This is a genomic window from Pedobacter sp. AC379 (assembly GCF_979258145.1).
Genome location: NZ_OZ409839.1, coordinates 519044 through 749729, shown reverse-complemented (window position 1 = coordinate 749729; position 230686 = coordinate 519044). Strand labels below are relative to the sequence as shown.

The following is a 230686-nucleotide window of genomic DNA, read 5'->3' as shown; positions in this document are numbered from 1 at the left end:
ATAACGTACCGCCGATTTATAATGCGATAAAGGCCATTCTACGTTTACATACAAATCTAATTTGCGCAGCTCTTCTGCAAGCGCTGTAACATCTGCTCCATTTGCCTGTAATTGATGATATAGCGCCGAAAAATTAGTGAGTGTACGATCTTTTGCCAGTTGCAGAAACTGAGCAGCATACTTTTTAATAAACTGTTTAAGGGTTAAGGTTTGTTTGCCCGAAGCCAGCTCAGTTGCCCCAAATTTCCAATAAATATTTTCAAACTGCTCTTCTATTGTTGCCGTGCTTAAAGCTACCCGTTTAGATTTATCAACCAGGCGGATAAAATCAGTAGCACAGATTTCAATCATCCTATACTGCCCCGATTGGAAACCACTTGCCGGTAATAGCGACATGCGGAATTTTAAAAACTGTTCTTTCTCCATACCATCAACCATTACTTCAAAAGATGTGGTTAGGGCATTGAAATAAGCATTAATGCGTTTTACGCGGGCAGTAAAAAACTCAACAGTTAAATTTTTATGCTCAGCAATCTGCCTGCACTCGTGCAAAGCTAGTTTAAAATAGAGCTCGGTAATCTGATGGTACATGATAAAGATTTCTTCATCAGGAATTGGTGTTTTAGGGCTTTGCAAACTGAGTAGTGTATCCAGATGGATATAATCCCAGTAGGTTAGGAAATCGGCATATAAGAGGCCATCGAGGTAAGAGGCCATATCCTGCCCCATTGCGGTATACTTTTCTTGTAATTGGTTTAATTTGTCTTTTATTTCTGGTGTGAAATCCATTGTTTGAAGTTAGCTGGTACAAAGGTGATAAAGATTTTGCAACAAATAACTAAATTTTATACATTTGAAACCAAGGCGATGGGGTACCGCCAAAACCGCCCAAACAGGCTGATGACTCCTACGATTTTATTTAAAATTGAATTCAAATGCCTGTTAAAAAATTAACAGAAGGATTTCTTCTGTCTGTTCATCGCTTTATTAAATTCGACTTCGGATTACTCTTGATCAGTACACTTAAGTGGTTGCTGATTTCTCTACTACTGGGTGGAATTATTGGATCTGCTTCTGCCCTATTTCTGGCTACCTTAAACTGGGCAACCAATTATCGCGAACATCACCTCTGGATCATTGCCTTTTTACCTTTAGCTGGTATTGTTATCGGTTTGGCTTATCATTATTGGGGCACAGCAGTGGTAAAGGGAAACAATCTCTTAATTGAAGAGTTACAATCGCCTAAAAAGATCATACCAATTGTGATGGCTCCGTTAATTTTTGCCGGCACAATTATTACTCATTTATTTGGAGGATCAGCCGGAAGAGAAGGTACTGCCGTTCAAATTGGTGGTGCATTTGCCGATCAGTTTACCAAACTATTGAAACTTAATGCCAGAGACAGGAAAGTTATTCTGATTTGCGGCATCAGTGCTGGCTTCGCCTCCGTTTTTGGAACTCCACTAGCTGGTGCCGTATTTGGGTTGGAGGTTTTTGTGGTTGGAAGTTTAACTTATAGTGCAATTCTACCTTCGTTTATTACCGCAATAATTGCCGATTATGCATGCAAGGCCTGGGGCGTTGGCCATACCCATTATAGTATCTCTGTAATACCTGAACTAAACTCGGTTAACCTGCTGCTATCATTAGGGGCCGGTATATTGTTTGGACTTACAGCAAGATCTTTTTCTGCCTTAAACCATGGTTTATCCAAGATTTTCAGTAAAATTAAGTATCCGCCGCTTCGTCCTTTTATAGGTGGAATAATTTTGATTGGCATTATTTACCTGATTGGAAATACGCGTTACATTGGTTTAGGGATACCTGTTATTTCAGCCTCATTTACACAACAAGAAGCTTACTATACCTTTGCCATTAAATTATTTTTAACAGCTTTAACATTAAGTGCCGGGTTTAAGGGAGGGGAAGTAACCCCACTTTTTTTTATTGGAGCAACATTGGGTAGCTTTTTGAGTTTTTTTATTCCATTGCCATTAGGATTGCTCGCGGGAATGGGTTTTGTAGCTGTTTTTGCAGGCGCAGCAAATACTCCGTTAGCCTGTATTTTTATGGGTGTAGAGTTATTCGGAACCTCCTCGGGAATTTACATCGCCCTTGCCTGTGTTACTGCATACCTGTTCTCGGGCCATACCGGGATTTATCAATCACAAACGATTGGAGCCCCGAAACATTTGTTGCTGAAGAGGCGTTGAGGGAACGGGGGGGATTCATAAAGATGGCCGTCATCCCAACTAAAGCACGAGGCACGAAACAATCCTAAAGCACACGCCAGTAGCGATCGTTGTAAGATTGCTTCGTCGGCTGAAAAAGCCTTCTCGCAATGACGATACCCTTAGGATATTCATTTCCTTAAAATCATGTCACTTAGATTGATTGTTATAAAAATTATCCCTCGAAAATACAATCCTGGTTAATATAGTACCCTAAACTTTATGGTTTGTTCAATTTTTTTAAGCGATTTAAACAATTGTTTATCGTATTGGGCATTTATATCGGTAATGGCATAGCCTATTTCGGGGTTGGTCATTAAAAACTGGCTTACAATATTGATATCGTGTTTCGCAAAAACAGTATTAATTTTAGCCATTATACCTGGCACGTTCTTATGAATATGGATTAAACGGTGCGATTTCTCAATTTTTGGCAATTGTAAATTCGGAAAATTACTGCTTAAATAGGTTGCTCCGGTGTTCATAAAATCGGCAACGCGTTTGGGAATAAAATCTATGTTGCGCGGGTTATTTTTTGGATCGTCGAAAACTACGATTCCCTGTTTGGTACAAAGGTCAAGATCTATTTTATTCTTTGCACTTCCTAAATACCCAATTGTTTTAAGTTTGGCTGCATTTTTCAACTGCTCTTTATCTATTTTTTCGCCATCAGCCAACAATATTATGCCAACATCTTTTACATATTTCTCTTCGAAAGTGGTTTTATGGCGAATAGATAATCCATCATTTTTAAGAATTGAGATGGTTAAAGGATCAACTTCGCCAATTACCAGACAAAGAATTCGGTTTTTTGGATAAGAGATTGCCCGTGGAAGATCATTTACATACAAAAACTCATCAAAACTTGGCGTAACATGGTCTGCTTTAGATACAATGCTTTCGCGCGCAATGTTCTCGGTAAAAGCAAAAAATTTATTGATAATTCCGCTTTCACGCAACTGGAAATCTGAGTAACCATCTCCGATGCCAAACAGTTCGCCTTCTAATTTTAAATGTTTAAGCAACTTTACTTTACCACCTTCTTCGCTTAGCGGGTTGGCATGGTCGTAATCTATAATTTTACCATCGCCGGTGGTAACAAAGGTATTGGCATAAATATTTTCTTTCTTAATGTGATATTGGCTTACTACTGGAGTAATAAACTCCTTAAATCCGCCGGAAACAATCAAAACCTCGTCGGCATGTTTTTTAAAAAACTCTGCATTACGCGAAAAAGACGTTGATACTTTCTTTTTTAAATGTTTAATCAGCTGTTTTAAATGCTCCTCATTTGCTTCGAGCAGTTTAACGCGTTGTGCTAAACTTTCGGAGAAGGAAAGTTTCCCTTCCATAGCAAAATTGGTATAATCTTCAATTTTTTGAAAAATCGCTTCTTTATCTGGGTGGTTCTTCAGCGAAATGCGGGCAAGTTCATCAAGTGCTTCTACCTGGGTAAAGGTACTGTCAAAATCGATGATGTAATAGGCTTTTTGTTTGGGCATTATCTTAAATGTTGGGTAATTTCTTTTATGCTTTCGGCAACGGGCTTAAAGTTAATGCCAGTTTCCGTTTTTACTTTATTATTATTGTAATAACTCAAGGTTAAACTGCTTTTTGCTGCATCTTTGGTAATAGAAGGCTGTGTACCGGTAAACAAGGAAGCAAATTTAAGTGCCCGCCAGGCTATTCCGAGCATCCATGGTTTCGCTTCTTTTACAGGTGCTTTAACTCCAAAACCCTGAGCAATTTCGCCAAACAGCGCTTTATAATGATAATCGTCAGCAGATACGATAAAACGTTCACCAGAAACTTCGGCATCCATTAAAAGGATCATGGCTTTTGCCACATCTTCAACATCAACAAAGCCTGATGCGCCATCTGTATAAAACGGAAAACCTCCTTTTACCAATTTAAAAATAGCTCCACTCCCTTCAAAACCTGCATTTTTACCAATAATAACCGATGGATTGACTATAACCGCATCCAAACCTTCAGTTATACCCCGCCATACTTCCATTTCGCCTTCATACTTTGATAATCCATAGGCATGGGCTTTGGCATCATACTCCCAGAAATCTTTTTCCGTTATTTTTTGTCCTTTTTTTGCATTTCCAAGGGCTGCTACCGAACTAACATGCAACAAACGGCAGTTATTTTCGGCACAAAGGTTTACGATGTTAGATGTTCCTTCAATATTTACATGAAAAAGTTGTTTTTTATCTTTTGGGTTAAAAGATACAAATGCAGCGCAATGGTAAACTTTGGTAATTCCCTCAAAGGCATCCTCGAGTATAGAAGGTTCATTAATATCGGCTTCAAACCACTCAATTAATGGAATATCTTTTATCAATGCAGGGACTTTAGATTTCGCCCGCCTCAGTGCCCGCACAGTTAAACCTTTATCAGTTAACTGTTTAATTAATTCAGATCCTAAAAATCCAGTTCCTCCGGTTACCAGTATCATTTTATTTTTTTCGGGCTATATGTGGAAATACGCATTCAAAAATAGATATTTGAGCCGAGAGTTTTAAATATATGTCATTAACGGATTTCTTTTCACCCATAAACCCCGATAGTTTTACACCCAGGCAAGGATTTTTTACAAGTCAGCTGGGTTTAAAAGCGCAGATTTACACCGAAACCTTTCCCGATTTTGAGGAGCATACCTACGATCTGGCTATTTTTGGCGTGCTTGATGGAAGAGGGGCGGTGAATAATGAAGGCAGTGCCCTTGCTCCGGATTATTTTAGAGAGAAATTTTATAAGCTCAATGAAGGTCCTTTTAGTACCAGAATTGTAGATTTAGGCAATATTAAACACGGCGCAACCATTGCTGATACATATATCGCCATTAAAATGGTGGTTTCTGAACTCATCAAAAAAGACATCATCCCAATTATTATTGGTGGCGGGCAGGATTTAACCTATGGCCAGTATCTGGGTTATGAAGATTTAGAGCAAAAAGTAGATCTGGTTGTTATTGATAACCAATTTGATATCGGTGATGATGACCATGAAGGAATTGCCACCCGATCGGACTGTTACCTGAATAAAATTTTCTTACACCAGCCTAATTATCTGTTCAATTTTAGCAATGTAGGTTACCAAACTTATTTTGTAAACCAGGAGAGTTTGAGCGTGATGGATAAACTGTATTTTGATGTACATCGCTTGGGCGAGTTTGCCCAGGATATTACTTTGACTGAACCCATTATCCGCAATGCAAACATGATCAGCTTTGATATAGGCGCAATCCGATCTGCCGATGCTGCCGCAAATGCCAATACCACACCGAATGGTTTTGATGGTGAAGAAGCCTGCCGCATTGCCCGCTATGCAGGCATGAACGATAAATTAACCTCAATTGGCTTTTACGAATTCAACCCTGCTTACGACAATAACGGACAAACGGCTTTTTTACTCGCCCAAATGGTATGGTATTTTATAGAAGGTTATTACGCCCGTAAAAAAGATTTTCCGCTTACACCAAAATCTCAGTTTATGATATACCGTACCAGCTTAAAAGATGGTTCGGGCGAAATGATGTTCGTGAAAAGCAAAAAATCAGACAGGTGGTGGATGCAGGTACCTTATCCATCCGGACAAACTAAAAACGAGCGTTACCACCTTGTACCTTGCCGATATGATGACTACCAGACTGCCGTAAATGGCGAAATGCCTGATTTGTGGTGGAGAACCTATCAGAAATTAAATTAAGAACTGTATTAAAAATAAGTGTTGCTAAAAGAGTTGTCAACTTTAATAACATGGTTGCCAGAAAGTTGACAACTCTTAAATAGTATTATAATAATAAAATTCTGTAAACGATCTGGGCATGCCCCAAGCTGCGCAAGGGTCGGGCTATACGTTCCAATCTTTTTTGATGAAGGATCAAAAAAGGATTTCCACTGCTATCTCTCATGCAAAAAGAAAACCATTGCGCCTTTGTTTTGGGTGGAAAATCCCCATGGTCTGTGGAGAAACAGACCATGGGGATTTTCCCAAAAGAGTTGTCAAATTAATAACACGGTTGCAAGAAGGTTGACAACGCTGAAATTATTTGTTTCATAGTAGAAATAAGTGGAGCTAAATGAGTTGTCAACTTTAATAACATGGTGCCAGAAAGTTGACAACTCTGAAATAGTATTATAATAATAAAATTCTGTAACCGATTTGGGCATGCCCCAAGCTGCGCAAGGGTCGGGCTATACGTTCCAATCTTTTTTGATGAAGGATCAAAAAAAGGATTTCCACTGCTATCCCTCATGCTAAAATAAAACCATTGCGCCTTTGTTTTGGGTGGAAAAGTATTAAATGGTCTGTGGAGACACAGACCACGGGGATTTTTCCTAAAAGAGTTGTCATTGTAATAGCAGGGTTGCAAGAAGGTTGAGAACGCTGAAATCAATATTTGTCTCTTGCTGGTAAAAATAAGTAGTACTAAAAGAGTTGTCAACTTTAATAACACGCTTGCCAGAAAGTTGACAACTCTGAAATAGCCCCAAGCTCCGCAACGTATAGTCCTTATGCAAAAAGAAAATTAGTGAGCCTTTAAATATTCTATCATAATTTTACACAGCTATTTACGTTTTTGCAGTACAGATTTCTATATTTGAAAAACGATTAACAAACCCCACATGAAAAAGATATTATTATCTGCAATGGCACTATTGCCACTTGCAGCTTTAGCACAAAAACCGTTTACCGTTAGCGGTGATATAAAAGGATTAAAAAGTGGCGATAAGGTTTATTTAATCTATCAAAGCGAGGGTAAAAGTGTTACCGATTCTGCAACTGTTGCCAATGGTGCTTTTAACTTTAAAGGTACCTTAGTAAACCCTGCGCAAGGAAGCCTTTACTTAAATAAAAACCCATTTGTAAACCGCCCTGCACAGGGTGAAAAATTAGATGGGCTTTCACTTTACGTAGAACCAGGAAATATTAAACTTGCAGCCGCCGATTCATTAAAAAATGCAACGATAACAGGTTCTGTTGTTAATGACGATGCTAAAAAATTAAAGGCACTAACCAAACCGGTAACCGATAAGCTTGATGCCATTAATGTAGAATATGCTGCTTATACGCCCGAGCAAAAACAAGATAAGGCCCTTATGGGTGCTTTAGGTGCACGTTATGAAAAAGAAGCTGCTGCAATGGCTCCATTGTTGTTACAATACGCTAGCAACAATCCAAAATCTTACATCAGCTTAAGTGCAATTAGCCAGCTGGCTCCAGATCCTGATCAGGCAGTGGCAGCAGAAAAAGCTTTTAACGGTTTATCGTCTGAACTTAAAGAGACTTCAGGAGGTAAAAAAATCGCAAAATTATTCGACGCTGGCAGAAAAACTGCTGTTGGTGCAATGGCGATGGACTTTACACAAAACGACCCTAATGGAAAACCAGTAAAATTATCTGATTTTAAAGGTAAATATGTACTTGTTGATTTCTGGGCATCATGGTGTGGCCCTTGTCGCCAGGAAAACCCTAACGTTGTGGTAGCCTATAATAAATTTAAAGATAAAGGCTTTACTGTTTTAGGTGTATCATTAGATCGTCCGGGGAAAAAAGATGCATGGTTAAAAGCAATTGCTGATGATAAGTTAACCTGGACACACGTTTCTGACTTAAAATTCTGGGAAAACGAAGTGGCACAAATGTATGGCATCCAATCTATCCCTGCCAACTTCTTAATTGATCCAACTGGTAAAATTATCGCTAAAGGATTAAGAGAGCAAGCTTTACAGGATAAACTTCAGGAATTGTTGGGAAGTAAATCGAAATAATAATTCGGTTATCCAATCGCTGTGCCGAAAGAGATTGTTAAGGTATCTCCTATGTTTGAGATCAGCATGTTTCTTTCAAAATAAGCCAAGAAATAAATCCAGGGTGGTGCTCACAAGGATAAATAAACTGATAAAAAAGAACCCCTCAGATCAATTGATCTGAGGGGTTCTTTTTTATATACCTGATTAGTTTTAAATTAAATCAAAACCGATATCTTCTCTAAAATATTTACCGTCGAAATAAATTCTACCTGCATCGGCAGTGGCTGATTGCAATGCGGTAAACATATCTTTTTGTAAACTTGTAATCGCAATAACCCTTCCACCGTTTGTTTTAACCACATCATTTTCTAACAGCGTACCAGCATGGAAAGCGTTAGAATGGCGAAGGTTTTCTATTCCGGTGATGGCCTTACCTTTTAAATAATCGCCAGGATAGCCTCCAGCCACAATCATTACGGTAGCAGCGGTTTGATCTGAAATAACAAGATTTACTTCGTTCAGTTTTTTATCTGCGGTAGCTAAAAACAGCTCAACCAGATCGTTTTCAATCCTCGGGATTACACTTTCGGTTTCAGGATCGCCCATGCGTGCATTATACTCAATTACAAATGGCTCTTCTCCTACTTTAATCAATCCGAAAAAGATAAATCCTGTATAATCAATATTATCTTTCTTTAATCCTTCAACTGTTGGTTTAATGATGCGTTCTTCTACTTTGGCCAAAAATTCTGGTGTGGCAAAAGGAACCGGAGAAACCGAACCCATACCGCCTGTATTTAATCCGGTATCATTTAATCCGATCCGTTTATAATCTTTAGCAGATGGCAGTGTGATGTAATTTTCTCCATCTGTTAAAATAAATACCGAAAGCTCTATTCCACTTAAAAATTGTTCGATTACAACTGTTGCGCCAGCTGCACCAAATTTACCACCCAGCATCAGCTTTAATTCTTCCTGTGCTTCGATGGTTTCGGTACAGATTAATACACCTTTACCCGCAGCCAAGCCATCGGCTTTTAAAACTACTGGTAAAGCATGGTTTTGTAGATAAGCCAAACCATCTTCTAAAGTAGCTGGCGTGAAAGATTTTGAAGCCGCTGTAGGAATTCCATGGCGTTCCATAAATTGTTTAGAGAAATCTTTACTTCCTTCTAAAATGGCTCCTTCTTTTTTTGGTCCGATTACAGGAATATGTGCAATGGCTTTATCGGCGAGGAAAAAATCGTGAATACCGTTTACCAAAGGCTCTTCTGGCCCTACTACTACAAGCTGGATATTTTCTGTGAGTACTACTTTTTTGATCGAATCAAAATCGTTTACATTGATATTGATGTTGGTACCGTAAGCTCCTGTACCACCGTTTCCTGGAGCAATAATCAATTTATCGCAGTGCGAAGACTGGCTCATTTTCCAAGCGAATGCGCTCTCTCTGCCGCCTGAACCTAAAAGTAAGATATTCATGTTGACAAAGATAGGATTAGTGTTGGAATGTTGAAATTTTGAACGTTGAAATGTTATCGGCTTTTGGCCTATACCTCCCATTAACCGCATTAGGCTTTGCTAGCTCCCTTTCGCACTGCGCGTCATTTGCTCCAGCATATCCCACATTTCATTAGGGATTGCCTCTAAGCCGTTCATCTGGCCTGCACCCTGCAACCATTCGCCACCATCAATTGTAATTACCTCACCGTTAATGTATCCGGAGAAATCGCTCACCAGAAATGCCGCTAAATTGGCAAGTTCCTGATGATCGCCAACTCTTTTCAACGGTACACGGTTTTTGAAATCGAATTTTTTGGCTAAATCGCCAGGCAATAAACGCTCCCATGCGCCTTTGGTTGGGAAAGGACCCGGGGCAATTGCATTGGTACGGATACCATATTTACCCCACTCTACCGCTAAAGATCTGGTTAATGCTAAAACGCCACCTTTTGCACAGGCAGAAGGCACCACATAGGCTGAACCTGTAAATGCATACGTGGTAATGATATTTAATACAGTTGCTGTTTGTTTTTCCTTAATCCAATGTTTGCCAAAGGTAAGTGTACAATTAACGGTACCTTTTAATACAATATCGATAATAGATGAAAATGCGTTGGCAGACAAACGTTCGGTTGGCGAAATAAAATTACCTGCTGCGTTGTTTAATAACACATCAACCGCACCAAATCTTTCTAAAGTTTTGGCCAGTACATTTTCTACCTGTGCTACCTCCCTCACATCGCAAGCTACAGCCAATATTTTACCGCCTGTTTTTTCTTCCATTTCGTCGGCGGTTTTTTGCAGTACATCTTGTTTGCGACTTGTGATGACTAAGTTTGCGCCTAATTTCAGGAAATAAACACCCATTGCTTTTCCCAGTCCCGTTCCACCGCCAGTAATTACAATGGTTTTTCCTTTTAAAGCGTCTTCTCTAAGCATTGGTGAATTATAACTGAACATAGTGTATTTGGTTATTAGTGGTTGATTGTTGAAATTGGTTAACTGTTGAAACCGGTTAATTGATTAAACTGTGAATTTGCCAGCTGAAAACTAACTACTGCAAACTACTTCCGTTGCAGGTTGGCTAAAATTGTTTTCAGTATGTGGCGTGTTGCCGGCGACCACCATTGTGCCAACATTTTCTCAAGTGTAGCCGACTGATCGGCGGTTACAGCAGTGATCAATTCTTCGCGGATATTTAATTTACTTTGCGACCAGGTATTGCTTTCCAGCTCCATAAATTTTTTAATCTTTCGCTCGGCAGCGGTTAACAAACTTTCATTCCTTACCAGCTCATCTACCAAACCTACTTTTAAAGCTTCCTCAGGGTTATAGAGCTTGCCCGAAAGCAGGCTTTTTGTGGCTTCGGCTTTACCAATCCAAAAGGCGTATAACTGAAAAATACTATTGGGAACGATAATTCCTACCGGAACTTCATTTAAGCCGATAATGTATTGCCCTTCGGCCATTACACGGTAATCGCAGGCTAAAGCCATTACGCAACCACCCGCAGGGCTATGCCCGCTTATTGCTGCTACCATTGGCTTTTTAAACGAAACCAGGTTGGCTGTAAAACCCAGGAACAACTGCCAGAAAGATTTTGCTTCTTCTTCGTTATAATTGTAAAGCTCTACCAGATCCAAACCTGCAGAAAAGAAAGGTGCTGTTCCGGTTAAAATTACACCGCCAATGTTATCATCGGCGGTGATGTTTTTGAGCATATCGTCTAATTCGGTAATCAGCTCGCGGTTTAAGGCGTTTGATTTTCCTCTATCTAATGTTATAGTGGCTAAACGGTCTTTAACACTTACTTTTATTGTATTCATATGTTAAATAGTATCAAGATTATAGGTATTGATTAGCATGATATTTAAGCTAAATATAATTATGCATGCATATCAATTCAAATTTATCTATTTTTCCTTATTTAACATCATAAGTGTAAACTTTTCTACCTAAATGCCCAAAGGCATCTATTCCTTCTATCACCACGCGATATTGTGCAGGCTCATCGGCATTGTAAAAATCAAATTTTCCCTTACCATCTTTATCGGCCACAACCTGTGGGTTCCAATAAATGGTTGTTCTTAAATCGGCCCTGTTACTGTTACTTTCTGTATCGTATTTTGGAGAATAAAATTCTCTTGATATGGTGAAGCCTTTTGGATTAAAGGTTACAATTCCTGGTGCATAACGATCGGTACTTCTGCCTCCATCGCCGCGTTTGGTGGTAATAATAATTACCCCACCGCCACCTTGCGAACCATATATTGCGGTATTACCAATGCTTTTTAAAAGCTCGATGGATTCTACATCTGTCGGCGATACGTTATCCAGAAAATCAGACTCCATTTGCATCCCATCAACGATAATACGAATTGGTGTATCCTGACTGCGCATTAAATACGGCACATTTCCTCTAAAAATTACACCTGGCAAACGGCCCTGCAAACATTGAGATAAGGTAACGCAGGTAGACAACTGATCGGCCGTCATTATAAAATCTGCCCTGCCGGCTCCGTTTAGGTTTGATGAATTTTTAGCAGGATTTTTCTTTTCGGTAATGGTTACTTCCTCCAGCTTAATTGTTCGCTCGAGTAATCCTAAACGGGTCATCTCATTAAAATAACTGTCGCTCTCTTTGATGTATTTCATCAATGTATTGTTCACGTTCACCTCAACATCAGCACCATTTTTATTTTTGGTTACAATCTGATTGGGCACTACATCAAGGTTGATATCAACAAATTTCCTTTCGGTTTTGGTTCTTGCCTGTACTACAAATTTTGTACTGTCGCCAAAACTCAAATTATCAAAAACAAACTTACCTTCGGCATTGGTTACGGTATCTAAAATATACATCGTTCCTTTGGTAGCCATAAGCATTACTTTTCCACCGGGTACTGGCTTATTGCCCTTGGTTATTGTACCACTGATGGTGATGGATTGTTCGGCTTTGTAGGTAATGTTAGGGCCAACGTTATTAACGATATTCTTCCAGATAAATCTTCTCCACCCTTGGGTAAGCATCAGGTTATCGAGCTCTTTTTGCGTTTGTAGGTCATCCTTTAAAAAGTAATGGTTGGGTTTTTCTACATATCCGATCAAATCAGATGTAAGCAATAAGGAGGTTAGGATATTTGTTTCATTGTCTTCATCTGGTGTTACCTTATTGGCGTTGGTAACCGAAACAGAAAAGCTGCCCAAAACAGGTTGCCCTTCATTGGCGGCATCAAAGGCAAAACTGGTTTTACCTTTTTTAGCTGTTGAAACGCCTGATGAATTGAGTGAAACGTCTATCAGTCCGGCTTTATTATTTACAAAAATTAAACGCTCGGCAATAGGCTGGTTGCTGCCCGAAAATAAGGTAAACTGAACAATACCTGTTGGTAGATTTTTTTTAGGGATATTGGCCAGCAACACTTGTTTATCCATTTTGGCTTTCGAAACATAATACACATTTCCACCATGCTGTGCCACCACTTTTAGCTCCTCACCATTAACCAGATCGGCACTGCCCATAATTTTAAGTACAACCTTGCCAGTATCCAAACTGTTTAAAGATATGGTGTAACCACTTTTAGCGGCAGCCGGAAGTTTTACGGTTTTTTGCGACCCATCTTTAAACTTAATTTTCGCAGAATATGTTTTTCCTGCCTGGTTGTTAAATACCAGGTTTCCCATTCCTAAATAACTGGTTGCAAAATTGGTTATTTCTGCACCTGCTTCATCAACAATAACTCCTTCTACATCTTCTCCATGTCCGCTTGCATTAACAGCCTTTATGGCCACCTTTTGAGGCAGTTCTTCAACAAGTGTTCCTCCTTCGGGCATAAACTGCACATCAACATCGTTAGAAGTTGAAGTAATGGGGATGGATTTAACTACTTTTTGTTTGTTATCAAGCGTGATGGTGGCAATTATCTTACCCGATTTATTCTGAAAAGGTTGATTATTGGTGAAATTGATTACGGCATCACCGCCTAAACTGGTTTTCACCTTCCCTTTGGCTACCGAACGGTAATCTAACTGCACATCATAACTAATTTCGTTCTCACTATAGGCTACTCCATTCTTATCTTCGAAATGCACGGTGGCACTCACTTTATCGGTATTGTTTTCTTTACTGAAGTTGTAAGTTGTTTTTGTAAAAACTTTGTTAGCCCAGCTATTTCCGATCTTAATTGTTTTATCGAAGAAGAATTCAGTTCCAAAATTCCGCATATAATTGGTGTACGCCCTAATGCGGTAATTGCCCTCTCCTAATGAATCGGTAAGCTTAAAATCTCCCCAGGATATGCCGCCCATTATTGGTAGTTTGACTACTTTTTTAAGCGAATCTTTTTCGTTAATCAGCTCTACGTACAGAATTTTACTGATGCTGGATGGTGTACCGGTTTTAGTATTTACCACATAGGCTTTAAACCAAACATCATCCCCTATGGCATAATAAGGCTTATCTAAATGAAGGTGAACTTTTTCCTGGGGATATTTGCTGGTATAATCATCGAATTTTTGTAGAAGCTGACTAAATGGATCATCATCCATTTTAAATGCAGTAAAGCCGATTAATAAACAAACAAAGCTGAGTGCGAGAATAATTCTGGGTTTCATGAGGTTAGGTACAAATAAATACGCGTCAAGGTACAAAACCTAAAGCATACTTTTATGAAGTTACCGTGAAATTTAGTTTGAATTCTAAGTTTTTAGTTGATGGCCCAACAGCGTGCACATATAGTATTGTTTCCCCGGAGATTCAGGGTGGGCTGCGCCTCAGCAATCACTACCGGTTGTTCATAAACCCGACAGCAGCAGCGGCTCCCGATTTCTTCTATAGGGACCACAGCGAATGGCGGGGCTACAGGCCGCCAAAAGGCTGTAACGTTCGTTTTCAAAAGAAAAATGTTGTTTTTGCTAATTATTTGGAAATGAAAGGGCCTGAGCATTTGGCGCCTCCAGTCCCGCTTTTGTTTCTGCCGATGAAAAATCGGCATTCACGACAATCGGGTTTACAAACAATGTTTAGTGCTCAAAAAACAGATCATTGTTCATAAACCCGACAGCAGCGGCGGCTTCCGATTTCTTCTATCAGGAACACAGCGAATGGCGGGACTACTGGCCGCCAAAAGGCTGTAACGTTCGTTTCCAAAAGAAAAATACCTGATTTGAATCAGATATTATGCTTCCCATCAGATTTATAATAAACAAGCTCTATCGGTGATGAAACCTTCCTGCCATAAGCGGCGGCAAATCATGAGTAAATGACAATTTTCAGTTCGGCATCTGCAATTTACAGTTTACCAAGCTGACATTTACAGTTAACCGATTTAAACAATTAACCAACAAACAATCATTAGAATTTATTCTTCCACATCATGCTCTCTACCGGCCTTGTGGTTTTATTGTTGTATTTCGCATTACCTTTTGTATTGTACATGGTTTCAATTTTACCATCAACAACAAAATAAATCAATTGACCTATCGGCATTCCGGCATAAATTTTTACAGGCTGGGCTACCGATATTTCCAACGTCCAGGTGTTGCAAAAGCCAACATCACCTTTACCTGCTGTTGCATGGATATCGATCCCTAACCTACCGGTACTGCTTTTTCCTTCTAAAAACGGAACATGGCCGTGCGTTTCTGTATATTCTACTGTTACGCCCAGATATAACGTGCCCGGATGAAGGATAAATCCATCTTTCGGAATTTCAAAGTGTTCTATTTCATTATGAGCCTTGGCATCAAGCACGCGGCTTTTGTATGTAGCCAGATATTTCCCTAAATGAACATCATACGAGTTGGTGCCTAAACATTCGCGTTTAAAAGGCTCAATGATGATTGTTCCCTTCTCAATTTCTTCTAATATCCTGCTATCAGATAATATCATTTTTATACGTATTTTTGGCCTAAATTATCATTTATTTAAGATAATTTTGCATGTAATCTCCAATTTAATCAATGCCAATTATTTACAATAAAAATATTGATCAGCATTCTGTTTTAGCAATTTGGAAAATTGAGGAAACAGAGGAAGAATTGTTGGCCGGACTACAGCTTAAGCAACATGAACGCGATATAATTTCTTCATTAAATAGCGGAAAACGTTTGCTGCATTGGTTAAGCACCCGACTTTTGTTGAGAACGATGCTTAACACAACTGAATATATAGATTGCCAGTTTGATGAACATGGCAAGCCTTACCTCGTTAATTTCGATTACCATATTTCATTAAGTCACTCTTACGATTACGCTGCCGTAATGATTAGCAAAGATCATCCGGTTGGTGTGGATATAGAATTAATTAAACATAAAATAAAAAGCATTAAACATAAGTTTTTGAGCGATGTAGAACTTGCACAAAAACAGATAGGTGATAATACAGATGGCCTGTATGTAGCCTGGTGTGCCAAAGAAGCAATTTATAAATGGCACGGAAAAAAAGGACTGGAGTTTAAACAGCATATTCACATTAAACCTTTTAAGCTGAAAAGCGAGGGTTCTTTAAATGCAATTATTGAACTTCCTAACGGCACCCGCGAGCTGGCCGTAAACTATTTTAAAACCAAAGACGGCTATATGCTGGGCTATGTAGCAAGCAATTCTTAACCACACAGAGATGAACGCAACAGATGAAAAAGTAATTGCAGCAGATTTGATTCCAACCTTGTTTACAGATTGGGGCTTAACAGATTATCAGCAGGCCTGGGATAAACAGGAAGATTTATTGAATAAAACGGTGGCCATTAAAACCGAAAACCGTGTAAACAATACCCAAAAACCTACCCCAAACCACCTTGTATTTTGCGAACACCCTCACGTTTACACACTGGGCAAAAGCGGGCATCCTGAAAATTTATTGCTGGATGAGCAAGGATTAAAAGCTAAACAGGCTACTTATTATAAAATAAACCGTGGTGGTGATATTACCTATCACGGACCAGGGCAGATTGTAGGTTATCCGATTCTTGATCTTGATAATTTCTTTACCGATATTCATTTATATCTCCGCACACTCGAAGAAGCGGTTATTCTTACTTTGCAGGATTATGGTGTATCAGCAGGCCGCTACCCGGGTTATACTGGTGTTTGGTTGGATGCAGACAATGATAAAGCACGAAAAATATGCGCCATGGGCGTTCGTTGCAGTCGTTGGGTAACCATGCACGGTTTCGCTTTTAATGTAAATGTAGATCTGAATTACTTTAAAAATATTGTTCCATGCGGTATTGATGATAAAGCCGTAACTTCTTTAGCGAAAGAATTGGGCTATCAACCGGATATGGAAGAGGTGAAAGGGAAGCTTAAAAACCATATTGCCAATCTTTTTAAAATGAAGCTGATTTAATGGTTAGGCTTATTCTAATAGTTGCATTAGCTATAGCTACGAAAGCTGCTTTTGCCCAGAATGTGAATAAAATAATCACATTCATAAAAGAGCATCCTAAAAAGGCAGCTATTGTACTGGTAGAGAACAACAAAGAAGTACTTAATCTCAGAGGCAGCCAGGTAATGCCCTTAGCGAGTGCGGCCAAAACCCTAATCGCGATTGAGTTTGCTAATCAGGTTGTTTCGAAAAGGATAAATGCAACGCTAAGTATTCCTATAGCCGAACTTAACAAATATTATATTCCTTTAGATGGAGGTGCACATCCAGCCTGGCTGAAATCGTTAAAAAAGAAAAAAGGCGACAGTGTTTCATTGTTACAGGTTGCTCAGGGCATGATTAGGTTCAGTTCGAATGCCAATACCGAATACCTTGAGGATCTATTAGGCCTGGAAAACATAAACAGCAACATTAAAACACTAAAAATCAGCAAACACACCCCCTATTATTATTTTACCGCTGGCGCACTTATGACATGTTTAAAGCCGGAAAATATTAGCGAAAATTTATGGGCTGCTCAACTGCAGGCAATGCCAATGGATGAATACAGGAAACGCTGCGAAAGCAATCACCTTAAATTAAAAACAGATTCGGCGTTCATTAAAACTCTTAAGCCTGGTGACCTTTCGTTTAGGCTCCAAAAAATATGGTCGGATAAGTTAGTCGCGTCAACCACTGCTGATTATGCAAACATTATGCGGAAAATTAACGATAGAAATTATTTCAAGCCCGAAGTTCAGCAAACATTAGATCAGATTATGGAGTGGCCAATGCTAAATCCTAGCAATCAGGCAGCATTTGAACATTTGGGGCAGAAAGGTGGATCAACCGCATCTATTTTAACAGATGCCTTTTATGCTACAGATAAAACTGGCTTCAAATTATCGTGCGCATTTTTCTTTAATAACTTAACTGAAAAAGAAAATCAAATGATCCAAAATAACTTTGGAAATTTTGAGGCAGGGATTATTACAGATGCTGCTTTTAGACAAAAACTGATCATTGCGCTGAAATAAAACTAAGCTCAAAGCTATTTCGTAGATTAAACTATGAAAATTTTGCTGAACATCATTTTATTTTCTTTACTAACTTCGGGCTGCACAAAAAAAGAGCCCATGTATACCGAACCTACTAGCAGTACGCCTACAACAACCCCGGCAACAACCGGCGATTACACTTACCTGGCCCTGGGCGATTCGTACACCATTGGAGAAGCGGTTAAGCAGGCAGAATCTTTCCCTTATCAACTGCAAAACCTGCTCAAGGCTAAAGGCAAAAATGTAGCAAACCCTAAAATTATTGCTGTTACCGGCTGGACCACCGACGAGCTGCAATCTGCCATAAAAAGAGAAGCCTTAACCGGAACATATAGTTTTGTAACGCTTTTAATCGGCGTTAACAATCAATACCGTGGCTACCCGATAAACACTTATAAAAAAGAGTTCGCAGAATTGTTACAAACAGCGATAACGTTTGCCGGAGGCGATAAAAGCAAAGTCTTTGTGGTTTCCATACCCGATTGGGGGGTTACTCCCTTTGCTAAAAATTCTGGAAGAAACTCCCAAACCATTTCAAGCGAAATCGATAGTTTTAACGCTGCAAATCAAGAAATAACGCTTGCAGCAGGTGTTAGCTACACCAACATTACGCCAGCATCCAGAAATGCAGCCACCGATATTTCTTTAATTGCCAACGATGGGTTGCATCCAAGTGGTAAAATGTATGCCGAATGGGCAAGTGCTTTATTCACAAATGTTGCTAATGTGTTGAAATAATTTAGCCGCTTATTTATTCTGTTTTTAAATTAAAAAATTTACTTTAGTTCAACTATTTAAATTAATCACCTTTAAAAACATTAAAATTATGAATGAGTATGAATCAGGCGGAGTAGCCGCGGGTATTGGCTTAGTTGGGGGTATTTTTTACCTTGCGATAATCGTTTTGTGGATTGTTGGCATGTGGAAAGTATTCGAAAAAGCAGGTAAACCAGGCTGGGCCGCAATTATCCCTATCTACAACTTGATCATTTTGTTAGAAATTGTAGGCAAACCAATGATCTGGATTTTATGGTTAATAATACCTTGTGTTAATATCGTATTTGCAGTTTGGCTTTATAATTTAGTAAGTAAAAGTTTTGGCAAATCAGAAGGCTTTACAGTTGGTTTAGTTATCTTTCCATACATTTTTTGGCCGATCTTGGGTTTTAGCGATGCTAGATATTTAGGTCCATCAGCGGCAGAAGCACAAAACGGCGGTTTTGGAAATAATCCTTTCAACAATCCTTTTAACAAACCAACTGATAATCAGAATACACCTAACGATACCCCTCCACCGGTAGTTTAATTCAGGATGTTTATCATATTTATATTTTGCAGCTTAATCAACTTTGTTGATTGGCTGCAAAATCATTTAATAGCCTGCCCATTTAAAGCTTTAACTGGCATTGATTGTCCGGGTTGTGGCTTCCAAAGATCTTTAATTGCTCTTGTTCAAGGCAATCTATCAAAAAGCTGGTCACTTTACCCACCAACTATACCACTCTTATTGCTGTTTATCTCTACAGTAATACTTTATAAATTCAACATTAAGCAACGCACACTCCTATTCAGGATAATGGTTATCACTGTTGGCAATTTTGTAATGATTAGCTACCTGCACAAAATGTTTTTCAGCTAAACGCTCATATTAGCGGTTAAGTGATTATAATCTTTTAACACCGTTTCTAAAAACTGTAATTCATTCATTCCGGATGGGACGGTTGCCAGAATATGTGCTTTGGTTTTAGCGGCCATGGCATAAATTAAATCGGCATTTCCTGTTTGATAGTAACCTGTTAATACCTCATGTATTAACTCAATATCCCTATCATTTAAATGCAAAACCTCTTTAAACTGCGCGTTGTACTCTTCTGGCAAATTAAAGCTAAAGGCTACATTGGTAAATTCAGTTCTGGGCTTTGTTTTAATTAAAGTGGTTTTGGCCAGTATATCGCCCACTCTCTGGTGGTTTTTGGTTACCGCTACTGAAACCAGTGCAACCACGCCCCAACCAAAAGGGAAACCAAAATCAATCATCCTGAATAGCCACCTAAAAACATACTGACCTAAATTAGGTTGGGATCCATCTAAACTAATTACTTTTATTTTTAATATTTTTTTTCCTAAAGTCTGGCCTTCCATTGTAATTTCACATACCAGATCGTAGAAAGCAAAAATGGCCAGAAATATAAAAAAAACAACCATTGCAGCACTACCCGACATTGCCATCTGGGCTGCCCCCATCACCACCATGGTAATAACCGCAATAACTAAAAACCCGGCCAAATCTATGCAGCGGGCAGCTATGCGTTCTCCCAGTCCGGCAATTTCGTAATCAATATCAATATTTTGAGCGGTGCTAATTTTGATGCTATCCATATTCAAACATAATTTTTTTTAAAGATAATTGCTGTATATCGATCTTAAATTATTTTCAACTAATGATTTCTTATATTTCCGCCAATTATTGCATCTGCATTAAAAATGTTTCGAGATGAGAAACAATGTAAATTTCATTTCCACAAAAAATTAACTATTTTAACCCAAGATTTGGTAACGCCTTAAATGAGAGAAGCATTATTTGTTAAACAGAATTCGGAGAAGTGGCAAAATTACGATTCCATGCAACAGGCCAATCCTGATGAAGTTGCCAATCAGTTTATAGAAATAACCAACGACCTTGCTTACTCAAAAACATTTTATCCCAATTCTAAAACCACAGCTTATTTAAACGGTTTGGCCTCCAAACTGCATCAATCAGTTTATAAAAACAAAAAAGAGAAATCGAACCGGTTTATTCATTTCTGGAAAACCGAACTCCCTTTAATTTTTTTACAACACCGTAAACAAATATACTATGCGCTGGCATTCTTCCTGATTTCGTGTGCAATTGGTGCTTTATCGGCCAAGTACGACGATACTTTTGTGCGCCTGATTATGGGCGATGGTTATGTAAATATGACTAATGAAAATATTGCAAAAGGCGATCCTTTTGGTGTATACAAGCAAGAAAATGAGCTTATGATGTTTTTCCAAATTGGGGTAAACAATATTTATGTTGCCTTATATACATTTGTTCTGGGCATTATTTTTTCATTTGGCTCGATAGTTTCACTGTTCAGAAATGGCATAATGCTCGGATCTTTTCAATATTTCTTTTTTAGCAGAGGCTTAGGTTTTCAATCGGTACTGGTAATCTGGATCCATGGAACATTAGAAATATCTGCAATCGTTTTGGCAGGAGCCGCAGGATTGATATTGGGCAATAGTTTTTTATTTCCTAAAACCTATACCCGAATGGCATCTGTACTCAAAGGAGCAAAAGATGGTTTAAAAATCGTGATCGGTTTGATCCCTATTTTTATCGTTGCTGCATTTTTCGAAAGCTTTGTTACACGGCATACCGGCATGCCCCTATGGCTAAGCATTTCGATCCTGTTATCATCCGCAGCTTTTATCATTTGGTATGTATTTATCTACCCTATTAAAATTTACAATAAACAACAATCACTAGATTAAAATGGCAGCAATTGAATTTAAGAAAAGAAGAGATTTCGGACAGGTGATTAATGATACTTTTACCTTTATGCGCCAAAATTTTAAGCCATTAATCAAAGTGTATTTTACATTTTGTGGCTTATTTGTTCTGGCAAGTATGCTAACCATGTTGTTGCAACAATATAAAATGGTAAACATCATCAATACTTTCGGTAGTGGAACGGGTACAAGCGGATTAGCTTTTGGGCGTTTATACGGAATAGAATATTTCTTATCTATCTTATTTTCTTTGGCCACTTATGCAAGTATGAGTGTAGCCATACTCTCTTATATTGCTATTTATGTGCAAAAAGGCAATCAAACGCCTACCATAGATGAGGTTTGGGGATATTTTAAATACTATTTCTTCCGAATTTTTGGCAGCTCTCTTCTATTGATCATCATGTTGTGTGTTGCTTTTATGTTCTGCCTGATACCCGGCTTTTGGCTATTTCCTTTCATTGCGATGATGTTTCCTATTATGGTAATTGAAAACGGCTCTTTAAGTTATTCATTTAGCAGAAGCTTCAAAATTATTAAGGATAATTTCTGGATTACTTTTGGTACACTGATCGTGGTATGGATTATTGTTTATGCCTGCATGAGTATGGTTATTTTGCCTACCAGTTTGTTTAATATGATCGGGATGTTTACACATAAAACACCCCACATGTCGCTAACCCTTACCATGATTACCACTGTGCTACAATCGCTGTGTCAGGTATTTACCATTATACCCATCATCACCATTTCGCTGGCTTATTTTAGTTTGGTAGAACAGAAAGAAAGTACCGGATTGATGGAGCGGATTGCAAATTTCGGCAATACAGAAAAACCAATAGATACCCGACCTGAAGAATATTAAAATGCAACGTGCTGTAATCCGATATTTTCTTGTTTTTCTGTTGTTTTTTATTCCGGTAATCAGCAATGCGCAAGCTATTAAGCCGAAAGCAAAATCTTTGATCGTCGAGGTAGACAGCACCAAAATTACGCCATCAAAATTTGATAAAGATGCCATTAGTGATTACAAGGCGCAAAAAGAATTTCAGTACGACGAGATAGGACAGCAACAATTGTCGCTTTGGGATAAATTTTGGATGTGGTTTTGGCGTTTGATAGGTGATTTGTTTCAAGGTGCATCATCAAACCCATTTTCGCGGTATATTTTTATCGGATTGGGCGTTGCATTAATTTTATATATTGTAATTAAGATTATTGGTGCCGAGAATATTTTCAGGAAGAAATCAAAAGCAACCATACTGCCTTACGATGTGATTACAGAAAATATTCATGAAATTGATTACGAACAGGAATTGCAAAGGTTGGTTTCCGAAAGAAAATTCCGTTTGGCCGTTAGGCTTTTGTATCTCCGTGCGTTAAAACAACTCAGCGATGCCGAAATAATTCAGTGGCAGCCAGATAAAACGAATTACAATTACCTGATGGAGATTAGCAAACCGGAACTTAGAAACGATTTCAGCAGACTTACCCTGCAGTTCGATTACATCTGGTATGGCGATTTCCCTATTGATGAAGTAAAATTCGAGCCTATAAATCAATCGTTTAACCAGTTTAACAGGCAGATTAAATGAAAGGATACAAAATATACCTGGTTATTGGTGCTTTCCTCATCATTGCTTACTTGGTTGCGCAGTATAATAAGCCTACGCCCACTAATTGGGCCCCAACTTATGCTACAAAAGATAAAATTCCTTACGGAACTTTTATTTTGTACAATAGAATTAAAGATATTTTACCCGCAGCAGATGTTCAGCTATCAAAAATTGCCATTTACAATACCTTAAAAGGAAAAAAACTGAATAAAACAGCCTATTTAATTGTTGCTCAAAAGGCAGAGATCAGCAAAACCGATTTCGGCCAGATGGTTAAATACATGCAGGCCGGAAACGATGTATTTATTGCCAGTTACGATTTAGGTAATTTGGAAAAAGACCTTAAGATACAAACTTCTACCTCGATGACGGCTGAAGGTAATAACCTGAATTTCACTAATCCAAATTTAAAAACCGAAGCCAACTATGGCTTTGAACGAGGCATAGGCAGTCAGTATTTTAGCAAGTTAGATAGCAGCAAAACCACCATACTTGGTGTAAACGGAAAAGGCAGACCTAACTTTATCCGTTACAGTTACGGCAAAGGCAATCTTTACCTGATTGCAGAACCTGGATTTTACACCAATTTTAACCTGTTAAATAAATACGGTGCAGAATATGCCGCAAAAACTTTAAGTTATCTACATGGCAGCAAGCAGGTTATTTTCGACGAATATTTTTCTGTCCAAAAAAATACCACAACCGATATGCTTAGGGTATTTTTTAAACATCCCGAACTTGAGTTTGCCTATTACCTGGCCATTTTTAGCCTGATTCTTTTTGTGCTCTACGAGAGCAAACGCAGGCAAAGAATTATTCCGATAGCAGATCCTTTTATCAATTCTTCGCTGGCATTTGTTAATGTAGTGGGAAGTGTATATTACCACGAACGGAATAACCTGGATATTGGCTTAAAGAAAATAAATTATTTTATGGAGTATTTAAGAACAAGGTACTACTTAAAAACCAATGAGATCGACAGCAACTTTGCGCAGTTGTTAATGGAAAAAACAGGCATTAATGAGGCCCTGGCTAAAACATTGACCAAACATTTTATTCAAACGCCAAAAATGAGCGAATTGAGCGATACACAATTGATTAATTTAAACGAAAGCATAGAACAGTTTTATAAAAATACGCAAAGCAATGGAACAAGAACAGTTTAACCCACGTACCGATTTAAGCGCACTCAATGCGGCGGTGAATCAGATAAGAAACGTACTTGGAAATATTATTGTAGGCCAAAAACAGGTTATCGACTTCCTAATTGTTGGTTTGCTTGCCGATGGACATATTTTAATTGAGGGTGTACCCGGTGTGGCAAAAACGTTAAGTGCCAAATTGCTCGCAAAATCGATTGATGCACAGTTTTCGAGGGTTCAGTTTACGCCTGATTTAATGCCATCAGATGTTTTGGGCACACCCATTTTTAATACTAAAACAGGAGATTTCGAATTTAGAAAAGGTCCGATTTTTGGCAATATTATTTTGGTTGATGAGATTAACCGTGCACCTGCAAAAACGCAATCGGCCTTATTCGAGGTGATGGAAGAACGTCAGGTTACTATTGATGGCCAAACCTATATCATGGATGAGCCGTTTATGGTATTGGCCACACAAAACCCAATAGAACAGGAAGGGACCTATCGTTTGCCGGAGGCACAATTGGATAGGTTTTTATTTAAAATAGAAGTAAAATATCCTTCATTAGAGGAAGAAACGGCCATTCTGATGGCTCAGCACACTTTGGTAAATAAAACACTTTTAAGTGAAGTAAAACCAGTATTATCTGTTCAGCAAATACAGGAAGCCAGGGCCATTATCCGTAATTTATTTGTGGAGCCTGAACTTTTAGAGTTTATTGCAAAAATTGTAAACGAAACCCGTAATAATTCATCGCTTTATTTAGGTGCATCGCCAAGAGCATCATTAGCAATTGTACATAGTGCTAAAGCTTTTGCAGCCATCCAAGACAGAGATTTTGTTACACCTGAAGATATTATTGCTGTTGCAGGCCCGGTGCTTGCCCACAGGATATTGTTATCACCAGAGAAAGAAATGGAAGGATTAACCACAACCGATATTGTTAACCAGATTATTAAAAAAATTGAAGTACCAAGATAGTTTTGAATACCAGAGCTTGAAACCTTAAGTGGTATTTAGCCGCAGCAATTATCCAGTTAAAACAATTAGCCGATTAAACAACATTGAAAAAATTCTTTCAGCAATATTATAGCAATCTGTTCCTAACCAACCGGTTATTTATGGCCTTGGGGTTTTGCATTGTGCTTTTTCTGCTGAAATTCTTTTTTGCCTGGCTAGGCGATATTCCTGAAATTGCAACAGGAACAGTAATTATTTTGTTTTTTACCGATATTTTTATTCTTTACCGAAATATCGAAGGTATAGAAGCAAAAAGATTCACCTCAAAACGTTTAAGCAACGGCGACGAAAACCCGGTACAGATTGAGATTAAAAATCATTATGGATTTGGCATAAAAGCAAGAGTAATTGATGAGGTACCTTTCCAGTTTCAGTTACGCGATAAAGATTTTAAACTTCATTTAAAACCTGCAGAAATCAAGTCAATTCATTATAATTTGCGTCCAACCAAACGTGGGGAGTATGATTTTGGATTTATCAGAACTTATATTGGTTCACCCCTGGGTTTAATTAATCGCCGCTATAATTTTGATGGTTCAAAAATTCTACCTGTATTCCCATCCTTTATCAACCTTGGGCAATACGAATTGATGGCTGTTTCACGCTATTTAACTGAATTTGGCATAAAAAAAATCAGGAAAATTGGCCAGAGCAGCGAGTTCGATCAGATTAAAAATTACGTCGGAGGTGATGATATACGCACCATAAACTGGAAAGCTACTGCCAGAAAAGGCGGTTTAATGGTAAATACTTATACAGACGAGAAATCGCAGAATATTTATTGCGTTATTGATAAATCGCGTGTAATGCGCATGCCTTTTGAAGGGTTAAGTTTGCTTGATTATGCCATAAATGCTACTGTAGCACTTTCAAAAGTGGCAATGCTTAAAGAAGATAAGGCCGGTTTAATTACAATAGCTGAAAATATCGGATCGGTTGTTCCTGCAGACCGTAAGGAATCACAGCTGGGCACTATTATGAATGTGCTTTATAAAGAAAAAACACGGTATCTGGAGAGTAACCTCGAAGCCTTATATTCAGCCGTGCGCTCGGTAGTAAAACAACGCGGGCTCCTGGTTTTCTTTACTAATTTTGAAAGCTTATCGGCACTACAAAGGCAATTGCCCTACCTGAAAAGGATTGCCAGATACCATTTGTTAGTGGTTGTCTTTTTCGAAAATACTGAACTGAAAGAATTAAGCACTGAACCTGCAAAAAATGTGGAAGGTATTTATCACAAAACAATTGCAGAGAAATTTATCTACGAGAAAAAGTTAATGGTTAAAGAGCTTAACAAAAATGGCATTCTCGCTATTCTTACGCCTCCACAAAAATTAACGGTTAATGTAATTAATCAGTATCTGGCCTTAAAGGCACAACAGCGGATTTAGTGTGGCGCTTGGAGTAATGAGTTTGGATGCGATGATCCACTGAAACATGCTTAAACCTTGCATTTCATTTTGTCTGTAGGCACACGAACTGAGGGTACGGGGGCGATGCCATACTGAACCATGCCAGGCAACTCCAAACCCCAAACTCATAACCCCAAACTCAAAAACCCTCTATTCCTCTTCCCTAAAATACACTTTATAAAAGTTCATCGATTTATCATCATCGTAACCTTTTTCGATCATATCTTTATTGCCATGTATGTAAATGTGGAAGTTTTTATCCAGCTTTAACACGCTTTTATAGGCACGCGCCTGTTTTTTAACGGCAGATTCTGCAATTTCAAAATTATCAGCAATCGGACTTTCAAATTCCTGCTCGTAATTTTTCTTGTAGTTTTTAAACGACTCGATCCCCTCCGCATTACCAATTACCTCATTACCGAACTCTTCAATATCGAAGGTTTCTTTTTCCTTAAAATACTTCATCGAGCGGTTCAGCAGGTCAATTTTATCTGCTTTGCTGATTTCGTAATCATCATCCAGCTTCTGTGTGACGAAGTTTTTATAAACGCCTAAAACATTATTGGTTTGGTTATAGCTATCGTTTCTGATCTTCAGCTTTAAAAATTCATCTTTCCAGTAAACAGCAGAATCGTTGCTGCTTTTCGATTGATCCAGTACCACAACTTTATAACCTTCTTCTCTATCTACATTAAAAATCAAACAGCCTTTATCCAGTTTGTTAATGCTAATCGCTTCCTGTTCGTAGCTAACGTTAAAGCCATCCTGCTCCGGAAAAACTTTTAAATAAGTATCCTTCGTTTCAGATTTAAAAACGCCTACAACATCCAGTTGCTCTCCTTCTATCTGCACTTTTTCGAAATAAGCAACATACAACTCTCCTGATTTAATTTTCGGATGGTTGGCTACATCATAAAGATGTTTAGCCAATTGCTGTGAATCTTCATGAAAAAGTTCGTTGTTCTCAAAAATTTCGTGAACAAAATGGAACACTTCATTAAGTTCTAAATTATCGTTAGGATGGTAAAAACGGTAAACTTCATTTACCTTTTCGAAAGGCTTTAAAAAATACTGCATCAATAGGTTACCTAACACTTCATCATCAATTCTTAGAGGAGCATCAGATAATTTATAATATTCTTCAAGCAGTTTGTTGCCTGTATGGTGGATGGAAAGTTGCTTGAGTGAAGCCTCGAAAAATGAAATCATGGGGACAAAAATAACAAAATCATTGATTAACCCTTCCGTCATTCAATCTATTGCATTCTCTAGCTAATTGGATGGTTTTTACAAGAATATTCAAATTATGATTTAAACGACCTATTAATTGCCGTTTTTTAATTTATTAAGGAAATCAACAAACTTTTTATCTGCATAATTAGCCACACCTTCATGTTTAAAAGATAATCTTCCTTGTTTATCAAAAATAACGGTTGTGGGCAAAGATCCGGCGAATAGCTTTTCAGGAATATTACTTTCTACTTTAAAAACACGCATGGCATATTTCCGCTCGGTCATAAACCCGGTTGATTTTACAAGGTCGCCATCTGCGTCGGCAAAAATAAAAACAACATCCCTATCATCTTTAAACTGATTATACAATTTGCTGATTGATGGCATTTCAGCCCTGCATGGCGGGCACCAGGTTGCCCAGAAATTAATAAAAATTACTTTTCCTTTTAAATCACCGAGATCTACAATTTTACCTTTTGCATCTTTAAACTGAATGCCGTTAAGATTTGTAAAGTTTTCTTTCGGTACATCAACAGCAGGTTTATAAAAACCTACTTCTATTAATCCTTTAATGAAAAAGGCTTTTGCATCAGGCACAAAAACAATTACCAAAAGGGTAATGATAAACAAAGCATTTAAAATGTTCTTTCTAACAAACCTCATTATTAGTCAATTTTATTTGATGCAAACCATAAAGCGAACATATTACTATTGGTTAAATTCCTTTTAAACTTTTAATAAAACCGTCAGTCATAACATCATAAATACAATGTTACTTTGTAAATATATATAATTGCTTAGGATTTACTACTTTTGGACTGTTGAAAAAGCACAAGCAAAACATTAAGAAATACTTGTCGGCATTTATGCTGATCGTATTTGCTATTGCCTTAACTCCGTGGAGTGTGCTTCATCATCATCCGGCAGCACCAATTGTTCCGAAAGAAGCGCATTGTAAACATGTTAGTCATGTGCAGTCGCACGGCGATACCTGTTTAATCTGTAATGCCAGCTTTGAGAAAAATTATGTGCAAACCCATCACATTTACAGGATTTTCTTATCGGCAAAAATTTTCAGCCGTACTGAGCCTACATTGAAAAATGCCTTTACCGAAATTAAGCGTACTTGCTTACGCGGCCCCCCTTTAGCTTAATTTTTCTTGTAGCGCATTCGCGCTGAACCAATTATTTATAAGAAAAACTGAAACAAGCTTTATTCAAGCTATTGTTTTGGCTTTCCATCATTTTTATTTACACACAAAACATGAAAAAATTACAGCTTATTGGCTTGGTAATTCTATATACATTATTGAGCAGCACCGTTTTTGCTGCAGTACTGAAAGATATAAAAGGTAAGGTTATTGATGCCAGTACCAAACAAACACTGCCTGGTGCAACCATTTTTATACCCGATTTAAAAGTTACAGCCGTTACCAATAATGATGGCGAGTTTGTCATTAATAACCTTCCAACCAAAGGAAGTTATTTAGTAGAAGTGCATTATGTTGGTTATAAAACCGCAACCAAAGTAGTAAATTTGGCCGATGCGGGTGGATTGGAGTTTGCGCTGCAACCTACCGCAATTGAAACGAAGGAAATTGTAATTACCGGAAGTTTAATCAGCAGTACAAGTAAACGAAATAGCGCTTCTTCGGCAGTTATCGGTAAAGATCAGTTGCTTCAGCCTTCTACCAACTTAATCGATGCCCTGACCAAAATTCCTGGTGTATCACAAATTACCACCGGCCCATCCATTTCCAAACCCGTAATCAGGGGATTAGGTTACAACAGAATTGTAACTTTGGATGACGGAATTAAACAACAGGGACAGCAGTGGGGTGATGAACATGGTATTGAAATCGATCAGTTTAAATCAGACCGTGTGGAGGTTTTACGTGGCGCAGCTTCATTAATGTATGGTTCTGACGCACTTGGCGGTGTAATTAATTTACTGGAGCCAAGTTCTGCGCCCGAAGGACAGATAAAAGGTGAATTTATAACCAATTACTCAACCAACAATGGCTTAAGCGCCAACTCTTTAATGTTGAATGGTAATGAAAACGGTTTTGTTTGGAGAGCACGCGGAACCTATAAAAATGCCTATTCTTTTAAAACACCAACAGGGTATTTTCCTAACTCTGGTTTTAATGAAACCGACTTAAGTGGTATGGTAGGCTTAAATAAAAGTTGGGGCTACACACATTTAAACGTTTCAAGCTTCCGCAACAATATTGGTTTTTATGAGCCAACGCTTGATGACAATGGAAATTTTGTTAAAGAAGATGGCAGCCCATTTACCAATGACGACAATAAAAGCCGCACTTTAGCATATCCGCGTCAGGATATTCGCCACTACAAAATTGCTTTAAACAACAATTTCATAATAGGAAATGGCAACTTGAAAGCCGATTTTGGATATCAGCAAAACCAACGCCGGGAGTTGGATGGTCCAGATCCAGCTTTATTTTTTGACCTAAAAACCTACAATGCAGATTTAAAATACTATATCCACGAAACCAATGGATGGCAACCAGTATTTGGCCTAAGTGTAGACGATGCCCATAGCCAAAACAAAGGAACAGAATTTTTAATTCCGGCGTATGATACGTTTGGATTGGGTGTTTTCGCCTTTGCAAAGAAAAACTGGGATAACAACACTTTCAGCATCGGTGCACGTTACGATTTTAGAAAAAACAACGGAAAACAACTATTCGATGATGGAGAAGAACTTTTTGCACCATTTAAAAATAAATTTTCCAATGTGAGTGGCGCACTGGGTTTTACGCACCAATTTAATGATGAACTTAACTTTAAGGCTAACGCTGGTAGTGCGTTTCGTGCCCCGAATCCTGCTGAGTTAGGATCTAACGGTGTGCATGAAGGTACTTTTAGATACGAAATTGGTAATTCGGCCTTAAGTCCTGAACGCAGTTACCAAATAGATGCAGCATTAGAATATGAAGGGAAAATTGTTAGTGCAAGTGCCAGCATTTATAATAATTACATCCACAACTACATTTATGCATCAAATAATGGCGAACAGCGCGAGGTTGACGGTACACTTTTCGATGTTTACCGCTACGGACAGGTAAATGCAAATCTTTACGGTGCTGAAGCAAGTTTAACCATTCACCCGGTTCCATTTATCCATTTCGAAAATACATTTGGATATGTACACGCTCAAAACAATACTTTAAACAGGCCCCTTTCATTTATTCCTGCCGGAACATTGAGAAATGAGTTACGTTTTGAACCTAAACTTAAAGGAACAAATGATGCTTACCTATCGGTTGGTATTAACTCTGCATTTAAGCAAACCCGTGTTGATGATGTTTTTGAAACCCCCACAAGTGGTTATACATTGTTAAATGCTGGCATTGGTGCTACATTTAATTTAGGCAAGCAACCTGTAAAATTATCGGTATCAGCCAACAACTTGTTAAATCAGAAATATTATGATGCTTTAAGCAGGTTTAAACCAGGTCGTTTTGACCAGGAAAACCCAAATTTAGGAGTTTATAACACTGGAAGAAATATCACATTCGGACTTTATGTTCCTTTTACCCTGGTAAAATAATTTAAACCAGCAAAATCTTCAATAACAAAAGCGCGACTGGTCGATAAGATTAGTCGCACTTTTTTTTGTTTCCCTTAAAGCATGTAAAATCACAAAACAAACATATCTAAGCAATTGACTGTTAGTAGAGTAGATAAAACCAATCGTTAACCAATAAAACCTACTATGAAAACATCTTTTAAAACCTTTGCATTAGGCCTACTGATACTATTTTGTTTAATATCCTGTTCTAAAAATAGTGACAAAATGGATCCTGAAAACCCAACTTTCACAGGGCCAAATCCAAGTCCGGCAAATTTAAGTGTGAGGGTAATTTATATCGTTCCATCAGATCGATCACTAAATAAAGCATATACAGATGCTGCCGGAAACTGCATTACTCAATTAACAACATGGTATAAAAATACATTGGGCAGCAACAAAACTTTTCATATAAATGGCAATATGCTGGTAGAAACGATGCAGAGTTCGCATCCTGCCGCATGGTTTAATGCACAAAATGGTAATACAGGTGATGCACAATTTTATTTCTATTCTAATGCAAAAAATGATGCTAAAGCTTTACTTGGAAGCAGTTATGATGAAACAAAATACATTTATTTAACCTATGTAGATGCAGCAGGAACAACTGGTGCAGGCGCAGCAGGTTTTACGGCCATGCCAGAAAATGACCTTAAAGGATTAACCGGACAAATGACCGAAGCTGTTCCGAGATGGATTGGTGGTGCCGGCCACGAATTGGGGCATGCTTTCGGGATGCCGCATCCAGCAAATGAAAATCCTCAGGCCTTAATGTGGACGGGTTATACGATTTATCCAAACTGTATTTTACAGGATAACGATAAAGCGATTTTAAATGCCAGTAAATTTTTCTATTAAGGAACCACAGCAATAAGTAGCTTATCTCGAAAAATGTTCACATTGTGAAGTAGAAAGCAATCTTAAAACTCTTGCTATAAGCTCAAGTTTTAAGATTGCTTCTTCAAAAAGGATTGGGGTTAGTAGACATTGAAATCAATTCAGGGTTATTTCTTAGCCGTTTCCCGCCTAGCCCTCACGTATTGATTTGGCCATTCCGTATCATCGCCAAGTACTTGTGCGGCATGAGTAGGGAAATAGGCATCACGCAACGATTCGCGGGCTATAAAAATGAGATCTGCCTTGCCTTGTTCCAAAATTTCTTCAGCCTGGTTGGCTTCTACAATAATGCCAACGGCACCCGTGTAAATGCCAATTTCATTCCTGATTTTATCGGCAAAAGGAACCTGATAATTAGGCCCCGCCGGAATGAAAGCATCAGGTACGTTTCCGCCGGAAGAGGTATCAATTAAATCCACCCCACGATCGTTCAATACTGCAACCAACTGCAATGAATCATTTTCATTCCAGCCGCCTTCTGTCCAATCTGTTGCCGAAATACGCACAAATAACGGCAAATTTTCTGGCCAAACCGATTGTACTGCTTCAACCACATCAATTACCAAACGGATGCGGTTTTCGAAACTACCACCATATATATCAGTACGTTTATTGCTGAGTGGACTAAAAAATTCGTGCAGTAAATAACCATGTGCAGCATGTATTTCTACTACTTTATAACCAGCATCTAAAGCACGTTTTGCCGCAGCCCTGAAAGCAAATACAATATCCTGAATTTCTGAAATCGTTAATTCATGCGGCTCTACCTGGCCTTGTTTGAAAGGGATAGGTGATGGACCAACAGGTTTCCAGCTATTTCCGCCTGAGGCAATCTGCTCTCCGCCATTCCATGGCACTTCGCAACTTGCTTTTCTACCTGCATGTGCCAGTTGAATGCCTGCAATTGCTCCATTGTTGTGAATAAAAGAAACAATCTGTTTCAATTTATCTACATGCTCATCTTTCCAGATGCCTAAATCAGCATAAGTAATTCTTCCATCTTCGGTAACTGCAGAAGCTTCCTGGATAATTAATCCGGCACCACCAACAGCCCGGCTGCCTAAATGCACCAAATGCCAATCGTTTGCAAAGCCATCTATTGAAGAATACTGGCACATTGGAGAAATAACTAATCTATTTTTTAAGGTTACATCCTTTATAGTAAAAGGAGAAAATAATTTCGACATATCTTTTTAATATTTTAACCACGAAGGGCAGAGAGAAATAAACAGAGGATTAAAAATCAGCATGCGCCAGTTCAGTATCAATAAATTGAATTTCTTCAGCATTTAATTTTACGTTTATGGCCTCAGCATTCTGAATGGCTTGTTTTTCATTTCTCGCACCCACCAAAGCAATGGTAATGCCTGGTTGTTCAACCGTCCAACGTAAAACCAGCTGAGATAGGGTTGCATTTTTTTCATCGGCCAATGGCTTAATTTTAGCCAAAAAAGCATTTGTTTTTTCAATGCTTTCTGGTGAGAAGAATTTATTGCCCTGGCGGTGATCGCCTTCTTCAAATTTATAATCTGCCGTCATTTTTCCGGTTAACAAACCCCGTTCCATCGGACTGTAAGCTAAAACTGATTTATTATTTTCGATGCAATAAGGAACAATCTCATCCTCTACACCACGGTTTACCATACTAAATGGAATCTGGTTTGATACAAGTGTTAACGTTTGATCTGCTTCTTTTAATTGTGCTACATCGTAATTGCACACTCCTGCATAACGTACTTTACCCTGCTCAATTAATCTGCTTACCGCTTCAAAAGTTTCATTAATAGGTGTTGTAACATCTGGCCAGTGAATTTGATACAGATCGATGTAATCAGTACCTAAACGCTTTAAGGATTGTTCGCATTCATAAATTACACTCTCTTTACCGGCATATTTATAGATATCGATTTCTTTTCCGTCATTGTTTTTACTTTTAAAGCCGAAATCGCCTTTGGCCAAATCCCACCGCATCCCAAATTTAGTTACCAGTTGCAATTTATCGCGTGAGATGCCTTTTATTGCCTCCCCTACAATCTCTTCACTTTCTCCTTGGCCGTAAATTGGTGCAGTATCAATTGAGGTAACGCCTAAATCGTATCCGGCTTTAATTGCGTTTATGGCATCATTTCTATCCGTACTCCCCCACATCCAACCACCAGCAGCCCATGCACCAAAAGTAATTACCGAGAGTTCTAAATCTGAATTTCCTATTTTTCTGTATTCCATCATTATTTTTTTATGATTTTATCAACCGCATAACTGTTATGCGGTAAGTAAGCCAACAACACCGATAAAAATGCAACATGCAAAAGTTGAGATGGCAATGCTTCCCAGTTTTCAATCAGGGTGGTGCCAAAAATAAGTGCCAAAGTAACTGCCCCAGCTAAAAGCAATCCCTGCCTTGTAAATAAGCCAACAATAATAAGTATCCCGGCCATAAATTCTGCAACAGGCAAAACATAGCTAAAGGGAATTACCAGGGCTTCAGGCAGAATTGATTTAGAAAATTGCCCAACCATCCAGCTGCTGAAACCGGCAAGTTTAGGCAAACGCACCAAGCCATGCCCAAAAAAACTTATGCCTATTGCCAAACGGCCAAGCAAGTATGCCCATTTTGTATCCATTGTTTATCGATCTCTTACAAACATACAATCTACCAGTTAAGGATGTTTTATTGCACCATTATTTAATGGATATTTTACCTTCCAATGGCGGAGGAGATGGCGAAGAGCGCCAAGCGTGTAGCGTTTAGGGTTAACGTATAAATGAAAAACGCCAGCCGCTCTCCACCCAACGTGAAACTTTTTTCGGCAAAAATTTGGAGATAACCGAACAACATCATACATTAGTGTATTATTTAACTAATACAGTAGATATGATCAACATTAACAATCTTAATTTTGGCTACAGCAAGCATAAGCCATTATTTAAAAATATGAGCATGCGGTTAAGCAACGGCCATATTTATGGCTTGCTTGGTAAAAATGGTGCAGGTAAATCTACCTTGCTAAAAAACCTGGCTGGTTTGGTTTATGCGCAAAGTGGCAGTTTGGAGGTAATGGGTTTTAATCCTGCTAAACGGCAACCGGCACTTTTGGAGCAAATCTGTTTTATTCCTGAAGAGTTTTATCTACCATCCGTGAAAATTGATGCTTACTTAAAAGCTAATGCTCCTTTTTACAAAAACTTCGATCATGCTTATTTCGCTAACCTGATAAAAGAATTCGACATTCCGGTTGAACAGAAACTTATTAATATGAGTTATGGACAAAAGAAAAAGGTAATAATTGCTTTCGGACTGGCTACACAAGCAAAACTGGTTATTATGGATGAACCCACAAACGGTTTGGATATTCCATCTAAGGCGCAGTTTAGAAAAATTATGGCTTCGGCCATGACAGATGAACGTTGCATTATCATTTCAACACACCAGGTGAGGGATCTGGATAACCTAATCGACACGGTGATTATGCTTGATGATAATGACATTGCCCTCAAAGCTACTGTAGAAGAAATTACGGCAAAGTTAACTTTCAAAAAAGTGAAGGAAATTGATGATAGTATTATATACGCCGAACCTTCGCTCTCTGGTTATAACGCCGTAATGCCAAACTACCACCAGGAGGAAAGCAAGCTGGATATGGAACTTTTATTTAATGCCATACTTGCAGAAAAAATCAAATTTAAACCTTTATTCAGTTAAGCGATGAACAACACATTTAATATCAATCGATTTGGCTTATTGCTTAGAAGACAATGGCTTGATTTTGGCAAAATTTATTTGATCAGTTTTGGTGTATTAATCGGGATTTTAGCCTTCATTTATGCCATAAGTTTAACTGATGAAAGACTAAAATATATTTCTTTTAACACATTGAACTTCAGGTATCCACTGTTTTTGATTACAGGCTTGCTTTTCGTAAGCATCATAGCAAACAGTTATTTTATGCAATTAGGTCAAAAATCAAAAGCAATAATTAACATTTTGACACCTGCATCCACCATTGAAAAATTTTTATGTGGTATCTTTTACACTGTAATAGTTGCATTACCAAGCTACCTGTTGTGCTTCTACTTAACCGATCTTATTTTTGTTTCTTCTATTAGGGCAACTCATACACTAGTAACAAGTTATAATGATTACAATGGAAAAAAAGTTGTTATAGATAACCTTGCATATTTCTTTTCTACACCTACGGTTAAGCAGTTTCTTCAATTTTATTATGTGCCCTTTTTAATCAACGCAGTTTTTTTACTTGGATCTATTTTTTTCCAAAGCTTCCATTACATTAAAACGGCAATATCGGTAATGGCATTTGGGGTAATTTGGGTTACGCTGACAATTTTTATCATAAAAAAATTAACAGATAACACCGTTTGGGTGGGAAGCCATTATTGGCAGGATGAACAAAATATTTATTTCTTAATAAGTTTAATGAGCATATTAATAACACTGGTATTCTGGTTTATCTCATTTATACGATTAAAAGAAAAGGAGGCCTAAATGGAGTTTAATAATAACAAGGCTATTTACTTACAGATAGCGGAGTATGTTTGCGAACAAATATTGTTGGGTAAATGGAAAGCTGACGAAAAAATTCCATCGGTAAGGGAAATGGCAATAGAAATGGAAGTTAATCCGAATACAGTAATGCGTACCTACGAATTGCTTCAAAGTAAAAATATTCTCAATAACAAAAGGGGAATTGGTTTTTTCCTGGCTGATAATACAATCGATCAGGTAAAACAATATCGTAAAACAACTTTTATAGACGATGAATTGCCCAATCTGTTCAGGAATATTTATCTGCTGGAAATTGATTTCGACGAGCTGAAATCCCGCTACCAAACTTTTGTATCACAAAACTTTAACGCCTAAAAAATGAAAACAAGCAATAAACTTTTAATAGGGTTAGCACTTACCCTACTTATTGTTCCTTTAACAGTAATGATTTTGATTGCCAAAGCGAACCGCATCGACGACAAAACGTATAATAAAATGCTAATGGGAGCCGAAAATATTAATAGTGATTTAGATCGGTTCATTAAAAAATATCCGGTCAAGGCATTTCATAACGTAGTGATTAACGGTTCGGAATCATCATTTCTAAACATAAAAATTATTGCCAGTGATAAGTTCTTGTTTAAGGCAACCAAAGGTATTGCACCAGATATTGATTATAAAATAGATAATGATGGGAAATTGCATATCTCTTTAAAAGAAAGAAGCAAATATCAATATGGAACATTGTTGATTTTCTCGCCAAACCTGAATAGTATCACTTTTAATAATGTATCGATTGATGAGTTATCAGCGAATCAGGAAAGTTTAAATGTGGAAATTGTAAAAGGCATAAACTTCAGATTTGGAGCAGGTTTGAAAATTAAAGACCTGAACCTTTTAAAGCAAACCCTTGATAAACAACAAAATGTAATAATACCAAACATAATGATTGAAGATGCGGAGATCAATAATTTGAAAGTGAATATTAATACCGGACACCTAACTGTAAATAATACTACAATAGGGAATTTAAATCTAAACTTAAAAAATGCAAATGCAGAATTTCAAAATGAGGAAAACAAAAATGTAGCCCCAATAGATTCGCTTATATTAAATAGTATGGGTAAAAATGAAGTTAATTTCCAGCACATCAAGATTAAAAACGCTAAGGGTATGCTCTCTGACGAAACAACGATCCAAATACCTATGGTTAATTTAAAGCAAATAATTAAATAGTGATTTTGCCTGAATGGATAAATAACATTTAAAAATTAACCTAATTATTGTAAAAAAGGGCATGATTTTTAAGCTAACTAATTGGCAAAAGTTTAACTTGGGTCAATTAGCTTTTTTAGTTTTAATATCATTACCCCCATTATGAAGAGATACTTTTTTTTATTTGCCCTATGCCTGTTCGTTTTTAGCCAAGTACACGCACAAAAAACAGATACTTTATCTATTACTTTGGATAATGTTAAATATCCTTACCCTGTTAAATATTTCCCGATCAATACTGAGGGGCAGGATGTAAAAATGGCTTATATGGATGTTGCGCCAACGGCCAATGCAAATGGAAAAACAGCCATCCTGTTTCATGGAAAAAATTTTGGGGGATATTATTGGACAAACGTAATTAAAGCTTTAACCAATGTAGGCTACCGCGTTATTGTACCCGATCAAATTGGCTTTGGTAAATCATCTAAAGCATATATTCATTACAGTTTCCACCAAATGGCCGCCTGGAACAAAAAATTGCTGGACACCCTTGGCATTCGAAAAACAGTAGTTTTAGGCCATAGCATGGGCGGGATGCTGGCCACGCGTTTTGCTTTAATGTACCCCGAAACAACAGAAAAACTGCTGCTCGAAAACCCAATCGGACTGGAGGATTACAAAACATTTATTCCTTACATTACAACAGCACAACAATACCAAACCGAACTTAAAACCACTGCAGAGAGTGTTCGGAAATATTATCAGGGATCTTACTTTACCTATTGGAAACCGGAATACGAATACCTGGTAAATATTGCAGGCGGCGTAACCAATAGCGCCGACTATCCACGATGGGCAAAAGTTGCGGCACTAACTTACACCATGATTTATGAGCAGCCAGTTGTATATGAATTTCAGAATTTAAAAGTACCTACCGTTTTATTTATCGGTAAAGAAGATAAAACCATCGTTGGAAAAGGGTTGCTTACACCCGATCAACAAGCATTGCATGGGCAATACCGACTTTTAGGAAAGCAAACGGCAGCCAAAATTATTGGAGCTAAAATTATAGAGTTTGATGCCTGCGGACACATCCCGCATATTGAAATCCCGACAGAATTTTTGGTGGCTTTAACGGGAAGCTTGTAACTTCATAAAAAGACCTCGCAGGTTTTTAAACGGCAAACTCCGGATTAACCTGCGAGGCCTCGGTCTAAATAAATTAATTAATCTCTTTCCCTACAATCTTATTAATGCCCTGCATTTCGAAATCAATATCTTTACCCATTGATTTCATTTTGCCGTAGAGCTCAACCCTTAGGTGGCTGTTAAGCACAATACCAGTTTTAATATTAAGGAGCGTTTCTCCAGAGTTGGTTCCACTTAAATCAGTTTCCGTTTTATTGCCCATCATTTCAAAAATTCCTTTAGATACCAATGTTCCCTTCACGCTCAATGTGGCAATATCATCTTTCACTTCTTTTAAAGTATACTGCGTAATGGTCTCAATTGGCATGCTCATTTGCATTTTGGTATCAACCGTCCAACTGTCGCCAATTTTAACAGCTCTTTCCGGATAAATTTTAAATGACGACTCCATCGTCTGTTTTACAATATCCATACTAAACTGCTTATTTAAAGCCGCTTTAATCTGCTCAACCTTATTGCTATCTGTACTCATTTTTTTCGCCATATTGTTAAGCATACTATCAATTCCGGCTACTGATTTAATACTTCCATTAGGTGTAACAATCATATAAAATGTTGCCCCCTTTAAACCTCCAAATGGATTTTTCATGGTACTGTCCTGGTCATCCGAATTGTAGGTCAACATATTCCCCATACCAACAGATTTCATAAAAATCCTGTTATACGTTACCTTAACATCCTTTTCACCACTATGGCCTTCAGTTATGTCAAAAGTATAATCTGTACCAATATTTTGAGTTAAATGTATTTCCTGTGCATCAATTTTCTGGTTAATGATCTGATCAGAAGTAATAGAAAAATCGTATTTATAACCAGTCGGATAATTTTGCTTCAATACATAAGTCTTTTGCGCAAAGGCACTGATTGAGATCAGCCCACAAATAATTGTTGTTACTATTTTCATTTGATAATTATCATTTTACCCTGCAGGCTGTTGCGCAAAAATGCGGCTTAACTGAAAATAAAGTTCGGGATGTTTATCTCTTAACTGTTCAGGTTTTTCAAAGAAATATTCTGAAACCACAGCAAAAAATTCTGCCTCATTGGTGATGGCATAAGGATTAATATCCGATTTGTTATCTTCGATTTTTTGCATCTCCTCATGCATCATTTTAACCCAAGGCAAAGTATATTCGTGGGCAATTAAATTTTCAGGTACGCCATCCGTTGCACCATCCGATTTATCTAAAAGATGTACAAATTCATGTATTGCTGTATTTTCTTTTCCGGCACTTTTAGAAAAACCATGGCGAAGTGCAGAACGCGATAAAATCATCTGCCCGTTCATGTAACCCGTTCCCACCATGCCCATAATATTTCTTTCTCCACCTTCTTCAAACTGAAAATCTTTGTTAAAAGTATCCGGATACAATAAAACGCTTGTTAAGTTTTTGTATTGCCAGTCGTCGAAGCCAAAAATCGGAATCACCGCACTGGAGGCAATCAATAATTCATCTAAGGTGGTCATTTCCAACCCTACTGCTTCAATTTTAACGGTACTAAAAAATGAAGCTACTTTTTGTTCAAACCGAAGTTTATCCGTCGAATCGAGATTGTGGTAATAGCCCACATAATCATCCAATATTTTCTTGTCCACATCTGTTAATGGATCAACAACAACCTTTTTCTTTTTAAGGATGAGGTAAAGGGCAATCAGAAAAATCGGGATCAGGTAGGCAAATGGAAGGGAATTCATAAAAGGGATTACACGGGTTTATAGTAATTACACAGATTTAACAGATGGCACAATAGTGCCTAGCTTTCGATAATTTCTAATTGGGTTAAAACATTTTCGCGGGTAACCGGATAGGGTTTATTGTTAATTATCGCCTGATAAATGGCTTCGAACAGCGGCAGATAACTTCCTACCTCCGATTGGATAATTTCCGCTGTCTTATTTCCATCGGCATCAATGGTGGTTAACGAACCCTCTTTACCATCGGCCTCAATTCCGTAACCCTCGTCGCTAAGTTTCATACCCGCCAACAATTGTTCTTCCTGGCTATCGGCTCTTTGCTTAATAAAACTACCATTAACACCGTGCAGCACAAAAGCAGCCTGAGGATCTACCACCAACATGCTCGAGGTAACAAAAACCTGTACACTATCCGGATAACTCAACTGGATGGAAAAATAATCATCAACCAGGGTTCCTACCCTATTTTTACCTAAAATTTTATGGAAACTTAGCGGCTTGCCAAATAAACTGATGACCTGATCCAATAGATGCGGACCTAAATCGTATAAAAGTCCGCTTGCCTCAACCGGATTTTCTTTAAAAGCTTTCGGTCCGATTACATTACGGTAACGATCGTAGCGTAAATGCATTTCATTGAGTTTACCAAGTTTACCGCTTTCTAAAACTTTTTTAACCGAGGTAAAATCGCTGTCCCAGCGGCGGTTTTGATAAAAGAAAATCTGTTTGCCAATACTATCGGCCAATTCAAAAAGTTCTTTGGCCTGTGCCACTGTAGCGGTAAAAGGCTTTTCTACTAAAATGTGTTTATGCTTGGCTAAAGCCGCTTTGGAATGCTCGTAATGTAAATTATTCGGGGTATTAATTACCACTAATTCTATTTCCTCATCATTTAAAAGTTCATCAACACTATTATAACTTGTAATATTTGGGTAATCATTTACCGCATTTTTCTGGCTTCGCTCTACAATCGCTTTTAAATTAAAACCGCTGTGTGCCTGTAAAAATGGTGCATGAAAAACCTTACCCGACATGCCGTAAGCTAATAAACCTGCATTAATTGTTTTATTGATATTCGTATCCATAGATTATAAATGTAACTAAAAATACATTTATCATTCAAGCTTTAATGTTAAAACCGTAAAGCTTTTACTTAAGCCTTACACCATTTTACACTATCTTTGTACACATGAAGCCATCGGAGATTAATGCCAAGTGGAAAGTTTTACAGGAAAGGATTTCTACTGAATTTGATTCGGATTTTCCTGATTTAAAAGTAATGCTTTTCCTTATTGGTGTACAGGAATTGGGCAAAGGGCCGAAGAAATATAGCAAACGTCAAAAAGAAGAGCTGATGCATATTGCTACCTGCCGCTTATTAAGCGAAATGGGTTTTTATGAATTAGAAGGTCTTGATCAGGACGGCTGGCCGCACTGGAAATTGATCAAAGCTATTCCTCCTTACACCATGCTTGAACAGGAAATGTTAATGAAATCGCTTGTGGTGAGCTATTTTGAGGATATTTATTCTGAAGATTAACTCCTATCCTACGCTCAGATCTTCCTGTTTCAAAAAAAATAAAATTATTAAGTGGCTTATCTAATAATTTGTCACTCTGTTCTCCCCCTACATGAACCAGGTTTTTTTGGAAAGCAAAACCATCTACATTTTTTAATGGTAGCCAGGCTTTTTGCTATATCTCCCCACCCGATGAAGAATCGGGATCGGGAGGATGCCGCTTCAATCCCGTTTAAGTAATTCTTTTAGTGGTGATATTTGAGGTTGCAGGGCGGTCGGAATAATGTGCAGTACCCTAGGTTAGCTAAACCTGATAGCAACGGAAAGCCCGTAATGAAGTGATGGCTTGAAGTGGATAGCAGGACTACCCTAACCGATAAACACAGGAACCTGATTTTCAAAAAAAATATGTTATCTCCATTTAAAGTTTGTCACCTTGTTCTCCTTCGACTTGATCAAAGTTTTGGAAAGCAAAGCCACCTGCATTTTTTAATGGTAGCCGGGCTTTTTGCTATATCTCCCCACCCGATGAAGAATCGGGATCGGGAGGATGCCGCTTCAATCCCGTTTAAGTAATTCTTTTAGTGGTGCTATTTGAGGTTGCAGGGCGGCCGGAGTAGTGTGCAGTACCCTAGGTTAGCTAAACCTCCTATGAATAAACCTCTTTTTTCAGTGGCTTTGAAAGCTTTTCCTTTTTAATGAGCAAAATAATGCCCTTGCCCTGAGAATTAGCGCTATCTAGAATTTAAATTAATGCCTCTCAGAAGCTGTTTTTTATAAAAGTATTAAAAACTTAGCTATATCCTCCTATTAGCGGTCATTAATTTGCCGCAGGTATTTATTAATACTCAAGTTTAAAGATAGCCGCACACTGATTAAAGCAGGTTGACCCGCAAGGTTTAGAAAGCAGTCTATCATATCTTTACAGCTAGTTTATTTTTTTATTTAACCAGACCCGGCGCATATGGTACCGAATGAATCCAGACATGTCTTATCCTTTGTAATAACTTCCTGGCTACTTTGATTATAGCCCTGCGGGAGCCAATCCTTGCAGACCATTTGCTGTAGCACAGGGTTAGAGCCGGATCTGTTCTTATCCCTGCCCAGGCAGACTCCACAAGTAAATACCTGAGCCTGCGGTGCTGTCTGGTTGTTATACTTCCTTTTCTATCGTCCTCACCTGAGGAGTGCTGCATTGGGCATAACCCGACAAATGAATTGAGCCTATCTGATTTCTCAAAGCGGGTAATATCAACGATTTCTACAATCAGCACAGCTGCTGTTACAGGCCCTATACCCGGTATTGAGCAGAGCAGTCTGGAAATATTTTGATAACGTACCTTGTGCATAAGCTTGCGTATCTCCCTTAAGGTATCCAGTTTCTGAGCTCTGATGGTTTCCATTATCGAGAGCTGCCTGTCCAACACAACTCTGATGCTCGACTCCCCACAGCTAACCTGTTTTAACCAGTCCACAAATGCATTGCTCCAGTTGGCCTTCGCAAATCTATGGGGTATTTCAATACCCATCAGGCGCAGAAGCCCCTTTATCCTGTTTTTTGCCCGGGTGAGGTCATTACTGTAGCGCTCGTTAAGGCGTACAAGTTGTCGATCCGCCTCCAGCTCAGGATCAGGAACATAAACACCTTCCAGCTGGCCAGCCTGAAGCGCCTCTGCTATTCGCCGGGAATCATTTCTGTCATTCTTGTTCTTTGTACTCTTATCAGTCCTGGGAACATCTGCTGCATTCACAGCAATGCAGCTTATCGATAGGGCAGCAAAAGCACGCTGTATCCAAAATCCACAGAATCCACTCTCATAGGCACATTCATAATTCGCCTTAGGATAACTGGTTAAAAGAAAATTCCGCAGGCCCTCAACAGAGGGAGGAGACTGAACAAAACTTTTAAGGTACTGCTTCCCCAGGTAAAGGGAAACAGTCCAACTTTTAAGGTGCACGTCGATACCGCAACTTATCGTGTGACCGCTAAAATCTAATTTTTCTGCTAAATTTGTCATGATCTTAGTTCTCTTGTTTATATAAATTTAACTATTGTGGCTTGCAAAAGACCACTCGAACTAAGATCACTTTTATTACATAGATACTGATAGCAACGGAAAGCCCGTAATGAAGTGAAGGCTTGAAGTGGATAGCAGGACTACCCTAACCGATAAACACAGGAACCTGATTTTCAAAAAAAATAGAATTATTAAGTGGCTTATCTAATAATTTCAACAATACATATTTTAAAGAGTTATCAACTTGAATAGCAGGTTTGCGAGAAAGTTGACGACTCATAAACAAAAAACCCCGGTGGATGTACACCGGGGCTGCATTTATAATGACCTCATAGGTAGAGGGAAATTGCGATATTATCCTTGTTTTTGTGCGCTCGCTTTTAATGCATCGTTAGCAACGATAACAATTTCTACACGACGGTTTGCTGCACGGCCTGCATCAGTTTCGTTATCTGCAATTGGCTCTGCAAAACCTTTACCAATGGTAACTAACCTTGATGATGGAACACCTTGAGAAACTGCATAAGCTTTAACTGCTGCTGCTCTTCTTTCTGATAAGCCCATGTTATATTGCTCTGTACCACGGCTATCGGTATGGCCAATAATTTTGATATCTGTATCAGGGTATTGGTTCAATGAAGAAGCTAAACTCTGGATATTTGTTTTAGCTGCATCTTTCAAAGCCGTTTTATCAAAATCGAATAAAATACCACTATCAAATTTTACGATAATTCCTTCTCCCTCACGAATAACCTCTGCATTAGGAATAGCTTTCTGGATTTCAGCTGCCTGCCTGTCCATTCTACGGCCGATAAAAGCTCCCGCTGTACCGCCAATAGCACCACCAATTAAAGCACCAACTGCTGTATTACCGGCTTTTTTACCGATTAATGCACCAATAACACCACCAGCTGCAGCACCGATACCAGCTCCTTTTTGTGTTTTAGTTAAACTATCACAACTTTGGAATGCCATCGAACCTACTGCTAATCCTATACTTAATGTCGCTATTCTTACTCTTGAAATACTCATAATAATTTACATTTATAATTTCTACTCGTGCTATTCAAACACAATGCCAAAAACCACCTAAACTACATTTTATATACATTTTGAACGAATATTGCCACAAACCCGTACATTAAGCATAAAAAAAGAGCCCCTGTTTATGGTAACTCTTTGATAATGTATCATTCTTAGTACAAAAAACTAAGCAGAGAAATAACTCTCCAATTCTTTTAATGTATTCTCGTCTGTTTTAAAATCTTTGATTACCTGTCCTTTTTCTACCAGTACAATCCTACTGCAAACATCTGTAACGTGATTTAAATCATGACTGGAAATAAAAGTGGTCATGTTTCCTGCCTGGTCTTTCAAAAGTTTCTTCAAGCGGATTTGCGTTGTTGGGTCAAGGTTGGCGAAGGGTTCATCTAAGATTAAGATTTCGGGCTTCTGCATCAGTGCAGCAGCTATACCAACTTTAACCTGGTTTCCTTTACTAAAATCGCGGATGTATTTGCCACTGTTCAGAATTTCTGCATTAAAAAATTCATTATACTGCTGTAGGTATGCAGAAACATCGGCAATGCTCATGCTATGTAAACTACCGATAAATATAAAATATTCTTCGGGCGTCAAATAATCGATCAGGAAACCTTCATCTAAAAACGATGCGGTGTAATTTTTCCAATTGTCGCTTTGCATTACGTTTTCACCTTTTGATAAAACTTCGCCATTTGTGGGGCGGATTAAATCTAAAAGCATCCTGAAGAAAGTGGTTTTACCAGCGCCGTTATTCCCCACTAAACCAACAGTTTCGCCGGCAGCAATCTGCAAATCTTCGATGTTTACAACGGTTTTATCGCCATAAACTTTCTGTAAATTCTTAACTTCTAAAATCATAATTATTCTCTAAAGCCTTCGGCTATTTTATATCGTTGTTTTTCAAGTCGTTTTGCAATGTAGTTTACCCAAAACCCACGCAGAAATAACATGGCAAGGCCAAAAATGCCCACTACCGCCAAACCCCAATAAGGTTTATTTAACATGCCAAATGGTACATACATTAAAATTGGAGTTAGTGCATAAGGAAACATTAAAAGCCATTGCGTAGCTCCTGTGCCCTGGTAATTAAAACTTGCTGCTTTTGTAATATCCAGTCTTTTATAATTCAAAGTGGCCAGATAAAGCACCACCACCGTTCCGAAACCGATATTGTATAAATATGCCGCCAGGTGTAATAACAGCAATTTTGGACTTAAAAAGCCATAAAAACTGGCCAATAGGGTAATAATGGTGCAGCCGATGGTAAAAAGCAGGAATTTAGCTTTAATGTAATCTTTAAAGTTAATTTTATTGGCCAATATCCCGTCGAAATGGGCACTTTGCCATGCAAACATAAACTGCCCATAAATAATGATGGATACCCCCGTCATAAAGATTGCGCCAAACATCATCTGCCCAAACGAATCAGTATTTATTGCTTTTTCTTTGTAGAAGATAAATCCATAAAAAAGGAAAAAGAAACCAAGAATGACTGCAGAACGTGGCCTTTTGTGGCGGAGAATTAATTTCAATTCAAGCGCGGCCAACTCGCCTACTTTTCCAAAACGGTTAAGAAAAGCATAATCGGTACTTCCTTTTTTCTCTTGCTTTTTGCTTAACTCTTCTACATATAAATTTTTACGTAAAAAATTAGTGTTAACGAAAAATATGGCAACCGCAGCGATGGTGAAACCAAATGCATATACCGGATGGGCAGCAATGGCCCTGAACACAAAATCAGAAGCGGCCATAATCGAAATTACCTTATAATATTCCAGGGCTGCAAATGCGGCGATAACCACTAGGCCAACAAAAGTATAAAGGGTATTGGTAATCGATTTGCGCTTAATATACAGCACGAGGTAATTGTTAAAAATCATTACCGAAAATATCGCCACAATGTACATCAATGTAACCAGGCCACCATATAGAGGCAGAATTTTAATAAAAAAGAACGGAAGAAAGATAAAGAACGGCCAAAGGTTAAACACCGAAAAGAGGGCTTTAACATTCAAAAATCTAATAATCTTACTTCTTTTTATCCGAAGGTGGAGATACGGTATTATACTAAGTGTTGGTAGTTCCTGAAATTGCAAACGCATAATAAAATCGAATGCGAAGTAAAAAAGAATAATGCCGTTGAAGCTTTTTATTACATCCTGATCAGGAAAAAAGTAATTCAGCAGATGAGACATTCCGAAACCTGCCCCAAGCGCCAAAATAAAAAAATAGAGCATAAAAAACCCCAAAACAACCTGTCCGGCTATACTACTGCCACGGTTCCGCGAACGCCAAAATGATTTTCTTTGATGGCTTAAAAAAGTACTCAGCATATTTAGTTTAGATGTTTGATTTAGTCAATATACCTATTAGTATGCATTATGCAGAAAATGTTACACTAATATTTGTATTTGTCTTTCCAGTTTTGCCTAAGTTTTTCTCTCAGCTTCTCTTCTGCGGCATTTTTACCCGGATCGTAAAGTTTAGTACCACTTAATTCATCAGGAAAATATTCCTGTGGAGAAAAATTTCCTTCATAGCCATGCGAATACTGATAATCTTTTCCATAACCGATATTTTTCATCAGTTTGGTAGGTGCATTACGGATATGCAAGGGTACAGGTAAATTGCCCGTTTGTTTAACCAAAGCCTGCGCTTTATTAATGGCTTCGTATGATGCATTACTTTTAGGCGAACTGGCCAAATAGGTTACACATTGGGAAAGAATTATCCGTGCCTCGGGATAACCGATTACATTTACTGCGGTAAAACAGTTATTGGCCAATAATAAGGCATTTGGGTTGGCATTACCAATATCTTCTGAAGATAAAATCAATAACCTGCGTGCAATAAACAGCGGGTCTTCGCCACCTTCTATCATCCGCGCCAGCCAGTAAACCGCCGCATTGGGATCGCTTCCACGGATAGATTTTATAAATGCCGAAATAATATCGTAATGCTGTTCTCCGGCTTTATCATACAAGGCAAGGTTCTGCTGTGCGTGTGCCAGCACATTTTCGTTGGTGAGCACAATTTTATTTCCGCCAATACCGTTGATGGCAATTTCGAGTACGTTTAATAATTTTCGCGCATCGCCACCAGATAATCGGATTAAAGCTTCGTGCTCTTTTATCGTTATTTTTTTCTCTGCAAGTATTATATCTTTTTTAATGGCCGTTTGCAATAAAACAACCAGTTCGGTTTCTGTTAAAGACTTTAAAATGTATACCTGGCAGCGGGAAAGTAATGCGGAAATGACTTCGAAAGATGGATTTTCGGTTGTTGCACCAATTAGTGTAACTAAGCCCCGCTCTACCGCACCGAGCAAGCTATCTTGCTGCGATTTACTGAAACGGTGAATCTCATCGATAAATAGAATTGGCAAACCCAAAAAGCTGTCTTTTAACTGCGCCGCACGGTCAATTACTTCTCGAATATCTTTTACACCACTATTTATGGCACTCAAATTAAAGAAAGGGCGATCTAATGCCTGCGAAATGATATAGGCTAAAGTTGTTTTGCCAACGCCTGGCGGACCCCAAAAAATCATGGACGGCAGTTGACTGCTTTCTATTGCTTTACGTAAAACTGCTCCTTCTCCAACCAGATGCTGTTGACCAACATATTCATCAAGATTTTGAGGGCGCATACGTTCGGCTAATGGAGGCAGGTTTTGCATAATGGTAAATATATAAAAATTGAGTATTTTGTTTGTCGATTATTTACTAACCAAATATCGACAGCACTTGCTCCTGGCTAAAACAAAAGGACAGCTGCTTTAGTTCTAATTTAATATTATGGACATTAAAAACTTAGATCACCTTGTACTAACAGTTGCCAATTTAGAAAGCACATGCAAATTTTACAGCCTTGCCCTGGGAATGGAAATTATTGAGTTTGGCGAAAACAGAAAAGCTTTAAAATTTGGCGATCAAAAAATTAACCTTCACCAATACGGAAGCGAAATTGAGCCTAAAGCCTTTAAACCCATGCCCGGAACGGCCGATTTATGTTTTATTACCGATTTTCCACTACGTGAAGTAATGCAGGAACTTAAAGAAAAATGCATCGAAATTGAAGAAGGACCTGTGGAACGGACAGGCGCAAATGGAAAAATTACATCCATTTACCTTCGCGATCCGGATATGAATTTAATTGAAGTGAGTAATTACTTGTAACCAAGCAGTTTTTTTGCCACGGAGACACTGATTGACAAGGAAATTATTCAGCGTCATTTCCACGCAAGTGGGAATCATAATGCGCATTACAATACTGAGTAATTTGCTACTAAGTTTTTTCATCCCATCCTTTACTTGCATTAAGATAGCCAATCAAGTTCGGAATGACGTTACTAGGGAATTATGCTTCAAAATCTAATCCTCTATTTTCGAATGGTGTTTGGTATCTTTCATGGTTGTGTACAAAATCAACGAGATTAAAATACATCCGGTTACATACCAATAAAAATAACTTTCGTGCCCTATATTTTTAAACCACAAGGCAAAATATTCTGCCGTGCCACCGAAAATGGCAACAGTTAAAGCATAAGGCAAACCTACGCCTAAAGCCCTGATTTCGGCAGGAAACAGCTCTGCCTTAACTACAGCATTAATGCTGGTATAACCACTTACAATAATTAAAGCACCGATCATCAATAAAAAAATGATTGTGGTATTTGTTTCGCCTGCCAATCCATTTAAAATTGGATAAGTACATAAAGTACCTAGTACACCAAAGCCGATCAATAAGGGTTTGCGGCCTATTTTATCGGATAGTAAACCAAATAAAGGCTGCAGAATGGCAAAAACCAGTAACGAGATAAAGGATAATGTGGTAGAAGTTTCCTTGGTAAGGTGCACTGTATTTACCAGGAATTTCTGCATATAAGTACTAAACGTGTAAAATGCGATTGTTCCGCCTAAGGTTAAGCCTACTACGGTAAAAACTTCTTTTGGGTATTTTAACAATACCGCTATACCGCCTTTTTTATCTGCCGAGCTTTTGTTTTTAAATGCAGCAGTTTCGTCTATATGCCTGCGCAGATACAAAGCGATAAAAGAGAGTATAGCCCCAATAAAAAAAGGAATGCGCCAGCCCCAATCGTGCAGTTCGGCAGGCGTAAGTAACCAGTTTTGTAAAATGAGCTGAATGCCTAAAGCCAACAATTGTCCGCCGATTAGCGTAACGTATTGAAAACTGGAGTAAAAGCCACGGTGTTTTTTGGTAGCCATTTCACTCAAGTAAGTTGCTGAGGTTCCGTATTCTCCACCGGTACTCAAGCCTTGAATTAACCTGGCAAAAATCAGCAATAATGGAGCGGCAATACCAATCTGTTTGTAGCCTGGCGTTAAGCCAATAATTAGTGAGCCTATCGCCATAATGAGCACAAAAAGCGTCATTGATTTTTTCCTACCCAATTTGTCGGCAATACTCCCAAACAACCAACCACCAATAGGCCGCATTAAAAAAACCTACGGCAAAAATTCCGGCGGTATCCAATAATTGTGCTGTTGGGTTGCTATTCGGGAAAAATGCTGGAGAAAAGTAAAGGGCAAAAGCCGAATAGGTGTACCAATCGTACCACTCTACAAGGTTACCCACTGAACCACCAAAGATTGATTTCAAGCGGTATTCTACACCTTTGATTTCGTTCTGATTTGATGTTTTTTCCATATGGTGAATTATTGGTGAGAAAATTGGACTAACCGAGTTTGTACCGCCAGAAATGAAACTTAAATCAATACCGGTTGTTAATCAAAAATATGATATTTTTATAAAGAAAGAGCGAAGTTATTTTCATTCTGATGTTATTTACTCCTTCTTTCATCAACACTCAATCATAATAAAATGAAAGATAATTTTTCTTCACAATCAGCAGAATATGCGATATACAGACCAACTTATCCGCAGGAGCTGTATGAATATTTATTCACTTTAGTAAAAAACAAGGATGCAGCTTGGGATTGTGCCACAGGAAATGGGCAGGTTGCGCGTATATTGGCCAATCATTTTACGGCTGTTTACGCAACAGATATTAGTGAGAATCAGTTAAAAAATGCTTTACAACTTCCAAATATCACTTACAAAGTTGAACCTGCAGAACAAACTTCGGTAGCCGACAATACTTTCGACTTGATTACTGTTGCACAAGCCATCCATTGGTTTAATTTTGAAGCATTTTATGCAGAAGTTAAGAGAACCTTAAAACCTGATGGCCTTTTCGCAGTAATTGGCTACGGCATCATGTTTATTGATAAAAAAGTTGATAAAGCGGTACATAAGCTTTATGAGGACATTTTAGGCAAGTATTGGGACAGCGAACGGCGATATATTGAGGAGGGTTATAAAACAATCCCTTTCCCTTTTGAAGAAATTGCTGCACCTCATTTCCAAATTAAAACTACCTGGAATTTTAACCAATTAATTGGCTATTTAAATACCTGGTCATCCTTGCAGCACTATAAAAAAGCCAATGACCGTAATCCATTGGAGTATATGTTTACTGAACTTAAAGAAGCCTGGGGCAATGATGCCGAGAAAGGTGTTCACTTTCCGGTTTTATTTCGTATTGGGAGGTAAGTTTAACCACAAAGCAAAAGAAGAAAAATACAATGATCGCAAAGCTGGATATTATCAGTACTCTGCGCTTCTTGGCGAAGTCCTCCATGTTCTTTGCGGTAAAAATCAAAGAACTATTTCAATAATTCAATAATACCTAAAACAGTTAGTTTTTACCACCGAGAGAACAGAGGTAAGGCACAGAAAAAACTGAGTTATTTCCAGGCGGAATATTTATTAACCTCTATGTTCTCTGTGGTTAATTAATCTTTTAGCCAACTTTAAAGAACCTAAAACAGTCAGTTTTTACCACCGAGAGAACAGAGGTAAGGCACAGAAAACACTGAGTTAATTTCCAGTTAGGATAGTTATTAAACTCTATGTTCTCTGTGGTTAATTAATCTTTTAGCAACTCCAGAATACCTAAAACAGTCAGTTTTTTCTGCTCACCACTTTGCATATCTTTTAGGGTAAGTTCGCCACTGGCAATTTCATCTCCTCCGATTAATATCACATAAGGGATTTTTTTCGCATCAGCATAAGCCATCTGTTTTTTCAATTTCGCTGCACTTGGGTATAATTCGGCAGAAATACCTGCATTTCTTAATTGTTGAACAATTGGCAAAGCATATTTTTCAGCTTCTGCATCGAAGTTGCTAATCAATACTTTTGTACCAACTTCTGTAGTGGCAGGGAAAAGGTTCAGTTCTTCCAATACATCGTAAATGCGGTCGGCCCCGAAAGAAACACCAACTCCGGTTAAATCTTTTAACCCAAACATTCCTGTTAAATCATCGTATCTACCGCCACCGCCAATACTGCCCATGGCTACTTCGTTGGTTTTAACTTCGAAAATACAGCCGGTATAATAGTTTAAGCCCCGAGCCAATGTAATATCGAGTTCCAATTTAGCGGTTAGTGGCAAGCCATAAGAAATCAGACTTTCTACATATTCAAAAACCTGCTCAATTTCTGCTATACCTTTTAAACCTGTTTCAGATTCTGCCAATACATCTTTTAAACTGGCTATTTTTTCTTCGTTACGGCCTTCCAGTAAAATTACCGGACGGAGTTTTTCTAAATCAGTTTCAGTAAAACCACGCTCAATAAGTTCTTTACTTACTCCATCCAAACCAATTTTATCCAGTTTATCAATGGCAACAGTCATATCGATAATTAAATCTGGTTTGCCAATAATTTCAGCGATGCCAGATAAAATTTTACGGTTGTTAATTTTTATTGTAAAATCTTTTAGTCCCAATTTGCTCAAAGCTTCATTGTAGATTAAAATAAATTCGGCTTCGTTCAGCAAACTTTCAGATCCTACTACATCTACATCGCATTGATAAAACTCGCGATAACGGCCTTTTTGCGGTCGATCGGCCCGCCATACGGGTTGCACCTGAAAACGTTTAAAAGGTAATGTAATTTCGTGCTGGTGCATTACTACATAGCGTGCAAAAGGCACAGTTAAATCGTAACGGAGGGCTTTTCCAGAGATTAAGGGAATAAGCTTATTGCTATTGTCATCTTCAGCGAAATCGAAAGATTTTTTTTTAGGATCTTTAAGATACTCACCGCTATTTAGAATTTTAAAAATCAGTTTATCGCCTTCGTCGCCATACTTACCGGTTAAAGTAGAGAGATTTTCGAAGCTTGGGGTCTGGATTTCTGCATAACCATATTTCCTGAAAACCGTTTTAATGGTATCATAAATAAAATTGCGTTTTACCATTTCAACCGGAGTAAAATCGCGGGTACCTTTAGCTAATGAGGGTTTAATAACTGACATAGCCGCAAAAGTACAAAAATGTAAGGTTTAAACCGATCAGGTTTTTAAATGTAATATTAAATAAACTTGCAGATGCTAATTGTAAACTGCCAATGTTAACTGATTTGGGCGTTTCCCAAGCTACGCAAGGGGCGGGCTTTGCTTATGAGACCTCGCAGGTTTTGAAAACCTGCGAGGTTTGAAAAGTCATTTCCCTAACACTTCTTTTACCATTTCCCTGTTTGGTTTAGAAACGGGTATTTTATCGCCATTATTCATTAAAAGCGTCCCGCCATCTTCTTTTAGCCAGCTTTTTACAAATTTTGGGTTAACCAGATGGCTTTGGTGTGCCCGCAAAAAACCATGTGGTTTTAGCAGATCGGAGTATTCTTTTAATGATTTGGCAATTAACAATTTACCACCATCACTAAAGAAGAAATTGGTATAGTTGTTATCGGCTTCGCATCTGATGATTCCATCAATATCCACATATCTAATTTCATTCTGTTGAGGTAGTGCTATCCTGGTATTTCCTTTAACCACTTCCTTTTTATCGACTCTTTCTTCAACTGTAGCGTTTTGATAAGTAAGCGGAGGGGCAAAGTTTATGGCTAATGTATTCGGAGCAGGATTTGATGATGTACTCCGATTTTTTTTAATCAAAAAGTAGATCAGCATAAAAATGCCACCAAAAAATACGAAAAAGACAAGGCCTGCTACCAAAAGCATAATTATTTCGGGTGCCCCTAACATAGCAGCATGAGCTGCCTGTATGCCATACGCAACAATAAAAGTTAATCCGAAAACTATCCTATTTTTCATTTCCTACCCGCTTAAATCTTTTGAATAAATATAGACATAAGAAAACAAAACCGATCATTACAGCTATAGAGATAAAGCCGACCATAGTTAGGAGAATTATTTCTGGCCCACCAATAGTTGCAGCGTGAACAATTTGCAGGCCTAGAAAAATGATAAAGAAAAATAAAATTAATAACTGTTTCATGTTGATTGATTAATGTTTAACTAAAGTAATCACGTATCATTCATTTAAAAATCAACATTGAGTATTAGGTAGGTTTTGATGAGGATTTAACACTAAGCTTTTAGTATTATATCTATCAAACCTCGCAGGTTTGTGAAACCTGCGAGGTTTGAAAAGTCATTTCCCTAACACTTCTTTTACCATTTCCCTGTTTGGTTTAGAAACGGGTATTTTATCGCCATTATTCATTAAAAGCGTCCCACCATCTTCTTTTAGCCAGCTTTTTACAAATTTTGGGTTAACCAAATGGCTTTGGTGTGCCCGCACAAAACCGTGCGGTTTTAGCAGATCGGAGTATTCTTTCAGTGGTTTTGAAATCAGCACTTGATCACCGTTGCTTAGAAAGAAAAAAGTATAGGTATTATCGGCCACACAGCGCACAATATCATCAACCGAAACATAACGGATTTCGTGCTGCTGTGGTAAGGCAATTTTCGGAATCCCAGGTTCATTTTTTTTGATCTGACTCAGTAAAAAATTGAGCTGCTCGCCATGTATTTTGTTTTTGATCCTAATTTCGGCCTTTGCAACAGCGGCTTTCAACTCCTCAGCATCTACTGGCTTAAGCAGGTAATCTAAAGCTGCGGATTTTACAGCCTGAATACCATAATTATCGTAGGCGGTTACAAAAACAACTTCAAAAGTTTTCTCATTAAGTTGGTTTAATAAATCGAAACCAGTTGTTTTACCCATCTGTATGTCTAAAAAAAGCAGATCGGGATGATGGAGATTAACCTGGTAAAAAGCATCTTGTACATTGCTCGCGCTGGCTACTACTTTAATATCCGGACAATGTTTACCCAATAAAATCTTTAAATTTTCTAAATTGGCTGCTTCATCGTCTACTAAAATTGCCCGCATCTTATAACCATTGGCTTAGTGTAATTTTAATTATTGTTCCTTCATTATTTGCTTTCACATCCAGCAAAAATGGGGTTTCCTTATAAATCGAATTTAGTAAAGATATTCTGTTCTTGGTTAATGCCAAGCCCAAACCCGTATAATCTTTTGCAACATCGAAACCGCTGCCATTATCTTTTACACTCAATATAAGATCTGTGGATTTTTTAATAAAATTAATTTCGATCCTACCATCATTTCCCTTTTCGGCAATACCATGTTTTACGGCATTTTCTACAAAGGGCTGTAAGAGCATAGCCGGAATTTCGATATTCTCCACATCTAAATCAGGCGAAGCACTAATCTGATATTGAAAACCAAAACGCAGTTGCTCCATCTGCAAATAATCATCAAGCAAGGTCTTCTCAGAAGTTAAACTGATGAGTTCTTTATGATCTAACACATTCCGTGTTAGTCGTGCAAATTTAACAAGGTAGCGATTGGCATTATCGATTTCATTTTTGTTCATCAGTGTTTGGATACCTGCAAGTGCATTAAATAAAAAATGCGGGTTTAATTGCGAACGAACAGATTCTAACCGGAGTTTCGCAATTTCTTTTTCCCGAGATTTCTGAGCAAGTAACTTGGCTGCCTTTTTTTTTCGGTTATTAAGGATTAGAACCGCAATAAATGCACAAAACCCACCAATTATGGCACTTCTCCATAGGTCCTTGGATGTGAAAAAATTTTCTTTTGGTTTTTCTACTGTGAAATGAAAAGTCCTAGCCAATGTATTATCCATCCAATAAGAATAAGTACGCGTTTTGGGATATACGATAATCTCATATTTACCGGAACTAGTAAAATTTTCAACATTGATATCCCCAATTACCAAATTAGTACCCTTAATCAATTTCCATTTAGGTTCTAGCGTAGCAGAAGAACGGGCATCAACATGATCAACAGTTACTGAGTATAGAATATTAAAATCTGTATTTTTCATCGTAACTCTAATCCCCTTTACTTTTTCATTTACGATTATGGTGGCCCTATTTTTAATATCCTTGGTTATTTTTTTTTCTAATACCTTAAATGATAAAGATTGCGGTGATAAAATTGGTTTATTGTATATAAATACTCGGTTAACTCTTTTTTTATTATCAATTCTAAATATTTGAACTTCGATTTTCTTATTTACAACATTAAACGTACCTAAATCTACAGCTACGTAATTTGGCAATACACTGCCTTTGCCCCACTTATATTTTATTTTAGTTGGGATTTCATCCTTTTTAAGTATTACAGAATCATTCTCTATAATTGAAAACCTGTAAAAACTCAAACTGTCTTTCTGGATCCGGCTTTCAAGCTCAATTGATGTTGCACCTTTTAATAAAACTACATTCCCTAAAGCAAGATTGTTTAAGTATTCGAATGGGGTAACCTGTTTAGTACCACTATCTACCACTAGAAATATATTGCATTTAGAAAATTTATTTGCAATAGAATAGTGCATCGGATTACCATATTCATCAACCAGATATTTATTTTTCTGTGCATTCGCCACTAAAGCAAAAAGCAATAAAGAAAAGGAAAGAATTAATTTTTTCATGCGTTTAATTTTCCATAAACATCTTGTAAAAAATCTGCTTAAGAAACCTTAAAACAGGATGTGGCATGAATAAACTTGTAAAAGTGGGCGTTGAGACAGGATTTAGATTTGAGAGGAATTATATTTTTCGAAGAGATGTATTTCACTACCATTGACTGGGTTGAAAAGAAAAATCGTCATCTCGACTGAAGCGTAGTCCCGAACGTTCGGGAGAGAGACCTATGTTAGATAGATTTCTCGGCTGCGCTGCACTTCGCTCGAAATGACGGTAAGCTGGAGATAATATCGCTTTAATTACCCTCCAGCTTTTTTTACTTTATAGCCATCTTTCTGAAGGATACCCATTACTTTATCGCGTACATCGCCCTGGATCATGATTTCGCCATCTTTAACGGAGCCGCCTACACCACATTTTGTTTTTAGCATTTTGCCTAAAACGTCTAAATCTTCTGATTTACCCCTGAAACCTGTAATTAATGTTACTGCCTTACCCCCCCTGTTTTTTTTATCGAGCATTACCCTTAAATCCTGCTGATTGTTTGGCGAGGTAACGGTATCATCAACTTCTTCTTCGTATTCGAATTCAGGATTGGTAGAATACATAATTCCGCCAAGATCACTTAAACTATTTTTCTTTGGTTTCATGTTTTATAAAATTCATTGGTTTACTGGCAATTGGTTAAGTCGTTGATGGTTTGACGGTCGGATTGTTCTAAATCCTCAACTCCAAATTTAACTAAGGCACAATCACTTTTAAAGAAAGCGGCTTTATCATTGCTTCTATCTCTGTACCCATTTGTAAAGGTTCGCCATCAACATGCACCGCGCCTGCTTCTTCCCTAATAATTTTAATATTTTTTCCTTTAATAATTTCAATCATGTCTGATGTTTCGGCTTTGCCCCTTAACATTACATAACCCAAAACCGGCAATTTTATTATTGGAAAAGGTTTAATAATACAAACATCAAGCAAACCATCTTTTACTGATGCATTAGGCGAAATAAAAACATCGTTTCCGTATTGAGAGGAATTAGCAATGCTAATGGCAAAAGCTTTTCTTGAATATTCAACACCATCGATATTTAACAGGTAAGTTTGTGCTTTATAGTTAAAAACTTCTTTAAAACCCAGCTTTACATAACCCGATAATCCGCGTTTTTTATCTTTCGAAAAAACAGCACTCAAGTGTGCATCGAAACCCATTCCTGCCAAATTAAAAAAGCATTTCTGGTTAAATTCGGCAGTATCAATTTCATCTATTTTAAAATTATTGATGATGGAAAGGGCATACTTCAAATTTTTCGAAATATTTAAAAACCTGGCCAGGCCATTGCCTGATCCCAGTGGCAGAATGCCTAAAGTTTTATCATGCTTTAAAACTTTTGTGGCCACTTCGTTTATTGTTCCATCCCCTCCCGCAGCAATAATTACATCGAAATTTTTGGTTGCTGCTTCATCAGCAAGTTCGCCGGCATGGCCAACGTATTCGCTAAAAACGAAATTCGGGCTAAACTTTTCTTTATCCAGATATTTATCAATAAAATCGGGAATACGTAATTTCCCTCTCCCACCAGAGATAGGGTTTATGATAAAGAGGATATTGATCTTTGTGTGCAAAGTGTAAGAATGAGTGCACAAAATAATCTATAATTTTTGAAATAAAGAAAATATGCTAATTTTGCGACAGTAAAAAGTGGATTGATTTGCTATCCCGATACTTCGGGACCGGATTGCAACCACTTAAAAAAATTGCTAATACCTCCTTTCAATACTTTAAAAACCTGTTTACAAGGGGTTTGGCAATCTTAAATTTGTTTATTTATCATTAAATATTTAATAAATGTCATATTTATTTACATCAGAATCTGTTTCTGAAGGTCACCCAGATAAAATCGCCGATCAAATTTCGGATGCATTAATTGATAATTTTTTAGCTTTCGATCCGGAATCAAAGGTTGCCTGCGAAACTTTGGTTACTACTGGTCAGGTTATTTTAGCTGGTGAGGTAAAATCTAAAACTTATTTAGATGTACAACAGATTGCGCGTGATGTAATTAAGAAAATCGGTTACACAAAAAGTGAATATATGTTTGAGGCCAACTCTTGCGGAATTTTATCTGCAATACACGAGCAATCTCAAGACATTAACCAGGGTGTAGATAGATCGAATAAAGAAGAACAAGGTGCTGGTGATCAGGGTATGATGTTTGGTTATGCCACCAACGAAACTGAAGATTATATGCCTTTGGCATTAAACCTTTCTCATAAATTATTACAGGAATTGGCTGTTTTGCGCCGCGAAAATAATGAAATCACTTATTTACGTCCGGATGCAAAAAGCCAGGTAACTTTAGAATATGATGATAACAATAAACCAGTTCGCATCGATGCCATTGTTATTTCTACGCAGCACGATGATTTTGATGAAGAAACGGCAATGTTGGCTAAAATCAAAACTGATCTGGTAAACATCCTTATTCCTAGAATTATCAAAAGCAATCCTGCTTACGCACACTTATTTAATGATAAAATCGAGTACCACATTAACCCGACCGGTAAATTTGTAATTGGCGGTCCGCATGGTGATACTGGTTTAACCGGAAGAAAAATTATTGTTGATACTTATGGCGGTAAAGGTGCACATGGTGGTGGCGCATTTTCGGGTAAAGATCCAAGTAAAGTAGATAGAAGTGCTGCATATGCTACACGCCATATCGCTAAAAACCTGGTGGCAGCTGGTGTTGCTGATGAAATTCTTGTTCAGGTATCGTATGCTATCGGTGTTGCAAAACCAATGGGTATTTATATCAATACTTATGGAACGGGCAAAGTGGGTAAAACAGATGGAGAAATTGCTAAAATTGTAGAATCGATTTTTGATATGCGCCCTTACTTTATTGAGCAACGTTTAAAATTAAGAAATCCAATTTATAGCGAAACTGCTGCTTACGGGCACATGGGCCGTACGCCAAAAACAGTGAGCAAAACTTTTAGAACCCCAAATGGTGAAGAAAAAACAGTTACTGTTGATCTGTTTACCTGGGAGAAATTAGATTACGTAGATCAGGTTAAAACTGCTTTCGGTATTTAATTCTTATAAATTTATATGAAAAGGCGTTTTGCATAAGGCAAAACGCCTTTTTTATTGCGTTAAACTTGCGAAATTTGCTTGTGCCATGGCCTGTTTGAACTTTGTAAGTTGGCTAACCTTTTTTTTGAAAGGCAGATTCCTAAGCAGTTCGTGATAAAATTCAACTTATTTTAAAGATTATTTAGCTTCATAAATGCCATTTCTTTTTCAGCAATATGATCATCATCTATCGCATAAGATTTGATATTGGCAATTTTCATTTCATCAATTACATCTACAAAATTCTGGAATCTTGCGGTTTTGCTCGGCTTGATAATAACAATCATATATTTGGCTGGATTGTGTTGATGGGTTTGGGCAACCAACTGTTCATTTGCCATGATTTCTTTTTGAATATCAGCCACTGGTATAACTTTCATATTTGCCTTTTCGATGGTACCCATGTAACAAACGGTCTTGTTATTTTTTCCCAACAAGATCGTCATGGTGCGCGATTCGGGGTAATTAACGACCAAATCAACATCGGTTTTATCCGGCTTCGCAATGTCGGCTGCATTTAAAGAGCCCAAAGAAGTGGTGAGCATAAAAAACGTGGTTAATAAAAACATCAGATCTACCATTGCAGTAAGATCTACCCTTGGTGCAGGTTTTTTTGTTCTTCCTTTTGCAGCCCTGCCGCTTTGAGATTCGTTTAGCGTTGCCATAATATTTAGGTTTTTTAATGATGATGACAAGCCAGATTAAATTGCATAAAAAAAGCGGTTAAAAATTTAACCGCTAAACAAAAATCCTCATTCCAAAAAGGAACGAAGATGATACATTACTTCACCGCCTCAATTACCCCGCAACCTACTCTTGGGCCTGAATTACCTGTAGGCTGTGTAGTATAATCATCAGTGCCACCATGCACAATAATACCGCGGCCAATTATGTTTTTAACATCGCCATCTTTAATATTCCATCTATCGGTAGTTACCGAAAGTGTGGCATGGCCTTTACCGTCTAACTTAATGTTGCCAATGTCGCCACTATGGTAAGCACCAGATCCCCATTTTCCATGCGCTTCTTTCGTAGGGTTCCAATGGCCGTGGGTATTTTCGCCCATATTGCCGCAATCACCATGTTCGTGAAAATGCACAGCAACATTACTGTCGGCCCGTGCAGCAAAATTCATTTCAATATCCATTTTAATTTTTCCATCGCTCAATTCGTAAAACTTTGCCGTTCCAATGGTTTTACTATTGTCGGCTGTTTCGGTTAATGTGGCTTGGGCAATTTCTTTGTCGGTTTTTGTACAGGCACTTACAAACGCAACACCTGCAATGGCTAAGCTTAAAAGATATTTTTTCATTATTTCAAAATTTAGTTCACATAACAAACAGATTGACAATCATTTGGTTTGCTTTAAAAAGAGCAAGTGCCAAAACCATTTCCAGTACGACTTGTTTACTCAATATAAAATCGTATAACTATGGAACGCCCAGTTGCAATGAACACTTTGAGTCAAATTTTAGAGAAATTGAGGCTGAAAGGAAAAGATAATGAACTAAAAATTTCTGATCATGGTAAGATGCAAAGTAAATCATTAGGTAAAATTTACCGCCCTGAAGATTTAACTATTGTTAAAACTTACCGCTTTGAAGGAGATTCGGATCCGGCAGATAATTCTGTACTTTATCTTGTGGAAGATCAGGACAAAAATATTGGATATATATTAGATGCCTATGGAATCTATTCGGACAATGACGGTCCATCTTTCGACGATTTCTTAAAAAAGATTCCGACGGAAAATAGAGATGAACAGGAATTGTTTGCTTAAAAGCTAACATTTAATATTGGGGAGAATCGGCGTAATCTGATTCTCCCTTTTTTATTTAAAAAAAATTAAGCAGGTATATTTCCGTAATTTTGCGCCTCATTTACGAGCCCCCTGATGAAAAGCAAAATTAATATTCCTCCAATACCCGCTGTTTTACTGTCTATCATCAGTGTGCAGTGTGGCGCGGCAATTGCAAAAGGGCTTTTTCCACAAATCGGGGCTGCAGCAACAGCATCACTACGGATCGGATTATCTGCCGTAATTTTATTCATCGCTTTTAGGCCAAACCTATTTAAACTTAATGCCAAACAATGGAAATATGTAATTCTTTACGGCGTTTGTTTGGGCGTAATGAATATGGTATTTTACATGGCCATTGCCCGCATACCAATCGGTTTAGGCGTAACTTTAGAATTTGTTGGCCCACTAGGGCTGGCCATTTTTGGTTCTAAAAAACCTGTCGATTTTTTATGGGTATTACTGGCCGCCGCGGGTATTGCATTAATTGCCCCATGGACAAGCACTGGCTTAAATGTTGGTGGCGTGTTACTTGCTCTTTTAGCTGGTGTTTTTTGGGCTGCTTATATTATACTTGGCGGTAGAATTTCTAAAATTATGAAGGGTGGCGATGCCGTGGCCATCGGGATGTTGTTTGCCACGATAGTGATACTGCCATTTGGTATTTTTGGTGGTGGATTTGGTACGTTAAACCCTAAATTAATAGGTTTAGGAGCAGCACTTGCTCTACTATCAAGTGCCATTCCATTTACCTTGGAAATGAGAGCCCTTAAGCAGCTTCCTGCCCGGACTTTCAGTATTTTAATGAGTCTTGAACCTGCCATGGCTTCACTGGCGGCATTGGTTTTTCTGCACGAATATTTATCTTTAACAGAATGTTTTGCTGTTGCATTTGTGGTAATTGCTTCTGCCGGCTCATCTTTAACAGCCAAACGTGCAAAATTGTAACTAAGCCAGTTTTTCGGTTTTGTAAATTATAATATCATCTGTAAGCGTTGCGGCCTGTTCAACAAAGCTTAAAATGTAAGGTTGCTTGTTGTGCGCATCCAAACCCAACTGATCTTTCCATTCTTCCTGAAAGATGAAAGTTCGATCACTTACAGATTCATGCAAATCGTATTGGATACAGGCTTCCTCTTTACGAGAATTAGCCACCATATCCAATAAAACAGCTTTTAAAGCTGCTGTTGTTGTTTCTTTGCTCTTAACTATTGCTGTTAGATAAATGCTCATATATTGCTGTGTTTAAAAAATTTTTAGTTAAATGTTCTTGGTATAATTTTAATGCGCCTATAATATCCGCATTTTTTTCTACGTCGTGAAAGTGGATTCCGTTTATCCGTTCCATACCGGTAAAAGCGTTCATTCTATGAAAACCGAATAACACGCCATCATCTACACTGGTTTGCATAAAAAATTCTTCAGGTATTGTAAAAGCTTCTTTAGGGGCATTCCATGATGAGGTTACCATATATTTGCGCCCGTGCAGCATGCCACCGGTTCCGTAATTTCTGGTTGGGTTATCTGCCTTGCGGCCATCGCTTATGTAAATTCCATTTTTATGCCCTTGGGTGAACACTACATCTATATATTTTTTAAAGCCATGCGGTAACTGGAACCACCAAGTTGGCGTATGGTAAATAATCACATCGGCCCAAACATATTTCTCTACTTCTTCTTTTGGGTTATAATCATGGTTAATATTGGTTGTTTTCACCTCAAAACCATCTGCTGATGAAAAGAAATCGGCCGTTGCATCAGCTATCGTTTCGTTAAATCTTCCTCCCGAGTGCCCAAACTTTTGGCCTCCGTTAATGATGAATATTTTTGTCATTTCGTATTTCTATTTTTGATACCACAAAATTACACCCTGCCCAAGTATTATTAAAATAAGTTAATTCATATCTTTGTATCAGAATTATAATACTTAAAACATGGTTAATTTAGAATGGTACAGAAGTTTTAAAGCGATTTATAAAACCGGAACTTTAACTGGTGCAGCAGAAAACCTGTTTATTTCGCAACCGGGCGTAAGCTTGCATTTAAGTTCTTTGGAAAGTTACGTTGGCTACAAACTTTTTGAGCGTACAGGAAGGAAAATGATCCCGACAGAAAAAGGTAAAGTATTGTATAATTTTATAGTAGAACCGCTGGCAAAGCTTGAGGATGCTGAAAAACATTTTCAAAAAAGCACCGAAAAACATACGCCAACCATTAGTGTGGGCATGTGTTTTGAAACTTTTCAGATTACACTCGAACAATATATTTCTACCTTGCCCTTTAATGTGATTATCCGTTTTGGAGATTATCCTGAAATGCTCGATCAGTTGGATAAAGGTATTTTAGACTTAATTATTACACCGCAAAAGGGAAATTCGCCCAATATTGCGCACGAGGCATTTTCATCAGAAACCATTGTTTTGGTAGGTGGCGAAGAAACAGACAGTGGCACTTTTAACGCCTTGGTTAAAAAGAAAGATTTACCAGGGATGGAAGCCTGGCTAAAACAACAAAAGTGGTATGGTACCGCAGGTGATATGGAACATCTTTTACGTTTTTGGCAACTTAATTTTGGCAAACATGCCGATTTCAGGCCAAATTATATTGTTCCGAACCTCAACTCAATTGTGCGCTGTTTATCTGGTGGAAAAGGCCTGGCCATTATTCCAGATTTCCTTTGCAAAAAAGAAGTGGAAGATGGAAAGGTAAAAGTAATATGGGAAGGCACATCAAAACTGACCAATACATTATACTTTGGTTGTAGGAAAAACACCCAATATGCATCAGAAATCCATATAATTAAAAAACTTTTTAAGGAGGTTATGGTTAGTATATAGTTTGAAATGATGTTGGTTAATCCTTTTATTATTTGAAACTTAGATAAAATATTTATTTTAGGTCATCCCGATAAAATTTTATAATGAATCAATCCAGTCATCTCCTAAGTAACGATCAATTAATAGCAGTCTTTAATTTAACGCATACCGCAACTGCAGTTCATGTTGGTGAAGATGCGGTTATCCAGGCGGCAAATGATGCGATGCTTAGAATTTGGGGGAAAGATAGAAGTGTGATCGGAAAATCACTTGAAGATGCCCTGCCTGAATTAAAAGGACAGCCTTTTATTGATATGTTTAGGAAAGTATGGTTGGAAGGCCTTGTTATTGCCGGAAAAGATACTGCTGCCGACATTGTAATTGATGGTGAGCTGAAAACCTTTTATTTTGATTTTGAGTACCGCGCAATAAAAAATGATGAAGGTAAAACCATCTGCATTTTACATACTGCAATTGATGTAACCGAACGTGTACTTAAGAAAGAAGCTATAGAAAGAGAAAACGAAAAAGCGGAAGCCTTAGAACGCGAACAGGCCCTTAATGAAGAACTTGCCGCCACAGTAGAAGAACTTGCTGCCACCAATGAAGAGCTGGTATCTACAAATGAGGAACTGCAGCAAACACAAGAAAGTTTGCATGTTTTAAATAATGAACTTGAACTAAGGGTGGTTGAACGTTTTAACCAACTTTCGGAAAGTGAAAAACGTTTTAAAACAATGGCCGAGGGAACCGATATATTTATTGCTGTTGGCGATGAAAATGGAAGTGCTGTTTATTTTAACAAACCCTGGACAACATTAACCGGCCGATCGATGAATGATCTCCTTAATTTTGGCTGGGCAGATCTGATCCATCCGGAAGACCGCGATAACTATTTAAATATTTACCTTACTGCATTATCGGACAAAAAACCATTTTCAGGTGAATTTAGAATTTTGACCAAAAAAGGCGATTACCGATGGTTGTTGGCGAGCGGCCCTCCCCGCTTTCATGCTGATGGATCATTCGCTGGTTACATTAGTTCGTGTGTTGATATTACCGAAAGAAAACTCATCGAAATAGAACGCCTTAATTTAAATAAACTCATCGAAGCCAGTTCCGAATTTATTGCATTGTCTGGCTTAGACATGTACATACAATATTTAAATCCTGCGGCTTTAATAAAATTAGGCTGGACAAATTTTGCCAATAGAACCATTTTGGATTGTGTTTTCCCTGCAGACAGACCTGCCGCAGAAAAACTTTTACCTGGTATTTTGGAAAATATTAATTTCAGACAGGAAATCCGCTTCTGGAATGAAAAAACAGGCAACCCTTTTTGGATTGAATGGAATGGTTTCACCATTAAGAATGATAAAACCGACCAAATAATCGCCATAGCATCGGTTAGTCCGGATATTACCGAAAGAAAACTTTATCAGGAAGAGCTTCAGGACATTAACATGGAAATGGCAGCAGCAAATGAGGAGTTGGCCACAACCAATGAGGAGCTTGCGCAAACACATGAAGACCTGATTCAATACACCAAAAAATTAGCAGATAGTGAAGAAAAATTACTTCAGGCGATAGATACAGGTAGAATGGGCACCTGGAGCATCGACCCTAAAACATTAGAAGTTACCCTATCGGGCTTTGTAAAAAACTTACTTGGCTTACCGATGAACGAGCCTGCTAAAATGGAAACAATCATGAGTGTAATTAACCCGGATTATCATGATATGTTGAATACTGCTTTAAGCAATGCATTAAAAAACCATTCATCAAGCGATACCGAATATCCAATAAAAAATTTAGTTACCGGTGAAGATAAATGGGTTAGGTCTACCGGAAGGGTTTTCGAAGATCAGCATGGCAATGCGATAGAATACTCTGGTCTTTTTATTGATATTACCGAGCAGAAACTGGACGAACTTCGAAAAAATGATTTCATTGGAATGGTGAGTCATGAATTAAAAACACCTTTAACAGCCATTAACGGTTTTGTGCAGGTGTTGCAGCGCAAGGCTAAGAAAGACGAAGATAATTATGAAATCATTGCTTTAGACAAGGCCCATAGCCAGATCCGTAAAATGACGACCATGATTAATGGTTTTTTAAACGTATCCCGCCTGGAATCTGGAAAATTATTAATCGAAAAAACAGATTTTAGCTTAGATCAGTTATTGAAAGAAACCATTGAAGAAACTTATATCTCGCAATCATCACACGAGATTATATTGCACCCCACCTGTAATGTGAGTATAAATGCCGATCGGGATAAAATTGGCAACGTAATTTCGAACCTGATCAGTAACGGTTTAAAATATTCGGATAATGGAACACGCATTGAAGTAAACTGTAAATTGCACGATAAGGAGGTCGAAATCCAGATCAAAGATGAAGGTATAGGTATAAATCAAGCAGACATAGATAAACTTTTCGAACGTTATTATCGGGTAAAGGGCAACCATACCATTTCTGGATTTGGTATAGGGCTATATTTAAGTGCCGAAATTATAGAAAGACATGGTGGCCGGATATGGGCAGAAAGTGAAGAAGGAAAGGGCTCTGTTTTTCATTTCACTTTACCTTTGAGTTAAATTTTGTTGTGGTTTTTACCGCAAAGCGCTCAAAGTTTTTCGCAAAGTTCGCTAAGTTTTTTAGAGAAAAACATTCATTCTTGCGCAGGCGGAATTTTAATGATTATTCCAGTATTTATTCTTTTAGTACATTAACCATTCAAGCTGGCCATGAGGGTAAGTTTTTAGTTTAACTTCGCTGAGCCCTAATCTATCTTTAAACCCTCCAAAAGGGCATCGTCAACCAAATTTGGCAGCGTAATTTTTAAAGTGTCCGTCCGCTCCATTTCTCGTTCAATAGCAAAGCGGGCTTCTTTATTACGTGCCCAACTTCTTCTGGCAATGCCATTATTTACATCATAAAAAAGCATATTCTTCAATTTTTCTGCGGCTTGTTCGCTTCCATCAAGCACCATTCCGAAACCACCGTTTATTACTTCTCCCCAGCCTACGCCGCCTCCATTGTGGATTGATACCCAGGTTGCCCCCCTGAAACTATCGCCGATAACATTATGAATGGCCATATCTGCTGTAAATCTGCTTCCATCATAAATGTTGCTTGTTTCTCTAAAAGGAGAATCCGTTCCGCTTACGTCGTGATGGTCTCTACCTAAAATAACCTGAGCCGACAATTGCCCTGTATTGATCGCTTCATTAAACTTAAGCGCAATCTTGGCCCTTCCTTCAGCATCCGCATATAAAATCCGGGCTTTTGAGCCTACTACCAATCTATTTTCTTTTGCCGCAACAATCCAGTCGATATTATCTTGTAACTGCTGCTGTATTTCTTGCGGCGCATTCAGCTTAATTTCTTCCATTACTTCTTTCGCTATGCGATCGGTTAAATCGAGATCTTTTTCATTGCCCGAGGCACAAACCCACCTAAAAGGGCCAAAACCATAATCGAAACATAAAGGGCCTAAAATATCTTCTACATAGGATGGATACTTAAAATCAATCCCATTTAGGACCATTACATCGGCACCTGCCCTACTGCATTCCAAAAGAAAAGCATTTCCATAATCAAAAAAATAAGTTCCTTTGCTATGGTGTTTATTTATGCTTGTAGCTTGCCTTTTTAACGAATCCTGAACATACAATTTAAATTCTTCCGGGGCATTTGCCATCATTACATTTGCTTCTTCAAAACTTAAACCTACCGGGTAATATCCGCCAGAATAAGGATTATGTAGTGAGGTTTGGTCTGAACCAATCGTTATCTCAATATTTTCTTCATCAAATTGTTCCCATACTTCTACTACATTACCGATATAAGCTAGCGATATATTTTCTCTTTTTTTCTGAGCAATCCGCACTCTTTGCACCAGTTCTGCTAAATTATCAATTAGCTCGTTTACCCAGCCTTGCTGATGCCTTTTTGCAGCCGCTTTTGGATTTACCTCTGCACATACTGTAATACAACCCACAATGTTGCCCGCTTTGGTTTGTGCACCGCTCATGCCACCCAAACCAGCCGTTAAAAAGATTTTGCCTGCTACATTTCCTCCGTAAAAACCTTTCTTTCGAAAAGCATTCATTAAGGTGATTGCCGTACCATGAACAATGCCCTGAGGCCCAATATACATGTAAGATCCTGCGGTCATTTGTCCGTACTGAGTTACCCCTAAGGCATTAAATTTTTCAAGGTCGGCGGGTGTTGAATAATTTGGCACCATCATGCCATTGGTAACCACTACACGGGGCGCAGCAGTGCCTGATGGAAATAATCCTTGTGGATGCCCGCTATAAATATTCAGCGTTTGCTGATCGGTCATTGTAGCCAGGTATTGCATGGTTAAAAGATACTGCGCCCAATTCTGAAAAACACTCCCATTGCCGCCGTAGGTAATTAGCTCTTCGGGGTGTTGCGCAATTGCCGGATCGAGGTTATTCTGAATCATAAGCATAATTGAAGCCGCATGTGGCGTGCAACAAGGATATTCTGTTATTGGCCTTGCATAAATATCATAATCGGGCATAAAACGGTACATGTAAATATGTCCGTAGTTTTCCAGTTCATTTAAAAATTCATAAGCAAGTTCTTTGTGCCACATTTCAGGAAAATAGCGCAATGCATTCTTAATACTGAGTTTTTTTTCATCTGCATTTAAAACAGCTCTTCTCACTGGTGCATGGCTAAGTGTTTCATTCCTTTTTCTGTGTAGAGGCAATGTTGACGGAATTCCTGCCAGTATCTGTGCTTTAAAATCCATATTTTCGCAATTTTAAATTGTTATTTCAATGTAGATTCTACTGCATTGGCAACAGCTACAATTTTGCCTTTTTTCACCATTTCGATAGCATTTTCCATTCGATTGTACATAATCTGATCTTCTTCAAAATGGTCAATTTCAGTCCGCACAAAATCATGTACCGCAGCGAGTATTTTACCAGGCTTTAATGGTTGATGGTAGTCTATAGCCTGTGCAGCACAAAACAATTCGATACCCAATATTTTTTCTACATTTTCGATTACCTGTAAGGCTTTACGCGCACTAATGGAACCCATGCTCACATGGTCTTCCTGGCCGAGTGAAGTTGGAATACTATCGGCACTGGCCGGGAAACAAAGTCCTTTATTTTCACTTGCCAATGCTGCTGAGGTATATTGCACAATCATAAAACCAGAATTTAAACCAGTTTCTTTCATCAATAATTTCGGCACGCCAGGCGTATTTCCTTCTAGAGAGAGGTAAATTCGCCGATCGCTGATGTTTCCGATTTCTGAGGCCGCTAAGCAGGCATAATCTAACGGCAAGGCGAGCGGCTGACCATGAAAGTTTCCTCCGCTGATGGTTAAATCATCATTAAATATAACGGGGTTATCGGTTACAGAATTGAGTTCGATTTCCAACGCTTCTTTTAAATGTATCCATGCCGTTCTGGAGGCACCATGCACCTGTGGAATACACCTTAACGAGTAGGGATCCTGTACTTTGGCGCAACCGGCATGCGATTGCATGATTTCTGAACCCTGCAAAAACTTCCGTATCTGCGTTGCTACCGTAACATTTGCCGGATAAGGCCTTAATTGATGAAGTTGCGCATGAAAAGGTTTTTCTGATCCTTGCAAGCCTTCAATCATCATAGCCGAAATAATATCTGCCGAGGCAAGCACATTTTCTAACCATTGCACCACTTTAACGGCATGGGCTGCAATAAACTGCGTACCATTAATTAAAGCAAGACCCTCTTTCGGGCCCAATTGCAAAGGCTGTAACCCATGTTCTTTTAAAAGATCAGCTGTAGCAATAATTTTATCTCTATAATGAACTTGGCCTAAGCCTATCAAAGGTAAAAACAGGTGTGATAATGGAGCAAGATCGCCAGAGGCCCCAACCGACCCTTGCTTGGGCACCAATGGTGTGGCACCAGTTTCTAAAAACCAGATCATCCGATCGAGCGTTTCCACCCTAATCCCTGAGTAACCCTGCGCCAAGGCCTGTAATTTTAAAACGAGCATCAGTTTCGATATTTCAACATCTATAGGTTCGCCAACACCAACTGCATGGCTTTTTAGAATATTTTCTTGTAATTTACGGGTATCCGCAGCCGAAATCATGGAGGTACATAATGGACCAAAACCGGTATTGATGCCATAAACTGCCTTATCTGAAACCGCAATCCGCTCCACAACTTTACTGCTTTTAAGCACTTTAGAACGTGTAGTTTCACTTAAAAAGCCCTTAATTTCTCCATTGCATATGGCCAAAGCCAATTTAGCCGTTAAATAATCTGTTCCGTAATTAAATATCTGCTGCTCGCTCATGCTGGAAAGGTTTTAAACAAAAATAAGCCCTATATTTGATACCTATAAATACCAATTACATCATCATGTAATAACCATGGGTTATCAAATCGAACTTAGACATTTAAAATATTTCCAGGTTTTGGCAGAGGAATTGAAGTTTAGAAAAGCTGCCGATCGCCTTTTTATTTCTCAACCTGGCCTAAGCAGGCAGATTAAACAGATGGAGGAAATTTTTAACGCCCCACTGTTCGATCGCAATAAGAAAAAAGTGGAACTTACAGAAGCTGGTATATACCTTAAAAACGAGGTTGATTTTTTGTTCAGCCATCTCGAAAACATTAAAAAACAGGTCAGCAATATTAATGAGGGCAAGCAGGGTGAACTCCGAATTGGTTTTTTAGGCTCGGCGGCACAAAAAATTGTGCCCGAAGTTATTTTTAAGCTAAATAAAGACTTCCCCGAAATTAGGACCAACCTAGATGAAATGCCCAATAAATTACAGGTGGAATTATTGGAAAAAGACATGCTCGACGTAGGTTTTGTGCGGATGCAACAGTTTAAACCCGGCATTTCGAAACACATGATCCATCAGGATACCTTTTCACTCGTATTACCCAAAAGCCACCCCATGAAGAAGGCTAGTTTTGAAGCGGTAAAAAAATTGGGTAACGAACCTTTTATCTTTTTTTCAAGTGATGACAGTCCTTTTTATTATGATTTAATGATGAGCATTTGCGAAGATCATGGCTTTAAACCCAAAACCTACCACAAATCTGTTAATGCGCTCACTATTTACAAACTGGTAGAAGAAGGCCTTGGCATTGCCATTGTACCAACTGCTTTGCAATATGGCTATCAGGAAAACGTAAAGTTTGTAGAGCTTACGCATATTTCGCAAAGAACGGAGCTCTATATGATCTGGAAAGAATCTAACCGCAACCCAGCGTTAAAAAATGTGATTAAATTGTTGTTGGAGGATAAGGTTTAGGTTATAGTAGATATTCTGACATTATCAACTAAACAGATCCAAATCCTCTCCAAATTGCCTTTTAAGTTCGGAAACAATGTCGTCGATTGTCCATTTCTTTTTGGTATTTACAGCCTTTTTAACCAATTGATATTTTACGTCTAAATCATCTTTATAACCCGTTGGTTCGCAATCCCAAACTTTCTCACTGCACCTTCATAAGCCTGTACAGGTGCACCAAAATAATTGGTAATAATGAAATTGTACAGGCCATTTACGATTTTGGCGCTTGGGGTAAATTTATGCTGATGGTATTACCCGATCGGAAATCAAAAGTATTTATAGGGATATTTCAAATAGAAATCATTACTAATCTTTTCTAAACTATTGACAAATAATTCTTGAATTTCTATTGGCAAATTATCCTCATGATCATCCAATTGTTCTTCAAGCTCCCGATATAAAAAAGCGGCCTGAAGAAATACGAGAAAATTAATATGAAAATCAAGAAATACATCAATAGAATTATATTCACCATTATTGTGATCGTAAAACAAAATCGTTGATTTTTCTATATTAATAAACCATTCATCTCCCTGTCCACTTCGTCCAATTATCCAAATCTTATTATATAGCTCTGGGTAATTTTTCTCAATGTATTTATTTTCATTTAAAGCATCTTCATAGCTAAATATTTCTATGTCAGGTGTGATTTCCAGGCCTTTGTATTCCGATAAAAATTTTAAATATAGAGGATCTGATACTGGCACTTTAATCAGATCCTTGATTTTATTTTTTCTACCCTGAAATTCTTCAAAAATTAGGGCTGAATTCTTTTTTTCGAACATAATATTGGATTTTTTGAAATGCTGAAGAACAAAACCTATAAATCCTAATATATAGTACTTATTAATTTTTAATTAGAAACTTTTTTAGTTTAGTATAATAAGTTTATTTTAAAATCAATTTAATACACAAGATAATGAATTTAAAAGTACTTACATTTTATTCTTCTTGAAAATCACCGATGTAACTAAGTCCTAATTTATCATTTATATCAATTTTGAGATCTTGATGGCTTATCAATTCCAACATTAAATTCGTTGTTGAATTAATGGCTAACTTATCTGCTTTTAATATCATTTTCTCTGCAATATTATAATCCTCTACGTGAGTTATTATTATCTCATCAACTTTTTCTTTATTTTCAGTATAGTAGAAGTTAATCTCTTTAATGATCTGTGCATCAACACCTAAAATCTTTGCTATACGCTCTTTGTCCACATCTTTATTTTTTAAAGAATCAAGAACATCAGAAGATATTTCATTTTTTCCTATCCACAAATAGTGTTTGTTTAAATCTGTTTTATCATCAGAAGTTGACAAATTATTGATTTGTCACAGATAAGTTAATTTTTCTGCCTTTGATGCTGATTCTTGAGTCAAATCAGTATTTTCATAAGCAATCAAAACATTTATACGATCAAGACCTAGTTCCTCATCCAATTTTAAAAATTCTGAACCATCTCCAGGAACATCATTTAATATTGCATGGATACTTTGATGCTTCTGATAATATTTCAGCATAATAAAATCTTCATCATAATTATCAATGCCTATCTCCTTACAAAATTGACACCGCAGGGCTGCACTAGGCTCTTTATCTTCTTCTTCGTTTCCCGTTGGCGGTTCATTATCATAAATATACCATGCTTTAAAATATGGTTCCTGATCAAATATTTCTCAAAAGATGCTTTTGATTCAAAATTTCCTACCCAAATATGTATTTTCTCAATCACCTATTCAATAATCAGTCTTAAATTTCTCTCTAAAAACTCTTTTCTTAAAAAATCAATTATCTTACTCCGATTTATAATTAAATTATAATCTTTATTTTTCCATTTGAAGGAATTTTCATAAATGACATAGCTTGACAATTCAGGTTTTGGCAAGGGCATCATCGCTTCTCCTAAAACTCTCAATATCTCTCCATCAATATCAATTTCAACACTCCCTCTATCTATTTTTAAAATTTTCATATTCCTATAATTTGATTTTGGCCGAAATTCAAAAGTATTTTTATAGAAATTATAGCTAATCTTTTCTAAACTATTAACCAATAATCCCTAAATTACTATTAGCAATTTATCGATACAATATTTCAACTTTTAAACTATTAACTATAGTTTCTGAATTGTCAAAAAAAGCTTTATAAACCATCGGATAAGTATTTCCCAATAGCTATCTGTTTATTATAGAATAACAACATTCGGGTTATAAATTTCTTTATAATATTTGTCAATTAATGAGATTATTCTATTCCGTTCTTCAGGGCTCATCTTCCTTTCGTCTTCCCAGTTTTTAATTGATTTTGAATAAATAACCCCATTAACAGCGTCAATTTCACATATTAGAGCCTTTTCATTTTCCTGAAAAAACAAGTTTTCTCCCCTCCCCAAAACTCTTATTCCGTATGAATTCCCTTGATTGTCTTTCAATCTATTTATAGTTGGATTTCCTTTTAACTGTTCTATATAATCGCTCATATTATGTACATTTTATGTGACCCGTCTTACTTTTATCGCCAGATTTTTTTCTTCTAAAAATCGTACCTACGTTTTTATTTTTGAGAAGTTCGGGCTTTTCTATACGCCACCATGTTCTTTCTCCAAAAGGGCCAAATCTTTTCGCTCCTGTTGAAAACACATTAATATCTCCAGATGCACTTTCTGCGAATCTCTTAGACGCAATGTTCCAGACTTCAGCAGCCTGATTACCTGTCAGTCCATTTTTCGGATTAAATAAATCTAGATAATCTAAGATCTTTCCTCCTCTAGTTTGCTCTAATGTTGTCTTTCCGTTGGCTAGCGCCCAATCTTGCGCAGTTTTCATGTTACCACCAGACCAAAAAATAGCACCGTCCTTTGCCGTAGAAAAATCCAAAGAATTGTGAGCCATATCTTTGAGAATGTCAAAGCTGGGTAATCCACTCAATCCAGATGGGTCTACCCACCAATTGCAGTCACGTACATATGCATACAGATTATTACCTCCTTGTAACCCTATCGGATCTTTACATACATACGCCCCAATCTCCGGATCATAATATCTAAAACGGTTGTAATATAATCCCGTCTCTACATCTTCATATTGGCCCTGATACCTAAAAGGTATGAAATCCTTCGCTCCGCTCAATCTACGGATTTTACCATAAATATCTAGCTCGACTTCCCAAATTTTTTGACCATCTTCATCATAAGCCTGTACAGGTGTACCCAAATAATCGCTTATAATAGAATAATATTGGCCATTAACAATTTTTTGGCACTTGGTGTAAATTTATTCTGATCGTACACCCCGGTAACTAAATCGTTGCCAAACAGTTATGCTTTCGTAACCGAGCCAACGATTCTTGCGAACACCTCTGATTCAAGCATAAACTTAGCCCTAAAGGCACAAGCACCCCCTATGTGGATGCTTGTGCTAGATTATATCCGGAAATCGGATTCTTTATTTGATCATATTTAAGTCAACAATAGTATTCTAGAGTAGAATGTAACAAATGCATATCTTATATGCATAACACATTCTAAATTGAAGTTCATTCTTAATCAATAAATGTATCATATTCTCTGTAATAATTTATGGCCTTAATAAAGTCTTCCGTTTCCGAATCATTTTTTCTTAGTAATTGATTTTCAACAATTGATTTAAATGTTTCCATTTCCAAGAATGTATCTACATCTAAGTCAACTGCGATCATTGGAAGCCCAGTATCCTCATCTTCATCATATTCCAATGCTTCATCTTCGGTAATGTGGTATATAGTCGTACCAGAGGGATTTTCCTCCCACTTAATTAAATTACAATATAGCCAGGCATCCCAATCTAAATTTTCTCGCTCTTGGATTAAAGTTTCAATACTAGTGTAAGTTTTCATATTTCGTTTTTATGTTATCGTTTATTTGCTTATCGGCAACCTGAACCACCTCCCCATTTATTTCTTCCACCGTAACCTTTGGGATGATAATCAGGAAATCTTGAATTATGATCAACTCTATCTACAAGTTGAAGTAACCCTCCAACTTCTGGATGATGGTGCCAAGTAGTACCAGTAAATGCAGTTCCTTTAAATGCTCCCTTTGGTCCAGGTTTAACGTGATCGAAAATACCCGGATACTTTGTTTCTAATGCATTTTTAAGACTTGGATCATTTTTTAATTTATTATATAACTGCCGATTGCCTTCTTGAAAATGTTTTCTGTCAGACATACGCCACATATCTTTAGAAATATATGATTCGTGATGTACATCATAAACACCTGGATTAGTACTAATTAACCCGAATTTATCCACTTCAATTTGAGTATCTCTCACATAGGAATAAAAATTAAATTGCTGTGAATCAAGGCCTATTGGATCTTTACTGATATATATCCCAGCTTTGCTATCATAATACCTAAATCTATTGTAATATAATCCTGTCTCTACATCCTCATATTGCCCCTGGTAACGGAACGGTACAAATTCCCTATCGCCACTAAGTTTACGGATTTTTCCATAAATATCGAGTTCGCAATCCCATACTTTTTTTCCAGAACCATCATAAGCTTGTACTGGAGTGCCCAAATAATCACTAATAATAGAATAATATTGGCCATTAACAATTTTGGCGCTAGGTGTAAATTCACCCTGATCGTAAACCCAGGTAATTAAATCGTTGCCCAGTGGTTCCGTTTTATCGTAGCTGAGCAGTCCATCTTCATTAATCCCCAGTTTAGGCCGTTCTTTTAAAGGGTAATTCCATTCGTGGAGCAATAAATTACCATCCCACACATAGCGATAAACAACCCCCTCCCGGCCTCCCCCTTTTGGGGAGGAGCCATGAACAATTTTGGCTTTCCTTCTGCCCAAAGCATCGTATTCGAAACTGATGATTTCGCCGTATGGATTTTTAACGGCTTTCATCATCCCGTTGGCCGCCCAGGCATAAGCCCAGTCGCCCTCTTTCCATTCTGGTAAATCGGGTTCTGCATCTGCTAAGATATCCAGCTTTTCCGCTTTAGGGATATCAGGATCGGCCATTCCCCAATTTAATTTTTTTCCAAATAAGCCATTATCTTCTGGTTCGGCAACTTCTCCTTTGGCCAGACCTATAATATTACGCTTGCTTTTTTGCACAAGGTTGCCTTTGGCATCATAACGGTAATACCACTGGTCATCTTTAAGCAGTTTACCACCTTTATCATAACGCCTGTCACTGCGATCAGCAGTTTTATATAAGTTCCCGGTTTCATCAGGATTTTTATAGATGACTTTGCCATCATCACTATAACTTGCCGAAGCCAGACTGCCAAAAGTATCGTACCTGTAATTGATGCTGCCTCCCGTAATGCTGTTTAAGCAACTATTGAGTTTATCATTCGGCCCCCAGGCATATTGTTTAAAAGCAATGATAGAACGACTGGCTTCTACCTTCTGACTGATTGGATGACCTTCATGACCATAATCGAAAGTAGCTTTTATCCCACCGCTTAAACTGCGGCTGGTTTCCTGTCCGTTTTTGTTACGGCCAATGGTTGCAATCCATTCTGCTGACCCGTTACTTTTCGCGGCAATGCCATTCAGGTAACCTATTTCATCATAATCGTATTGAATATCGGCCCCTAATGAACTTTTTAAACTGATCAGATTTCCAAAAATATCGTATTGATAATTAATCTGGTAGCCATCCTGTATTTCCTGGGTAATCATACCCAACGGATTGCGCTTAAAATTAACCGAAGAAAGTTCATTTTCTGCACCAATGAGCAAACCAAGTTTATTGTATTGAAAGGCTTCGTAGGTACCATCTTCATAGCTGCTATACACCAACCGGCCACTCAGATCGTAATTGTGGTAAATGGCCTTACCATCGGCCTGTATGGTTTTAATAACCTGCCCATCCTGGTTGCGGATGTATTGTTGCTCCTGTCCATCAAAACCGATTTCTTTCACCACATCATCATTCGCATCCCTTAAAAAGATATATTCTTCGCCTTTTTCGTTGGTAATTCCTTTTAAATTTTCCCATTTATCGTAGGCAAAATGAAGCGTCTGGGTATTTTGATGTGATAAATTGTTGCTTCTTTTTTGTGTTTTTAGACTACCCATTGGGGTATAGGACATTCGCCATTCTTCGCGGCCATCGGTGGCATAAACCGGAAGATCATAGGCGTCGTATTCGAAACGTAAAGGCTCTTCACCAAAATCTTTTACCAGGATTACGCGCCCCATTTCATCCCGTTCCCAAACCGTAGTTTGATCACCGTCAGGACTAAAACGGATCAAGCGTCCGTAATCATCATAAGTCCAACGACGGCTATTGCCTTCGCTCGAAACCGATTCGATCAGCTGGTTTAAGCTGTTATAAGTCCAATGAACTTCATAGCCATCATTGTCACGGCAAAAAACAGGTAATTTTTGTCCATCGGTATAATAAAAATCGACTACCCTATTGTCTTTTTGAACATGTTTAAGCAGTTGGTTCTGCTCATTATATAACCAGGTTTCATTTGAACCGGCGGGATCACTGCGCAAAATGAGGTTATTGTTTTCATCGTAGGCATATTGATATTTCTCGCCATCTGCGGTATGGTAGGTAATAATGTTGCCCCGATCGTCGTATTCATAGCCGATTACCCTGCCTTCAGGGCTCGAAACCATTTTTTCTTCGTTATAGCGATCGTGCTCATACCAGGTTTCGCCACCCATGGCATCCACCTTTTTGTAAACCAAATCGTTTTCATCATAATAATAACGTTCTATTTTACCATCGCGATAGTAAACCTCGTTATATCCTTGCTCCGGAAAGTAGCTTATCGATCCGCTCATAAAACCATCTCTACCTTCGGTATGAATTACACGGCCTTCTGCATCGTAAGTCCAGAAATAAACCATATTGTTCCGGTTAGTTCTTTTCACTACATGGTTGTTCTCATCATACTCAAAGCTGATGGCCTTACCCGCCTGATCATATACTTTGATCATATTGCCACGTTGATCATAATCGTAACTCACTAATAAATTTCTGGTATTTTTATAGTGATAATAAACGGCATTAATGGCTGTAGCATCATTATTATGCTTCATTTCGAGCACACGGCCAGAGTTTTCTACAATCCGGGTTAAAAGTTGTTTTTGATAATAAAAGGTAAGCTGGCTGCCATTGGTATATTCGATATGGTTTATACGGTATAAATCTCCATTTGCCCCCCCTCTAAAAAGGGTATACGTGTAAATATCCTGATCAATGGTAAGTACCCAGGTATTTTCATCCGGTCTTTCCATCCAGAGTTTCTGCGCACGATCGTATTGTTTACCTGAATATGCTTCGATATAAGGTAAAGGCATCACCATATTTTCGGTGGGGTGGCTAAAACCTACAATGCCGGCTTCCGGATCAGGATAAATGTACAGGTCGTAATTGTTGTATACCTGGTTGCCCAACATGCCCGAATAAGGTTTATCACTGCGCCATACATTGCTCCAGGCCAGTGTTTGGCCAGCTGGCAGTTCGAAATCGGTCCACTCGAAAAACATAGCACCTGTAACGAAATTTACAGGCTCTAAACCCCAATGACAAAGCTTTTTTGATATTGGATTATTTTTAAAAAGCTTCCCTAATACCTTATTAACCCCTCTTAAAGCCGCTTTAAATAAAGCCCCACCTAATTTGGTAAGCCCTCTCATAATACCAATGGCAGCAAAGCGCATTAAATATTCCTTTAATGTATAATTATGCGGTGCAAATTTACCACCAACCAATACCGGTTTACCGGTATTGATCTGCACATACATGCTTAATAAATCACTATAAAAAGCGAAATAAGCAAGAGGATTTTTCTTTAATTTACCAGGTACAGTTGGTAGCGGTTTTAATCCCATTGGTGGGCACCAACAAGTTAATACCTGCCCAGGATTAGAACCACTCATTTCAGATCCCTGTCCTTTTACAGTGGTAGAGCCCCAATACACTTCACCCTCATGCGGTGAACCCGGAATATTTACAATGAAATAAACCGGTATAGAACTGATGTGCCTAAAAGGGAGTAAAACCCCCATCACACTTGTAGTCGTGGTAGCTTTATGTCTGCCATGTACAAAAATAGAGCCCCCCATCGGGATACTGGCTGCACCAATTAAACCTTGTGCGAATTTTGGAATAGGAATGTTAAACCGCAGATAATCCATCGGATCGAAAACCATACCGATAAAAGGATGGGGCAATGGTAATGGAATAAAGCCAAATGATGGCGGGATGGGAATGGTTGTCCAGTGAAAATCGATCGCCAGCACCACATCAAAATGTTTACTAACATGCTGTACCGCTGTATTGGCCATTGCGGGTTTTTTGGCTGTTAAAAGCTTTAACGTACTTTTTGCCGCAGGCGGATTACTTCCGGGGGCAACAGCACCACCGCCACCACCAACCGATTTTGGTTCAGCTTTAGTTAAGCTTGCAGATAGGCTTATTGACCTATCGGTAGCCATATTCGGTTTACTTGCTTTAATCTTTTTCATCTGCATTATTTTTGGGTGATATCATCACCGAACATCCTTAGGATAATGGATTGGAATGGTTCTTTGGCACTTCTGCCATCGATTTCCAGTCTTCTCCGTAATCCTGCTGCATCTCCAGATCTAATTTTTTACCTTCTGGACTTTCCTCCCCATATTTTTTTAACATGATCGATGCGGTATAAGCCATCGAACTTTGTCGCCGTTGTTCTATCGGCATCTTTTTTGCAATTTCTAAACACTTTAAGTAATAGGCCATTGCTTTGCCAGATCCTGATATTTTGCCATCAGAAAGTTGTCCAAGCAAACGGGTACATTCCATAGCTATAAAATCATTCTCGATAAACTCTGCAATTTTAATCGCCTTTTCGAAGTACTTTTTAGCTTCATCTTTACTTGCATGTGCCAGGAGAAAGCTACCATAGCTCATGTGAATGTGAGCACTTAATAGCGAGCTTTCTCCGGTGCGAGCCAAGGCTATTTCATATTGCTGACGCGCTTCTGTTTTCTTACTTTTTACGGCTAAACTCTGTGCCAACATAATCCTTGCAGCAACAACAGCTTCTTGTAATCCCTGTTTTTGGGCAATTACAATGGCACGTTCCAAAACTGCATTGGCCTGCTCGTGTTTACCTTTACTTAAATAATTACTGGCAATCAATATTTGTTGCTGGTAATCGGCTTCAGGATCATTTTTTTCGCGGTTGGTATGTGCTGCGGCATTCTGCATCAACTGGCTCACATCGATATTAATCCTAAACTCGGTTCCTTGTTTTAATTTTTTTAAAGTACGGTGTGTATGGTGCTCTGTATAAACCAGCTTAATATTTTGATTTTTTATGGCTTTAACACAGTTACACCATTCATTAATCCATTCAGAAAGACCCGTAACATCATTAATGCTTGTTGGTGCCAGCTGAACATATATTTTTTTCAACTTTAAATCAGGATAGAGACTGCAGAGCTGTTCTAAAGCGAGAACAGGCACATACGCGTCTGTTTTATAAATTTTTGCGTTTACACTCATATCCACATCCCAAACGATCCCTTTCCCAGTATCTTTCTGCCATAAATCAAAAATCTCTTTCCACTCTTTAACCAAATTTTTACCGTAATCATATACATTTTGAAATTCCTGGTAATGAAGCAGGAACATGTCATCGGTACGGCTTTCTTCCGTTAATTGGTATTTGAAATAAGCTTCAAATAAATTTACCTCGTGCCGTTCACCTAAACAAAGAAACAGGGTTTCTGATGGATGTTGTCTTACTACTTGTTGCCATTGTTTATCTATTTTAAATAGTTCGAGTTGTATCGGATTCATTGGAGCTTAAGTCGGCATTAATTTAGGTTAATCGTTCCACTACTGATATTTGTTTCACTTTCGCCACCTACGTTAATCTTTTTCGAAGCAAGGTTAGCTTCCGTTTCTCCACTCATCGAAAGTGTTTTTGTGCCAATATCAAGGGTTTGCGATTCTATACCAATTCCAGAAGTTGGTGTTCCATCCTCAGGGCCCACACCTATACCAATACTCACCGAAGCGGAATTCCCAATGTTTTCGCCCAATGTTAAAATATCCTTGCCTTTTATGATGATTTTCCCAGTTTTATCCATAAAAATGCTGCTCTCTCCACATTTAATAAGGATGGATTCTTTGGTTTCGAAAACCGCTTTTCCTGCCCCGTCCAGTTCGATAAAATTGCTGTCTTTATCACGCATAACCATACCCGCACCATCATCCATAGTTAAAGTATGTCCGCTTTTAGAAGTCAAGCTTTTGCTGTTATTGCTAGAACTACCACCACTACCACTTTTGCCATGAAATACAGAGCCCAGTACAATTGGCCTTGCAATATTTCCTTCTTCAAAAGTTAAGGCAACCTGATCACCAATCTCAGGAATAAATACAAAGCCCCGGTTTTTATTCACTTTATCGCTGCTTCCGGCATCGGGCGTAATTACCCGCAGCCATTCGGTTACATCATTGGTTTTACATTCCCATTTAAATTTTACTTTAATACGCCCTTGTCCTTGTGGGTCGGCATTGTCAATTACATCAGCCAGTTGCATATCCGGATTGGGTTTCTTATAATTTTTAACAGCTAACCGCTCCGTTGTAGCCACCACTCCTTCGAAAGTATTGAAATATTTACCTGTTCCATCAATATCATGATTGATGCTGGTAATCAGAAACTTACCCAAGCTTTCAGTAGAAAAGGATAGTTCTTTTCTGAGGCTCATCGTAATTTCTGCAATACTTCCTATCCCTAATGCAGCATTATCACCACTTGCATTTACTTTCAAAAGGTTACTGATGTGTGCTTTTTCTTCGTTTTGCACATGACTTTTAATATCATTGCTATTATCTACACGTATGAGTGCTGGCTGATTAAATGTTTTACTGTACATGGCATTAGATACCTGTATGGCGTGTGCTAAATCTGGCGATCCATTGCTTGCACCACTGCTTTCGCTCTGCAACATTTCATCCTGTTTAGGATTATAGGCAAAACGTTTATTTTTAATCGGTGCAATTTCCATGGCATATTGCAAGTTTTGTACATCTCTGCCATAAACCAGGGCAACCTCCTTCTGATCATCGGGTTTGCCAAAATTCAATTGTTTACCGTCATAATAAAACCATTCATGGTATTCGCCTGAAAGCCTGTTCAGGAAGTCGAAATCACTTTCACGGTATTGGATCAGGTAATCAATTGGCTCTTTTCTGGCTGCATTCGCCACAATTTTAATATCGTTTGATGGTACGTCTGAAGTAGCAAGGTTTACAATAGCATTCAGATCTTTATCCAGATAGGAACCAAGATCCGGACCACGGTCAATCAGAATTGTCGGACTATATCCACTCACAATCAGCACGCCATGGTAACCATGGCTTTGTGCCAGTTCTACTTTAGTTACCAGGCCGGCAAAATCCTGTAAACTGCCAGATTCATAGCCGAAGGAAGCGGTAAAGGTTTTACCTACAAAATCACGACTTTCATTTAAATTAATCAAACCAGGCTCACCCAACTGGTCGTGGTTAAAACGTAGCTCGAAATAATGATGTTCGTTAAAAGACTGTTGCAGGCTGAGAGAAGAAAAATGTGTAATTTCTTTACCTTCTATATTAATTTCTACTAGGAGTTTCTTTTCCATAATATTCTATCTTTAGCAAATCCACAAATAAATTCCGCTGGTTCTTGGGTCTAAAAAATAATCTTGATATAAACACTTCTTACCATCCCAAAGGGTGAAATGACCTGTTGCATCGCTAAACTGTGTTTTAAAGCAGATGATGCCCGATACACCACTTATTTTGTCTTGGAATGCCCTTAATTGAGTTACTGGGATAAATTTGTCTCTAACTGCTTTTTCTACCTTTAAATCAGGTTTTTTGTATTTGTGGCTTAGGTAGTCGAAGAATTCACTTACCCGGAAACAATAATGCTTGTGATCAGCTCCTGCAATTGTTTCGAACTTTTTTGTATATGGATACCGCTTGGGTATGGCATGAACTTTTGCCTTTTCCTGAACCAGTAAATCCTGCTTTGTGGAATATTTCCAACTCGGTGTATTCAGAGTGAAGGTTTTGTTATTAATACCCAGATAATTAAATGCCTTGCTCATCCGCACCACACAGGTATTGGTAATGTAGGCCACATTAACGGCACCGCCAATTGTTGCTTTTACCAGCTCGCTACTTGTTGCAGGATAATTTACCCTTAAATCCGTAAAACTTGGCAAAGAAAGTGGCATGTTACTTTTTAGTTAAGAGTGAATCAAGATATTTGGTACTTCTAAATGATGCATTTTCCAATGCGAAATAAAATACATCCTTATTTTTTGAAGATAAAAGAGATGATTTGTTCTTTTTAAGAAAAACAATCAGCGTATCATTTGGATATTTTACATATTTTAAATCACTCATTGCCATATATTTCAGGCTATCCATAGATTTTAGATTTCCTTTAAATGACTTAATTATGTTGGCACTAAAAACCTTTTCAGCATTATAAATGGAATCAACCCGGGTAACATTAATAAGCAATATATATGGTGCTTCCTTTTTAAGGCCTAAGACCATTTCTGTAGGTGGATTTTTATTTATTTCGATTTCCGACTGCTTACTGGTACTGACCGAAGTCAATGAATCTTTACTAATGGCAGTGGGTAACACGTGCTGCTTGTTGTGATTTTGATTGCACGCGGCAAAACCCAAAGCCAAAATGGACCATAATAAAATATGTGCACTGTTTGTTGGCTTCAGTTTAATTTTATTGAATTTAAAAGCAAATACATCTGCCATGAGGAAGGTATTTAAATGTTTAAATCAATCCTGTTCCATCTGATTAAGAAAAGGGTAAAAAACCCAGGCAATAGATGACTATCTTTTGCCTGGGTATTTGAAAAAAAATTAGGCTTTAGGCCAATCGTTTTCGTGTTCTGCGTTGCCTAGTTTTAGCTTACGTGCAGAAACCACAAAACTTAAAGTCATGGGTGTATTGTCGTTTACCGCAATACCTTCGTTATATTGAATGATGTAACCATCTTCGAAAGACAGTTCTTTCATTTTTGCATCTTCTTCGCCTTTTTTGAAAACCAATGTTCCAGAAAGTGGCTTATATTGGTTGTTAACCATCGATTCGATTACCGAAGTATCTTCGGTAGATTCGATTTCGATATTAATGGTTCCACCATAAACACCTGATGATGGACGGCCTTTTGCGTCAACATCTCTATTTAATGAAAAGCTGCACTGTAGTACATCAAATTCTTTTGATCCTAAGTTTAAACGGGTTTTAAATGCCATTGTAGTAAGTTTTAATGTTTTTAAAATGAATGAATTTGCGGTGAGCGGTTGGCGCTTAGCGTATGGCGGTTGGCGTTTTATTTACCTTACACCTTCAACCTCCCCCTAGGCTTTTGGCCAATCGTTAAGGTGCTCGGCGTTGCCTAATTTAAGCTTTCTTGCTGAAATCTGGAATTTGAGCGTCATCGGGTGATCCCCAATAATGTTGATCCCTTCGGAATACTTAACAATGTAGCCATCTTCGAAGTTAACTTCTTTCATCTTGGCATCTTCTTCCGATTTTTTGATCAAAAGTGTTCCTGTAATAGGTTTGTACTGGTTGTTTACCATCGCCTCGATAATTGAGGTGTCTTCGGTTGATTCGATCTCAATGTCGATGGTACCGCCGTAAACTCCGGAAGAAGGTCTTCCTTTAGCATCTACATCACGGTTTAATGCATAGGCACAATGAAGCACATCGTACTCCTTGCCTGAAAAGTTTAATCTAGCTTTGAAAGCCATAGTTTTAAAATTTAAAGGTTAAAAAATTGATTTTATGTAGCCTCCGCTACATTAAGTATAAACCAAATATTAAGCCAATTATTGTGTATGTTGCTCATATATAACGAGTAGCAAGGTTCACGACATTTAAAAATCTTGGCTCACGCTATAGAAAACGCAGATTATTGTGAAGAAAAAAAGTGTATTTTTTTTAAAAATAATTATAGTATGATTTGCACTACAGCATATGAAATAAAATATTGTAGCGTTTCTGGACAATATGTTACTTTTATAAACAGATTTTCAGACAATGCTAATTTTTTTCAAATTGAAAACTGAAGAATCAACAAATATTTCTCTCCCAAATACCCATGACCTGTTTTTTCCATAACTTCTACTTTGCTTTTCTTATTATCTGTAACCCGCTAATTTTCTACTCTTCCAATACCCACTTATACTTAACCAAAGAAAAGAAAGGTTAAATGCCAAACAGATGATTATCAAGGCATCAGATTTTACCTGAAGTATAACAGAAATTAAATATAGAAATGCCGAAGTTGGAACCGTTAGCATAAATGCAAATAAAAATCGGAAAAACTGGGTTTTCGCATGATCAAAAGCATTGATAAAGTCGTAGTAAAAGCCAAGCATATTAAGTACCAGAAAAATGACTGACATGAACAATAAGCCTGTATTTTCGAGAATATACTGATTGGCTCCGATAAGGATATCAAAAACACCCGCTAAAGCATTCTTAAATATCATGACCGGAATTCCAAAAACAACGAGCAGCACTCCAAAATATACGGTACAAAAAAAAACCTTTTTTGAAAGTTTTTTAGGTTCATCCACACGGTAACTTTTAATAATTGTTTTATTAAAGCGAGATGGCCGGAAATTGTATAAAACGATAAGGAAAAAATAAAATTCAAGCTGGAAAATGGTCAATTGATAACCATCGTTTGTTTTTCTGATCAGGTTTTCGTTAGATGCCTGAATGATGAATGAATAAAATAGCGAGCATACGGCATAGAGCCTAAAAAGAAGGAAATAGTAAAATAGTGCGAATGAAATTCTTTTGGCAATCATTAAACTGTTTTAAAATTATAACCTTCAACAATTATCAGCTGTAAAATTTAGGATTATTATTTCTCCAAAAGTATTTTATGTTTTAACATTACTCTTTTTAAGCCCAACCCATCTCTACTATATACCAGTTTCATTTGCTTAAATTGTCCACCTTCATCATAAGTCATCCATGTAAAACTATGGGCTAAATCCAGATCTTTTGTTTCAGTGAGTGTAGAAAGGTACGGCCTTAACAAACTGAACATTAGGGCAATGACTTCGTTTTCATAAAGGCGGTAGATCCTAAACTTTTCTGTATTAAACACTAAAAATATTTCAAATAATATTTGATAAAACCAGGATTTTCTGGTCAATTCATATTGTACTGGTTTATTAAAGTAAGTATATAATTTATGTTTATTAAAACCTCGGTTATAAAAAATAATGATGTCATCAATTGAATCAATAGCGATTTTCTCCTTTAAAAAGAATGTTTCAATAATCAGATCGTTATTCTCTAAATAAATTTTATAGAACATATTCTACAATATAAATTTATCTTATTAAAGAAAGTGCTTCCCCTTTATTTTTCCTATGGAAAATTGCTTGTTCGTATATTATACTATGCCCGTGTTCCCTTCAAAAGGTTGTTAGTTTATGGCTTAATGCCAGGTAAGCTATCGGATAATTTCAAAAGAATTCGCATTTTTAGGTACGTAGATATAAAATGGAAAACCAAATTCTTCATTTTCTGCCTTTTTTAAATAGGAGATAATCGGCGAATGGTTCTCTCTTTTTAAATTTATGACACGGTTACCAGCATAAAATTCTACCAGTGGTGTCATTGGAAATTCCTGTAATACATACTCTTCTGCTTCTAACATTTTAAATATGTTTTTTAATGCGGCTAGATTATCTTCAATAAGATACATCGATGCATCGGTTTCTTCATATCGTCTTTTTAAGAGCAGATCCAGTGAAACTATATCTTCATTTTTAAAAAGATCGTAGATTCTATGGTAATACTTATGAACCTGATTAACAACACTTTGACTATCATTTTTTACAGCTATGGCATCGGTCCAACCTTTCAAATTATAAGGTACTTCTGCATTAAATTCGGCAATAGATTCTATTATTGGTAGTTTTTCATCGTTCGCCTTTTTCATTTTATACTCGTAAATAGTTGTTAGCTGCGACTGATCCATCGTAGCCGCGTCAAGATATTGTATCTTGATAGTGGCATCTGCATCTGGATGTAGGATTTGCCCTTTCAATGGTCTAAACCGAAGTTTAAGCTGCTGTGGGCCGCTGTGTAATATAAAATGATTGATAGGATAATTAGAAAATATGCTGCCTCCGCTCTCATATGAAAAGGCAAGCACGTCATTAATTAGTACATCAAAATTTGCAAGAGCGACATTAAAGTCAACTAAATAATAGGGTTCTTTCATCATGTATGCTCTGCTATTTAAAAGGATTGTCGATATTTTTATGATAACCTAAAATTACGGCGTCTTCAAATGCTTTTTTGGTAATAATATCGAGTTTGAAGTTTAAACTATTATTAACCGGATCGAGTGTTAAACGATATAGTACATCATTTTTTACCCATGAAGTTACCTGTGGATAATCGACAACCATACTATTGAAATCATTTTTATACTCTTTATAATATTCGGGAAAGCTTTCTTTAAGCATTGCCTTGGTTTTGGCACTCAAAGCGTCTGCTATGATGTTATTAACTGAGGCACTATAAGCTTTTCCGAATTTTTTCTTGAGATATTGTATGCTAACATCAGTTTGCTCTGCATTAACGGTAAATGAAACAAACGATAACAGGTTATTATAAGTGGTTATGACTGCCCCGATTGAAGGGTTAATTGTGGAACCGTGGAATTTAAGATTTGCGGTTTCCTTTTCATCAAAAGAATATTTAATAACTTTTTCGCCCTTATCAACTGTTTTAAAACCACCATCTGAAACTTCGATATGCCCATTCTGGTTTTCCACCCGCGAAGCATAATGATTTAAATCAATTTCCAATGGTTTATTAAAAGTTAATTGCGCAATATCTATTTCCTCTTTTTTACAGGCAGTCGATAACATCAACAGCAATAGAGCGGATGACAATAGTTTTATTTTCATATTATTATATATAATGTTTTTCAAATTTTATCTCGGCTGGTTTCACTATAACAGACTCGCCTTCGTAGCTAAATGTCCTTTTTATAAAACCGAATTTTATGGTGGTAGCCGCCACAAATTTAGCTTTAATACCGGCAAATGACGCGATCGGACTAGCATAGATTCCATTTTTATCAGCCCCAACCTCAATTCCACCTGTTACGCTTGTTTTAACATCAGCTGTCAACACACCTTCCACCCCCATGTTTGCTGTACCGGCTTTAGCCAATGCCTTAAACTCTACAGAAACCTTTATTTCACCTGTGCCTTTGACATTGCCAGTAGTTTCCTTGGGGAAGAGAACATTAATTTTGGTTTGACCATTAATATTGATTGCTCCACCAAAAGTCACTAAAAATGTAATCTGAACATTTTTTTCAAGTTTTTCAAGCACCCAGTTTATTACCGTTCCGGCCCCAGGACAAATAGCATTTCCACCATACTCCACAAACATTTTGAACAGATCTATAAAAGTATTGGCTTCAACGAGCGGTTTGGTGTCAGCACCGATCTCTACAATTTCGCCAACCCTGCCATTTGTCTTTTGGAGGTACCATTGTGCAGAAAAAGCAATAACCGGTGGTTTTACCTCAAAACTCCATTTACCTTTTGCCACTGGTGATTGAACAACAGTATCGGCCAACTGTTTAATTTTATTAAAAATGCGAAGTGTTTTAGCAATACGTTCTTCCCATTCCTTACCAAACTCTACTTTTTGTTTACTGCCATTTGCCGCGGTCCACTCTCCGGTTAATGAAAGTTCGAACTTTTGGGACATTTCACCGTAATTTTTGGACCATTCTGCATCTATTGCCGCACCAATAGCTTTATTCTGAGCATTTTTTAATTCGTAACCATAAAGTTTATTCCCATAAGAATAAGCAAAAGGCTGCGTGTGGGACCATTTAAACTCTATCGTCCATTTGATATCAGAATAAACGTGTATAGCAAGTGTTGGGTTATTCGGAACAGAATAATACCTGCATGAGTGGATATGAACTAAATAATTATTCATCAACCCATCTCGCCGCGGCCAAATATAATTTAATGGCATAACATTAAACTTACTCATCGTAGATACTGCTGGAATGGTAATTTTACCCTCAGTTTCTGCTTTTAAATCAACATTGATTAACTTGATGAATTTATTATGCTTTTTACGCTCGAAACAGGCCTTAGTATCAAAATTTATGGGTTCTACCAAAATATCCTGAGGTTTATTCCCTACTATTGCTTCGTAAATGATAGTTTCCGCATTATGTCCATAATATTCGAATGCAATATCTACCCTTCTATTACTCGTATATTCATATTCATTTTTGTATTTAATATTATCACGCCCCATTTTGTCATCGGTAGGGTTTACCTCACCATGCCCAACAGCTTTTATTCTGGTAGGATCTAGTTTCCCTTTAATAAAAAACTCTCTTACGGTTTTTGCCCTATTTTCTGACAAAACATTATTGTGATTTTGTTTACCAATTACGCAGGCAAATCCATCAAGCTGGATGGTACTATACCGGTGTTCGAGTAAAAACTGCAAAATATTATTAAGCTGTTTAATGCTTTCGGGTAAAAGTTCGGTACTATCGAATTTAAAAACGATAGATGTTAACGATTTTTCCCGCTTATCCTGGATATTCTTAAGACCCTTTCCATTATCAAAAACAAGAACTGGTTTAGCTCCAGCTTCGGTAACATTAATCTGTTCAAATTTACACAACTCAAATCTTTTGGCGTTTTTATCCGGCTCATAGATAGTAACCGGTGTTCTGTTCTGTGGCTTCTCTATTACATGAGAAACCACCTTATCTTTAATTCTTAAAAACCTCGCATGTGCGGTATCACCACCATCATCCTGAATATAGACCCCAGTTATTGGATGCACAACGCGGACATAAAATTCTTCAACATCTGACCTGTCTTTCATCGATTGATACCAGGCAAATGTATTAGGGATTTTCAGGTTAATTTCGCCATTTATTACATTAACGAAATAGATTTTTCGGGTAACTTCGTCTTCTTTTGGTAATAAACCATATGCTGACCGCAACTTTCTGAATACCCTAACCTCAACATTATTATATCCATTTAATCCTTCAGTATTGAATTTAAGCCAAACCAGTTCCCCATAAGAAAACTGATAGGTTTTGCGTACATCCTCTCCGCCCTCAGTACGGCTCCATTTACTATCTACAATTCTGGCAGGCGACTCCCCTCTAATTTTTATACCTGATTTGCCATCAAAATTACCACTCCATGTTGCTTCTATATAAAACAAATATGGCCCGGATAATTTTCTCGGTATCTTTAGCGCATACTTGGCGTTGCCGGGCAATGTTTTTTGGAACTCTATATAGCCCTTACTGTTAAAAACAGCCCATTTTATATCTTTTTTCTTATCTTGTTCAGTACTCCCTGGCAGCCATTCGCCTGCTTTAAACCATACAAACTGACTGGGTTCGACAACCAAAAGCTGATTTGGTATAGAGCCTTTTTTTGAATTATATACCGTACCCTCACCTGTCCATACGATTTTCTTGATTCCTTTGGCCATATCTTATGATTTAACACTTACTTCCATGCCTTCAAAATCATTTGCAGACTCATTTAAAGATTCTGACAATGGATTAAGTTGTGATTGTACATTTTTATTTGCATTATCGAAGTTTTGCTTTGAGGCTTCTGCTTTTTGTCCATGATGAATAATTTCAATGCAATCTGTACCACCAACCGGGCAGGTTGCCTTACTGTCTTCAAGCAAAATTTTACCTCCATTAGACAGTATGGTTTCTTCATAAAAACCAGACCATTTTGTTACAATTGCACTACAGGGTTTATTGTTCATCTTCGAACATGAGCCGAACATGTTTTTTTCGAAAGTTGCATTAATATCAACTGTAGTTGCTATAGGCTTCTTGCTTCCATCTTTATCGTTTGCATATTCTTTAGCATGGGTAAGAACCTTCAATTTATCAGGTGCTGATCCATACTTGCACATGCATTGAGCACCTTGAACAACAATGTGTTTTTCTGCCATATCTTTATTTATTAAATAACCGCTCCCAAAATCCCTTTCTTGATGAACCATCAAGAATAACCATATCTGAAACAGGCAAACGATCAACATTTGGATCCAAAACAAAATCGTGATCAAATTCTTGATCCCCATCAGGGATTATTGATATTTTTATTTTTACACTTGTTTTCACAGCTTCATTATAGGTTACTGATGAAAAAAGCGAAACAATGCGTTTACTCTTTGGATGTAAAAGATAATACCCTTCATAAGTTCCCGTAATTTTATCCCCAAAATATTCATCATCAACCGAAAGAATCTTACCTGTATGTAACAATTCGATTCCGCCGAAATCATTAGTCTCCGTGCTTAGCTGCTCAACTGTTTGATATCCTTCAATTTTAAAATCCCGCACAATTGGAAATTTATACGTGTTTTCCATCGTGTGGTTCCTTCCGTATTCCTTATAAATCGGCCGAAAAAAAGTATGAAGAAACCAGTCATGGTTCAAAAATGCGAGCTGTAATTTATCCTGATTGGAAAGCTGTCGTTCCATTTTCAGCAGGTAATCTTCTACCAGATCGCCTTCAAAGTCATTTAAAACTTTATTTTTTACAGATGGCCATCGGTTAAATATTTCATTATAATTATAAATATTTCTGAACCCCCCATTATGATCTACAGAAATAACCAAAGGATAAAAAACTTTTCCAGTGGCATAAGCTAAACGGTCTGCTATTAAATCCGGTAAAGTTTCATTAATAAAAACATCACTTATCCGCTCAATCTGGAACAAGGCCTGACCTTTATCAACATGCTTTAATCGGGTTATACGCAATTGATATTTAACCTCATTACTTTCCTGTTCCTCATCAAAATGAATCACAACACTATAATTAACAGACTGTTCAGTGGGCCATTCTAAATGAAGAGCGCTTTTGCCAGGATAGTAAATTTTTTTATTTGCAATGTCCACCTTAATTTATAATAAAATCTAACATTCTACTTATTACTAACAGGCTATTTCACTTGCCTAACGAGTTTTAATACTTCCGCCTGCGTCATATGTATTAACTTTATTTTACTAAGGCTTTTTCTGGCAATGGTTGTGAAAATCTCCGTTTCTAAGTTTTTTCCCGTTTCTTCTACATTATCTTTCCACTTAAGCGGAATAGATTTTGAAGGACTGAATACTGCTTTACGTGATGTGATCTGACGATCTTCATTGTTGCGATAAGTTGTCATCTCAATAGCAGCCGGATTTAAATAACTAATCTTTTTACTAAAGTGCACTTCATCTGCTGAAGCTGCTTTAACCGACTCAATATTACCCTTATTATTATATTGATACTTAAAATTCCAGGTATCTTTTAATTGTGACTGGCTTCTTTTAACCGTAACCTTTGATTGCTGAATCTTTTTTTCCCATCTCCCCTGATTTGCGGAAAGTAAAATTGGATAAATATCGGTAATCTCATAATCCTCAATATAATCTTCCAGAAAATCGAAAAGACTTAAAATGGAATGTTTAACCTCAACCTGTTGTTTTAGCAAGGAATAAAATTTAGGGTACAGTATATAGCGATCATTTTGATTGATCAGCACGCTATGATCCGAATCTTGAAATATGACTTTTAAACCTTCATTAACATCTGAATTACTTAATACCGATTTAATATGAAGATTAAGTCCATTATTTGTTGAGGTTAGCACATATGCTGTAGCTTCAGACAAAATCCCACCAGCAACTTTGTAAACAAATAAACTGTCGCCCAAGGTATTATGTACATACAAAATTTTGCTTGTATCACGCTCGTTCTCTTGTTCATATTTAGCTGATACATAACGGGTTAATAAAATACCATTATAACTATTTGCAATCTTTTTTCCTGGTTGTGCTACCGTACAGCCCATAAATAGGAAATTCAGAATTACGATATTGATGAGTTTAATCATGGCTACTGGTTACTTTGGGGTAGAGGCTGTTAAACTTGTAGGGGTGATTTTCCAGAAAATACTTTTCCCTGCGGTAATGGTGGCCGAAATACCATTTGTAGTTTTTACACCTGTTTCATAATAAAAGTTTCCACCTGCCCAGTACTTCTGATCACTAAAATCTGACGATGGAACTGCATATTTAATTCTATCGGGAACATCAACTTCTTCAAATAAGGGTTTGCCATCGGCTCCTTTAATTTGTTTCCCATCTGGTCCCTTTACAGGTTTTTTAATTTTTTTCGTAATATGTTCATGCGTACCTTTATCTGTTTTATCATCATGATTGCCTTTATCTTTATATCTTGCAGATGTACCGTTTGCAGCCACAAACTCATCATAAATGTTTTTTGGAATTTCTACAAATTTATATTCGTCAAATTTGTTCTGCCCTAACTTATTGTATGGATTTGTTTCAGAATTTCCCCAGGCAAGAAAGTCAGTTCCGTCCCAGAATTCTGCTCCGTCTGTAATGTCTTTCACTCCAAAACAAACATCAAGTACTGCATATCTTGACAGTTTAGATTTATCATCATTTTTATCTGGAAGCTCCTTTTTGTTAGGTACCGATGAATATCCTGAAGCCAATAATGCACGCCAGGTTTTATTTGTAGAAACAGATCGGTTGTGGCTAGTAAATGCCACACACCTGAGTTCCTTAATATCTGCATTACCAGATTCATGGCTAACGATATAAGCAATATATCTGAAATCTGCATGAATCAACGCTTTACCATCGTATTTTACTAACTGTGATTCATCATTAACAGTTTCCCATTTTTTTGCTGCAACTGCCTGATCGTATTTATCTTTTGTAGTGATGTAAATTTTTGCACTGCCCGCTATTCCACCAAGATATTCGCCTTCTCTTGTATAATAAACATACTGAATATCATCTTTGGGCTCTTCTGACGGGGCATAACTACCAAACTGAACATTTGCCATAACTAACTCGATTTACCACCTTGACCAACCACTTTTTTATTACTAATAAGAAAAAGATTCTTAAGTCTCGCTTCAACATTAATATGATCGGCTATCTTTTCAATATTATTTCCAGCAATGAGTTTATAATCGGTTCTCACTCGGATGCTCATATTAGTACATTGTTTTTTAATCGCCATAATTAAAACAATTTTGATTTCTCGGCACTATTTACCTCAACGGTTTTACCACTTTGCAAAGTCATATTTTCTTTCTGACTAAATAAAGTAATTTCACTAGCCAGTTCGTTCGAGGTTTCAGCCTGCCTAATGAAGTCTTTAGATACAGATTCTGTCCTGTTATCAGAGTTTTCCTGAATATCTCCTGTAGCACTTAGCGAATAATTGTTTCCTGCAATCATCGAAATATCTTTGTTAACAGAAATACTTTGATTGTCACCTACGCTTGTACTTTGATCTTTACCCACCTGCACATCCATATTCTCCCCTACATTAATCTGCATATTCTTACAGTTTAGTGTCATGTTCTCCAAAGCGGTAATCGTAATATTATTGCCCTTTGTGTCAATATGGATAATATTCTGATGGATATCCGTAATTTTTATTCCCTGGCTACTCTCATTATCATCAAACTCAACCAGGTGCCCGCTCCTGGTAATTATACTTTTCAGGTGGTTTTTAATTAATGGACTGCTATCTACACTTGAGCTGTGATACACACTTCCCATAACAACCGGGCGTGCAATATTTCCTTCTTCAAAAGCAATCATTACCTGATCATCAATTTCTGGTATGGCAAAATATCCACGGTTATTTCCTCTGTCGCCAATACCGGCACTTGGCGTAACCACGCGTAACCACTCGGTTACATCGTTGGTTAAACACTCCCATTTAAACCTTACTTTAATGCGCCCTTGGCCCTGTGGATCGTTATTATCGATTACATCGGCCAACTGCATATCCGGCTGAGGTTTTTCGAAGTTTTTAACCAATAAGCGTTCGGTAGTAGATATCTTCCCTTCAAAAGTATTGTGGTACTTACCATTTTCATCAATGTGGTGTTTGATACTGGTAATTAGGAATTTACCCAAACTTTCTGATGTAAAAGCCATTTCTTTACGAAGGCTCATGGTAATTTCGGCAATACTACCAATGCTTAAGCCCGCATTATCACCTTTGGCTGTAACCTTTAACAGTTCACTGGTATTGGCTTTCTCTTCATTTTCTACCAGGTTCTTTATGTCGTTATTGTTATCTACCCTGATCAGCGAGGGCTGATTAAAGGTTTTACTAAATGTAAGATTAGAAGCTTTAATGGCATGTGATAAATCAGGTGTGCCATCTACTTTGCCAGAACTTTCGCTCAGCAGCATCTCATTCTGTTTTGGATTGTAAGAGAAACGTTTGTTCTTAATTGGTGCAATTTCCATTGCATATTGCATTTCCTGCACATCCCTGCCATAAAACAAAGATATTTCTTTCTGTGTATCGGGCTTACCGAAATTTAGTTGCTTACCATCATAAAAAAACCACTCATGGTATTCGGCCGAAAGGCGGTTTAGAAACGAAAAATCGCTTTCTCTATATTGAATAATGTAATCAATTGATGAACTTCTTGCAGCGTTTGCAATAACTTTTAAATCATTAGCCGGGGTATCTTTTGTAGCTAATTTTACAATTTCATTCAGATCTTTATCAAGATAAGAACCTAAATCCGGTCCACGATCGATTAAAATAGTTGGACTATAACCACTTACAATTAAAACACCGTGATAACCATGGCTTTGCGACAGTTCTACTTTTGAAACTAAACCTACAAAATTCTGCATACCATCTGGCGAATGACCAAAAGATGCAGTTAACGTTTTACCGACAAAATCGCGGCTGTCATCTAAACTAATCAATCCGGGTGCACCCATTTGATCGTGATTAAAACGCAGTTCGAAATAGTTATGTTCGTTAAAAGCTTGCTGGAGACTAAAGGAAGCAAAATGGGTAATTTCCTTATCTTCTATATTAATTTCTGCAATGAGTTTCTTTTCCATATTGATTTATCTTGATCACAACAATACCCAAATCCAATACTAAATATATAAACGTGCGGTTAAATTAATAATGGAACCGTGTTCAATATTACCTATGTTTTGCTGAATATTATGTGTGGTTGCCGAACCAAACGTTTTACTTGAATAGTAAATGTTTTTTACTGCAATATGTTTGAGATGGTTAGACATAATTGAGCATTAATTTACGAGCTGGCTTTGTAGTTATAGCTACTTAACCCTGGGATGATAATTTAGGATGATATAATTTAGCGCAATAATGGGTTAACTAAATACGCCCCGATAAATCGGGGCGTATCAATTAAATTGATTTTATATTAAAAATGATTAAGCTTTAGGCCAATCGTTTTCGTGTTCTGCGTTGCCTAGTTTTAGCTTACGTGCAGAAACCACAAAACTTAAAGTCATCGGGGTATTGTCGTTAACGGCAATACCTTCGTTATATTGAATGATATAACCATCTTCGAAAGACAGTTCTTTCATTTTTGCATCTTCTTCGCCTTTTTTGAAAACCAATGTTCCAGAAAGTGGCTTATATTGGTTGTTAACCATCGATTCGATTACCGAAGTATCTTCAGTAGATTCGATTTCAATGTGAATGGTACCACCATAAACACCTGATGATGGACGGCCTTTTGCGTCAACATCTCTATTTAATGAAAAGCTGCACTGTAGTACATCAAATTCTTTTGATCCTAAGTTTAAACGGGTTTTGAATGCCATTGTAGTAAATTTTAATGTTTTGAAAAATGAATTGCATTGGGCGGTTTGAGAATAGCATAGGCAATATTAAACCTCAGCCCCTAAACCTTACACCTTTTACCTCAAACTAGGCTTTTGGCCAATCGTTAAGGTGCTCGGCGTTGCCTAATTTAAGCTTTCTTGCCGAAATCTGGAATTTGAGCGTCATCGGGTGATCCCCAACAATGTTGATTCCTTCAGAATACTTAACAATGTAGCCATCTTCGAAGTTAACTTCTTTCATTTTGGCATCTTCTTCTGTTTTTTTGATCAGAAGCGTTCCTGTAATCGGTTTGTACTGGTTGTTTACCATCGCCTCGATAATTGAGGTGTCTTCGGTTGATTCGATCTCAATGTCGATGGTACCGCCGTAAACTCCGGAAGAAGGTCTTCCTTTAGCATCTACATCACGGTTTAATGCATAGGCACAATGAAGTACATCGTACTCCTTGCCTGAAAAATTTAATCTAGCTTTGAAAGCCATAGTTTTAAAATTTAAAGGTTAAAAATTTGATTTTTATGTAGCCTCCGCTACTTCAATCTTTAAACCAAATATCAGGCCAATTATGATCTATATCGCTCATATATAATGGATAGCCTTAATCAAAAAACGATAGTAAAATGCAAAAAGCACACTAAATGGTTAGTTAAATGAATTATTTTTGTGGATAAGATGTGGAAAAGTTAAAATATATTTTTAGTGTTACAAATACAAGCCAATACAAAATAAGCTACAAAGTGTAGCGATAATCGGCAAAGTGTAGCAATTTAGGGCAAAACCAGAACAACTTCCAGTATTTTACTCTATTATTCTACACTCCGATAAAAAAACTAAATTTAGATCAGTTGTGCTCCAAATTTTTCCATTTTAGCAACCCATTTCTGGCTATAATGATTTTCTAGCGAATGCAATTCGCCTATTGTATTGGTAAGCACAGGGCTCATTCTGCACTTTTCAAATACAGCCTTTTTAATGGATAAATAGGTTGTTTTTTTATTGGCTTTCCACTCTTTAAAAGTGGCTTCGTCCAAAATAGATACAATCCTTGCTGAACGGCCGCTAAAATTGTTGTTTACATTTTGCTGTTGGGTATTAAATATCTGATCGGGCATAAAAAGGCGATCGAAAAAGCCTTTAACTTTGGCAGGAATATGATCTACATATACCGGGCAAAAGAGCACAATATGGCTACTTTGCCTAATCGCCGTAAGGGCTTTCTGCAAATCGGGTTCTAATTCGGCAATCTGCCTGTTGTTAAACAGTTTGTTCGAATTAAATATCAGATCGATAATGGCCAACTCTTTCACAGTTGCGCCAACACTTTCTGCACCTTGCTTATAAGCGTTAATCAGGAAATTTGTAGATGCGTTTTTTTCAATATCCCCATTTAGGATAAGTACTTGCTTCATTTTTTTTGATTAATCTGATCTGGCCGATGCATTACAAAATTATAAAGAATTTGTTAAGTGTTATGCATATCCATAAAAAAACCCAACGCTAAGGTTGGGTTTTTATTTTCAGTAATCAAAAACTATTGTTGATTATACTCCGAGTTCCATGTGGTACTTTCGTCTTCACCTTTATGCCCATCAAGTTTTACAACAAAACTTTTAGCCGGGAAATATGGGGTAATGTGGATATCTAAATGAATCCTGTCTTTTTGAAGTTCATCTCTTTCGAAACGCATAATTTTAAACCTTTCAATTAAACGATCTGCACCTTGTATACCATCTAAAAATTTAACAATCTGCCCGCGTAAATCCTGCTCGGTTTTTGAAGTCCAGTTTTCGAATGCTCTTCTGTTTAAGAAATCGAACAATACTTTGGTGATATAATCAAATACACGAACAACAGAATATGTTTGCAAGCCAATATTATCTCCATTAAATAGGGTTTTCGCAGAGAAAGCCATTACTTTGCCATACTCATTTACCATTGGCACTAAGCCAACTCTTTCTAAATGAGAGATTTCGCTTTTCTTTAAATCGAATTTTACACCATCTACTTCGTTTATTGCACCATGTTTTTTACCGGCAGTAACCTGCGACATTAGTGTGTAATACATTTTACCTGCAAGTGCAGCTGATCCAGGTACAGTAAGGTCATCTTCTTCCCCAACCTCGGCAACTTTTCCACGGCCTACCAACCAGTTACAAGTCATGATTACGTTAGATCTGAAAGCATCGCCTCCGGTAAAGTTTGCTGCGGTAAACAAATCAAGTACATCATCAGGCTGATCAAGATCGGCAAAATCTGTTACCAGCATTGCTTTGTTATTGTGCGCTATTTTCCCCCATCTTTCTAATACTTTATTAGATCCCATATAACCCGGAACCACCATTAATGAGTAGTTATTGCGTAAATCCAAACGATCGTAATTTTGTTTCAGCTCATCATCCACATAATCGATAAAACGAGGATTATCCAAATCTTTAATCTGATCCATTGATGCATTTAAGAGCACCACATTTTTAAGTTTATCTGATTCGGTATTTTTGTAAAACAAATGAACCGATCTGTAAGCTTGCTCTAATTCTTTAGTACTTTCTAAGGCTGTTCCAAGGTTTTTCTTCAGATTTTCTTCCGCAGCATTTAACTTTTCGGTACTTTTTTCTACCATATCCGCAACAGAGCCGGAAGATTCAAGTACATCTATCCAAAGCTGAATTTTCTTTTTTAGCTCTTCGCGCTCTTTCTTTTTCTCGTCGCCGGTTAAAAAGATCTGCTTACGGGCTTTTCTTTCAGGATTTAAATTCTGAAGTCCATCAACTGTAGCTTCCAACAAATCGAAACCACCAACCCTGGCCAGTTTTTCTAAGTTATCTTTGAGTGATGTTTTTTCTATGGTTTTTACTTCGGCTGGTTTAAAACCTGCTTCGGATGTATTTTGGTCTGCTTTTAATTCTTGAGGGTTTGACATGTTTTCTCAGCGTTTAGATTATTTATTTTCCTCTAATTCATCAACAAAATTCTTTAAAGCACTAATGAATGCAGATTTAGTTTCTTCATCATCAAGGGTAGCTTTTAAAGTTTTATTCGATTTTAATTGTTTGATCACATTAAGCGACATTTCTCTCTCAATATTAACATTGGTGAGGTAATTGCTTTGGTTGATGATGTTTTTTACACCAAAATCTCCCAAATCGTTAAAATTTATAGTTTCGCCAACGGTAGATCCATCCTGCTTTTCGAAAGCTACTTTTACATTTGGTTTATAATGTTCGAACACCTCTTTAACCGTTTTTAATCCTTCTACCTTTTCTGGTTTAATGGGTTCGTTATCGGTAAGTTTTTGAACAAAAAGTGTTTTGTTATGGGCAATTTCTGCGAAAGCTTCTGAGGTATCAATTTTTCGTTCATTACCTCCAATTTCATAGTTAAACATAGTATGTTGATTTAGATTTAAGATTAAATTTTCTAATATAATAGTTAACGTTTTAACTCAATTTTTGTTCCAATATTACTGCTTCTGGTTGAATAATATTCCATTCCAACTGATCTTCATCCGGATGTTTGCTTACTTTAATCTTTGATCCTTTTTTTAGTTCACCCGAAATGATGTATTTGGATATTGGTCTGCGCAGCAGATTTCTGATTACCGCAGATAACTGACGTGCACCATATTTTGGAGTAAAGCCATCCAAGGCAATCATTTTCTTGGCATCATCGGCTATTTCAAAGTCGATACCCATTTTATTGAGAGATTGGATTAGGCTGCTTAACTGGATTTCGAAAATACGCACTACATTGCTTTCGTTGATTGGTGCAAAAGGAACAATTTCAGAAATTCTGGCCAAAAACTCAGGTCGGAAATGCCCCGCCATTACTTCCATCAATTGGTTAGATGCAGGAATAATGCCTTTACCTATCTGTTCGGCAATCCACTCGCTACCAATATTTGAGGTGAAAAGTATAAGTGAATTGCTAAAATCACCTTCTTTCCCCAAACGGTCGTGCATATGCCCTTCATCCAGAATCTGTAAAAAAGTATCAAACACTGATGGGTGTGCTTTTTCTATTTCATCGAAAAGCAATACAGAATAAGGTTGTTGTCTGATTTTATTCACCAGCAAACCACCTTCTTCGTAACCTACATACCCCGGAGGAGCACCATACAACAATGCTGCGCTATGCTCTTCTTTAAATTCGGACATATCAAAGCGGATCATTGCCTTTTCATCATTAAACAAAAATTCGGCGATTGATTTAGCGAGTTCAGTTTTACCTGTTCCTGTTGGCCCCAATAAAAAGAATGAGCCGATGGGTTGGCCTTTTTTGTTCAATCCGCTACGAGATTCCAAAATTGCATCAGAAACTGCTTTTAATGCCTGATCTTGCCCCACCACACGTTTTTTAAGGTATTGCTCCATGTTGAGCAATTTCTCTTTTTCTCCTGCCTGCAATTTACCCATCGGAATTCCTGTTTTATAGGCAACGATAGAGGCAATATCCTGTTTTGTTATGCGGTCGCTTTTTTCTGCGGCGTATTTTTTTAATTCCTGAAGACTGCTGTTGATATAACCCTGATATTCATCAGCCGTTTCGAAAGCATCGGTTTGTGTTTCATCAGTTAAACGGCCAAGCAAAACCGGACTTAATTTATTCTGAAGTAATGAAAAAAGCCATTTATAATCTGCAAACTGATCGGCTTCTGACTGATCTGAATTTGCTTTCAATACTTCTAAATCGCTTTCCAAACTCTCAATTACCTGATCAGAAGTATCGTTCATCATTTTCATGGCGGCCATTGTACGGTCTAACAGGTCGAAAGCCGAATCAGGCAGGCGCCTATCTTTCATGTAACGTTTTGCCAAACGTACACATTCACCCAAGGCATCAGGCTCTATTGTTAAAGTATGGTGTTCTTCGTACTTTATGGCCAGTTTCTGTAGCATTTTTATGGTGCTTTCTTCGTTTGGCTCATTTACCTGTAATACTTCAAACCTGCGACTAAAGGCTTGTTCGGGTTCGATAATTTTACGGTATTCATCAATTGTGGTAGCACCGATTACTGTAATTTCTCCCCTTGCCAGTTCGGGTTTCAATAAATTGCCAATGCCTGCGCCAAGTGGTCCTTTACTATCTAATAAGGTATGAATTTCATCTATAAAAAGAACTGCTTTTTCAAACTGTTTTACTTCTTTGATGATGTTTTTCAAGCGGTCTTCTATTTCTCCTTTATAAGATGCTCCCGCAATTAAAGAACCTAAATCCAATTCAAAAAGCTGAACAGGCTTTAAACTTTCGGGAACATTTTGGTTTACTATATCAATAGCGAATCCATCAACCAGGGCTGTTTTACCTACTCCGGCATCACCCGTTAATATTACATTGGGTTTTGTTCGGCGGCAAAGAATTTCCATCATCATCCGCGTTTCTTTATCGCGGCCAATTATTGGGTCGGTTTTGCCATCACGTACCATTTGCAGCCTATCTATACAATATTTATGTAGCGCATTGCCTGTGCTTTTGTTTTCAGTACCTGATGTTGTTTTATCAGGCGAAACTACCCTCGATATTTCTTCGTCTTTTACGTAAAGATCCAAAATTTCGCGTTCCTTAATCGGGAATGATTTCAACTGGTCGGGCTGAAAACCAATGCCAGGTTTTGCCAAGGCAGTTAGCACGCATACTGGCGTAATGAGATCAAGACCAAGTTTAATGCGTACATTATCTGCTTCTTCAAAAATCACAGCAATTTCCGGGGAACCGCTTACGGTATCATTTAGACTGGCTGATTTAGCCTGCTCATCAATCCGAACTTCAGCCCACTCGCTTATGTATTCTTCATCTTTACCTATTGAGGTTATAAATGAACGTAAACCAACATCCTTATGCATTAATCCTTTAAGCAAATGGGCAGCAGAAAATACTTCATTTCTGTATTCCTTTGCCAGAGATTGTGCGATATGCAGTGCTGTTTTTACCGATTCGCTTAAATTTGTAATTGCCATATTTTTCTCTATTGAATGCTTTTTGCTCTTTTAGTATAACCTTCCAGATAATCGGAAACACTGTGCCACATTGTTTGTAAAATATTCTCTTCTGTTATTTTTTCATCACGTTTTTCTATAATTTTTGCACTAAAAGCCCGGATCACGTGCTCTGCGGAATCTTTTAAACTATCATCTTCTTTATCAAAATCTACTATTACAACAGGCTTGTTTGTAGAAACCTTAACAAGATTCTCGTAGAGATTACTAAAAGATATATCAGAAAATAATCCTGCAAAATCTATCCCTAAACCGATGTAACTAAAAGCTTTAACAGAGGCTGATGCCTCACTAAAAACACCACCCAATAGAGGGCCTGTTGAACCTAAGGTAAAGGCTCTATCTAAATCTTTCTTACCCATGCCCTTTCTATCATTGTAATAATTTCCTCCATCTTCAAAATGTGCTTTATTATAAGATTTAATATTATAAATCAGATTATTAAAGTTTAACACACCTCTTGGGAACAAACCTTGTACAAAACTTAAGTTGGCAAAAGATTCGTGCTTATTGGCAGATTCTCTAGCTTCCAATTTTCCAAAAACTTTACTTATTCTACGGTCTGAACGTGTTGTTTCACCTGTTTTTATTCTACCCTGTTCACCTCTTGCTGTTACGGTATCAATAAAACTGCATTTATGTGCTTGTATCTTAAGCGTTTTCCCTTCTTCTACAAACTTTATCCAAATACCGTTAAATTGTAGTGAAATGGTATTTTCAGCATTACCCGATAATAAAATATTATGCGATTTAATATGCCAAATCTTCATAATTCTATATTTAAAAAAGATATGGAAACAATAATAAATACATAAAATGCGCTCAAGCCTAAAATTATATAAATGGCTGATTTCCTATCACCTTCATTAATAAGTCTATAAATCATAATCCCTAAGGTTAATGTAATGGCAAAAAGAATCGAACCTATAATAATACCTTGTCTTTGCTTTAATATTTTAGCTAAAAATGGCAATAGCCAAAAAACAATCAACATTGGTTTCACATATTTATCAGACCGATATTTTTTGTTAGTCAGCATATTATTATTCAGATAACCTAAGCGGTAAACAAGACAGCAATTGTGATAGTAATTAATTTGCAGGCAATACTGCCGGGTTAAAATTATTTTCGGTGATGTAGTAATAGGTTTTTCCGTTCGATATAAACTGTTGCTCAATCTGAGTAGCGCGTTTAATCTGCTGTACGGATTGATTTAGCAATTTAATGTAGGTTTCAAACTGATCTAAAGGCATTTTAGAAGTGCTTTTTAAATCACTCACCTTGTATTTGGCTAAAAACTCATTATTTAAAGGCAAACCTGTAACCAGTTTAATGTAATCGGCCAAAGTCATGGCTTTAATATCACCTGATGATACTTTCATCCCCAATAACTGTTTAGGCATTTTTACATAATTTTTTACCAGCTTACTTCTAAAAGAAGACTGATCTGGCTGAAGGTTTTGACCAAGCATAATCGAAAAAACATCAACTATCTGCTTGTATTCCATATTGTTTAATACAATGGCGTATTGTAAACTGGAGCGGTTATTTTTTACCACATCTGCTGATACATTTGCTGTACTGTAATATTTAAAAGCATTGTGAGGCATCCTGTCGGCAATTTCTACACCTACAGGCAAAGGCAACAAACCTTCTACATCAGCAGATAAATTTTTGCGGGAGATGCCTGTTAAACGGAATGCACTATCCAAAGAGCTGATCTGGTTATAAATATCTGCATTGGTTTCTTTTACAAAACGGCGCAGCGCAATCGTCATACTCTGGTTGGAATTAACCGTTCCTTTTGTTGGAAATACAACTCCTCCTTGTATTAAACTATTTTTTGGATAATCTAAATAGTAAGAAATAGAATCTTGCAAACTTGTGTTGTAAGGTTGGAAGCTTTTTAAACCTTCACCTTTAACCATGGTATTTTTTCTGTATTCTGCAGAGCGGATGGCTGACTCAGAAACCAACTTACGTGATTGAATTACGAAATCATTAAACGACTGGTTAAAATCGCTATATACCTGTAAGGCCAAAATGCGTGCATCGGCCAATGCAACCTGCTCACTCAGTTCATTAATAAGATAATTATTGGTACCGCCAATGTTTCCTGTACTTCCTACCAAAATAATTAAATTGGTTTCATTCTTTTTGGCTTTAAACAGATTAATTCCTGCTTTTAATGCACTAAATACCGGTTCTTCTGAAATTTCGCCATTACACCTAAGTGTATTTTTGGCCTGGTTTGATAAAAAAGTCATTAATTGCCTGTAATCATCCTGAATAGGGCTCACAAAAATCCCCTGTAAGGCACATCCGCTTTCTCCGCGGTAAACTACCCCACCATAATTTACTTTGGTTCCTTTTCCAAAATCGCCCATTATACTTTCAAACGAAGCAATGGTATTTGTCATACCAGAAAGATATTTGGTCATCGGGCTTCCGCCATCCACTACAAAAACAACATTTACCTTTGTTTTATTTTTGCGGAGTTTCAGGTAGTCCTGATAAGAAAGTGCCGAGCCGTTAATGGTTAATATTTTATTGTCTTTTTTGTTATAAACATCAGTTGCAATACCTACAGCATATGCACCGGCATCATCCGAAACAACTGGTACACTTCTTAAAATCAGATTTTCGCTTGGCAATAAAGGATCTACCACGAAAGCTGTTCCCTTATCAATTCCATTTTTTATAGCAGTTGAGGTTGAATCGTCATTATCATAATTGCCAGGCTTAACTGAGGTGATGTACAAACGGTCTCCCCAGCTATGTACAGCTTCAGCAGAAACCCATCCATAAATACTTTTTAAGGCTGTATCGGCAACCAATTGGTCGTCCGATCCGATTAGATACTTTTTACCATCTTCTGATTTTTTGTAGATATAAGCAATTTCATGCAACCTCACTTTGGTTCTTCTATCTTTTAGCTCTGGCGTATTATAAACCAGGATAGAATCAGTTGTATCAAAATAAAATTTTGGCTCGGTTAAGGCATTTTTTCCGTTTATGATCCCAATAGCTTTTTCTGCATAACCTGTTTTTTGGTTAGAGAAAGCGCGTTGCCATAAAAGCAACTTGGCTTTAGAAATCCAACCGTAACTGATGGCACTTTTTTTATCGTTAATTTTCCGGCCTCTAATCATTCCGGCTTTGTATTTAATCAGTTTAAGGTATCCGTTTTCTTCTTTAGAAACATAAAAAGGTTCCATAAAGCTGATTTTCTTCATAATTAAACTTCCACCGGGTGAGGTTGTAGTGTAATTGTCTTCACGATCGGAAAAAACAATCCATGGCAAACTGCTGCTGCTGGTGCTTTCGTTTACATTGATGGTTTCGGCAGGCCTTTCGTAAGATTTAGGCATGTATTTCACTTTTTTGCCAAACGATGCCGGTGATTGTGCATAGGCAAACGATATTCCTAAAAACAGGATGGTTAAGGCATAATATTTTTTCATATTTTTAGTAAATGAGCTTTAAAATTAGGTTAAGATGTTAATCTATTTAGTTTTTGCCGGAGCCTCTGCAGTTGCTGTTGCTGCGGGCTGCGCAGTTCCGGAGTGTTGTTTAATATTTAATAAACTGGCGCAGGTAGAATTTGGCTTAATGGTTAATTGTGCTTCATCTACCGCTATTTCGCCTCCAAAAGTTAAGCCCATACAGTATGAATAAATATCTGTTTGTTTTTTCTTACCGTTCATTTCTACATTTACAGTTACTTTTTCATTGCTGCACATGTATTTGTTTATGAGGTAGTAATAATTGGAATTAAAATCGGCTCCATTTGCAATGGCCTGTAAACGGGCCCTGATATCATCAATCGTTTTGCGCTCGCCATCGCCAGGCGCAACCAGATCATCTACTATTTCGGCATTCGGATCGGTAATTAATATGTTTAAGAAAGCTGGTTTACGGGCTTTATCAGATCGAAGACGTACCACATATTTACCCGGAGCGCGGTAGGTGTATAAAGCAGTTTTTCCTTTAACATCCACACGGCCGGTTTCGCCGAAAGACCATTCAAAATCTTTTCCCTCACCATCGCCTTCCAGCCTGATTTCTTCATTAACCAAACCCGCAGTTGGCCCGCTTATGGTAAGTACGCTATCCACAGCAATTGCCCTAACCGTATCGCGTACCGTGATTGGAAATTCCTGGCGAAGTTCGCCATCTACAGTTAAGCGCACAATGTAAGTATCGGCTTTTGTGTAATGATAAGATCCAGTTTTGGTGGTGGCTTTTTCGCCATTTCCAAATTCCCATAACCATTTTGAGGCTTTTGGAGTGTTATCGGTAAAAACCAGGTCTTCGTTTAAATAAATTTCATCTTTAATGATTTTCGCATCAATTGCCCGCTTTTCGAACAATGAACTCTTAAATAAGAAAATTAGACCTGTTAAAAGCAATACAGCTAATAGGATGTAGAGAATAACGTAGCCCTGCGAATTTGAATTAACTTGCTTAGTGTTTGTGTCAGACATAGGTAGCGTTGTTTATAGGTTGTTTTGAGAATGTTTATCTTGCTGAAATGGTTTGTTGGAGTTGTCGCCTGTTGGTAATGCAATCGTCAAGCTGTTTTTGATAAAGTTCGATATCCGAAATGTTTTTATTCTGTTCCTGCCTGTCGTAAAATAATCTGTCGTATAAAAGTTGGTTCTGAACAAAAATTTTATAGCGAGAATCAGATGCTTTCCGGTCAAATGCAGATTTGATTGATCCTAATGAGCGTTGAATGTCATCTCTTAAAAATACAGCCCTAACATTTGGATTGTAACGTGTAATCCATTTAAAGGTAGTATCAACGATGGGCATGGTTTCTTTTACAGTATTTTCGAATACTTCATTTTCATTGATCTTTAATTCCAGGTCGGCTTTGGAAATTTCATACTTGGATTTACCGCTGTAAAAAATGCCAAAACTTAAAAGCCCAACTGTAAAAATAAATAGCGCTAAAAAGAACAAGAATTGTTCGCGCCTATCTTTTATGCTTAGTTTTATCATAATAGTGCTATTTACCGGCCAAACCTGCCGTTTCTAATTTTTTTTGCTGCTGATTGATTTGCTTGAATACATTCGTTAACCCTTTCTTTAGCCCGCTGTATTACAGACCTTGAATCGATAAGCGAATCTTGAAGGTTGGCCATTGCACCTACATTGTTGTTCAGTTTTTCGTACAACGTAAAGCTGGGTGTAACTTCTGTTTTTTTAGAAATAAGCTCTTTTATCCTGTTATTTGCGCTTTGAATATCGCTAAGTAAAATGGCCTGTTTACTCATTTCATCAGCATTATAATCGCTGTATTGTGAGAGTTCTTTAAAGCGGAGCAGAATAAGGTCGAAATTTGTATTGATATCTTTTCTCAGGTAAGAAAGTTTTTCAGTCTCTTTTACTTTTTTGTCGAGTAATGTGTACTCATAATCAGAAGCTGCATAAAATAGATAAATGCAAAGAATGGAGAAAAGGGTAAGAAACACAAAGTTTAAGATAAACTTGGTGTAAGCACTCCTAATTTCAATGGCGTTAATGGGTTTCATAGAGCGTTAATAGTTTCACATTGCAACAGTATAAGAATTAATCCGACATCAAATTCACTTAAAATCACACATCTTTCTCAAATTAACACTGTACCATAACAATTTTTAATATTTGTTGTTTGGTTATAAAAACGATTTTATTTCTTTTACTTTTAACAAACTTTAAGCCAAATCATCTATGTCTGAAAATTTTTACAACAAACCCTTCAGATTTAAGTCCATATTTTCAGGTGCTGGCCTTCAGCCAACTGACCTAGGTAAATCGATTTCGAACCACATAGAATTGATTATTTTCACCCGTTATGGTGAACATAGGTTTCACAATGATTTTGGGTGTGAAATATGGGACTTAGACTTTGAATTAATCGTGAGTGAAAGCATCTGGGAGGAAAAATTCCGTAAATCCTTATTAAAATCAATTACTAATTCTGAGTTCAGAATATACAATACTTCGGTAGAAGTGCGCATTACGGAGGTAGAAAATGTATATCCATTGCGTAAGATAACAGAGATCAAAAAAAAGGTAGATATTAGTGTTAGGGCACTGATAAAAACCACAGGAGAAAAATATTTTTTTAACACTGCTTTATTCCTCAGCCCCTTATCAACCTAAATTAAAACGCCCCAAATTTTCTACACATGAAGCCAGTTTTTTATTCATCAAAAGATGAAATCCGAAATAGAATTTTAAAAAATGCCGAAGATTTTTGGAATGTTAAAGACAGTAATGATTTTGACCCGCTGGTAAAACTGATTATTGAGGCGTTAAGCAACGAATTATTTAATGTATCTAATGATGTTAAAAACCTGGAAAACAGGATTTTTGATAAAATTAGCCGCATTCTGGCACCTGATCATTTAACCTCTTCATTACCTGCCCATGCAATTATGCATGCAAGGCCTATTGAAGATGAAGATTACCTTTCGCCGTATACCCAGTTTGCATTTAAAAAGAACATTCAGCAAGAAAACGATAAGACAAAAAAAACTGATATTTTCTTTAGTCCGTTACACGCTGTAAAAGTTCATAATGCATCTGTAAAATACATAGCCACCGGAAATACGCTTTTTAATGTTGAGCAATTAAGCAAACAACCTGGCTTAAATACGCTACCTGGCTCTGCTATTGAAAAAAACACCCTATATATTGGCTTTAGCGGGCTAAAAAACTGGATGGATTTTAATAAACTGAATTTATTTTTTGACTGGAAAAACTATTCGGTACCCGATAATGCTTACGACCTGCTATCATTGGGGAAATGGTTCTACAAAAACAATGAGCTTACGCCTTACACTGAACGTTTTATGGACGAGCCTTTAACGGGTAAGGTTGAAGCACCTTTTCACCACAAACAATTACTCAATCTGATTAAAGCCGACGTTTTGCAGTACTATAGCAACAGGTTTATCACGCTGGGCGACCTTAACGATTTTAACATCGACGATAGCAAAGAACTTCCTCCGGTTTTTGAAAATATTTTTCAACCTGGAGGATTAAATCAGATCGATGGAAAAGTTAAATGGTTAAAAGTTGTTTTTCCCGCAGCCATCAATCAGGAAATGCTGAACGAACTGCATATTTATATTAATGCATTCCCTGTGGTAAATAAACGGTTGAGCCAGATTAAACACCGGTTTAAAACCATGAATAACATTATTCCGATTAAAACTGAAGCAGCAGACCAGATGCTGGCGGTAGAAAACCTGAAGGATAATAAAGGCAAAAGCTATAATGAAATTCCATACACCAACGAGAATGAAAAGGGGGATGGCTCATTTTCAATCAGGTATGGTGGTACCGAACGTTTTGATACCCGAAACGCGAAAGAACTGGTTGATTACCTTTTTGAACTTTTAAGAGATGAAAAAGCAGCATTTTCTGCATACGGGCCTGATTTTTTAAGTACAATACTTAAAAACCTGGAACAAAATATTGCCCTTATTGAACAAAAAAGCCGCTCGGCATTGAAAGATATTAAAGAATTGCCAAGTTATATTGTATTGAAACCAATTGATGATGCAGATATCTTATTTCTGGATATTTGGGTTACTCAGGCTGAAGAAGCCAACCACATTAATGCAGGAAGCCGGTTGGTTATTTACGAAAACAACAGGGTTAATGCAGAAAGTGTCGTTTTACTGAGCCAAACAAAAGGTGGCCGATCACGACTTAATGCTGCCAACAGGGTTCAGGCTTATAAATATGGCTTAACCACTGCCGACCGGATTATTACCAAAGCAGATGTAATTAATTTTTGCCGTTACGAATTGGGCAACCAACTGAAAAGCGTTACGTTAGCCAAAGGTTTAATTATGGATAATAAGCCAAACGCAGGCTTTATTAAAACTACGGATATTATTATTGAACCGGCAGATCACCTTAAACTGAGCGCACAGGATTGGGAAGAACTTTTAAGCCTTACTTTAGCAAAATTAAATTTACGCAGTACCATGAATATACATTACCGAATGTTATTAAAACCTTCGATTTATAGAATGGCATAATGCTAAATATAAACGGTATAGCCAAGGTAGGCACTTTCAACATCGGCACTTAATACCGTTTCCTGAAAATTGACAGCGGTGAGCATTTCTACATTAACTTCCGCATCAACAGGTATGAGGTAACTAATGGCCATATCTAAAATGGCCCTGTTCTTTTGCCCTGGGATAAAATTAACGAGTTCGTGGGGCGAAGTTGGCCCAATATTGATGTTAAATGATTCATGCTCGGGTATAAAGCTATCTCCAATAATTGTATCAATGCCCAGGGCACTTCCACCCAGCTGCATCTGCATATTATCGGCTATTTTTATCGGCGTTATATTGGCGGTGGCATCTACAATGGCAATAGGCAAATTAAATAATGCGGTAAGCACTTTTGATGCAAACTCAATATCATTTCTTTTTTGCTGTATTTCTGGTAGTAAATGCATCCAGATGATACTTTGCTCTTTATTTAACAGGTTAAATTCGTCCCATCCAAGTTCAAAAATCTGGCTTAAATCTGCATAAGTAGTTTTTTTATCGAGCTTATTTTCATAGAGCTCGGTCATGATCCTTACATGGTTGATTTCTGCATCAAATGGGGTAAAAAATAACCTGGCCTGCTTTTCTTCCTCTCTCCTGTCTCTGATATCTTTAATCATCGATTCCTCATCCATGCCCGCGCTACCTGTAGGCGGACGATGGAAAAGTCCTTCGGGCAGCATATCGTATAAACCTTCCCTATTGATGTTTACACGGATACGATCATGCCTTCTTTTTTCAGAATAATAAGTGTTTGTATCTTCAATATCTTTTGCAAAAGCGCGCTTATCGGGCCCTATCGGAATGATTTCTATCCGATCTGCCTCAATTATATTTCGCTCTATCAAATCAGCAGCATAAGCCACAGCTTTGTAATCTGTAAAGAGTTCGTTATTAATCAAAGTTTCTTTTTTCATTTAAACTTTAAGCTTGCATTTTTGTTATAGATTAAATTTTTATTATCGAAAAAATAAAGGATCAAAATCAAATACTAAAGATACTATATTTGTAGTACATCACATCTAAAAAAATTAATGGACGTTAAATCATTTTTTATTCGCTTTCTCTTATTCCCGCTGATCTTTATTATCTCAACGGCAGTACTTTCTATCATCAACAAAAAGAACCAGTTTCTTAACAACAAAAGACTTATCGTAAGTGTTCTTCTTATCGGCATTATTTTAGCATTACCTGGATTTTTAGGTTTTTTAAACTTCAATTTTATGCCCTGGGGGTATATTATCTGCTGTATTTTTTACATTTTAATGGGTACGGTTTTCGTTTATTTATTAACCAAATATTATCCTAAGGATTTGCTGGAGCGTAAAGTATTTATCTTTTTCGCCACTTTAATTTCTGCCCTTTTATCTGTTTATTTATTTCAGCTTGCCTTTAACTGGTTAAGTTCGGTAAATTTTGGATGGTTTGGCGCAGGCAGCATCACCTGCTTCTTTGTGCCGCTTATTTTTTGGTGGGCCTATGTTTCACTGCTCGGTATTCCGTCAGAAATTTACAAAATCTGGAAATATCCAGACACTCCTCTTGACATCAACATGGACCATGTGGATTTTAACAGGCTTTTGGTATTGGAGCTGGAACTTTACAAAAAAAGTAGCGATCCGGAGCCTTTGAAAGTGAAGGTAAAAGCGGTAGAAAACATGAATTTTGGAATTTGGTTCCACAAATTTATTGATGATTATAATCTGAAGTTTGCTAAAAGTCCGGTTGAGTTTAAAGGCGATGACTATGAGAATTACAAATGGATCTTTTTTATCAAAACATCCTTTTTTAAACGGAACATTTTTATAGATCCGGATCTTGATATTATCGAAAACGGCATTACCGAAAAAATGACGATTTATGCCAAACGTGTATCAGAAAATGCAAATAAGCCACACGAAGTGGGAGAAAGTGCTATCTTTATCTAATCTATAAAAACATTTACCATGATAAAGCCGCTAAAATATAAATCCATTAACTGGATTAATGGCATGAAGCTTTCTAGTGATCATTTTACTTTAAGCGATCTCTATTTACAAGATTTTGTACGCGATGCTGTATCGCTGAACTTAAACAGCAGTAATTACGGTTTTTTACCTCCCTTTGCCGGCTATAAGAGTTCGCACGATATCGAAATATTAGAAAAAGCAACCAATCATATCGAAGTTAGGGTGAGGTACTGTAATGCGATTACGCCTGAAGGCTGCCACATTGATATTGTACAATCTGACAATATGGATACTTTGGTTCATAACCACTATTTTGGGCAATCTGAACCCCGAAATTATGTTATTTTACTCGTAGTTAATCCGTTTAACCGTACGCCATCTGGTACACCTAATCCTGAAGAAAGCCCTATCCGATATCCCGAACTGGCAAAAAGTTATTCAATTGCTGTTCTGCCAGAAACAGAGGTAAGCTCGCAAACGGCTGATAGTTATTTTTTAACCATTGGCCAGGTTTATTACGAAAATGGCAGATTATCCATCAATAACAATTATATACCACCAAGTTCGACCATTACGAGCCACCCCGCATTGATTAGATATTATGAATCTTTCAGCGTGTTATTAAATGATTTGCAATTGGCTGCTTTTAAAATTATTGATAAAACAAGCGGGCGTGATAACATTACTCCATTAGGCAAAAATATCAGGCTCATTTCTGAAAAGATTGTAGATTACATTGCAGGTTTGTTTTACGAATATAGAAATATTGCCCATCGCGAATCGCCAGTAGTTTTAGTAGGTTATTTCTCAAGCTTAGCACATATTTTTTTCACAGCGATTAAACTGATCGATCCGCGCGAAAGAGAGGAATTACTTAAATATTTTTATGAGTGGAAAGATGTAACCCCTGGTAATTTTGAAGAACTGCTGGCTAAAACCATTGAGTTGGTTTACGATCATAAACAGATTAACAACAGCATGCTTATGGCCAGCGAGTTTATGAATGTATTGGTTGCACTTTGGAATAAATTAAGCGGACTGGAATACATTGGCCAGCGCAAAGAAAATATTGTGGTTGCAGAACAACAGGTTGTGCAACAGGTGCAGGCCAGAAAAACCTGGACATTATTAGATTAAAACATTTCTCGGAACAATAAAAATGAAGCTGTACCCATAAATTCGGGTACAGCTTTTTTATTTACCATAATAGTTGCCTTTTAAAAATTAACAAGGGCCGAACCATCATAATTAGCAGGCTTTGCAATGCCTAAAAACTTAAGTATTGTTGGTGGCACGTTATACAAATAAGGGGCACCATGATAATCGGTAGTTTTTCGTTTAAATATTGGTGTAGTAAGCGCAGTCCAGCTAACTGTAGCACTATTTTTAGTTAGCATAGCAATTTGAGGCGTTACCAGGCTGCCATTATAAGTGGTTCCGGTACCTTCATTGCCTTTAGTGTATAAAACAAGATCGGAATTTTGCGGATGTGCAGATGTTAAAGCTGTAAAACTATAAGTACCAATACTTGTTGCGGGCAAAGCCGATTTAAATAACCTGATTTCGGAAATATTACCAGTAAAATACGGATTATAGTTGCCAGTTCCATCTTGACCGATTTTAAATGCGGTGCCACTTTGCAGGTCGCCCACTGCAGAAATATTACCCTCTGCAACTTGTATTCCACCATCGTAAAGCGTAGCTTTTTGCGTTGTACGGTTTACCACTACTGAAACATGATGCCATAACTGATCGGTTAAATCAACGCCATCAATATCCAATCTATGGGTTCCATCGCCAAAGTTAGCCCTGATTACGCCATTTCTGTTGGAAATGATAATTCCTTTGTTAGAGCCACTTGCCCAATTTTTATTTCCGATAATTACCGGATCGCTTGAGGCTGAAGTTGCCCTTGCCCTGAACTCGATGGTAAAACTCCCTGTTGCACTTAGGTTAAGACTACTTAGTGTTGGCAGCTGACCATAAACATTGGTTTTAAAATCGACAGTGGTAATGCTGTTCGGGATAGATTCTGTTGCAGTGGTAGGTAAAGTATTAACCAATTGTGGTGCAATAGCGCTGTTATTTAAAATGATAAATGCATTTTGTTCCAGGTAACTCGCACCTCCATGGCTGGCATCGCCTCCATGATCGGTTGCTACAACAATTAACCAATCTTCGTTATTATAACTTGGCCTGGCTTTTAAGGCAGTTAATATCCTACCAACACGCGCATCAACGGCCTTTACAGAATCCATATACATTTGGGTAGTTGTTCTGTAATTACTGGCATGCCCGGCATGATCTACATCATCAAAATGGCAAAAAGCAACATCGGTATTGCTCGTGGTAATTTCCTGGATAATTCTGGTTTCGGTAGCGTTATCACTTGCACTGTTTTGTTTAACCGTTACATCTTGCGTAGCTACAATAAAATCGTTAATTGATGACCAGCTCACAATTGATGCTGTACGTAAGGCTGGCAAGTTGGTTTTAATCTGCCTGAAAAATGAGGGATAGTTTACAAAATCTGATCCTGAAAAGCTATTATCAGATGCTTTGTGTTTGGCTACACCTACTCCTGTAAATAAAGCAGACCATCCGTTTGATGACCAGGTGGGTACCTGTGCCAATGCATTTGTACTGGTGTAGGATTGATCCATCAACGTTTTGAGGTTAGGCGCGTTTGCTGCCGTTATGGCTTTCCATACACAGCCATCAATACCGATAAATAACACCTTTTTAGGTTTGGCTGCCAAAGCACTTTTTGCCAGTGATTGCTCATCAGAAATTAGATTTTCTTCAGGAGTAACTGTACCTGCCTTTTTACATGAACTGATAAATAAGATGGACAGAAAAAATAGGAATGATAAAAATTTTAATGTTTTCATAGTTGAATAGGGTTTGAATGTTGTTTACATAAAAATTAATTTGTTTAGCTAAACTAAACAAAAAATATTTACAAAACACCTTATTCTAATTCAATACATTAATGATAACAATTAGTTAACCTTCCATTAAACCGTCATTAGGATTGGATTATGTGATGAATATTCAGTTTTTAAGGTTATGAGCACGATTTAGTTGGCGCTAGATAATTTTCAATCTTTCTTCTTCGAGGTCGATTTGATACAGTTGATGTCGGATGATTTCTTCGTCAACCGCTGGATCTTTGTTGAGTTCGGTTAGGTAGTTGCGTTGACTTTCCAATAGTTCGATAAAAATGGTTTTAGTACTTTCGTTCATCCAGCCATCATCAGTAGCGTTAGCTTTTTCTTCCCAGTGTTTGAGTAATGTTTCCATTGTCGCATTTCCATTCATTTCATTTTCGCACTTGTTTTTAAGAAATTGATAGGAATGTTGCTTTAAGCCCTGCTTCATGTTTCTTTTAACCATTTCATCGGTTTCCTGCCTGATGATAAAGCCAAAGGCACCTGTGCGCCTGATAATGGAAGGAAGTGTAAGTCCTTGTATCAAGAGTGTTAATAAAATCACAATAAATGTGATGAACAAAATGAGGTTCCTTTGTGGAAAAGCTGTTCCATTATCGAATGATAAGGGTATGGCCAATGCGGCAGCCAATGAAACTACGCCACGCATACCTGTCCAACCGAGCAATAAGGGCATAAACAACAATGCCCTTTTGGAACGTGCGGCAGGCATTACGCCTGGGCGGAAAATAAGTGTGGCCATCATTGCTGCGTAAGAGCTAATGATACGTGCAACGATTAAAACGCCTGTAACCAATAAGCCATAACCTATAGCGGTGCTTAGGGGTATTCCCTGTGCACGTAAACCATCTCTAATTTCAGGGAGCTCTAATCCGATAATCAGAAATACTACGCCATTTAAAATGAATATAAAACTTTCCCACACGCTAAATCCTCTGATGCGACTGGTACTGTTTAGGAAAACCAATCGCCTTGCCGACATAAACAATCCTCCACTTACCACTGCGAGCACCCCCGAGCTGTGTAGCTGTTCGGCTATCCAGTACATAAAATAAGGTTCAATGAGTGTTAGTGCCGTATCTGATGGTGCATCAGTGGGTAAATATTTATGCACCTGAACAAATATCCAACCCAACAATAAACCAATTCCTGCTCCACCTAAAACCATCCACAAAAAACTGGTAGCTGCTTCCTGCCAAATAAACTGACCTGTACCTACAGCAACCAATGCAAAACGGAAGATTATTAACGAAGAAGCATCGTTTAAAAGGCTCTCACCTTCCAAAATAGCAGCAGTAGATTTTGGAATTTTTACAAATTTTGTAATGGCGGCGGTGCTTACGGCATCAGGAGGGGAAACAATTCCTCCCAATAAAAACCCTAAGGCAATGGTGAATCCGGGTATGAGGTGATTGGTAACCAACGCAACTGATAAAGCGGTAAAAAAAACCACCAGAAAAGCAAAACTTCCAATAATCCGCCACCATTTTTTCATCTCTTTAAAAGAGATAGACCACGCCGCCTCATACAGCAAGGGTGGAAGAAAAATAAAAAAGATCAGGTTTGGATCAATTTTCACTTTTGGTAGTCCGGGTATAAAACTAATTACCAATCCTCCAATTACCAATAAAATCGGGTAAGCAATTTTAAGCTTGGTGGCCCACATGTTCAATAATACAATTATTGCGATGATGGCAAGCAGAAAAGGTAAAATGGTATGCATTATAGATGTTTCTTAGATGATGATCAAGTAATAGTGAATTAGTACGTCAATTTATAAAAAATACGATACAATTTCATTGCGAGCAGCTGATTTGAAATTTATTCCTAAATAATACCGTTCATTTCCATTTACAGAATGTCCGATAATGAACACTTCGATTTTTGAAAAAATAGTTTAATTATCTGTATATCAACATTTTAATTCGTATTATTTCTTTTGGCATTTCCTTAGTTAACATGGATCTAAACGACATGACCTATCCTAAGAATAGCAGCCCGTATCGTAAACAAATTATTTAAACAGAAATATATCATGAAACTCATCAAAAACCAAATTGCAATGACAACAGTCATTATTTTATTATTAACTTATATTTTTCCGATCGCTACCCAAGCCGCAGAAAATAAACCCATTAAAACTGATAAGGTTTCTCTCTTCAGAAAAATCATAATCAAAGGAAATGTTGATGTAGTTCTGATCCAGCGGTCGGAGATTGGTATTTCTTATGCTAATGACAATGAAGGAAAAGCAAGAATAACACAACAGGGCGATGTACTTAACATCACTGGAACCGGGCCAACAACAGGCAAGTTGATTGTTTATGTAGCTGAAATTTATAGAATTGAAGCTGAAGATAATGCTACAGTAAGCACTGATGGAATATTGGCGACGAAATTTCTCCAGATTATTTTAAAGGGAAATGCAAACGCTAACATTTATACCACAAGCCAAGGACTTTATACCGCAATTTATGATCAATCAACACTTTATTTAAAGGGAAACACAGATACACATTTTCTTTTGATAGATAAGCACCCAAAACTAACCTTCGATCAATTTGCTGTATTACAAACACAATTGACTAAATAGTTGAATACTGAAGTAGTTGTATTGAAACTGATTAAACAAAAAAGCCTTAACTTTTGCAAGTTAAAGCTTTTATTGCGGAATGGACGGGACTCGAACCCGCGACCTCCTGCGTGACAGGCAGGCATTCTAACCAGCTGAACTACCACTCCATTTGTTCTTCTTTAAAGCTAGAACCTCTTCCCCTTTCGGGATTGCAAATATAGATACAATATTGAGTTTATCACTATAATAACCGTCTTTTTAATCATTTATTACGTAACACACTGAACCTCATTCTAAATATTTTAATCAAAATGATTTTTAAACAAAAAAGCCTCAACTTTTTCAAGTTAAGGCTTTTGTTGCGGAATGGACGGGACTCGAACCCGCGACCTCCTGCGTGACAGGCAGGCATTCTAACCAGCTGAACTACCACTCCTTTTGTTCCTCTTTAAAGTTAGAACCTCTTGTCTCTTTCGAGGTTGCAAATATAGAGACTATATCTTAATTCGCAAATTTTTTTTTCAAAAATATTTAACTCCCTATCCTACAGCGCCTTCCTGCATCTTTTCTGCATTCTCAGCAAACTGAAGCGCATCAATAATCTCCTGAATGTCTCCATCCATGATCGATGGAAGGTTATACATCGTTAATCCGATACGGTGCTCGGTAACACGGCCCTGAGGATAATTGTATGTTCTGATTTTAGCCGAACGATCTCCTGTTGACACCATTGTTTTACGCTTGGCAGCAATATCTCCATTCTTTTTCTGCAATTCGATATCGTAAAGTTTGCTACGCAACATCTCCATCGCAATTACACGGTTACCCAATTGAGAACGTTCCTGCTGGCAAACCACCACAATACCCGATGGTTTGTGTGTTAACTGCACTTTTGTTTCTACCTTGTTTACGTTCTGTCCACCGGCACCACCTGAGCGCGAAGTTTGCAACTCAATATCCGCAGGATTAATGTATAAATCGATTTCTTCTGCTTCTGGCAAAACCGCTACCGATGCCGCTGAGGTATGCACACGCCCCTGAGTTTCTGTATCTGGCACACGTTGTACACGGTGTACACCACTTTCGTATTTTAACTGACCATAAACATCATCTCCATTTACTTTCAGAATCACCTCTTTGTAACCCCCGGCTGTTCCTTCCGTTACATCAACAGTTTCAACTTTCCAGCCTTTGGTTTCGAAATAGCGGGTATACATACGGTATAAATCTCCTGCAAATAACGCGGCTTCATCGCCACCGGTACCGCCACGAATCTCAAATACAGCATTTTTAGCGTCTTCCGGATCTTTAGGAATCAACATCAAACGGATATTGCTTTCCATCTCTTCCTGTTGCTTTAACAATAGATCGAGCTCCTCTTTTGCCATTTCACGCATTTCGGCATCTTTCTCAGTAGCTAAAATTTCTTTATTGGCATCGATATTACTCATTACATTTTTGTAGATTTTATATTCGTCTACAATTTTGCCTAAGTCTTTATATTCTTTATTTAAAGCCGCAAAACGTTTCATATCCTGAATTACATCCGGGTTACTCAACGATTCTTCCACATCTTCCCAACGCAGCTTTATAGCTTCTAATTTATCTAACATATTTATTCTTGTTGAAATTTCCTGATTAGCAGCAGAAGGCTAAAAATTAGGAAATGCAAAAATAAGGAAAAAAGCTGAATTAGTTTGTTTGGATGAAAGGGTTAATTGTTTGAAGTGCTTAATCGTTAATCTACGGCAAGTAAAACTAAGAAGTTAACTATTAGCCGGAAATGCAAAAATTAGATGTAAAAGTTTTGGAAATGAACAGTTCTGTAAACATGGCAGCCGATAGTCCCGCTATCACTTCAAGTCCTCACTCATGCCTCGCTCCGGGCTTTCCGTTTCTATCGGGTTTAGAAACAAACGACAGTTAGCATTATGCAACCCCAAATAGCAGCACTTAACCGCGTAAATAAACGGGATCCGATAGCTCTCGGATGGAATGGCAGCTACCGGTTCTTTACCGATAAATCGGCACTAAATTAGCATCGACACTATAATAAAAAGCCCGACGAAAATTTAAAAAAGCTACAGGTTTACCTTCCAAAAAAAGAGCTTAACAATTAGACCTTTGGATTATAATATTCCAGTTTCAAATTTACGCCATCAAATACCGCATAAGATTTGTAGCTAAGCCACTCCCCTATGTTCACATAGCGACTTCCCTTGCCCAAATCAATATCTAGAGGCAGGTGCCTGTGCCCGAAAATAAAATAATCGAAATGTGCTTTTTGTAATTGCTCTTTGGCATAAATGGCCAGCCATTCTTTATCTTCACCTAAAAAAACTTCTTCTTCGGTTTGTGCAGCCCTACTTCCCTGGCTCCATCCGTTAGCAATACCAATACCTAAATTTGGGTGCAAACGGGCAAACAACCACTGACAAAGTTTGCTTCTGAAAATTTTCCTTAAAAATTTGTACTTATTATCTCCGGGGCCTAAACCATCGCCATGATGTAGATAGAACTTCTTTCCACCCCTTTCTATAATCAGTTCATCACTTATTATTTCCATCCCAATTTCCTGCGTAAAATAACTGCGCACCCACATGTCGTGATTTCCTTTAAAAAAGTAGATTTTTATTCCGGCATCGGCCATGGCAGCCAACTTACCCTGCAAGCGAATAAAACCTTTAGGAATTACCTTAGAATACTCAAACCAGAAATCGAAAATATCACCCATTAAGAACAGCTCGCTGCAATTGGGTTCAATAAAATTTAACCAGCTTACAATCCGCTCCTCACGTGCACGGCTTTCAGCATAATTTGGTGTGCCTAAGTGAAAATCGGAAGCGAAATAAATATTTTTTGCCATGGATTTTCAAAGGTAAAGGAAAAAAAGCTGAAAGACTAGTGATGAAGCTGAAAGACAGAAAGACTAAAGAAGATAGACCAAAGCAGAAAGCTGAAAGGCCAAAGACTAAAGCTGAAAGGCCAAAGACTAAAGCAGAAAGCTGAAAGACCAAGACCAAAGACTAAAGCAGAAAGCTGAAAGACCAAAGAAGAAAGACCAAAGAAGAAAGACTAAAGCTCAAAATACCTTAATCAGTGTTATCAACCCGAAGGTAAAAACATATATTAGTAAATAAATCTATCTTAACATGAAAAAACAAATTCTATTAGGCTTATTTGCATTAAGTCTGTTTGCCTGTAACCAAGGCAAAAAACCTGCAGAAAAAATAACATTGATGAAATACCCTGAAACAAAAAAAGACAGCACAAAAGATAATTACTTCGGAACTACAATAGCCGATCCTTACAGGTGGCTGGAAAACGATACCTCAGCAGAAACTAAAGCCTGGGTTGTAGCCGAAAATAAGGTTACCCAAAATTATCTTGAACAAATTCCATTCCGTGCCGACATCAAAAAACGCTTAACAGCATTATGGAACTACCCCAAAGAAGGCGCACCATTTAAAGTTGGCGAATATTATTTCTTCACAAAAAATGACGGACTCCAAAACCAAAGTATCTGGTTTATAAAAAAGGGGTTAGATGGCGAAGAAGAAGTTTTTCTCGATCCGAATAAACTTACAAAAGATGGAACTGCAGCGGTTTCGCTGCTGGGTTTTTCGCACGATAAAAAATACCTGGCCTATTCGGTTGCACAAGCGGGATCAGACTGGAGCAATATTTATGTGATGGAAATTGCCAGCAAAACCAAATTAACGGATGAGTTAAAATGGACTAAATTTTCTGGAGCAGCATGGAAAGGAGATGGTTTTTACTACAGCAAATTCGACGAACCGGCTCAAGGAACCGACCTTTCTGCGGCCAACAAATACCAAAAAGTATATTTCCACAAATTAGGGGATCAGCAACAAAACGACCAACTGATTTTTGAAGATAAAACCAACCCAAATCTATATTTAGGGGCGAATGTAACTGAAGATGAACGCTTTTTGGTGATATATGCCAGCGCAGGCACTTCGGGCAATGCATTATTTTATCAGGATTTAAAATTACAGGGAAGCAAAATTGAACCGCTGATCAAAGGATATGAAAATAACCATAATGTTGTGGATAATATAGGTGATAAACTATTACTAAATACCGACTTAGGTGCAGAAAATAAGCAGGTGGTTCTGGTAGATCCTAAAAATGCAGATCCTAAAAACTGGCAGAAAATTATTCCTGAAGCTAAACTGCCTCTTGAAGGCATCAGTACAGGTGGAGGTTTTCTTTGGGCATCCTATTTAAAAGATGCCAGTACCAACATTGTTCAGTTTGATTTAACAGGCAAAAAAGTTGGAGATGTAAAATTACCAGCAATTGGAACTGTTGATGGTTTTGGTGGGTATAAAGAAGATAAAGAATTTTTTTACACTTTTACTAATTTTACTACTCCCGGTGCAATTTATCGATATGACCTAAACAAATCAGAATCAACTCTTTATAAAAAATCGGGACTACAGTTTAATACCGACAATTATGAAACCAAAAAGGTATTTTATCCATCGAAAGATGGTACAAAAGTACCCATGTTTATTGTACATAAAAAAGGGATTGAGCTTGATGGCAATAACCCTGTTTATCTTTATGCTTATGGTGGCTTCCAGGTTAGTTTAACACCTGGCTTCAGTTTATCCCGAATGTTGTTTTTAGAGCGTGGCGGCATTTACGTGCAACCAAGCTTACGTGGCGGAAGCGAATATGGCGAAGCCTGGCACAAAGCAGGCATGTTATCAAAAAAACAGAACGTTTTCGACGATTTTATTGCCGCAGCAGAATACCTGGTGAAAGAAAAATACACCAATCCATCGAAAATTGCCATTTCTGGTGGTTCAAATGGTGGGTTATTGGTTGGTGCCTGTATGACGCAAAGACCCGATCTGTTTAAAGTGGCCTTACCTGCTGTTGGCGTTTTAGACATGCTCCGTTACCACAAATTTACCGTTGGCTGGGGCTGGGCAGTGGAATATGGAAGCAGCGATAAAAAAGAAGATTTCGATTACCTGATTAAATATTCGCCATTGCATAACCTAAAAAGCGGTGTTAATTATCCTGCAACTTTAATTACCACTGCCGATCATGATGATCGCGTGGTACCTGCACATTCATTTAAATTTGCCGCAACCTTACAGGAGAAATACCGAGGTGAAAATCCCGTTTTAATTAGAATTGAAACAAAGGCTGGTCATGGTGCAGGCAAGCCAACTACCAAAATGATTGAAGAAGCAGCTGATATATGGAGTTTTGTGTTTCATAATTTAGGAATGAGTTGGTAAAACTTATGTATTTTCACCATGGATCGATTTAAAAATCGGGATCAGGGTCTGAATGGCTAAACTGGTTCTCAAATGAATTCCGCATGACTAAATGCCGAGAATAAACAAATCCCACTAAATCCATAGACCAATTATAATTTGCTTTAAACCATCAAAAACCCTTAACTTTTGCTTTTTGTTAAATAATAGAATATAAAATACTGAATATAATCGGATTGCAAAATTATCTAGAATATTTCTAAATAGCAGAATTGATAATACTTTATTTCGTAACTTTGCGTCAAATTTTTTTTAATGATCACTACTGATATAGCCGTAATAGGCGCTGGTCCGGTTGGTTTATTTGCCATTTTTGAAGCCGGTTTATTAAAAATGCGTTGCCATTTAATTGATTACCTGCCTCAGGTTGGTGGTCAGCTGTCTGAAATTTACCCTAAAAAACCGATATACGATATCCCAGGCTATCCTTCTGTATTGGCTCAGGAACTTATCGATAACTTAATGGAGCAGGCAAAACCTTTCCATCCAACGTTTACTTTGGGCGAGCGTATTGAAGGTTTAGAGAAGCGTGGCGAAGCTGATTTTGTTCTTACAACAAATATGGGTACCGTTATCGAAGCCAAAGTTGTGGTAATTGCCGGTGGTTTAGGTTGCTTTGAGCCACGTAAACCTGCTGTAGAAAATTTAGAGAAATTTGAAAACGGTAAAGGTGTAAACTACATGATCCTTGATCCTGAGAAATACCGCGATCAAAAAATGGTGATTGCAGGTGGAGGCGATTCTGCTTTAGACTGGACCATTTACCTGGCAGAAGTTTGTTCTGAACTTACTTTAGTGCACAGAAGCGAAAGTTTCCGTGGTGCCCCGGATTCGGTTTCGAAAGTTATGGCATTGGCAGAAAGTGGAAAAATTAATTTGATTTTAAATAGCAACCTTCAGGCTGTACAGGGAACTGATAAGTTGGAGCAAGTTGAAATTGTTCAAAACCGCACCATGGAAAAAACGGTTGTTGAAGCTGATCATTTAATTCCATTGTTCGGTTTGAGTCCTAAATTAGGTCCGATTGAAGATTGGAACCTTAACATCAACAAAAGTGCAATTGAGGTTAATGTTGATGATTATTCTACAAACATCCCCGGTATTTATGCTATTGGTGATATCAATACCTACACCAACAAATTAAAATTGATTCTTTGTGGTTTCCACGAGGCGGCATTAATGAGCCATAGTGCTTATTCTTACATGAACCCAGGCGTGAAATATACTATGAAATATACAACCGTAAACGGGGTTTCAGAATTTTAAGCTTTCTACTATATTTGCGAATCAATATAAGTAAGCTAAAAATGGAAAACAACATTAATATATACATGCAAGAGCCGGATGGCTCGGTTACTGAACACGTTGCACCAACAGACATGGGCTTAAGCCTAATGGAGTTTTTAAAAGCATCAGAATATGATATTCTGGCTACCTGTGGTGGAATGGCCTTATGTGCTACCTGCTGCGTTGATGTGTTGGAAGGTGAAGAGAAACTGAACGATATGACAGACGATGAGTATGCCATGTTAGATACTTTGCCAGATTTGTTGCCAAATTCTCGTTTAGCCTGCCAACTGCAGTTAAACAACAATATGGACGGATTGAAAGTGAAATTACACGGCGTAAGCTAAGTTGTAAAACATATTTAAGAGAAAAGGCGATACTACTAAGTGTCGCCTTTCTTTTTTTATATCACCACAGCGAATTGTAAATGGTTAATAGAAATTACACAATGATTTGCGCATTACCTAATTCCGACGAATCCTATCGTGCGGGCACGTCTTGTTTAATCTCGATTTGTTTTAGTTCCTTTGCCTAAGCCGATCGTCATGCTGATCCGATAGCTATCGGATTTATTTCAGCATCTTTCCTGCTATCAGCTGGCCTTGATTCATAAGAAGGCACACAATGTCATTTTTTTTCCGCTCTTTGCCGCGGGGCATGGTACTTTGGAGTGCCAAAGTACCAAAAGCGCTTTGTCATCCGACAATGTGGCTTCTCATCACCCAAGCTCACCAAAAACAGTGACACTTTGTTTAATCAGATTTTGTTTGTGTTTTCTTTGGGCTGATTGAGCCCTTCGGGGTTTGTGTTCAATTCACGTGAAAGTTTTGACTCATCTCTTACGGACACTAAAAGACTGCGTTTCAGGTTTGGTAGTGTTATTTGTTCTATTCTGCACCTGTTATTTGATTTCCTGCCACTTGGGATTGACGGGCGTTCTTCGTTAAGACCTGGGTATTGTTAAAGCAGCATAGCATAACCTCCAAAAACCCATATCAAAGGTGTGTCGACATGATAGGATGAATCCGGAAAGTGTGTCGGGCTTTCAAAGCTTTACTCCGGTACCGATGAAAAATCGGTACTGAACCCTTACAATCCCTAACGCGAATTCATCGCAATTTAAGACCTCGCGGGTTTTGAAGCAGCGGCATTTGTTATTAAACCTGATAAAGCGAAAAGCCCGGAGCGAGGAACGAGTGAGGACTTGAAGTGATAGCAGGGCTACAATTGCGATTGATGCAGAACCCATCATTTTCCAAAAACGATGAGAATAAGCTTACGCTTCAGGAGTAAATCCCGGCTAACAAAATCTTTATCAGAAACCCCGCAGGTTTTAAAAACCTGCGGGGTCTGGATGGCAATTTATTGAATAGTTACTTTCTGCTTTTCTACATTCCAGCCATATACTTCTACCGCCAAATTATTTTGCTTTCCTGTATATTCTACAGTTACGGTTTTACTTTCTCCTGGTAAAATACTCACGTAGTTATCATCATAAAATGCAGGCAATATGCGCTCGCCGGTGTTGGCGTTAATTAAAGCAACGCGGTTAAAAAACGCCACAGGATTTCCATTTGCATTGCTCAGCGTAACCGCTACCTTACCATTTTTCTGATCAGTTGCTGTCACCTTTAATGGCGCTTTTTTGATATTTTTTAATCCTGAATACTCACCATCTTTTCCTGGGAGCCAGTAAATGTTTTCGCTTAAAATGTTCTGCTTCTGGTCTAGAATTCTTAAAGAAACAAATACACCTTCCTTTTTATCCAACTTGGTTAAGAACTCGTTCATAGGAAAAAGTCTTCTCACCGAAGATGGTCCGATTGAATTAAATACCTGTGAATAAAAGTAGTCTTTGCCATCCATATCGTAAGCTTTGGCTTGTACCATCAGGTTATTTTTGGTAACAAAACCATTATTCACAATGGTAACCATACTATCCAAAGGATTCATCATTACATGCAGCGGCTCACTTCCTTTCCTTAAACCATATAAACAGGCGTTAGGATCAAGATAATAATCATACATCTGCCCGCGCATGGCCGTCCACGGATTTTGCGTTTTCCAGATGATGGAACCGGTATACCAATCCCACATTTTATTCGAGAAACCTTCCATTAAAGCCCTATACTGATCGTAATTGGCCAATTGTGCCTTCATGGCAAAATCTTCAGCACTTTTTGGCTTACCATATGGGTTAAGGTATTGCTCATAAGAGATGTATTTATGGTAATCCCATACCGAATCGGGCTTGGCTTTGTATTGTGGCGCAACCAGATTTTCTTTAGGGATAAAGCGAAGCAAAGAAACATAGTCGCCCACCCCTACCGAGCCTACTTCTGAGTTATAAGGAAATGTTCTGGTGCCCCAAAAAGTTTTAATATCCTGTATCCCGTACGGACCATCACCGTTCCCACCGATAGAATTGAAAGACATTTCATCACTGTTTGAAAAATCGAAAAGTTTTCTTGTGCCATCTAATCGGGGCAGAATATCATTTTTTAAAGGCTCCAAAATATCTTCAGGCGGGGTAATTTCATTCCCTCCACACCAAAATGCAAGTGAAGCATGGTTTCTGATCATTTTAATCTGATCTTCAATGGCTGTTAAGGTTAAATTATGGTCATCAGGATAATTTCTACGCGTCCATTGGTCTTCTTTCTTCATTGGATCTACCCAGCGGCCATTGCAATCGCCACTGAACCAAAAATCCTGAAATACAAGCAAACCATATTTATCGCATGCATTATAAAACTCAGGTCTTTCTAAAATTGCTCCTCCCCAAATGCGGATCAGGTTGAGGTTCATATCTTTATGGTAACGTATTTCTGCATCGTAACGGGCATCGCTAAAGCGGAGCATCGCATCAGAAATAATCCAATTGCCACCTTTAATAAAAATTTTTTGTCCGTTTACATAGGCACCCATGCTTTTGGTGTGCTCATTCCAGATATTATCAATCTGGCGCACGCCCACTTTAAGCTGCTCTTGATCTAATACCTGGTTAGCTGCTACAAATTCGATTTTTACATCATACAGGTTTTGTGCTCCATATCCGCTTGGCCACCATAATTTAGGGTTTTCGAGCTGTAAATCAGGCAGCTTAACCGTTGCTGTTTTATTCGCTGCGATGGTGGTAGGTTGTTTAATCAACTTTCCGGCAATTTGATACTGTAAAGTTCCAGAAATCGCCTGATTTGTTGGGTTTTCTACTTCAACTGAAACTTTAACAGTTGCAGGGTTTTGTTTCCCTTCTGGTAAACGCTTGCCCGGAACCAAAGTGATTACCTGAGGATTCTGGATATTGATATTTTTTGTTTTCTCGATGGTCACTTTATCCCAAATGCCCGTATTACGATCTCGGGTGGGTTGGATCCAATCCCAACCAGCAGTATATTGTGTAGTAAGGCCTTTGGCAATGGTACCGTCGCCACCTTGGCCTCCATTCGGATTTCCCGGAAAATCTGGTGGATAAACAATCACTGCAAGTCTGTTTTTTCCATTCGTAGCTAATAGTTTGGTAATGTTGTACTGCGCCCTAAGGTGCATACCTACCTGGGTTTTAGGATTAACTTTTTTTCCGTTTAAATAAATTTCGGCTTTGTAATTTATTCCTCTAAACTGTAGCCAAACCTGTTCGTTACCCACAGCACGCTCTTCAAAATCTTTTACAAACCAATAGGTGTAATAATCATTTCCGGTTTTATAAACGTCGGGAATTTTCTCATTATTCATCCCATAAAAAGGATCAGGAACTTTTTTGTTGTTCAGTAAAGTGGTTAATACTGTACCGGGAACGGTTGCGGGCATCCAATTGTTAAGAGAAAAACCCGATTTAGAAATTTCAGCACCGTTTGATTGTGCATCTTTAATATTGGTACACACCCAGCCCGAGTTTAGCTCGTAACGCTGCTTAGCATTTACAATGAAAGCCGAACAGAGTAGAAGAAGTAGAAATAGTTTCCGCATTTATTTGAGATCTTATAATTGATAATTATTGTTGTGGCTAATTTTTAATACAAAAGTCGGTTAAACTTATCCCGACTTTTGTATTTTGCTTTAGAATTATTTTCCGGATATCGGCCTGTCTTCTGGTTTTACGCCCCATGTTGCAGATGGTTTATTGCCCATATAAATTTGTATATTTCCACCAGCAGTTATGGCTTTGTGCAAAATATACGATTTAGTATATGGTTTTCCATTCAGCACAATTTTCTGAATATACTTATTCCCGGCACTATTACCTACAACCTTTATATTAAATTTCTTATTCCCAGGCAGCGAAATAACCGCATCGTTAACCAAAGGTGTTCCAAAAACGTAAGCTCCATTTGCGGGATTAACAGGATAAAATCCCATTGCAGTAAAAATGTACCATGCACTCATTTGCCCTACATCTTCATTGCCACACAACCCATCTGGTTTTGATGAATAAAAATCATGGTCTATTTTACGGATCAGATCTGCGGTTTTCCATGGCTGGCCTGCATACGTATACAAATAGGTAATGTGGTGATTGGGTTCATTTCCTTGTGCATAATTACCAATCAAACCACTAATATCGGGTGAGCCATTGGTTCCTAAATCCAAAGGTAAGGTAAATAGCGAGTCGAGTTTATTGATAAAAGGTTTATCTCCTCCAAAAAGCTTAATCAGTCCTTCTACATCCTGAGGTACCAGCCAGGTGTATTGCCAGGCATTTCCTTCTACATAATCATCTTCACGGTGTTTTGATGAAAAAGGATCGAAAGGGGTTCTCCAGGTTCCGTTGGCCAGTTTGCCACGCATAAACTGAACGCTTGGATCGAAATATAAGCTGTACAACTTTGACCTTTTGCTAAAATAATTGTAATCGGCTGTTTTGTTCAATGCCTTAGCCATTTGCGCTATACAATAATCATCGATAGCATACTCCAAAGCCTTACCAACTGATTCATTTACCTTATCAGCCGGAATATGTTTTAGCTCCTGAATGTATTCAATACCATCTGTTTTTTGCATCGCCGATTGTTTAATTGCTTCATAAGCCAGGTTAACATCAAATCCGCGGTACCCTTTTAAATAGGCATCAACAATAACCGGCACAGCGTGGTAGCCCACCATGGTATTAGTTTCGCTGCCCATTAAGTGCCAAACCGGCAACTTCCCTTGTTGTTTGTAAATGGCCAACATGGTATTTACCACATCGCTTACTTTATCCTGGTGTAAAATGGTAAACAACGGATTGGCTGCGCGATAAGTATCCCACAATGAAAAGGTGGTGAGGTTATTAAAATTGGCCTTTCTGTAAACTTTTTTATCAGTTCCCAAATAATCTTTATTTACATCATTAAATAATGATGGTGCAATCATAGTATGGTATAATGCCGTGTAAAATACTTTTTTAGTGGTGGTTGAGGCCTCAATTTTAACTTTAGATAGCTCTTTTTCCCATTTTGCATCAGCATTTTTAACTGTAGAAGCGAAATCCCAGCCTGGTAATTCGGTTTTTAGATTTAAAATTGCATTTTCTGCACTAACTGGCGACAAAGCAACTTTAATTTGTAATTTCTCAGCATTAAGGGCGTTAAAAGTAACAATTGCCTTTAATTTTTTGCCTGTTAGTGATGATCCGCTTTTTACAGCTGTACTATCATATAGCGCAATGTTTTTTATTGGTTGCGAAAGCTTGATTACAAAATACAAACGTTGATCGTTAGACCATCCCTTAGAATTTCTGCGCCCAACAATGGTAGTGGCATCTATTTGCTTTAATGAGGCAGATACTGGGGCATCCCAACCTATGCCCTCATTTAAATCGATAATAACATGTGGATTTTCAGCGCTTTTTTTAAAGGTATATTGGTGGAAACCAACTCTTTCTGTAGCCGTTAATTCGGCTTTGATTTGGTATTTATCAAGTAATACACTGTAATAACCAGCTTTAGCTACTTCATTTTGGTGCGAAAATTTAGAAAGATAACCTTGCTGATCATCGGCTGTTTTTCCTTTTTCTAAAATGATTTTACCAGTGGCAGGCATAATCGAAATATCTCCCAAATCGCCAATTCCTGTTCCACTTAAATGGGTATGGGCAAATCCGGTAATGGTATTGCTGATGTAATTATAGCCGCTGCACCAGTCCCAACCTTCAAAAATATTGTTCGGCCCAAGCTGAACAGCCCCGAACGGGACATTGGCACCAACGAAAACGTGACCATGTTTTGCTGATCCAATTAATGGATCTACATATTGCGTAAGCTTTGTTTTCTGCTGTGCAGTGGCATTAAGTGTAAATAGAGAGGCGGTTAGAAGTAGAATAGACGAGATTTTTCTGAACTGCATGTGTGTTATAATTTCCTACGATAGATTTAAAAATCTAAAAGTAAAACGTTTTATGATTAATTCTCATAAAAAGGGAAATAATTATATAAAATGTCCGTCATTTCAACTGAAACGCAGTCTTGATGATAAATCGAAAGAGAGATTTATCATCATTGGATTTAGCTTATCTGAACACTTTGCTCGAAAGGACGATCACACAGGCAAACGACCTTTTATCCAATCTCTAAAACAATTACCTGATCGGGTTCATCGGCATTTAAAGTTGTGGCAATCGTTAATTTGGATTGTTTAAGTGTGTAGTTTACCGGGGTTTTATCTTTTAGTAAATACGCTTTTTTGATTTTTTTTACCGGAAAGTTTTCCAAATCTAGCTTTGCCGTTTTACCATCTACTATATGGATATAAATTTTTTTGTCGCTTTGCGTAACGCTTCCCCATGCTTGTGGCTTAATAAAGCCTGCTTTGGTACCGTAAATACTTTCGCCATACATTTTAAGCCAATCGCCTAAACCTGCTAATCGGTCTTGAAACTCAGGCTGAATTTTACCGCTCGGCATCGGGCCGATGTTCAGCAAAAGATTGGAGCCTAAGCTTGCTGCTTTAACCAACATGTGCACCAATTCTTTATTGGATTTATAATAGGTATCGCTTAAATTATAACCCCACGAGTTTGATATCGTTTCGCAGGTTTCGAGCGGCAATTGATCTGATGCTTTTTGAAAACTTAACCCTGATTTATTCTCACCGGGAAGGTCACGTTCGAACATCTGAAAATCTTCTCCGGCAAAAGGTGTAAGGTGGTGGTTATTCCCAATCATACATTGCGGTTGGAGTTTGTGTATCAAACCGTAAATTTCATTGTATTTCCAGTTAATTCTTGATGTTCTGTCTTTTGATCCTTCTGGTTCTGTCTGATCCCAGTGCCCATCAAACCAGATCCCGCCTATTTCGCCGTAATTTGTTAATAATTCGGTTAACTGGTTTTTCATAAACTGCAAATAACTTGCGTAATCGCCTTTGCCTGTTCTACCGGAATTCTGCCCCGTGCGGCCGGTTTCATGTGGATAATCTTCCCTGCGCCAATCCAGTAATGAATAATACAGGTATAATTTTATCCCTTGTTTATGGCATTCATCGGCCATCATTTTTACAATATCCTTTTTATAAGGTGTATTCATGATGTTAAAATCAGAATATTTGGTATCCCACATGCTAAAGCCATCATGGTGCCTTGTAATCAGCGTAATGTACTTCATCCCGGCATTTTTTGCCATGGTTACCCATTTTTCGGCATTAAAATCAATTGGATTAAAAAAATCTTTAAGGTTTGTATAATTATGAACGGTAAGTTTCCGCTCATTCATTACCCATTCTCCACTACCCGGAATGCTAAAAGGGCCCCAATGGATAAACAATCCGAAACGGGCATCACTAAACCATTCCCGCTGTTTCAAATTAGCAGCCGCAGGTATGTAGTTTTGTGCTTTCAACTGTATGCCAAGCAATAGTAACAATCCTATTATTACAAATTTTTTCATGTGGTGAAGCTTATATTTTGGTTAGATTTTAGTCTATTGATGCTGTAGCTTTGGTTGGTTTGCCAATTACTTTATAGTTTCCATCTCCTTTTAAAATGGCTAAAATCTGTGTTTGGTTGGTAAACAGGGTTTTTGCCGCAGCCAATTCTTTATCGTACTGAAAACTTTGCTCTATCCTTCCTTTTTCATAAAAATAACGGCTCACAATCTGTGTTTCCAATACTCTTTTAATTTCTGCCTTATGGCTTACCAGGTCAGTTTTTTTAGAGGATGTAAGTTTGTATTTCAGGTTCTCGAGGTCGGTTTTTACTTCAGCGGATTTATTTTCTTTTTCAGCCTCTAAACGCAAGTCAGAAAGCAATCTTTCGGTGCGGCTCTGATAGGCGAGGTCTTTATCTGCAAGGCTGCTGGCAAAAGTGTTATAATCAGCATCGGTTAGCTGGAAGGTTTTTGCAGAAGTCAAAGCTGGTTTCTCTTTTCCATATTGGTTTGCATAGTTAAAGAAAAGGCTTTTATTAATCATCGAAATGGTAATCGGGCTTAATTTAGCTGCATCAACCACCACATCAGGGTATACACCATTGCCACTGTAAACATTTCTGCCGGCTTTTGTTTGATACATTACCATGGTAGAATCTGCAAAACGTTCGGCTACTCCTTCGGCATTTTTATGCGCATAATCCAATTTTTGAATACACCGGCCTGATGGGGTGTAATATTTGGCCACAGTTACTTTAACCAGGCTGTTGTATGGCAAATTAAAAGTTTGTTGCACCAAGCCTTTACCATAACTGCGCTGACCGATTACAATGGCCCGATCTAAATCTTGCAGCGACCCAGCCACAATTTCTGAAGCGGAAGCAGAGTTGCCATTTACCAAAACCACCAACGGAACCGAGGGCGCTATTGGCGTAGATAAGGTTTTGTAGGTGATTGTTTTCTCCACATTTTTACCTTTTTGGGTAACTACAAGCTGATCTTTATTAACAAACAGGTTTACAATTTTAACAGCTTCCTGCAATATGCCTCCGCCGTTATTCCTTAAATCAAGTACTACACCTTTAGGGTTTTCTTTTTGAATGGCCAACAAAGCATCCTTCACTTCCTGAGCGGAATTTTCGAGAAATTTATCGAGTTTAATATAGCCAATACCCTCGCCAACCATGCCCGAATAAGAAACATTAGGTTGTTTGATCTCTTCGCGAATGAGCTTTTTTGTGATTTCTTTGCCATCTCTGATCATCAGCAAATCTACTGCAGTTGCTTTAGGGCCGCGTAGTAGCTGGCTAATTTCTGCACGGTCTTTCCCTTTTACTGCGATTCCGTTTATACTCACTATCTGATCGCCGGCTTTAATTTCACTTTTATTAGCCGGATAACCTTCACTCACATCATTGATGAACAATTTTCCATCGATAAAAACAGTGCTTGCTCCAATACCGCCATATTGTGTACTTACATATTTCAGTTTATAATCTTCTATTTCCGATTCGGGAACATACTCTGTATACGGATCCAGGCTATCCAACATGGCATCAATACCAGTTTTCATCAATTGCGGGGCATTGGTATCATCAACATAATTGATGTTGATCTCTTTATACAGCGAGGCAAAAATATCGAGGTTTTTAGAAACCAGAAACAAATCTTCTTTGAATGAAAAAGATACTACAGCAAGGCCAAAGCCAGCCGCTAAAAGACCATATTTTAGTTTTTTCATTCCCTTATGTATTTTATATTCCGCTTTGGCAGGTAAAATGAAATACCTGTCTGCCTGAAGGATGATTTATTGAATGTACAAACGTAAATGTACAAAAAGCGGCAAATATTAAAAACAGCTTATTTGGGGCAAGCGTAAATTAAGCGTTACGCTAATTAAGGAGGTTAAAGTACTGAGTTTACTACAATCTGTTTCCTTTGGTATCTGCCAGGGCTTTTTGAATGGTAAATTCGACATAGGTACGGTCGCGCTTAACTAAACGCATTAAATCTTCAACCAGTTGATCTTCTTTGCCTGGCGTAAATTCCAAGGGTTCGTTGGCAAGGTCGCGGTATTTCCTTAAGAACTTGGTTTTTACTTTAAATGCAGTTTCTGAAGTAAGTTGAAAATTAGCCATGGCATATTTTATTTGATGCAAAAGTAAAAAATATTTGTTCAGGTTGATGCGTTTTTATGTGAAGTGACAAAAAAAGTGGAGATTCGCGCTTTATTTTTGCACGATAATTGTGTTAAAACCGCGTTATAGAACAAAATCAGGTGTAAAATCGCAATGAGTGTAAATGTTAAACAAGAGCCACAAACAGTAATAATAGTACTTAAATATGGTATTATGCCTGATTTATGGCTCAAAAATCCCTAAAAAAGCAAATTAAACAACATGAAAAAAATCATCTTCTCTATTGTTTTCCTAACCCTGGGTTGGGCAACATCAAAGGCACAAACTTTTAACCTTGGCGTTAAAGCAGGCGTAAATTTAGCTAAATTAAATGCAGATTTTGCAAGTGAAGAAAACCGTTTGGGTTACCAGATCGGTGCGTGGGCGCGTATTGGTGGTGCAAGTTTTTATGTGCAACCTGAAGCCTATATCGGCAGTAAAGGCAACAAATTTATCAGCATTCAGCAAGATAATGGAAATGAAGTTCAGGCAGAAGGAAAAGTGAAATTTACCACATTGGATGTTCCTGTTTTACTTGGAACAAAGTTTGGAGCTAAAAACCTAAATTTCCGCTTAATGGCCGGGCCGGTTATTTCATTTATTCTGGATGAAAACTCATCGTTTAGCTCTGCTTACCAGCAAGCTACAGATTTCGACAATTACAAAAACCAGGCATTGGGCTTACAGGCTGGTGCAGGAGTAGATGTAGGCAATATTTCGGTTGATTTACGCTACGAGGCGGGCTTATCGAACATTAGTAAAAGTGAAAAATACAGCCAGAAACCTAATTTATTTCAACTGAGTTTAGGATTTAAGATTTTGTAATAACATATTAATAAAGGCGGTTGCGTTCCAACTGCCTTTATTATTTTAAGATTATTAAACTTCCACTTAGTTTTCAACATTCGTTTTTTAAATCTATAAATCTTAATAAACGCTCGTTGGAAGGGGTTGACCGTCATAATTAACATTAAATTTTTTAGTGCAGCCATTTGAATAAAATACCCGTGATCCTGACCTGGTATATACGGCATATTCTGCATTAGGTAGTAATCAGAACCTGTAATTTTCCAAGTGTCATCAATTCCATCGCAATTTGGTATTGTGGAATTAAGGCAAAAAAAAGGCTATATCATATTATAGATTTGTTATCCTGAACTTGTTGATGGCCTTGTTAAACATCTTTTATAGTGTTTCAACAAGCTCAACATGACGAAGAATTACTTTTATGATACAGCCTTTTGGTATTGAGACAGTTTTAATTAATAAAATGTGGTATAAGCGGTAACTGTAGGCAGAAAAGCCGAGTTGCCTGCAACGCCTTTCAAATAAAGTGTATAAGCCCTGCCTTTTGATAACGAAAGTGTTAATGTACCCGCAATAACAGCCCCACCACTTGTGGTGTTGTACAAAAGATACTTAACACTTGGCGCTACCCCTGACCCTGGACTTGGCACCTCCGCCCAGGCAGAAGATGTTCCGTAAGCTACGTTTGAAACAATTTTAGGCCCTGTAGGGAGATCCCCTTTAATCAAATCGATATTTGGCCCACCGTTATATACATTAATAACACGCAAAAAAACTTTTGATGTATCTAATGCAGGCTTTATATCCTCTACCACTAATGATGAAGGGATTTGCTTTGCTGTGGTATTGTACTGCCCGGTAGTAAATATTGTATAATACTTTCCTGCCTGTGGCGTTATCTGCGAATTAAATACTTCTAAACCAGCATCAGCAGTAGCGCTTGCTATAATTTTTGCGGTCAACTTGTGCGATCCTGGTGAAGTAATAGCATAACCAAGGTCAGGGAACAATGATGTAGCGGTAGCGTAATTATACCCAGCATTTTCAACTCCTAATGATGACAACCCGGCAGAGAACTTGGTTCCATCTATAAAAAAATTAACAGTTGGACTGCTTGGTGTAACATTCAGAATTTTTACATATGCATACTTAGGATCGCCGGGGGCAACCTTTTCATATACTGTATTTTCTACCAGAGCTTGTTTTTTACATGCGGAAAGCAATACTGTAGCCACCGCAACGAAATATAATATCTTTTTCATTTTTGTTTATTTAAGCATGAGTTACGGTTGAGAAAACCACATTTTAAAAGTATGGTAATTAGGCTGATCGCCTCCAATTTTTTTTAATGCTTCTAAATTCCAAATGTATTCTGAATTGTAACGCGGGCGATAACGTTGTATCGGTTTGCCTCCGTTATCTGCATAAAATGAAGCAGGAAAAAAGAACGTGCCTAAGTAGGGATTATTACCTTTAGAATCGCCATCAAAGTAATTGTATTTACGCAAATCGCTCCAGGTTTCAACAAATCCATAAGCATAAAGCGCAAGGTATTTTTGCAGCATAATATCTTTTAGTGTTAATGTTGCTGGCGTTTGTTTTACAGCGGCACTTGTTAAATATGCTGTTTTATCAGCAGAGGTAATTGCTGTACCTAAAGCACTAACAAAATCGATACTGGCTGAAATTCCTTTTGTATAAGCATCTAACGCTAATGTGGTATTACCGCTTCTAAAAGCTGCTTCGGCTTTAATAAATTGCATTTCAGAATAGGTCATGATTGGAAAACCAGCGTTATCTTTAAACAGGTATTTACCAAACGTAGCACCGGGGTTAGCTGATGCCAAAACTCCCCATGGGTTTGGAATTTGATTTTTGGCAGCTACAGTTCCTGCATCTGATGTATTTGGAGCAGTCCCTCGGAATTCACCATCAGCAGAGGCCGTAATCATGTTATTTCTACGCGGATCGATAACCGCATTCTTTGTTCCCACAAGATAAGTTCCGTCAAGTAAACCCACAATAATTCTTGTTTGGCGATAGGATGCCAGGTTTGCTCTTAGCGGTCCAAAGAAATTACCATTTGCAGCTGTTGTACCTAAATTGGGTACAATAAAGTTATCAGCATTGCCAGTTAATGATTTATCAACATACTCAATAACCTTTGCCGGATCGTAGTTCGCTTTATTAATCAGGTTATTTGCATTTCTTGCAAGTATTCCATAATTGAACCTAATCCATTTGGCATTATCGCCAGCATATATTAAATCTGCCGGTGCCAATTTACCAACTGTTCCGGTACCATCGGTTCTACTAAAGTTAGCAATTGAAAGATTAGCCAACCTAACAACTTCGGCATAAACATCTGCCTGTGAATCGTAATCAAATACATATCGATTAGGCTCAAAGGCTTGCTTAAGAATAATTTCACCATGGTAATCGGTGGTAATTTGCCAGCTCCAGGCTTTTAACGCCTGCGCTAAACCTACATAATTCCACTCTGATTTTGCGGTCGATTTATCTATAATCAAGTTTAAATTGGCTCCCAAACCATAATAATTGGTTCTCCATATCTCACCGCCAGAATCACTTGATGGAATCCATCCATGAGATTCCCCTACGTTTACAGCCCCTCCAAAGTATTGTACAACGCCTCCTAAATACCTCGAATCAAATTGCACCCCACGCTCCATTTGTGCAAAAAGCGGCGGGGTTAAGGTTCTGCTTTCTGGATCTTGCGGTGTTGCCGGATCGGTATTAATATCCAAATACTTTTTACACCCTGATCCGATCAAGACTGTTAAAGCAACACATAATATATATATCTTTTTCATTTCAATTTTAATTAAAAACCAACTTTAAGACCAAAATTATAACCTCTTGGCTGACCTGCAGAGCCATAATCAATACCCGATCCACCTAAACCACCTGAAGATGCATTAAGTCCGTTTACCTGAGGATCTACACCATTATAGTTAGTAATCAGAAGCAAATCTGTTCCTGTAAAGAAAACGCTGGCATTTTTGACCACCCGGCTTTTGGCAAACAAACTTTTCGGAAGGTTGTAACTTAAAGTAATATCTTTCAATCTTATCCAATTGATATCTTTTTGAAGAAAATCGGCAGTGTTGAAATAAGTAGAATAGTAAGTTGTGGTGATGTAAGGAATAACTACAATGTTGTTTTTTGTTGGGTTGGCACTATTTTCCAAACCATCTCTAAAAACTCCTTCAATAATTCTAGGAGTTTCACGATCTAGGCTCAGCTTAGATAACCCCCTTTGGTATAGATATTCTTCTGTAGCATTGTAGATATCACCCCCTTTTCTTATGTCCAAAAGGAACGATAAGTTGAAATTTTTATAGGTGAAACTATTTGTTAAACCAGCACCAAAATCTGGAGCGCGATCACCAATAGGAGTAAAATTTGTATCTCTAATTGGCATACCATTAACAGGGTTTATTAATATTTGGCCCGCATTATTGCGCAGATAATTTTGCCCTGCAAAGGCTGATATTGATGAGCCAACGGTATATTGTGCCCTTACATCATCCGTTAACCAGGTATCAGACAGATAAAAAACGTCTTGACCGGCCGGAAGTGACAGGATGTAACCACGATTGCGTGAAATATTTGCGGAAATATCCCAAGAAAAATCTTGCGTTTTAATTGGTGTTCCTTTTATAAGAAGCTCAAAACCCCTGTTTCTAATTTTACCGCTATTGATATAACCTAAAATTGCACCAGTTGCATAACTTAAACGAGGAGCCGTGATTTGTTTATCTGAAAGGTTTTCATAAAGAGAAAAATCAAAAGATAACCTGTTGTTAAAAAATCCCAATTCCAAACCCACCTCTTTTGATGTTGTAAACTCAGCTACCAGATCAGGATTTCCTGCTGTTACATCTGTTGCAAAACCGCCACCGGTTGTGGTTTGTGCAAGAAGTTTTGTTTTTGTGATGTAAGCCGTTCTCGCATCTTTACCAGATTGCCCCCATGATGCTCTTAATTTTCCGAATGACAACCAATTTAATGTCTTAACAGCTGGCAATTCTGAAAATACAAAACTCAAGGATGTTGCCGGATAAAAGAAGCTATTGTTTTTGCTCGGAAGTGTTGATGAGATATCTTCGCGGCCAGTTAAGGTTAGATAAAGAAATTCATCATAACCTAATTCCGCCTGTGCAAAACCGCCAACTTTACGTTTAATAAAATCAGAATAAGCAACCCGTTGCGTTGTTGGGTCGGTATTGTTTATACTATAGTAGTCTTGCTCATAAAAACGTGTACCAAATTGTGCGTTGGTAGCATCATCATCATCAGTTAAATCTCCACCGATTCTTAAAATAGGTTTAAACTTACCAAAGTCTTTTCTAAATGTACCAACAAGCGAGGCATTGAATAATCGCTTTACATCCTGATAGGTATTTATAGCACCGCCTGAATATACTGTTCCACTTACATTAGAGGCATATGATTGGGGATGATAGGCAGATAACCCGGTTTGCGTAAACATATCGGCACCTACCCTACCGGTAACGGAGAACCATTTAGCAGGAGTATAATCTAAACCAACATTAGTTAAAATGCGGTTTAGCTTATCATAGTTTGGATTTTTGTTCACCCCCCAGTATGGATTGTCGAGCTCAGCTCCCAAACTTGATCCCAAAATCCTTCTTCCACCTGTCTGCGGATCAATATAATTCCGCATATCATCTACCCGGGGCCATGATAAAGAACTTAACATAGGGCTACCAACGCCTCTGTATGTTTTATCAGTTTTAGATGATATGAAATTTACTGAAGCGTTGAGGCTTAACTTATCGCTGATTTTGGAAACCCCACTTAGTTTAAAGTTTAAACTGTTATAGCCAGTACCAGGAATATAACCTTTTTGATCCGTGTAACCTAAACTGGTTCTTACCGATAGCTTTTCAGATCCACCTTCTACAGATGCATTATGTTTTTGAGTAAAACCAGTCTGATAAAAATTTTGAAGGTTATCATATACAGGTAATCTCTCTGGGTATTTAGCACCAAAATAAGTTCTTGTTCTAACTTCTTCGTCGAATATACCACCTGCTCCACCACCATATACAGTTTGATAATCAGGAAAACGATAAATATTTTCCACACGGAATGAGTTGCTGTAAGTGGCTCTGGCCGTACCTGCTTTAGCCTTTTTTGTAGTAATAACTACTGCACCAGAAGCCCCCTCGGTTCCGTATAATGCAGCAGCTTCTGGCCCTTTTAAGATGGTTACAGATTCGATCTCCTCAGGGTTGATATCCATCACGCGGTTACCATAATCGTTGGTGCGGTTAAAACTACCCTGCCCAACCAAGTTATAATCAGAAAATGTTTTGTTGGAAATTGGCAAACCATCTACCACAAATAATGGCTGGTTATCTCCATCAAGCGAAACACCGCCCCTAATAATAATTTGCGATGAAGAGCCTGGTAAGCCAGTTGTAGGCGTTATAATTGCGCCGGCAACCCTTCCCTGTAACGCATTTAAAAAATTATCGCGTTGTGTATCGGCAATTTCAGCACCTTTGAGCGTTTGGGCAGAATAGCCCAATGCTTTTTTATTACGTGTAATACCTTGCCCTGTTACCACCACCTCTTCTAAATTACTCGCATCGCTGGCCAAAACGATATTGACAGTTGTGTTACCACCAACTGCTCTTTCCTGCGTTCTATAACCGATGTAAGAAAAGGTTAGCACATCTGTTTTTAAGGCCTTAATAGCATAGTTTCCTTCAGCGTTGGTTTGTGCAACTGTAGTGCTTCCTTTTACTCGGATGGAAACACCTGGTATAGGCCCATCAGTTGATGTAACCTTACCGGTAATGGTTATTTGTTGCGCTATGGCATGAGCCAGCAACAAAAACGTACCAATAAAAATTAGTAGTAGTTTTTTTTTCATAAACTGCCTGTTTAGTTAGGGATAAAGATTGTTTAGTTGTTGTTAGTTAGTTACTAAAACACGCACAATAACGCATTTTATGCTAATATCACAATTGTTTTAGAATAAAAAAACTATTTAACAAACTATTTAGCAAGGCGTAACAAAAATATTATCGCAATAACACGCAAAAACACGCACATTAAAAAAATCTAAAAATCTTTTATACATTCGTTCTAAAACCAGACACTACTTATGCTGAAAAAAGAACGACATGATTTCATCATGCGCCAGATTAACCTGCACAACCGGGTTTTAACCTCCGATCTGGTGCAGTTGCTAAATGTTTCGGAAGATACCATTAGAAGAGACTTACAGGAGCTTGTTGACGAAAACCTACTTTACAAGGTACATGGAGGTGCTTTATCTAAATCCTACCACAGTTCTTTTGATGACAGTACTGTTTATGCCCGAGAAAGTAAGATTGCGATTGGCAAAAAAGCCATTCAGTTAATAAAAGATGGAATGGTAGTTTTAACCGGAGGAGGCACCACGATTTTAGAATTGGTAAAATTACTTCCACAAGGATTATCTGCCACATTTTTTACGATTAGTCCGCTGGTTGCAGTAGAATTGGCCAAGTACAATAATATTGAGGTAATTTTGATTGGAGGATTATTTTCTAAAAATTCGCAGGTTACTTATGGCGGTCAGGTAATTACACAGTTATCAGAAATAAAGGCCGATTTATGCTTGATGGGCACCAGTGCCATCCACCCTGATGAAGGCTTAACAGATACATATTGGGAAATTAATCAACTTAAAAAGGCCATGTTGGCCTGCGCAAAAAGAACAGCCGTACTCTGTATTTCGGAAAAACTGGATATTGCTTTAAGGTTAAGGGTTTGCCCGATAGAAAGCATTAGTTATTTGATAACTGAATTGGATAATGCCCACGAATCGCTTTTCCGTTATAAAGAAAAAGAATTGAATATTTTATAAAAAGGGTCCCGATTTTAAATCGGGACCCTTTCTTTTAGAATGTTGGATCGGCAGGAGTATTGGTATTGTTATCCCTTTCCTGAAAAGGATATGGAAAGAAATTTCGCTTACGATCGGTCAAAGGCTGATTAAATCTCCTCATATCTTCCAGTTTTAAACCCGAAGCATATAATTCTATCGAACGGTGCTTATAAATAAGATCTAACAATTGTTGCTGAGTATAAGGCCCTACCAAGGGTGGCAGTGCTGCCGCAACACCAAACAGATCGGTTGTTTTTGTTACTACTTTATTTAATTCAATTAATGCATTTGGTAAATCGGACTGCCGCGCAAGTGCCTCCGCTTTAATCAAGGTTATTTCTCCTGGTAAATAAATAGGAAACGGTGTAGCCGTTGCCGCAGCAAAACCGTTCATCCGCAATGTTTGAGGGCTACCAGCAAGTACTGTATAAAAAGCAATTCTTTTATCTGCCGCATCAGGAACATTTGCTCCGGTAAGACCTAAATTTGCATTTAACGGCTGAAAAACATTGTTTGAAGAAATAATACTGAACAAAATATTTGGTGAGGTAGCATCAAACTTAAAAAAGGATGGCTTTGTTAAATCTACCAGGTTTGCCTCTGTTAAAGCGAGCGCATAATTTCCTGAAAAAAGTGCATACCTTGCTTTCAAAGCGTGAATTGTATTTATAATATTCACATCAGCAGGAACATTGGTTAAAAAGCTTGTCGAAATTGGATTCGCAGCAATAACGGTTAAAGCATTATCAAGCACCGCAATTGCTTTTGTAAAACCTGCAGAACGCGTAATAAAAGCTACATTTTTACCTGTTCCATCAGGAATTTTCTCCCAGTATTGCGCCATATTTCCAATGGCCAGAGCCTTAAATATGCTCGAATAAGCAATCAACCCCGAAGCATAACCCTTATCACCCAGGTTATTGGCATTGGCAATAACCAAATCTGCATCGTAAATAATTTTGTTGGCGCTTGTCCAAAGATTGAATAGAATTGTATTGGTTCCATCTACAGTACTTCCTCCGGTACTTAACTGTAATTCAGGAATATTTCCTGAATTAAGTAACCTTAACTCGTTGGTTACAAAACCATTTGCGGCAACAGAATTGAACATTACACCCGTACGGGTTAAAGTGTACACGCGCTGCAAACCAATTGCCACGGCGGTTAATCCTTGCTGTGTGCCCAAAGCCACATCTGTTTTGGCCCTTGAAGGATCCTGATATTCTTTTGTACAAGAAGCGAGGCACAATGTTAACAAAAGCGTTAAACAGGCTATATTTGTCGAAATATTGTTTCTTAAAATTTTCATAAATTTTCCTTTAACAATTATAATTTAACTTGTAAACCCAAAGTAAAAGTGCGTGGAATGGGCACCGAACCAAAATCGATATTTCTTAAGATGGTTGATTGGCCACCAGAGTTTAACTCAGGATCGTAACCTTTGTAATTATCCCACGAAATTAGGTTTCTTCCGCTTACTGTTACTGTTAAATCTCTTAAAAACTTAAGCTTACCAACATTATAGCTTAATGAAATTTCTCTCAATTTAACAAAAGATCCATCATCAATACGCCATTCTTCAATCGCATAAACGCCGGCTACATAGCCTCTAGGCAATTGTCCAAGTTGCTCCTGCTCCGCTACTTTGCCATTACCCACACCTTGCCGTGTTCTCCAGTCGGCATTCCATACATCACCTCCCTGTACAGCATCAAATTGCACATGTAAATTCAAACGTTTATAGGTAAAATCGTTCACAAAAGACATATTATAATCTGGATTTGGATTACCAATCACTTTACGTAAGGTTGTACCGGTAGGCAAACCGTTAGCATCGCGCTGAGGGGTAAATGTTGTGGCAGAATTTTGAATTCCCTTTTCTATTTGAGGAATACCTGCGGCATTGGTTAACAAACTTCCATCAGGATTCCGTGCAAAAAAAGTTCCGTAAAACACACCAATAGCCTCCCCGTTTATAATCGCTACCGGGGCACCAGGGTTTGTACTAAACAATCTTAAACCACCAACATCAAGTGCTGTGTTTCTGTTTCTGTTAAAAACAACTGAAGTATTCCATTTAAAACCCTTTCCATCTATAGGGGTTCCGTTTAATACAAGTTCAATCCCTTTGTTTCTTAACGAGCCGATATTGTCCAGCAAGCTTGAAAATCCACTGGAAGGTGCCTGCACGCTGGCAATTAAAAGATCACTTACTTTTTTATTGTACCAGTTAAACTGTAGGCCCAACCTGTTTTTGAAAAAAGATAAATCTGTTCCCAGTTCCAGTTCGCGCTGGCGTTCAGGCTTAACATTTTCATTCGCTAATGTGGCACTCGAAAACAATGAAGCCCTTCCTAAAAATGATTGAGTAGAATAAGCATTTATCCGATCATATGCACCAATACCTGTTAAATTTCCCGACTCCCCGTATGCTGCCCTGATTTTAAATGCATCCCACCAGTCAGAAACACCAAAACTTTTCCAGTAATCAGCTGAAGAAAGCACATAACTTAAGCTTCCTTTCAAGTATTCCTGTGTACGGTTTTCAGCTCCGAATACTGAAGATTGATCAACCCTCAGGGCTCCGGTAACAAATAAATGATCTTTATATTTAAAATTTTGTTGAATGTATCCTCCACTAACCGATAATTCCGTTCTGCCATCTACACTCGGAAGCTGCGTTGCAGCAGCGTTTACTGTTTCGATTAATGGTGCCAAACCTCTACCGTTTACCAACTGGTACCTGGTTTTTTCATATTGAAAAGAGTAACCAACCTGCGTGGTTGAGGAAATTAAATCAGAAAGTTTTGCCTGGTAAGTGGCATTAAACTCATTGTTAAATTGAAAAGCATTGTTTGTTGCCGCACTTGCATAGCCATTTAAGGTTCCATCCAAGGATGCACCTCCACCATAAAAATCAGGATTTACATTATACGCAAAGGGTGGTATGTAGGTAGAACCACTCTGACCAGAGTTATCAACCCCCAAAGTAAAATCTAACGTTAGATTTTTTACCGGGTACAATTTTAAATTGGCATTGGCAATGATGCGGTTAGTTTCCTGGCGTTGCTTAATATCTTCGATTACCGAAACGGGATTTACCCTGCCCCTTTCTCCAACAGCCATTAAATTACCGTTGGCATCTCTGGCAAAAATATCATGTATATTACCAATAATGGTAACTGAGTTCATTGGCGAAAAAAACGAATTTCCATCTGGCTTTTCATTGGCAGAACTGCGGATATAATTTAAGCCGGCACTTAATTTTGCCCATTCAGTGATTTTTTGATCTACGTTTGCCCTAAAATTATAGCGCGTAAAGTCAGTGTTTTTAATAATCCCCTGATTGCTGAAATAAGCCGCAGAGGTATAATATTTTGTATTTTCATTACCTCCTGAAACTGAAACAGTATTATCTGTACCTGTTGCCGATTGAAAGATATAATCCTGATAGTTATAGCGTGCAGCAGGAATGGTTTTCTTTTCCAACACTGCCGGATCGCCAACCGTTTGGATCACATCTTGGGTAGGAAAAAGAGTTGGTGTACCAAACCTTACCGGAGATTCGTTCACCTCTACCTGCTTACGGAGGTGACTCAAGGTTAAACTTGTGCTAAAATTAACCTGGGCAGCACCACTTACACCTTTTTTGGTAAAAATCTGAATCACGCCGGAATTTGCCCTCGAACCATAAATTGCAGCTGCGGCGGCTCCGTTTAACACTTCAATCCGCTCAATATCGGCCGGGTTGATATCAACCATTCTGTTTTGGCCGATACTGCCCACAAAGTTACCTCCATCGTAGTTAGATGAAGTATTGGTAACCCTTGTAGTAGAATTATTAACAATTACCCCATCAATAATATAAAGAGGCTCTGATGATGAATTTACCGAACTGATCCCCCTTAAGCGTACAGATAATCCGCCAGCAGGATCACCTGAGTTTTGGCTGATCTGAGCCCCTGCTGTTTTTCCCTGTAAAGATGAAAGTACGTTTCCGCTTGGGGCCTTGTTTAAATCATCGCCCTTAACCGTACTTACATAACTTCCCAGTTCTTTTCTTGTCGTTCCCTGCGAAGTTCCGGTAACAATTACCTCATCAAGGCCAACGGCATCGCCACTTAGTGCTGTACTTAATTGAACCTGATCATTTGTCCCAAGATCTATCCCCTCACTTCTGCTTTTATAACCTACGTAAGAAAACTGAACCTGGTATTTGCCCGGGGCTAAATCTACCGCAAAAGTATATCCACCGTTAGTATTGGTACTGGTTACTAAATTGGTATTGATAATTTTAACAACAACGCCCGGAATCGGTTCTTTATTTGAAGCATCGGTAACCTTACCACTTATGGTATACCGTTTGTTTTGTGCTTGTGCCATTCCTGCAGATAAGATCAGCAGAAATGGGATCAACAAAATTGCGAAAAATCCTGGTGACCATTTTAGGTAACTTTTTTCCATAAAAATTGGTTTTATATTTGAAGATTAGTGTTAAAACAAATTTAACAAAATACCGCACAAACCAAATTTTTAACGGGTACAAACTCATTTACAATTCTTAAATTGGAATGATGTTGCTATTGTGGCAAACTGATTTTACCCATACAAACCGAAGGTACACCTTGCCTGTTGCCAAAATTAATCGGTTCGCCACAAAGCGTTTCATTTGCCAAAACAGCAAATAAGACCGCCTCTTTAGCATCGGGGTTAATGTTTAAATCAGCTGTTGTTAAAAAAATACAGGCAGGCAGTTTTTCATTAAGGAGCCTCACCAGCAAAGGGTTATGCATGCCGCCACCACTCATAAACACATGCGCTTCAGCTTCTTCGCCAAAACAACGTTTTATAGCATTTGCGATAGTTTCTGCCGAAAAATGGCATAACGTAGCCATTACATCTGCTTTACCTAAATTTATGGTTAACGATTGCTCCTGTGCTTTTACTAAATAATCAAGGTTAAATAATTCGGGCCCGGTAGTTTTAGGAAATTCCAGCTCAAAAAAATCACAGTTAAGCAAAGCAGACAACAATTTTTGATTCGATTTACCAGATAAAGCAATTGCAGCATTTTTATCGTAAAACTGGCCAAAATGTTTTTGCATGTATTGATCCATCAAAGTATTGCCCGGACCAACGTCTGTAGAAAAAATTGCACTTGCATCCGTGCTTGCTGGCAGGTAAGTAAAATTTGCTATTCCGCCAATATTGAGCATCACACGGTCTTCGCCTTCCTTAGTAAACATTAAATAATCTCCATAAACAGCTAAAGGAGCACCTTCACCACCAGCGGCCAGGTGTTTCTGCCTAAAATCAGACAAGGTAATAATCCCAGTTTTTAAGGCAATATGATCTCCATCCCCAATCTGTAATGTGCCGTTAGGATAATCTGCCAGTTGGTGTAATGATTTTGGAGCATGAAAAATGGTTTGCCCGTGGCTGGCAATAAAATCAATATCATCATTTTTGTAGCCCCATTCTGCAAGCGCATCATTTATAAGCTGTGCATGGGTGTTGGCAATATGCGCGTTCATAAGGCATACCAATTGTAAATCGACTTGTTTTTTTGAAAAAACAGCTTGTATTTTTGCCCTAAAATCGTCTGTATAATCAGCGGTTTTAAAATTTAACACCTCAATATTGGTATGTGCTCCGCTTCCCTTCGCCAAACAAAGTGCAATATCCAGTCCATCCATAGAAGTGCCGCTCATCAAGCCTATAATTAAACGTTCTGATTTTCCTGCTTTTAAGTATAACTTTTGGATCTGTGTGTTCATATTGGTTTTTTTACGAAAAAAATCAAACGTTTGTCTGGGCCTTTAATCGAATATTGTGTAAATTCTTGCAATAAATGTAAATAACCTTTGGTACAAATTGGGCATAACTCTCTATATTTACTGCTCCGTACATTAAAATCCATATAAAAAAAATGGCTAGATTAAATCTACTGGAGGAGACACGTTTCGAGAAATTACCCGTAAGCGTGTTCGAAAATCCAAAAATTGCTTCAATTAATGTAGCACACCGCATTGCCGGGCTCATTAAATCAAAACAAGCAAACAACACACCTGCAGTACTGGGCTTAGCAACAGGTGTTACCCCAATTGCAGTTTATGCCGAATTGGTTAGGCTGCACAAAGAAGAAGGGTTAAGTTTTAAAAACGTAATTACTTTTAACCTGGATGAATACTATCCAATGGCCCCTACTGCCGCACAAAGTTACGTTACGTTTATGAATGAAAACCTTTTCGATCACATTGATATCGATAAGAAAAACGTTCACATTCCTGATGGAACGCTAGCTTTGGAAGACATTCCGGCATTCTGTTTGGAATACGAAAAGAAAATCGGCGATCTTGGAGGGCTGGATATCCAGATTTTGGGTATTGGCCGTACCGGTCACATCGGATTTAACGAGCCGGGATCTGCACCAAATTCGGGTACCCGTTTGGTTACGCTGGATGATTTAACCCGCCGTGATGCTGCACGCGATTTCGGTGGTAAAACCTTTGTACCAACCAAGGCCATTACCATGGGTATCGGTACAATTTTTAAGGCAAGGGAAATCATTTTAATGGCTTGGAGCCGTAAAAAAGCTTCGATTATTAAAAAGGCCGTTGAGGGCGAAATTTCAGGAGAAGTACCCGCAACATACCTGCAACTTTCTGAGCATGTGGAGTTTATTCTTGATGCTCCCGCAGCTTCAGAATTAACCCGCTTTGATACCCCGTGGTTGGTTAAAGATTGTATCTGGACAGATGCCTTGATCCGCAAAGCGGTAATCTGGCTCGCCAACACCTTAAAAAAACCGATCTTAAAATTAACTGAAGACGATTACAACAATAATGGTATGGCACAACTGGCAACCGAAAAAGGCCCGGTTTACAATATCAATATCCATATCTTCAATAAATTACAACACACCATTACCGGCTGGCCAGGTGGCAAGCCAAATGCAGATGATTCACAACGGCCGGAAAGGGCCGAGCCTGCCAAAAAGAGGATCATAATATTTTCTCCACACCCTGATGATGATGTAATTTCGATGGGTGGTACTTTTCTGCGCCTGGTTGATCAGAAACATGATGTACACGTAGCTTATCAAACTTCGGGCAACACCGCTGTTTGGGACGACGATGCACTCCGCTTTGTAGAGTTTAATGTAGACTTTACTGAGAAAATGGGTATGGACAATGCACATTTAAAGGATCTTTACAACAAAATGAGAACCTTTATTGAGCAGAAAAAACCAAATCAGGTAGATACGCCAGAAATTCAGACTGTTAAAGGATTGATTAGAAAAGGTGAAGCCATTGCCGGAGCAAGATATTGCGGCCTTGAAGATGACCACATCCATTTTCAGGCACTACCATTTTACGAAAGTGGAAAAGTACAGAAAAACCCGGTAACAGATGCCGATATTGAACTTACAATCGAACTTTTACAGAAAGTTAAACCTCAGCAGGTTTACGCAGCCGGCGATTTCGAAGATCCGCACGGAACACATATTGTTTGTTTCAAAATCATTCTGGAAGCATTAAAACGCTTGCGTAAAACCGAAGCCTGGGCACAGGATTGCTGGTTATGGATGTACCGTGGCGCGTGGCATGAGTTTGAAACCTATGAAATTGAAATGGCAGTTCCAATTTCTCCGCAAGAGCTTGAACGCAAAAAATATGCAATTTTCAAACACCAGAGTCAGAAAGACAGAGCCGTTTTCCCTGGTGACGACTCAAGGGAGTTTTGGCAACGCGCGGAAGACCGTAACCGAGATACCGCAAAAGCCTACGATGAGCTTGGCCTTGCTGAATATGAAGCAATGGAAGCGTTTGTACGTTGGAAATTTGAAGATTAATTGAAATTTAAAATAAATCCAGTCCTGCTTTGATTATTCAAAGCAGGATTTTTTTTGCCCAAGCATCATATGTTCAAAAAACCGCTAATGAAAAATATTTATAAGGTTTAATAAAAAATCAAGAAGTTGCTCACCTCCAGAACTTTGCATTAATAAAAATAAAGTCACCGAAAAGTGAGTTTTCGCTTTGGCCAAACCTCCGAAGTCTCGATACCTGTAAGCAGCAAAATCAGAAAGTCTTTATAAAGATTTCCATGGCTTTCAGAAGTAATCTTCACTACTGTTTACCTAAACTTCGTAAGTAATTTCTCAATCTAAAAACAATAGGCTAAATTAGTTCGCCAAACCTAACCAGTTAACCATGACCGAACCTAAACAACGATTGTTATCTCTTGATTTTTTTCGGGGGTTAACTGTAGCTGCAATGATTTTAGTAAATAACCCCGGCAGTTGGGGCCACATTTACGCTCCGTTAGAACACGCAGAATGGAACGGCTGTACACCTACTGATTTGATCTTTCCGTTCTTTTTATGGATAGTTGGTGTATCAATTGCCTTTGCCATGAGCAGCAGTAAAGCAGATCCATCAACCCATAATAAAACCATTAGAAAAGCCATTAAACGTGGAATCATTCTCTATTTACTTGGTTTTTTCCTCGCTATTTTTGGAAAAATCATTAGCGCAATAACTGACCATAGATCCATCTGGGAGGCTTTTCAAACCGTTAGGCTTTTGGGCGTACTGCAACGCATAGGCATTGTTTTCATCATCAGCAGTATTATTTTTATCAAAGTATCCAATAAGGCAATTTTCAGATCACTCATTGTAATACTTGCTGTTTATTGGGCATTAATGACCTTTATTCCTGTACCTGGCGTAGGTTACCCTAACCTGGAAAAAGAAACCAATTTAGCAGCCTGGATTGACAGGGGTATACTTACTGAAGCACATACCTGGGCATCATCCAAAACCTGGGATCCGGAAGGAATTTTAAGTACATTACCTGCAATCGGAACCTGCTTATTTGGAATACTGGTGGGTGTGTGGATGCGTAGAAAAGATGTAGATAACCCTACCAAAGTTGCCTGGCTGTTTACTACCGGTATAACAGCAGTTATTTTAGGTTTACTTTGGGATTTACAATTTCCGATCAATAAAGCATTGTGGACAAGCTCTTACGTACTTTATGCCGGAGGACTGGCCTCAATCGGCCTGGCCCTTTGTTACTGGATTATCGATGTACAGGGTTATAAAAAATTTACCACACCTTTTGTTGTTTACGGTGTAAATGCCATAACTGTTTTCTTCCTGGCGGGCTTAATGCCCCGTGTATTAAACCTCATTCAGCTCACCAATCCCGACGGCACAAAAACCGGCTTATTGGTGAGGTTTTACGAAACTTGTTACACTCCATTTTTCAGTCCGATAAATGCCTCGCTCGTGTGGGCCATAACTTATGTGCTTGGCTTTTATATCCTGTTATATTTCATGTATAAAAAGAACATTATTATTAAGGTTTAGTAAATTTAAACTATAATTGACTGAACCCTGCTCAATTGAAAAAGAAAACCACCATATACGATATCGCTAAGGAGTTGAATGTTACTGTTTCTACAGTTTCAAGAGCACTTAGTGGCTTTCCGGCAATAAGCGATACCACAAGGAAAGCGGTTGTAGAAATGGCTAAAAAGTTAGATTATAGTCCAAACAAGCTTGCTTCTGCCCTAAAATCGGGCAAAACCTACATTATTGGCGTAATTGTACCAAGTGTACAGGCTCATTTTTTTGCATCCATTATTCATTGCATCGAGGATGGTTTAAAAGACAGCGGTTACCGCGTTATTATTTATCAATCAAATGAATCTGTAGAAAACGAAATAAATGGCGTAAGAACCTTATTAGAAGCACAGGTAGATGGCATTATGGCTTCCCTCTCTTTAGAAACACAAGATGTTTCGCATTTTGCCGAAATTATTAAACAAAACAAACCCTTGATATTATTCGACCGTGTAAACGTCGATTTAAATGTGCCTACCATTACACTCGATGATTTTAATGCTGGTTATATCGCTACCAAACACTTAATTGATAAGGGATATAAGAAAATTGCCTTTATTACCACCATTCACCAGATTAAGATCTTTAACGATCGTTTAGAGGGATATAAATCTGCGCTCGCAGATCATCAGCTCCCGCTTTCAAATGAACACATTATTTTTGGAGGCCTATCAATAAAAGATGGCCGTTTTGGCGCAGGCAAATTAATGCGCAGCAAAAACAAACCCGACGCCATTATTGCCGGTGATGATTTTACAGCTTTGGGGGTAATTAAAAAACTTAAAGAAATTGATGAAACGCCGCCAGAAGTTGGTGTAATCGGATTTGCAAATGAGGCTTTCTCTGCCTATATCACCCCAAATCTATCAACTATCGATCAGCATGCACCTCAAATGGGCAAAGAATGCGCTAAAATGTTCCTCAAAATGGTCAGTCAGCAAAACCCATATGCCAACATGGAACACATCGTAATCGATCCTGCCGTTGTAGATCGGGAATCAACTAATAAAACAGATTAATATTCGTATTATTCTTTAGCTAAAGGCACCTCTATCCCCACCGGACCACTCGGCTCACTTTCATTCTTTAATCGATCCAAAGCAGTTACAAGATAGCTGTAACGTTTTCCGCTTTCTACACTTGTATCGATAAATGAAAGATAATCTTCAAAACTTATTTTAATAATATATTTAGGATCGAGCACAGAAATCTTTTCTCCTTCGCTAAAACGGTAAATTACAAAACCCGAAGCCGTTTCGCCATCTTTCGCTTTTAAAGGAAGTTGCCATTTTAAATGAACGCCGTCCTTTAACGCATCTGCTGTTAAGGCCAATGGTTCATTAGGTGGTACATCATCCAACCAGGGCATTTGAGGAGGCAGGGCAGGGTATTTGTAAAAATCATTCTTTAACGAATCGCCAACAGCCTTTGCCACCGTGCTTAAAGATTTTGAACTAAAATAAACACTTCCCTGAATTCGGTTATTATTTCTAATGTACCTGATCTGATTCGGAATTTCGCTTAAATTTTTCCAGGCGGCTTCTGCACGCGAATTAACCAGGTAAGCACCCTGGCCAATGTAAACATGCCGGCCATAAGTATTATTGCTCCACCAATCAACCAGGGTACCATAAGGCGCAACCCTTCTGGTAAACGTAAAATAAATTTGAGGATTGATGTAATCTACCCAGCCTTCCCTTACCCATTTACGGCTATCGGCAAAAAGCTCAGCATAATTGGATAAACCACTTGTTGCAGAACCTTCCGGATCTTCATATTTGTTTTTCCAGATACCAAACGGACTGATTCCGAATTTAACCCATTTTTTATAGTGGTGAATACTGTCATCCAGCTGTTTAATCAGTAAATCAACATTGTTCCGCCTCCAATCTTTAATATCCGAAATGTTATTTGGGTATTTGTAAAAAGTATTGCTGTCGTTAATTGTTTGTCCTTCAACCTTATACGGATAAAAATAATCGTCGAAATGGATTCCATCTACATCATACCCTTTCACCACATCTAAAATTACCTGAACAATATATTCCCTAACATCAGGGATACCTGGATCGAACTGTTTTTTGCCGCCGTAAGTAAAAAACCAATCTGGATGTTTACGGTAAGCATGGTCTTCGCTCAATACAGCAGAACTGCTCATACTCGCCCTGTAAGGGTTAAACCAGGCGTGAAGCTCCATCCCTCTAAAATGAGCCTCTTTAATGGCAAAAGCCAACGGATCGTAACCAGGAGCAGGAGCCAATCCCTGTTTACCCATTAACCACTGGCTCCATGGCTCTCTCGATTTTGCGTAAAAAGCATCAGCGGCTGGCCTTACCTGCAAAATTATAGCATTCATGCCCTGACTTTTATGCCGCTCCAAAATCCCGATCAGCTCTTGCTTTTGTTGATCGATGCTTAAACCCGGCCGCGATGGCCAGTCGATATTGGTAACTGTAGCCACCCAAACACCCCTAAACTCCCTTTTTGGTGCAATTTTTGATAAAGGTTGTGCATTTAATATATAAGGTACTACGATTAAAGATAAAAGTGCGTATAGGAAGTTTTTAAGCATTATTTCTGTCTTATTTTTTACTCAGGTTGTGTGTTTGTGTTAATTTGAATACAAATCAACATTAGCAAGTAAACGATTTTTTTTAAAAACTCTTATAAGTTTTTAAAAAATTTTAATTTGCGCCCTGCTAAAATTAATTGTGTATACCCATTTACCTATGGAGAACAAAAGTATATTAATTAAAGAAGATACAGCGTTATTAAAAATGGAACCACAAAAGATTAATAAGGGTGATAGAAACAAAATTTACTTCCTGGTCATCGTTATTGCGGCTTTAATTGGCACAAATGCCTACTTATTTTTTAAAGATCGAAAGCAGAGCGAAAGATTTGTTACCGTTAGCACAGAAAAAGATAAGCTAAGGCTTGAGGTAGAAAAGATTGAGGTTGAGCTGGATAAAGTGAATGCCTTAAATTTAGACCTAAACGATAAACTTGTTGAAGAGCAAAAATTAGCCCGCGAAAAAATTGATGAACTTAAGGTTGCCTTAGAAAAAAATCAGATCACACAGGGCGAGCTTGATAAAGCCAATGCGCAGATAAACGAGCTTAAAACTTTTGTAAAAAATTACAACGATCAGATTATCCAGCTACAAAAAGATAACATTTTTCTAAAAAACAGTCGCGATAGCTTAGAAAATACACTGAAAAATATCAGTAATAAGGCTTCAAATCTCGAAAATGAGAATTCGAGTTTAAACGCGAAAGTTAGAACCGCAGCAGCATTAAAATTGCAAACTGCCGAAATTATTGCCTTCAGAACCAAATCGAGCGGCAAAAAAGTTGAAGTAACAAAATCATCCACTGCCGAAAAATTAAGCGTAAGGTTTAATATTATTCCCAATCAACTGGCAGAAAAAGGCCATCACAACATTTATTTAAGGGTATTTGATCCTGCCGGAAATTTATTGGCCGACGAAGGCAACCGTTTCGAGGCTGATGGACAGGAAATGCAGTTCAGCCATTCTATTTTTATCAATTACAATAACGACGATAGCACCTATGTTATCGACTGGGCAAATCCAAAACCTTTTATTAAGGGGATTTATACCGTAATTTTATATGCTGATGGCAACACCGTGGGCAAAGCTCAAGTAGAATTGAGGTAAAATCAGCACCATATTAACCAATCTTTATTTTTTATTTAGCTAAAGGGAAATTCAAATAAAACGTAGTTCCCAAGCCTGCTATTGACGTAAATTTAACCGACCCGCCAGCATTTTCAACCGCTTGCTTTACAAAAGCCAACCCTAAGCCAGTGCCCGAAGTTTTGGTGGTAAAGTTTGGTACAAAAATCTTATCGTGTAAGGTTAAAGGGATACCTTTACCATTATCTTTAATCTCGATATATGCATTTTGCGCATCAATGTATACCACAATGGAAATGCAGCATAAAGTTTCTTCATCAATGGCTTCAATGGCATTTTTAAGCAAGTTATTAAAGGTTCTTAAAAGCTGATCATGATCGGCCATAATTTCGATATCACGGTCACTTTTATTCAGCACATCAATCGTTACATTTTCTGTACTTTTAAATACCTCTCTTGCCTGTTCAATTATTGGAACCAAAGAAAGGCGTTCCAGGTTGGTATCAGGCATTTTTGCAAAGTTCGAAAATTCGGAAGCAATCTTCGAAAGACTGTCAATTTGTTCTATAAACGATTTGCTAAACTTATTAAACTTTAACTCAAAATTTGGATCTTTCTCTTTCCATGATTTCTCCAGCAATTGAACACCCAGTTTTAAAGGTGTTAGCGGGTTTTTAATTTCATGGGCAACCTGTTTGGCCATTTCGCGCCAGGCACTTTCACGCTCAGATCTTGCCAGCTTAAGCGCACTAGCCTCCAGTGCCGAAATCATATTGTTATATTCTTTAATTAAAGAGCCAATTTCATCATGCCTGCGCCACACAATTGGTTCGTTACGCTGGCCAATTTTTGTTTTACTAATGCTTTCCTGTATTAGTGTTAAAGGACTGGTGATTTGGTTGGCCAGAAATACGGCAAGTACACCAATGGCTACAAAAACGAGTGCATAAATATTGATCAGATTGCTTACAAAAAGCGCAATTTTATCGGTATATTCTTCTTCGTTTGAATAATTTGGCAAACCTATATATGCAATGGTTTTATTCTGTGCGTTTCTGATTGGTGCATAAGCAGCCGCATAAATTAAATTCCCAATATTTTCTTTAGGATTTATATATTCCGAACGGTGCAAACCACTCAATGAAAAGAAGGCTTTCGGTCCCATCTTTTTACCAATAATTTTATAATTATACAGCTTGGGATAGGTAGTCATCAATAAATTGCCGTTCAAATCATATAAATTCAAATCTGCATTGTTAATATCTGCAAAATTGTTAAAATCGGCTATTGCGTTCTCATCATTTGTGATTATTCCATTGCTGAAAACCTGTTTTTCGAAGTTTTGCTGCACCTTTCTTATCTTATCCTTTAATATTGCATCTTGCTGACCGCGGTATTCAAGGTTCATGTAATAGTAAGTTACCCAACCAACAATTACCAATGTTGCCACAACAGAAAGTACAATCGACACCTGGATTCTGGTTTTGTAAAGAATCTTATTGGCATTGATCATTAACGACCTGTTTATACTGAACCAACCTACTTTATCGTCATCCAGGTTTTTAATAAGCCAGATTAAGCCATAAAGCAATATCGAGAAAATGATAAATACCAGAAAAAAGAAAGAAAGGGCTGCCAATCTCTCCAGGTAATCAACTTTCTCCCTGCTGATAATTACCATTTTGCTATCTGATGGCTTATAAATTAAATGGCTGTAGTGGAGTTGGTCGTCGCTTATGGTAATAAAATCATCTTTTCTGCCTTTAAATATGCTTCCATCTAAAGGATAGGTGTAGTTACCAGATTGGTTGAGGAGTTTATTATTACTGTACAATGCAATGGAATAGCCTTTAAAATCCTCATCTTTCATCAATCTCTGATCACCTAAAAGATCCGGAAGACGGTTATTATAATTATAAGGCTTAGATCGAAGCTCGATAACCAATGTACCCAATAAATTGCCTTGATCTACGACAGAAATTATCCCGAAATAATCCTGGTAACCGAAAGTATTATTTACCTGATAGAAAAAGTTAGAACCATCTATTTTAACAGAGCCAGCTTCTACCAGGTTTTTGTATTTATTAATCGGAGGACTATCAGAACTGCCGATTATAACCCCTGATTTATCGTAAGGATAAATCTGATAATCATACCTGTTTAAATAACCATCCAAATAATCTTTAATGTGATTTTTAAGCACAGAATAATTTCCGGTCCGGTCCTGATCAAAATACCGCACCAAAAAATCATCTTTAACAATTTCATTTCCTAAAGCACCAAGCGCAACAATGGCATTCGGATCTTCTGATGACTGTACTTTACGTGCAAGCGGTTCGCGTAAGCTTCTTTCTTTAAAATCTTTATACCGCGTATATTTAATTGAGGTATTAAAGGCCAGGCAGAAAAAAACAATGGCAAACATCCCTATCGAAAAGTTTTGCTCTTTTACATAAACCGCCCGCGCAACAATAAATAAAGCAAGTGCAAAAACAATAAAAAATGCATTAAAATCTACAACGAGCTTATACATAAAAACACCAGCAAACCCAATTAGAAAAATTATTAGCCGCTCCCTGTTTGTAACATTCAGCTGTTTGCTTACTGTTGCCGAAATAACCGTTATGAGGTAAATCTGAAACCAGGCCAAACATAAAATGACGATGCCTACCCAGCTGGTTCCACTCAGTTTTAAAATATTTACGATATCGAAATTGATTTTGGAATTAAAGATCAATCCGAAAAAAATATCATCTGTATCCCAAACTATCCGGCCAATTAATACCAGTAAAACTGCCTGGATAATTAAGCCTATTATTTTATTCCTTTTAATTGATTCGGGAAACTGGTATTGCTCCTTATGGTTATACATAAATAAGAGCAGCCAGGTGAGTACAATTACATTCAGCAGGAAATCGCCCAGTGAAGGCATTAAAAAACTATCGGCATAAATCCGCGGATCGAATAACTCTAAAATAAACCGATGGTTAAACCACCCGTAATATAAATCTGATAACCGAAAAGCCAGGAAGAAAAAAAGCAGCAAAAAGGTGCCCCATGCAATGTGGCCGCGCCTTGCAATAAGTGAGCTTAAAGAGTTAAAAAACATACAGATGCACAGCATCCCGGCAACAAAAAGCCACAACTGTGTACCAGAATAATAAGTTTCTGCATAACCGGATTTAACCTTCAGCCCGAAAAGAAATTTATTGTCAACACTTTTAATCACATATACATCCTTATCAGTAAAAGATGCAAAGGTTAGCAACTTGGTTTTGGATAAAATGGGGTCGATATCGTTTTTAAAGTATTGCGTTTCTTTAAAAGGATACTGAGGCTGGATAGAGATTAGAAAAATTAGGCTGAAATTACCTTGCGTGCTTTTTATTACCTCATACCAGCCATTGGAGAAAAACAATACAGAACTACCTTCTTTTATCGTATTCGGATCAATATCAGACACTTTATAGGTGCTCCAAAACTTAAGCTGGCTATTTTGGTAGGTTAATAAGTTTATGCCGCTCTTTTCACGAAAAGATTCTATAAAATCTAGCGCATTTTTTGGATTAGCATGAAATTGTTTGGCTTTGGCTACTTCTTTCTTATTTGCCAGGAAATTTTGCACCGCTTTTTCCTTTATCGAAAGGTTTTGCTGAATTTCTTCTGCATCACGGTCAAGCAATTCGCTTTTAGTTGTAAAATGGCTTAACGAAATAGAAGTCACAATTAAGCAACAGCCCAAAACGAGCAAAAGAAACCTTATTTTTACACCAAAGCTCATTTTCATCTAATGATAAAGATATTAATATTGATAAAAAATAACGCCATAAACAGTTGAGTTTATGGCGTTGTAACTATTATTCTATTTATGAATACTTAAGCTATAGTAGCACTGCTTGTTTGTACTTCGCGGCTTACTTTTTTAACCAATCCCTGTAATACATTGCCCGGGCCTACCTCTACAAATTCAGTTGCGCCATCGGCAAGCATATTGCCTACTGTTTGTGTCCAACGTACAGCTCCTGTTAATTGTTTAATTAAATTTGCTTTAATTTCGCTTGGATCAGTATAAGGCTTAGCATCAACATTTTGGTAAACCGGGCAAATTGGCGCAGAAATATCTGTGGCTTCAATTGCTGCTTGCAGTTCAATTTTTGCCGGCTCCATTAATGGCGAGTGAAATGCACCACCAACATTTAATTTTAATGCCCTTTTTGCTCCGGCTTCAGTTAATTTGGCACAAGCCAGATCAATACCTTCTAAACTGCCAGAGATAACCAGTTGCCCCGGGCAGTTGTAATTTGCAGGAACAACAACAGCATCAATTTCTGCACATATTTTTTCAACCACATCATCTGCCAGGCCTAAAATAGCCGCCATTGTTGAGGGTTGTGCTTCGCAAGCTTTTTGCATCGCATTTGCACGTGCAATAACCAACTTTAATCCATCTTCAAAAGATAATGCTTTTGCAGCCACCAAGGCAGAAAATTCGCCTAATGAATGACCGGCAACCATATCTGGAGTAAAACTTTCACCTAAAACTTTTGCCAAAATAACAGAATGCAAAAAGATAGCGGGTTGAGTTACATTGGTTTGTTTAAGTTCTTCATCTGTTCCTGAGAACATAATGTCACTGATACGGAAACCGATAATCTGGTTGGCCTGTTCAAATAATTCTGCAGCTTTTGGGTTTTCGTAAAGATCTTTACCCATGCCTGCAAACTGTGCTCCCTGTCCGGGAAAAATATATACTTTCATATCCTTTAATCCCCAAGGGGGAAATTAAATATTTACTTAAATTATTATTATTGAAACCCTCCCCTTTAGGAGGATGCGGCTAATCTAAACTCGCCGTTATTAACCTCAAAAACTCCGCTCTCGTTTTATCGTTGCTTAAAAAAGTACCGGTAAAAGCTGAGGTTGTAGTAACCGAATTCTGTTTCTGCACTCCACGCATTGACATGCATAAATGCCTGCATTCCATCACTACGGCTACACCCATTGGGTTTAGTGTATTTTGAATACAATCTCTGATTTCGTTTGTTAAACGCTCCTGTACCTGTAAACGACGGGCAAAGGCATCAACCACTCTTGGTATTTTGCTCAAACCAACAATGTGCCCGTTAGGAATATAAGCTATATGTGCTTTACCAAAAAATGGCAGCATGTGGTGTTCGCACATCGAATACACTTCAATATCTTTTACCACCACCATTTGGCTATAATCTTCCTGAAACATTGCCCCTTTAAGAATTTCATCTGGTTTTAAATCGTAACCGTGGGTTAAGTATTGTAAAGCCTTTGCCACGCGCTCCGGCGTTTTCAATAATCCTTCACGCTCAGGATCTTCGCCCAACTGGCCAAGAATATCTTTATAATGTGCAGCTACAGCTTCAATTTTATTTTCGTTGTAACGGTCTATTTTTACATAACCATCCCTCGATTCTTCTTTTAATAGGTCTTTATTGCTCATTAATTTAGATTTTAGCCAAAATATTCAACAAAATTATTTTCGGTTTCGTAAATTTTTACGCAATGCAAAATGGCTCCACTTTCTGCAATTGGTGCCAAAAGCTGATTCCAGATTTCGATGGCCAGGTTTTCTGTAGAAGCCAGCTTGCCTTTCATAAAATCAACATCAAGATTTAAGTTCTTATGATCAACCTTATCTACCACATAATTATTCATTACGTCTTTCAGCCATTTTAAATCCACCAGGAAACCTGTTTCAGGGTTAACTTCGCCTTTAACGGTAACATATAACCAATAGTTATGGCCATGCCAGTTGGGGTTGGCACATTTACCATAAACTTCATTATTTTTTTCATCATCCCAATCGGTACGGGCTAATTTATGCGCGGCGTTAAATGATGCTTTTCTTGTTATGTAAATCATTACTATAAAATAAAATGCAAATATACGGATAAAGGTTTAAGCTTTAAGATTAAAGGCCAGCTTAAAGAAAACGTAAAATTTTAACAAAACTATCTGCTAACTTTACTAAATGAAAACCTTAGTTGTTGCTGCTACAAAAGCAGAACTTGCCTTCTTTTATCAGCATTTCAATTTACCGGAGGGTGATTTTATAGCGCATAAAAATTTCGATCTGCTAATTACAGGAGTTGGTATGGTGGCAACAGCTTTCGCCTTGGGCAAGCATCTTTCTTCTAAATACGATCTTGTTGTAAACTTCGGCATTGCAGGCTGTTTTGACAGAAATATAGCCTTAGGAACAGTTTTAAACATTACTGAGGATACTTTTGCAGAGTTGGGCGCAGAAAATGGGGAAGATTTTTTAACGATAACCGATTTGGGTTTTGGCGAAAACCATTATGCAACTAATACACAGCGAAAAGTTGGCTTGCCACTGGCAAAAGGAATTACCGTGAATTGCGTAACAGGAAGTGAAAAAAGCATTAAAAACCTGGTAAAAAGGTTAAACCCTACCACCGAAAGCATGGAGGGTGCTGCCGTTTTTTATGCCTGTAAACAGCTAAATATTGATTGCCTGCAAATTAGGAGTGTATCCAATTATGTGGAACCTAGAAATAAAGACAATTGGAAAATAGGACTTGCAGTAAAAAATTTAAACGAATGGGCCATTGCTTTTATTGGAGAAATGAACTCATTATGACCGATTAATTTTATGCAGTAGTTATTTTTGATGAATGAAACTTACACTCGGATTTTCACCCTGCCCTAACGATACATTTATTTTCGACGCATTAATTCACCATAAAATTGATACAGAAGGTTTAGAATTTGAGGTGTCTTATGATGATGTGGAAACATTAAATCAAAAGGCACTTAGAGGTGAATTGGACATTACCAAGTTAAGTTTCCATGCTTTTGCATACGTAGCCGATCAATATGCCTTATTAGATGCCGGAAGTGCTTTAGGTTTTGGTGTAGGCCCATTATTAATCAGCAAAAATCAATTTAATGAGTCAGAACTTCAGGCTTCAAACGTCCAATTAAAGGTAGGTATACCTGGAAAGTTTACAACGGCTAATTTTTTGCTGGGTATTGCTTACCCCCACTTACTCAATAAACAGGAGCTTGTTTTTTCTGAAATCGAATCAGCATTACTTAACGAAGAGATCGATTTAGGTTTAATCATTCACGAAAACAGGTTTACTTATCAGGATAAAGGCTTAACCAAAATTGTGGATTTAGGCGATTATTGGGAAAAATTAACCGGTTGCGCCATTCCATTGGGCGGAATTGTGATTAACAGGAATTTAGATCGTGAAGTACAGCTAAAAGTGAACCGCTTAATCCGCCAATCGGTAGAATTTGCCTTTGCGCACCCTAAATCTGGTATCGATTTCATCCGCGAGCATGCCCAGGCAATGGAAGAAAGTGTAATGTACAAGCATATCGAACTCTACGTAAATAAATACAGTGTAAACCTTGGCGAAGAAGGCCGCAAAGCGGTAGATACTTTATTTAAACTGGCTCAGGAAAGAAATATTATCCCGACTATACGGGAGAACCTGTACATTTAATTGGTTCCATAATCCCGACTGTAGCGGAGCGATTTAATCGTGCATAAAAGCCCTGAATACAAGTTCAGGAAGACGCATAAGATGAAAGTGGATTCATGAAGGCTACCATTGACAGATTCTAATAAAAAGCGTCGCCATCTCGACTGAAACGCAGTGGAATGGAGAGATCTATCTCGTTAGATTTCCCGACTTCGTTTCATCCTACTAAATGTAGAAATGCGTATAGAAAACATAATAGAATTTCCGTGAATTCTGTGTTTCCGCGGCAAATGCAATAAAAAACACAATTAAGTTGCTTTGGTTACCTAAAATTGAGATCCTGAAACAAGTTCAGGAAGACGCATGAGGTGAAAGTGGAACATTACAACATCCATTTAAATACCATACTAACCCACCAGCAATTTGTAACCTTTTCCATGCACATTGATGATTTCTACCGTAGGATCGGCTCTTAAGTATTTACGGAGCTTACTTAAAAATACATCCATACTCCTGCCGTTAAAGTAATTATCATCATGCCAGATACTAAGCAAGGCTTCTTCACGCGTTAAAACCGTATTCTTTTTTAAGCATAATAATCGCAACAACTCAGCTTCTTTGGTTGATAACTTTTGTTGTACATCATTATTGGTAATAATCTGGGTGGTATAATCGAAATGATACTGACCGATGGAAAACTGAGTTTCTGCAGCTTCATCATTCTGATCACTTTTATTGGCTACACGCTTAAACATGGCATTTATGCGCAATAAAAGTTCTTCTATACGGAATGGTTTGGTAATATAATCATCGCCACCCAAATCATAAGCAGCAGATTTATCTTCCAACATGGTTTTAGCTGTTGCAAAAATAATTGGAACCTGCGTGTTTACCTTTCTAATGTCTTTACCTAATGTAAAGCCATCTTTTTTGGGCATCATCACATCCAAAATACAAAGATCGAAGTTTTGTTTGTTAAACGACCTCAACCCTTCTTCGCCATCAGTGCATAACACCACATCAAATTTACCCTTAAGCTGCAAATAGTCTTGTAACAATAAACCTAAATTTGGGTCGTCTTCCACCAGAAGTATTTTTTTCATTTTCTTAATTTTATTCATGTAGCATTACCTACATTGAAGGTTTGATTCTGAATATGCATAACGGTTTAATTTAGGATGAAGATTAAATTAATACTCCACTATATAAGGTAAATTAAACCTGGTATATTTTAATGTATCACTAAAGCAAGCTTTGTATTGATGGTTAGCTGGTTTATAAAGGTAAAGATATTTCGAACGTGGTTCCCTTATCTTTTTCGCTACTTACTTTAACCGTTCCGTTTAGTTTTTTGATAATATCCTGTACATAATTTAAGCCCAGGCCAAAACCTTTCACATCATGGAGGTTCCCAGTTGGCACCCTGTAAAATTGATCGAAAATCCGCTTCGATTGCTCTTTGGTCATTCCGATTCCCTTATCTGTAATTTCGATAATTAAATTTCTGTTGGTGTTACGGGTTGTAATGGTAATTTCTGGCGTATTACTACTGTATTTATTTGCATTATCAATCAGGTTATAAATTACGTTAGATAGGTGCAGTTCATCACCATAAACAACAGCATTTTCTGCATTGGTATTTACATGGATAATGGCATTCTTTTTCTGCAATTGCAATTCCATACTATCGAGCACAATTACAATCAGATCGTTCATATCCACTTCGGTATTCTCCATGGTTAGCTCACCTTTTTCTAAACGGGCAATGCTTAAAACACGCTCTATATGACTACCCAAACGAACATTTTCATCATAAATAATCCCTGCTAAACGTTTTAACCGGGCTTTATCTTTAGTTACTTCTGGATCTTTTAAAGCCTCGCTGGCAATCATAATCGTTGCAACAGGGGTTTTAAATTCGTGCGTCATATTATTGATAAAATCTGTTTTCATTTCAGACAGTTTCTTTTGCTTTAAAATGGCATAAAGGGTATAAGAAAAGATAAAAACAAGTACCAGCAACAAACCTATAGATGAGGCCAGTGTAGCACTCAGGTTAGAAATAATAGCTGAGTTTTTATTCGGAAAACTCACAAAAAGCATTCCCGGATCGCGGAACAAATCGTTTCCAAACAAAGGTGTTTTATAGGTATTTTCGGGCAAGAATTCTCCCTTTACGTTGGAGGCCATCATGAAAATAGTGGAATCTTTTTTGGCTAAAGAAACGCGATAAGAAGGTTCCAGCTTAATATTATTCGCAATAAGTTCTTCTTTTAATAAATCGCCCAAAGCACTAAAATTAATGCGTTTGTAAATTGGCACCTTGCTTTCCTGCAGTTCTTTAGAAACATCTTCAACTACACTCGATCGGGTATAAAAGAAAGTATCCTTACCCAGCGCCGCTATTTTTAACTCTAGTTTCTTTCTCGAAATTTCATCTTCCCGCTTAAATTTTTTCTCTAAATCATTAGGAATTTTAGCTACACTTGCAAAGCCGGGATTACCGTCTCTGGGATCAAATACCAGGTACCTTAATGTATCAGGCAAACTTTGCAGGCTTTTAAATTCAAATGCTTTTGGTGGAGCGGCAAAGGGTTTTGTACGCATACTATAACCTTTTATAACCAAACTTTTCATATCAATAAAAGCATCCATCTGCAGATCCAGCTTATCTCCATTTTTTGATGACAATGAAGCATATTCTTTTTCGGAGATCACGTTGGGCGCTCGGTATTCTTCCCGAATAATACTATCCTGTTGATTAAGATAGTTCTCGATCTGATTTTCTCTTTCAACCTGGCGAAGCTCTACCTCTTGAGTATATTGTTGCCTTAAATCTTTTATATCCAGTGCACGCTGCCTAGAATCCTGAAGTTGCTTAAACTTATTTTCTGCGTCTTTTCTGTTAAGATGATCTGCCACATTTCTACGCTGTATTTTATTCACAACTGTAGTTAGGGTCTGGTTTACCTGTTCATCAAAAAGCTGAGATTTTAGTTTGTAAGACTCCCTGATGTAATACAACTGCATTACAAATACACCAAGCAAAGCCACCGTCATTAAAACGGTAATTAACCAAAAACTCTTTTTTTTCATAGAAACAGAGTGGTTCTAAAGGTAAAAAACCAAATCACAAACTTTTTAATCTAAACAGATATCAAAAATACTGAATAGCTAAGCTAAGTGTTTGTTTTTAACATATTTTAACAGCGGATGGCAAGTATGAATTATGAGGTTTGGCTATTTCACAAACCCTGTAAATTCCGGATGTATAGCGGGCAGGCAAAAAAAAATGCCGAGACTAAAGCCTCGGCATGGTTCAAAATTGTTTGCTTAAAAAAGATTCTTTATTTAGAAAGGCAAATCATCATCTTCTCCTGGTGTATTGCTCACATCAACCGGTGCTGCATATGCAGGGGTTGCTGCCGGGGCACCTGCTGCAACAGCATTGATACGCCAAATAACCAAACTGTTAAAATATGATGTTTTACCTGTTTTATCTGTCCAAGGGCGACCACGTAAATTAAAGAATACTTCAACCTCATCGCCTGCTTTAAATGTATCTAATAATGCTGTTTTATCCTGTAAAGCCTCAAAACGGATATATTCTGGGTATGTTGGATTTTCTGCGTATTCTATTATTAAATCACGTTTTTTAAACGTTTCACTTACTTGTTGTGTGGCACCTACTTCGTGTACTTTTCCTTTAATTTCCATATCTAATACTACTTAATGTACTATAAACATCAAATCTCTATAAATTTATTGATAACTTCGCATATATTATGATGCAAGTTTTCCACAATAAAAGCAAGGTAATTATTACCTGCAACAAGCGCCTTTCGCCCTATTTACAAGATGAAGTTACGGCCTTAGGTTACACCATAGAAAGATCTTTTGCTACCGGGGTTGAGCTCAATATTACCCTTACAGAGTGTATTAAGCTTAATTTGAACCTGCGTTGTGCCAGTCAGATTTTATATGCCATTAAAAGTTTTAAGGCCATTACGCCTGATGATTTATATAACGAAATTAAAGCCATTGAGTGGGAAGAACTGATCGATTTTTCGGGTTATTTTTCAGTAACCTCAAATGTTGATAACCCAAATATTACCACGCCTCTATTTGCCAACTTAAAAGTAAAAGACGCGATTGTTGATCGCATGAAGGAGAAAAAAGGTATTCGCCCCAACTCCGGATCGGATGCAAACAAAGCTGTAGTACATTTATACTGGAAAGATGCAGATGCTGATGTATTTATGGATACCTCAGGCGAAACACTTGCCAAACATGGTTACCGCAAAATTCCAGGGAAAGCGCCAATGTTAGAAGCTTTGGCAGCCGGAGTTATTTTAGCCACCAACTGGGATAAAAAATCGCCTTTTATTAACCCAATGTGCGGTTCAGGAACGCTTGCTATTGAAGCTGCTTTAATTGCTACCAACCGTGCGCCTGGCTTATACCGCATGAATTATGGTTTTATGCATATTTTGGGTTATAATGAAGAAGATTTTTTCACTGAACGCAGAATATTAAAGGATCAGGTGATTAAAAACATCGACCTTAAAATTGTGGCTTCCGATCTTTCTGAAGATGCCGTTGAGGTTACCCGAAGAAATGCAAAAACTGCTGGTGTAGATACTTTAATTGAATTTGAAGTATGCGACTTTGAATTAACGCCGGTACCTGAAGATGGTAAAGGAGTGGTTGTTTTTAACCCTGAATATGGTGAACGCTTGGGTGTTCATAGTAAATTAGAATTAACCTATAAGCGTATGGGCGATTTTATGAAAACCAAATGCAAAGGTTACTCTGGCTATATTTTCACCGGAAATCCTGATCTGGCAAAGAAAATTGGATTAAAAGCAGCTAAAAAGGTCGAATTTTATAATGGTAAACTAGATTGCAGATTATTGGAATACGAGTTATACGATGGCTCTCGCAGGGCACCATTAATTGAAGGCTAGATTTTTTGATTGAAAATTAATATATTAGACTCTCTTACGTACCATAACGTAAACAATTTTGAAAAATATGGAATTTGATGACATGGATCATATGCCCGAATGGGAGCATTTTAGCCGATTTGGCCGGGATGATGAGGATGAAGAAAATTTATCGAGTGATGATGCGGAAAAGGTTAGGCTAAAAGTTACCCGGGCTAAAAGCCTTTACAACCAGGCCAGGGCCGTTTATAAATATGCTGCCTTGTTTTGCGAAACGCTGGAAGGTGAAATGGCCGAAATGACCGCTAACTTAATTATGCAGAATGCACTTATGCTTTGCCCTAAAATTATTGGCGCAGAAGGAGCAGATATGTACATTTTAAGAATGGAAAATGCTTCCATCATCCGCACCAACTGCCGCGAACTGGAAACCCAGGTTAGGGCAGCAGATATGTTTGAGATTTGTACACCAGAATATAAAGACATTGTTTTAGGTGAAATTGAAAAATTTCGCCTGCTGTTTATCGAATGGGTAAGATATTTCGAAAAAGACGAGTTTGAAGATGATTGGGGATTATATTAGTCCTTAGCTTTTTAACCTGCAACTTTCTTATATTCTTCATTAATTATCATAACTTATAACCTCTAAATTCACTCCTTTCTTATTGGTTTTCCTTCTTTAATCTGGGTCAATAAAATCTTTCTGAAACACCATATATCAACCCCTAAAAAGAATACATTAAACATTTGGGTTGTTGCTTTGTTGTAATAATCAGTTCATTTTCCCGATACTCAAAATCTACTTATAGGGCCAAAAAATCCGGAAGCTAAAAATCTGCCACGGATAAAGTTTCGTACATAGTGAAAAACATTTAAAATTTATCCCTTTTTTATGGAAGATGTATTGGCTTTAAAGACGAAGAATGTTGCTGGGAATATTAGGAAAATTAGAGAATACAGAGACTATACTCAAGATTATCTGGCAGCAAAATTAAAAATCTCTCAAAATGCATATAGCAAAATTGAACTTGGTTACAGTAAATTAACAATTGACCGTTTATTTCAAATTGCAGCAATTTTGGAGGTGGAAGTACCTCATTTATTAACCCTTAACCACAATGATTTAATTAAAATTATTGCGGATGATGAAAGCAGAACAGCAGCGGCGAGTTAATTAACTCGAACGCTGTTGAAATCATTTCTTTTTACCTGCATATAATTCCAATACCTTTGGAAGAAATTTAGAAAGATGCAGGCTTCCATTCAGAAAACCATTGATTTTGTACAAAAAACTTTAGCAAATGCCGAAGCTGGTCATGACTGGTTTCATATTGAGCGTGTTTTTAAAACTGCGCTAACCATTAATGAGCAAGAAAAAGGTGATGAACAGGTTGTGGCTTTTGCAGCATTATTGCACGATATTGCCGATCCTAAATTTAATAATGGCGATGAAGATTTAGGGCCAAATATTGCTGAGTCTTTTTTAGTTTCCATTGCTATCGATCCCCAAACTATCGCACATGTTAAACTGATTATTCAAAACATGTCGTTCAAAAATAGCCTCGATGGTGATAGATTTACGTCAAAAGAAATGGAGATTGTTCAGGATGCTGATCGTTTAGATGCAATTGGTGCCATCGGAATTGCCAGGGCTTTTACTTATGGCGGGTTTAAAAACAGGGTACTTTACGATCCGGAGATTAAACCTGAAACGCATTTAACAAAAGAAACTTATAAAAACACCACCGCACCAACCATTAATCACTTTTACGAGAAATTACTTTTATTGAAAGATTTGATGAATACAGAAGCCGGAAGTGCCATAGCAGCAGAAAGACATCAATTTATGCTGCTTTATCTTGATCATTTTTATAAAGAGTGGGATGGCAAATAACCGGTAAAAAGACTATTATAAAATACCTATTAGTAGGTATTTCAGAACAATGCATCAGCACTTAACTTTATAAAAATTAATTCTCATGCATGCTTACAAACTAAAATACCACAAAAACAGTGTGTTGTTAATCGCGATGGTTGGCATTCCTGTATTCTTCATCTCATTGATGTTATATTGTCTTTTTAGTTTACCTACCTCTTTATCCGAACTTTCCATTTTAATTTTAGTTTCCTTATCCATCGTTTCGATGGCACTGATCTTATTGTGGATCACAAAAACACAGATTTTTGTACGCAGCAAGGTAATGATCAATGAAAAAGGAATCAGTTTTAAATTAAAAAGCACTTCATTTTTTTACAGAAGAACTGATTTTTTCTGTGGCTGGGAGCACATAACCAGTGTAACCGAAATGTTCGATAACCACAATGGGGGTTATTTTTATCAAATTGCCTTTAACAATCCTGACTTTGTAGCCAATTTCAGTCCGCTTAAAAATCATGAAAAAGAAGCAGATCGTTTCTTTTCCGAACTTCAATATTATCAAGACAGTTTTGATATTGCGCATCAATTTCCCTTAAGCAGAAAATTGAACCCATCGGGTAACTTTAGTTAAACTACGATTATTCCCATTTGGAATAGATTAAATAAATCTATTTACTAATTTTTTTAGTTATTAAACTATATTTGTTAGTAAATACATATTCCTATGTCTGATCGAATTCGTGAAAAATTAAATATTCTTGCTGACGCCGCTAAATATGATGTTTCTTGTTCATCAAGCGGCGGCACGAGAAAAAATACAAATAAAGGCCTTGGCGACAGTCACTCTTCGGGCATATGCCATACGTACACTGAAGATGGCCGATGTGTTTCACTTTTAAAAATCCTTTTAACCAATCATTGTATTTACGATTGCCTGTTTTGCGTTTCGCGGAAAAGTAACGACGTAAAACGCGCAGCTTTTACGGTGGATGAAGTGGTAGAACTGACCATGAATTTTTATCGTCGCAATTATATTGAAGGCTTGTTTCTAAGTTCTGGAATTTTTAAAAATGCCGATTTTACTATGGAACGCCTGCTTTTGGTAGTAAAAAAACTGCGATTGGAACAAAATTACAATGGTTATATCCATCTAAAAACTATACCCGGGGCCAGCGATGAATTAATTAAAGAAGCTGGTTTATATGCTGATCGGATGAGTATTAATTTAGAAATGCCAACCGAAGCGGGCTTAAAACTTTTGGCACCAGAAAAAAATCACAATGATGTAATTAAACCCTTAGCCTTTGTTCAACAGCAAATTACCCAGTTTTCTGCAGATAAAAAACTAATTAAACATGTACCCAAATTTGTACCCGCAGGCCAAAGTACGCAAATGGTAATTGGTGCCACCCCCGAAAGTGATAAAGACATCATGTATACTGCAAATGCTTTTTATAAGAATTTCTCATTAAAAAGGGTGTACTATTCAGGTTATGTTCCCATTAGCAATGATACCCGAATGCCTATCCTCGGTACACAACCACCGCTTTTAAGAGAAAACCGATTGTATCAAACGGATTGGTTAATGCGTTTTTACGGTTTTAAGGTACAGGAAATCTTAAATGATGCCAATCCTAATCTAGACGTCGATATTGATCCGAAATTAAGCTGGGCCATCCGGAATATGCAGCATTTCCCTGTAGACATTAATACCGCTGACTATAAGATGATCCTTCGCATACCTGGTATCGGGGTCATGTCTGCTCAAAAAATTGTTCAGGCCAGAAAATTTGGAAAACTCAGAATTGATCAGTTAAAAAAAATTGGTGTTGCTTACAATAGGGCTAAACATTTTATTATTTGCCTGGATAGCCCCTATCAATTAAAAGATTACCAGGGTACACAGATTAAAGCATTTATTTTAGCAGAAAGTCAAAGCAAGTATTTAAAAACGGACAGCAACCAGATGATTTTATTTTAAGGGGTTCTTATCTCCGAAGTAATTAAGGCGTTGCGTCATTCCTAACCTGATTGAGAATCTAAAAGCTTACTGTATAAAGATTTTCACCTATGCGGTAATGACGAGCGATATAAAATTTTCAATATAATAAACCTATGACCTACATTATTGATGGATCGCTTCAAGGGCTTTTAACAGCAGTTTTCGAATGGTTTGAACGCAAGCCAGGAAAAGCCACGTTAAAATCTTCAGCAATTTTTCAACCGGAAGCATTTGTAGAAAGTTTTACGGTAACCACACATCATGAAAAAGCAGATCGGGTTTGGGCAGGATTACAAAAAAAACTTAAAAAAAATTGGTTACGTCAATTTTATTGCAGCTACTTATCAGAAATTCCAGAAGCTTATAATCACCTTTTTCAATTTGCTATTTATATCTTTCAAAATCAGCCCGGAGCTGAAAGCAATTTTGGCAATGCGCATGTAATGGCACTATCAAAATATGCACGGAGTGTAGAAAGAGAAAAACACAGGATGGAAGCGTTTATTCGTTTTCAAAAAACAGGGGATGGAATATTTTATGCCGGTATTGATCCCGACTTTAATGTGTTGCCTTTAATCTCGAACCATTTTAAAAACCGTTATGCCGATCAGCAATGGGTAATTTATGACTTAAAACGCAAATACGGACTGCATTATAATTTAATCTCGGTAGAGGAAATTACGATAAGCTTTAGTAATGGTGTGAATAAACAAAATCCGGCTCCGGTTTTAATGGATGAAGGAGAAGCCTTATACTCCACCTTGTGGAAAGATTATTTTAAAAGTGCCAATATTGTTGCCCGAAAAAACACCAAGTTGCATTTGCAGCACGTACCAAAAAGGTATTGGAAGTATTTAACTGAAAAAGCAATTTCTTAAACGTTTTAGTCGCCATTTTAGCCATGTTAAAGTTAAAAACGACATTCCATTACATCCTACCTGTGACGAAAACCATCCTATCTTTTATCTGATTTATAACCTAAGTTAACATTCAGCGTCATGATTGTGTAGGGTTAAAACTTAAAATTGATATGATGCATTAGCTTTAAAATAGAAAACTTACTGCCATGCTGACACGCACATTCTTAATTAGGCTGAAAAGATTGACAGTTTGGTGAAAATTTGTCCCTCAAAACCTCTTGGCATAAAAAGTGTTAATTGTATGCTTAGTTAAAAAACTCAAATCAAAATAAAAAAATAATAAAAGTTATGGCGTTAAACCTTAAACCAATTGCTGGCAGTTCGAACAGAGTAATAGTTGAACCGGCTGCGGCAGAAGAAAAAACTGCATCGGGTTTGTATATCCCTGATACTGCTAAAGAAAAACCATCTAAAGGAACTGTAGTTTCTGTTTCTGAAGAAGATTCTGAAGGTAAAAAAGCGAGTGTAAAAGTTGGCGATGTTGTAATTTATGGTAAATACGGTGGTACCGAATTCCCTTACGAAGGTAAAGATTACCTAATTATGCGCGAAACTGATATTTACGCTGTAGTAGGGTAATAATTTAGGGTTGATGACTGGATCTCGAATGAGTAAATTCAGCATTAATCAACAAATAAAATAATAATGTTAAAATGAGAAGAATATAAATCCAATTATTTTCTCATAAAATCATCCAAAATTTAAAAGAAATGTCAAAACAAGTAAAATATAACGTAGAAGCACGCGACGCCCTGAAAAGAGGTGTTGATATTCTTGCAAATGCAGTAAAAGTAACTTTAGGTCCAAAAGGCCGTAATGTAATTATCGATAAGAAATTCGGTTCACCAGCAATCACTAAAGATGGTGTTACTGTGGCTAAAGAAATCGAATTAAAAGATGCTGTTGAGAACATGGGTGCTCAAATGGTTAAAGAAGTAGCTTCAAAAACAGCTGATATTGCTGGTGATGGTACTACAACTGCAACTGTTTTGGCTCAGGCAATTATCACTACGGGTATTAAAAACGTTGCTGCAGGTGCAAACCCAATGGATTTGAAACGCGGTATCGATAAAGCGGTTACTGCTGTTGTAGAAAACTTAAAATCTCAATCGCAGGCGGTTGGTGATGACAACAATAAAATTAAACAAGTTGCATCTATCTCAGCTAACAATGATGAGGTAATCGGTTCGTTAATTGCAGAGGCAATGAGCAAAGTTGGTAAAGATGGTGTAATTACCGTTGAAGAAGCAAAAGGTACTGAAACTGAAGTTAAAACAGTAGAAGGTATGCAGTTTGACAGGGGTTATTTATCTCCATATTTTGTAACCAATGCAGATAAAATGGAAGCTGAATTAGAAAATCCTTACATTTTAATCTACGACAAAAAAATCAGCAACATGAAAGAATTGTTGCCTGTTTTAGAAAAAACTGTTCAAACTGGTAAACCTTTGGTAATCATTTCTGAAGATTTAGATGGTGAAGCTTTAGCTACTTTGGTAGTGAACAAAATCCGTGGTTCGTTAAAAGTTGTAGCTGTTAAAGCTCCAGGTTTTGGCGATAGAAGAAAAGCAATGTTAGAAGATATCGCAATCTTAACCGGCGGTATTGTTGTTTCTGAAGAAAGAGGTTACAAATTAGAAAATGCTGATTTAACTTACTTAGGATCTGCTGAAAAAGTTGTTGTTGATAAAGACAATACAACTGTGATCAACGGTGCAGGAAATTCAGAAGATATTAAATCTCGCGTTAGCCAGATCAAATCTCAGATTGAAACCACTACTTCTGATTACGATAAAGAAAAATTACAAGAGCGTTTGGCTAAATTAGCTGGCGGTGTTGCTGTTCTTTATGTTGGTGCAGCTAGTGAAGTTGAAATGAAAGAGAAAAAAGACCGTGTTGATGATGCTTTACACGCAACCCGTGCGGCTGTAGAAGAAGGTATTGTTGCTGGTGGTGGTGTTGCTTTTATCCGTGCGGTTGAAGCTTTAGCTAACCTAAAAGGTGCTAACGAGGATGAAAATACTGGTATTCAGATCATCCGTCGTGCAATTGAGGAGCCATTACGTCAAATTTGCGAAAACGCAGGTATCGAAGGTTCTATCGTAGTACAAAAAGTTAAAGAAGGTACAGCTGATTTTGGTTACAATGCACGTACTGATGTTTACGAAAACTTAATTGGTGCAGGTGTTATCGACCCAACTAAAGTAAGCCGTGTAGCATTAGAAAACGCAGCATCTATTGCAGCCATGTTATTAACTACAGAAGTTGTTTTAGCAGACGAACCTGAAGAAGGTGGTGCTCCAATGCCTCCAATGGGCGGCGGCGGTATGGGCGGTATGATGTAATATTTCCCCTTCAGCGAAAACATTTCGTGTAAAAATATTCCCCCAAGGCACAAAGCCTTGGGGGTTTTTTTATGCCTTAAAACCATCATAAACGAAGCTTTAATGCCCATATAACCTACTCATTTAGTTATTGTTGGTGTAAAATTTTGAATCTGTATTTCCAAAATAACGTTCTTTGATATGAATATTTATTGACGCGTCTTAGGTTCGATACTCATTTCTGAGGTTGGATATAGTAAGTTTCACTAAGCTTCCAGAACGCAATAAAATCATTCCCTAGTGTTAGAGATATATGAAGATTCGTTGTAAAAGGAAATGGCTTTTTTTTGTCCTATTTTTTGGGGCAATTCTATATGCGTCAACAAGTTATTCCCAGGTTGTTATTGGCACAGTAGATCCAGGGCCATTTACACCAGGCAGCACCATTGCTGTACCTTTCACTGTACCTGCAACCTGTATATCGCAGGGTAATATCTTTCAGTTATACTTATCCGATCAAAATGGAAATTTCGGTGCAGAAACACTCATTGGAAGTTATAACGGATTTTACAGTACTTATATCAATGGGAAGCTTCCGGCAGGGCTTACCGCAGGAACTGGATACAGGGTAAGGGTAAAATCTACCAATCCAGCATCAGTGAGTGCAGCTTCTACCGCATTTGAAGTAAAGGCAGGAACGGCAGTTGAAGCGAAATTAACTTCAACATTATTAAATGCCACAAGCGACGAAACTTTCGGTACCTGTATCGGCAGGGCCAACAACTCATTTTCACTCACAAACGAATCTACGGCAAATAGCACCGTTACCGCTTCCATCAGTGATGAAGTAAACGGTGGCGCACCATCACAATTGAGCTTTACTACCGCAATACAGAGTTTTACCGCGCAACAGGTACATTATACCATTTATACCAAAGCAGTAATGCCGAATGGTACTGTGGCTACAAAGGCTTATTTGCTGATCAATAATAAAGCGATAACCGCATTTGCCAACACAGGAAATACCGTATTGTGTTTACCATCGGCCAACTTTAACTTTAACGTAGATGTAACGTCAGTTTCGGGTATTCAAAACAACTTTCCCGGAGATATTTATACCATTACATGGGGTGATCAGTCTACAACAACCCATACGCTTTGCGAAATTATTGCAAACGGAGGTAAGGTAACGCATGCTTACACCAAATCATCGTGCGGAAGTGTTTCTACATCAAGTGCGGGCACAATTTATAATGCTTTTGATGTATCTATCAGGGTATCGAATGCTTTTTGCAGCACAATGGGTACGCCTGTTTCTTCATCTGCTAAAGTGGTGGTAAAGCCGATAAATTCATTTACCTATAACAACCCGGGCTGTACCGGTGCAAATATTACCTTTGTTAATACTTCTGTTTTAGGCGAAAATCCAAACACCAACACACCAGCCTGTACCCCAAATAATATAACTTATGATTGGTATGTTGATGGGGTAATTAAAGCGGCTGATAAACCAAAATCGTACAATTTTGTTTATAGTTTTCCAACTCACGGTGAGCATAAAATAAAGCTGGTTTCTAAAAATATTACCGGAGAGTGTGATGCTGATCCGGTGGAAATGACAATCTGTATCCAGGATCCACCAAAACCCGCCTTTAGCATTACACCGAGTACAATCTGCTCTGGAACTACATTAAAACCCACTGATCTTTCAATTTTAGATAATACCTGTAACGCAGCCAATAGCTATTCTTGGTCGGTTACCCCGGCAGTGGGTTTTACAGGAGGAACAAGCGCAACAAGCCGGGAGCCGATATTTAATTTTACTAATCCAGGCACTTATAGGGTTACTTTAAGCATCAGTACACCATCTTGCGGCGTAATTATTAGCGCACCGCAAACTGTTGTGGTTAATCAGAGTCCTGTAGCAACACTTTCGCCTGATATTACGCTTTGCAATTTAGCCACTTACGATTTCAATAACACCACAACGGGCCCAACCAAAACTTCAATCTCAGGTACAACACTTGATTTAGCCGATACTTACACATGGACAGTTACCCCTACCGGAACCGGCACATATAGTTTTATAGGAGGCACAACAGCGAATTCAAAATATCCATCTATAAAATTTGATAGCTACGATACTTATACAATCAAAGTTATCCATAAAAATAATTGCGGTACCGCAGAAGATACGCAAGTATTAACATTTAGCACAGCTCCTGTAGTTAACGCCGGAGCAGATCAAAGTATCTGTTTCAACGACCCGAGTTTTACACTCAGCGCAACAATAACAGGTACTACTTCAACTCAAACTTGGGTTGGCGGTCAGGGAATTTTTACACCCAACAGAAACGATTTAAACGCAGTTTATACACCTACTGCAGCCGAAAAAACCGCAGGAACCGTTACTTTACAACTTCGCGTAACAACGGCACTGGCAGCACCCTGCAACCAGATTAATGATGATATCATCTTAAAAATTAAACCGGATATCAGTTTAACAAGCGCAGCCAGTAAAACCATTTGTACAGGTAATAATGTAGGGTATACGCCCACATCAGCCGTGGCGGGCGTTACATACACCTGGACGGCCACCGGAACTGCTATTGGCTACACTGCAAATGGTACTGGCAATATTGGCGATGTGCTCACCAATTCAGATCCTACCACTGATGCGAACGTTACCTATACTATTATACCACATTTAGATGGTTGTGATGGAACACCATTCTCTTTCGTGGTAACCGTAAAACCTAACCCAATAGTATCGGCAACGGCACCTGGTACAATCTGTAATGCAACTTCATCAGCCATCACCCTATCAGCTAACCTGGCGAATGTAAACTACACCTATACCAGCACGGTAACGGGCGCTATAACCGGCAACAGCAACAGAACTGTAGCTGCTGCAGGCACACAGATAAATGATATTTTAACCAATTCTGGCACTACCGCAGGCTCAGTAAGTTATGTGGTTACACCAACATCAACAAACGGCTGCCCGGGTACGCCCATTACCATCACCATTACAGTTTTACCAAATGTAACCCTGGCAAATGCTGGTGCAGATGATGCAATTTGTAATGCTACCACTTATATTTTAAAAGGAAATGCTCCTGTAGTTGGCACGGGTAAATGGGCTGTTGTTTCTGCACCTACGGCCTTAACTTTTGCAGATGATACTCAAAGCAATACTACGGTTTCCGGATTGCAGGCAGGCAATACTTATACATTAAGGTGGACAATCAGCGATGCAAATTGCGCTGCATCCAGCGATGATGTGGTGATTACGGTAAATCCCCTTAGTATTGGAGGAACAACAGCGGGTGATGTAGATGTATGTGCAGGAGCAAATGGAGGAAACATTACCTTAAGCGGGCAGGTTGGAAACGTAATCCGCTGGGAAAAATCGATTGATAATGGTGTAACCTGGTCTACCATTACTTCTACAGCAAATCCATATGTATTTTCTAACCTTGCCATCACCACAAAATACCGTGCGGTGGTACAAAGTGGCAGCTGCGCAGAAGCCATATCAACAGTAACCACTATTACAGTAAACCCAGGCACAGTAGCCGCAAATGCAGGTGCAGATCAAAGCTTATGTAGTGGAAATGGCATTACCTTAAACGGAAACAATCCTGCGCCAAACACGGGTTTATGGACACTGGTTTCTTCACAAACGGGTATCGTTATCACCAATCCTACGCTATATAACACCACTGTAACGGGCTTGGTGCCTGGCCAAACCTATACTTTCAGGTGGACAATTTCTGGTTTTAACGGCTGTCCGCCTTCTGTAGATGAAGTTACAATTGTTTACTACCCACCGGTTACCAATAACATCAATCCTTTAGCTGGAGCAACTTGCTCGGGGCAGAGCATTACCATAACAGGAGATACACCGACAGGTGGAACAGGTACATTTGCTTATCAATGGCAAAGCAGCGCTGACGGAAATACATGGATAAATGTTCCATCGGCAACAAATAAGGATTTAACTTTGGTAGTAAGCCTATCTACTTATTTCAGGCGATTGGTGAACAGTACCATTTGTACCTCCATCAGCAATTCGATCCAGGTTACCGTTTTGCCAGGTTTAACCAATAATACGATTTCTGCAGATCAAAATATTTGTACCGGATCGGCAGCTGCACAATTAACAGGCAGCACGCCAAGTGGAGGCAGTGGTACTTATGCTTATCAATGGCAATCGAGCACTAACGGAACCATATGGACAGATGTATTGGGTGCAACCGGAATAAGTTTTACCCCGCAAACACCTGCTGCAACTATCTATTACAGACGAGCTGTAAGTGGCGGTGCGTGTAGCAACAATATTAGCAACCAGATAAAAATAACGGTAAATCTGCCTGCCAAAGCAGAAATCACTTACAATAATAATGTGGGCTGTGCGCCTTTTATTCTTGATGCAAACAATATTGCTGCAACTTTATATCCAGACAGGAACAACATTTATACCTGGTTTGCCAATAATGTACAAATTGGAACGGGACCAACTTTTCCTGGTTACACCATTTTAAACGGAAATGAAAATGTAACCATCAAACTTGTTGTAACCAGTGGTTTAGGCTGTAATAGCGATGAAAAAAGTGAAATATTTACCAGCCTTCCTGTAATTAACCCTTCATTTACAGCAAGTACAACTGATGGCTGTGGGCCACTTAATGTAACGTTCACCAATACCACAACCCCAATTAATGGCGCAACCTATAAATGGAATTTCGACAATGGTACAACTTCAAATCTGGCTCAGCCACCAGCAATCACTTTTCAGGCAGATCCGACCGGTAAAGATGCTGTATACAATGTTACCTTAGAAACCACTGTTCCCTGCGGACCTCCAATTATAAAAACAGTAACGGTTACGGTGCATGCAAAACCTATTTCGGTATTTTCTCCGGATAAAACCATAGGGTGTTCGGATCTGCTCGTTAATTTTAACAATACTTCTCCAGAAAGTACAGGTACTACCTATACCTACGATTTTGGTGATGGCAGTACCCCTGAAATCTATCCTGACAGAAGAAAAGTAAGCCATACCTTTAGTACGCTTGTGGTTAAAGATTTTATAGTAACCATGACCGCGAAAAACAGCTGTGGTACCAGTACATCCAGCAATACCATTGTAGTTTCGCCAAATAACGTAATTGCAGAACTGGTTGTTAACGGAAACGAGAAAAAAGGCTGTGCACCATGGAAAGTAAATTTCGTAAACAATTCAAGCGGTGCCAATCGGTTTATTTACACCTTTACCAACGAAGATACTGGCGAAATTATTCAACTCCCTTCTAACACCACGGGCGTTTTCCCTTACACTTTTACCAAAGCAGGTAAATACACCATTAAACTGGATGCGGAAAATGATTGTTCAAAAAATTTCACTACCGAAACGGTAACTGTACTTGCCCAACCTACAGCAAGTTTCAGTGCCGATAAAACAACAGGTTGTACCAACCTTGCCGTTAAATTTAAAAACACGAGTGTTGGCGCCATCAGTTACAGCTGGGATTTTGGTGATGGTTCACCAATTTCGAATGAGTTTGAGCCTCAGCATACCTATACAGGATCAAATGCAAATTACGCCGTAACCTTAACCACTACAAATAGTTTAACCTGTACCAATAGTACCACAATAGCCGATTTTATTCATATTGTTGCCCCGCCGGTAGCCACATTTACCGTTACACCCGGTAATGAAACTTCCATTCCAAATTATACATTTGGCTTTAAAGATGTAAGCCCGAATGCGGTAAGCTGGCAATGGACATTTGGCGATGGATCGGGATCTACCTTACAAAATCCAACCCATACCTATGCAAACGAGGGCACTTACAATGTAACCCTCAAAGTGCTCAATAAAGAAGGTTGTTCTTCTACTACATTCCAATCCGTAAGAATTATCGGTGTACCCGGGTTTTTGAACATTCCGAATTCATTTATGCCTGCAAGTGCGAAGAACGAGATCAAAATTTTTAAAGCCAAGGGCCGTGGCATAAAAGAATGGCAAATGTCTGTTTTCAATAAATGGGGCCAACTGCTATGGGAAACAAGTAAACTTGATGATGGCTCGCCGATTGAAGGTTGGGATGGTACCTATAAGGGCCAGGAACAGCCACAGGGTGTTTATTACTGGAAAATAGATATAAAATTTATTAATGGCAGCGATTGGAAAGGGATGAGTTATGATTCTTCACCTCCACGTAAAACGGGCGTAATATATTTAATAAGATGATGAGGAGAAGGATAATATTGGTTTTGTTTATAATGGTGCTTCCGCTGATGATGTTAGCGCAGGACCATATTTTTTCGCAGTTTTATAATGCGCCGATTTACTTAAATCCGGCGTTAACGGGGCAATTTGAAGGCGACATTAGGTTTAATGCCCTATACCGCAATCAATGGACTGGTTTGGCAAGCGACTTTTCGTACATGAGTGCTTCCGGAGACCTCAACCTCCATCAGATAAACAGCGGTGTTGGACTTATTTTTAACCGCAGCAGCGAGGGTACCGCTTACCTGGTAAAAAACAATATTGCATTAAGTTATTCGTATATTATTGGGGGTGATGACTTTACACTGTCGTTCGGATTGCAGGGTGGCATCACCAATCAGAAATTAAATTGGGATAAACTTGTTTTCGGCGATCAGATTGATATTAATACAGGCTATATTCCGGGCAGTGTTTCTGGTGCCGAGCGGCCAAGTGTAGATAGCCGGTTTTATCTTGATGCCAACGCTGGTGCAAACCTGGTTTATGGCAAATTTATGATGGGCCTGGCAGCGCATCACCTTAACCGTCCGGATGAATCATTATCGGGTTTCCAGGCCAAATTGCCCATGCGGATATCGGCCAATTTAAGTTACAAACTTACCCTGGCACCCGATGAGTACGACCGCGATGGAAATTACCTCATACCTTCTATTGTAGCCTACAAACAAGGCAATGTAAAATCATTCAGTGTAGGCATGCAATACAAATATGCAGGTATAAATGCAGGCATTTGGTACCGCAACGATGGCAATTCGAACGGAAGTGATGCAGTTGTTTTTTCTGTAATATTTGATATTTTCAACAGACGTACCAATGGCGAAAAATTCAGGTTGGGCATCAGTCACGACGCTACAACTTCAAAAATCAATTATAGCAATACAAGCGGGACATCCGAAATTGGGGTGGGTTACGAAAAGTATTTTCAAAATAGTTCAAGCGGTGGCCGGGCAAATGGCTTAAGATGTTACGATTTTTACTAATTTGCCATTGATAATTCAAGGCAATGAACGATATCCTAGATCAAAACCATTTCATTACACAAAGTGAAATCAATAAATTTTTATTGGCCACTCTCCTTTGCGGTATAATAGGCGCAGAACGCGAATACAGAAGTAAATCTGCCGGTCTTAAAACCATGATGATGATCGGTTTAGGAGCTACATTATTTACCATCCTATCCGTTAAAATCGGACCAACCAGTCAGGACCGTATTGCATCCAATATTGTAACCGGAATTGGTTTTTTGGGTGCCGGAGTAATTTTTAAAGAAGAAAACCGGGTTAAAGGACTTACAACGGCCTGTATTATCTGGATTGTTGCTGCAATTGGTATGGCAGTAGGTTCTGGTTATTATGAACAGGCCATAGGGGTCACCATTGTGGTTTTACTTGCGCTGATTATTTTTCCTTTTTTAGAAGAAATTGGCGACCGCCGTTTCACTAAAAGAGTATATCGTATTGTTAAAAAACAGCATACCCATGGCAATTTAGAAAGCTATGAAGAAGTTTTTCGCGAGAGCAAACTTAAACCACAGCGCGGAAAACACCAATTGGCGGATAATATTATCACAGGAAACTGGATTGCTACCGGTACGCCACAAAACCATCAAAAATTTGTAGAGCGGATGCTTAAAGATGATGACATTATAGAGTTTGATTTTTAACCGAATCAAACCAATCTACTCTTTGGGTTTGTAATGCTAGTTTTTTCTCGTCAACCACCATAGTGTCCGACCACCTATCGTGCCAGGGGATACTTGGAGTACCTAAAGCACTTAACGCATTAAAAGGTATTGCCCTTGTAATATTCCGAACTAATGCTTTTTGAAAAGACATGTCAGTACCATCATAATTTACTGCCCTTGTACCAGTAATTAATTTACCTAACGATTTCCCGTTGCACATTGCCTCTGTCATAAACATTACTAGGCCATAAAACAATAGCGTAATTAACCGTAAAGCCAGGTCATCAATATCATTTAAAAGGCTTCGCTTAAAAATGCCAATCATTATACCAAGTCCAAATGCAAGGATGTAAAATACGGCTGTATCTATAATATAATTAGCGAATCTTTTGCCAGAGCTGGCACGGCAGTATTCTAAATCAATTTCTTGATAACTGTTGTCGAAGTTCATTTTTGAGGCGTTTATATTAGACCTTTCCAAGGTAAAATATTTTCACCATAGCGCAAAATTAATTTATCCAAAATCATAAAACAATCCTAGCTTTGTGTAACTATAATCATAATGATCAAGGAACAGATTTCAGTTTTCGATATTTTTAAAATAGGCATTGGCCCATCCAGTTCACATACTCTTGGCCCATGGCGTGCAGCACAACAATTTACAGCATCGCTCGCTCAAAACAACTTAATTAATGAAATTGAGGGTATAAAAATATTGTTATATGGCTCACTTGCCAAAACAGGTGTGGGCCACGGAACCGATGTAGCCATTTTACTTGGCTTAACCGGTGCTGATCCTGTAACTTTTGATGTAGATGCGGTTACGCCTACTTTTGAAAGCATAAAAAAAGACAAAAAACTAAACTTCGCAGGTAGTTTAATTATCGATTTCGATTACAGCAACGACCTTCTTTTTCTCTTTGCAGAAAGCCTGCCCTTTCACCCGAATGCGGTTACTTTTCAGGCATTTTTAAAAAACGGAACCGGAGTTTCAGAAACTTATTACTCCATCGGTGGTGGTTTTGTGGTAAAAGAGGGTGAAGACAGTAGTAAAAAAGCACAGGTTGATCTTCCTTTTCCAGTTGAAAAAGCCAAAGAACTTTTGCATTGGTGCCTCTCAACCGGTTTAAAAGTGAGCGAAATTGTGATGGAAAACGAATTGGCCTGGCGCAGTGAGGCAGAAACCAAAAGAGGCATTTTACAACATTTTGCCGTAATGCGGGATTGCATTTATCGTGGTTGCCATACTACTGGTTTTTTACCTGGAGGTTTAAATGTTGCCAGAAGGGCCTTCCCATTAAATAAACGCCTTATTGCCAACAGCGAATATTCAAACTATGATACCTGGGTAGAAGCCATTAAAAAAGGCGGTAACGGCTTTAATTACACGTTAGATTGGGTAAGTTGTTTCGCGCTGGCAGTTAATGAAGAAAACGCATCATTTGGGCGTGTGGTAACGGCACCAACAAATGGCGCGGCAGGGGTAATTCCGGCGGTACTCCAATATTTTATAACCTTTTGTGATGGTTATAGTGAAGAAAAAATTATTCAATTTATTGCCTGTGCTTCAGAAATTGGCAGTATTTTTAAAAAAGGGGCAACAATATCGGCAGCAATGGGTGGTTGCCAGGCCGAAATAGGAGTTTCATCAGCTATGGCAGCCGCAGCACTTACAGAATGTTTAGGAGGCTCGCAAAGGCAGGTTTTAATGGCTGCCGAAATTGCCATGGAGCATCATTTAGGCTTAACTTGCGATCCGATAGGCGGACTGGTGCAAATTCCATGCATCGAAAGAAACACAATGGGAGCAATCAAAGCCATTACTGCAAGTCAATTGGCTTTACAAAGTAATCCTGATAAAGCAAAAGTGAGTTTAGATGCCGTGGTAAATACCATGTGGGAAACCGCCTTGGATATGAATGCCAAATACAAAGAAACATCTGATGGTGGTTTGGCAACAAATATTCCGATCAGTTTGCCTGAATGTTAATGCTGAAATTAAGGATAAATGATTGATTAAAAACCCTTTATTTGAAGGATAGTATTTTGTATTTCCCCGTTCATAACTGAAAAATACTTAAACCAGGCCCGAATAAGTGAGCACCATCCACCATAAGCCCGTGGTAATGAAAGAAAGCAAAATCCCGATGCCCACCACTAAATTAGAAAGCTTTGGGTTAAGATTATACTGATCGGCTACCACGCCAGCCGTTAATAATGTTGGCATAGCCATTTCGAAAATGGTTATTTTGGTAATTGTTCCGTTCATGCCCAAAGCAAGCGCAACAAGCAGAACAACCAAGGGTGCCAAAATTAATTTATACAATAGTGCAAAGCTGATGTGTTTTAGTTCGCTAAACCACCCCCCGAATTTTAGCTGTAAACCTATTGAAAATAATGCCAGCGGACCTACCGTTCCGGCTAATTTATCAAACAATGGATCGAAAGCAGAAATATCAATAAAATGTGGAATGCTTAAAGCTAAAATACAACCTATAAGCGGCGGAAATGTCAATACCTTTTTAAGTACCAATTTCGGACTTAACTGTTGATTTTGCGATGAACGAATGGCTACAATGATGCCAATGGTAGATAATAGCGTAAATGTAACCTGATCACAGATAATGGCTATAGCCAACTCTTTTTCGCTAAAATATGCTACAATTAACGGAAAGCCAACAAAAGATGTATTGCTTAAGGAACTGGTGAGTTTTAAACCGCCTGAAGTTGCTTTACTAATATTTGTGATGCGGCTGTAAATTGTAATAAATAACCAACCGCACAACCAGATGCATACCGGTGCCAGGGCGGGAAATAACAGATCTTTAGTCCAGGTGATATGTGGAAGATACTTAAAAGAAACAGCAGGGAGTGCGATGTAAATAATCCAGGCATTGATGCCTTTATGAGCATCTTTAGGTAGCGATTTACTTTTTCTGAAAAGAATTCCCGCTAAAATGCATAAACCTATAAGAATGAAGTTTGCCATCTAATTGCGCAAAGATAGTTTATAAAAGAAAAACGCCAATAAGAATTGTACTTATCGGCGTTTTAATAATTTATGCAGATGGTTTTGGCTTCTTCTTTTTATGCCAAACCTTTTTCTTTCCATTATTATTATTACTATGCTGAGGTCTTTTTTCTTCAACATGTGTAATTTCTATTGCGGCTACACTCTCGGGCAGAGGCATGCGTGGAACTTCTTTTTCAATCAATTTTTCGATGTTATCGAATTTACGCTTGTCTCTTCCATTTACTAAAGTAATGGCGGTTCCTTTTGTGGCGGCCCTTGCAGTACGGCCAATACGGTGTACATAATCAGCCGGATCGCCGGGAACATCGTAATTGATTACCAAATCGATACCTTCAACATCAATCCCTCTGGATAAAACATCTGTTCCGATTAAAATTGGCAGTCTGCGGTTTTTGAAAGCCAATAAAATATCTTCACGCTCTTTCTGTCCTAAATCAGAGTGGAAGGCTTCTGCTTTAATGCCCAAACCTTTAAAAGTTTTGTATAAAGCCTTTACTTTTTCTTTAGTCGAAACGAAAATAATACTGCTTTTGTATTGTCCGCTTTTAAAAATATCGGTTAATAATGCCTGTTTCTGCTGATCGTGGATATTGTAGGCTTGCTGATCAATTCCTTCAGCTGGTTTAGCAATTGAAATGGTAATTTGCTTCGGTTCGTGCAAAATCTTGCCTGCCATTGTTCTTATTTTAGGCGCCATTGTAGCCGAAAATAAAAGTGTTTGCCTTTTCTTTGGCAGGTAGCTGATGATGCGGATAATGTCATCATAAAAACCCATGTCCAACATCCTATCGGCTTCATCTAAAATTAAATGCTGCAAATGCTCCAATTTTAATACGCCGGATGATAAATGCGCCATCAACCTCCCCGGCGTGGCAATAATAATATCCACTCCATCGCGCATTGAGCGTTTTTGTTGCTCATATGCAATCCCATCTCCACCGCCATATACCGCTAAAGAACTGATATTTGTAAAATAAGCCAATGCTTCAACCTGTAAGTCGATTTGTTGGGCCAGCTCGCGTGTTGGAGCCAATATCAAAGTATTATTATGTCTGTCTGCAGCTTTGCTGATTTTATCCATTACTGGTAAAAGGTAGCTGGCGGTTTTTCCCGTTCCGGTTTGTGCACAGGCAATCAGATCATGATTGTCTAAAATTACTGGAATGGCTTGTTCTTGTATTGGAGTAGCGCTTTTATACCCCATGGCCATTAAGCCTTCGTATAAATCGGGGTTAAAATTAAAGTCGTTAAAATTCAATCTGTTGTGTTTATGTCTTTTAGCAAAAGTACCTTAAAATACGGCGAATAGCAAACCGCATTTCAATATAGCTACAGTTTAACGATTTTGAAATGCAAAAAAACTACATTTTCTGGCAAAGCATAAAAAAATAGCCCCAACTGTAAAAAAACAATTGAGGCTTGGAAATTATAATAGACGAAACTTAGTCTACCAGAATATCTTTTTCCGGTGTATTCGTTTCAGGGTTTTTAGGTAGCGTAACCTTTAAAATTCCATCAGCATAATGTGCTGAAATATCATCTGATAAAACCTTTCCATTTAAGCCGAAGGCCCTTTCAAAGCCAGCGTTGCTGTATTCCCTGCGGTTGTATTTTTTTTCAGCATCTGCCTCCTCTTTAGGCTGGTAACTGATCGTTAATACATCATCTTTAGTAATCACTTTTAAATGCGTTTTAACTAATGCAGGTGCAAAAAGCTCAATAATAAAACTGCTTTCCGTTTCTTCGATGTTTACAGGTACTTTTCTAAATCCCTGGTTAAACATCCCAAATTTATGGTGACCAAAGGGCCCGCCAAATTGTTTTCCAAATCTGCCTGCTCCTGAGCCGAAACGGCTATGCATCTTGCCCGAATGGCATCTATTTTCGTTGTACATTGTGTTTAATTTTTAATTGTTGTTAATGCTGTTAATTTATTGGCAAGCCAATGTTAGTTGTAAACCGGTTGTTCGGTTTTAGGGATACCCAATAATTGCGTGATGATATTTGCATAAGGATATGATGGTGAGAAAACTGCATAATCAAATTTTAAACCCCTTATCTGAACCAAAATATCATCAATAAATTTCATTGGCTCAAGTAGTGCACTAATCAATCCCGATTTCGGTTTCTCATCTTCAGCCACCTCTTTTTTCTCCCGAAAAATGTTCAGTTCCTGATTGTATGCTTTAAAGTCGGCACCAATTTCCTCAACGGAGCCCTTAAATTCATCAGAACTGAAAAAGGTTACCTTTTCTCCTTTCGTAATCAGATCATTCGCCATCCCTAAAATAGGCCGAACATCCGCTTGAGATGGATCACTTAAAAAAAGTACTTGCGACATAATTTCTATCTGTTTACCTTATTTATACTGTCGATAGGTTTAATCACACTATCATTCATTTTTCTATTGTGATGGCTGAAACTATGATTCCTGTAATGCTCTTGCTGGCAATCATCATGGTAATGCCTGTTTTTAAAGTCTAACCGATCGCGGTAACCATTTTGAACAGCCAATACATTTAAGCTGTAAAAAGTGCCTGCTGCTACAGCAATTGCTAATAATATTCTAAATGCTCTCATTGCTGTTAATAATTTACGTTAATGTTGTTCACTGTTCCATTACCTTGCACATTTGGCCTGTACCATTGGTTATCAATCGGTACAATTGGATTGTAATATTGCTCGAAGCCGTTAAAGCGATGGTGGAAATGATGGCGTCTTCTACCAATAATCACCCTGAAAATTAGGCCAATTAACATTGCGGCGAATATAAATTTGAATACAAATGGTATGAAGAAAGCGGCTGCTCCGATTACAATTCCGAATCCGATGGTTTTTAATATTTTTTTCATCTCTTATAATTTTAAGTACTGTAATCCATTCACCTTAAATTAGTTGAAGCACCAATACTGTTGTTTTTGTTATTTATATAGGAAGACGCAAGACTTTTATTTTTACTTTAAATTATTTTGGATTTTTTAAAATACTTGTGTTATTTCTAGTTGGTAGCGTAATGGAAGGATTTTAACCACAGAATTACACAGAGATTAGTTTTTGCCACGGAAACACAGAAAGCACGGAGGTGACCTGATTTTAAGGAAATGAATATCCAACGGGTATCGTCATTGCTGAAGGCTTTTTCAGCCGACGCTTTACTGAAGCCTGCTAATGGTAGCGTAGTCCAAGGATTTTAGCCACAGCTTTACATAGAGATCAGTTTTTGCCACGGCAACACAGAAAGCACGGAGGTGACCTGATTTTAAGGAAATGAATATCCAACGGGTATCGTCATTGCGAGAAGGCTTTTTCAGCCGACGAAGCAATCTTTATGGCAAGTAGAAAGTCCTTATTAGTATGATAGTAAAAAAATCAATCTTCATTTCGACTGAAGTGCAGCGAAATGGAGAAATCTGTCTTAATAGATCGCTCCGCGTTACTTTTTAGATAACGATTCGCTAAAAGCTTTCAATTATTCTTTGTTACGATAGTGGCCCCATCCGCCACATCTCCGTTTATATTCCGCTTTAAATTTTGCCCGCTCCTCTTCATTCATCATCTCCCATTTGGCGCGCATACCCATTGCCCGCTCACGGAAACCATTATGCCCGCCATGGCCGCCTTTATTAAAATTGCCGAATAATATTCTGCACAGCACAAGTAAACCAATTGCCTGCCAGTAATTTAGCTTACCTGTATGCGCTATTTCAGGCAAAATCCAGTTCCATAAAAACATAACTACGTAACCCAGCACCGCAGCAATAAGCACTGCTACAGGGAAAAAGAACATGAATTTCTTACCGCGATTAAATTTTCTATTCATCATGTCTGTAAACTTAATAGTTAATAAATTCTTGATATAAATTTTGTAAACGGCTCCGCAGGTGTTTTACTGCATAACCTTTTCTTGATATTAGTGTTTTAATATTTTCGCCGCTTTCATCAGCTAACTCCTGAAAGGTGCGTTCCTCCAGTTCATTCTGAACAAAAACATAGCGTTGGTTTTCTGGAAGTTCCTCAAGGGCCAAAAACAACTGATCCCAGAAGAGTTTTTTTAAACTCTCCTCCTCTGGCGAGAAAGATTCGGCAAGCAAAATTTCTTTAAAATTAATCTCGCCATCCTCGCCCTCAAAAGTGAAATCTTCTAACGATTCTTCTTTCTGCTTCCGGTATTTATCAGTGATTTTATTTCTGGCCACCCGGTAAAGCCAACCACTGATCTGTTCAATGGCACCTGCCTCAGGTTGATTACTGAGCTGAAACCAAACATCCTGCAAAATATCTTCTGCATCCTCATCTGTATTCACCCTGCCGCGGATGAAACTGAATAGGCGTTTACCATAGTTGGCAACGGTTGAAATGATATTTTGAGGCTCGTTTGTTGGCACTAAATTTTGTTTAATAATTCAGTAAACGGATGAAACTCAATATTACTTTAAATTTTCTTTACTTTTTTGGTCAGATTAGATTATAGCATTTTACGCGCAAAAACTTACTTCTCAAGTATTGATTTAAACCATATGTAGAGGAGCAAAATCTTCAATAGTTCCCTTTTTGAAAATGAAATGCAGCTAATGCCAATTTCTGGGTGAAGCGATAATCCAATATCAATAAGTTAAGCGTTTTTTAACAAAGGCTGGGCACAGATAAACACGGATATTTATTTGTAAGCATCCTTTTATCTTTGATATTTTTGCAATTACTCAGTAAACGTATTAAGTTGTCCCTATTTTAGTGCTGCAGTTGGATAAGTTCCTTTATCAACTACTGTTTTAATGTTACCACTTAAATCTGCCACATATATTTTGCTTTGCTTGTACGGTTTTTCAGCACCACTGTAAAAAATCCTGTCATCCGCAGTTACAAAAAGAAAAGATACATGAATTCCCTTGGGGGAGATTTGCGTTATTTTTTTGCTGGCTACATCAAGAAGATAAACCGCTTCAGCTTCATCATGCGTACCTTCTATTAGGGGACCGTTAGCGGCATTAAAAATTATTTTTTTGCCATCTTTGGTATAAAAGAAACCGTTGCTGCTCGATATATTATAGACAGTCCCTATTAAAGCTTTTATAGGTTCCGTATCGATTATTTTTCCTGAAAGATCAAAAGTATAGAGGTTTTCCAGGTCGTGCGCAATAATTTCATGATCATTTTTCCAGGCGGGAGAAAAAGCATTTATTTTTGATGCACTATCCAGCATGATATAACCGGAATTATCAGCTTCGATCACACCTATTTTCCACACACTGTTTTTGTTAAAAACATTAAAGGCAATTTTACCTGCATCGGCAGACCATACCGCTCCATAATAATTATTGTTGCTTACCTGTAGCTTGCCCTGGCTCTTATTTTCAAGATCGGCAATCCAAACAGACCTATTTCCAACAGAATCACTTAGCGTATAAGCCAGTTTATTGCCATCTGGCGAAATCGCAGGATCAGTAGCACCACCAAACGAAATCTGTTTCATGGTATCAATACTGGTTGCTACAATTTTATCGCCATCCTGGTAAGCAAGAGCAAAATTTTTATTGCTTAAAGAAATGGTATCTAAAACAGCTTTATTTGCATCATTTTCTGAGTTATTGCTGTTACATGCTATTAAAAAAAGCGAAATTGCAATGCAGGCTGAAGCGAATGGTTTGTTAAACATCATCATGTGCAATTTTACAAATAGTTTTTGTTTTTGTCATTCCACATGCCGTGGTGGAGCTATATTTTACCTAAAACAAACTTTGTCTTGATAGATTCTATCTTCTATCATGCTTCGGGAACCAACGGCGGAGGGAAATAATTGCCCCGGTCTGTGTCCCCACAAACCGAAATTAGATCTCATTCATTTTTATTTATGGTTCGTGTCATCGCGAACCAGCTAACCGGTTAAATCTTCTTCTTATCTGCGTAACCGAATACTTTTTGCAATAAGGTTGTGCTTCTTGAACTCAGGTTACCTCTGATTTTTAATTCTTCTTTTGCAACTTCAACAAATAAACCATCTATTGCTTTTTGGGTAACATACTCTGTAAGGTTGGTATTTACGGGCCTAACTAAAGGCAAGCGGTTGTATTGTGTAGTTAAATCACTGTAATATTTTGTTGCGTTTACTTTATTTAAACTCGTGGTTACAATCGGACTAAATTTTTGCATCAGCTGCGAAGTGGTTACTCTTTTAAAGTATTCGGTAGCTGCATTATTATTACCTAAAAGGATATTCGTAGCATCTGTTAAAGTCATTTGTTTAATGGCAGAAATGAAAATGGGTTTTGCTTCAGTAGCAGCATCTTCAGCAGCCCTGTTCAAACTCACAATCACATTATCGCAAAGTTTGTTCAAACCTATGCCGCGCAAGGTTTTTTCAACTTTCTGTGCTTCAGGCGGCATTAATATTTTAACTGCAAGATTGCCTAAAAATCCATCTTTAACCGAAAGCCGGTCTGCACCCGCAGAAACACCTATCTGCAACGCTTCCTTAATCCCCTGTCCTATTTCCAGTGTAGATGGCGTACCTGTAGCAGCAGTGGTTGTACCCGGTTTCTCCGTAATTTTCTTAAATATATCGCTTAATTTAATCTGTGCTCCTGCATTTAAGCTAACAAATACCAGCATGGCCAGTGATATTGATAAATTCCTGATTGTTTTCATTTTGTGTGTTTAATCAAACTTAAGCAAAAGAGCTGCCATTAATTAATTGTTGTTTCAAATATAATCCTTTACAAACGGCTTACTTAAGTTATCAGTTAAAATTGGTGTTACGATATCAAAATTTCGGCAGCTGATAGCCTAAAAAATTAGTTTATGTCCAATCACTCAAAAATATTTTTTATACTTGAAAGATAATTCGAAATAGCTACCTTTTTTTTGAGATTTATAAAAAATACAGCTGGAAACACCCAGCAGGAAGATGCCAAATTAATTGCTGAGTATAAAAATACCGGCGATTTAGACGCATTGGGTACGCTTTACAATAAATACATGCATTTGGTTTTCGGGGTTTGCTTAAACTACTTTAAAGATGAAGAGCAAAGTAAAGATGCGGTAATGCAGATTTTTGAAGAATTGGTTACGAAACTAAAAATACACGAGGTGCAGAATTTCAAAAGCTGGCTTCATGTTTTAACGCGGAACCATTGTTTAATGGCATTGCGGAAATCGGCCAGGCAGAATAACGTTTCTATAGACGATACTTTTGTGGAAAACAGCGAGTTTGTGCATCTGGATATAGACAACACAAAAGAAACGCAGCTTACCATTATGGAAAAGTGTATGGAAACTTTGCCCGAAGAACAGCGAAAAAGCGTAGATTTATTTTATTTACAAGAAAAGTGCTATAAAGAAGTGGCCGATATTACTGGCTACGACATGCTGAAGGTAAAAAGTTACATCCAAAACGGTAAACGGAATTTAAAGATTTGTATAGAGAAAAACAGTAGTGAATAACGATTGGTTAGATATTGATGTGCTGGAAGATTACCTAGATGGTAAACTTGATGCTAAAGCTATGCACTTTGTTGAGCGTCAGGCTTTAGATGATCCCTTTGTTGCAGAAGCATTAGAAGGTTTAAAACAATCGCCAAAACGCAAACAAACACTTTCTATTTTACAAAAACAATTGCACGACCGTGTTTCCGAAAAACCTATAAAACGCAACCTCTGGGGCATTACTACGCAAAGATTAAGTATTGCGGCAACAGCAACAGTAGCTTTCATTGCGGTAAGTATTTTGTTCTTCATGCGCGAAACCAGTCGCAGAAATGCGGAAATTGCGGCAAGGAAAGAAAAAGGCGTAATGGTGCAGTTGGATAGTGCAACATCCATTGCCTCGAGTAAGCCTAAAACTGATACAACAGTGCAAAGTGCAACCAAAACCGCTTTAATAGATAAAGCCATTGCCCAGGCAAAAACGGGCGATCTGGCAAAAAATTCGAGGAAAAGTGAAGTGATCCAACCTGCCGAGCGCGTAGCAACCGAACAAAAAGCGGTTGTTGAGTATAACCGCAGAGGTACCTCCAGATTAGAGAATATTAATGGATTTGCCACTAAAGCAAAGGCTGCACAGCAATCCTTAAATGAACCTGTGCTAGCTTCGGCACCTGCGCCTGCAATTGGATCGAGCAAAATTGTATTTAGCGGAAATGTAGTAGATCAGCGCAATGGTAAGCCCATACAAGGGGCTGTAGTTAAGTTGGCTGGCTCTAAAAATATAACGGCAACCGATATAAAAGGATATTTTTCGTTACCTGCTGATAGTAGCGCTAAAGATAAAGCATTATTAATCAATGCAATTGGTTTTAAAGAAGTTCCTATAGCAGGTCTACAAGATCCAAACGCAATAAAAAATGCCCTTACCGGAAATAAATCTTTAAATGAAATTGCACTGATTACAGGATCCAACGGTCAGAAAAAACAAAATATTCCTGCGCCAAAAATTACACTCCGAGCAGAACAAAACCTGGATGGAAAATCAGCTGATAGCATTACGAAACCCATTCCGGTTTCTACCATCAACTATGTGCAATATTTAGAAAACAACAATAAACTCTATAACCCTAAGGGTCCCGAACAATTTGTGATTTTAAGCTTTAAAGTTAAAAAGAACGGGCGGCCTGCAAACATTACTGTGATTAAATCGCTCAACAAAAGAGCCGATGCAGAAGCAAAACGGCTTATTCAGGATGGCCCTGATTGGGTTTTACCTAAAAAAGGTACTGATTTAGTCGAAATCAGTGTTAAGTTTTAATTTCATTTATTAAACAAAAAGCGTTGCATTATTACAGCGGGCAATATAACAAGCCTTGTTGTGCGCAATGAAACCCACTCTTTATTGGGCTAAAAAAATCAAAATTACATGTACAAATTACTCCACTATACTGCTGATAATCAAAATGAGGTGCTTGAATTTATGCACCAAAATACATTTGTAACCTTAATTGGTTTCGATGGCGAATTCCCGGTTGCCACGCAGGTTCCTGTTAAAACCGTAGTTGATGAAGAATCAATTAAACTTATTGGCCATATCATGACGAAAACTGATCATTGCAAAGCTTTTGAACAAAACCCTCACGTTATGGCACTATTTACAGGGGCACACGCTTATATTAGTGCTTCAGTGTACGAAAACCCTTCTGCTGCCTCAACATGGAATTACAAAACAGTACAAGCCAAAGGGATGATCAGGTTAATGTCGTCAGAGGAGACTTATCAGGTAATAAAAGAATTGACTGATAAATACGAAAATCCAGAAACGAGCCCTGCGGCATTTAATAAAATGGATGAAGCTTACATTCAGAAACATTTAAAAGCAATAACCGGCTTTGAGGTTACCGTTAGTCATATCGACCACGTTTTTAAAATGAGTCAGAATCATTCTTCCAAAAATAAAGAAAACATAGTGGCAAACTTAGAAAAAAGCAATGATGCGCTAGATCAAGAAGTTGCTAAAGAAATGAAAAAGGATTTTTAAGCATTTTGGTTCATGCTATAATTTCATTTACAGTAGCGTCATCCTACACTTCATCATTTAATTCGGATAAACAAAAAGACCAAGGCGATGAGTTTTGGTCTTTTGAGTATATTTAAAGGATTTTGTTTTTATTTTAAGTAGTAAATGGCAGCGTAAATAATGGCAGCCAATGTGGCCGATACCGGGATGGTTAAAATCCATGCCCAAATCAGGTTGATGGTTACCCCCCAACGCACAGCCGATACACTTTTTACAACCCCAACCCCTACAATAGATCCTGTAATGGTGTGTGTAGTAGATACCGGGATACCGAAATGTTCAGTAATTCCTAATGTAATGGCACCTGCACCTTCTGCCGCAACACCTTCGAGTGCTGTTACTTTAGTGATTTTAGAACCCATCGTTTTTACAATTTTCCAGCCACCACTCATGGTACCCAATGATATTGCAGAATAACAAGCTACTGGAACCCACCAAGGCATGGCTTCGAAATTAGGAATAACCTTTGCTGCAATTAATGCTGTTGCAATAATTCCCATTACTTTTTGAGCATCATTACCACCATGGAAGAAACTTAAGGCTGCAGAAGAAATTAACTGCAAACGTTTAAACCATTTCTCTGCTGTGGCCGGCTTGGCGTTTCGGCAGATATTGATAATGATCAGGGTTAAAACAACAGAAATAACCAAACCGATTATCGGAGCCAAAACAATAAAGGAAATAATTTTAATTACATAACCCATGTTTACAGCATCAAGTGGGCTTGCACCTGTAATTAATGCGTAAGTCATCCCTGCGCCAGCAAAACCGCCAATAAGCGTATGTGATGAACTTGAAGGGATACCGTACCACCAGGTTAAAAGATTCCAGATAATTGCAGCAATTAATCCTGCGAGGATTACTTCTAGGGTGATATAATGCTCTATAACTGTTTTAGCAACCGTATTGGCTACTTTATGATCGGTAAAATAAAAGTAGGCGGCGAAATTAAAAAGCGCAGCCCACAAAACCGCCTGAAAAGGCGTAAGAACTTTTGTAGAAACAACTGTTGCAATCGAGTTAGCGGCATCGTGAAAGCCGTTAATGTAATCGAAAGCAATAGCCAGAATTACAACAACAACCAATAAGGTAGTTACCATGTTTGTGTATTATTAAGCGTTTTTAACCAAGATAGTTTCAAGCACATTTGCCACATCCTCACACTTATCTGTCGCTTTTTCTATCGTTTGTAAAACCTCTTTTTGTTTAATTAATTCAATCGCATTGGTTTCGTATTCAAATAAACGGGCAACCGCTAAAGTGAATACATAATCGGCCTGATTTTCGCCACTGTTAATGCGGATACAAGCATCAGCAATTACACGGATATTTTTAAAACTGCGTAATTCTTTTATTGCTTTATCGATATCGGTACACATTTCTACCAAAAGCTCAGCGATTTTAACAATCGGCTCATTAATGGTGTTCATGTTGTACATCTGCATGCGGTTTGCAGTACCATAAATATAATCGGCAACATCATCAACAGCAGTAGCCAGTTGGTGAATATCTTCTCTATCAAATGGAGTAATGAAGTTCCTGCTTAACTCAAGAAAAATCGAATGGGTAATATCATCACCTACATGCTCTAAGCGTTCAATTTCTTTAAAAATTGTTTTTCTTCTTTCTGCATCAGCGGTGCTCACCATTTCTAAAAGGGTTTCTGCAATTTTTAATGCATTGCTGCCTGCTTGTTCGAAAAGTGGGTGAAACTTTCTGTCTTGAGGTGTAAAGAACTTAAAAATATTGTTCATGTTAATTTTTAATATGTTGCAAAGCTACAAGCCCAATGTTAAGTTAATGTTAATTTATTAATTATATTAACGAGATCGGCCAGTTTTCCGTCATACGAGGTTAATTTTAATAGCATTTAGATGTTTGATAATGAATTAAATAAAGACTTACCAAATAGTAACAACCTTTTATTTGAAAGAGATTTGCTCTTCTACCCCTGCCTGAGAAAGACAGGTGCTTTTTTCGATCTGTGATTGACAACCTGCACTGGTTCTTCAGAATACTCAATATTAAACCTTTTTAAAAAGAAATCGGTTTTGTGATAAAGTCTGTTAGGGTCAGCAAAAATTACTTAGCTTTTTCTGCGATTCTGTGGCAAAAACTAACGAATGATCTAATAGATGATCAAAGCGTCTTGTTTGTGTACTTGCTACCATTTTGTTAAAATTGATAGTCGCACGCAGTTGAAAAAAATTAACCTCCTTTTTGCAGGGTAAATGCAAAGGTAGTTCCTATACCAGGCGTACTTCTTACCGATATGGTTTGCTGATGGGCTTCCAAAATGTGTTTTACAATGGCTAATCCTAACCCTGTACCACCAACTTCTCTTGCCCGATGGGTATCTATGCGGTAAAAACGCTCAAACAAACGTAACAGGTGTTTTTCTTCAATACCGATACCATTGTCGGTAACCTCAATCAAAACCTGATCATGTAATTCGAAAATTTTTATTGCCGTTTCGCCACCATCAATTCCGTATTTAATGCTATTAACAATTAAATTGATCAGTACCTGGCGTACTTTCTCTCTATCCGCCAATACATTGGTAATAGCGGTATACTTATCTTTAAAAAAAAGTTTAATGTGTTTTGCCTGCGCACGGTCTTCAAGGTTTTCCATCACCTCTTTAGCCAGTTGCACAAAATCGAATTTTTGATAATTTATCGGTGATTCGCCTGTTTCGAGCTTAGAAATAGCATCCAAATCATTAATTAAATAACTTAAACGCTCTACATTGTTCTCTGCCTTTTTTAAAAACAGAACTGCCTGATCCGGATCATCTACCAAACAATCCTGCAAAGTTTCAATATAGCCCTGAATGGCAAAAAGGGGCGTTTTAAATTCATGAGATACATTAGAAAGGAATTCGCGTCTGAATTGTTCCTGCTTTTTCAACAAATCAATCTCTTTTTTCTTTGCTCCTGCCCATTCTTTCACTTCTTGTTCTACATCATTAATCGGATCAGAACTTACATATTCGCCAAGTGCATCTTTTAAATCCTTGCCAAGTTTAAGGTTATGGATGAGCTTATAAATCAGTTTAATTTTAGTGTAGATGTATTTTTCGAGCAAATAATAAAACACCAGGAAACTACAAAGAAAGGACACTCCAAAAGAAATAGCGAGGTAATACCAGCTATGCTGAAAGTAAAAATTAACCATCCCGATGGATAAGCCAACGGAAAGAGCAGTAAATAAAACCAGCACACTTAATTTCATGCTGCAATTTAAAGCTTTTTATGTTAAATGTGTGTTAACAGATAATAGCATTTGCCAGATGTTTGCAAGAGCGGGTTTAAGCCAATTACTTATAAAAACAAAAAAGCTTTTCCTTTTGAGAAAAGCTTTTTAAAATAGTTTATTTAGACTTATTTTTTAGTCGAATCTGTTGTTGTAGCTGGAGCCGGAGCAGTAGCTGGCTTAGTGTTGTTTAAGCTTCCGCCAAGTGGAGATGGTGATGGCGTTTTATCCAAACGTTCTTGAATAGCTGAATTTCCAACAGCTGTAGTACCACCGCTGGTTTTAGCAATTGTAGTGATTGATAAGGTTAAAACAACAATAGCTGCCAACAAAACCCACGATCCTTTTTCCAAAACATCACCGGTACGTTGCACACCAAACATGTTACTGGTGCCGCCACCTGTAGCCAAACCACCACCTTTAGGGTTTTGTATTAAAACAAACAGGCCTAAGGCTACGCAAACAATAATTAATAAAATGATTAAAAAGGTTACCATGCTAATATTTATATTTTAAAATTTCTTTTCTATAGATTGGATAAGGTCGGCAAAGTAACGGCTTTTTTCCGGATATTTCAAACTTAATTTTTTATAAGTATCTATGGCTTTGTGATAAAGCATCTGCTCGATGTAAATCTTTGCCAATGTTTCCGAAACAAGGTCGTAATTGTCTTCTGCACTCTTTTTTGCCTTATTTTCATTATCAATCTGCTCAGGCTTGGGCGGTTTAATTGTTGGGTCTTCTTTTAAAAACCGTTCTATAATTTCCGCTCCCTTAGCATCTTTAATTTCTCCGGCAGGATATTCGGCCAGGTGATCGGCTACTTCAAAAGGGGTTTGAATATGAAAAATATGCTCAACATACTGTTGTTGAAATTCTGGCTGCTGTTGCGTATGCGGTGTTTGCGGCTTTACCCTGGCAGAACTGGCGTGGGCATAAGGTTGAAAAATCTGCTCGTGTTCTTTACGCGTTTTGGCCAGCCACCATAAAAATGTATACGGAAGTTTATCGTCGTTATACTGTGAAACAAAATTTCTTTCGTGCTCATCAGGCACTACAGTTTCAATTTCCGGAGCCTGCGTTACCACATCAGTACTTAATTTCTGCTCAAAAGCAAAAAAATCAACAGCGGCCACACTTTCGATAAATGAATCCTCATCAATGGGTAAATCCATTAAATGACGATCTGCACCTGGAAGATAATCTGGTGTTTCTATATTAATGTTTTCAGCTGCGGGTAAATGTTCTTCGCTAACTGTTTGAGCAGCCTCATCAAAAATATTATTATCGTCTACAACAGTTTCTGGAGTTGTAGCAGCAATTTCTACTTCTTCAGTCTCCCTAACCGAAACCATATTTAGCACATGAAACAAAACATGCCCCTGACTATAAAGTGCAGCCTTAGGGATTGCTGATGCATTGGCCTTTGCTAAAAGTAAATGAATAGGTTGAGCATAAGGAAATTGCTGAACCATATCCTGTAACATGGATACGTGCTCTGGACCAACCTTTCCAGGTTGCGCAAGTAAATCGGCCAGTAGCTTTTTATTATCCATTATAGAGGTTTGCCGCTAAGTTAAAAAAAATGTGGGCGGGTTTTTAAAATTTTGTCTAATAGAATGCCGCTTTATCTACCACTGCGCAAAGGCCCGGTTAAAAATATCTTCTGATAGCTGCTTGTTAATATTCTCAATAGCTCCCGGCAACAGGGTTTGAATAGGCGCACCACTGATCGGAAAATCGAAAAATTTGGTGAAACTCTCCTCAAAACTTTCTTTTTCGTGCTCTTTCAGGTTGTTTTTATATTTTACAGAAACGGTAATTGTTAACCTGTTTGCGCCAGAAGTAGGTGTAGCACTGTTTTGGAGTGCCACTGGTTTAATATCATAACCTGTTATTCTTCCCTCAAAAGATGCATCACCTTCGCCAGTGGTAGAAATAATTAATTTGGTTTGGTTACGGATACGTGTTTTTAATGACTCTGTAATCTGATTGCTCAAAGTTGGTACTACAAGTGGGGCATTATTTTCGAATAACCGGATAACAACTGTTTTTAATCCTGTGGTTGATGCCCCGCTGAATTTATAAGAACAGGCATTTAATACCGAAGCAAGTAGGATTAAAGCGAATATTTTAATTTTCATAACTCTTATTAATGCTTAAAGCAATTGTACTTTAAATTATAAATTTAGTTCCTTAATCTTTCTGTACAATGTTCTTTCAGAAATACCCAGTTCCTGGGCCGCAAATTTGCGTTTACCCTTATGCTTTTTTAAAGCTTTTTTAATCAGATCTGATTCTTTATCAACCAGTGATAATGATTCTTCTACTTCTTCGGCCTCATGCGCAAAATAATCGGTGTTATTGCTGTTCGGGTTGTTATTACCCTGCGAGGGTTGTTGAATGGTAAAAGCATGCTCCTGGCCCGCAGGTAACTCTACATCACGATACAATTGGTTGATATACTGAGGATTATCCGCCAAAACTGTAGCAGTATTGCCACCGTGCTGTATAATTTCTGCAACCAATTTTTTAAGTTCAACCATATCCTTTTTCATATCAAAAAGAACTTTGTACAAAATATCACGTTCAGTAAAATCTTCTTTTGATTGGGCGTTAATGGCCATGGGCAGGTTACTACCCGCCTCATTAGGGATATAGGTTAAAATTGCTTGGCCGGTAACATTTCGGTCTTTCTCCAGTACACAAATCTGTTCGGCAATATTTTTTAACTGGCGAACATTACCTGGCCAGCTGTAGTTTGTTAAAATCTGAATCGCATCTGGCTCAAGGTGTAAGGCCGGACTACGGTATTTATCACTAAAATCTGCAGAGAATTTTCTGAACAAGAGGTAAATGTCCTCCTTACGTTCGTGTAATGCAGGGATACGCAGCGGAACAGTGTTTAACCTGTAATATAAATCTTCGCGGAATTTTCCGTTTTTAACACGGTTATATACATCAACATTGGTTGCCGCAATAATGCGGACATCCGTTTTTTGAACTTTAGATGAACCTACACGTAAATATTCTCCGCTCTCTAAAATCCTTAATAAACGGGCCTGTGTGCCTAAGGGTAGTTCTGCTACTTCATCCAAAAAAATTGTTCCGCCGTTTGCAACTTCAAAATAACCCTTGCGGGCTTCGTGTGCACCTGTAAAAGATCCCTTTTCGTGACCAAAAAGCTCCGAATCTATTGTTCCTTCTGGAATAGCGCCACAGTTTACAGCAATAAAAGCCCCATGTTTACGGGCACTCATTTGATGGATAATCTGCGAGAAAACTTCTTTACCACTACCACTTTCGCCTGTAATCAATACAGACATATCGGTTGGTGCCACCTGGCTGGCAATATCTATCGCACGGTTAAGTAATGGAGAATTTCCAATAATACCGAACCGTTGTTTAATATTTTGTGTATCCATTTATTCTTTATAAAGTTTCGTCACTCTGAACTTGTTTCAGGTCTTTTAAATTAAGATGCTGAAACAAGTTCAGCATGACGCATGCTATGATACTATTTTTCCAATTAGGGTAGCAGATGTACATCTTTCGATATAAACATTTGCATATTCACCGGGTTTAACGCCATCAATTGCCGGAAAAATGGCCATTGCGCCGCTATCTCCTCTTCCACAATAATCAAGATCTGATTTTTTAGAGGTTCCTTCGATTAAAACGCGAACGGTTTTACCCACCCATTCTTGTAAACGCATTAAAGAATGTGCTTGTTGTTTTGCCAAAATTTCGGCTAAACGGCGTTTTTTTACATCCTCGGGTATATCATCCGCTAATTTACGTGCAGCTAAAGTCCCTGGTCTTTCAGAGTAAGTAAAATTATAAGCAAAATCATATTGCACATAATCCATTATGCTCAAAGTTTCCTGGTGTTCGTCTTCTGTTTCTGTACAAAAACCTGCAATGATATCGGTAGAAATTGCACAACCCGGAATAATGTTACGGATGGCATCTATACGGTTAATATACCATTCACGGGTATAAGTTCTGTTCATCAGTTCCAGTATACGGGTATTTCCCGATTGAACAGGTAAGTGGATATAATTACAGATGTTATCATATTTAGCGATGGTATGTAAAACCTCATCGGTAATATCTTTTGGGTGTGACGTAGAAAAACGGACCCTTAGCTCAGGGCTAACCAAGGCTGTTTGTTCCAAAAGCTGTGCAAAATTTACATTTTCGGTTCCATCTTCTGATGTCCAAGTGTACGAATCTACATTTTGGCCCAAAAGGGTAACTTCACGGTAACCTGCTTCAAACAAACCTTTTGCTTCTTCTATAATTGAATGCGCATCGCGGCTACGTTCGCGGCCACGTGTAAAAGGAACAACGCAAAAAGAACACATGTTGTTACAACCACGGGTAATGGAAATAAATGCGGTAATTCCATTGCTGTTTAAACGAACCGGACTGATATCGGCGTAAGTTTCTTCGCGGGATAGTAAAACGTTTACCGCTTTATGCCCACTTTCAACCTGTTCGATCAAGTTAGGCAAATCTCGGTAAGCATCTGGTCCTACAACTACATCAACCAAACGTTCTTCTTCTAAAAATTTAGATTTTAAACGTTCTGCCATGCAGCCCAAAACGCCAACAATTAATTTAGGGTTACGGCGTTTTTCTACACCAAACTGCGAAAGGCGGTTCCTTACCCTGGTTTCTGCATTTTCGCGGATAGAGCAGGTATTAATAAAAATCACATCTGCCTGATGGTAATCCCCTGTAGTTTCAAAACCAGTTTCGGATAAAATTGAGGCAACAATTTCGCTGTCCGCAAAATTCATTGCACAACCATAACTTTCGATATATAATTTACGGGCATCGGCTTTTACTGGTGCATCTAAAATTAAAGCTTCACCTTGCCTGGCCTCATCGTGCGTCTTATCTGTTACTTGTAAATCAATCATTATTTAAAAACAATTTGGGGATTGCAAAAATACATAAATAAAATTAAAAGTGACAAATTGACATATTTAGTTTAAATGTTTACAGTGGGATTATGATCATTACGCAGTTGCGAAAAGGAATACGGAATCGATTTTATTATTTTTTAATGGAAAATATGCCTGTCGGATAGTGTTTTAAAGTTCGTTTATTCTTTTTTGGAAATGTACGGTTCTGCACATGTGGAGGATTGCAGCCCCGCCCCCGTTTCTGCCGATTGAAAAATCACCATCTCACTAGGGTCGGGTTTAGCTTACAGCTGTTTGTGCTGATATGAGGGGTATCCACACCACAGGCCTAACCGATTAGCCCTTGGTGAAGCGGTACCCTGCAGGGCCTGAGGTACGATGGCCGAAGCGTACAAGCGTAGCAAAGGAACAAACGATGTTTCTTGTACTGCCCTTGCGCTGCAAAAAAATTAACAATATATACTCAGTTAACCACAGATAAAAGGGATGCACACAGATGAATAATCCGTGTTTATCTGTGTACATCTGTGGTTAATATGCTAACTCAGTGAAATTATATAGGAATAAATGTAATTCACTTGTGCTGCAAAAATTATTTGTCAATGATACTAGTGTTTTATAGTTGGTTTATTCTTTTTTGGAAATGTAAGGTTCTGAACATGTGGAGGATTGCAGCCCCGCCCCCGTTTCTGCCGATTGAAAAAATCGGCATCTCACTATGGTCGGGTTTAGCTTACAGCTGTTTGTGCTGCTATGAGGGGTTTCCATACCACAGGCCTAACCGAATAGCCCTTGGCGAAGCGGTACCCTGCAGGCCTTGAGGTACGATGGCCGAAGCGTACAAGCGTAGCAAAGGAACAAACGATGTTTCTTGTACTGCCCTTGCGCTGCAAAAAAAAATTAACAATATAAATACTCAGTTTACCACAGATAAAAGGATGCACACAGATGAATAATCCGTGTTTATCTGTGTGCATCTGTGGTTAATATGCTAACTCAATAAGACAGGCATGCACGGTGGTTTCTTGCACTTCAAAAAGCTATTTTAATATAGGCTTAGTTTTTTCGCTTGCTGTTAAAAAACCTTTAGTCTTCCAATCTGTTACCTATCGATAAGCCATAATGATGACAGCGCAGCGTAGAAATAAAATCTGGACCTGGATAGGAAGTATATTTGGTATCCTCATATTAATTGTAGCCTTTGGTGCCATGTTTTTAAGTGCCCGATGGAAGCCTATACTTACCGAAAAAATTAAAGATGGAGTGTATAACGGTTCTCATCACCTTTACAAAATAGATTTTAAAAGTATAAACTTAAATGTAATTACAGGAAGCCTGGCCCTGCGTGATGTTACCCTAAAGCCCGATACCGCTGTTTTTGACAGCCTAAAGAAAATGCAACTTGCACCTGCCCATACTTTCGAGCTTAAGCTGAAGAAACTGCAAATTACCCGTGTAGGCATATTAACCGCTTATTTTAAAAAACGGATAGATGTAAACGAAATCCTTTTGCAAAAACCCTCCATCAATATGGTTTTTAACAAAGTGAGTAAAAAGCCAGATACGGCTAAAGATGAGAAATCCCTTTATGAGCAGATTTCAAAATCCTTTAAATCGGTACACGTTAAAAGCATAAAAATTGTAGATGCTGATTTTGATTACATTAACAAAACCGGTGCTAAAAAGACTAAAAACGCTATTAAACACCTTGATATAAACATTAAAGATTTTTTACTGGACTCTCTTTCTGGAAGTGACACCACAAGATTTTATTATACAAAGGATGCTTCCTTTCAAATTGCCGGATATAAATCTGTAACGAAAGATAAAATGTATTCAATGAAGGTTGATACAATCACGGGATCTACTGCATCGAAAAAAATCACAGTAAAAGGTTTAAAACTTATTCCTTTATATGATGAACTCACTTTTGCCCGAAAATATAAAGTTCAGAAAGACCGCTACAATTTGGCCTTCGAAAAAATAGAATTTAATGGTGTTGATTTTATTGGTTTAAATACCGACCAGAAATTGCACGCAAAATCTTTGAAAGTTGGTCCGGCAAATGTTGAAGTTTTTATGAGCCGCGAATCGCCACCACCTCCTGGCCTGGATAAGGGGAAAAATTATCCACATATCGCTTTAAAGCGACTAAACTTGCCTACACTGATTGATACCGTAAAATTAAGACATATTAACCTTAAGTATTCGGAATTTAATCCTGCCAGTAAAAAAACCGGTTCGGTAAACTTTAAGGCATTAACAGGCAATATTTTAAATGTAACCAACGATAGTTTACAAGTGAGTAAAAATAACCATGCCGTTGCCAATTTAAATACACTTTTAATGGGCACAGGAAAGATGAACGTAAAAATTGATTTTAATCTTACCGATAAAAATGGTGCTTTTACATACAGTGGTAATTTAGGCAGATTTGATATGAAAAACCTAAATCCGCTATCAAAGTCATTGGGCCTGGTTGAGATAGAAAGTGGCAATATACAACAGCTTGATTTTAAAGCTAATGGAAACTTAAGGTCCGCGGCAGGCACTATGAATATGCTTTACACCGATTTAAAGGTTAAATTATTATCGGATAATATTGATGGCGAAGGCACCAAAGAAAAGGGATTTTTATCATTTCTGGCCAATGCCATTCTGGTAAAAAATGAAAACCCACAAAAAGGCGAAGCTCCTAGAACAGCTAAAATGACGAATAGCAGGATCAATTCGGCATCTTTTTTTAACCTGATGTGGAAAACAGTTTTTGTAGGCATTAAAGATATTGTAGGTGTGGGAATAGTACCCGAAAAAAATCCTGTAAAACAGCAAAAAGTAATTGCAAAAAAAATTAGAGCACAAAAGCGGGCAGATAGAAAAGCAGCGCGAAAGGCAAGGAGAGAAAAAAACTGATCTTACATTTCTAAAATATATGTTTATAACCGTATATTGCTAGTAAAAACAAGATCCTTCCTTTTTTAATGCCTGATACAAAAAGATACCGTTATAAAGTTTTGAAATGGACTGCCGGCATGCTGCTTGGCATTTTTATCGTACTTGCAGGTATTGCCTGGTTTTTAAATGTAAAATCGCGGCCGATGTTAACCGACAGGATAAAAACGCTGCTTTATAAATCCACAGATAGTTTATATACCATTAGCTTTACAAAGGTTTCTACCAATATTATCACAGGCAACGCTACCTTGCAAAACGTTAAAATTACCCCCGATACCAATCGATTTAAACGCCTTATTGCCTTAAAAAGAGCACCAAACAACCTTTATACGGTTTCATTAAAAAAACTGGTTGTAAAGCGCTTCCATCCGCTTACGCTATACAGGGAACAAAAGCTTCAACTCGAGGAAATCATTTTTGATAAACCCGAGGTTACGATGGTTAATCAACAGTTTGCGTTTAACGAAGGCCGTGCGCCAAGGCCAATTAAATCTCCTTATGATATCATTTCCAAAAACCTTAAGGAATTTAGCATTAAATCCATCAGGTTTAAGGATGTGAGTTTTAAATACATTAATAAAAATATAACCAATTCCACTCCTTTTTCAATTGATGATCTCAACATCACCTTAACCGATTTATTGGTTGATTCGACCTCCGCAGAAGATCCATCCCGCTTTTACCTCCTTAAAGATATTGTAATTAACCTGAATAACTATGTTTACCGCACACCGGATAAAATGTACGACATTAAGCTTGATAAACTTGATTTTAGGGCAACTACGGGTAAATTGAGGATAAACAGCTTTGCAATGGTTCCGCTGTATGACGAAATGACTTTTGGAAAAGTAGCGGGTTATGCCCGTGAACGGTTTAACATCAGCATGAGCGATATTATGCTCAACGACATAGATTTGCCACTTTACATTAGCAAGCAAGAACTTTGGGCAAAAGAAATGGCCATTTCGAATGGTTTTATTTCCGTTTTTAATCAAAATGGACTTCCAGGGAAACCCCAGGAAAATAAAATAGGTAAATTTCCTCATCAACTTCTGCAACTGGTTGATGCCCCTATCCTTGTACAAAAAATTCAGCTGAAAGATGTTAATGTTAATTACGCAGTGTCCAACAGCGAAAGTAACCAGAAAGGACAGATCAGTTTTGAGCATACCTCGGGAATTATAAAAAATGCCACCAACCTCGATAAAATTAAAGCCATAAACCCAACAATGGAGGTAAATCTTAATACTTATCTTTTTGGACAGGGAAAGCTTGATGTGAACTTTAAATTTAACTTAACCGCTAAAGACGGGGCTTTTTCTTACAATGGCGTTTTGCACAATTTTAATGCAAGGGTGCTCAATCAGATTACCAAACCCCTTGGTTTGGTACGCATTAACCGTGGCAACATCGATAAATTAAAGTTTGATTTTAAAGCAAATGATTTAGGAGCAAAAGGAACTGTGGCTTTTTCTTATTACGATCTTTCTGTAGCCCTGATGAAAAATGACCCTGAAAAAGATCATTTGGTAACCCGTGGCTTCCTTTCTTTTTTAGCGAATGCTTTAATCATAAAATCCGAAAACCCCGGACTGGGTAGTAAACTCATTCCAGAAAAAGTAACTTATAGCAGGCCTGCAAACACTTCTTTTTTCAACATGATCTGGAAGAGCCTTTTTACAGGCATAAAATACAGTATTGGCATTACAGAAGAGAAACAGAATGAGGTGCGCCAGCATATTGCCAAATTTAAAGCCATGAGGGCGAGCCATAATTTAAGGAAACATAAAAGATTAATGCGCCGGATGAAGCGGGAGCGCGAACAAAATGAAAAGCGGTAACATTTTGTAACCTTTTCTTATCTTTATTATCTAAACTTAAACCAAAATTATGATTATTGCCCTCATCATTATCGGATTTATATTCCTGATTGGAATTTTCTTCTACAATTCACTTATCGGTAAAAAAAACCAGGTAACCAATGCTTTCTCTGCCATTGATGTGATGCTTAAAAAACGGTTCGACCTCATTCCTAACCTCGTTGAAGTGGTAAAACAATACACCAACTATGAGCAGGGAACCCTAACTAAAATTGTCGAGCTTAGATCAAAAGCAACCTCAGGCAACCTCAGTAATGCAGAAAAGGCTGATTTGGATGCTCAATTAAGCAGCACTGTTAAAGGTTTAATGGTAAATATTGAAAATTATCCTGATTTAAAGGCCAATACCAATTTTATTAACCTGCAAACCACCTGGACAGAAAGTGAAGAGCAGATTGCTGCAGCAAGAAGAACTTATAATGCTTCTGTAACCGACTATAACAACTCCATTATGATGTTTCCTGGAAGTTTATTTGCCGGAATGTTGAACTTTCAGCCAATTGCTGTTTTAGAAACCGCAGCCGAAGAACGCAAAAACATCAGTGCCAAAGAGCTTTTTAATAATTAATGGCATTCAATATTGAAAGTAATGTAGCCTTACAGCAAGTTTTGGCTACAATGGAAGTGGAGCGCAAAAGAATTGCAGCTACGCAAACCAAAGGTTATATTTTTATTGCAGCAGGCATTTTACTCTTAATTCTCGGTTTTTATCTGGGCTTTCCCATTCCTGCGGTAATTGCTGGCTTAATACCGATAATTTATGGCGGTGTTTTATTATTTAAAATCAGCGATGCTTTATCGGCTTACCAAAATGCCTACAAAAGGGATGTAATCGGTGCGGGCTTAAAATTTCTTGATGAGAGTTTATCGCTAAACCCCGAACAGGGAATTGAAGCTTCGGAGTTTATGTATACCCAGCTTTTTAACACTGAGCCAGATCGCTATAAAACGGAAGATCTGGTTACAGGTTGCGCTGGCAAAACCAGATTTTATTTTGCAGAAGTGCATGCAGAATATAAAACAGTTACCCAAACCAAAAACGGAACCAGAACAGAATGGCACGACATTTTTAAAGGGATTATTTTCGCAGCTGATTTTAACAAGAAACTTAATGGGGTTACGATTGTTAAACCAAAGGATTTTGGAGCTGCATTTGGAGCATGGTTCTCAAAAAACCTTTTTTCTTTCGGCAGCAATGATGTTATTCAGCTGGAAAACATAGATTTTGAAAAAACTTTTGTAACGCATGGTTCTGATCAGGTAGAATCGAGGTATATCCTTACTCCTGCCATGATGGAACGGATATTAAAGCTCAATCAGCAAAGCAAATACAACATTAGCCTATCTTTTATTGAATCAAGGATGTACATTGGCTTTCCTCTAAATAGAAATTATTTCGAGGCCCCTGTATTTAAATCTTTATTAAAGCCTGAAACCATAAATGAAGATATTGCCACCATAACGTTTATGTATGATATTGTTAAGGAACTGGATTTGAATACTAGGATTTGGGGAAAGAATTAACACAAAGTTTTAACCTGGTAAAACGGAAAGCAAAAATGCGGCAGTTTAGCGTGAGCCGGAACTAGGCTTAAGAAGTTTCTCCGGCAAATGGGCGATCGAAACTTCGTAAGGCAAGCGCAACTAACTCAAATGTTTTTTTACAATTTCTTCGAGCGCAGCAATATCAAAAGGTTTTGATAAATAACTATCGGCACCTGCTTCATCAGCCAACGAAGAAATATCGTTATTTGCCGAAAAATAAATCACCGGGATATGCTTTAAATCCGGGTGGCTTTTTAAGGCTCTGGTGGCTTGTATACCACCTAAATCGGGCAGCCAGTTATCCATAAAAATTAAATCAGGCATATATTCTGATACCTGTTCTTCTATATTATTGGCATTCTCAGATGTTTTGATTTCATACCCCGCATCTTCCAAAATAAAAGTACATAGATCAAGAATATCTCTATTATCATCAAAAACGAATACTTTTTTTGCAACTGTCATACTAACCTCCGAAAGCAAATTAATTATTTAAATTATTTATATAATCAGCCATATTATGGCCATCCAATACCACATGTGGCTTAACGTTAATTACAGCCTGTTGGGGCATATATGGCATTATGGCCGTATTTGGATTCTGTATAACCACGCTGCCCCCCAAATTGTTTACCGTTTTTAAACCCTCTACCCCATCTGCATTGGATCCTGATAGCAGAATGCAGACTAACGTTTCTTTAAACACCTCAGCCGCAGAATGAAAGGTTACATCGATAGATGGCCGCGAGTAATTTACTTTTTCTGAGTAATCTAACGAAATGCTAAAATCCTCTTCTATCAACATATGGTAATCTGCCGGGGCAATAAATACCTTACCGGGTGTTAAAAATTCTTTTTCTTCAGCTTCGTTTACTTCCAGTTTGGTGCGGCTGCGCAACAGATCGGTTAAGAGCGATTCGTTACTGGCTTTACGGTGCACCACCAAAACAATTGGAAAACTCATATCATTCCTTAAAGCAGGAAAAATTTCCAGCAATACATCCAAACTGCCGGCCGAACCGCCAATAATTAATGCATTACAGCGGGCAGAATTTATAGTTTGCGCCATATTTTCTCCATTTTTACCCTTTTATATTCTTTTGATTTTGGCCAAAATTCTAAACTTTCTTTACTGCCCAAAGCAAGGTATCCTAATTTCTCGATACTTCCATCAAACAGGTTAAATACTTTATGCTGCAACTCTTTATCGAAGTAAATTAATACATTTCGACATAAAATCAGCTGAAATTCATTAAAAGAATGGTCTGAAACTAAATTATGTGTCGAAAAAATCATTTTACTGTTTAAACTCTCATCAAACTTTGCCAAAGAGTAATTTGCGGTATAATAACTGGAAAACTCTTTTACCCCTCCCGATTGCAGGTAATTTTCTGAATACTGTTTTAGATAATTTAATGGAAACATGCCTTTTTTTGCCTTTTCCAAAACAGAGGGATTAATATCGGTGGCATAAATAAGCGATTTATTGAGCAAGTTAAGTTCTTTTAAAACAATTGCCAGCGAATAGGCTTCCTCTCCGGTAGAGCAACCTGCTACCCAAATTCGGATAAAGGGATAAGTGCCTAAAACCGGTAAAACATCATTCCGTAATGCCTTATAAAAAGACGGATCGCGGAACATTTCGGTAACATTAACCGTAATTTCTTCCAGGAAACGCTTAAAATATTGTTTATCGGTTTTAATTGTATAGCGGAATTCGGCAAAGCTCACAAAATTATCCAGTGCATAAAGGCGGGTTATTCTCCTTTTTATTGATGCGTGAGAATATTCCAGAAAATCGTATCCGTGGCTTTCCAAAACATCATTCAGCAGGATTTCCACCTGATCATTATCTATTGCATCACTTATCACCGGCTATTTTGTAAATTTTTCTATCTGTGCTAATAATTCGTCAACATTTATAGGTTTTGAAACATAACCCGATGCGCCCGCGCTTAAGCAACGTTCTTTATCGCCCACCATTGCTTGCGCAGTTACGGCCAATACAGGAATGTTTTGCATTTTGGCCGATTTTTTCATTACGGCAATGGCCTGGTAACCATCCATATCGGGCATCATCATATCCATTAAAACAATGGCAACATTCTCGTGCTTTTCTATAATTGAAAAACCCTCCTGGGCACTTACAGCAGATAAACAATCGAAACCTTTGGCCTTTAAAACAGCTTTTAAAGCAAAAATGTTTCGGTTGTCATCATCAATAATGAGAATTAATTTTTGAGGCATAGTTTAAAAAAATGGGTTATGATTTATGATGATTTTCGTAAAGCCAAACGCGTAAAAGTGATACCAATTGATCCATATCTACCGGTTTGCTAATGTAATCTGAAGCACCTGCTGCAATACATTTTTCGCGGTCGCCCATCATGGCTTTAGCTGTTACGGCTAAAACAGGTAAATTACGGTATTTAATGTCCTGTCTGATGGCTGTTGTAGTTTCATAACCATCCAGTTCAGGCATCATCATATCCATTAAAACCACATCTACTTCCGGATGCTCGTTTAATAATTTAAGTGCCTCTTTACCATCTGTAGCTGCCACAACTTTCATTTGGTGTTGCTCCAACATTTTGGTTAAAGAAAAAATATTACGCACATCATCATCTGCAACCAAAACTGTTTTGCCAACCAAAACATCTTGTAATTCGGAGAATTTTTTAGGTGATTTTATTTTTTCCTTACTTTTTTCTTCTACCAGGTGCAAGAAAAGGCCTGCTTCATCCAAAATACGCTGATAAGAATGGGCGGTTTTTACCACTATAGAATCGGCATATTGTTTAATGCGGTTTTCTTCGCCCTTTGAAAGGTTTTTACCTGTAAAAATAATGATCGGCAGATTTTCCAACCCCGGTGTTTTTTTAACCACTTCGAGTGTTTCATAAGCATGTTTATCAGGAATGCCCATGTCTAAAATTACACAGTTAACCTCGGGTTTATGTAATGCCGAAACACTTTCATTTACCTGGTTAACAATTTCTGTCTGGATATTAAAATTGCTCAGGAAATAGCTCAGTGCTTTGGCATGTTGCTCATTCTCTTCTACAATAAGTACTTTTTTAGGGTAACGGCTTAACGCATGTTCTAGTTTAGAAAAAATCTCCTGCATGTGCTCAAAAGCAAAGGGTTTGTTGATAAAATCTACAGCTCCCTTTAATAAACTTTCTTTTTTAACCTGCAATGACGACATGATGTGCACCGGTATGGGCCTTGTTGATGGATCGGCCTTTAATTCTTCCATTACCTGCCAGCCATCTTTAACCGGTAGCTGGATATCAAGTAAAATGGCCAGCGGTTTAAAGTTTTTTGCCATTTCGATACCTACATCGCCACGCACAGCTACCAGGCCTTTATAATTTCTCTTCCTGGTAAAATCCAAAAGAGTTTTTGCAAAAGGGGTATCATCTTCCACAATCAAAATTACTTTATCATCGGGCTGGATGTTATCACGGTCATCTTCTATTTCCTGTGGGATATTATTTACGGTTAAATGACTCACCTTTTTAAGCGCAGGTTCTGCGGGAGTAACCACTACAGGTTTTTCAAAATCGGTTACAACACCATCAAAACCTTTATTTTTATCAATAGGAAGGGTTAAAGTAAATATACTACCTTCTCCTTCGGTACTTTTTAATTCTATGTAACCACCGAGTAACTTAGCCAGTTCTCTACTGATAGAAAGGCCCAAACCAGTACCACCGAATTTGCGGCGGGTAGAACCATCGGCCTGCTGAAAGGCTTCAAATACCATTCCCTGTTTTTCAGGGGCAATACCTACACCTGTATCGGTAACTTTAAATATTAATGCGCCTAGTTTGTCGTTTTTGCTAATGTTTAGCGTTACTGAACCAACTGTGGTAAATTTAATTGCGTTTGATAACAGATTTTTAATAATCTGCTCTAAACGCATTTTATCGGTATGGAAAAATTCAGGAACATCTGCCGCTTTATCAATTACAAAATCAAGTTTCCGCTCTTTTGCCAAAGGATTAAATAATGAACGCATGTTGAAGATCACATCATCAACTTTAATGTTCATTCTATCAAGTTCCATTTTACCGGCCTCAATTTTAGAAAGATCCAGAATTTCATCAATCAAGCTTAGTAAGCCCTGGCCCGAACTTTGAATTACCTCCGCATATTCCTGATGCTCACGGTCCATTGCCTCATTTTCGGCCATTAATCTCGACAATAGTAAAATTGAGTTTAAAGGCGTTCTTAGCTCGTGAGACATGTTTGCTAAAAACTCTGATTTATACCTTGTGCTCAGCTCTAAAGCCTCGGCCTTTTGCTGGATTTCGATATTTCTTTCTTCAATCAGTTCATTTTTCTCTTCTAACAAACTGCTTCTTTCTTCAAGCTCCTGGTTGCTTTGCAACAGTTCTTCCTGTTGCACACGAAGTTCTTCTTCACTTGCCTGTAGTTTTTGTGCCTGGGCTTCCAGTTCTGCATTTAAGCCCTCAAGTTCATTGTGCTGTACCTGCAACTCTTCTGATTGTGCCTGCGTTTCTTCTAACAATTGCTGAAGTTTCTGCCTGTTTTGTGCGCCTAATAATGCGGTGCCTATATCAGATAAAACGAGCTTTAAAAAATGCAATTGCAAATCGCTGTATTTACCTATTGTACCCAATTCTAAACCACCTATAGAAATTTCGTTCCTGATAATTGGCAATACAATTAGTTGCGCAGGTTTAATATTTCCTGTTGCATGCGTTACAGTTAATTCATTTTGCGGTACCTCATCAAGTAAAATAGGTTTACCACTTTTTACGGCCTGGCCAATTAATCCTTGCCCAAGCTCAAGGGTTTTTACGAGGTTTTGCCCTTCTAATGCATACTGGCCTTTTAAATGCAGGTAACCGTCATCTTTAAATAAGTATAATGCACCGATCTGGCTTTTGGTATAACTGGCTAAAAACTCTATAATATCTTCGGCTAAATGGAAAACATCTTTTTCGCCTACCATATTTACATTTAAATTGGCCACTCCCGTTTGTATCCATTCATTTTCTTCGAGCGTATCAAAAGATTTTTTCAACGAATATGACATGTTATTTAGCGATTCGGAAAGTTCGCCGATATCATCCTGCGACTGGCTATCGAGTTTTACGCCGTAGTTGCCGTTAGAAATCTGGTAAGCAATTTCTTTAATGGCTGCTATGCGTTTTTCCATCTCATATTTCTTATCCTCAATTTCTTTTTGAAGCTTAACACGCTCATCAAAATCGACTGATACTTTTCTATAAAAAAACAGTGTAATCAGTATGGCCAAAATAGCTGCAATTAAAATTAGAACCGGGGTATAGGCGGTAAGTTTATTAAGTTCGATTGTACGGTTTTCGAGCAATCTCCTTTCTTCCTTTACCATTCTGTTTACCACTGAACGTGCCTGATCCATGTAGATTTTGCCCTCTAACAATACCGTAGGATCTACCTGTCCGCCCAATGATTTAATTTCTATAGTGGAGGTAATAATATTGAGTCTGCGGGCAAGTATATTTCTTAATTCGGCAACATTTTTTTGCTGGGCTACATTATCTTTCGTTTGTGCTTCTATCCTTTTTAAAACGGCCATTGCCGTGTCTGTAGAACCGTAGTATGGCTGTAAAAATATTTTATTCCCTGTTAAAAGGTAGCCCCGCTGCCCGGTTTCGGCATCTTTTAAGGTAGAAATTACACCTTGGGTATTTAAAATAACTTCATCGCTGTGTTTTACCAGTTCGGTACTTTTAATCAGGTTACTGATACTGATGTAAGATGCCAATGAACTGATAAATAGAATAATTAGCGACAGGCCCAGGCCCAAACGTAAATTATTTTTAAGAGTTGTTTTCATTATATGTATTAAGATAATTAGATCTGGTTTTTAAGGATTTCTTCTTCGGTGATGGGAATGATGAAATAAAATTCAGAACCTTCATCCGGAACGCTATTTACACCAATAGTACCACCATGGCGGTTGATGATTTCGGAACAGATGTACAAGCCAATGCCCAACCCGTTAAAACGGTTGCTGTTTTCTTCTACGCGATAAAACTTATCGAATATTTTATGCTGCTGTTCTTTAGAAATACCGATACCGAAATCTTTAACGGCCAGATACAGTTTTTCATCTTTGATGTTGATGGTAACATTAACCTGGTTGGTGCCAGGGGCATATTTTATCGCATTGGTAATAAAATTGATTACAACCTGCTCCAGGCGCATTTCATCACCAAAAATCATCTCATCTGTTTTGCCCAGCTTAGTGATTTTAAAATCAGGGTTGGAATGTTGCAGCATCTCTATGGCGTTGTTTACCATGTTATCGGCACAGAAGCTTTTCATGTTAAACTTCATCTTCCCGCTTTCAATTTTAGAGATATCGAGCAGATCGACAATGAGCTCATTTAGTTTTTCGAGCTGGATGCTTGCTTTTTCAAGATGATTCTCCGCCATAGTTTTATCATCTCTTTTCAAGCTTCTCTGCAACAGCTGAATGTAACCTTTTACACTGGTTAACGGCGTTTTTAACTCATGACTGGCAATACTGATAAACTCGTCTTTTTTATGTTCGGCCTGCTTCCTGAATTCAATTTCTTCGATCAGTTTCTCCTGTACTTCGTTAAGTTTTCTGTTCTGTTCGTAAATTCGGTAAAACGTTTTTATTTTTAGCAACAGTACATTGATATCAACAGGTTTGGTAATGTAATCCAACCCGCCGCTCAGGTAGCCTTTGGTAATAAATTTAAGTTCGGTATTAACTGCGGAAAGGAATATTATGGCGGTATCTTTTGCTTTACTGAAACCCGAAATGGCTTCTGCCACTTCAAAGCCATCCATATCTGGCATTTGTACATCAAGAATAATCAGCACATAATTATTCTTTAAAACTTTTTTTAGTGCTTCTTCGCCGGATGATGCGGTATCAACCTCAAAATTGTGTGCTTGGAGTACTTTCTGTAACGAGATCAGGTTTTCGGGCCTGTCATCAACTATAAGGATCATCTTTATTAAAACAAATAAGAAGCCGGGATAATTATGTTTGGTTTGGAGATAAAAATCTCATTAACTGTAAACAAACAATGGTGTTTCAAAAAAGTTTTAATTTTTTATAAATTATTTGAGTTGAAGGTATCACCCTGTTTTATATCTCCGGTTTCGAAACCTTTTTTAAACCAATACATGCGCTGTGCCGAAGTGCCATGCGTAAAAGAATCAGGCTGTACATCGCCTGTGGCCTGCTTTTGAAGTTTATCATCGCCAATGGCATTGGCAGCAGTTAAAGCTTCTTCAATATCGCCTTCATCTAATTTAAAATCTTTTAGATTTTGTGCGTTATGTGCCCAAAGACCGGCAAAAAAATCAGCCTGCAATTCTAATTTAACGGATAAACGGTTATACTCTTTTTCGCTTACCTGACCTCGTGCCTGATCTAATTTTTCTGAAATGCCCAATAAATTCTGAACGTGGTGCCCAACTTCGTGAGCAATTACATACGCCTGGGCAAAATCGCCGGCTGCTCCGAAACGGCTTTTTAAATCATCATAAAATGACAGATCGATATATACCTTACGATCGCCCGGGCAATAAAAGGGCCCTACATTGGCATTTGCATTTCCACATGCGGTTTGCACAGCCTCCCTGAACAACCTTAATTTCGGGTACTCGTACTGTTTGCCCATTGCCTGAAATTCTTTATCCCAAACCTGCTCTGTTGATTCTAAAACACCAGAAACAAACTGTGCCTGAGCATCATTAGCCGGCACACCCTGTTTTACTTCTTCTGTTCCGGTTGTGGCGGGAATCTGGCTTACCACCCCGGTTAAATCTTTACCGAAAATTAATCCAAGTACTACAATAACAATACCGATGCCGCCGCCCAGGATGGTTTTTCCGCCACCGCCACTTCTTCCATCTTCTACATTATTACTGCCTTTACCAAACCATTGCATAGTTTATATTTTTTAGTTTAATGAATAACCTTAATCACGGCACAATTGTTATACTAAAGTAGAAATTATTTTGATTGAATTACCCTTTTTAGGTTGTATCCAATCGCAATTCTGGCTACAATTACAACATAAATCTGTTTTGCGACCTTTTTTATTCCTTCTTAGAATTTGGACGCAGAGTTGTGACACATTTCTATGTGACACAAAATCTGCCACTTAAAAATTTGTCACATAATTTAATGGTTTAAATATAATCGCTCTCAAAATGAGAAAGAAGTATAATTATACCCCAGATCAGTTTTTTTGGATGAATGATAATAAAATGGGTGTCAGTAAAAATTAAAGGCACCCATTTATGTATACAATAAATATCTTAGCCATTAAAAACAGCTATTGCTTTAGCTATCCTGGCTTTGGTTTCTGCAACGCCCAGCAGCAAGGCAATATCAAAAACACCCGGGCCAAACTTGCCACCTACCAACATTATGCGGAAAGGCAACATCAATTCGCCTGGTTTAAATCCTTTTTCATCAGCCAAAGCTTTAAAAGCTGCTTCGGCAGTAATGGCATCTGTAAGACTTAAATTATCGGCAAAAGCATTAAAAAATTCAGCTTTTTCGGATGTCCACTTTGGTTTAACAGCATTTATATCATATTCGGCAGGCGCAGCAAAAAAGTAACTGCTCTGCGCCACAAAATCGGGCAATAGTGTGCAACGGTCTTTAATTAGATCGATTATGGTGTTTAAAAACGCGTCATCATTAATTTCGAATCCTGCTTTTTCGAGCTCAGCTTTAACGCCCGGCGCCAAACGCTCTGCGCGTTCCGCTTTGATCCACTCGTGGTTATACCATTTTGCTTTTTCGAAATCGAATTTAGCACCAGCTTTACTGATTCTTTCTATAGAGAATTTTTCTTCTAATTCTTTTAACGAGAACAATTCCTGATCGGTACCATCATTCCAACCCAAAAGCGCAAGCATATTTACAAAAGCTTCGGGCATAAAACCCATTTCTTTAAAGCCTTTGGTTATATCACCAGTTTTAGGATCGGTCCAATTCATGGCATAAACCGGGAAACCCAATCTGTCGCCATCACGTTTGCTTAATTTTCCGTGTCCGTCTGGTTTTAAAATCAAAGGCAAATGCGCCCAGGCCGGCATATCTGTTTCCCAACCTAAATATTTCCAAAGTAAAATATGAACAGGTGCTGATGGCAACCATTCTTCGCCTCTAAAAGCGTGTGTAATTTCCATCGCCCTATCATCAACCACAACGGCTAAATGGTAAGTTGGCATTCCATCGGCTTTTAACAACACTTTATCATCAACAAGTGAGGTTTCGAAGCTTACATCACCACGGATTAAATCGTTAAAATGTACAATTTCATCAGCTGGTACTTTAATACGGATTACGTGCGGAGTTTTAGCTGCCAATAACTCTTCTACTTCACTTATAGTAAGGGTTAACGAGTTGCGCATTTGCATGCGTGTGGCCTGGCCGTACTGAAAATTCGGAATCTCTTTACGTTTAGCATCTAAATCTTCGGGGGTATCAAACGCATAATAGGCATAACCATCGCTTATTAATTGTTCGGCAAATTTCCTATAACTTGGTTTGCGTTCGCTTTGACGGTAAGGGCCGTAAACGCCGGGGTTGGCAGGGCTTTCATCCGGAGTAATTCCACACCAATTTAAACAGTTTACGATATACGCTTCGGCACCTTCTACAAAACGGTTTTGATCGGTATCTTCTACACGAAGTACAAAAGTTCCGTTATTTTTTTTGGCAAACAAATAATTGAACAAAGCGGTGCGTACACCACCTAAATGTAAGCCTCCGGTTGGGCTTGGGGCAAATCTTACTCTAACTTTTTTATCCATGATTAAGCAAAGAGCAGGGAGTTAAGGGCAAAGGGTACGGTGCAATCCATGCTCTAAGCGCTAAGCACTATGCTCGGCACAAAGATATGTTTTTCATCCATTTTATATCGTTTTCATCTGTGATGAAGCAACTGTAATTTCTAAAAGATTGCCTTAAGGTTTTGGAAAAAGCATAATGGTTTTACGATTTTTCCGTTTTGTTATTGTAATTTGGCTAGCTAAAGCATGAATCCTTATCAAAAGAAACGCCGTTGGAAGTTTTTCCTTCTCATTTTTGCCATCTTAATTGGCATTGCTTCAGTATTTTACACCGATTCTTTTGTAAAAAAAATGGAACGTGAGGAAGCAGATCAATTTCACCTTTGGGTTAAAATACAGGAAAGGGCCATGTTTTTATATGATAATGACGATTACCGTGTTATTGTAGAAACGGTACGTGCAAATACCAAAACCCCTGTAATCATGATTGATTCGGCAGGAATGATCAGCTCCTTTTTTGGGTTGGACAGTACTAAAACCAATTATGCCACTGCCGATACCCAGCTTAGTTACGATAGCTTATACTTTGTGCGGCAGCTAAGGCAAATGAAAACTCAGCATCCGCCGGATGAAATGAATATTTTCGGTAAAAAATTTAAGGCTTACTATCGCGATTCGTTTATTTTAACACAGTTGAGGTATTTCCCTTACATACAAATGGGAGTTATATTTCTCTTTCTGCTAACGGCTTATGCTGCATTCAGTTCTGCCCGAAAAGATGAGCAAGACCATGTTTGGGTAGGTTTGGCCAAAGAAACGGCCCACCAGCTGGGTACTCCCATATCATCCCTCATGGCCTGGACGGAGTTAATGAAATCTAAATTTGATGCGGAAGACGACCCTCTGATTGCAGAAATGGAAAACGACATTAAAAGGCTCGAAATTATTACGGACCGTTTTTCTAAAATCGGCTCAAAACCAATACTTGAAGACCATACGGTTTATATTGTAATCAGCGATTTTATCCGTTATTTTAAGGTTCGTACATCTGATAAAGTTAAATTTAGCATTACGGGCGATGAGCAGGTAAGAGCGATGCTAAATGTGCCTTTATTTGATTGGGTAATTGAAAACCTTTTAAAAAATGCAGCCAATGCAATCGAAAATGAGGGATCAATCTCCATTAATATTATTGAAAACCTCGCCAAAGAGCAGGTATTTATTGATGTAAGCGATACGGGAAAAGGGATTCCACGTTCTAAATTTGATGCCGTTTTTCAACCAGGTTATACTACACGTAAAAGAGGCTGGGGCTTAGGTTTGTCGCTTACCAAACGTATTGTTGAGAATTACCACAGTGGCGAAATTTTTGTAAAGGAATCTGAGCTGGGTAAGGGCACAACCTTTAGAATAATATTAAAAAGCAGCTTAAGATATGAACCGACCACAGCCTAATGAATATCCAATTTGGGGCGAAACTTACATCAGTAAAGTTGATGGAGATATTTTTGAGATTTTAAACGATCAGGCACAAAGTTTACCGGCTTTATTTAGGGCCAATACCGACAAAGCAAACTATGCCTATGCAGACGGCAAATGGACGTTGAGGGAAATGTTAGGGCATATTATCGATACAGAGCGTGTTTTTGCCTACCGCATTACCTGTTTTGCTCGAAATGAAAAGCAAGCTTTACCAGGTTTTGAAGAAGACGGATATGTAGCAAATGCACGCTTTGCGGAGCGTGATCTGGAAGATTTAATTGAAGAATTTACTGCGCTGCGCAAAGCCAATCTTTATCTTTTTAGATCGTTAAATGAAGAAGAATTAAACCGGAAAGGAATCGCTTCAGACAGGGAGATTAATGTAAAATCAATTCTATTCATTGTTGCTGGTCATATTTTACACCATGTTTCTATATTAAAAGAACGTTATGAAGTGGTTTAAAAATTTTACCGTTGATGATTTAAATAACCGCCCTAAAAATCATTTAGGTGCGCTGCTCGATATTCGTTTTACAGAAATTGGCGAAGATTTTATTGTTGGTACAATGCCTGTTGATGAACGTACACACCAACCAGCCGGAATTCTTCATGGCGGTGCTTCGGTAGTTTTGGCCGAAACGTTGGGCAGTATCGCCTCTTATATGTGTATCGATCCTGAAAAGTATATTGCCGTTGGTTTAGAAGTTAACGCAAACCACCTGCGTCCGGTAAAATCAGGCTTGGTTAAAGGCATTTGCAAACCCTTACATGTTGGTGCGAAAACACAGGTTTGGGAAATTAAAATTTATGATGAACGTGGCAAAATGAATTGCATTAGCCGATTAACGGTTGCAATTATTAATAAGCCGCAGTAAAAAAGAGAAGTCAAGTTTAATTGCTTCTGCACGATAAAAACTTGACTTCTCTGCTGATTAAAACTTGCTGCTGTTATCCAGCCATTTCTTTTCTACGAGATAGGAAACGATAAGGCCCAGGCCACCGAAGATACCGATGCAACCGAAGTAAATCGCTACCGATTGGCCTTGTTCGGCGTTTGTCATGTTGCTGCCAAATACGCCCCTAACTGTAAAAAGGGCCACCAATAAACCTATTCCCAAACCCACTAAAAGCAGTCCGAATTTTAAGCTTAAAAAAGGTTTTGGCGTTGCTTTGTGCACACCAGGATCGATTCCCCGCTCAATCATTGCCATCTTTTCCTTATTTGATAAATAGCGTATTCCAAATACCATTGCGAATGCGCCTAAAAAAAGTGAGATTGGTACTAATATAGCTTCCATGATTATAATTTTTTAATTTGTAAATATTCTATTTGTCTATTGAACCGTGTTCTGTGTATTATGACTACATACTTTTTAATCAGGTTACACCCTTGCTCAAAAAAAAACAATAGCTTTATCCAACAATTAAATAATCCCCTTGCACAATCAGTTAAAAAATATCTCAATTTTTAAATCTTTAAGCGATGAGGCTTTAGATCGGTTAGCTGCGATTAGTTTAGAAGTACAGCATCAAAAAGGAAAAATCCTGATTTATGCAAATAAAACAGAACCCCATTTTTATATTCTTTTAAGCGGCATAGCCAGGGCATATTCTGATGGTGAAAACCAGGAGATTACTTTTTGGTTTGGGCAAAGTGGCGATGTTCTTTTTTCTTTTAACAGCTACATTAACAATAAGCCAGGTTACGAAAACATTGAACTTTTAGACGATTGTTGCTTACTCCAGATGAAACTGAGCGATCTTTTTTCGCTTTATAGCCAACATTTAGAAATTGCCAATTGGGGTAGAAAAATTGCTGAACAGGAATTAATTGCTACAGAAAGAAGATTAATTGACAGGGCTTTTAAAGGAGCAGCAGAGCGTTACCAGGATTTTTTAACGCAATCGCCTGAATTGATAAAACGTGTGGCCTTAAAACACATTGCTTCTTATCTTGGCGTAACGCAGGTTACTTTAAGCCGCATCAGGGCAGCTAATAAATAAGTTTATTTTTTTAACATTTGTAAAATGCTGCCCCATAAATGTGCTGTAAATTTGTACAAACACATTTATTATGAACTGGATTATATTAATTATTGCCGGCCTTTTCGAGGTTGGTTTTACTACCTGCCTTAAATTATCGAACAATTTTTCGAATATAAAATGGAGTGCGGCATTTTTCGTTTGCATCGCCTTAAGCTTTTTATTATTAAATAAAGCTACACAAACCTTACCTATGGGAACAGCTTACGCCGTTTGGACAGGCATAGGTGCTGTTGGAACGGTAATTATCGGAATTGTATATTTTAACGAGCCGGCAACTTTTTGGAGGATATTTTTTATCTGTACACTAATTGGCTCTATTGCAGGGTTAAAGTTTTTTGCATCGCATTAGCAAGTATCAACCACAGATAAAAGGATGCACACAGACATAAAGATTGTGTTTATCTATGTTCATCTGTGGTTAAAAACGCTAATAATATTGAGGGAACCTTCACTCGGGCCTGGTTGGATAAAGCAACATTCATTTTAAAAATCTGCACGGTGTACCAACGTTGTTTATAAACCGGATGGCAGCGGCAGCTCCCGGTTTTTCATCGGAACTATAGCGAACAGCGGGACTGTAAACCGCCAAGAATTACTGCCCTTTCGTTTTCCAAAAACACATAGGATTTTACTCCCCATTAACTACAAATGCGCTGTTTAACTCAGCCTGATCATAAAAATGATGTTTCACGTGTAACCTACTTATCTCTATTGTAGTCTTACCGCTAAACATGGAGCAAAAACTTACAGATTTGGCACTGATACAAAATGTATTGAACGGTGAAACCGCTCAGTATGCTTTGTTGGTAAAACGCCATCAACGGTTTGTATTTACGCTTGCTTTAAGGTTTTCGAAAAATAGAGAAGATGCAGAAGAAATTGCTCAGGATTGTTTTGTAAAAGCATATAAAGCGTTGGGTACATTTAAACAAACGGCCAAATTTAGCACCTGGCTTTATACAATTACCTACACAACTGCCATGACTTTTTTGAGAAAAAACCGTTTAGATACCGCTTCAATTCATGATGAAAGCACCAGTATACAACTTGAAAATCACACCTCTGGCTTTAATGCCAATGGTTATGAGAAACAAGATAGTCATGCTTTTTTAAATTTGGCCATTACCCACTTAATGCCGGATGATGCTGCCATTATTACGATGTTTTATAAAGGCGAGCAAAGTTTGGAAGAAATTGGTGAAGCTTTGCATATGGAACCGAATACCATAAAAGTAAAATTGCATAGGGCAAGGCAAAGGCTTAAAGAAAAATTACAATATTTGTTAAAAGATGAAGTAAAGGAGTTACTATGAATACAATAGAACAACAGCTTTGGGATTATATTGATGGAAATTTAGATGAATCTGCTAAAAAAGCCATCGAAGAAAAAATTGAATCTGATGCTGAGATAAAATCACAATATGAGGATTTAGTTAAACTTAATTTATCTTTCGAAAGCATGGATCTTGATGAACCTTCCCTATCGTTCACCAGGAATGTGATGGAAAGTGTTGCCCTGGCTCCTGCACCTGTGGCCATGAAAACACAGGTTGATAAAAAGATTATTTATAGCATTGGTGGCTTTTTTGTGATCTCCTTGCTAGCCTTATTTGGCTATGTGCTCTACATTTCGAACTTAAGCATGCCTAAATTCGGTTTTAATGTTAATTTGAATTTTAATGTAGATCAGTACATCACGCCTACTGTATTGTATAGCTTTTTATTTTTCGACCTGGTGATTGGATTGATATTTCTTGATCAGTTTTTAAGGAAAAAGATGCATAAATAATACGCTTTTATTTAAATGCCCCGCAGATTAAGATGATTTACGCAGATTATTGTCATCTGCGTTTTCCGCGCAATCTGCGGGAAATTTAACCCAATCTCTTCAAAATTTCCAATCCTTCCGGCCAGTTTCCAAATCCTGTTTTTGCATTAATATGGCCCGCTTCGCCAATATTAATAAATTCGCTTCCCCAATTTTCTGCAAAAAATTTAGCCCTTTCCAATGTTACCCACTCATCGTTTGAGCTGGTTACCACTATGGTTTTAAAATTTATTTTATCATCGGGCATGTAATCAAAACCTACGGTATTAAATGTGTAACGTGGTGCTTCCAAATCGCTTGGTGCAACCAATAATGCTCCTTTAATAATCCTCTGATATTTTTTTGCCCAGTTGGCAATTGCTACGCAACCCAAACTATGGCCAATTAAAACCACCTCTTCAAGGTTATAATTGCTGAGGGTATTGTCTATATTTTCAATCCAATCATAGCTTGCCGGTTCATCCCACTCCTTTTGATTGATGCGGATAAAGTTTTCACCTGATTTTTCAAAATAGCTTTGCCAATGATCCGGGCCGGAATTGCCCAAGCCAGGAATAATGAAGTAATAAGTCATACTGAGGTTTAAGGGAACTGAAATCGATTCGGAAAAAAGAAAATAAAAAAAGGCCGCCATCGCAAGAAAGCAGCCTTCTCTGTAAATATGATAAATAAATTAAATTACTTTCACATTAACGGCGTTTAAGCCTTTTTTACCGTTAGCAACTTCGTACTGTACTTTGTCGTTTTCACGGATTTCGTCGATAAGACCTGTTGAATGAACAAAAATTTCGCTGTCGCCATTCGCAGGAACGATAAAGCCAAAACCTTTAGTTACATTGAAGAATTTTACTGTGCCTTCTTGCATTGTATTAAATATTAAAATTAAGTCTGCAAGGTAAGTTTTAATTTTTAAAATCAAAATAAATTTTAACATTTTTTTAACGTTAAAATTTTGTAAACATCAGATTATTAAGGCGTTTTAATTGCCTTACCAATTATTGTTAAAGTAATTTCACTATTATGCGGGATTCCGAGTGTGGTTCCGGGAGCTACGTTAAAAAGGTTTCTAACATAAATATCGGCTATTCCCTGAGCCACTTTTTTCTTCGCTTCGGCATTCTCCGGAAGTACATTATAAATGGTTTTTACATGTATCCCTCCCTGAAAATCCACAACGGCTGCAACCTGATAAGCAAAATCTTTATAAGCGCGGTCAATCCTGATGATGTATTGCGGAAACATGTAATCGTAAGCCTCCGTTCTGTTATTTGCCCGGTCTACCGTACTGATTTTTTCTTTGCGTGCAATTTTGCTTTTGGGTATAAACTGAACAGGGTCTGTTGCAGCAAAAGCACTGTCGCTGTTCAGGTTTACCTTTGCTGCGCGTTTCTCAATAAAAGCAGTATCCGCTTTCGTTGGCTTTTGAAGATCGGCAGCTTTTACTTTTAATTTATTTTTAATGTAATTCTGTGCGTAAAAGGTCATATTCACGTCCGATCGAACATCCGAAGCGATCACTTTTCCATCAACCTGTACCCGTTGAAAAACCAAACTATCTTTACTGATGTGTTTTACTTTAAAAAATTCTGCGGCAAAATTGTATACATTTCCGTGGTCGTATTGCATGTAAAATTTCTGCATCTTTTGCTTCTGCGGACTCCAGGCCATCATCGTATCTTCTTTTGCAACTTCGATAATCCACGATGGTTTTTGCATAAATCCGGCTTCGTTGAAAGAAAGCCCATCTTTAAACCTGCGTTTAACCTCCTGATAACGAATACCTTTAACGGGCTCGAAAGTGAAATCCCTTAAAGTTGGATCACTGGTTTTAGAGCCAAACTTGCAGGCAGAAAGCATCAGCACAAAAAAGAAAAAGTATATCGTATTTTTAATCATTTCTACAAAAATCTTTGGCTAAAATAAGTTTTTTTAACCAGAGCTAAACATTCTTATGGTCGATAGCGGCTATCGCCTGGCTGGCTTCTTTACTAAAATTACATTTGCTACTTTCCGCTGCCCTTCATGGTCCCATTTTTTATTATCTGTTGGAAAATTTACCACGCCATTATCTGGCATTCCATTTACCCAGAGTGTGGTAGAGCCGCCGCCATCGAAATTTATCGCGCTTGTACAACCCAACCAGCGCATCAGTTTGGTAAGCTCAAACAAACTCATGCCTGCTGAATTTTCGTTTCTTCCATCAACCGTCAATAAAATTACCCTTCCATTTGGTTTCATGCCCAGGCAGGTACGTGGATGGCGCAAGCGGTTAAAGCCTGCCGTATCCAATGTTTCATCAATACTGTTTAATGTTAATAACGGTCCGTTCAATAAAACATTTTCTGCCGTTAATTTAGTTTCCCAATCAGCAGAACCATCCCATTTTTGGATTGAAATTTTTCCGTTTTCGATTACAATGGCCGCTTCCTGGTGCCTTGCGCGGCTATTATTTTTATCTAAACGGTTGGTATTGATGGTATTTCCGTTTACGCGCACAAAATCTACCGATCCTCCATTTTTTACATCAAAAAAATTGCCATTTACCGCAGCTATAGCTGTATCCCTTAAACCGAAATTACTGGTGGTAATCAATTCTTTTTCTTCTGCACCGATGGTAAATACAGCTTTACGTCCGGTATTTTTTATTTCCAAGAACGAAATATTTTCATTTGCAGTGAAAAGATTTTTTTGATCAAAATGATGCCTGTATAAAACCACCTGCTTGGCAATTTTATTTTTCTGCCATTTGGCTTTTACGACGGCTAAAGAATCGTTGCTCTGACTAAAAGCAGATAAACCGATTGTTAGTAAGGTAAGTGAAAATATTAGCTTTTTGAACATAATTCTGGTTTTGCAATAAAATTAAAAAACGATTTAGCGTTTCCCTTAAAGCATCAAGAATTATACAAAAGGTATCAATAAAAAGAAAACCTCGCAGGTTTATAACCTGCGAGGTTTAAGCAACGCAAAAAATGTTTGAATGAATGATTTTTAAATGATTGCTTTTACTTCAACCATTTATTTTTTCGGATCTAAAATATCTTTAATTCTGATGCTCAAATCTTCGTAATGTGCTTTTGTAATGGCATCGCCTGCTGTTGCCCTGGCTTTTGTTGTAGCCAAGAGTGTTTTCAATTCAGCTCTAACCAATGGTCTGATATCTGATAAACCTACATTGATTGGCGTTAAACCATAACTCGCAGCATAATCTACCGGGAAACCAACAGGAAGATCAGCATCTTTTGTCATTAAATCTTGTAAACGGTCTACATAAGCGCGTTGTAAGTTACGTTTAAAGGCATCTGCTCTACCAGCCACAAAAACCGATGACCTTAAATCAGTAAATAATTCGGGTAATGTATAAGCTTTTGCTGCACCGTTTTTGGTTTCATTATCCAACAAGCGTGCAATACGTGATGCTGATAATAAATTGCCTAAGGTATTGGTTTGAACACCTTTAATACGGTTTAATAACACGCCGTTATCAAATTTGCTCAATTGATCGTTGCTAATTAACCACAATGGTGTGGTAAACAATTGTTGATTAAAGAAAGTAATTGCTTCTTTTTGCTTGGCTTTTGGC

Annotated in this window: 208 protein-coding genes, 2 tRNA genes and 1 riboswitch (2 of these 211 cut by a window edge); of the genes, 76 read left to right on the top strand and 134 right to left on the bottom strand. The window is 37.9% G+C overall.

The window, feature by feature from the left end; genetic code table 11:
• Nucleotides 1-789: the 5' portion of a tryptophan 2,3-dioxygenase family protein gene (locus ACZZZW_RS03300; RefSeq protein ID WP_055909239.1), read on the bottom strand. Its footprint begins 177 nt before the window's first position; 789 of the gene's 966 nt are visible here — the first part of the coding sequence; its start codon is at nt 787-789; the stop codon falls past the left edge of the window.
• A 65-nt stretch (nt 790-854) separates the two neighbouring features.
• A riboswitch (Fluoride riboswitch) is annotated at nt 855-917 on the top strand.
• Nucleotides 918-935: 18 nt separating this feature from the next.
• On the opposite strand from ACZZZW_RS03300, the gene ACZZZW_RS03295 reads away from it, so the two are divergent.
• On the top strand, nt 936-2213 hold the full coding sequence (locus ACZZZW_RS03295; protein ID WP_463492258.1) for a voltage-gated chloride channel family protein: 1278 nt from the start codon (nt 936-938) through the stop codon (nt 2211-2213).
• Between the two features lie 218 nt (nt 2214-2431).
• On the opposite strand, the gene ACZZZW_RS03290 is transcribed toward ACZZZW_RS03295, so the two are convergent.
• Nucleotides 2432-3733 carry an HAD-IB family phosphatase gene (locus ACZZZW_RS03290; protein WP_055909241.1) on the bottom strand — a complete coding sequence of 434 codons (1302 nt, stop codon included), beginning with the start codon at nt 3731-3733 and terminating at the stop codon, nt 2432-2434.
• A complete protein-coding gene (locus ACZZZW_RS03285) occupies nt 3733-4695 on the bottom strand; it encodes an NAD-dependent epimerase/dehydratase family protein (RefSeq protein ID WP_463492257.1) in 963 nt (320 codons plus the stop codon). Before ACZZZW_RS03285 ends, ACZZZW_RS03290 begins: the two co-directional genes overlap by 1 nt.
• 71 nt (nt 4696-4766) lie before the next feature.
• On the opposite strand from ACZZZW_RS03285, the gene ACZZZW_RS03280 reads away from it, so the two are divergent.
• Together ACZZZW_RS03280 and ACZZZW_RS03275 are read left to right on the top strand one after the other, a co-directional pair.
• Complete coding sequence (locus tag ACZZZW_RS03280) at nt 4767-5948, top strand: formimidoylglutamase (protein ID WP_055909247.1); 1182 nt, start codon at nt 4767-4769, stop codon at nt 5946-5948.
• Between the two features lie 920 nt (nt 5949-6868).
• Entirely contained in the window at nt 6869-8014 is a 1146-nt protein-coding gene (locus tag ACZZZW_RS03275; protein ID WP_055909255.1) for a TlpA disulfide reductase family protein, read from the top strand.
• Nucleotides 8015-8206: 192 nt separating this feature from the next.
• Here ACZZZW_RS03275 and purD read toward each other — a convergent pair whose 3' ends face one another.
• The 5 genes from purD to dcd form a co-directional block, all read right to left on the bottom strand.
• Nucleotides 8207-9478 carry a phosphoribosylamine--glycine ligase gene (gene purD, locus ACZZZW_RS03270; RefSeq protein ID WP_055909258.1) on the bottom strand — a complete coding sequence of 424 codons (1272 nt, stop codon included), beginning with the start codon at nt 9476-9478 and terminating at the stop codon, nt 8207-8209.
• A gap of 99 nt (nt 9479-9577) precedes the next feature.
• Nucleotides 9578-10459, bottom strand: a complete 882-nt coding sequence (locus tag ACZZZW_RS03265) for an SDR family oxidoreductase (protein WP_055909260.1) — start codon at nt 10457-10459, stop codon at nt 9578-9580.
• 104 nt (nt 10460-10563) lie between these two features.
• Nucleotides 10564-11325 carry an enoyl-CoA hydratase/isomerase family protein gene (locus ACZZZW_RS03260; protein ID WP_055909261.1) on the bottom strand — a complete coding sequence of 254 codons (762 nt, stop codon included), beginning with the start codon at nt 11323-11325 and terminating at the stop codon, nt 10564-10566.
• Between the two features lie 97 nt (nt 11326-11422).
• Nucleotides 11423-14113 carry a carboxypeptidase-like regulatory domain-containing protein gene (locus tag ACZZZW_RS03255; RefSeq protein WP_463492256.1) on the bottom strand — a complete coding sequence of 897 codons (2691 nt, stop codon included), beginning with the start codon at nt 14111-14113 and terminating at the stop codon, nt 11423-11425.
• A gap of 739 nt (nt 14114-14852) precedes the next feature.
• Complete coding sequence (dcd, locus tag ACZZZW_RS03250) at nt 14853-15389, bottom strand: dCTP deaminase (protein ID WP_055909269.1); 537 nt, start codon at nt 15387-15389, stop codon at nt 14853-14855.
• 71 nt (nt 15390-15460) lie between these two features.
• On the opposite strand from dcd, the gene ACZZZW_RS03245 reads away from it, so the two are divergent.
• The 6 genes from ACZZZW_RS03245 to ACZZZW_RS03220 all read left to right on the top strand — a co-directional run bounded on the left by ACZZZW_RS03245 (nt 15461) and on the right by ACZZZW_RS03220 (nt 19562).
• Nucleotides 15461-16108 carry a 4'-phosphopantetheinyl transferase family protein gene (locus ACZZZW_RS03245; RefSeq protein ID WP_463492255.1) on the top strand — a complete coding sequence of 216 codons (648 nt, stop codon included), beginning with the start codon at nt 15461-15463 and terminating at the stop codon, nt 16106-16108.
• Nucleotides 16109-16118: 10 nt separating this feature from the next.
• Entirely contained in the window at nt 16119-16847 is a 729-nt protein-coding gene (lipB, locus tag ACZZZW_RS03240) for a lipoyl(octanoyl) transferase LipB (protein ID WP_055909276.1), read from the top strand.
• Nucleotides 16847-17902, top strand: a complete 1056-nt coding sequence (locus ACZZZW_RS03235) for a serine hydrolase (RefSeq protein ID WP_463492254.1) — start codon at nt 16847-16849, stop codon at nt 17900-17902. The genes lipB and ACZZZW_RS03235 overlap by 1 nt, the downstream gene beginning before the upstream one ends.
• A 33-nt stretch (nt 17903-17935) precedes the next feature.
• Entirely contained in the window at nt 17936-18661 is a 726-nt protein-coding gene (locus ACZZZW_RS03230; protein WP_055909283.1) for an SGNH/GDSL hydrolase family protein, read from the top strand.
• Between the two features lie 88 nt (nt 18662-18749).
• On the top strand, nt 18750-19229 hold the full coding sequence (locus ACZZZW_RS03225) for a DUF5684 domain-containing protein (protein ID WP_055909285.1): 480 nt from the start codon (nt 18750-18752) through the stop codon (nt 19227-19229).
• 6 nt (nt 19230-19235) lie between these two features.
• On the top strand, nt 19236-19562 hold the full coding sequence (locus ACZZZW_RS03220) for a DUF2752 domain-containing protein (RefSeq protein WP_055909288.1): 327 nt from the start codon (nt 19236-19238) through the stop codon (nt 19560-19562).
• On the opposite strand, the gene ACZZZW_RS03215 is transcribed toward ACZZZW_RS03220, so the two are convergent.
• The gene (locus ACZZZW_RS03215; protein ID WP_463492253.1) at nt 19559-20302 is read right to left on the bottom strand and encodes an RDD family protein; all 744 of its coding nucleotides are present in this window, start codon (nt 20300-20302) and stop codon (nt 19559-19561) included. The genes ACZZZW_RS03220 and ACZZZW_RS03215 overlap by 4 nt on opposite strands.
• A gap of 186 nt (nt 20303-20488) precedes the next feature.
• Between ACZZZW_RS03215 and ACZZZW_RS03210 the strand changes: the two genes are divergently transcribed.
• The 6 genes from ACZZZW_RS03210 to ACZZZW_RS03185 all read left to right on the top strand — a co-directional run bounded on the left by ACZZZW_RS03210 (nt 20489) and on the right by ACZZZW_RS03185 (nt 26630).
• Nucleotides 20489-21442, top strand: a complete 954-nt coding sequence (locus tag ACZZZW_RS03210) for a stage II sporulation protein M (protein ID WP_055909294.1) — start codon at nt 20489-20491, stop codon at nt 21440-21442.
• Nucleotide 21443: 1 nt separating this feature from the next.
• Entirely contained in the window at nt 21444-22325 is an 882-nt protein-coding gene (locus tag ACZZZW_RS03205; protein WP_055909297.1) for a hypothetical protein, read from the top strand.
• A 1-nt stretch (nt 22326) separates the two neighbouring features.
• Entirely contained in the window at nt 22327-23055 is a 729-nt protein-coding gene (locus ACZZZW_RS03200) for a DUF4129 domain-containing protein (RefSeq protein ID WP_055909300.1), read from the top strand.
• Complete coding sequence (locus ACZZZW_RS03195; RefSeq protein ID WP_055909304.1) at nt 23052-24242, top strand: DUF4350 domain-containing protein; 1191 nt, start codon at nt 23052-23054, stop codon at nt 24240-24242. Before ACZZZW_RS03200 ends, ACZZZW_RS03195 begins: the two co-directional genes overlap by 4 nt.
• Complete coding sequence (locus tag ACZZZW_RS03190; protein WP_463492252.1) at nt 24223-25200, top strand: AAA family ATPase; 978 nt, start codon at nt 24223-24225, stop codon at nt 25198-25200. Before ACZZZW_RS03195 ends, ACZZZW_RS03190 begins: the two co-directional genes overlap by 20 nt.
• A gap of 83 nt (nt 25201-25283) precedes the next feature.
• Nucleotides 25284-26630 carry a DUF58 domain-containing protein gene (locus tag ACZZZW_RS03185; protein WP_463492251.1) on the top strand — a complete coding sequence of 449 codons (1347 nt, stop codon included), beginning with the start codon at nt 25284-25286 and terminating at the stop codon, nt 26628-26630.
• A gap of 171 nt (nt 26631-26801) precedes the next feature.
• Here ACZZZW_RS03185 and ACZZZW_RS03180 read toward each other — a convergent pair whose 3' ends face one another.
• Entirely contained in the window at nt 26802-27860 is a 1059-nt protein-coding gene (locus tag ACZZZW_RS03180) for a nucleoid-associated protein (protein WP_463492250.1), read from the bottom strand.
• A gap of 114 nt (nt 27861-27974) precedes the next feature.
• Entirely contained in the window at nt 27975-28547 is a 573-nt protein-coding gene (locus tag ACZZZW_RS03175) for a TlpA family protein disulfide reductase (protein ID WP_055909311.1), read from the bottom strand.
• A gap of 158 nt (nt 28548-28705) precedes the next feature.
• On the opposite strand from ACZZZW_RS03175, the gene ACZZZW_RS03170 reads away from it, so the two are divergent.
• The 3 genes from ACZZZW_RS03170 (at nt 28706) to ACZZZW_RS03160 (ending at nt 32340) form a co-directional block, all read left to right on the top strand.
• Complete coding sequence (locus ACZZZW_RS03170; RefSeq protein ID WP_055909314.1) at nt 28706-29038, top strand: hypothetical protein; 333 nt, start codon at nt 28706-28708, stop codon at nt 29036-29038.
• 110 nt (nt 29039-29148) lie between these two features.
• Nucleotides 29149-31461, top strand: a complete 2313-nt coding sequence (locus ACZZZW_RS03165; protein ID WP_055909316.1) for a TonB-dependent receptor — start codon at nt 29149-29151, stop codon at nt 31459-31461.
• 246 nt (nt 31462-31707) lie between these two features.
• Nucleotides 31708-32340 carry a hypothetical protein gene (locus ACZZZW_RS03160; protein WP_463492249.1) on the top strand — a complete coding sequence of 211 codons (633 nt, stop codon included), beginning with the start codon at nt 31708-31710 and terminating at the stop codon, nt 32338-32340.
• Nucleotides 32341-32486: 146 nt separating this feature from the next.
• Here the strand turns inward: ACZZZW_RS03160 and ACZZZW_RS03155 are convergent, their stop codons facing one another.
• The 3 genes from ACZZZW_RS03155 to ACZZZW_RS03145 are packed head-to-tail and all read right to left on the bottom strand — an operon-like array spanning nt 32487 to nt 35003.
• Nucleotides 32487-33566: an NADH:flavin oxidoreductase/NADH oxidase gene (locus tag ACZZZW_RS03155; protein ID WP_463492248.1), complete on the bottom strand. Its 1080-nt coding sequence runs from the start codon at nt 33564-33566 to the stop codon at nt 32487-32489.
• 49 nt (nt 33567-33615) lie between these two features.
• Nucleotides 33616-34608, bottom strand: coding sequence for an aldo/keto reductase (locus ACZZZW_RS03150; protein WP_369800163.1), 993 nt, complete (start codon nt 34606-34608; stop codon nt 33616-33618).
• On the bottom strand, nt 34608-35003 hold the full coding sequence (locus ACZZZW_RS03145; protein WP_055909326.1) for a DoxX family protein: 396 nt from the start codon (nt 35001-35003) through the stop codon (nt 34608-34610). Before ACZZZW_RS03145 ends, ACZZZW_RS03150 begins: the two co-directional genes overlap by 1 nt.
• A gap of 251 nt (nt 35004-35254) precedes the next feature.
• On the opposite strand from ACZZZW_RS03145, the gene ACZZZW_RS03140 reads away from it, so the two are divergent.
• From ACZZZW_RS03140 to ACZZZW_RS03120, 5 genes are all read left to right on the top strand, one after another.
• Nucleotides 35255-36082, top strand: coding sequence for an ABC transporter ATP-binding protein (locus tag ACZZZW_RS03140; RefSeq protein ID WP_055909328.1), 828 nt, complete (start codon nt 35255-35257; stop codon nt 36080-36082).
• A 3-nt stretch (nt 36083-36085) separates the two neighbouring features.
• On the top strand, nt 36086-36883 hold the full coding sequence (locus tag ACZZZW_RS03135; RefSeq protein WP_055909330.1) for a hypothetical protein: 798 nt from the start codon (nt 36086-36088) through the stop codon (nt 36881-36883).
• Entirely contained in the window at nt 36884-37258 is a 375-nt protein-coding gene (locus ACZZZW_RS03130; protein WP_055909332.1) for a GntR family transcriptional regulator, read from the top strand.
• Between the two features lie 3 nt (nt 37259-37261).
• Nucleotides 37262-38119, top strand: coding sequence for a DUF4097 family beta strand repeat-containing protein (locus ACZZZW_RS03125; RefSeq protein WP_055909335.1), 858 nt, complete (start codon nt 37262-37264; stop codon nt 38117-38119).
• 141 nt (nt 38120-38260) lie between these two features.
• The gene (locus tag ACZZZW_RS03120) at nt 38261-39247 is read left to right on the top strand and encodes an alpha/beta fold hydrolase (RefSeq protein ID WP_055909339.1); all 987 of its coding nucleotides are present in this window, start codon (nt 38261-38263) and stop codon (nt 39245-39247) included.
• 73 nt (nt 39248-39320) lie between these two features.
• Here the strand turns inward: ACZZZW_RS03120 and ACZZZW_RS03115 are convergent, their stop codons facing one another.
• Genes ACZZZW_RS03115 through ACZZZW_RS03105 form a run of 3 tightly spaced genes read right to left on the bottom strand, consistent with a single transcriptional unit; the run spans nt 39321 to nt 42088 of the window.
• Nucleotides 39321-40211, bottom strand: a complete 891-nt coding sequence (locus ACZZZW_RS03115; protein ID WP_463492247.1) for a DUF6263 family protein — start codon at nt 40209-40211, stop codon at nt 39321-39323.
• 15 nt (nt 40212-40226) lie between these two features.
• Nucleotides 40227-41003: a M90 family metallopeptidase gene (locus tag ACZZZW_RS03110; protein ID WP_055909345.1), complete on the bottom strand. Its 777-nt coding sequence runs from the start codon at nt 41001-41003 to the stop codon at nt 40227-40229.
• A 59-nt stretch (nt 41004-41062) separates the two neighbouring features.
• Nucleotides 41063-42088 carry a Gfo/Idh/MocA family oxidoreductase gene (locus tag ACZZZW_RS03105; RefSeq protein ID WP_463492246.1) on the bottom strand — a complete coding sequence of 342 codons (1026 nt, stop codon included), beginning with the start codon at nt 42086-42088 and terminating at the stop codon, nt 41063-41065.
• Between the two features lie 104 nt (nt 42089-42192).
• On the opposite strand from ACZZZW_RS03105, the gene ACZZZW_RS03100 reads away from it, so the two are divergent.
• The gene (locus tag ACZZZW_RS03100; RefSeq protein WP_463492245.1) at nt 42193-42543 is read left to right on the top strand and encodes a hypothetical protein; all 351 of its coding nucleotides are present in this window, start codon (nt 42193-42195) and stop codon (nt 42541-42543) included.
• Between the two features lie 920 nt (nt 42544-43463).
• Here the strand turns inward: ACZZZW_RS03100 and ACZZZW_RS03095 are convergent.
• From ACZZZW_RS03095 to ACZZZW_RS03075, 5 genes are all read right to left on the bottom strand, one after another.
• A complete protein-coding gene (locus ACZZZW_RS03095) occupies nt 43464-44540 on the bottom strand; it encodes an IS110 family RNA-guided transposase (protein ID WP_463492244.1) in 1077 nt (358 codons plus the stop codon).
• Between the two features lie 354 nt (nt 44541-44894).
• Nucleotides 44895-45572 (bottom strand): YiaD family glycine zipper/OmpA-like lipoprotein, encoded by a 678-nt coding sequence (locus ACZZZW_RS03090; protein WP_200912303.1) that lies wholly within the window; start codon nt 45570-45572, stop codon nt 44895-44897.
• Nucleotides 45573-45749: 177 nt separating this feature from the next.
• Nucleotides 45750-46442 carry an ABC transporter ATP-binding protein gene (locus ACZZZW_RS03085; RefSeq protein WP_055909365.1) on the bottom strand — a complete coding sequence of 231 codons (693 nt, stop codon included), beginning with the start codon at nt 46440-46442 and terminating at the stop codon, nt 45750-45752.
• Nucleotides 46443-46444: 2 nt separating this feature from the next.
• Nucleotides 46445-47917 carry a DUF5687 family protein gene (locus ACZZZW_RS03080; protein WP_055909369.1) on the bottom strand — a complete coding sequence of 491 codons (1473 nt, stop codon included), beginning with the start codon at nt 47915-47917 and terminating at the stop codon, nt 46445-46447.
• Nucleotides 47918-47982: 65 nt separating this feature from the next.
• Nucleotides 47983-49263 (bottom strand): replication-associated recombination protein A, encoded by a 1281-nt coding sequence (locus ACZZZW_RS03075; protein WP_463492243.1) that lies wholly within the window; start codon nt 49261-49263, stop codon nt 47983-47985.
• 118 nt (nt 49264-49381) lie between these two features.
• Here ACZZZW_RS03075 and ACZZZW_RS03070 point away from each other — a divergent pair, with 118 nt between their 5' ends.
• Nucleotides 49382-49762 (top strand): VOC family protein, encoded by a 381-nt coding sequence (locus ACZZZW_RS03070; RefSeq protein ID WP_055909375.1) that lies wholly within the window; start codon nt 49382-49384, stop codon nt 49760-49762.
• A 195-nt stretch (nt 49763-49957) separates the two neighbouring features.
• Here ACZZZW_RS03070 and ACZZZW_RS03065 read toward each other — a convergent pair whose 3' ends face one another.
• Both ACZZZW_RS03065 and ACZZZW_RS03060 read right to left on the bottom strand, forming a co-directional pair.
• Nucleotides 49958-51046, bottom strand: a complete 1089-nt coding sequence (locus ACZZZW_RS03065) for an MFS transporter (protein ID WP_463492242.1) — start codon at nt 51044-51046, stop codon at nt 49958-49960.
• Nucleotides 50994-51257 carry a hypothetical protein gene (locus tag ACZZZW_RS03060; protein ID WP_463492241.1) on the bottom strand — a complete coding sequence of 88 codons (264 nt, stop codon included), beginning with the start codon at nt 51255-51257 and terminating at the stop codon, nt 50994-50996. The genes ACZZZW_RS03065 and ACZZZW_RS03060 overlap by 53 nt, the downstream gene beginning before the upstream one ends.
• Before the next feature lie 174 nt (nt 51258-51431).
• Between ACZZZW_RS03060 and ACZZZW_RS03055 the strand changes: the two genes are divergently transcribed.
• Nucleotides 51432-52163 carry a class I SAM-dependent methyltransferase gene (locus ACZZZW_RS03055; protein WP_463492240.1) on the top strand — a complete coding sequence of 244 codons (732 nt, stop codon included), beginning with the start codon at nt 51432-51434 and terminating at the stop codon, nt 52161-52163.
• 376 nt (nt 52164-52539) lie between these two features.
• Here ACZZZW_RS03055 and hisS read toward each other — a convergent pair whose 3' ends face one another.
• From hisS to ACZZZW_RS03020, 7 genes are all read right to left on the bottom strand, one after another.
• Nucleotides 52540-53934 (bottom strand): histidine--tRNA ligase, encoded by a 1395-nt coding sequence (gene hisS, locus ACZZZW_RS03050; RefSeq protein WP_463492239.1) that lies wholly within the window; start codon nt 53932-53934, stop codon nt 52540-52542.
• Nucleotides 53935-54120: 186 nt separating this feature from the next.
• Entirely contained in the window at nt 54121-54735 is a 615-nt protein-coding gene (locus tag ACZZZW_RS03045) for a LytR/AlgR family response regulator transcription factor (RefSeq protein WP_082458756.1), read from the bottom strand.
• Nucleotides 54725-54919, bottom strand: a complete 195-nt coding sequence (locus ACZZZW_RS03040) for a hypothetical protein (protein ID WP_055909386.1) — start codon at nt 54917-54919, stop codon at nt 54725-54727. The genes ACZZZW_RS03045 and ACZZZW_RS03040 overlap by 11 nt, the downstream gene beginning before the upstream one ends.
• A gap of 156 nt (nt 54920-55075) precedes the next feature.
• Complete coding sequence (locus ACZZZW_RS03035) at nt 55076-55819, bottom strand: LytR/AlgR family response regulator transcription factor (protein ID WP_055909388.1); 744 nt, start codon at nt 55817-55819, stop codon at nt 55076-55078.
• Between the two features lies 1 nt (nt 55820).
• Nucleotides 55821-57410: a sensor histidine kinase gene (locus tag ACZZZW_RS03030; protein WP_463492238.1), complete on the bottom strand. Its 1590-nt coding sequence runs from the start codon at nt 57408-57410 to the stop codon at nt 55821-55823.
• A gap of 294 nt (nt 57411-57704) precedes the next feature.
• Nucleotides 57705-58055, bottom strand: a complete 351-nt coding sequence (locus tag ACZZZW_RS03025; protein WP_055909394.1) for a translation initiation factor — start codon at nt 58053-58055, stop codon at nt 57705-57707.
• A gap of 91 nt (nt 58056-58146) precedes the next feature.
• Nucleotides 58147-59028, bottom strand: a complete 882-nt coding sequence (locus tag ACZZZW_RS03020) for a diacylglycerol/lipid kinase family protein (protein ID WP_235526074.1) — start codon at nt 59026-59028, stop codon at nt 58147-58149.
• A 223-nt stretch (nt 59029-59251) separates the two neighbouring features.
• On the opposite strand from ACZZZW_RS03020, the gene metK reads away from it, so the two are divergent.
• A complete protein-coding gene (metK, locus tag ACZZZW_RS03015; protein ID WP_055909400.1) occupies nt 59252-60502 on the top strand; it encodes a methionine adenosyltransferase in 1251 nt (416 codons plus the stop codon).
• Nucleotides 60503-60672: 170 nt separating this feature from the next.
• Here the strand turns inward: metK and ACZZZW_RS03010 are convergent, their stop codons facing one another.
• Nucleotides 60673-61206, bottom strand: a complete 534-nt coding sequence (locus tag ACZZZW_RS03010; protein ID WP_463492237.1) for an ExbD/TolR family protein — start codon at nt 61204-61206, stop codon at nt 60673-60675.
• Between the two features lie 116 nt (nt 61207-61322).
• On the bottom strand, nt 61323-61853 hold the full coding sequence (locus tag ACZZZW_RS03005; RefSeq protein ID WP_235526075.1) for a superoxide dismutase family protein: 531 nt from the start codon (nt 61851-61853) through the stop codon (nt 61323-61325).
• 120 nt (nt 61854-61973) lie between these two features.
• Here ACZZZW_RS03005 and ACZZZW_RS03000 point away from each other — a divergent pair, with 120 nt between their 5' ends.
• A complete protein-coding gene (locus tag ACZZZW_RS03000) occupies nt 61974-62321 on the top strand; it encodes a hypothetical protein (RefSeq protein ID WP_055909404.1) in 348 nt (115 codons plus the stop codon).
• A gap of 114 nt (nt 62322-62435) precedes the next feature.
• Nucleotides 62436-63287 (top strand): EamA family transporter, encoded by an 852-nt coding sequence (locus ACZZZW_RS02995; protein WP_055909407.1) that lies wholly within the window; start codon nt 62436-62438, stop codon nt 63285-63287.
• On the opposite strand, the gene ACZZZW_RS02990 is transcribed toward ACZZZW_RS02995, so the two are convergent.
• Both ACZZZW_RS02990 and ACZZZW_RS02985 read right to left on the bottom strand, forming a co-directional pair.
• The gene (locus ACZZZW_RS02990) at nt 63288-63572 is read right to left on the bottom strand and encodes a putative quinol monooxygenase (RefSeq protein WP_055909410.1); all 285 of its coding nucleotides are present in this window, start codon (nt 63570-63572) and stop codon (nt 63288-63290) included.
• Nucleotides 63544-64173 (bottom strand): NAD(P)H-dependent oxidoreductase, encoded by a 630-nt coding sequence (locus ACZZZW_RS02985; protein ID WP_463492236.1) that lies wholly within the window; start codon nt 64171-64173, stop codon nt 63544-63546. The genes ACZZZW_RS02990 and ACZZZW_RS02985 overlap by 29 nt, the downstream gene beginning before the upstream one ends.
• A gap of 100 nt (nt 64174-64273) precedes the next feature.
• Here ACZZZW_RS02985 and ACZZZW_RS02980 point away from each other — a divergent pair, with 100 nt between their 5' ends.
• Nucleotides 64274-65176 (top strand): LysR family transcriptional regulator, encoded by a 903-nt coding sequence (locus tag ACZZZW_RS02980; RefSeq protein ID WP_463492235.1) that lies wholly within the window; start codon nt 64274-64276, stop codon nt 65174-65176.
• 83 nt (nt 65177-65259) lie between these two features.
• Complete coding sequence (locus tag ACZZZW_RS02975; protein ID WP_463492234.1) at nt 65260-67755, top strand: PAS domain S-box protein; 2496 nt, start codon at nt 65260-65262, stop codon at nt 67753-67755.
• Nucleotides 67756-67940: 185 nt separating this feature from the next.
• Here the strand turns inward: ACZZZW_RS02975 and ACZZZW_RS02970 are convergent, their stop codons facing one another.
• Both ACZZZW_RS02970 and hutH read right to left on the bottom strand, forming a co-directional pair.
• Nucleotides 67941-69947, bottom strand: a complete 2007-nt coding sequence (locus ACZZZW_RS02970) for a urocanate hydratase (protein WP_463492233.1) — start codon at nt 69945-69947, stop codon at nt 67941-67943.
• 20 nt (nt 69948-69967) lie between these two features.
• The gene (hutH, locus tag ACZZZW_RS02965; protein ID WP_463492232.1) at nt 69968-71503 is read right to left on the bottom strand and encodes a histidine ammonia-lyase; all 1536 of its coding nucleotides are present in this window, start codon (nt 71501-71503) and stop codon (nt 69968-69970) included.
• 76 nt (nt 71504-71579) lie between these two features.
• Here hutH and ACZZZW_RS02960 point away from each other — a divergent pair, with 76 nt between their 5' ends.
• Nucleotides 71580-72473, top strand: coding sequence for a LysR family transcriptional regulator (locus tag ACZZZW_RS02960; protein ID WP_055909427.1), 894 nt, complete (start codon nt 71580-71582; stop codon nt 72471-72473).
• Between the two features lie 308 nt (nt 72474-72781).
• Here the strand turns inward: ACZZZW_RS02960 and ACZZZW_RS02955 are convergent, their stop codons facing one another.
• From ACZZZW_RS02955 to ACZZZW_RS02775, 37 genes are all read right to left on the bottom strand, one after another.
• Complete coding sequence (locus ACZZZW_RS02955; protein WP_463492231.1) at nt 72782-73300, bottom strand: hypothetical protein; 519 nt, start codon at nt 73298-73300, stop codon at nt 72782-72784.
• Between the two features lie 157 nt (nt 73301-73457).
• A complete protein-coding gene (locus ACZZZW_RS02950; protein ID WP_463492230.1) occupies nt 73458-73838 on the bottom strand; it encodes a hypothetical protein in 381 nt (126 codons plus the stop codon).
• A 12-nt stretch (nt 73839-73850) separates the two neighbouring features.
• Nucleotides 73851-74096 (bottom strand): immunity 22 family protein, encoded by a 246-nt coding sequence (locus ACZZZW_RS02945; RefSeq protein ID WP_463497703.1) that lies wholly within the window; start codon nt 74094-74096, stop codon nt 73851-73853.
• 155 nt (nt 74097-74251) lie between these two features.
• Complete coding sequence (locus ACZZZW_RS02940) at nt 74252-74491, bottom strand: hypothetical protein (RefSeq protein WP_463492229.1); 240 nt, start codon at nt 74489-74491, stop codon at nt 74252-74254.
• 213 nt (nt 74492-74704) lie between these two features.
• Nucleotides 74705-74998 carry a hypothetical protein gene (locus ACZZZW_RS02935; protein ID WP_463492228.1) on the bottom strand — a complete coding sequence of 98 codons (294 nt, stop codon included), beginning with the start codon at nt 74996-74998 and terminating at the stop codon, nt 74705-74707.
• A gap of 1 nt (nt 74999) precedes the next feature.
• Nucleotides 75000-75731 (bottom strand): RHS repeat domain-containing protein, encoded by a 732-nt coding sequence (locus tag ACZZZW_RS02930; RefSeq protein WP_463492227.1) that lies wholly within the window; start codon nt 75729-75731, stop codon nt 75000-75002.
• Between the two features lie 328 nt (nt 75732-76059).
• Nucleotides 76060-76392, bottom strand: a complete 333-nt coding sequence (locus ACZZZW_RS02925; protein WP_055912091.1) for a DUF7716 domain-containing protein — start codon at nt 76390-76392, stop codon at nt 76060-76062.
• A 29-nt stretch (nt 76393-76421) separates the two neighbouring features.
• Nucleotides 76422-81014 carry an RHS repeat-associated core domain-containing protein gene (locus ACZZZW_RS02920; RefSeq protein WP_463492226.1) on the bottom strand — a complete coding sequence of 1531 codons (4593 nt, stop codon included), beginning with the start codon at nt 81012-81014 and terminating at the stop codon, nt 76422-76424.
• A 37-nt stretch (nt 81015-81051) separates the two neighbouring features.
• Entirely contained in the window at nt 81052-82335 is a 1284-nt protein-coding gene (locus ACZZZW_RS02915; protein ID WP_055912096.1) for a tetratricopeptide repeat protein, read from the bottom strand.
• 17 nt (nt 82336-82352) lie between these two features.
• A complete protein-coding gene (locus tag ACZZZW_RS02910) occupies nt 82353-84170 on the bottom strand; it encodes a type VI secretion system Vgr family protein (protein ID WP_463492225.1) in 1818 nt (605 codons plus the stop codon).
• Nucleotides 84171-84182: 12 nt separating this feature from the next.
• A complete protein-coding gene (locus tag ACZZZW_RS02905; RefSeq protein WP_055912101.1) occupies nt 84183-84770 on the bottom strand; it encodes a T6SS effector amidase Tae4 family protein in 588 nt (195 codons plus the stop codon).
• Between the two features lies 1 nt (nt 84771).
• Nucleotides 84772-85320 carry a hypothetical protein gene (locus ACZZZW_RS02900; RefSeq protein ID WP_463492224.1) on the bottom strand — a complete coding sequence of 183 codons (549 nt, stop codon included), beginning with the start codon at nt 85318-85320 and terminating at the stop codon, nt 84772-84774.
• Between the two features lie 108 nt (nt 85321-85428).
• A complete protein-coding gene (gene tssD / locus ACZZZW_RS02895; RefSeq protein WP_090496864.1) occupies nt 85429-85824 on the bottom strand; it encodes a type VI secretion system tube protein TssD in 396 nt (131 codons plus the stop codon).
• A gap of 105 nt (nt 85825-85929) precedes the next feature.
• Complete coding sequence (tssD, locus tag ACZZZW_RS02890) at nt 85930-86325, bottom strand: type VI secretion system tube protein TssD (RefSeq protein ID WP_463492223.1); 396 nt, start codon at nt 86323-86325, stop codon at nt 85930-85932.
• A gap of 390 nt (nt 86326-86715) precedes the next feature.
• Nucleotides 86716-87393 (bottom strand): hypothetical protein, encoded by a 678-nt coding sequence (locus ACZZZW_RS02885; protein ID WP_463492222.1) that lies wholly within the window; start codon nt 87391-87393, stop codon nt 86716-86718.
• 56 nt (nt 87394-87449) lie between these two features.
• Complete coding sequence (locus tag ACZZZW_RS02880; protein WP_055912108.1) at nt 87450-87911, bottom strand: hypothetical protein; 462 nt, start codon at nt 87909-87911, stop codon at nt 87450-87452.
• Between the two features lie 138 nt (nt 87912-88049).
• Nucleotides 88050-88829, bottom strand: a complete 780-nt coding sequence (locus tag ACZZZW_RS02875) for a hypothetical protein (RefSeq protein WP_055912111.1) — start codon at nt 88827-88829, stop codon at nt 88050-88052.
• 10 nt (nt 88830-88839) lie between these two features.
• Nucleotides 88840-89520 (bottom strand): hypothetical protein, encoded by a 681-nt coding sequence (locus tag ACZZZW_RS02870; protein WP_157255473.1) that lies wholly within the window; start codon nt 89518-89520, stop codon nt 88840-88842.
• A gap of 4 nt (nt 89521-89524) precedes the next feature.
• Nucleotides 89525-92116: an OmpA family protein gene (locus ACZZZW_RS02865; protein ID WP_055912115.1), complete on the bottom strand. Its 2592-nt coding sequence runs from the start codon at nt 92114-92116 to the stop codon at nt 89525-89527.
• 3 nt (nt 92117-92119) lie between these two features.
• Nucleotides 92120-92599 carry a DUF4280 domain-containing protein gene (locus ACZZZW_RS02860; RefSeq protein ID WP_055912127.1) on the bottom strand — a complete coding sequence of 160 codons (480 nt, stop codon included), beginning with the start codon at nt 92597-92599 and terminating at the stop codon, nt 92120-92122.
• A gap of 4 nt (nt 92600-92603) precedes the next feature.
• The gene (locus ACZZZW_RS02855) at nt 92604-93464 is read right to left on the bottom strand and encodes a hypothetical protein (RefSeq protein ID WP_463492221.1); all 861 of its coding nucleotides are present in this window, start codon (nt 93462-93464) and stop codon (nt 92604-92606) included.
• Between the two features lie 134 nt (nt 93465-93598).
• A complete protein-coding gene (locus ACZZZW_RS02850; RefSeq protein WP_055912118.1) occupies nt 93599-94534 on the bottom strand; it encodes a hypothetical protein in 936 nt (311 codons plus the stop codon).
• 9 nt (nt 94535-94543) lie between these two features.
• Complete coding sequence (locus tag ACZZZW_RS02845; protein WP_055912120.1) at nt 94544-95518, bottom strand: hypothetical protein; 975 nt, start codon at nt 95516-95518, stop codon at nt 94544-94546.
• Nucleotides 95519-95520: 2 nt separating this feature from the next.
• The gene (locus ACZZZW_RS02840) at nt 95521-95697 is read right to left on the bottom strand and encodes a hypothetical protein (protein ID WP_157255475.1); all 177 of its coding nucleotides are present in this window, start codon (nt 95695-95697) and stop codon (nt 95521-95523) included.
• Between the two features lie 2 nt (nt 95698-95699).
• Nucleotides 95700-97562 (bottom strand): type VI secretion system Vgr family protein, encoded by a 1863-nt coding sequence (locus tag ACZZZW_RS02835; protein ID WP_055912122.1) that lies wholly within the window; start codon nt 97560-97562, stop codon nt 95700-95702.
• Nucleotides 97563-97907: 345 nt separating this feature from the next.
• Nucleotides 97908-98303 (bottom strand): type VI secretion system tube protein TssD, encoded by a 396-nt coding sequence (gene tssD / locus ACZZZW_RS02830; protein ID WP_025141860.1) that lies wholly within the window; start codon nt 98301-98303, stop codon nt 97908-97910.
• Nucleotides 98304-98409: 106 nt separating this feature from the next.
• A complete protein-coding gene (gene tssD, locus ACZZZW_RS02825; protein WP_025141859.1) occupies nt 98410-98805 on the bottom strand; it encodes a type VI secretion system tube protein TssD in 396 nt (131 codons plus the stop codon).
• Nucleotides 98806-99158: 353 nt separating this feature from the next.
• Entirely contained in the window at nt 99159-99731 is a 573-nt protein-coding gene (locus tag ACZZZW_RS02820; RefSeq protein ID WP_463492220.1) for an NAD(P)H-dependent oxidoreductase, read from the bottom strand.
• Between the two features lie 122 nt (nt 99732-99853).
• Nucleotides 99854-101242, bottom strand: coding sequence for a DUF5458 family protein (locus tag ACZZZW_RS02815; RefSeq protein WP_055912060.1), 1389 nt, complete (start codon nt 101240-101242; stop codon nt 99854-99856).
• Nucleotides 101243-101260: 18 nt separating this feature from the next.
• Nucleotides 101261-101707, bottom strand: a complete 447-nt coding sequence (locus tag ACZZZW_RS02810; RefSeq protein WP_055912059.1) for a hypothetical protein — start codon at nt 101705-101707, stop codon at nt 101261-101263.
• 52 nt (nt 101708-101759) lie between these two features.
• Complete coding sequence (locus ACZZZW_RS02805) at nt 101760-104276, bottom strand: ATP-dependent Clp protease ATP-binding subunit (protein ID WP_463492219.1); 2517 nt, start codon at nt 104274-104276, stop codon at nt 101760-101762.
• Nucleotides 104277-104284: 8 nt separating this feature from the next.
• Nucleotides 104285-105085, bottom strand: a complete 801-nt coding sequence (locus ACZZZW_RS02800; RefSeq protein WP_055912055.1) for a hypothetical protein — start codon at nt 105083-105085, stop codon at nt 104285-104287.
• A complete protein-coding gene (locus tag ACZZZW_RS02795) occupies nt 105082-105354 on the bottom strand; it encodes a hypothetical protein (protein WP_055912053.1) in 273 nt (90 codons plus the stop codon). Before ACZZZW_RS02795 ends, ACZZZW_RS02800 begins: the two co-directional genes overlap by 4 nt.
• A 52-nt stretch (nt 105355-105406) precedes the next feature.
• Entirely contained in the window at nt 105407-107779 is a 2373-nt protein-coding gene (gene tssR, locus ACZZZW_RS02790) for a type VI secretion system protein TssR domain-containing protein (protein ID WP_463492218.1), read from the bottom strand.
• A 42-nt stretch (nt 107780-107821) separates the two neighbouring features.
• Nucleotides 107822-108802, bottom strand: coding sequence for a PKD domain-containing protein (locus ACZZZW_RS02785; protein ID WP_055912049.1), 981 nt, complete (start codon nt 108800-108802; stop codon nt 107822-107824).
• A 34-nt stretch (nt 108803-108836) separates the two neighbouring features.
• The gene (gene tssO, locus ACZZZW_RS02780) at nt 108837-109322 is read right to left on the bottom strand and encodes a type VI secretion system TssO (RefSeq protein WP_055912047.1); all 486 of its coding nucleotides are present in this window, start codon (nt 109320-109322) and stop codon (nt 108837-108839) included.
• A gap of 11 nt (nt 109323-109333) precedes the next feature.
• Nucleotides 109334-109855, bottom strand: coding sequence for a type VI secretion system TssO (locus ACZZZW_RS02775; RefSeq protein WP_055912045.1), 522 nt, complete (start codon nt 109853-109855; stop codon nt 109334-109336).
• Nucleotides 109856-110033: 178 nt separating this feature from the next.
• Here ACZZZW_RS02775 and ACZZZW_RS02770 point away from each other — a divergent pair, with 178 nt between their 5' ends.
• Both ACZZZW_RS02770 and ACZZZW_RS02765 read left to right on the top strand, forming a co-directional pair.
• Nucleotides 110034-110468, top strand: coding sequence for a GPW/gp25 family protein (locus ACZZZW_RS02770; RefSeq protein WP_055912043.1), 435 nt, complete (start codon nt 110034-110036; stop codon nt 110466-110468).
• 26 nt (nt 110469-110494) lie between these two features.
• A complete protein-coding gene (locus tag ACZZZW_RS02765) occupies nt 110495-112360 on the top strand; it encodes a type VI secretion system baseplate subunit TssF (protein WP_055912041.1) in 1866 nt (621 codons plus the stop codon).
• A 2-nt stretch (nt 112361-112362) separates the two neighbouring features.
• On the opposite strand, the gene ACZZZW_RS02760 is transcribed toward ACZZZW_RS02765, so the two are convergent.
• On the bottom strand, nt 112363-113301 hold the full coding sequence (locus ACZZZW_RS02760; protein WP_055912040.1) for a type VI secretion system baseplate subunit TssG: 939 nt from the start codon (nt 113299-113301) through the stop codon (nt 112363-112365).
• 117 nt (nt 113302-113418) lie between these two features.
• On the opposite strand from ACZZZW_RS02760, the gene ACZZZW_RS02755 reads away from it, so the two are divergent.
• Both ACZZZW_RS02755 and ACZZZW_RS02750 read left to right on the top strand, forming a co-directional pair.
• Nucleotides 113419-114312 (top strand): TssN family type VI secretion system protein, encoded by an 894-nt coding sequence (locus ACZZZW_RS02755; protein WP_055912038.1) that lies wholly within the window; start codon nt 113419-113421, stop codon nt 114310-114312.
• A gap of 18 nt (nt 114313-114330) precedes the next feature.
• Entirely contained in the window at nt 114331-115470 is a 1140-nt protein-coding gene (locus tag ACZZZW_RS02750; protein WP_055912036.1) for a hypothetical protein, read from the top strand.
• A gap of 80 nt (nt 115471-115550) precedes the next feature.
• Here ACZZZW_RS02750 and ACZZZW_RS02745 read toward each other — a convergent pair whose 3' ends face one another.
• Both ACZZZW_RS02745 and ACZZZW_RS02740 read right to left on the bottom strand, forming a co-directional pair.
• Nucleotides 115551-117224 carry an alkaline phosphatase family protein gene (locus tag ACZZZW_RS02745; protein ID WP_055912033.1) on the bottom strand — a complete coding sequence of 558 codons (1674 nt, stop codon included), beginning with the start codon at nt 117222-117224 and terminating at the stop codon, nt 115551-115553.
• A 199-nt stretch (nt 117225-117423) separates the two neighbouring features.
• The gene (locus ACZZZW_RS02740; RefSeq protein WP_463492217.1) at nt 117424-119007 is read right to left on the bottom strand and encodes a Na+/H+ antiporter; all 1584 of its coding nucleotides are present in this window, start codon (nt 119005-119007) and stop codon (nt 117424-117426) included.
• 312 nt (nt 119008-119319) lie between these two features.
• On the opposite strand from ACZZZW_RS02740, the gene ACZZZW_RS02735 reads away from it, so the two are divergent.
• Nucleotides 119320-119877 carry a GIN domain-containing protein gene (locus tag ACZZZW_RS02735; protein WP_463492216.1) on the top strand — a complete coding sequence of 186 codons (558 nt, stop codon included), beginning with the start codon at nt 119320-119322 and terminating at the stop codon, nt 119875-119877.
• A 75-nt stretch (nt 119878-119952) separates the two neighbouring features.
• Here the strand turns inward: ACZZZW_RS02735 and ACZZZW_RS02730 are convergent.
• The 3 genes from ACZZZW_RS02730 to prfA form a co-directional block, all read right to left on the bottom strand.
• Nucleotides 119953-120026: transfer RNA gene (locus ACZZZW_RS02730), tRNA-Asp, on the bottom strand.
• 195 nt (nt 120027-120221) lie between these two features.
• Nucleotides 120222-120295: transfer RNA gene (locus ACZZZW_RS02725), tRNA-Asp, on the bottom strand.
• A 103-nt stretch (nt 120296-120398) separates the two neighbouring features.
• Nucleotides 120399-121472 carry a peptide chain release factor 1 gene (gene prfA / locus ACZZZW_RS02720; RefSeq protein WP_055904375.1) on the bottom strand — a complete coding sequence of 358 codons (1074 nt, stop codon included), beginning with the start codon at nt 121470-121472 and terminating at the stop codon, nt 120399-120401.
• A 170-nt stretch (nt 121473-121642) separates the two neighbouring features.
• Here prfA and ACZZZW_RS02715 point away from each other — a divergent pair, with 170 nt between their 5' ends.
• A complete protein-coding gene (locus ACZZZW_RS02715) occupies nt 121643-121786 on the top strand; it encodes a hypothetical protein (RefSeq protein WP_463492215.1) in 144 nt (47 codons plus the stop codon).
• 189 nt (nt 121787-121975) lie between these two features.
• On the opposite strand, the gene ACZZZW_RS02710 is transcribed toward ACZZZW_RS02715, so the two are convergent.
• Nucleotides 121976-122725, bottom strand: coding sequence for a UDP-2,3-diacylglucosamine diphosphatase (locus tag ACZZZW_RS02710; protein WP_463492214.1), 750 nt, complete (start codon nt 122723-122725; stop codon nt 121976-121978).
• A 286-nt stretch (nt 122726-123011) separates the two neighbouring features.
• On the opposite strand from ACZZZW_RS02710, the gene ACZZZW_RS02705 reads away from it, so the two are divergent.
• From ACZZZW_RS02705 to ACZZZW_RS02695, 3 genes are all read left to right on the top strand, one after another.
• Nucleotides 123012-125138, top strand: a complete 2127-nt coding sequence (locus ACZZZW_RS02705) for a prolyl oligopeptidase family serine peptidase (RefSeq protein WP_463492213.1) — start codon at nt 123012-123014, stop codon at nt 125136-125138.
• 294 nt (nt 125139-125432) lie between these two features.
• On the top strand, nt 125433-126443 hold the full coding sequence (locus ACZZZW_RS02700; protein ID WP_055904368.1) for an NAD(P)/FAD-dependent oxidoreductase: 1011 nt from the start codon (nt 125433-125435) through the stop codon (nt 126441-126443).
• A 41-nt stretch (nt 126444-126484) separates the two neighbouring features.
• The gene (locus ACZZZW_RS02695; RefSeq protein WP_463492212.1) at nt 126485-126811 is read left to right on the top strand and encodes a 2Fe-2S iron-sulfur cluster-binding protein; all 327 of its coding nucleotides are present in this window, start codon (nt 126485-126487) and stop codon (nt 126809-126811) included.
• A gap of 1015 nt (nt 126812-127826) precedes the next feature.
• On the opposite strand, the gene ACZZZW_RS02690 is transcribed toward ACZZZW_RS02695, so the two are convergent.
• From ACZZZW_RS02690 to ACZZZW_RS02670, 5 genes are all read right to left on the bottom strand, one after another.
• Nucleotides 127827-130433 (bottom strand): glycoside hydrolase family 2 protein, encoded by a 2607-nt coding sequence (locus ACZZZW_RS02690; RefSeq protein WP_463492211.1) that lies wholly within the window; start codon nt 130431-130433, stop codon nt 127827-127829.
• A gap of 96 nt (nt 130434-130529) precedes the next feature.
• Nucleotides 130530-132788, bottom strand: a complete 2259-nt coding sequence (locus ACZZZW_RS02685) for a GH92 family glycosyl hydrolase (protein WP_463492210.1) — start codon at nt 132786-132788, stop codon at nt 130530-130532.
• Between the two features lie 212 nt (nt 132789-133000).
• The gene (locus tag ACZZZW_RS02680) at nt 133001-134326 is read right to left on the bottom strand and encodes an alpha-L-fucosidase (RefSeq protein ID WP_463492209.1); all 1326 of its coding nucleotides are present in this window, start codon (nt 134324-134326) and stop codon (nt 133001-133003) included.
• 28 nt (nt 134327-134354) lie between these two features.
• On the bottom strand, nt 134355-136046 hold the full coding sequence (locus ACZZZW_RS02675) for a S41 family peptidase (protein ID WP_463492208.1): 1692 nt from the start codon (nt 136044-136046) through the stop codon (nt 134355-134357).
• Nucleotides 136047-136227: 181 nt separating this feature from the next.
• On the bottom strand, nt 136228-136443 hold the full coding sequence (locus tag ACZZZW_RS02670; protein ID WP_055904352.1) for a hypothetical protein: 216 nt from the start codon (nt 136441-136443) through the stop codon (nt 136228-136230).
• 261 nt (nt 136444-136704) lie between these two features.
• Between ACZZZW_RS02670 and ACZZZW_RS02665 the strand changes: the two genes are divergently transcribed.
• Nucleotides 136705-137307: a porin family protein gene (locus tag ACZZZW_RS02665; protein WP_055904349.1), complete on the top strand. Its 603-nt coding sequence runs from the start codon at nt 136705-136707 to the stop codon at nt 137305-137307.
• Between the two features lie 437 nt (nt 137308-137744).
• Here ACZZZW_RS02665 and ACZZZW_RS02660 read toward each other — a convergent pair whose 3' ends face one another.
• From ACZZZW_RS02660 to ACZZZW_RS02650, 3 genes are read right to left on the bottom strand one after another with little or no spacing between them, the layout of a single operon-like run.
• The gene (locus tag ACZZZW_RS02660) at nt 137745-138551 is read right to left on the bottom strand and encodes a DUF4397 domain-containing protein (protein WP_463492207.1); all 807 of its coding nucleotides are present in this window, start codon (nt 138549-138551) and stop codon (nt 137745-137747) included.
• 21 nt (nt 138552-138572) lie between these two features.
• Nucleotides 138573-140123: a SusD/RagB family nutrient-binding outer membrane lipoprotein gene (locus ACZZZW_RS02655; protein WP_463492206.1), complete on the bottom strand. Its 1551-nt coding sequence runs from the start codon at nt 140121-140123 to the stop codon at nt 138573-138575.
• 11 nt (nt 140124-140134) lie between these two features.
• A complete protein-coding gene (locus ACZZZW_RS02650) occupies nt 140135-143218 on the bottom strand; it encodes a SusC/RagA family TonB-linked outer membrane protein (RefSeq protein ID WP_463492205.1) in 3084 nt (1027 codons plus the stop codon).
• A 234-nt stretch (nt 143219-143452) separates the two neighbouring features.
• Here ACZZZW_RS02650 and ACZZZW_RS02645 point away from each other — a divergent pair, with 234 nt between their 5' ends.
• Nucleotides 143453-144199 carry a DeoR/GlpR family DNA-binding transcription regulator gene (locus ACZZZW_RS02645; protein ID WP_055904336.1) on the top strand — a complete coding sequence of 249 codons (747 nt, stop codon included), beginning with the start codon at nt 143453-143455 and terminating at the stop codon, nt 144197-144199.
• A 34-nt stretch (nt 144200-144233) separates the two neighbouring features.
• Here ACZZZW_RS02645 and ACZZZW_RS02640 read toward each other — a convergent pair whose 3' ends face one another.
• From ACZZZW_RS02640 to ACZZZW_RS02630, 3 genes are all read right to left on the bottom strand, one after another.
• Complete coding sequence (locus ACZZZW_RS02640; protein WP_463492204.1) at nt 144234-145529, bottom strand: RagB/SusD family nutrient uptake outer membrane protein; 1296 nt, start codon at nt 145527-145529, stop codon at nt 144234-144236.
• 17 nt (nt 145530-145546) lie between these two features.
• Nucleotides 145547-148684: a SusC/RagA family TonB-linked outer membrane protein gene (locus tag ACZZZW_RS02635; RefSeq protein ID WP_463492203.1), complete on the bottom strand. Its 3138-nt coding sequence runs from the start codon at nt 148682-148684 to the stop codon at nt 145547-145549.
• Between the two features lie 116 nt (nt 148685-148800).
• The gene (locus ACZZZW_RS02630) at nt 148801-149997 is read right to left on the bottom strand and encodes an anhydro-N-acetylmuramic acid kinase (RefSeq protein ID WP_463492202.1); all 1197 of its coding nucleotides are present in this window, start codon (nt 149995-149997) and stop codon (nt 148801-148803) included.
• A 152-nt stretch (nt 149998-150149) separates the two neighbouring features.
• Here ACZZZW_RS02630 and nagB point away from each other — a divergent pair, with 152 nt between their 5' ends.
• From nagB to ACZZZW_RS02615, 3 genes are all read left to right on the top strand, one after another.
• Entirely contained in the window at nt 150150-152075 is a 1926-nt protein-coding gene (gene nagB, locus ACZZZW_RS02625) for a glucosamine-6-phosphate deaminase (RefSeq protein WP_055904319.1), read from the top strand.
• A 424-nt stretch (nt 152076-152499) separates the two neighbouring features.
• Complete coding sequence (locus ACZZZW_RS02620) at nt 152500-153597, top strand: acyltransferase family protein (protein WP_463492201.1); 1098 nt, start codon at nt 152500-152502, stop codon at nt 153595-153597.
• Between the two features lie 35 nt (nt 153598-153632).
• Nucleotides 153633-154652, top strand: coding sequence for a LacI family DNA-binding transcriptional regulator (locus ACZZZW_RS02615; protein ID WP_055904314.1), 1020 nt, complete (start codon nt 153633-153635; stop codon nt 154650-154652).
• A gap of 8 nt (nt 154653-154660) precedes the next feature.
• Here the strand turns inward: ACZZZW_RS02615 and ACZZZW_RS02610 are convergent, their stop codons facing one another.
• Nucleotides 154661-156205, bottom strand: a complete 1545-nt coding sequence (locus ACZZZW_RS02610; RefSeq protein WP_055904312.1) for a glycoside hydrolase family 10-like protein — start codon at nt 156203-156205, stop codon at nt 154661-154663.
• Between the two features lie 157 nt (nt 156206-156362).
• On the opposite strand from ACZZZW_RS02610, the gene ACZZZW_RS02605 reads away from it, so the two are divergent.
• On the top strand, nt 156363-157313 hold the full coding sequence (locus ACZZZW_RS02605; RefSeq protein ID WP_463492200.1) for a coiled-coil domain-containing protein: 951 nt from the start codon (nt 156363-156365) through the stop codon (nt 157311-157313).
• 31 nt (nt 157314-157344) lie between these two features.
• On the opposite strand, the gene ACZZZW_RS02600 is transcribed toward ACZZZW_RS02605, so the two are convergent.
• The 4 genes from ACZZZW_RS02600 to ACZZZW_RS02585 form a co-directional block, all read right to left on the bottom strand.
• Complete coding sequence (locus ACZZZW_RS02600) at nt 157345-161079, bottom strand: sensor histidine kinase (protein WP_463492199.1); 3735 nt, start codon at nt 161077-161079, stop codon at nt 157345-157347.
• An 89-nt stretch (nt 161080-161168) separates the two neighbouring features.
• Nucleotides 161169-162050 carry an ACP S-malonyltransferase gene (gene fabD / locus ACZZZW_RS02595; RefSeq protein ID WP_463492198.1) on the bottom strand — a complete coding sequence of 294 codons (882 nt, stop codon included), beginning with the start codon at nt 162048-162050 and terminating at the stop codon, nt 161169-161171.
• Nucleotides 162051-162129: 79 nt separating this feature from the next.
• Nucleotides 162130-162765, bottom strand: coding sequence for a GTP cyclohydrolase I FolE (gene folE, locus ACZZZW_RS02590; RefSeq protein WP_463492197.1), 636 nt, complete (start codon nt 162763-162765; stop codon nt 162130-162132).
• Nucleotides 162766-162776: 11 nt separating this feature from the next.
• Nucleotides 162777-163187 carry a 6-pyruvoyl trahydropterin synthase family protein gene (locus ACZZZW_RS02585; RefSeq protein WP_055904297.1) on the bottom strand — a complete coding sequence of 137 codons (411 nt, stop codon included), beginning with the start codon at nt 163185-163187 and terminating at the stop codon, nt 162777-162779.
• A gap of 109 nt (nt 163188-163296) precedes the next feature.
• Here ACZZZW_RS02585 and mqnB point away from each other — a divergent pair, with 109 nt between their 5' ends.
• The gene (gene mqnB, locus ACZZZW_RS02580) at nt 163297-163926 is read left to right on the top strand and encodes a futalosine hydrolase (RefSeq protein ID WP_463492195.1); all 630 of its coding nucleotides are present in this window, start codon (nt 163297-163299) and stop codon (nt 163924-163926) included.
• A 34-nt stretch (nt 163927-163960) separates the two neighbouring features.
• Nucleotides 163961-164800 carry a menaquinone biosynthesis family protein gene (locus tag ACZZZW_RS02575; RefSeq protein WP_463492194.1) on the top strand — a complete coding sequence of 280 codons (840 nt, stop codon included), beginning with the start codon at nt 163961-163963 and terminating at the stop codon, nt 164798-164800.
• 386 nt (nt 164801-165186) lie between these two features.
• Here ACZZZW_RS02575 and ACZZZW_RS02570 read toward each other — a convergent pair whose 3' ends face one another.
• The 3 genes from ACZZZW_RS02570 to ACZZZW_RS02560 form a co-directional block, all read right to left on the bottom strand.
• Nucleotides 165187-165882 (bottom strand): response regulator transcription factor, encoded by a 696-nt coding sequence (locus tag ACZZZW_RS02570; RefSeq protein WP_463492193.1) that lies wholly within the window; start codon nt 165880-165882, stop codon nt 165187-165189.
• 172 nt (nt 165883-166054) lie between these two features.
• On the bottom strand, nt 166055-167875 hold the full coding sequence (locus tag ACZZZW_RS02565) for a sensor histidine kinase (protein WP_463492192.1): 1821 nt from the start codon (nt 167873-167875) through the stop codon (nt 166055-166057).
• Between the two features lie 255 nt (nt 167876-168130).
• Nucleotides 168131-168496, bottom strand: coding sequence for a DUF3127 domain-containing protein (locus tag ACZZZW_RS02560; RefSeq protein ID WP_055904285.1), 366 nt, complete (start codon nt 168494-168496; stop codon nt 168131-168133).
• A gap of 71 nt (nt 168497-168567) precedes the next feature.
• On the opposite strand from ACZZZW_RS02560, the gene ACZZZW_RS02555 reads away from it, so the two are divergent.
• The 12 genes from ACZZZW_RS02555 to ACZZZW_RS02500 all read left to right on the top strand — a co-directional run bounded on the left by ACZZZW_RS02555 (nt 168568) and on the right by ACZZZW_RS02500 (nt 184811).
• Entirely contained in the window at nt 168568-169746 is a 1179-nt protein-coding gene (locus ACZZZW_RS02555) for a THUMP domain-containing class I SAM-dependent RNA methyltransferase (RefSeq protein ID WP_055904388.1), read from the top strand.
• A 67-nt stretch (nt 169747-169813) separates the two neighbouring features.
• Nucleotides 169814-170308: a hypothetical protein gene (locus tag ACZZZW_RS02550; RefSeq protein ID WP_055904280.1), complete on the top strand. Its 495-nt coding sequence runs from the start codon at nt 169814-169816 to the stop codon at nt 170306-170308.
• A gap of 309 nt (nt 170309-170617) precedes the next feature.
• A complete protein-coding gene (locus ACZZZW_RS02545; RefSeq protein ID WP_055904277.1) occupies nt 170618-170899 on the top strand; it encodes a helix-turn-helix domain-containing protein in 282 nt (93 codons plus the stop codon).
• A gap of 75 nt (nt 170900-170974) precedes the next feature.
• Nucleotides 170975-171619 (top strand): HD domain-containing protein, encoded by a 645-nt coding sequence (locus ACZZZW_RS02540; RefSeq protein WP_463492191.1) that lies wholly within the window; start codon nt 170975-170977, stop codon nt 171617-171619.
• An 85-nt stretch (nt 171620-171704) separates the two neighbouring features.
• Nucleotides 171705-172235: a hypothetical protein gene (locus ACZZZW_RS02535; protein ID WP_157255333.1), complete on the top strand. Its 531-nt coding sequence runs from the start codon at nt 171705-171707 to the stop codon at nt 172233-172235.
• A gap of 93 nt (nt 172236-172328) precedes the next feature.
• Nucleotides 172329-173585: a putative DNA modification/repair radical SAM protein gene (locus ACZZZW_RS02530; RefSeq protein ID WP_055904269.1), complete on the top strand. Its 1257-nt coding sequence runs from the start codon at nt 172329-172331 to the stop codon at nt 173583-173585.
• Between the two features lie 134 nt (nt 173586-173719).
• Complete coding sequence (locus tag ACZZZW_RS02525) at nt 173720-174484, top strand: TIGR03915 family putative DNA repair protein (protein ID WP_463492190.1); 765 nt, start codon at nt 173720-173722, stop codon at nt 174482-174484.
• 330 nt (nt 174485-174814) lie between these two features.
• Entirely contained in the window at nt 174815-175105 is a 291-nt protein-coding gene (locus tag ACZZZW_RS02520) for a co-chaperone GroES (protein ID WP_025141798.1), read from the top strand.
• Between the two features lie 131 nt (nt 175106-175236).
• Nucleotides 175237-176871 (top strand): chaperonin GroEL, encoded by a 1635-nt coding sequence (gene groL, locus ACZZZW_RS02515; protein ID WP_055904264.1) that lies wholly within the window; start codon nt 175237-175239, stop codon nt 176869-176871.
• 292 nt (nt 176872-177163) lie between these two features.
• Nucleotides 177164-183109: a PKD domain-containing protein gene (locus ACZZZW_RS02510; protein WP_463492189.1), complete on the top strand. Its 5946-nt coding sequence runs from the start codon at nt 177164-177166 to the stop codon at nt 183107-183109.
• Complete coding sequence (locus ACZZZW_RS02505; RefSeq protein WP_055904259.1) at nt 183106-184128, top strand: PorP/SprF family type IX secretion system membrane protein; 1023 nt, start codon at nt 183106-183108, stop codon at nt 184126-184128. The genes ACZZZW_RS02510 and ACZZZW_RS02505 overlap by 4 nt, the downstream gene beginning before the upstream one ends.
• A gap of 23 nt (nt 184129-184151) precedes the next feature.
• Nucleotides 184152-184811, top strand: coding sequence for an MgtC/SapB family protein (locus ACZZZW_RS02500; protein WP_463492188.1), 660 nt, complete (start codon nt 184152-184154; stop codon nt 184809-184811).
• Here ACZZZW_RS02500 and ACZZZW_RS02495 read toward each other — a convergent pair.
• Nucleotides 184792-185283, bottom strand: a complete 492-nt coding sequence (locus ACZZZW_RS02495; RefSeq protein WP_463492187.1) for an RDD family protein — start codon at nt 185281-185283, stop codon at nt 184792-184794. The two genes, ACZZZW_RS02500 and ACZZZW_RS02495, sit on opposite strands and share 20 nt — an antisense overlap.
• 111 nt (nt 185284-185394) lie before the next feature.
• Between ACZZZW_RS02495 and ACZZZW_RS02490 the strand changes: the two genes are divergently transcribed.
• Nucleotides 185395-186822 carry an L-serine ammonia-lyase gene (locus ACZZZW_RS02490; RefSeq protein WP_055904250.1) on the top strand — a complete coding sequence of 476 codons (1428 nt, stop codon included), beginning with the start codon at nt 185395-185397 and terminating at the stop codon, nt 186820-186822.
• Between the two features lie 87 nt (nt 186823-186909).
• On the opposite strand, the gene ACZZZW_RS02485 is transcribed toward ACZZZW_RS02490, so the two are convergent.
• The 10 genes from ACZZZW_RS02485 to ACZZZW_RS02440 all read right to left on the bottom strand — a co-directional run bounded on the left by ACZZZW_RS02485 (nt 186910) and on the right by ACZZZW_RS02440 (nt 194508).
• Nucleotides 186910-187821 (bottom strand): AEC family transporter, encoded by a 912-nt coding sequence (locus ACZZZW_RS02485; protein WP_055904247.1) that lies wholly within the window; start codon nt 187819-187821, stop codon nt 186910-186912.
• A 70-nt stretch (nt 187822-187891) separates the two neighbouring features.
• A complete protein-coding gene (locus ACZZZW_RS02480; RefSeq protein ID WP_055904244.1) occupies nt 187892-189124 on the bottom strand; it encodes a DEAD/DEAH box helicase in 1233 nt (410 codons plus the stop codon).
• Nucleotides 189125-189308: 184 nt separating this feature from the next.
• Nucleotides 189309-189761, bottom strand: a complete 453-nt coding sequence (locus tag ACZZZW_RS02475; protein WP_055904241.1) for an Hsp20/alpha crystallin family protein — start codon at nt 189759-189761, stop codon at nt 189309-189311.
• A 53-nt stretch (nt 189762-189814) separates the two neighbouring features.
• Entirely contained in the window at nt 189815-190207 is a 393-nt protein-coding gene (locus tag ACZZZW_RS02470) for a glycosyltransferase (protein ID WP_055904238.1), read from the bottom strand.
• A gap of 5 nt (nt 190208-190212) precedes the next feature.
• The gene (locus ACZZZW_RS02465; protein WP_055904235.1) at nt 190213-190446 is read right to left on the bottom strand and encodes a hypothetical protein; all 234 of its coding nucleotides are present in this window, start codon (nt 190444-190446) and stop codon (nt 190213-190215) included.
• A 5-nt stretch (nt 190447-190451) separates the two neighbouring features.
• The gene (locus tag ACZZZW_RS02460; RefSeq protein ID WP_055904232.1) at nt 190452-190718 is read right to left on the bottom strand and encodes a hypothetical protein; all 267 of its coding nucleotides are present in this window, start codon (nt 190716-190718) and stop codon (nt 190452-190454) included.
• Nucleotides 190719-191335: 617 nt separating this feature from the next.
• On the bottom strand, nt 191336-191689 hold the full coding sequence (locus ACZZZW_RS02455) for a hypothetical protein (protein ID WP_200912256.1): 354 nt from the start codon (nt 191687-191689) through the stop codon (nt 191336-191338).
• 10 nt (nt 191690-191699) lie between these two features.
• Nucleotides 191700-192251 carry an RNA polymerase sigma factor gene (locus ACZZZW_RS02450; protein ID WP_055904226.1) on the bottom strand — a complete coding sequence of 184 codons (552 nt, stop codon included), beginning with the start codon at nt 192249-192251 and terminating at the stop codon, nt 191700-191702.
• Nucleotides 192252-192589: 338 nt separating this feature from the next.
• A complete protein-coding gene (locus ACZZZW_RS02445; RefSeq protein ID WP_463492186.1) occupies nt 192590-193522 on the bottom strand; it encodes a TolB family protein in 933 nt (310 codons plus the stop codon).
• 224 nt (nt 193523-193746) lie between these two features.
• Nucleotides 193747-194508 carry a DUF4197 domain-containing protein gene (locus ACZZZW_RS02440; protein ID WP_463492185.1) on the bottom strand — a complete coding sequence of 254 codons (762 nt, stop codon included), beginning with the start codon at nt 194506-194508 and terminating at the stop codon, nt 193747-193749.
• A gap of 216 nt (nt 194509-194724) precedes the next feature.
• Here ACZZZW_RS02440 and ACZZZW_RS02435 point away from each other — a divergent pair, with 216 nt between their 5' ends.
• From ACZZZW_RS02435 to ACZZZW_RS02425, 3 genes are all read left to right on the top strand, one after another.
• A complete protein-coding gene (locus tag ACZZZW_RS02435; RefSeq protein WP_055904217.1) occupies nt 194725-195303 on the top strand; it encodes an RNA polymerase sigma factor in 579 nt (192 codons plus the stop codon).
• The gene (locus tag ACZZZW_RS02430) at nt 195296-196603 is read left to right on the top strand and encodes a carboxypeptidase-like regulatory domain-containing protein (protein WP_463492184.1); all 1308 of its coding nucleotides are present in this window, start codon (nt 195296-195298) and stop codon (nt 196601-196603) included. Before ACZZZW_RS02435 ends, ACZZZW_RS02430 begins: the two co-directional genes overlap by 8 nt.
• 108 nt (nt 196604-196711) lie before the next feature.
• Nucleotides 196712-197326: an FMN-binding negative transcriptional regulator gene (locus tag ACZZZW_RS02425; RefSeq protein WP_463492183.1), complete on the top strand. Its 615-nt coding sequence runs from the start codon at nt 196712-196714 to the stop codon at nt 197324-197326.
• A gap of 128 nt (nt 197327-197454) precedes the next feature.
• Here the strand turns inward: ACZZZW_RS02425 and ACZZZW_RS02420 are convergent, their stop codons facing one another.
• The 9 genes from ACZZZW_RS02420 to ACZZZW_RS02380 form a co-directional block, all read right to left on the bottom strand.
• Nucleotides 197455-198465, bottom strand: coding sequence for an inorganic phosphate transporter (locus tag ACZZZW_RS02420; RefSeq protein WP_055904207.1), 1011 nt, complete (start codon nt 198463-198465; stop codon nt 197455-197457).
• Nucleotides 198466-198477: 12 nt separating this feature from the next.
• Nucleotides 198478-199119 (bottom strand): DUF47 domain-containing protein, encoded by a 642-nt coding sequence (locus ACZZZW_RS02415; protein WP_200912255.1) that lies wholly within the window; start codon nt 199117-199119, stop codon nt 198478-198480.
• 454 nt (nt 199120-199573) lie between these two features.
• The gene (locus ACZZZW_RS02410) at nt 199574-200599 is read right to left on the bottom strand and encodes a sensor histidine kinase (protein WP_055904200.1); all 1026 of its coding nucleotides are present in this window, start codon (nt 200597-200599) and stop codon (nt 199574-199576) included.
• Nucleotides 200600-200748: 149 nt separating this feature from the next.
• Nucleotides 200749-201117 (bottom strand): preprotein translocase subunit SecG, encoded by a 369-nt coding sequence (gene secG / locus ACZZZW_RS02405; protein ID WP_055904197.1) that lies wholly within the window; start codon nt 201115-201117, stop codon nt 200749-200751.
• A 15-nt stretch (nt 201118-201132) separates the two neighbouring features.
• A complete protein-coding gene (locus tag ACZZZW_RS02400) occupies nt 201133-202176 on the bottom strand; it encodes a hypothetical protein (protein WP_463492182.1) in 1044 nt (347 codons plus the stop codon).
• A gap of 75 nt (nt 202177-202251) precedes the next feature.
• Nucleotides 202252-202764, bottom strand: coding sequence for an LptE family protein (locus ACZZZW_RS02395; protein WP_055904191.1), 513 nt, complete (start codon nt 202762-202764; stop codon nt 202252-202254).
• A 36-nt stretch (nt 202765-202800) separates the two neighbouring features.
• On the bottom strand, nt 202801-204045 hold the full coding sequence (locus tag ACZZZW_RS02390) for a sigma-54 interaction domain-containing protein (protein WP_055904188.1): 1245 nt from the start codon (nt 204043-204045) through the stop codon (nt 202801-202803).
• A gap of 84 nt (nt 204046-204129) precedes the next feature.
• Complete coding sequence (miaB, locus tag ACZZZW_RS02385; protein WP_463492181.1) at nt 204130-205548, bottom strand: tRNA (N6-isopentenyl adenosine(37)-C2)-methylthiotransferase MiaB; 1419 nt, start codon at nt 205546-205548, stop codon at nt 204130-204132.
• Nucleotides 205549-206282: 734 nt separating this feature from the next.
• A complete protein-coding gene (locus ACZZZW_RS02380; RefSeq protein ID WP_463492180.1) occupies nt 206283-206531 on the bottom strand; it encodes a hypothetical protein in 249 nt (82 codons plus the stop codon).
• Between the two features lie 145 nt (nt 206532-206676).
• On the opposite strand from ACZZZW_RS02380, the gene ACZZZW_RS02375 reads away from it, so the two are divergent.
• The 4 genes from ACZZZW_RS02375 to ACZZZW_RS02360 all read left to right on the top strand — a co-directional run bounded on the left by ACZZZW_RS02375 (nt 206677) and on the right by ACZZZW_RS02360 (nt 211913).
• Nucleotides 206677-208467, top strand: coding sequence for an AsmA family protein (locus ACZZZW_RS02375; RefSeq protein ID WP_463492179.1), 1791 nt, complete (start codon nt 206677-206679; stop codon nt 208465-208467).
• 68 nt (nt 208468-208535) lie between these two features.
• Nucleotides 208536-210350 (top strand): hypothetical protein, encoded by a 1815-nt coding sequence (locus ACZZZW_RS02370; RefSeq protein ID WP_463492178.1) that lies wholly within the window; start codon nt 208536-208538, stop codon nt 210348-210350.
• A 49-nt stretch (nt 210351-210399) separates the two neighbouring features.
• The gene (locus tag ACZZZW_RS02365) at nt 210400-210957 is read left to right on the top strand and encodes a LemA family protein (RefSeq protein ID WP_055904174.1); all 558 of its coding nucleotides are present in this window, start codon (nt 210400-210402) and stop codon (nt 210955-210957) included.
• Nucleotides 210957-211913 (top strand): DUF3137 domain-containing protein, encoded by a 957-nt coding sequence (locus ACZZZW_RS02360; protein ID WP_463492177.1) that lies wholly within the window; start codon nt 210957-210959, stop codon nt 211911-211913. Before ACZZZW_RS02365 ends, ACZZZW_RS02360 begins: the two co-directional genes overlap by 1 nt.
• A 120-nt stretch (nt 211914-212033) precedes the next feature.
• Here ACZZZW_RS02360 and ACZZZW_RS02355 read toward each other — a convergent pair whose 3' ends face one another.
• From ACZZZW_RS02355 to gltX, 8 genes are all read right to left on the bottom strand, one after another.
• Nucleotides 212034-212399: a response regulator gene (locus ACZZZW_RS02355; RefSeq protein WP_055904167.1), complete on the bottom strand. Its 366-nt coding sequence runs from the start codon at nt 212397-212399 to the stop codon at nt 212034-212036.
• A 19-nt stretch (nt 212400-212418) separates the two neighbouring features.
• A complete protein-coding gene (locus tag ACZZZW_RS02350) occupies nt 212419-213003 on the bottom strand; it encodes a chemotaxis protein CheB (RefSeq protein ID WP_055904164.1) in 585 nt (194 codons plus the stop codon).
• Nucleotides 212988-213806: a CheR family methyltransferase gene (locus ACZZZW_RS02345; RefSeq protein ID WP_055904161.1), complete on the bottom strand. Its 819-nt coding sequence runs from the start codon at nt 213804-213806 to the stop codon at nt 212988-212990. The genes ACZZZW_RS02350 and ACZZZW_RS02345 overlap by 16 nt, the downstream gene beginning before the upstream one ends.
• Nucleotides 213807-213809: 3 nt before the next feature.
• Nucleotides 213810-214181 (bottom strand): response regulator, encoded by a 372-nt coding sequence (locus ACZZZW_RS02340; protein ID WP_055904158.1) that lies wholly within the window; start codon nt 214179-214181, stop codon nt 213810-213812.
• A 16-nt stretch (nt 214182-214197) separates the two neighbouring features.
• Nucleotides 214198-217788 (bottom strand): response regulator, encoded by a 3591-nt coding sequence (locus tag ACZZZW_RS02335; protein WP_463492176.1) that lies wholly within the window; start codon nt 217786-217788, stop codon nt 214198-214200.
• A gap of 17 nt (nt 217789-217805) precedes the next feature.
• Nucleotides 217806-218939 carry a sensor histidine kinase gene (locus tag ACZZZW_RS02330; RefSeq protein ID WP_055904153.1) on the bottom strand — a complete coding sequence of 378 codons (1134 nt, stop codon included), beginning with the start codon at nt 218937-218939 and terminating at the stop codon, nt 217806-217808.
• A gap of 104 nt (nt 218940-219043) precedes the next feature.
• The gene (ypfJ, locus tag ACZZZW_RS02325; protein WP_463492175.1) at nt 219044-219886 is read right to left on the bottom strand and encodes a KPN_02809 family neutral zinc metallopeptidase; all 843 of its coding nucleotides are present in this window, start codon (nt 219884-219886) and stop codon (nt 219044-219046) included.
• A 373-nt stretch (nt 219887-220259) separates the two neighbouring features.
• Entirely contained in the window at nt 220260-221768 is a 1509-nt protein-coding gene (gene gltX, locus ACZZZW_RS02320; RefSeq protein WP_463492174.1) for a glutamate--tRNA ligase, read from the bottom strand.
• A gap of 225 nt (nt 221769-221993) precedes the next feature.
• Between gltX and ACZZZW_RS02315 the strand changes: the two genes are divergently transcribed.
• From ACZZZW_RS02315 to ACZZZW_RS02305, 3 genes are read left to right on the top strand one after another with little or no spacing between them, the layout of a single operon-like run.
• Nucleotides 221994-223202 (top strand): sensor histidine kinase, encoded by a 1209-nt coding sequence (locus tag ACZZZW_RS02315; protein ID WP_055904145.1) that lies wholly within the window; start codon nt 221994-221996, stop codon nt 223200-223202.
• The gene (locus ACZZZW_RS02310) at nt 223183-223692 is read left to right on the top strand and encodes a DinB family protein (protein WP_463492173.1); all 510 of its coding nucleotides are present in this window, start codon (nt 223183-223185) and stop codon (nt 223690-223692) included. The genes ACZZZW_RS02315 and ACZZZW_RS02310 overlap by 20 nt, the downstream gene beginning before the upstream one ends.
• A complete protein-coding gene (locus tag ACZZZW_RS02305) occupies nt 223679-224104 on the top strand; it encodes a hotdog fold thioesterase (RefSeq protein WP_463492172.1) in 426 nt (141 codons plus the stop codon). The genes ACZZZW_RS02310 and ACZZZW_RS02305 overlap by 14 nt, the downstream gene beginning before the upstream one ends.
• 57 nt (nt 224105-224161) lie before the next feature.
• Here ACZZZW_RS02305 and ACZZZW_RS02300 read toward each other — a convergent pair whose 3' ends face one another.
• On the bottom strand, nt 224162-224527 hold the full coding sequence (locus ACZZZW_RS02300) for a DUF6249 domain-containing protein (protein WP_055904136.1): 366 nt from the start codon (nt 224525-224527) through the stop codon (nt 224162-224164).
• A gap of 139 nt (nt 224528-224666) precedes the next feature.
• Here ACZZZW_RS02300 and ACZZZW_RS02295 point away from each other — a divergent pair, with 139 nt between their 5' ends.
• The 4 genes from ACZZZW_RS02295 (at nt 224667) to ACZZZW_RS02280 (ending at nt 227064) form a co-directional block, all read left to right on the top strand.
• Nucleotides 224667-225233, top strand: coding sequence for a Crp/Fnr family transcriptional regulator (locus ACZZZW_RS02295; protein ID WP_463492171.1), 567 nt, complete (start codon nt 224667-224669; stop codon nt 225231-225233).
• 70 nt (nt 225234-225303) lie between these two features.
• The gene (locus ACZZZW_RS02290; RefSeq protein ID WP_025141751.1) at nt 225304-225624 is read left to right on the top strand and encodes a DMT family transporter; all 321 of its coding nucleotides are present in this window, start codon (nt 225304-225306) and stop codon (nt 225622-225624) included.
• A gap of 382 nt (nt 225625-226006) precedes the next feature.
• Entirely contained in the window at nt 226007-226588 is a 582-nt protein-coding gene (locus tag ACZZZW_RS02285; RefSeq protein WP_463492170.1) for an RNA polymerase sigma factor, read from the top strand.
• Nucleotides 226585-227064, top strand: a complete 480-nt coding sequence (locus ACZZZW_RS02280; RefSeq protein WP_463492169.1) for an anti-sigma factor family protein — start codon at nt 226585-226587, stop codon at nt 227062-227064. Before ACZZZW_RS02285 ends, ACZZZW_RS02280 begins: the two co-directional genes overlap by 4 nt.
• An 85-nt stretch (nt 227065-227149) precedes the next feature.
• Here ACZZZW_RS02280 and ACZZZW_RS02275 read toward each other — a convergent pair whose 3' ends face one another.
• The 5 genes from ACZZZW_RS02275 to ACZZZW_RS02255 all read right to left on the bottom strand — a co-directional run.
• On the bottom strand, nt 227150-227677 hold the full coding sequence (locus tag ACZZZW_RS02275; protein ID WP_463492168.1) for an RBBP9/YdeN family alpha/beta hydrolase: 528 nt from the start codon (nt 227675-227677) through the stop codon (nt 227150-227152).
• Nucleotides 227678-227776: 99 nt separating this feature from the next.
• Complete coding sequence (locus ACZZZW_RS02270; RefSeq protein ID WP_025141747.1) at nt 227777-227968, bottom strand: cold-shock protein; 192 nt, start codon at nt 227966-227968, stop codon at nt 227777-227779.
• A 104-nt stretch (nt 227969-228072) separates the two neighbouring features.
• A complete protein-coding gene (locus ACZZZW_RS02265) occupies nt 228073-228999 on the bottom strand; it encodes a hypothetical protein (protein ID WP_463492167.1) in 927 nt (308 codons plus the stop codon).
• Nucleotides 229000-229068: 69 nt separating this feature from the next.
• Nucleotides 229069-229944 carry a phosphodiester glycosidase family protein gene (locus ACZZZW_RS02260; protein WP_463492166.1) on the bottom strand — a complete coding sequence of 292 codons (876 nt, stop codon included), beginning with the start codon at nt 229942-229944 and terminating at the stop codon, nt 229069-229071.
• Between the two features lie 177 nt (nt 229945-230121).
• On the bottom strand, nt 230122-230686 hold the 3' portion of the coding sequence (locus tag ACZZZW_RS02255) for a zinc-dependent metalloprotease (protein WP_463492165.1). 1949 nt of this gene lie beyond the right edge of the window; only the last 565 of its 2514 coding nucleotides appear in the window; the start codon falls outside the window, past its right edge; the stop codon is at nt 230122-230124.

Excerpts from the sequence above, each read along its gene's own strand:
- ACZZZW_RS03060 (WP_463492241.1), bottom strand. The coding sequence starts at position 51,257 with ATGGAAAAAACATCAAATCAGAACGAAATCAAAGGTGTAGAATACCGC.
- ACZZZW_RS02350 (WP_055904164.1), bottom strand. The coding sequence starts at position 213,003 with ATGGCGCAAACTATAAATTCTGCCCGCTGTAATGCATTAATTATTGGC.
- ACZZZW_RS02445 (WP_463492186.1), bottom strand. The coding sequence starts at position 193,522 with ATGATGTTTAACAAACCATTCGCTTCAGCCTGCATTGCAATTTCGCTT.
- ACZZZW_RS02495 (WP_463492187.1), bottom strand. The coding sequence starts at position 185,283 with ATGAACTTCGACAACAGTTATCAAGAAATTGATTTAGAATACTGCCGT.
- tssD (WP_025141859.1), bottom strand. The coding sequence starts at position 98,805 with ATGGCTTTCAAAGCTAGATTAAATTTTTCAGGCAAGGAGTACGATGTA.
- ACZZZW_RS02795 (WP_055912053.1), bottom strand. The coding sequence starts at position 105,354 with ATGCTGACTAACAAAAAATATCGGTCTGATAAATATGTGAAACCAATG.
- ACZZZW_RS02285 (WP_463492170.1), top strand. The coding sequence starts at position 226,007 with ATGGAGCAAAAACTTACAGATTTGGCACTGATACAAAATGTATTGAAC.
- ACZZZW_RS02465 (WP_055904235.1), bottom strand. The coding sequence starts at position 190,446 with ATGAGAGCATTTAGAATATTATTAGCAATTGCTGTAGCAGCAGGCACT.
- ACZZZW_RS02810 (WP_055912059.1), bottom strand. The coding sequence starts at position 101,707 with ATGTTTAACTATGAAATTGGAGGTAATGAACGAAAAATTGATACCTCA.
- ACZZZW_RS02475 (WP_055904241.1), bottom strand. The coding sequence starts at position 189,761 with ATGTACAACGAAAATAGATGCCATTCGGGCAAGATGCATAGCCGTTTC.
- ACZZZW_RS02710 (WP_463492214.1), bottom strand. The coding sequence starts at position 122,725 with ATGGCAAAAAATATTTATTTCGCTTCCGATTTTCACTTAGGCACACCA.
- ACZZZW_RS02375 (WP_463492179.1), top strand. The coding sequence starts at position 206,677 with ATGATGACAGCGCAGCGTAGAAATAAAATCTGGACCTGGATAGGAAGT.
- ACZZZW_RS02490 (WP_055904250.1), top strand. The coding sequence starts at position 185,395 with ATGATCAAGGAACAGATTTCAGTTTTCGATATTTTTAAAATAGGCATT.
- ACZZZW_RS02700 (WP_055904368.1), top strand. The coding sequence starts at position 125,433 with ATGATCACTACTGATATAGCCGTAATAGGCGCTGGTCCGGTTGGTTTA.
- ACZZZW_RS02585 (WP_055904297.1), bottom strand. The coding sequence starts at position 163,187 with ATGATTTACATAACAAGAAAAGCATCATTTAACGCCGCGCATAAATTA.
- ACZZZW_RS02365 (WP_055904174.1), top strand. The coding sequence starts at position 210,400 with ATGATTATTGCCCTCATCATTATCGGATTTATATTCCTGATTGGAATT.
- ACZZZW_RS02885 (WP_463492222.1), bottom strand. The coding sequence starts at position 87,393 with ATGATTGCCAAAAGAATTTCATTCGCACTATTTTACTATTTCCTTCTT.
- ACZZZW_RS02360 (WP_463492177.1), top strand. The coding sequence starts at position 210,957 with ATGGCATTCAATATTGAAAGTAATGTAGCCTTACAGCAAGTTTTGGCT.
- ACZZZW_RS02880 (WP_055912108.1), bottom strand. The coding sequence starts at position 87,911 with ATGTTCTATAAAATTTATTTAGAGAATAACGATCTGATTATTGAAACA.
- ACZZZW_RS02680 (WP_463492209.1), bottom strand. The coding sequence starts at position 134,326 with ATGAAAAAATTTGTAATAATAGGATTGTTACTATTGCTTGGCATACAG.
- ACZZZW_RS02605 (WP_463492200.1), top strand. The coding sequence starts at position 156,363 with ATGGAGAACAAAAGTATATTAATTAAAGAAGATACAGCGTTATTAAAA.
- ACZZZW_RS03095 (WP_463492244.1), bottom strand. The coding sequence starts at position 44,540 with ATGACAAATTTAGCAGAAAAATTAGATTTTAGCGGTCACACGATAAGT.
- ACZZZW_RS03210 (WP_055909294.1), top strand. The coding sequence starts at position 20,489 with ATGAGAGAAGCATTATTTGTTAAACAGAATTCGGAGAAGTGGCAAAAT.
- nagB (WP_055904319.1), top strand. The coding sequence starts at position 150,150 with ATGGCTAGATTAAATCTACTGGAGGAGACACGTTTCGAGAAATTACCC.
- ACZZZW_RS03195 (WP_055909304.1), top strand. The coding sequence starts at position 23,052 with ATGAAAGGATACAAAATATACCTGGTTATTGGTGCTTTCCTCATCATT.
- ACZZZW_RS02955 (WP_463492231.1), bottom strand. The coding sequence starts at position 73,300 with ATGTTCGAAAAAAAGAATTCAGCCCTAATTTTTGAAGAATTTCAGGGT.
- ACZZZW_RS03125 (WP_055909335.1), top strand. The coding sequence starts at position 37,262 with ATGAAAACAAGCAATAAACTTTTAATAGGGTTAGCACTTACCCTACTT.
- ACZZZW_RS02800 (WP_055912055.1), bottom strand. The coding sequence starts at position 105,085 with ATGAAGATTTGGCATATTAAATCGCATAATATTTTATTATCGGGTAAT.
- ACZZZW_RS02750 (WP_055912036.1), top strand. The coding sequence starts at position 114,331 with ATGATAAAGCCGCTAAAATATAAATCCATTAACTGGATTAATGGCATG.
- ACZZZW_RS02765 (WP_055912041.1), top strand. The coding sequence starts at position 110,495 with ATGAAGCCAGTTTTTTATTCATCAAAAGATGAAATCCGAAATAGAATT.
- ACZZZW_RS02565 (WP_463492192.1), bottom strand. The coding sequence starts at position 167,875 with ATGAAAAAAAAGAGTTTTTGGTTAATTACCGTTTTAATGACGGTGGCT.
- ACZZZW_RS03265 (WP_055909260.1), bottom strand. The coding sequence starts at position 10,459 with ATGTTCAGTTATAATTCACCAATGCTTAGAGAAGACGCTTTAAAAGGA.
- ACZZZW_RS02655 (WP_463492206.1), bottom strand. The coding sequence starts at position 140,123 with ATGAAAAAGATATATATATTATGTGTTGCTTTAACAGTCTTGATCGGA.
- groL (WP_055904264.1), top strand. The coding sequence starts at position 175,237 with ATGTCAAAACAAGTAAAATATAACGTAGAAGCACGCGACGCCCTGAAA.
- ACZZZW_RS02975 (WP_463492234.1), top strand. The coding sequence starts at position 65,260 with ATGAATCAATCCAGTCATCTCCTAAGTAACGATCAATTAATAGCAGTC.
- secG (WP_055904197.1), bottom strand. The coding sequence starts at position 201,117 with ATGGTAACCTTTTTAATCATTTTATTAATTATTGTTTGCGTAGCCTTA.
- ACZZZW_RS02640 (WP_463492204.1), bottom strand. The coding sequence starts at position 145,529 with ATGAAAATTTTAAGAAACAATATTTCGACAAATATAGCCTGTTTAACG.
- ACZZZW_RS02970 (WP_463492233.1), bottom strand. The coding sequence starts at position 69,947 with ATGGATTTTAAAGCACAGATACTGGCAGGAATTCCGTCAACATTGCCT.
- ACZZZW_RS03175 (WP_055909311.1), bottom strand. The coding sequence starts at position 28,547 with ATGAGGTTTGTTAGAAAGAACATTTTAAATGCTTTGTTTATCATTACC.
- ACZZZW_RS03275 (WP_055909255.1), top strand. The coding sequence starts at position 6,869 with ATGAAAAAGATATTATTATCTGCAATGGCACTATTGCCACTTGCAGCT.
- mqnB (WP_463492195.1), top strand. The coding sequence starts at position 163,297 with ATGAAAACCTTAGTTGTTGCTGCTACAAAAGCAGAACTTGCCTTCTTT.
- ACZZZW_RS02535 (WP_157255333.1), top strand. The coding sequence starts at position 171,705 with ATGCATGCTTACAAACTAAAATACCACAAAAACAGTGTGTTGTTAATC.
- ACZZZW_RS03230 (WP_055909283.1), top strand. The coding sequence starts at position 17,936 with ATGAAAATTTTGCTGAACATCATTTTATTTTCTTTACTAACTTCGGGC.
- hutH (WP_463492232.1), bottom strand. The coding sequence starts at position 71,503 with ATGAGCGAGCAGCAGATATTTAATTACGGAACAGATTATTTAACGGCT.
- ACZZZW_RS02990 (WP_055909410.1), bottom strand. The coding sequence starts at position 63,572 with ATGAGCATTTATCTAACAGCAATAGTTAAGAGCAAAGAAACAACAACA.
- ACZZZW_RS02775 (WP_055912045.1), bottom strand. The coding sequence starts at position 109,855 with ATGAAACCCATTAACGCCATTGAAATTAGGAGTGCTTACACCAAGTTT.
- ACZZZW_RS02915 (WP_055912096.1), bottom strand. The coding sequence starts at position 82,335 with ATGAATCCGATACAACTCGAACTATTTAAAATAGATAAACAATGGCAA.
- ACZZZW_RS02920 (WP_463492226.1), bottom strand. The coding sequence starts at position 81,014 with ATGAAAAAGATTAAAGCAAGTAAACCGAATATGGCTACCGATAGGTCA.
- ACZZZW_RS02340 (WP_055904158.1), bottom strand. The coding sequence starts at position 214,181 with ATGCCTCAAAAATTAATTCTCATTATTGATGATGACAACCGAAACATT.
- ACZZZW_RS02560 (WP_055904285.1), bottom strand. The coding sequence starts at position 168,496 with ATGGAAATTAAAGGAAAAGTACACGAAGTAGGTGCCACACAACAAGTA.
- ACZZZW_RS03160 (WP_463492249.1), top strand. The coding sequence starts at position 31,708 with ATGGATCCTGAAAACCCAACTTTCACAGGGCCAAATCCAAGTCCGGCA.
- ACZZZW_RS02335 (WP_463492176.1), bottom strand. The coding sequence starts at position 217,788 with ATGAAAACAACTCTTAAAAATAATTTACGTTTGGGCCTGGGCCTGTCG.
- ACZZZW_RS02530 (WP_055904269.1), top strand. The coding sequence starts at position 172,329 with ATGTCTGATCGAATTCGTGAAAAATTAAATATTCTTGCTGACGCCGCT.
- ACZZZW_RS03145 (WP_055909326.1), bottom strand. The coding sequence starts at position 35,003 with ATGGATACAAAATGGGCATACTTGCTTGGCCGTTTGGCAATAGGCATA.
- ACZZZW_RS03025 (WP_055909394.1), bottom strand. The coding sequence starts at position 58,055 with ATGAAACCAAAGAAAAATAGTTTAAGTGATCTTGGCGGAATTATGTAT.
- ACZZZW_RS03080 (WP_055909369.1), bottom strand. The coding sequence starts at position 47,917 with ATGCTGAGTACTTTTTTAAGCCATCAAAGAAAATCATTTTGGCGTTCG.
- tssD (WP_025141860.1), bottom strand. The coding sequence starts at position 98,303 with ATGGCATTCAAAACCCGTTTAAACTTAGGATCAAAAGAATTTGATGTA.
- ACZZZW_RS02755 (WP_055912038.1), top strand. The coding sequence starts at position 113,419 with ATGGACGTTAAATCATTTTTTATTCGCTTTCTCTTATTCCCGCTGATC.
- ACZZZW_RS02370 (WP_463492178.1), top strand. The coding sequence starts at position 208,536 with ATGCCTGATACAAAAAGATACCGTTATAAAGTTTTGAAATGGACTGCC.
- ACZZZW_RS02635 (WP_463492203.1), bottom strand. The coding sequence starts at position 148,684 with ATGGAAAAAAGTTACCTAAAATGGTCACCAGGATTTTTCGCAATTTTG.
- ACZZZW_RS03120 (WP_055909339.1), top strand. The coding sequence starts at position 38,261 with ATGAAGAGATACTTTTTTTTATTTGCCCTATGCCTGTTCGTTTTTAGC.
- ACZZZW_RS02645 (WP_055904336.1), top strand. The coding sequence starts at position 143,453 with ATGCTGAAAAAAGAACGACATGATTTCATCATGCGCCAGATTAACCTG.
- ACZZZW_RS02940 (WP_463492229.1), bottom strand. The coding sequence starts at position 74,491 with ATGAAAATTTTAAAAATAGATAGAGGGAGTGTTGAAATTGATATTGAT.
- ACZZZW_RS02630 (WP_463492202.1), bottom strand. The coding sequence starts at position 149,997 with ATGAACACACAGATCCAAAAGTTATACTTAAAAGCAGGAAAATCAGAA.
- ACZZZW_RS02575 (WP_463492194.1), top strand. The coding sequence starts at position 163,961 with ATGAAACTTACACTCGGATTTTCACCCTGCCCTAACGATACATTTATT.
- ACZZZW_RS03140 (WP_055909328.1), top strand. The coding sequence starts at position 35,255 with ATGATCAACATTAACAATCTTAATTTTGGCTACAGCAAGCATAAGCCA.
- ACZZZW_RS02835 (WP_055912122.1), bottom strand. The coding sequence starts at position 97,562 with ATGGAAAAGAAACTCATTGCAGAAATTAATATAGAAGATAAGGAAATT.
- ACZZZW_RS02260 (WP_463492166.1), bottom strand. The coding sequence starts at position 229,944 with ATGTTCAAAAAGCTAATATTTTCACTTACCTTACTAACAATCGGTTTA.
- ACZZZW_RS03130 (WP_055909332.1), top strand. The coding sequence starts at position 36,884 with ATGGAGTTTAATAATAACAAGGCTATTTACTTACAGATAGCGGAGTAT.
- ACZZZW_RS03040 (WP_055909386.1), bottom strand. The coding sequence starts at position 54,919 with ATGAAACAGTTATTAATTTTATTTTTCTTTATCATTTTTCTAGGCCTG.
- ACZZZW_RS02980 (WP_463492235.1), top strand. The coding sequence starts at position 64,274 with ATGGTTAATTTAGAATGGTACAGAAGTTTTAAAGCGATTTATAAAACC.
- ACZZZW_RS03205 (WP_055909297.1), top strand. The coding sequence starts at position 21,444 with ATGGCAGCAATTGAATTTAAGAAAAGAAGAGATTTCGGACAGGTGATT.
- ypfJ (WP_463492175.1), bottom strand. The coding sequence starts at position 219,886 with ATGCAATGGTTTGGTAAAGGCAGTAATAATGTAGAAGATGGAAGAAGT.
- ACZZZW_RS02715 (WP_463492215.1), top strand. The coding sequence starts at position 121,643 with ATGCAAAAATTAGATGTAAAAGTTTTGGAAATGAACAGTTCTGTAAAC.
- ACZZZW_RS02510 (WP_463492189.1), top strand. The coding sequence starts at position 177,164 with ATGAAGATTCGTTGTAAAAGGAAATGGCTTTTTTTTGTCCTATTTTTT.
- ACZZZW_RS03155 (WP_463492248.1), bottom strand. The coding sequence starts at position 33,566 with ATGTCGAAATTATTTTCTCCTTTTACTATAAAGGATGTAACCTTAAAA.
- ACZZZW_RS03220 (WP_055909288.1), top strand. The coding sequence starts at position 19,236 with ATGTTTATCATATTTATATTTTGCAGCTTAATCAACTTTGTTGATTGG.
- ACZZZW_RS02550 (WP_055904280.1), top strand. The coding sequence starts at position 169,814 with ATGGAATTTGATGACATGGATCATATGCCCGAATGGGAGCATTTTAGC.
- ACZZZW_RS03135 (WP_055909330.1), top strand. The coding sequence starts at position 36,086 with ATGAACAACACATTTAATATCAATCGATTTGGCTTATTGCTTAGAAGA.
- fabD (WP_463492198.1), bottom strand. The coding sequence starts at position 162,050 with ATGAAAGTATATATTTTTCCCGGACAGGGAGCACAGTTTGCAGGCATG.
- ACZZZW_RS02395 (WP_055904191.1), bottom strand. The coding sequence starts at position 202,764 with ATGAAAATTAAAATATTCGCTTTAATCCTACTTGCTTCGGTATTAAAT.
- ACZZZW_RS02520 (WP_025141798.1), top strand. The coding sequence starts at position 174,815 with ATGGCGTTAAACCTTAAACCAATTGCTGGCAGTTCGAACAGAGTAATA.
- ACZZZW_RS02420 (WP_055904207.1), bottom strand. The coding sequence starts at position 198,465 with ATGGTAACTACCTTATTGGTTGTTGTTGTAATTCTGGCTATTGCTTTC.
- ACZZZW_RS03200 (WP_055909300.1), top strand. The coding sequence starts at position 22,327 with ATGCAACGTGCTGTAATCCGATATTTTCTTGTTTTTCTGTTGTTTTTT.
- ACZZZW_RS02815 (WP_055912060.1), bottom strand. The coding sequence starts at position 101,242 with ATGTCAAACCCTCAAGAATTAAAAGCAGACCAAAATACATCCGAAGCA.
- ACZZZW_RS03260 (WP_055909261.1), bottom strand. The coding sequence starts at position 11,325 with ATGAATACAATAAAAGTAAGTGTTAAAGACCGTTTAGCCACTATAACA.
- ACZZZW_RS02460 (WP_055904232.1), bottom strand. The coding sequence starts at position 190,718 with ATGAAAAAAATATTAAAAACCATCGGATTCGGAATTGTAATCGGAGCA.
- folE (WP_463492197.1), bottom strand. The coding sequence starts at position 162,765 with ATGAGCAATAAAGACCTATTAAAAGAAGAATCGAGGGATGGTTATGTA.
- lipB (WP_055909276.1), top strand. The coding sequence starts at position 16,119 with ATGAACGCAACAGATGAAAAAGTAATTGCAGCAGATTTGATTCCAACC.
- ACZZZW_RS02660 (WP_463492207.1), bottom strand. The coding sequence starts at position 138,551 with ATGAAAAAGATATTATATTTCGTTGCGGTGGCTACAGTATTGCTTTCC.
- ACZZZW_RS02925 (WP_055912091.1), bottom strand. The coding sequence starts at position 76,392 with ATGAAAACTTACACTAGTATTGAAACTTTAATCCAAGAGCGAGAAAAT.
- ACZZZW_RS03235 (WP_463492254.1), top strand. The coding sequence starts at position 16,847 with ATGGTTAGGCTTATTCTAATAGTTGCATTAGCTATAGCTACGAAAGCT.
- ACZZZW_RS02400 (WP_463492182.1), bottom strand. The coding sequence starts at position 202,176 with ATGGATAATAAAAAGCTACTGGCCGATTTACTTGCGCAACCTGGAAAG.
- ACZZZW_RS03000 (WP_055909404.1), top strand. The coding sequence starts at position 61,974 with ATGGAACGCCCAGTTGCAATGAACACTTTGAGTCAAATTTTAGAGAAA.
- ACZZZW_RS02610 (WP_055904312.1), bottom strand. The coding sequence starts at position 156,205 with ATGCTTAAAAACTTCCTATACGCACTTTTATCTTTAATCGTAGTACCT.
- prfA (WP_055904375.1), bottom strand. The coding sequence starts at position 121,472 with ATGTTAGATAAATTAGAAGCTATAAAGCTGCGTTGGGAAGATGTGGAA.
- tssO (WP_055912047.1), bottom strand. The coding sequence starts at position 109,322 with ATGATAAAACTAAGCATAAAAGATAGGCGCGAACAATTCTTGTTCTTT.
- ACZZZW_RS02705 (WP_463492213.1), top strand. The coding sequence starts at position 123,012 with ATGAAAAAACAAATTCTATTAGGCTTATTTGCATTAAGTCTGTTTGCC.
- ACZZZW_RS02690 (WP_463492211.1), bottom strand. The coding sequence starts at position 130,433 with ATGCGGAAACTATTTCTACTTCTTCTACTCTGTTCGGCTTTCATTGTA.
- ACZZZW_RS02650 (WP_463492205.1), bottom strand. The coding sequence starts at position 143,218 with ATGAAAAAAAAACTACTACTAATTTTTATTGGTACGTTTTTGTTGCTG.
- ACZZZW_RS02265 (WP_463492167.1), bottom strand. The coding sequence starts at position 228,999 with ATGATTAAAAATACGATATACTTTTTCTTTTTTGTGCTGATGCTTTCT.
- ACZZZW_RS03285 (WP_463492257.1), bottom strand. The coding sequence starts at position 4,695 with ATGATACTGGTAACCGGAGGAACTGGATTTTTAGGATCTGAATTAATT.
- ACZZZW_RS02910 (WP_463492225.1), bottom strand. The coding sequence starts at position 84,170 with ATGGAAAAGAAACTCCTAGTAGAAATTAATATAGAAGGTAAAGAAATT.
- ACZZZW_RS02785 (WP_055912049.1), bottom strand. The coding sequence starts at position 108,802 with ATGTCTGACACAAACACTAAGCAAGTTAATTCAAATTCGCAGGGCTAC.
- ACZZZW_RS02380 (WP_463492180.1), bottom strand. The coding sequence starts at position 206,531 with ATGCACACAGATAAACACGGATTATTCATCTGTGTGCATCCTTTTATC.
- ACZZZW_RS03055 (WP_463492240.1), top strand. The coding sequence starts at position 51,432 with ATGAAAGATAATTTTTCTTCACAATCAGCAGAATATGCGATATACAGA.
- ACZZZW_RS02545 (WP_055904277.1), top strand. The coding sequence starts at position 170,618 with ATGGAAGATGTATTGGCTTTAAAGACGAAGAATGTTGCTGGGAATATT.
- ACZZZW_RS03280 (WP_055909247.1), top strand. The coding sequence starts at position 4,767 with ATGTCATTAACGGATTTCTTTTCACCCATAAACCCCGATAGTTTTACA.
- ACZZZW_RS02760 (WP_055912040.1), bottom strand. The coding sequence starts at position 113,301 with ATGAAAAAAGAAACTTTGATTAATAACGAACTCTTTACAGATTACAAA.
- ACZZZW_RS02695 (WP_463492212.1), top strand. The coding sequence starts at position 126,485 with ATGGAAAACAACATTAATATATACATGCAAGAGCCGGATGGCTCGGTT.
- metK (WP_055909400.1), top strand. The coding sequence starts at position 59,252 with ATGTCATATTTATTTACATCAGAATCTGTTTCTGAAGGTCACCCAGAT.
- ACZZZW_RS03225 (WP_055909285.1), top strand. The coding sequence starts at position 18,750 with ATGAATGAGTATGAATCAGGCGGAGTAGCCGCGGGTATTGGCTTAGTT.
- ACZZZW_RS02525 (WP_463492190.1), top strand. The coding sequence starts at position 173,720 with ATGACCTACATTATTGATGGATCGCTTCAAGGGCTTTTAACAGCAGTT.
- ACZZZW_RS03180 (WP_463492250.1), bottom strand. The coding sequence starts at position 27,860 with ATGATTTCATTTTTCGAGGCTTCACTCAAGCAACTTTCCATCCACCAT.
- ACZZZW_RS02740 (WP_463492217.1), bottom strand. The coding sequence starts at position 119,007 with ATGCATACCATTTTACCTTTTCTGCTTGCCATCATCGCAATAATTGTA.
- ACZZZW_RS02455 (WP_200912256.1), bottom strand. The coding sequence starts at position 191,689 with ATGATGAATAGAAAATTTAATCGCGGTAAGAAATTCATGTTCTTTTTC.
- ACZZZW_RS03030 (WP_463492238.1), bottom strand. The coding sequence starts at position 57,410 with ATGAAAAAATTAATTCTTTCCTTTTCTTTATTGCTTTTTGCTTTAGTG.
- ACZZZW_RS02540 (WP_463492191.1), top strand. The coding sequence starts at position 170,975 with ATGCAGGCTTCCATTCAGAAAACCATTGATTTTGTACAAAAAACTTTA.
- ACZZZW_RS02960 (WP_055909427.1), top strand. The coding sequence starts at position 71,580 with ATGGGTTATCAAATCGAACTTAGACATTTAAAATATTTCCAGGTTTTG.
- ACZZZW_RS02620 (WP_463492201.1), top strand. The coding sequence starts at position 152,500 with ATGATTTTAGTAAATAACCCCGGCAGTTGGGGCCACATTTACGCTCCG.
- ACZZZW_RS02500 (WP_463492188.1), top strand. The coding sequence starts at position 184,152 with ATGAACGATATCCTAGATCAAAACCATTTCATTACACAAAGTGAAATC.
- ACZZZW_RS02355 (WP_055904167.1), bottom strand. The coding sequence starts at position 212,399 with ATGACAGTTGCAAAAAAAGTATTCGTTTTTGATGATAATAGAGATATT.
- ACZZZW_RS02670 (WP_055904352.1), bottom strand. The coding sequence starts at position 136,443 with ATGGCTAATTTTCAACTTACTTCAGAAACTGCATTTAAAGTAAAAACC.
- ACZZZW_RS02270 (WP_025141747.1), bottom strand. The coding sequence starts at position 227,968 with ATGCAAGAAGGCACAGTAAAATTCTTCAATGTAACTAAAGGTTTTGGC.
- ACZZZW_RS02850 (WP_055912118.1), bottom strand. The coding sequence starts at position 94,534 with ATGATTAAACTCATCAATATCGTAATTCTGAATTTCCTATTTATGGGC.
- ACZZZW_RS03075 (WP_463492243.1), bottom strand. The coding sequence starts at position 49,263 with ATGCAAAACCTGCCTCCATTAGCCGAACGTATGCGCCCTCAAAATCTT.
- ACZZZW_RS02390 (WP_055904188.1), bottom strand. The coding sequence starts at position 204,045 with ATGGATACACAAAATATTAAACAACGGTTCGGTATTATTGGAAATTCT.
- ACZZZW_RS02290 (WP_025141751.1), top strand. The coding sequence starts at position 225,304 with ATGAACTGGATTATATTAATTATTGCCGGCCTTTTCGAGGTTGGTTTT.
- ACZZZW_RS02410 (WP_055904200.1), bottom strand. The coding sequence starts at position 200,599 with ATGAAATTAAGTGTGCTGGTTTTATTTACTGCTCTTTCCGTTGGCTTA.
- dcd (WP_055909269.1), bottom strand. The coding sequence starts at position 15,389 with ATGATATTATCTGATAGCAGGATATTAGAAGAAATTGAGAAGGGAACA.
- ACZZZW_RS03005 (WP_235526075.1), bottom strand. The coding sequence starts at position 61,853 with ATGAAAAAATATCTTTTAAGCTTAGCCATTGCAGGTGTTGCGTTTGTA.
- ACZZZW_RS02300 (WP_055904136.1), bottom strand. The coding sequence starts at position 224,527 with ATGGAAGCTATATTAGTACCAATCTCACTTTTTTTAGGCGCATTCGCA.
- ACZZZW_RS02305 (WP_463492172.1), top strand. The coding sequence starts at position 223,679 with ATGAAGTGGTTTAAAAATTTTACCGTTGATGATTTAAATAACCGCCCT.
- tssR (WP_463492218.1), bottom strand. The coding sequence starts at position 107,779 with ATGAAAAAATATTATGCCTTAACCATCCTGTTTTTAGGAATATCGTTT.
- ACZZZW_RS03115 (WP_463492247.1), bottom strand. The coding sequence starts at position 40,211 with ATGAAAATAGTAACAACAATTATTTGTGGGCTGATCTCAATCAGTGCC.
- ACZZZW_RS03035 (WP_055909388.1), bottom strand. The coding sequence starts at position 55,819 with ATGCGGGCAATTTTAGTAGACGATGAAGCAGCCAATTTAGAAAATTTA.
- ACZZZW_RS03105 (WP_463492246.1), bottom strand. The coding sequence starts at position 42,088 with ATGGATACGAATATCAATAAAACAATTAATGCAGGTTTATTAGCTTAC.
- ACZZZW_RS03190 (WP_463492252.1), top strand. The coding sequence starts at position 24,223 with ATGGAACAAGAACAGTTTAACCCACGTACCGATTTAAGCGCACTCAAT.
- ACZZZW_RS02875 (WP_055912111.1), bottom strand. The coding sequence starts at position 88,829 with ATGATGAAAGAACCCTATTATTTAGTTGACTTTAATGTCGCTCTTGCA.
- ACZZZW_RS02310 (WP_463492173.1), top strand. The coding sequence starts at position 223,183 with ATGAACCGACCACAGCCTAATGAATATCCAATTTGGGGCGAAACTTAC.
- ACZZZW_RS03165 (WP_055909316.1), top strand. The coding sequence starts at position 29,149 with ATGAAAAAATTACAGCTTATTGGCTTGGTAATTCTATATACATTATTG.
- ACZZZW_RS02805 (WP_463492219.1), bottom strand. The coding sequence starts at position 104,276 with ATGGCAATTACAAATTTAAGCGAATCGGTAAAAACAGCACTGCATATC.
- ACZZZW_RS02865 (WP_055912115.1), bottom strand. The coding sequence starts at position 92,116 with ATGGCCAAAGGAATCAAGAAAATCGTATGGACAGGTGAGGGTACGGTA.
- ACZZZW_RS02570 (WP_463492193.1), bottom strand. The coding sequence starts at position 165,882 with ATGAAAAAAATACTTCTGGTGGAAGACGACCCAAATTTAGGTTTATTG.
- ACZZZW_RS03255 (WP_463492256.1), bottom strand. The coding sequence starts at position 14,113 with ATGAAACCCAGAATTATTCTCGCACTCAGCTTTGTTTGTTTATTAATC.
- ACZZZW_RS02665 (WP_055904349.1), top strand. The coding sequence starts at position 136,705 with ATGAAAAAAATCATCTTCTCTATTGTTTTCCTAACCCTGGGTTGGGCA.
- ACZZZW_RS02275 (WP_463492168.1), bottom strand. The coding sequence starts at position 227,677 with ATGACTTATTACTTCATTATTCCTGGCTTGGGCAATTCCGGCCCGGAT.
- hisS (WP_463492239.1), bottom strand. The coding sequence starts at position 53,934 with ATGTCAGTTATTAAACCCTCATTAGCTAAAGGTACCCGCGATTTTACT.
- ACZZZW_RS03100 (WP_463492245.1), top strand. The coding sequence starts at position 42,193 with ATGAAGCCATCGGAGATTAATGCCAAGTGGAAAGTTTTACAGGAAAGG.
- ACZZZW_RS03290 (WP_055909241.1), bottom strand. The coding sequence starts at position 3,733 with ATGCCCAAACAAAAAGCCTATTACATCATCGATTTTGACAGTACCTTT.
- ACZZZW_RS03085 (WP_055909365.1), bottom strand. The coding sequence starts at position 46,442 with ATGATTTTAGAAGTTAAGAATTTACAGAAAGTTTATGGCGATAAAACC.
- ACZZZW_RS02935 (WP_463492228.1), bottom strand. The coding sequence starts at position 74,998 with ATGAGCGATTATATAGAACAGTTAAAAGGAAATCCAACTATAAATAGA.
- ACZZZW_RS02860 (WP_055912127.1), bottom strand. The coding sequence starts at position 92,599 with ATGGCAGAAAAACACATTGTTGTTCAAGGTGCTCAATGCATGTGCAAG.
- ACZZZW_RS02770 (WP_055912043.1), top strand. The coding sequence starts at position 110,034 with ATGTCTGAAAATTTTTACAACAAACCCTTCAGATTTAAGTCCATATTT.
- ACZZZW_RS02870 (WP_157255473.1), bottom strand. The coding sequence starts at position 89,520 with ATGAAAATAAAACTATTGTCATCCGCTCTATTGCTGTTGATGTTATCG.
- miaB (WP_463492181.1), bottom strand. The coding sequence starts at position 205,548 with ATGATTGATTTACAAGTAACAGATAAGACGCACGATGAGGCCAGGCAA.
- ACZZZW_RS02470 (WP_055904238.1), bottom strand. The coding sequence starts at position 190,207 with ATGTCGCAAGTACTTTTTTTAAGTGATCCATCTCAAGCGGATGTTCGG.
- ACZZZW_RS03065 (WP_463492242.1), bottom strand. The coding sequence starts at position 51,046 with ATGCGGCCTATTGGTGGTTGGTTGTTTGGGAGTATTGCCGACAAATTG.
- tssD (WP_463492223.1), bottom strand. The coding sequence starts at position 86,325 with ATGGCTTTCAAAGCTAGATTAAACTTTTCAGGCAAGGAGTACGATGTG.
- ACZZZW_RS03110 (WP_055909345.1), bottom strand. The coding sequence starts at position 41,003 with ATGAATTCCCTTCCATTTGCCTACCTGATCCCGATTTTTCTGATTGCC.
- ACZZZW_RS02735 (WP_463492216.1), top strand. The coding sequence starts at position 119,320 with ATGAAACTCATCAAAAACCAAATTGCAATGACAACAGTCATTATTTTA.
- purD (WP_055909258.1), bottom strand. The coding sequence starts at position 9,478 with ATGAATATCTTACTTTTAGGTTCAGGCGGCAGAGAGAGCGCATTCGCT.
- tssD (WP_090496864.1), bottom strand. The coding sequence starts at position 85,824 with ATGGCATTTAAAACCCGTTTAAACTTAGGATCAAAAGAATTTGATGTA.
- ACZZZW_RS03090 (WP_200912303.1), bottom strand. The coding sequence starts at position 45,572 with ATGAGTATTTCAAGAGTAAGAATAGCGACATTAAGTATAGGATTAGCA.
- ACZZZW_RS02425 (WP_463492183.1), top strand. The coding sequence starts at position 196,712 with ATGTACAAATTACTCCACTATACTGCTGATAATCAAAATGAGGTGCTT.
- ACZZZW_RS03215 (WP_463492253.1), bottom strand. The coding sequence starts at position 20,302 with ATGGATAGCATCAAAATTAGCACCGCTCAAAATATTGATATTGATTAC.
- ACZZZW_RS03070 (WP_055909375.1), top strand. The coding sequence starts at position 49,382 with ATGGACATTAAAAACTTAGATCACCTTGTACTAACAGTTGCCAATTTA.
- ACZZZW_RS02280 (WP_463492169.1), top strand. The coding sequence starts at position 226,585 with ATGAATACAATAGAACAACAGCTTTGGGATTATATTGATGGAAATTTA.
- ACZZZW_RS03295 (WP_463492258.1), top strand. The coding sequence starts at position 936 with ATGCCTGTTAAAAAATTAACAGAAGGATTTCTTCTGTCTGTTCATCGC.
- ACZZZW_RS02820 (WP_463492220.1), bottom strand. The coding sequence starts at position 99,731 with ATGAAGCAAGTACTTATCCTAAATGGGGATATTGAAAAAAACGCATCT.
- ACZZZW_RS02505 (WP_055904259.1), top strand. The coding sequence starts at position 183,106 with ATGATGAGGAGAAGGATAATATTGGTTTTGTTTATAATGGTGCTTCCG.
- ACZZZW_RS02995 (WP_055909407.1), top strand. The coding sequence starts at position 62,436 with ATGAAAAGCAAAATTAATATTCCTCCAATACCCGCTGTTTTACTGTCT.
- ACZZZW_RS02555 (WP_055904388.1), top strand. The coding sequence starts at position 168,568 with ATGCAAGTTTTCCACAATAAAAGCAAGGTAATTATTACCTGCAACAAG.
- ACZZZW_RS02745 (WP_055912033.1), bottom strand. The coding sequence starts at position 117,224 with ATGAAAACATTAAAATTTTTATCATTCCTATTTTTTCTGTCCATCTTA.
- ACZZZW_RS03010 (WP_463492237.1), bottom strand. The coding sequence starts at position 61,206 with ATGGCAACGCTAAACGAATCTCAAAGCGGCAGGGCTGCAAAAGGAAGA.
- ACZZZW_RS02315 (WP_055904145.1), top strand. The coding sequence starts at position 221,994 with ATGAATCCTTATCAAAAGAAACGCCGTTGGAAGTTTTTCCTTCTCATT.
- ACZZZW_RS02330 (WP_055904153.1), bottom strand. The coding sequence starts at position 218,939 with ATGATCCTTATAGTTGATGACAGGCCCGAAAACCTGATCTCGTTACAG.
- gltX (WP_463492174.1), bottom strand. The coding sequence starts at position 221,768 with ATGGATAAAAAAGTTAGAGTAAGATTTGCCCCAAGCCCAACCGGAGGC.
- ACZZZW_RS02415 (WP_200912255.1), bottom strand. The coding sequence starts at position 199,119 with ATGAACAATATTTTTAAGTTCTTTACACCTCAAGACAGAAAGTTTCAC.
- ACZZZW_RS02840 (WP_157255475.1), bottom strand. The coding sequence starts at position 95,697 with ATGGCGATTAAAAAACAATGTACTAATATGAGCATCCGAGTGAGAACC.
- ACZZZW_RS02440 (WP_463492185.1), bottom strand. The coding sequence starts at position 194,508 with ATGAAAACAATCAGGAATTTATCAATATCACTGGCCATGCTGGTATTT.
- ACZZZW_RS02485 (WP_055904247.1), bottom strand. The coding sequence starts at position 187,821 with ATGGCAAACTTCATTCTTATAGGTTTATGCATTTTAGCGGGAATTCTT.
- ACZZZW_RS03045 (WP_082458756.1), bottom strand. The coding sequence starts at position 54,735 with ATGAAAAATAGGATAGTTTTCGGATTAACTTTTATTGTTGCGTATGGC.
- ACZZZW_RS02845 (WP_055912120.1), bottom strand. The coding sequence starts at position 95,518 with ATGGCAAATGTTCAGTTTGGTAGTTATGCCCCGTCAGAAGAGCCCAAA.
- ACZZZW_RS02985 (WP_463492236.1), bottom strand. The coding sequence starts at position 64,173 with ATGACAAAAATATTCATCATTAACGGAGGCCAAAAGTTTGGGCACTCG.
- ACZZZW_RS02600 (WP_463492199.1), bottom strand. The coding sequence starts at position 161,079 with ATGAAAATGAGCTTTGGTGTAAAAATAAGGTTTCTTTTGCTCGTTTTG.
- ACZZZW_RS02900 (WP_463492224.1), bottom strand. The coding sequence starts at position 85,320 with ATGGCAGATGTATTTGCTTTTAAATTCAATAAAATTAAACTGAAGCCA.
- ACZZZW_RS03150 (WP_369800163.1), bottom strand. The coding sequence starts at position 34,608 with ATGATGGAATACAGAAAAATAGGAAATTCAGATTTAGAACTCTCGGTA.
- ACZZZW_RS02675 (WP_463492208.1), bottom strand. The coding sequence starts at position 136,046 with ATGAAAAAACTAAAATATGGTCTTTTAGCGGCTGGCTTTGGCCTTGCT.
- ACZZZW_RS02905 (WP_055912101.1), bottom strand. The coding sequence starts at position 84,770 with ATGCCACTTTCTTTGCCAAGTTTTACGGATTTAAGGGTAAATTATCCT.
- ACZZZW_RS02685 (WP_463492210.1), bottom strand. The coding sequence starts at position 132,788 with ATGCAGTTCAGAAAAATCTCGTCTATTCTACTTCTAACCGCCTCTCTA.
- ACZZZW_RS03245 (WP_463492255.1), top strand. The coding sequence starts at position 15,461 with ATGCCAATTATTTACAATAAAAATATTGATCAGCATTCTGTTTTAGCA.